147 protein-coding genes, 3 tRNA genes, 1 pseudogene and 1 riboswitch are annotated in these 180869 nt (G+C 30.1%); of the genes and pseudogenes, 59 read left to right on the forward strand and 92 right to left on the reverse strand.

Annotation, left to right across the window (positions count from 1 at the left end):
- The 17 genes and pseudogenes from AABJ49_RS05460 to AABJ49_RS05540 all read right to left on the reverse strand — a co-directional run.
- A pseudogene (locus AABJ49_RS05460) lies at positions 1 to 3061 on the reverse strand (hypothetical protein); the annotation flags it as partial.
- Between the two features lie 51 nt (positions 3062 to 3112).
- Positions 3113 to 4456 (reverse strand): NAD(P)/FAD-dependent oxidoreductase, encoded by a 1344-nt coding sequence (locus AABJ49_RS05465; protein ID WP_338376760.1) that lies wholly within the window; start codon positions 4454 to 4456, stop codon positions 3113 to 3115.
- 9 nt (positions 4457 to 4465) lie between these two features.
- Positions 4466 to 5062: an HNH endonuclease gene (locus AABJ49_RS05470; RefSeq protein ID WP_338376762.1), complete on the reverse strand. Its 597-nt coding sequence runs from the start codon at positions 5060 to 5062 to the stop codon at positions 4466 to 4468.
- 6 nt (positions 5063 to 5068) lie between these two features.
- Positions 5069 to 6151 (reverse strand): agmatinase family protein, encoded by a 1083-nt coding sequence (locus AABJ49_RS05475; protein WP_338376764.1) that lies wholly within the window; start codon positions 6149 to 6151, stop codon positions 5069 to 5071.
- A gap of 50 nt (positions 6152 to 6201) precedes the next feature.
- Complete coding sequence (gene kynU, locus AABJ49_RS05480; RefSeq protein ID WP_338376766.1) at positions 6202 to 7482, reverse strand: kynureninase; 1281 nt, start codon at positions 7480 to 7482, stop codon at positions 6202 to 6204.
- 252 nt (positions 7483 to 7734) lie between these two features.
- The gene (gene queA, locus AABJ49_RS05485; RefSeq protein ID WP_338376768.1) at positions 7735 to 8784 is read right to left on the reverse strand and encodes a tRNA preQ1(34) S-adenosylmethionine ribosyltransferase-isomerase QueA; all 1050 of its coding nucleotides are present in this window, start codon (positions 8782 to 8784) and stop codon (positions 7735 to 7737) included.
- A 149-nt stretch (positions 8785 to 8933) separates the two neighbouring features.
- Positions 8934 to 10181, reverse strand: coding sequence for a 3-phosphoshikimate 1-carboxyvinyltransferase (gene aroA, locus AABJ49_RS05490; RefSeq protein ID WP_338376770.1), 1248 nt, complete (start codon positions 10179 to 10181; stop codon positions 8934 to 8936).
- Positions 10182 to 10508 (reverse strand): multidrug efflux SMR transporter, encoded by a 327-nt coding sequence (locus AABJ49_RS05495; protein ID WP_338376772.1) that lies wholly within the window; start codon positions 10506 to 10508, stop codon positions 10182 to 10184.
- Position 10509: 1 nt separating this feature from the next.
- The gene (locus AABJ49_RS05500) at positions 10510 to 10836 is read right to left on the reverse strand and encodes a nucleotide pyrophosphohydrolase (protein WP_338376774.1); all 327 of its coding nucleotides are present in this window, start codon (positions 10834 to 10836) and stop codon (positions 10510 to 10512) included.
- Positions 10836 to 12863 carry a DUF3857 domain-containing protein gene (locus AABJ49_RS05505; protein ID WP_338376776.1) on the reverse strand — a complete coding sequence of 676 codons (2028 nt, stop codon included), beginning with the start codon at positions 12861 to 12863 and terminating at the stop codon, positions 10836 to 10838. The genes AABJ49_RS05500 and AABJ49_RS05505 overlap by 1 nt, the downstream gene beginning before the upstream one ends.
- 2 nt (positions 12864 to 12865) lie before the next feature.
- Entirely contained in the window at positions 12866 to 14767 is a 1902-nt protein-coding gene (locus AABJ49_RS05510) for a DUF3857 domain-containing protein (protein WP_338376778.1), read from the reverse strand.
- A 61-nt stretch (positions 14768 to 14828) separates the two neighbouring features.
- On the reverse strand, positions 14829 to 15281 hold the full coding sequence (gene dtd / locus AABJ49_RS05515; RefSeq protein WP_338376780.1) for a D-aminoacyl-tRNA deacylase: 453 nt from the start codon (positions 15279 to 15281) through the stop codon (positions 14829 to 14831).
- A gap of 52 nt (positions 15282 to 15333) precedes the next feature.
- Positions 15334 to 16317, reverse strand: coding sequence for a ribosome small subunit-dependent GTPase A (gene rsgA, locus AABJ49_RS05520; protein ID WP_338376782.1), 984 nt, complete (start codon positions 16315 to 16317; stop codon positions 15334 to 15336).
- Between the two features lie 78 nt (positions 16318 to 16395).
- Entirely contained in the window at positions 16396 to 17481 is a 1086-nt protein-coding gene (locus tag AABJ49_RS05525) for a bifunctional 3-deoxy-7-phosphoheptulonate synthase/chorismate mutase type II (protein WP_338376783.1), read from the reverse strand.
- 9 nt (positions 17482 to 17490) lie between these two features.
- Positions 17491 to 18330 carry a prephenate dehydrogenase gene (locus AABJ49_RS05530; protein WP_338376785.1) on the reverse strand — a complete coding sequence of 280 codons (840 nt, stop codon included), beginning with the start codon at positions 18328 to 18330 and terminating at the stop codon, positions 17491 to 17493.
- Positions 18331 to 18369: 39 nt separating this feature from the next.
- Positions 18370 to 19515 (reverse strand): aminotransferase class I/II-fold pyridoxal phosphate-dependent enzyme, encoded by a 1146-nt coding sequence (locus tag AABJ49_RS05535; RefSeq protein ID WP_338376787.1) that lies wholly within the window; start codon positions 19513 to 19515, stop codon positions 18370 to 18372.
- A gap of 63 nt (positions 19516 to 19578) precedes the next feature.
- A complete protein-coding gene (locus tag AABJ49_RS05540; RefSeq protein WP_338376789.1) occupies positions 19579 to 20403 on the reverse strand; it encodes a prephenate dehydratase in 825 nt (274 codons plus the stop codon).
- A gap of 414 nt (positions 20404 to 20817) precedes the next feature.
- Between AABJ49_RS05540 and gldA the strand changes: the two genes are divergently transcribed.
- Positions 20818 to 21717 carry a gliding motility-associated ABC transporter ATP-binding subunit GldA gene (gene gldA, locus AABJ49_RS05545; RefSeq protein WP_338376791.1) on the forward strand — a complete coding sequence of 300 codons (900 nt, stop codon included), beginning with the start codon at positions 20818 to 20820 and terminating at the stop codon, positions 21715 to 21717.
- 77 nt (positions 21718 to 21794) lie between these two features.
- On the opposite strand, the gene AABJ49_RS05550 is transcribed toward gldA, so the two are convergent.
- The 6 genes from AABJ49_RS05550 to AABJ49_RS05575 all read right to left on the reverse strand — a co-directional run bounded on the left by AABJ49_RS05550 (position 21795) and on the right by AABJ49_RS05575 (position 29754).
- Positions 21795 to 22523: a head GIN domain-containing protein gene (locus tag AABJ49_RS05550; protein ID WP_338376793.1), complete on the reverse strand. Its 729-nt coding sequence runs from the start codon at positions 22521 to 22523 to the stop codon at positions 21795 to 21797.
- Entirely contained in the window at positions 22520 to 23590 is a 1071-nt protein-coding gene (locus AABJ49_RS05555) for an acyloxyacyl hydrolase (RefSeq protein ID WP_338376794.1), read from the reverse strand. The genes AABJ49_RS05550 and AABJ49_RS05555 overlap by 4 nt, the downstream gene beginning before the upstream one ends.
- 28 nt (positions 23591 to 23618) lie before the next feature.
- Positions 23619 to 24575 (reverse strand): methylenetetrahydrofolate reductase [NAD(P)H], encoded by a 957-nt coding sequence (gene metF, locus AABJ49_RS05560; RefSeq protein ID WP_338376796.1) that lies wholly within the window; start codon positions 24573 to 24575, stop codon positions 23619 to 23621.
- 3 nt (positions 24576 to 24578) lie between these two features.
- Positions 24579 to 27254 carry a methionine synthase gene (gene metH, locus AABJ49_RS05565; RefSeq protein ID WP_338376798.1) on the reverse strand — a complete coding sequence of 892 codons (2676 nt, stop codon included), beginning with the start codon at positions 27252 to 27254 and terminating at the stop codon, positions 24579 to 24581.
- A gap of 120 nt (positions 27255 to 27374) precedes the next feature.
- On the reverse strand, positions 27375 to 28364 hold the full coding sequence (locus tag AABJ49_RS05570) for a homocysteine S-methyltransferase family protein (RefSeq protein WP_338376802.1): 990 nt from the start codon (positions 28362 to 28364) through the stop codon (positions 27375 to 27377).
- A 94-nt stretch (positions 28365 to 28458) separates the two neighbouring features.
- Positions 28459 to 28580: riboswitch (SAM riboswitch) on the reverse strand.
- A 211-nt stretch (positions 28581 to 28791) separates the two neighbouring features.
- Positions 28792 to 29754 carry a choice-of-anchor J domain-containing protein gene (locus AABJ49_RS05575; RefSeq protein ID WP_338376804.1) on the reverse strand — a complete coding sequence of 321 codons (963 nt, stop codon included), beginning with the start codon at positions 29752 to 29754 and terminating at the stop codon, positions 28792 to 28794.
- Positions 29755 to 30012: 258 nt separating this feature from the next.
- Here AABJ49_RS05575 and metK point away from each other — a divergent pair, with 258 nt between their 5' ends.
- Complete coding sequence (gene metK / locus AABJ49_RS05580) at positions 30013 to 31299, forward strand: methionine adenosyltransferase (RefSeq protein WP_338376806.1); 1287 nt, start codon at positions 30013 to 30015, stop codon at positions 31297 to 31299.
- Between the two features lie 96 nt (positions 31300 to 31395).
- On the opposite strand, the gene AABJ49_RS05585 is transcribed toward metK, so the two are convergent.
- Positions 31396 to 34113 carry a carboxypeptidase regulatory-like domain-containing protein gene (locus AABJ49_RS05585; RefSeq protein WP_338376808.1) on the reverse strand — a complete coding sequence of 906 codons (2718 nt, stop codon included), beginning with the start codon at positions 34111 to 34113 and terminating at the stop codon, positions 31396 to 31398.
- Between the two features lie 33 nt (positions 34114 to 34146).
- Positions 34147 to 35049 carry a GLPGLI family protein gene (locus tag AABJ49_RS05590; RefSeq protein WP_338376810.1) on the reverse strand — a complete coding sequence of 301 codons (903 nt, stop codon included), beginning with the start codon at positions 35047 to 35049 and terminating at the stop codon, positions 34147 to 34149.
- A gap of 189 nt (positions 35050 to 35238) precedes the next feature.
- On the opposite strand from AABJ49_RS05590, the gene AABJ49_RS05595 reads away from it, so the two are divergent.
- From AABJ49_RS05595 to AABJ49_RS05605, 3 genes are read left to right on the forward strand one after another with little or no spacing between them, the layout of a single operon-like run.
- Entirely contained in the window at positions 35239 to 36027 is a 789-nt protein-coding gene (locus tag AABJ49_RS05595; protein WP_338376812.1) for a hypothetical protein, read from the forward strand.
- Positions 36027 to 36641, forward strand: coding sequence for a deoxynucleoside kinase (locus AABJ49_RS05600; RefSeq protein WP_338376814.1), 615 nt, complete (start codon positions 36027 to 36029; stop codon positions 36639 to 36641). The genes AABJ49_RS05595 and AABJ49_RS05600 overlap by 1 nt, the downstream gene beginning before the upstream one ends.
- Before the next feature lie 51 nt (positions 36642 to 36692).
- A complete protein-coding gene (locus AABJ49_RS05605) occupies positions 36693 to 37283 on the forward strand; it encodes a carboxymuconolactone decarboxylase family protein (RefSeq protein WP_338376816.1) in 591 nt (196 codons plus the stop codon).
- A gap of 84 nt (positions 37284 to 37367) precedes the next feature.
- On the opposite strand, the gene AABJ49_RS05610 is transcribed toward AABJ49_RS05605, so the two are convergent.
- The 5 genes from AABJ49_RS05610 to AABJ49_RS05630 form a co-directional block, all read right to left on the reverse strand.
- The gene (locus AABJ49_RS05610; protein ID WP_338376818.1) at positions 37368 to 39842 is read right to left on the reverse strand and encodes a sodium-translocating pyrophosphatase; all 2475 of its coding nucleotides are present in this window, start codon (positions 39840 to 39842) and stop codon (positions 37368 to 37370) included.
- Between the two features lie 110 nt (positions 39843 to 39952).
- Positions 39953 to 40483 carry an inorganic diphosphatase gene (locus AABJ49_RS05615; RefSeq protein ID WP_338376819.1) on the reverse strand — a complete coding sequence of 177 codons (531 nt, stop codon included), beginning with the start codon at positions 40481 to 40483 and terminating at the stop codon, positions 39953 to 39955.
- 143 nt (positions 40484 to 40626) lie between these two features.
- Complete coding sequence (locus tag AABJ49_RS05620; RefSeq protein ID WP_338376821.1) at positions 40627 to 41061, reverse strand: hypothetical protein; 435 nt, start codon at positions 41059 to 41061, stop codon at positions 40627 to 40629.
- Between the two features lie 321 nt (positions 41062 to 41382).
- Entirely contained in the window at positions 41383 to 43860 is a 2478-nt protein-coding gene (locus AABJ49_RS05625; RefSeq protein ID WP_338376823.1) for a DUF5686 family protein, read from the reverse strand.
- Between the two features lie 70 nt (positions 43861 to 43930).
- Complete coding sequence (locus AABJ49_RS05630) at positions 43931 to 44908, reverse strand: pyruvate dehydrogenase complex E1 component subunit beta (protein ID WP_338376825.1); 978 nt, start codon at positions 44906 to 44908, stop codon at positions 43931 to 43933.
- A 202-nt stretch (positions 44909 to 45110) separates the two neighbouring features.
- On the opposite strand from AABJ49_RS05630, the gene AABJ49_RS05635 reads away from it, so the two are divergent.
- The 10 genes from AABJ49_RS05635 to AABJ49_RS05680 all read left to right on the forward strand — a co-directional run bounded on the left by AABJ49_RS05635 (position 45111) and on the right by AABJ49_RS05680 (position 53497).
- A complete protein-coding gene (locus AABJ49_RS05635) occupies positions 45111 to 45857 on the forward strand; it encodes an electron transfer flavoprotein subunit beta/FixA family protein (protein ID WP_338376826.1) in 747 nt (248 codons plus the stop codon).
- A 70-nt stretch (positions 45858 to 45927) separates the two neighbouring features.
- Positions 45928 to 46896: an electron transfer flavoprotein subunit alpha/FixB family protein gene (locus AABJ49_RS05640; protein ID WP_338376828.1), complete on the forward strand. Its 969-nt coding sequence runs from the start codon at positions 45928 to 45930 to the stop codon at positions 46894 to 46896.
- 237 nt (positions 46897 to 47133) lie between these two features.
- Positions 47134 to 47760 (forward strand): bifunctional nuclease family protein, encoded by a 627-nt coding sequence (locus tag AABJ49_RS05645; RefSeq protein WP_338376830.1) that lies wholly within the window; start codon positions 47134 to 47136, stop codon positions 47758 to 47760.
- 19 nt (positions 47761 to 47779) lie between these two features.
- Entirely contained in the window at positions 47780 to 49438 is a 1659-nt protein-coding gene (locus tag AABJ49_RS05650; protein WP_338376832.1) for a nucleoside transporter C-terminal domain-containing protein, read from the forward strand.
- A 43-nt stretch (positions 49439 to 49481) separates the two neighbouring features.
- A complete protein-coding gene (locus tag AABJ49_RS05655; RefSeq protein ID WP_338376834.1) occupies positions 49482 to 49838 on the forward strand; it encodes a four helix bundle protein in 357 nt (118 codons plus the stop codon).
- Between the two features lie 45 nt (positions 49839 to 49883).
- A complete protein-coding gene (locus AABJ49_RS05660) occupies positions 49884 to 50708 on the forward strand; it encodes a thymidylate synthase (protein ID WP_338376836.1) in 825 nt (274 codons plus the stop codon).
- Positions 50709 to 50719: 11 nt separating this feature from the next.
- Positions 50720 to 51511 (forward strand): energy transducer TonB, encoded by a 792-nt coding sequence (locus tag AABJ49_RS05665; RefSeq protein ID WP_338376839.1) that lies wholly within the window; start codon positions 50720 to 50722, stop codon positions 51509 to 51511.
- Between the two features lie 16 nt (positions 51512 to 51527).
- Positions 51528 to 52013, forward strand: coding sequence for a dihydrofolate reductase (locus AABJ49_RS05670; protein ID WP_338376841.1), 486 nt, complete (start codon positions 51528 to 51530; stop codon positions 52011 to 52013).
- A gap of 53 nt (positions 52014 to 52066) precedes the next feature.
- Positions 52067 to 52798 (forward strand): bifunctional demethylmenaquinone methyltransferase/2-methoxy-6-polyprenyl-1,4-benzoquinol methylase UbiE, encoded by a 732-nt coding sequence (ubiE, locus tag AABJ49_RS05675; protein ID WP_338376843.1) that lies wholly within the window; start codon positions 52067 to 52069, stop codon positions 52796 to 52798.
- A 9-nt stretch (positions 52799 to 52807) separates the two neighbouring features.
- Positions 52808 to 53497 (forward strand): porin family protein, encoded by a 690-nt coding sequence (locus tag AABJ49_RS05680; RefSeq protein WP_338376845.1) that lies wholly within the window; start codon positions 52808 to 52810, stop codon positions 53495 to 53497.
- On the opposite strand, the gene AABJ49_RS05685 is transcribed toward AABJ49_RS05680, so the two are convergent.
- A complete protein-coding gene (locus AABJ49_RS05685) occupies positions 53494 to 54225 on the reverse strand; it encodes an RNA methyltransferase (protein WP_338376847.1) in 732 nt (243 codons plus the stop codon). The two genes, AABJ49_RS05680 and AABJ49_RS05685, sit on opposite strands and share 4 nt — an antisense overlap.
- Before the next feature lie 36 nt (positions 54226 to 54261).
- Between AABJ49_RS05685 and AABJ49_RS05690 the strand changes: the two genes are divergently transcribed.
- The 3 genes from AABJ49_RS05690 to accD are packed head-to-tail and all read left to right on the forward strand — an operon-like array spanning position 54262 to position 58822.
- On the forward strand, positions 54262 to 56805 hold the full coding sequence (locus AABJ49_RS05690; RefSeq protein ID WP_338376849.1) for a BamA/TamA family outer membrane protein: 2544 nt from the start codon (positions 54262 to 54264) through the stop codon (positions 56803 to 56805).
- 46 nt (positions 56806 to 56851) lie between these two features.
- Complete coding sequence (fbaA, locus tag AABJ49_RS05695; protein WP_338376851.1) at positions 56852 to 57919, forward strand: class II fructose-bisphosphate aldolase; 1068 nt, start codon at positions 56852 to 56854, stop codon at positions 57917 to 57919.
- A gap of 48 nt (positions 57920 to 57967) precedes the next feature.
- Entirely contained in the window at positions 57968 to 58822 is an 855-nt protein-coding gene (gene accD / locus AABJ49_RS05700) for an acetyl-CoA carboxylase, carboxyltransferase subunit beta (RefSeq protein ID WP_338376853.1), read from the forward strand.
- Between the two features lie 35 nt (positions 58823 to 58857).
- Here the strand turns inward: accD and AABJ49_RS05705 are convergent, their stop codons facing one another.
- A complete protein-coding gene (locus tag AABJ49_RS05705; protein WP_338376855.1) occupies positions 58858 to 59496 on the reverse strand; it encodes a hypothetical protein in 639 nt (212 codons plus the stop codon).
- Between the two features lie 9 nt (positions 59497 to 59505).
- The gene (locus AABJ49_RS05710) at positions 59506 to 60756 is read right to left on the reverse strand and encodes an ABC transporter permease (RefSeq protein WP_338376857.1); all 1251 of its coding nucleotides are present in this window, start codon (positions 60754 to 60756) and stop codon (positions 59506 to 59508) included.
- Positions 60757 to 60923: 167 nt separating this feature from the next.
- Here AABJ49_RS05710 and purH point away from each other — a divergent pair, with 167 nt between their 5' ends.
- The 6 genes from purH to rodA are packed head-to-tail and all read left to right on the forward strand — an operon-like array spanning position 60924 to position 67988.
- On the forward strand, positions 60924 to 62456 hold the full coding sequence (gene purH, locus AABJ49_RS05715; protein WP_338376859.1) for a bifunctional phosphoribosylaminoimidazolecarboxamide formyltransferase/IMP cyclohydrolase: 1533 nt from the start codon (positions 60924 to 60926) through the stop codon (positions 62454 to 62456).
- 57 nt (positions 62457 to 62513) lie between these two features.
- Complete coding sequence (locus AABJ49_RS05720; RefSeq protein WP_338376861.1) at positions 62514 to 63542, forward strand: rod shape-determining protein; 1029 nt, start codon at positions 62514 to 62516, stop codon at positions 63540 to 63542.
- 12 nt (positions 63543 to 63554) lie between these two features.
- On the forward strand, positions 63555 to 64379 hold the full coding sequence (mreC, locus tag AABJ49_RS05725) for a rod shape-determining protein MreC (RefSeq protein ID WP_338376863.1): 825 nt from the start codon (positions 63555 to 63557) through the stop codon (positions 64377 to 64379).
- Positions 64369 to 64875 (forward strand): rod shape-determining protein MreD, encoded by a 507-nt coding sequence (locus tag AABJ49_RS05730; protein WP_338376865.1) that lies wholly within the window; start codon positions 64369 to 64371, stop codon positions 64873 to 64875. The genes mreC and AABJ49_RS05730 overlap by 11 nt, the downstream gene beginning before the upstream one ends.
- On the forward strand, positions 64872 to 66728 hold the full coding sequence (gene mrdA / locus AABJ49_RS05735; RefSeq protein WP_338376867.1) for a penicillin-binding protein 2: 1857 nt from the start codon (positions 64872 to 64874) through the stop codon (positions 66726 to 66728). Before AABJ49_RS05730 ends, mrdA begins: the two co-directional genes overlap by 4 nt.
- Positions 66729 to 66731: 3 nt before the next feature.
- The gene (gene rodA, locus AABJ49_RS05740) at positions 66732 to 67988 is read left to right on the forward strand and encodes a rod shape-determining protein RodA (RefSeq protein WP_338376868.1); all 1257 of its coding nucleotides are present in this window, start codon (positions 66732 to 66734) and stop codon (positions 67986 to 67988) included.
- A gap of 2 nt (positions 67989 to 67990) precedes the next feature.
- Here rodA and AABJ49_RS05745 read toward each other — a convergent pair whose 3' ends face one another.
- On the reverse strand, positions 67991 to 68779 hold the full coding sequence (locus AABJ49_RS05745) for a DNA/RNA non-specific endonuclease (RefSeq protein WP_338376870.1): 789 nt from the start codon (positions 68777 to 68779) through the stop codon (positions 67991 to 67993).
- Positions 68780 to 68848: 69 nt separating this feature from the next.
- On the opposite strand from AABJ49_RS05745, the gene AABJ49_RS05750 reads away from it, so the two are divergent.
- The 4 genes from AABJ49_RS05750 to AABJ49_RS05765 all read left to right on the forward strand — a co-directional run bounded on the left by AABJ49_RS05750 (position 68849) and on the right by AABJ49_RS05765 (position 71465).
- On the forward strand, positions 68849 to 69409 hold the full coding sequence (locus tag AABJ49_RS05750) for a hypothetical protein (protein ID WP_338376872.1): 561 nt from the start codon (positions 68849 to 68851) through the stop codon (positions 69407 to 69409).
- A gap of 143 nt (positions 69410 to 69552) precedes the next feature.
- Positions 69553 to 70392 carry a L,D-transpeptidase gene (locus AABJ49_RS05755; protein ID WP_338376874.1) on the forward strand — a complete coding sequence of 280 codons (840 nt, stop codon included), beginning with the start codon at positions 69553 to 69555 and terminating at the stop codon, positions 70390 to 70392.
- A 93-nt stretch (positions 70393 to 70485) separates the two neighbouring features.
- A complete protein-coding gene (locus AABJ49_RS05760) occupies positions 70486 to 70890 on the forward strand; it encodes a hypothetical protein (protein WP_338376876.1) in 405 nt (134 codons plus the stop codon).
- Positions 70891 to 70910: 20 nt separating this feature from the next.
- Positions 70911 to 71465: a hypothetical protein gene (locus tag AABJ49_RS05765; protein ID WP_338376878.1), complete on the forward strand. Its 555-nt coding sequence runs from the start codon at positions 70911 to 70913 to the stop codon at positions 71463 to 71465.
- An 82-nt stretch (positions 71466 to 71547) separates the two neighbouring features.
- Here the strand turns inward: AABJ49_RS05765 and AABJ49_RS05770 are convergent, their stop codons facing one another.
- A complete protein-coding gene (locus AABJ49_RS05770; protein WP_338376879.1) occupies positions 71548 to 73701 on the reverse strand; it encodes a carboxy terminal-processing peptidase in 2154 nt (717 codons plus the stop codon).
- 217 nt (positions 73702 to 73918) lie between these two features.
- On the opposite strand from AABJ49_RS05770, the gene surE reads away from it, so the two are divergent.
- From surE to AABJ49_RS05805, 7 genes are read left to right on the forward strand one after another with little or no spacing between them, the layout of a single operon-like run.
- The gene (surE, locus tag AABJ49_RS05775; protein WP_338376880.1) at positions 73919 to 74686 is read left to right on the forward strand and encodes a 5'/3'-nucleotidase SurE; all 768 of its coding nucleotides are present in this window, start codon (positions 73919 to 73921) and stop codon (positions 74684 to 74686) included.
- On the forward strand, positions 74686 to 74958 hold the full coding sequence (locus AABJ49_RS05780; RefSeq protein WP_338376882.1) for a hypothetical protein: 273 nt from the start codon (positions 74686 to 74688) through the stop codon (positions 74956 to 74958). Before surE ends, AABJ49_RS05780 begins: the two co-directional genes overlap by 1 nt.
- The gene (locus AABJ49_RS05785; protein WP_338376884.1) at positions 74958 to 75464 is read left to right on the forward strand and encodes a phosphoglycerate mutase family protein; all 507 of its coding nucleotides are present in this window, start codon (positions 74958 to 74960) and stop codon (positions 75462 to 75464) included. The genes AABJ49_RS05780 and AABJ49_RS05785 overlap by 1 nt, the downstream gene beginning before the upstream one ends.
- A 3-nt stretch (positions 75465 to 75467) precedes the next feature.
- The gene (gene lpxB, locus AABJ49_RS05790) at positions 75468 to 76580 is read left to right on the forward strand and encodes a lipid-A-disaccharide synthase (RefSeq protein ID WP_338376886.1); all 1113 of its coding nucleotides are present in this window, start codon (positions 75468 to 75470) and stop codon (positions 76578 to 76580) included.
- Positions 76581 to 76603: 23 nt separating this feature from the next.
- Positions 76604 to 77257, forward strand: coding sequence for a C40 family peptidase (locus AABJ49_RS05795; RefSeq protein ID WP_338376888.1), 654 nt, complete (start codon positions 76604 to 76606; stop codon positions 77255 to 77257).
- Positions 77258 to 77264: 7 nt separating this feature from the next.
- Positions 77265 to 77834: a C40 family peptidase gene (locus tag AABJ49_RS05800; RefSeq protein WP_338376890.1), complete on the forward strand. Its 570-nt coding sequence runs from the start codon at positions 77265 to 77267 to the stop codon at positions 77832 to 77834.
- Between the two features lie 12 nt (positions 77835 to 77846).
- Positions 77847 to 79859, forward strand: a complete 2013-nt coding sequence (locus AABJ49_RS05805; protein WP_338376892.1) for a ComEC/Rec2 family competence protein — start codon at positions 77847 to 77849, stop codon at positions 79857 to 79859.
- Positions 79860 to 79870: 11 nt separating this feature from the next.
- On the opposite strand, the gene AABJ49_RS05810 is transcribed toward AABJ49_RS05805, so the two are convergent.
- The 5 genes from AABJ49_RS05810 to AABJ49_RS05830 form a co-directional block, all read right to left on the reverse strand.
- Positions 79871 to 80323, reverse strand: coding sequence for a thioredoxin fold domain-containing protein (locus tag AABJ49_RS05810; protein ID WP_338376893.1), 453 nt, complete (start codon positions 80321 to 80323; stop codon positions 79871 to 79873).
- A gap of 5 nt (positions 80324 to 80328) precedes the next feature.
- Positions 80329 to 80793, reverse strand: coding sequence for a thioredoxin family protein (locus AABJ49_RS05815; protein ID WP_338376895.1), 465 nt, complete (start codon positions 80791 to 80793; stop codon positions 80329 to 80331).
- A gap of 51 nt (positions 80794 to 80844) precedes the next feature.
- Entirely contained in the window at positions 80845 to 82605 is a 1761-nt protein-coding gene (locus AABJ49_RS05820; RefSeq protein WP_338376897.1) for a peptide MFS transporter, read from the reverse strand.
- Between the two features lie 51 nt (positions 82606 to 82656).
- A complete protein-coding gene (locus AABJ49_RS05825) occupies positions 82657 to 84174 on the reverse strand; it encodes a peptide MFS transporter (RefSeq protein WP_338377044.1) in 1518 nt (505 codons plus the stop codon).
- Positions 84175 to 84253: 79 nt separating this feature from the next.
- The gene (locus tag AABJ49_RS05830) at positions 84254 to 86425 is read right to left on the reverse strand and encodes a S9 family peptidase (RefSeq protein WP_338376899.1); all 2172 of its coding nucleotides are present in this window, start codon (positions 86423 to 86425) and stop codon (positions 84254 to 84256) included.
- Between the two features lie 133 nt (positions 86426 to 86558).
- On the opposite strand from AABJ49_RS05830, the gene AABJ49_RS05835 reads away from it, so the two are divergent.
- Together AABJ49_RS05835 and AABJ49_RS05840 are read left to right on the forward strand one after the other, a co-directional pair.
- Entirely contained in the window at positions 86559 to 87872 is a 1314-nt protein-coding gene (locus AABJ49_RS05835; protein WP_338376900.1) for a hydroxymethylglutaryl-CoA reductase, degradative, read from the forward strand.
- A 3-nt stretch (positions 87873 to 87875) separates the two neighbouring features.
- Positions 87876 to 88790, forward strand: coding sequence for a GYDIA family GHMP kinase (locus AABJ49_RS05840; protein WP_338376901.1), 915 nt, complete (start codon positions 87876 to 87878; stop codon positions 88788 to 88790).
- 72 nt (positions 88791 to 88862) lie between these two features.
- Here AABJ49_RS05840 and AABJ49_RS05845 read toward each other — a convergent pair whose 3' ends face one another.
- The 6 genes from AABJ49_RS05845 to AABJ49_RS05870 all read right to left on the reverse strand — a co-directional run bounded on the left by AABJ49_RS05845 (position 88863) and on the right by AABJ49_RS05870 (position 96488).
- On the reverse strand, positions 88863 to 90962 hold the full coding sequence (locus AABJ49_RS05845; RefSeq protein WP_338376902.1) for a peptidylprolyl isomerase: 2100 nt from the start codon (positions 90960 to 90962) through the stop codon (positions 88863 to 88865).
- 77 nt (positions 90963 to 91039) lie between these two features.
- Positions 91040 to 92311, reverse strand: coding sequence for a hemolysin family protein (locus AABJ49_RS05850; protein WP_338376904.1), 1272 nt, complete (start codon positions 92309 to 92311; stop codon positions 91040 to 91042).
- Positions 92312 to 92559: 248 nt separating this feature from the next.
- A complete protein-coding gene (lptC, locus tag AABJ49_RS05855) occupies positions 92560 to 93117 on the reverse strand; it encodes an LPS export ABC transporter periplasmic protein LptC (protein ID WP_338376906.1) in 558 nt (185 codons plus the stop codon).
- Complete coding sequence (locus tag AABJ49_RS05860; protein WP_338376908.1) at positions 93117 to 94490, reverse strand: tetratricopeptide repeat protein; 1374 nt, start codon at positions 94488 to 94490, stop codon at positions 93117 to 93119. The genes lptC and AABJ49_RS05860 overlap by 1 nt, the downstream gene beginning before the upstream one ends.
- A 16-nt stretch (positions 94491 to 94506) precedes the next feature.
- Positions 94507 to 95763, reverse strand: a complete 1257-nt coding sequence (locus AABJ49_RS05865; RefSeq protein WP_338376911.1) for a hypothetical protein — start codon at positions 95761 to 95763, stop codon at positions 94507 to 94509.
- Positions 95760 to 96488 carry a type III pantothenate kinase gene (locus AABJ49_RS05870; RefSeq protein ID WP_338376913.1) on the reverse strand — a complete coding sequence of 243 codons (729 nt, stop codon included), beginning with the start codon at positions 96486 to 96488 and terminating at the stop codon, positions 95760 to 95762. The genes AABJ49_RS05865 and AABJ49_RS05870 overlap by 4 nt, the downstream gene beginning before the upstream one ends.
- A 98-nt stretch (positions 96489 to 96586) precedes the next feature.
- On the opposite strand from AABJ49_RS05870, the gene AABJ49_RS05875 reads away from it, so the two are divergent.
- Both AABJ49_RS05875 and AABJ49_RS05880 read left to right on the forward strand, forming a co-directional pair.
- A tRNA-Phe gene (locus AABJ49_RS05875) sits at positions 96587 to 96659 on the forward strand.
- 98 nt (positions 96660 to 96757) lie between these two features.
- On the forward strand, positions 96758 to 98320 hold the full coding sequence (locus tag AABJ49_RS05880) for a hypothetical protein (RefSeq protein WP_338376914.1): 1563 nt from the start codon (positions 96758 to 96760) through the stop codon (positions 98318 to 98320).
- Position 98321: 1 nt separating this feature from the next.
- On the opposite strand, the gene AABJ49_RS05885 is transcribed toward AABJ49_RS05880, so the two are convergent.
- Genes AABJ49_RS05885 through AABJ49_RS05905 form a run of 5 tightly spaced genes read right to left on the reverse strand, consistent with a single transcriptional unit; the run spans position 98322 to position 102629 of the window.
- The gene (locus tag AABJ49_RS05885) at positions 98322 to 98684 is read right to left on the reverse strand and encodes a nuclear transport factor 2 family protein (RefSeq protein ID WP_338376916.1); all 363 of its coding nucleotides are present in this window, start codon (positions 98682 to 98684) and stop codon (positions 98322 to 98324) included.
- 39 nt (positions 98685 to 98723) lie between these two features.
- The gene (locus tag AABJ49_RS05890; RefSeq protein ID WP_338376917.1) at positions 98724 to 99629 is read right to left on the reverse strand and encodes a pseudouridine synthase; all 906 of its coding nucleotides are present in this window, start codon (positions 99627 to 99629) and stop codon (positions 98724 to 98726) included.
- Between the two features lie 28 nt (positions 99630 to 99657).
- Positions 99658 to 100578, reverse strand: coding sequence for a geranylgeranylglycerol-phosphate geranylgeranyltransferase (locus AABJ49_RS05895; RefSeq protein ID WP_338376919.1), 921 nt, complete (start codon positions 100576 to 100578; stop codon positions 99658 to 99660).
- Between the two features lies 1 nt (position 100579).
- Complete coding sequence (locus AABJ49_RS05900) at positions 100580 to 101518, reverse strand: mevalonate kinase (RefSeq protein WP_338376921.1); 939 nt, start codon at positions 101516 to 101518, stop codon at positions 100580 to 100582.
- A 34-nt stretch (positions 101519 to 101552) separates the two neighbouring features.
- Positions 101553 to 102629, reverse strand: coding sequence for a diphosphomevalonate decarboxylase (locus tag AABJ49_RS05905; protein ID WP_338376923.1), 1077 nt, complete (start codon positions 102627 to 102629; stop codon positions 101553 to 101555).
- An 81-nt stretch (positions 102630 to 102710) separates the two neighbouring features.
- Between AABJ49_RS05905 and AABJ49_RS05910 the strand changes: the two genes are divergently transcribed.
- Both AABJ49_RS05910 and AABJ49_RS05915 read left to right on the forward strand, forming a co-directional pair.
- Entirely contained in the window at positions 102711 to 103187 is a 477-nt protein-coding gene (locus AABJ49_RS05910) for a TspO/MBR family protein (protein ID WP_338376925.1), read from the forward strand.
- Between the two features lie 123 nt (positions 103188 to 103310).
- Positions 103311 to 103859 carry a hypothetical protein gene (locus AABJ49_RS05915; RefSeq protein WP_338376927.1) on the forward strand — a complete coding sequence of 183 codons (549 nt, stop codon included), beginning with the start codon at positions 103311 to 103313 and terminating at the stop codon, positions 103857 to 103859.
- 29 nt (positions 103860 to 103888) lie between these two features.
- Here the strand turns inward: AABJ49_RS05915 and AABJ49_RS05920 are convergent, their stop codons facing one another.
- The 9 genes from AABJ49_RS05920 to AABJ49_RS05960 all read right to left on the reverse strand — a co-directional run bounded on the left by AABJ49_RS05920 (position 103889) and on the right by AABJ49_RS05960 (position 116999).
- Positions 103889 to 105100: an NAD(P)/FAD-dependent oxidoreductase gene (locus tag AABJ49_RS05920; protein ID WP_338376929.1), complete on the reverse strand. Its 1212-nt coding sequence runs from the start codon at positions 105098 to 105100 to the stop codon at positions 103889 to 103891.
- A gap of 83 nt (positions 105101 to 105183) precedes the next feature.
- Positions 105184 to 105882, reverse strand: coding sequence for a glycerophosphodiester phosphodiesterase family protein (locus AABJ49_RS05925; RefSeq protein ID WP_338376931.1), 699 nt, complete (start codon positions 105880 to 105882; stop codon positions 105184 to 105186).
- Between the two features lie 67 nt (positions 105883 to 105949).
- Positions 105950 to 107395, reverse strand: coding sequence for an alpha-amylase family glycosyl hydrolase (locus AABJ49_RS05930; protein ID WP_338376933.1), 1446 nt, complete (start codon positions 107393 to 107395; stop codon positions 105950 to 105952).
- 7 nt (positions 107396 to 107402) lie between these two features.
- Positions 107403 to 109238 carry a glycoside hydrolase family 13 protein gene (locus AABJ49_RS05935; RefSeq protein WP_338376935.1) on the reverse strand — a complete coding sequence of 612 codons (1836 nt, stop codon included), beginning with the start codon at positions 109236 to 109238 and terminating at the stop codon, positions 107403 to 107405.
- A gap of 46 nt (positions 109239 to 109284) precedes the next feature.
- Positions 109285 to 111396 (reverse strand): glycoside hydrolase family 97 protein, encoded by a 2112-nt coding sequence (locus AABJ49_RS05940; RefSeq protein WP_338376937.1) that lies wholly within the window; start codon positions 111394 to 111396, stop codon positions 109285 to 109287.
- A gap of 4 nt (positions 111397 to 111400) precedes the next feature.
- On the reverse strand, positions 111401 to 113695 hold the full coding sequence (locus AABJ49_RS05945) for a glycoside hydrolase family 65 protein (RefSeq protein ID WP_338376938.1): 2295 nt from the start codon (positions 113693 to 113695) through the stop codon (positions 111401 to 111403).
- 61 nt (positions 113696 to 113756) lie between these two features.
- Entirely contained in the window at positions 113757 to 114422 is a 666-nt protein-coding gene (pgmB, locus tag AABJ49_RS05950) for a beta-phosphoglucomutase (RefSeq protein WP_338376940.1), read from the reverse strand.
- A gap of 1 nt (position 114423) precedes the next feature.
- Positions 114424 to 115776, reverse strand: coding sequence for an MFS transporter (locus tag AABJ49_RS05955; RefSeq protein ID WP_338376941.1), 1353 nt, complete (start codon positions 115774 to 115776; stop codon positions 114424 to 114426).
- Positions 115777 to 115979: 203 nt separating this feature from the next.
- On the reverse strand, positions 115980 to 116999 hold the full coding sequence (locus AABJ49_RS05960) for a LacI family DNA-binding transcriptional regulator (RefSeq protein WP_338376943.1): 1020 nt from the start codon (positions 116997 to 116999) through the stop codon (positions 115980 to 115982).
- Between the two features lie 227 nt (positions 117000 to 117226).
- Here AABJ49_RS05960 and AABJ49_RS05965 point away from each other — a divergent pair, with 227 nt between their 5' ends.
- From AABJ49_RS05965 to AABJ49_RS05980, 4 genes are read left to right on the forward strand one after another with little or no spacing between them, the layout of a single operon-like run.
- A complete protein-coding gene (locus AABJ49_RS05965) occupies positions 117227 to 120295 on the forward strand; it encodes a SusC/RagA family TonB-linked outer membrane protein (protein ID WP_338376946.1) in 3069 nt (1022 codons plus the stop codon).
- 5 nt (positions 120296 to 120300) lie between these two features.
- Positions 120301 to 121872, forward strand: coding sequence for a RagB/SusD family nutrient uptake outer membrane protein (locus AABJ49_RS05970; protein WP_338376948.1), 1572 nt, complete (start codon positions 120301 to 120303; stop codon positions 121870 to 121872).
- Between the two features lie 21 nt (positions 121873 to 121893).
- On the forward strand, positions 121894 to 122955 hold the full coding sequence (locus AABJ49_RS05975) for a SusE domain-containing protein (protein WP_338376950.1): 1062 nt from the start codon (positions 121894 to 121896) through the stop codon (positions 122953 to 122955).
- A gap of 51 nt (positions 122956 to 123006) precedes the next feature.
- Positions 123007 to 125880 carry an alpha-amylase family glycosyl hydrolase gene (locus tag AABJ49_RS05980; protein WP_338376952.1) on the forward strand — a complete coding sequence of 958 codons (2874 nt, stop codon included), beginning with the start codon at positions 123007 to 123009 and terminating at the stop codon, positions 125878 to 125880.
- 115 nt (positions 125881 to 125995) lie between these two features.
- On the opposite strand, the gene AABJ49_RS05985 is transcribed toward AABJ49_RS05980, so the two are convergent.
- Positions 125996 to 126077: transfer RNA gene (locus tag AABJ49_RS05985), tRNA-Leu, on the reverse strand.
- Between the two features lie 124 nt (positions 126078 to 126201).
- Here AABJ49_RS05985 and AABJ49_RS05990 point away from each other — a divergent pair.
- From AABJ49_RS05990 to AABJ49_RS06010, 5 genes are all read left to right on the forward strand, one after another.
- Positions 126202 to 127590, forward strand: a complete 1389-nt coding sequence (locus AABJ49_RS05990; RefSeq protein ID WP_338376954.1) for a dipeptidase — start codon at positions 126202 to 126204, stop codon at positions 127588 to 127590.
- A gap of 497 nt (positions 127591 to 128087) precedes the next feature.
- A complete protein-coding gene (locus AABJ49_RS05995; protein ID WP_338376956.1) occupies positions 128088 to 132731 on the forward strand; it encodes a choice-of-anchor J domain-containing protein in 4644 nt (1547 codons plus the stop codon).
- Between the two features lie 330 nt (positions 132732 to 133061).
- Positions 133062 to 133433, forward strand: a complete 372-nt coding sequence (locus tag AABJ49_RS06000; protein ID WP_338376958.1) for a BlaI/MecI/CopY family transcriptional regulator — start codon at positions 133062 to 133064, stop codon at positions 133431 to 133433.
- Positions 133430 to 135190: a M56 family metallopeptidase gene (locus tag AABJ49_RS06005; protein WP_338376960.1), complete on the forward strand. Its 1761-nt coding sequence runs from the start codon at positions 133430 to 133432 to the stop codon at positions 135188 to 135190. Before AABJ49_RS06000 ends, AABJ49_RS06005 begins: the two co-directional genes overlap by 4 nt.
- 188 nt (positions 135191 to 135378) lie before the next feature.
- Positions 135379 to 136479 carry a DUF4407 domain-containing protein gene (locus AABJ49_RS06010; RefSeq protein WP_338376962.1) on the forward strand — a complete coding sequence of 367 codons (1101 nt, stop codon included), beginning with the start codon at positions 135379 to 135381 and terminating at the stop codon, positions 136477 to 136479.
- Positions 136480 to 136554: 75 nt separating this feature from the next.
- Here the strand turns inward: AABJ49_RS06010 and AABJ49_RS06015 are convergent, their stop codons facing one another.
- Positions 136555 to 137742, reverse strand: coding sequence for a glycosyltransferase (locus tag AABJ49_RS06015; protein ID WP_338376964.1), 1188 nt, complete (start codon positions 137740 to 137742; stop codon positions 136555 to 136557).
- Positions 137743 to 137923: 181 nt separating this feature from the next.
- Here AABJ49_RS06015 and AABJ49_RS06020 point away from each other — a divergent pair, with 181 nt between their 5' ends.
- Genes AABJ49_RS06020 through AABJ49_RS06030 form a run of 3 tightly spaced genes read left to right on the forward strand, consistent with a single transcriptional unit; the run spans position 137924 to position 143785 of the window.
- Positions 137924 to 141013 carry a hypothetical protein gene (locus tag AABJ49_RS06020; RefSeq protein ID WP_338376965.1) on the forward strand — a complete coding sequence of 1030 codons (3090 nt, stop codon included), beginning with the start codon at positions 137924 to 137926 and terminating at the stop codon, positions 141011 to 141013.
- The gene (locus AABJ49_RS06025) at positions 141010 to 142248 is read left to right on the forward strand and encodes a hypothetical protein (RefSeq protein WP_338376967.1); all 1239 of its coding nucleotides are present in this window, start codon (positions 141010 to 141012) and stop codon (positions 142246 to 142248) included. Before AABJ49_RS06020 ends, AABJ49_RS06025 begins: the two co-directional genes overlap by 4 nt.
- Positions 142232 to 143785, forward strand: a complete 1554-nt coding sequence (locus AABJ49_RS06030) for a glycoside hydrolase family 2 TIM barrel-domain containing protein (RefSeq protein WP_338376969.1) — start codon at positions 142232 to 142234, stop codon at positions 143783 to 143785. The genes AABJ49_RS06025 and AABJ49_RS06030 overlap by 17 nt, the downstream gene beginning before the upstream one ends.
- Here AABJ49_RS06030 and AABJ49_RS06035 read toward each other — a convergent pair.
- From AABJ49_RS06035 to AABJ49_RS06045, 3 genes are all read right to left on the reverse strand, one after another.
- Positions 143768 to 144964 carry a glycosyltransferase gene (locus AABJ49_RS06035; RefSeq protein WP_338376971.1) on the reverse strand — a complete coding sequence of 399 codons (1197 nt, stop codon included), beginning with the start codon at positions 144962 to 144964 and terminating at the stop codon, positions 143768 to 143770. The genes AABJ49_RS06030 and AABJ49_RS06035 overlap by 18 nt on opposite strands.
- 84 nt (positions 144965 to 145048) lie before the next feature.
- Positions 145049 to 146305 carry an oligosaccharide flippase family protein gene (locus AABJ49_RS06040; RefSeq protein WP_338376973.1) on the reverse strand — a complete coding sequence of 419 codons (1257 nt, stop codon included), beginning with the start codon at positions 146303 to 146305 and terminating at the stop codon, positions 145049 to 145051.
- A 33-nt stretch (positions 146306 to 146338) separates the two neighbouring features.
- Positions 146339 to 146641, reverse strand: coding sequence for an STAS domain-containing protein (locus tag AABJ49_RS06045; protein ID WP_338376975.1), 303 nt, complete (start codon positions 146639 to 146641; stop codon positions 146339 to 146341).
- 163 nt (positions 146642 to 146804) lie between these two features.
- Between AABJ49_RS06045 and AABJ49_RS06050 the strand changes: the two genes are divergently transcribed.
- The gene (locus tag AABJ49_RS06050) at positions 146805 to 148877 is read left to right on the forward strand and encodes a tetratricopeptide repeat protein (RefSeq protein ID WP_338376977.1); all 2073 of its coding nucleotides are present in this window, start codon (positions 146805 to 146807) and stop codon (positions 148875 to 148877) included.
- Between the two features lie 220 nt (positions 148878 to 149097).
- On the opposite strand, the gene AABJ49_RS06055 is transcribed toward AABJ49_RS06050, so the two are convergent.
- The 15 genes from AABJ49_RS06055 to ruvC all read right to left on the reverse strand — a co-directional run bounded on the left by AABJ49_RS06055 (position 149098) and on the right by ruvC (position 162126).
- Positions 149098 to 149808 carry a LytTR family DNA-binding domain-containing protein gene (locus AABJ49_RS06055; protein ID WP_338376979.1) on the reverse strand — a complete coding sequence of 237 codons (711 nt, stop codon included), beginning with the start codon at positions 149806 to 149808 and terminating at the stop codon, positions 149098 to 149100.
- Positions 149809 to 149822: 14 nt separating this feature from the next.
- Complete coding sequence (locus AABJ49_RS06060; protein ID WP_338376982.1) at positions 149823 to 150140, reverse strand: Hpt domain-containing protein; 318 nt, start codon at positions 150138 to 150140, stop codon at positions 149823 to 149825.
- The gene (locus AABJ49_RS06065; RefSeq protein WP_338376984.1) at positions 150140 to 151426 is read right to left on the reverse strand and encodes an ATP-binding protein; all 1287 of its coding nucleotides are present in this window, start codon (positions 151424 to 151426) and stop codon (positions 150140 to 150142) included. The genes AABJ49_RS06060 and AABJ49_RS06065 overlap by 1 nt, the downstream gene beginning before the upstream one ends.
- 15 nt (positions 151427 to 151441) lie before the next feature.
- The gene (locus AABJ49_RS06070) at positions 151442 to 152467 is read right to left on the reverse strand and encodes an ATP-binding protein (protein ID WP_338376987.1); all 1026 of its coding nucleotides are present in this window, start codon (positions 152465 to 152467) and stop codon (positions 151442 to 151444) included.
- Positions 152467 to 153600 (reverse strand): FIST N-terminal domain-containing protein, encoded by a 1134-nt coding sequence (locus AABJ49_RS06075; protein WP_338376989.1) that lies wholly within the window; start codon positions 153598 to 153600, stop codon positions 152467 to 152469. Before AABJ49_RS06075 ends, AABJ49_RS06070 begins: the two co-directional genes overlap by 1 nt.
- 2 nt (positions 153601 to 153602) lie before the next feature.
- Entirely contained in the window at positions 153603 to 156293 is a 2691-nt protein-coding gene (locus AABJ49_RS06080; RefSeq protein WP_338376991.1) for a PAS domain-containing protein, read from the reverse strand.
- Between the two features lie 3 nt (positions 156294 to 156296).
- Positions 156297 to 156839 carry a heme NO-binding domain-containing protein gene (locus tag AABJ49_RS06085; RefSeq protein WP_338376993.1) on the reverse strand — a complete coding sequence of 181 codons (543 nt, stop codon included), beginning with the start codon at positions 156837 to 156839 and terminating at the stop codon, positions 156297 to 156299.
- Between the two features lies 1 nt (position 156840).
- Positions 156841 to 157254 (reverse strand): response regulator, encoded by a 414-nt coding sequence (locus AABJ49_RS06090; RefSeq protein ID WP_338376997.1) that lies wholly within the window; start codon positions 157252 to 157254, stop codon positions 156841 to 156843.
- A gap of 189 nt (positions 157255 to 157443) precedes the next feature.
- Positions 157444 to 158157 carry a PH domain-containing protein gene (locus AABJ49_RS06095; RefSeq protein WP_338376999.1) on the reverse strand — a complete coding sequence of 238 codons (714 nt, stop codon included), beginning with the start codon at positions 158155 to 158157 and terminating at the stop codon, positions 157444 to 157446.
- A gap of 72 nt (positions 158158 to 158229) precedes the next feature.
- Positions 158230 to 158601 carry an MmcQ/YjbR family DNA-binding protein gene (locus AABJ49_RS06100; protein WP_338377000.1) on the reverse strand — a complete coding sequence of 124 codons (372 nt, stop codon included), beginning with the start codon at positions 158599 to 158601 and terminating at the stop codon, positions 158230 to 158232.
- A gap of 23 nt (positions 158602 to 158624) precedes the next feature.
- Positions 158625 to 159389 (reverse strand): cyclase family protein, encoded by a 765-nt coding sequence (locus AABJ49_RS06105; protein WP_338377001.1) that lies wholly within the window; start codon positions 159387 to 159389, stop codon positions 158625 to 158627.
- A 50-nt stretch (positions 159390 to 159439) separates the two neighbouring features.
- Positions 159440 to 159817, reverse strand: a complete 378-nt coding sequence (locus AABJ49_RS06110; protein ID WP_338377003.1) for a GxxExxY protein — start codon at positions 159815 to 159817, stop codon at positions 159440 to 159442.
- Between the two features lie 62 nt (positions 159818 to 159879).
- Complete coding sequence (gene hemW, locus AABJ49_RS06115) at positions 159880 to 161013, reverse strand: radical SAM family heme chaperone HemW (protein ID WP_338377005.1); 1134 nt, start codon at positions 161011 to 161013, stop codon at positions 159880 to 159882.
- A gap of 42 nt (positions 161014 to 161055) precedes the next feature.
- Complete coding sequence (locus AABJ49_RS06120; protein WP_338377006.1) at positions 161056 to 161568, reverse strand: hypothetical protein; 513 nt, start codon at positions 161566 to 161568, stop codon at positions 161056 to 161058.
- Positions 161569 to 161571: 3 nt separating this feature from the next.
- Entirely contained in the window at positions 161572 to 162126 is a 555-nt protein-coding gene (ruvC, locus tag AABJ49_RS06125; RefSeq protein WP_338377008.1) for a crossover junction endodeoxyribonuclease RuvC, read from the reverse strand.
- 105 nt (positions 162127 to 162231) lie between these two features.
- Here ruvC and AABJ49_RS06130 point away from each other — a divergent pair, with 105 nt between their 5' ends.
- Together AABJ49_RS06130 and AABJ49_RS06135 are read left to right on the forward strand one after the other, a co-directional pair.
- Positions 162232 to 163119 carry a hypothetical protein gene (locus AABJ49_RS06130; protein ID WP_338377010.1) on the forward strand — a complete coding sequence of 296 codons (888 nt, stop codon included), beginning with the start codon at positions 162232 to 162234 and terminating at the stop codon, positions 163117 to 163119.
- Positions 163116 to 164219 carry a glycosyltransferase gene (locus AABJ49_RS06135; RefSeq protein WP_338377012.1) on the forward strand — a complete coding sequence of 368 codons (1104 nt, stop codon included), beginning with the start codon at positions 163116 to 163118 and terminating at the stop codon, positions 164217 to 164219. The genes AABJ49_RS06130 and AABJ49_RS06135 overlap by 4 nt, the downstream gene beginning before the upstream one ends.
- Positions 164220 to 164433: 214 nt before the next feature.
- Here AABJ49_RS06135 and AABJ49_RS06140 read toward each other — a convergent pair whose 3' ends face one another.
- The 5 genes from AABJ49_RS06140 to AABJ49_RS06160 all read right to left on the reverse strand — a co-directional run bounded on the left by AABJ49_RS06140 (position 164434) and on the right by AABJ49_RS06160 (position 167710).
- Entirely contained in the window at positions 164434 to 164907 is a 474-nt protein-coding gene (locus tag AABJ49_RS06140; protein ID WP_338377014.1) for a hypothetical protein, read from the reverse strand.
- Complete coding sequence (locus tag AABJ49_RS06145; protein ID WP_338377017.1) at positions 164904 to 165260, reverse strand: hypothetical protein; 357 nt, start codon at positions 165258 to 165260, stop codon at positions 164904 to 164906. The genes AABJ49_RS06140 and AABJ49_RS06145 overlap by 4 nt, the downstream gene beginning before the upstream one ends.
- Before the next feature lie 94 nt (positions 165261 to 165354).
- On the reverse strand, positions 165355 to 166788 hold the full coding sequence (locus tag AABJ49_RS06150; protein WP_338377019.1) for a M56 family metallopeptidase: 1434 nt from the start codon (positions 166786 to 166788) through the stop codon (positions 165355 to 165357).
- Positions 166781 to 167146 carry a BlaI/MecI/CopY family transcriptional regulator gene (locus tag AABJ49_RS06155; RefSeq protein WP_338377020.1) on the reverse strand — a complete coding sequence of 122 codons (366 nt, stop codon included), beginning with the start codon at positions 167144 to 167146 and terminating at the stop codon, positions 166781 to 166783. The genes AABJ49_RS06150 and AABJ49_RS06155 overlap by 8 nt, the downstream gene beginning before the upstream one ends.
- A gap of 126 nt (positions 167147 to 167272) precedes the next feature.
- On the reverse strand, positions 167273 to 167710 hold the full coding sequence (locus tag AABJ49_RS06160; protein WP_338377022.1) for an energy transducer TonB: 438 nt from the start codon (positions 167708 to 167710) through the stop codon (positions 167273 to 167275).
- A 72-nt stretch (positions 167711 to 167782) separates the two neighbouring features.
- Between AABJ49_RS06160 and AABJ49_RS06165 the strand changes: the two genes are divergently transcribed.
- Positions 167783 to 168280, forward strand: a complete 498-nt coding sequence (locus tag AABJ49_RS06165; RefSeq protein WP_338377024.1) for a DUF456 domain-containing protein — start codon at positions 167783 to 167785, stop codon at positions 168278 to 168280.
- A gap of 61 nt (positions 168281 to 168341) precedes the next feature.
- On the opposite strand, the gene AABJ49_RS06170 is transcribed toward AABJ49_RS06165, so the two are convergent.
- The 7 genes from AABJ49_RS06170 to AABJ49_RS06200 form a co-directional block, all read right to left on the reverse strand.
- A complete protein-coding gene (locus AABJ49_RS06170; RefSeq protein ID WP_338377026.1) occupies positions 168342 to 171644 on the reverse strand; it encodes a T9SS type A sorting domain-containing protein in 3303 nt (1100 codons plus the stop codon).
- Between the two features lie 332 nt (positions 171645 to 171976).
- Positions 171977 to 172050, reverse strand: a tRNA-Asp gene (locus AABJ49_RS06175).
- Between the two features lie 86 nt (positions 172051 to 172136).
- A complete protein-coding gene (locus AABJ49_RS06180) occupies positions 172137 to 173063 on the reverse strand; it encodes a DUF58 domain-containing protein (protein WP_338377027.1) in 927 nt (308 codons plus the stop codon).
- 301 nt (positions 173064 to 173364) lie between these two features.
- Complete coding sequence (gene trxA / locus AABJ49_RS06185) at positions 173365 to 173682, reverse strand: thioredoxin (RefSeq protein WP_026717477.1); 318 nt, start codon at positions 173680 to 173682, stop codon at positions 173365 to 173367.
- A 103-nt stretch (positions 173683 to 173785) separates the two neighbouring features.
- Entirely contained in the window at positions 173786 to 174361 is a 576-nt protein-coding gene (locus tag AABJ49_RS06190; protein ID WP_338377033.1) for a peroxiredoxin-like family protein, read from the reverse strand.
- Between the two features lie 72 nt (positions 174362 to 174433).
- Complete coding sequence (gene dnaE / locus AABJ49_RS06195; protein ID WP_338377035.1) at positions 174434 to 178969, reverse strand: DNA polymerase III subunit alpha; 4536 nt, start codon at positions 178967 to 178969, stop codon at positions 174434 to 174436.
- A gap of 157 nt (positions 178970 to 179126) precedes the next feature.
- Positions 179127 to 179579 (reverse strand): DUF6252 family protein, encoded by a 453-nt coding sequence (locus tag AABJ49_RS06200; RefSeq protein WP_338377038.1) that lies wholly within the window; start codon positions 179577 to 179579, stop codon positions 179127 to 179129.
- 178 nt (positions 179580 to 179757) lie between these two features.
- On the opposite strand from AABJ49_RS06200, the gene AABJ49_RS06205 reads away from it, so the two are divergent.
- Both AABJ49_RS06205 and rimM read left to right on the forward strand, forming a co-directional pair.
- Complete coding sequence (locus AABJ49_RS06205; protein WP_338377040.1) at positions 179758 to 180303, forward strand: 30S ribosomal protein S16; 546 nt, start codon at positions 179758 to 179760, stop codon at positions 180301 to 180303.
- Positions 180304 to 180315: 12 nt separating this feature from the next.
- A complete protein-coding gene (gene rimM / locus AABJ49_RS06210; protein ID WP_338377042.1) occupies positions 180316 to 180840 on the forward strand; it encodes a ribosome maturation factor RimM in 525 nt (174 codons plus the stop codon).
- Positions 180841 to 180869: the final 29 nt, after the last annotated feature.

Genomic DNA, 180869 nt, shown 5'->3' on the forward strand with positions numbered 1-180869 from the left:
CATTTGTTGGATTGTAAGTTAAAACATTTCCAACATCAATCATATTCGCAATATTATTTCCTGCCGTGTTTGTTCCGTATGAAATGAAATAACCCGTTGCATTTGAAATCGCATTCCAAGAAATGTTGCTTGAAATGGAAACATCAGTAACATTATTCAATGGTGAAGTCAAATTAGTACAAACTGGAATTATAACTTCAGTTTCAAAACTTTCTATTGAACAACCAACTGCATTTCCTGCTGAATTATAAGGAATTATTGAAACATTAATAGTAGTTTCATCAGGGAAATCATTTGTTGGATTGTAAGTTAAAACATTTCCAACATCAATCATATTCGCAATATTATTTCCTGCCGTGTTTGTTCCGTATGAAATGAAATAACCCGTTGCATCTGTTGCAATATTCCAAGAAAAATTACTTGAAACAGAAACATTTGTTGAATTATTTAAAGGTGAAGTTAATGTTGTACAAAGTGGTAATGGAATATTTGAATAAGTTGTAAAACTTTCTTCTGTACAACCTGTTGCATTACCTAAACTGTTATATGGAATTATGGTAACATAAATTTGAACTCCTTCTGCAAAATCATTTGTTGGATCATATGTGGTTACATTTCCAACATCAACCAAATTAGCAATATCGGTTCCTCCAGATGTGGTTCCTACAGAAATAATATAACCCGTTGCGTTTAAAGATGGGTTCCAAGAAATATTTGAATCTACTGGAACATCTGTTGCCGATAATGTTGGGAACGATAAAGTTGTACAATCTGGCAAAACAGTTGAAGCACTAGTTGTAAAGCTTTCTGAAGGACAAACCAAAGCTGGACCTGTTTGAAAATAAGGAGTTATTGTTACATAAATAAGTGTGTTGGCTGGAAAATTTGTTCCTAAATTATAGGTAGTAACATCACCAACATTAATATTATTTGCAAGATTAGTTCCTCCAGGTGTTGTTCCGATACTTATGAAATAACCACATGCACCAGGATTTCCATTCCAAGATATACCTCCATTTATTGGAACATTTGTTGCTCCATTGGCAGGTGAATTTAAAGTAACACAAGAAGCAGTGTAGTTTACATTTAATGTAATATCATTTCTGATTAGCAATAAGTTTTTTCCTTGTGTTCCTGGAGCATTTGCGTTTTCAAAAGGTACCAAATCACTTCTAATTTCGCTATGATAGACTCCAATATCACATGAATTAACATTGTTTATTACATAATTTGGTGAATCTGGAGCTCCTGGAATTTGAACTCCATCTTTAAACCAAACGTAATGATTTTGCGCACCACTAACAATTGTCGTTAAAGTAATATTATCTCCTGCATTTGCATTTATAGTATCTATAGTATTAACCTTGGCTTGAGGTGCATACCAATATTTTCGCATGACAACAGAGTTAAACGGTGGTGGACTTATTGTTGTTGTTGCCAAAACATAAGCCGCATGTTGATTTTCAAAATGACCGAATTCAAAATTATTGTTATGAAATAAAAATTCGAAATAACGTGTCCAATCATATTGACCTCCTGCTCCTAAATGAAATAATGATGCGTAATCTGGAATATTTCCTGAAAGAAAATTAAAACTTACATCTAAAGTTCCTCCTCTTATATCATAATCATTTTGACGTACCGTGAAGAACTGATCTAAAATCGATGTGCCTGTAAATAAATTATGATCAATTATTAACGAACTTAAACTTACTGTTTGTAAAATATTTAGTGATTCTATTTGATTGTAAGAGGCTTTTAAATAAGACAACTCTATATTTTGTGTGAGGTCTAGCCCAGTTGTTGTAAACAAATTATTACTAATATCAACAATTATAAGATCAACATTTAAAGTTATGTTTAATGTAGGTAATAAGTTGTTATTTAAATACAAATATCTTAATTCAACATTTTGAGTTAAATCAATAGTAGGTAATAAATTATAACGAGCACTTAATCTTTCTAAAACAACATTTTGAGTAACATTTAATACTGGTAAAAGATTATATGAAACATCAATATCTTCTGCTAATACATTTAGTGTTAAGTCAATATTAGTAAACGCATTATTTGATAAATCAATATCTTCTAATATAACATTTTGGGTTAAGTCTAAACTTGTCATATCATTATATGACAAATCTATATATTTTAGTACTAAATTTTGAGTTACATCTATGCTTAGAGGAGTGTTGTCATTATAATTTATTGTTAATCGTTCTAAATTTGGTAATGATGCAAAACTTTCAAGATTTTGTAAATTATGATGTGATATATCTATTCTTGTAAGAGTTGTTGAATTAGGTAAAACAACATCCTCAACATCTGTATTTGAGAATGTTATTCTTTCTAAATTTATATAATCGGAAACATCAATAGTAGGAATATCAATGCTCTGTATAGAAAGTGTTCTTAGATTAGTATATACATTAGGCAGTGTAATTGTAACAGAAACATAACTACCCGAAACTGTTAAATCTTCAAGAGCACTTGTTAATGAAAAATCTAATGTAGGGTCAGCAATATTATAAATTAGAATTTCAGTTAATGAAGTTGTAACTGGTAATATTAAATTGCTTAAATTATTAAATATTCTAATTCTTAAATATTCCAAATTGATGTTTGTAGATAAATCTAAAGTTGTAATTGAAGGAGTAATTACACTTGAAAAAATATCTGATTGAATATCAATACTTTTTAACTGAATATTTTGAGAAAAATTTAGAGAAGCTAGTAAATCATTTTTCCCAAATTTAAAAGTTTCAAGTGCCGTTAATGTGGTTAAAGGAACAGTTGTAAACTGATTATCACCTAAATCTAAATTTACAACATTTACAAATGCTTCTAATCCTGTAAAATTTGTTACTGTGCTTCCGCTTATTGTCAACGTTGTGACTGCTTGTGCATCTGAGTTTAAAATATTTCCGTTTAAACCATTAGTATCAATTGATAAATCTATTAATTTTTGTTCAAAATTTGCATCTGGGATTGCTGTAGTTTGCGCATTTACAAAAACAGAAAATGTAATAAAAAAGTAAAATAAAAATTCTTTAAAACTCATATTGAATATATTATAATTCAAAAATAAAGAATTCAATTTTAAAATCAATTATTACTCGTTTAAAAGTGCTAAAATCCGTTGTTCTACTGGCTCCGTTTCCCAAATTTGTTCTATACTTTCCATCGCCAAAATTTCTTGCATAATTTCGTTTTGTTTATCACCAACCGCTAGAGCTTCAGCATAAGGTTGATGGCTAAAGGTAACACGACTATACAAAGGAATCCATTTGTCTGGATGTTTTTCTGAAAACCACTTTTCAATTTTCTTTTGTAATAAGAAATTTGGATCTGCCGTTTTTGTACTCATTTCCATAAAATTTCTATAAGACAATTCGGCAATGGCATCAGCATTTGGTTTGCGCGAGTCTTCATATTCAGTAAAAATTGTTTGCCAATCATCACCGTATTTTTCCATTAATTCATTTAGAATAGTAATATCTTCAAATCCTGCATTCATTCCGTGACCATAAAAAGGCACAATTGCGTGACAAGCATCACCAATTAAAGCCACTTTATCATTATGTGTCCAAGGAAAACATTTCATAGTTACCAAATAACTCTTTGGATTCTTAAAGAAATCTTTTACTAAATCAGGAATAACTTCCTTAGTTGAAGGGAAATATTTTGCAAAGAAATCAACTAATGTTTTCTCATCTTCTAATTGTGCAAATGAATTTTCTCCTTCAAAAGGCATAAACAATGTACAAGTGAAACTTCCGTCTAAATTTGGCAAAGCAATCAACATGAAATTTCCTCTTGGCCAAATGTGTAAAGAGTTTTTGTCTAATTTATGTGTTCCATCTTCATTTGCTGGAATATTTAATTCTTTATAACCAATTTCAAGAAATTCTTGTGAATAATTGAACATGCTTTGACGTTGCATTCTATGTCGAACTCTTGAAAAAGCACCATCAGAACCAAAAACCATGTCGTATTTATGTTCCGTCCACTCACCTCTTTCGTCTTCACCAATATGAAGAATAGCTTCCGACAAAGAAACGTCCCAAACTTTATGTTCAAAGAAAAACTCAACACCATTCTCTTCAGCTAAATCAATCATTTTTCGATTTAAAACACCACGCGAAAGAGAGTAAATAGCCTCACCATCTTTACCATATTTTTGATAATTGAGTGATTGATCCATGTTGTGAATTGCTCTTTTGTCCATTGGAATACCGATTTTCTGAATATCTTCAGCAATTCCGATATTTTCTAAAGCTCTCCAACCACGGTTTGACATAGCAAGATTTATACTCCTTCCAGAAAATTGAATGTTTCTAATATCGGGACTTCTATCATATACATGAACAGTATGCCCTGCTCTTTTTAGATATATCGCTAATAATGAACCTACTAAACCTGCTCCAACAACTGCTATTCTTTTTGGTGTTTGCATTGTATAACTTTATTTATTTGGTATTTCTACCTTAATATGCCCCCAATTTTCTCCGGTTTTAATTCTGTATAATTGCATTTCAGAAATTCCGAATTCTTTGGCAATTAATCGCAGTCTGGTTTTTCTATTTGGGTCTAAAATTCGTTTTTTCAATCGTATTACGTCTGTAGAAGATAATTTTGCTCCATCCCTTTTTATATTGTAAGCTTGCAATCTTTTGAAAGCAGCTTTTACTGCTGGACTCTTAGTTGCATGAGCTCTCATCTCTTCATAAGTTGCCCACTTTAAATTACTAATATGATTATTTAATTTATCATAATCCAAATGCAACACATACTCTTGATTTTCTGCATCTTTTGGTATAAATAATTCTGCAATTACTTTATGCAATCCATAATGGTAATTTACAATTTTGTTGTCTTTTTGACGTTTCAATCGTAAGTAAGCAAAACCCTCAACTCTAGAACCTTTTATAATTCTACCTTGATTGATATCTGTTGTAAAACTTTTTAACCTTCCGTGATTTGAAACTGCGTATCTAACTTTTCCTTTTACTTCAATTTCAAATTCTTTCCAATCTTCCTGTACCCTTTTGAAATTTTCCATAATTATTTATTTTTGAAATGTAATTTTTTCTCCTACATTCATTTTTTGTGATTTTGCAAACACACCACACATATGAAATAACATTCTTGCTCCAACATTTCCATCCCAATCATCATCACCTGGTGCTACTTCCACTAAATCAAATCCTATAATTTCTTTGTTTGATTCTGCTAAACGACTTAACAAATAAGTTGCTTGTTCATAAGACATTCCACCTGGAACCGGTGTTCCTGTATTGGGTGCATATAAACGACTCATTCCATCAATATCAAAAGAAATACATACTTTTTGTGGCAACGAATAAATCAAATGATCGCATAAATGTTGCCAAGTGTTCCCTTCAAAAAGTTGTTTTTTTATGTCAGTATCTGTGTGCACTAAAACTCTTCCTTGCTCATTTTTAACTACATCAACTTCTTGTTCGCAAAAATCACGAATTCCGACTTGAACAATTTTTGAAATTTGAGGAATTTGCAAAGCGTTATACATTATAGATGCATGAGAATAAGTAAATCCTTCATAAGCAATTCGCAAATCCATGTGAGCATCTAAATGCAAAATTCCAAAATTTTCATGTTTTGATGCTAATGCTTTATAATATCCTAAAGGAGTTGAATGATCACCACCTAATAAAGCTACTTTTTTCCCTTTATTTAACCAATGTAAAGTTTGCTTTTCCACAGCTTCAACCATATCGGCACAAGCATAATTGATTTTTTCTAAATCTTGATTTAGATTAGGATTTTCTGCAATAGTTTCTCCTTCTTCGAGAGCTTTGATAATGGGTTGTGCTAAATCTTTATACTTTTTTGAATTGAAAGCTAAATCTTTTGGTGCTTCATCTAAATATATTCCCAATTTCCATAATTCAGGAAATTCTTGATGTAATAAATCTATTTGAAATGATGCATCTAAAATAGCTTCTGGACCTTCACTGGCTCCTGCTCCATAACTGACCGTTACTTCCCAAGGCACTGGAATTACAATGATTTCTGATTGTTCTGCTGAAAAAGGCAATCCAAAAACGGTTGCATCTGCTAAACCTGGTTGGCTTGGATCAAATGATTTTATTATTTCTTCTTTAGTCATTATATTAATATATTATTTTACATTGAAGACTCAAAGTCGTTAAATTTATTTTAATGTAAAGATTGAATTCCTGTTTTTAATACTTGTCCAAATTCATACATATCTTCAAAAGAAGTATATAATGGAACTGGAGCTAAACGAATAACATTTGGTTCTCTCCAATCTGTAATTACGCCATTTTTCATTAAGTAATCAAATAAACTTCTACCTTCTCCATGAAGAAAAACAGATAATTGACAAGCTCTTTCTTCTTGGTTTGCAGGTGTAATGATTTCAAAAGTACTATCCACTTCTTTATCAATTTCATGAAGAATATATTCTAAATAAGCAGTTATTAAATTGCGTTTTTTGATTAATTTTTGCATTCCAACTTCGGCAAACATATGAACAGATGCTAAATATGGTGCCAAAGATAAAATAGGTAAATTACTAATTTGCCAACCTTCTGCATTTCTAGCTGGATCAAAGTTAGGTTCCATTAGAAAACGTCTTTCTTTGTTATGTCCCCACCAACCTGCAAATCTTGGTAAATCTAAATCATTGTGATGGGCTTCGTGCACAAAATATCCTGAAGCATTTCCTGGTCCAGAATTCATGTATTTGTAACTACACCAAGCGGCAAAATCAACTTTCCATTCATTCAATTTTAATTCGATATTTCCTGCTGCATGTGCTAAATCCCAACCTACATAAGCTCCATATTTATGACCTGCTTCTGTTATTGTTTTGATGTCAAAAACTTGACCCGTATAATAATTAACTCCTCCTATTAAAACCAAAGCTAACTCATCACCTACTTCATCAATTTTAGCTAAGATATCTTCTAAACGAATGTTGTGTTCTCCTTCTCTTCTTTTGATTTCAACGATAGTATCTTCTGGATTTAAACCATGAAAATGCACTTGACTTTGAAACATATATTGATCAGATGGAAACGCTTTTTCCTCACAAATGATTTTATACTTTTTTGGAGTTGGCTTGTAAAACGAAACCATCAACAAGTGAAGATTAACAGTTAAAGTATTCATTACACTAACTTCTGAAGGTTTTGCTCCCACTATTTCAGATAATGGTTGGCAAAAACGTTCTTGATAATCCCACCAAGGTTTATCTGCATAAAAATGTCCTTCTACAGCAAGATTAGCCCAATCATTCATTACTTCATCTACATAAGCTTTTGTTCTTTTTGGTTGTAAACCTAGAGAGTTTCCTGTAAAATAAATTACTTGTTTTCCGTTTACTTTTGGAAAAATAAATTCGTTTCTATAGTGACTTAATTCGTCTTGTGCATCTAATTGTTGTGCAAATTCTCTTGTATTTTGAAAATCCATTTTAATTGTTTGTTTGGAGTGTAAAAATAGCGAAAAGTTTAGAGGTGTAAAAATATAGCTGTTTAAAAGTTTGATTTTACAAAAGACAATGGCTAACTAGCCCTGATGCAAGAATTGTTTGAGCTCTCCTTTTCAAGGAAGCGAGTTCTTGCAGCAGGAAAATGGCCAACTAAAATGCCCAACACATTTGCTCCTAAAATAAAAAATCTCACCATTGCTGATGAGACTTAATATTTGAACCACTATAATTGATTAGATAATCAACATAGCATCTCCATAAGAGTAGAATTTATATTTCTCTTCAATAGCAATTTTATAAGCTTCTTTCATTAGATCGTGTCCACAGAATGCTGAAACCATCATTAACAAAGTTGATTTTGGTGTGTGAAAATTTGTAATCATGCAATTTGCAATTCCGAAGTCATAAGGTGGGTAAATGAATTTATTTGTCCAACCTGTGTATGGGTTTAAGGTTTGTTGTGAAGAAACTGTACTTTCAATTGCTCGCATTGAAGTTGTACCTATACAACAAATTCTTTTTTTGTTTGCTTTAGCATTATTTACAATATCACAAGCTTCTTGATTTACTATAATTTCTTCAGAATCCATTTTGTGTTTCGACAAATCTTCTACTTCCACTGGGTTGAATGTTCCTAAACCAACATGTAATGTAACTTCTGCAAAATCCACACCTTTGATTTCTAATCTTTTTAATAAATGTTTAGAAAAGTGTAAACCAGCAGTTGGTGCTGCTACAGCTCCTTCATTTTTTGCATAAATTGTTTGGTAACGATCCGCATCTTCTGGAGTAACTTCTCTGTTGATATATTTTGGAATTGGAGTTTCTCCAAGTTCTGTTAATTTACTTCTGAATTCTTCATACGAACCATCATATAAGAATCTTAAAGTTCTTCCACGCGATGTTGTGTTATCAATTACCTCAGCAACTAATGAATCATCATCACCAAAATATAATTTATTTCCAATACGAATTTTACGGGCTGGATCTACTAAAACATCCCAAAGACGTTGCTCTGCATTTAATTCTCTCAATAAGAAAACTTCGATACGAGCTCCTGTTTTTTCTTTGTTACCATATAATCGTGCTGGAAAAACTTTAGTATTATTCAACACCATTACATCACCATCATCAAAATAATCGATTAGGTCTTTGAACATTTTGTGTTCAATTGTTTTTTCTTTTCTATTGATGACCATTAAACGCGATTCGTCTCTATTTTCAGCTGGATATTCAGCCAAAAGTTCTAATGGTAAGTTAAAGTTGAAATGTGATAATTTCATAGGAGAAAGTTATATATTATAGGTTATACGTTTAAAGCGTTTTGCTTTTACTTGTAAACGGATGCAAATATACGATTGTGAAATAGGCGTTGTCAAGTAAAATGATGTTTATTTTTGAAAAATCTATAAAAACTGCATTATGCAAAATTTTAGATATCAGAAATTTTGAACCCTAAGTCTTTTAAATCTTGCCAAAAAGTAGGAAATGATTTTGAAACAACCTCTGCCTCATTTATAATTATTGAAGTTTTTAATGCTAATGGAGCAAATGCCATTGCCATTCTATGGTCTTGATATGTATTTATACTTGATTCGATTATTTGATTTTTCGATTGCTCGATTATTAACGAATCGTTTGTAACTGAAATAATTGCTCCTAATTTTGATAATTCAGTTTTTAGTGCTTCTAATCTATCGGTTTCTTTGATTTTTAAAGTGTGTAAACCTGTTAAATGGCAACCAATTCCTAATCCAAAACAAGTTACTGCAATGGTCTGAGCAATGTCTGGTGAGTTGTTTAATTGACAATTGATAATTGATAATTGACAATTATTTGATTTGCGTAATAAAATTGAATTTTCCTGGAAAATAGTTTCTACTCCAAAATCTTTGTAGATTTCTGCTAAAGCTGAATCACCTTGTAAGCTGTTTTGTTTGTAGCTTGATAATTTAATTTCTGTTCCAATTTCTGATAAAGCAACTATAGAATAAAAATAAGAAGCTGAACTCCAATCACTTTCAATTACGAATTGTGAATTGTGAATTGTGAATTGTGGGTTTACTTTGATGACATTATTTTCAAATGAAGTTTCTACTCCAATTTCGTTTAATAATGCTAATGTCATTTTTATGTAGGGAATGGATGTGATTTCTCCTTCCAAAGTTAATTGTAAACCGTTTTCTAATTTTGGTGCTATTAGTAATAATGCTGAAATGTATTGACTGCTAACATCTGCTTTTAAGAACACTTTGTTTTTTGTGATTTTTTGACCTTTGATTCTTATTGGTGGAAAACCTTCATTTTCTACATATGTGATTTCAGCTCCCAATTCTTTTAAAGCTTCAACTAATATTTTTATTGGACGTTCTTTCATTCTTGAAGAACCTGTAAGAACGATTTCTCTATTTTCTTGAATGGCAAAAAAAGCGGTTAGAAAACGCATAGCTGTTCCTGCGTGATGAACATCAATTAATTGTGAGTTGTGAGTTGTGAGTTGTGAATTTCGCAATGCTTCTTCCATCACGTTTGAATCATCTGATTGAGAAATGTTTTTTAATTCAATATTTGGATATAAAGCTTGCAACAATAATAAACGATTGGTTTCTGACTTTGAACCCGTAACATTAATTGAAGATTGAGTTTTATTTATACTTGATTGTTGAAGTAGTATATTCATTTAATTAGAAACAAATTTTAATCCTACTAAAGATAGAATTAATGTGGTTAAAAAAAATACACGCCAAAAAGTTGCTGGTTCTTTAAAAATAAATATTCCAACTAAAACACTCCCAACTGCTCCAATTCCTGTCCAAACGGCATAAGCTGTTCCGATTGGTAATTCTTTGGTTGCTCTTACTAATAAAACCATACTTATGGTTAAGCAAATTAAAAAACCTCCATACCAATAATAAGAAATATTTCCAGTTGTTTCTTTTGCTTTTCCTAAGCAAGTTGCAAAACCTACTTCAAATAATCCGGCTATTATTAATAAAATCCAGTTCAATTTATTTAAGTTTTTCGTTGTTTTGATGTCTGTTGTGATCGCGATTGGTTTTCAAATCTAACTTTTTGTCAAAAGCAGCTTGAAGGTCAATTCCGGTTTGATTGGCCAAACATAGAACAACAAAAACTACGTCAGCTAATTCTTCACCAAGGTCTTTGTTTTTATCACTTTCTTTTTCGGATTGTTCTCCGTAACGACGTGCAATTATTCTGGCTACTTCACCTACTTCTTCAGTTAGTTGAGCCATATTTGTTAATTCGTTGAAATAACGAACTCCGTGTTCTTTTATCCAGTTATCTACTTCTAATTGAGATTTTTTTAGGTTCATTATATTTTTTTTAATACTATTTTTTCAGCTTGATTATTTACAATCTCTTTGAAAAAATTTTTTATTGACACATAATCTGTTGAAGGAATAATTGAAGTATTAATTTCCATTGAAGAAACAATTTGAACCGTGTCTAATGAATTTGAAATGTTAAACTTATAAGCTATTGTTCCGTTTTCCGTTGACATATTTAACACCTTAGGTAATGTTTCTACTTCATAACCTTCTGGTATTTTTATTACTAAATTATATGAATCTTTCATCGGGTAATTAAAATCAATTGGATATCCTCTAGTTTCAGACTTAAAAGGATTAATCTTTATTTGAAAAAACAACATTGGTGACAAATACATTCTGTCTCCGATAATTTCAACTAAATTTGAAGATTCAAAAGAATAACTCTCTACAATAGGTTTAAATAAATCATTTTCATTTTTAACTGAAAAATCACTTACTTCAATTCCTTTATATTTTTGTTCTAGTTTTTCTACATAAGAATCACTTGACAAACTTGCGTTATTGTCTCTATAAACAAATGCATTATAATCAAAATATTGTTCTCTTAATTTACCTTCTACCTTTCCATCTGAATTAATTGAACACATTAAGTTAATTGCATCATTAGAAACTTGTTGACTTGCTAAGTTTAAGGACAATGATGTTCCGTCTTTCCTAACTAATCTTCCTATCCAATTTAAAGTTTTTAATGGTAAAATATTGATTGAAGAATACTTATTAGTTGCATCTAAAAGAAATATATTTCCATCTATTTGAACTGAAGCAATAACATAATTAAAAGAAGTTCTCGAAGGGTACTGAGGTATTCCATTTTGTCTTGTACTAAGTAAAACTGGATTTGCATCAAAGCCTGCTTCTCTTAACATGGCTGTTAAGATTAAGTTTATTTCAGCGACATTACCCGTTTTTTCTTTATAGGCTCTCCTAACTCCTTTGTCTGTATATAAACTATTAAATCCATCCCATTTGATGTTTTGCTTTACAAACTGCAAGATAGCTACTAATTTTTGATCTGAAGTTGAATTGTTAGCAATAATATTTTTTAAATCTTCATCAAAATAATTTGTCTTATTTAGTTCTCCACCAAAACTTTCGGAATCATAAATGGTTTTAACCACATCTTCCCAAGTTAATGAATAAAATCTCATTTGAGAATCAGGCATTTTTGTAGCAGACAATTCATGCTGAACAGTAGTAATATAATTGTCAATATTATGAACATACGATTCATCTTTTATTGCTGGAACATTTTCCATTGTGAAAGTTGTTTCTTCTTCGCTATACTGAACCGAACCTCTTACAAAACCAGAATTTGCTCCATTACCCTCAAGCTGTCTTCCAGCAGCTGAGACTCTATCTTTGCCAATAAAGGAAATGCTTTTATTAGCTATGTTTTTAGTTTCTTTTATTTCACCATTTCCTTTTCTATATACATTATAAGTGAAGTATTCTGGAATTCTTGCTTTTAATTCCGAATAATCAACCGGAATGAAACTTTCAAATTTCCATTCTGGAAAAGTAGTTATGAAAGGTGATCTAATTATATATCTATATTCTATTATTGAACCTTCTTTAACATTAGGCATAACAATTTTTTTTGTTTCCCAATACTTATTTTCTTGATTTGTAAACTCACCTTCTCTTGATAACTTAGTTTTATCTATTGAACCATTCTCTAAATTATAAGTAACGCATTTAGAGAATTCAACTTTTTCTTTAGTATCACCTGCAATATAATATGTAATCGATTTATTTGCCCAATCTAAACCTTCTTTATTATATATCTTAATCTTTGTTTCAACTTCAGTAACAATTTCAAACCCACCAGCTCCTTGATTGTATTCTACATTTGTTAATGCTTTATTAAACAGAATTGCAGCTTCTGCAGAAGGGTCATTTGGGTGACTTTTTTGGCTTAGTTCTTCTACTGTAACATTACCAAGTTCTCTTTTTTGAGAAAAAATAAATTGTACACTGAAGACAAATAAAATTAAAACCCCTTTTTTCATGATTATTGATTATTGATTATTACTAATTTTGAATTTTCATTTCTTGCGATTTGCTCTCTAAAAGCTCTGTAATCTTCAAACATCTCTGGTTTGAAGAAGCCTTTTTTGATTAAAATAGTTCTTTTATATAAAACCCTATTATCGTTAACTTTTGTTACAGTTGAAAAATATTCCCCAAAATCTGAATTCATTTCAATTTTATCTGGAATAGATTCAATGACATATTCTTTTGGAATGCTTATTTCAATTTCATCTTCGTAATAATATCCTCTAGAAACCTCAAATGGATTTTTTCTGTCTTTGTGTCTTTTAGGCACAAATGAAATTGGATTGATTACATTAATGGGTAAAATAAACCTATCTCCAGAATTCATTACATAATCGGAAGCATTGAAACTTAATTCTTCTTTAAGTTCTATGTTTTTTTTATCATTCCTGATTACGTTTTTCGTTAAACTAATGTTATTAATGTGGTTTAGGTTTTCTTTATAGTATTTAACAATTTCTGTCTGGCTTTTGTTTTCATTCATGAATTTTTCATCATAAATAATTCCGTGGGAAAAAATTTCTGCCTCACATTGAATTGATCTGTCTTTTGAAAACTCTACTTTAGCTTTTGTAATTTGTTTATTTGATTTTTCATTATAATCCTTAGTGCTAACAATCTCTGATTTATCTTTAGAAACAACGAGTACATTTCTATCATCAGTAAAATTTCCTTGAAATCCAAATGGCTGTATTTGACTTGTGCATTCTAACCAAATGATTTCGTTTTCTTTAGGAATTCCTAAAATCACATGATTTCCTTGCATGGAAACAAAATCTTCTTCTATACTTCGTTTATCATTATCTCCGTACACAACAGCATAATATGATGGAATATTGAATGTTTTTAATAAAGATCTTGTGTAATTCGTTAATGCTTTACAATCTCCATATCCTAATCTATCTACATCTTTGGCTAACATTGGACGCCAACCACCTATTCCAAGTTGAATACTAACATAGCGTGTTTTATCTTGAACGTACTTATAAATAATTTTTGCTATTTCAATATGATTCTTTTCTTCTCCAATTAAATCTTTTATTTTTTGTTTAGTTTCAACTGGAATTTCTTCTGTATCACTTAATAAGTTGTCGTACATCCATTTTCCAAAAGTATTCCAATCATTTGCATAACCCTTAACTCCTTCTAAATAAAACTCATCTAATCCAAACATAACGTAAGGCACAAATTTTCTTATGGATGGTGATAACTGTTCTCCTTTTAATGAAACTATATTATTTGCAGAGAATTCTAGGTGATTTTTTTCCTCTTTTTTATTAATTCTTTTGTCAAAATTATACTCTTTGTACTTAAATTTTACTCCTTCGGCAAAATCTATTATTATTTCAGACTTGACAGTGCTTAAAAAATAAGCCTCAATCGGACTCCAAGAAGGAATAAATGCCGTGTTAGAGGTTGTTGTTTCACTTTCAAAAATCAAAGTAAAAGGGTATTGAATAGGTACATATTCTAAATATAAAACTCTATTATCAGTAATTATTGAACCTTGACTTAAAGCACTTTCTTTAAAATCTTTCTTTTTAATTTTTTTTATTTCTACTCCTAATTGATTGTAAATTTTTGCTTCAATATTGTTTATTGTAGTTGATTTATCAAAATGCTCTTGGGCATTCATATGTTTCAAGCCATACTCATTAAATATAGTAATTACTCTTCTAGTTTTAACATTCATTTTGTCAAAAGAAGGAATAGTTATATTAATTAAATTTTCTTTGATTATGGCGTTTGCATTTTCTTTTAAACTATCTGGATAAATAGCAACATAGCTTTCATTCTGAGAATAAGTTTTATTAAAAAAGGAAAGTAAAAAGAAAAGAAGTATTGTATTTATTTTCATCTGAATTTTGTTGTTTTCAAATATAAATAAAAACTTATAAATAAAAACTTTTTGAAAAAACTTATTCTTTATTTTTTGTGTCAATAATTATAGTAACTGGTCCATCATTTACTAAAGCTACTTTCATATCGGCTCCAAATTGACCTGTTTGTACTTTTTTACCTAATTCTGTTTCCATTTGTTTTACAAAAGCTTCGTATAATGGAATTGCAATTTCGGGTTTAGCAGCTTTTATATAAGAAGGACGATTTCCTTTTTTTGTGGCAGCATGAAGTGTAAATTGACTAACCACAATAATTTCTCCGTTTATATCTTTTACGGATAAATTCATAACCTCATTTTCATCGGCAAATATTCGTAGATTAGCAATCTTTGAAGTTAACCAATTGATGTCTTCTTGATTATCAGAATCTTCAATTCCAATTAGAATTAGTAGGCCTTGATTAATTTGAGCTACAACATTTCCTTCTATTGTAACTGAAGCTTCTTTTACTCTTTGAATTACTGATTTCATTTAGATTATTGATTTTAGATTCTGAATCAAGTTCAGAATGACAGAAGTTGAGTTACTCGCTTTTTCTTGTTTTATCACTTTCTGCTCTATCTTCTCCGTAAATGTCATTTCTATAATTGTCCTCGTCTCCTTCTAACAATTGCAAGTAGGATTTGTATCTTGACCAAGCAATTTCATCTTTGTCTAAAGCGTCTTTAACAGCACATTTTGGTTCGTCTTTATGCAAACAATTATTGAATTTACATTGGTCTTTTAAAGCAAAAAATTCGGGATAATAATCTCCAATCTCTTGTTTTTCCATATCTACAATTCCAAATCCACGAATTCCTGGTGTGTCTATTATTTGAGCTCCAAAAGCTAAATCAAACATTTCTGCAAAAGTAGTAGTGTGCTTTCCTTGTGAATAGGATGCCGAAATTTGATTGGTTTTTAAATTTAATGAAGGTTCTAAAGTATTTACCAAAGTTGATTTTCCAACACCTGAATGTCCTGAAAACATTGAAACTCTATCTTTCATTAATGCTTTTAGTTCTTCCACTCCTGTTCCGTCTTGAGCAGAAACACGTAAACATTTATAACCTATATTAGTATAAATGTATTGCATGTATAATTGTTCATCTAAAGTAGGTTCGTCAAACGTATCGATTTTATTAAAAACAATAACAACTTCTATTCCATAAGCCTCTGCAGTTACTAAAAATCGATCTATAAAACTTGTTGTTGTTGGTGGATTATTAATCGTTACCAATAAGATAACGATATCAATATTTGCTGCAATAATATGCATTTGATGCGATAAATTAACTGATTTTCTAACAATGTAATTTTTACGCTCATAAATATTATTAATCGTTCCAATATTTGCTTCATCAACGTTATCCACATCAAAATCTACTACATCTCCAACGGCAATTGGATTGGTGCTTTTAATTCCTTGCATTCGGAATTTTCCTTTGATACGACATTCAAAAAACTTATTTTCTTTAGTTTTTACGGTGTACCAACTTCCTGTAGATTTATAAACGATTCCTGTCAAAATGAATGGTGAATTATTAATGGTGAATTGTGAATGACAAAAGTACTAATTTCTAATTTACAATTCACCATTAACATTTTACAATTGATTAACTATCTTTTCTTGATGATTTATACTTTCTTGGTGAATAGCTTTAAACAAATGCATTACAAAATCATTACTCAATCCTTTTTCTTCTCCTTCTAAAATCATTTTTCCTAGAATTTCATTCCAACGTTTGTTTTGAAGAATGGCTACATTATTCTCTTTTTTCAAGACACCAATTTTATCAGCTACTTTCATTCTGCTTCCTAAAACTTCTAGTATTTTAGCATCAAGTTCGTCAATTTGAGAACGTAAACCATTCATTTTACTCAAATATTCGCTTCCATCAGCTGTTTCTTTTCTGACTTTTAAACCTTCAAAAATCTGCTTTAATGTTGTTGGTGTTACTTGCTGAGCTGCATCACTCCAAGCGTTATCTGGATCAATATGTGTTTCGATAATCAAACCATCAAAATTCATATCTAAAGCTTGTTGTGATACTTCTTGAATCATATCTCTTTTTCCTGTAATGTGCGATGGATCACAAATTAGAGGTAAATCTGGAAAACGATTTTGTAAATCAATTGGAATTTGCCATTCTGGAATATTTCTGTATTTCGTTTTTTCATAGGTAGAAAAACCTCTATGAATTACACCAAGTTTTTTGATATTTGCTTTGTACAAGCGTTCAACTCCACCAATCCACAAAGCTAAATCTGGGTTTACTGGATTTTTGACTAAGACTATTTTTTCTGTTCCTTCTAAAGCATCAGCAATTTCTTGAACTGCGAATGGATTAACTGTTGTTCTTGCTCCAATCCATAAAACATCGATATCATGTTCTAAAGCTAATTTTACGTGAGTTGCATTTGCCACTTCTGTTGCCATTAACATTCCGGTTTCAGCTTTTGCTTTTTGCAACCATTTTAGTCCAATTTCACCAACACCTTCAAATCCACCTGGACGCGTTCTTGGTTTCCAAATTCCAGCTCTAAAAACACTTACATCAGAATCTTTTAATTCATGTGCGATTTTTAAAACTTGTTCTTCTGTTTCTGCACTACATGGTCCGGCAATTACTAATGGATGATCTAATTTAAAATCATCTAACCATGTTCTCATATCTTTCTTATTTTCCATAACTTTTAACTATTTTAATATTTCTTTAATTCTATTTGTATTTTGCATTTCGTTAAAAACCTCATCATACTTATCATTTTGAAGTAATTCTTTGAAATGCGTTAAGTTTACTATATATTCATTTAATGTTTCAATGATATTTTCTTTATTCTGTTTGAAAATTGGTGTCCACATGGCTGGAGAACTTTTTGCTAAACGGACAGTACTTTCAAAACCACTTCCAGCCATATCGAAAATATCTCGTTCGTTTTTTTCTTTTTCGATAACTGTTTTTCCTAGCATAAACGAACTTATATGCGATAAATGTGATACATAAGCAATATGTTTATCATGTGATTTTGGATCCATGTATCGAATTCTCATTCCTAATTTTTGAAACAAAATTAAACTCATTTGCTGTTGTAAATAAGCTGTTTTTTCTACTTCACAAATAATATTTGTTTTTCCTTGAAACAAGTCTTTAATAGCTGCTTTTGGTCCAGAAAATTCAGTTCCTGCAATAGGATGTGTTGCTAAAAAATTGCGTCTTTTTTCATGATTAGCTAAAGCTTCACATATTGGTAATTTTGTTGAACCTACATCAATTACGAGCGTATCTTCATTAATATTATTCAAAATTTCAGGCAAAATTACTAAAGCAACATCAACTGGCACAGCAACTATTACTAAATCTGCGTTAATTAATTCCTTATAAGCAGCTTTTTGGTCAATAATTCCTAATTCTATAGCTTCCTCCAGATTATCTTCATTACTATCTATGCCAAAAAAAGTGGCTTCTTTATAATGTAATTTCAAATCCAAAGCCATGGAACCTCCAATTAAACCTATTCCTATTATATATATATTCATAAAATTCCAATATTAAAAATTCCAAATTCCAACATTTCGTTAAAATCTCTCAATTGCTTCTTTAATTTTTTCTCCGATGACACATAATGAAAAGCGAATATAACCGTTTCCGTTACTACCAAAAATGGTTCCTGGTGTGATGAAAATATGTTTTTCTAGTAATATTTTATCAATAAATTCTTCAGAAGATTTTATTTCACTTGGTAATTTTGCCCAAACGAATAATCCCACTGAATTTTTACTTACTTCACATCCTAATTTTTCTGCCAATTGAATTACCAAATCTTTCCGCTTTTTGTAAACATCATTTTGAGTTTCAAACCACAATTTGTCTAATTTTAAAGCTTCAATTGCACCTTTTTGGATGCCGTAAAACATTCCTGAATCCATGTTGCTTTTTACTTTAAGAATTGCATCTATAAAATTTGAGTTTCCTAAAACCATTCCAACTCTCCAACCCGATAAATTATACGTTTTACTTAATGAATTTAATTCAATTGCAATATCTTTTGCTCCTTCAACTTGTAAAATTGATAATGGATTTTCGTTCAAAACAAAACTATAAGGGTTATCATTTACAATTAGAATTTTATGTTTTTTTCCAAAGGCAATTAGTTTTTCAAATAATTCTAAAGAACCGTTCACTCCAGTTGGCATATGAGGATAACTCACCCACATAATCTTTACATTTGATAAATCTTGCTGTTCTAATTTGTTGAAATCTGGTTGCCAATTGGTTTCATCTGTTAAATCATAATAAAGAGGTTTTGCTTGAACTAATTCTGCCACAGCTGCATACGTTGGATAACCTGGATTTGGAATTAAAACTTCATCTCCTTCATTCAAAAAAGCCATGGAAATATGCATTATTCCTTCTTTCGAACCCATTAATGGTAAAATTTCTGAATTGAAATCTAGTTCAACATTAAAATGATTTTGATAAAAATTTGCCATTTCTTTTCTCAATGCAGGCAATCCTTGATAGCTTTGGTATTCGTGAGCTTTTTCATCGTGCATCGCTTTTTGAATCGCTTCAATAACCTTTGGTGAAGGCAACAAATCTGGACTTCCAATTCCCATATTGATGATTGGTTCTCCGTCTGCAATTAGTTGACGGACTTCTTTCAACTTTTTGGAAAAGTAGTATTCTTGTACTGTATTTAGTCTGTTGGCTGTTGTTATCATATGATTTACCGCAAATTCGCAAATTTTCTTTTTACAAATATTTTAAGTTGATTTTTGCAATTTTTATTGATTCTTGTTTTCGTATTCACCTAAAACTTTAAAATGAGTCGTCATTATTTCTAAAAGCTTTTTTCCTTTTTCATAATCTTTATAATCATCAAATGTAATGTCTACAAAAAAGACATAATGAAAAGGAGTTTCTATTTTCGGTAACGATTGAATCTTTGTTAAATTCAATTTGCAATCACTCATTACGTTCAAAACTGTTGCTAAACTTCCTCTTTTGTGTTCCAATTCAAATTTCAAGGAGGCTTTATTGATTTCATTTGTATTTATATATTGATTTTTTCCTATAATTACAAAACGTGTTTGATTGTTATTTATGGTTTGAATTTCTGCGGCTAAAATTTCTAAATCATACAATTCAGCTGCTGTTTTACTTGCAATTGCTCCTATTCCTTTTAATTGATTATCGTGAATTCTTTTTGCTGTTTCGGCTGTATCTTTATCTTCAACTAGTTTTATATGTGGATAATTTTTAAAGAATTCCTTACACTGCAAAATTGCCATTGGATGTGAATGTACTTCTGTGATATCTTCTATTTTCTGACCTTCTAAACTCATGAAATTATGATGCACCGAAAGATAATATTCTCCAATTATTTTCAAATTGTTCTTATCAAGCAAGGCATAATTTGGAATTATTGAACCTGCAATTGAATTTTCTATTGCCATTACTGCAAAATTTGAATTTTCATTCAAAATACTTTCCACCAAACTATCGAATGACATGCATTCATCTATAGCCTGAATTTCATTAAAATAGTCTAATGCTACTTGATGGTGAAACGATCCTTTTATGCCTTGTATTGCTATTCTTTTTTCCATTTTATTTTTTTAACCATTTAGAGATTAAGAAAAAGTAAGTTATTATATTATTAATGAACCTAAATATCTTAATGATTTTATTTCTTGTCAAAAAAAAATCCCGATTTTCATCGGGATTATATATTGTGAGTTTAATTTATTAAAAATTTAGCATACGATATAACAATCCCTTTCTGTTCTCCAGAAGAAATAAGAAAAATTGTTATAATAAAAAGTATTGCTTGTCATTTGTTATTTTATTCAGATGCTAATGTAGAAAATAATTTCAATAAAAAAACTTAATTTAATAAAAAAATCCACTTAAACGTTTTCGTGAAATCATAAAAAAGAGATTATAACGTTTAAAATACCTATCTATTAAAAATGATAGATTTAATTCTATTAAATTATTACATTTGCTATAAATATCACAACATGTCAATAGAAGTTAAAAATATAACCAAAAATTATGGTGCTCAAAAAGCATTAGATAATGTTTCGTTTTCAGTTAAAAATGGAGAAATCGTTGGTTTTTTAGGTCCAAATGGTGCTGGAAAATCGACTTTAATGAAAATTTTGACTACTTATATTACTTCTGATGAAGGAAGTGCTTCTGTAAATGGAAATGATGTTGTGACTTCACAAAAAGAAGTTCAAAAATCTGTTGGTTATTTGCCAGAACATAATCCGTTGTATTTAGATTTGTATGTTCGTGAATATTTGGGTTTTAATGCTGATGTTTATAAAGTAGATAAATCTCGAATTGAAGAAGTAATTCAATTGACTGGTTTAACTCCAGAAGCGAATAAAAAAATCGGACAATTATCAAAAGGTTATAGACAACGTGTTGGTTTAGCAACTGCTTTATTGCATAATCCTGATGTTTTAATTTTAGATGAACCTACAACTGGTTTAGATCCAAATCAATTGGTGGAAATTCGTGAATTGATTAAAAACATTGGAAAAGACAAAACGGTTTTTCTGTCAACTCACATTATGCAAGAAGTGGAAGCCATTTGCGATAGAGTTATCATTATTAATAATGGTAAAATTGTTACTGATAAAAAATTAAATACTTTAGTAAAAGAACAACAAGAGCAAACCGTTGAAGTGGAATTTGATAAAGTAGTTGACGAAACTATTTTAAATACAATTCCGAATATAAAAACTACAAAGAATTCTCATGATTTTATTTGGGAATTGACTTTTGAAACCGAAAATGACATGAGACCAACTGTTTTTGATTTTGCTCACGATAACGGTTTGAAGATTTTACAATTGAATTTGAAGAATAAAAACTTAGAGCAGATTTTTAGAGAAAAAACGAAGAAGTAGTGTTCAGTGTTCAGTAATTGGTTTGTGAAAGTTTCAAATTGTTTTAGTTGTTTCAGTTAAACAATTCAACAGTTAAACTAATTAAAAATCAACTGACCTTGATATAAAACTTGTACATCAACTATTGGTGGATTATTTTTTAGAATTACATTTCCCGTACTATAAATTGTTCCTGAAATTTTTTGTTGCGGATTTACTATAATATCGTTTGAACTTCTTTGAAAAATAGAAATATTTTGTGCTACCAAATTTGCACCTTCAAAACGTTCGTCTCCATTGTAAAAATTGACAGACAAATCAGTGACATTTCCAGAAATATTGTAAAAACTTGCTCGATTATCTTCTACAAATAAACTATTGCAATTCACTTCTAAATGAAATTCTCCTGAAGCTGTGTCTTCAAATAAACCAGATTGTAAATGGAAATTAGTAAAATTCAATACGTTTTCTGAATACACATTATGTTGAGATGACGAATAAATTGTATCTAAATCGTCAATAGAAATGTAAACTTTTATTGGTACATAACTTTGAAATGTCTTAGTAGCATCTTTTGCATTAATGAAAAGTTGGTTGTCAATTAAAGAAAACGTGACTTTGTCAATTACATTTTCTCCAGCTACTATTTCGACTTTTGTCTTACTATCATCAGTAATATGCAATTCAATTCCTTCAGAAATGTTGATTTTATTGAAAAAAGAAACTGAAATTTCTTCAGAAACAATTGTGCCAGAAGATTCTAGTAATTGATTTTCATCACAACTAAATAACAAGAAAAGACTATATAAAACGACTAATTTCTTCATAACTTCACTCCTATTCCAAATTCTAAGGCTTCTGCGTTTGCAGCATGTGTTTTTAATGAAAAACTACTAAAAACGGTTTTATTAATTTGATATTTCGTTCCAATACGTTGATATAAAGGCCCTAAAAACTTAAAAGGAGAATAAACATAATAACCAAGCTGTGCTTCAACCGAAAATTTATTTATTTGTAACTCATATCCTGTAAACAAACCAACACGTTTAAAATCAGTATTTTCACTTATGCTTTCGTTAGGAAAAGCAACCGATTTATATTTAATATACTCTTTCAAAGACAACATATAAAAAGCATCTAAACCAAACTGCACTTTACTTTTTCTAGCAAACTGTTTATCTGCATAAAAACTTAAATTATAAAACGGTTTTTGACCAATTCCTATAATATCGCTTTCATTAATTCCTGTTCTAAAAAATATATTATATTTAATTGGATAAAACGATTTTAATGTATCATTTGAATATTTGTATTCAATATTTCCCTCTTCAAAAGCGTAATTTAAACCCAATTGAAATGACAATACATTTGTACTCGTATTAGGGGATTTTATACTTCCGTTTGAATGATGAAAAAAAGCTAATCCAGTTTCAAAACCAATATTATCAATAACTATTTCCTTTTTGTAATTCAGCAAAAAATAGATAGAAGGCATTAATTTAGTACTATAAGCAAAGTTTCTAAAATTAGTGTTTTTATCATAAGGATTGGTGTTATAAACAATTCCTTGACCAAGTCTAAAAACAATGTTTCTTTTCAGAAAATAAAAATTATAATGACCATAAACACCATACAAATTGCCTAAAACATCATTATTATTATTTTGATAATGTAATGAAAAACCATAATCTGGAAAATTGAAATTCGATTGCCATTCAAGTTCACCAAAAGTTTTTTTATTGAAACTCAATAAAACACTTTCTGGGTGATTAATAATCAAATGTTTTATGGATTTGCTATGAGGCAAAATTTTTCCATACATATAAGAAGCATCTACCGAAAATTGAGCAGTTGCAGTTGAAAAAATGAATAAGAAAAATAAAATTTGCTTCATATTGAGGGCAAATATAAATGAAAGTTTATCAAAAAACTTCTTTCGCAATAGCTTTTATATTTTCTGCTTTTCCCATCGAATAATAATGCAAACATGGAGTTCCAGCTGCAATTAATTCTTTACTTTGCTGCAAACACCATTCGATTCCGATTTGTTTTATAGCTTCATTGTCTTTTGCTTTTACAACTGCCATGATTAAATCGTCTGGCAAATCTACTTTAAATCTGTGTGGAATTAAATTCAATTGTTTCTTAGTCGCAATAGGTTTCAATCCAGGAATAATTGGAACTGTAATTCCAGATTTTCTACATTTTTCTACAAAATCAAAGAATTTTTTATTGTCAAAAAACATTTGAGTTACAATATAATCTGCACCATTTTTAATTTTTTGCTTTAAGAAATGAATATCGCTATCCATGCTTGGAGCTTCCATGTGTTTTTCTGGATAACCTGCAATTCCTATACAAAAGTTAGTACAACAAGAATTTTGCAAATCTTCATCTAAATAAATTCCGTTATTTAAATTTGAAATTTGCTTTACTAAATCTGATGCATATTCATTTCCTTCTTTTTCAGGTTTAAAATAGGTTTCATTTTTTAAGGCATCACCACGAAGTGCTACAACATTGTCAATTCCAAGAAAATCTAAATCGATTAAAAGGTTTTCTGTATCTTCTTTAGTAAAACCTCCACACAAAACATGAGGAATAGCATCCACATCATATTTATTTTGAATACCAGCACAAATTCCAACAGTCCCAGGTCGTTTTTTTACAATTTTCTTTTGCAATAAACCACTTGGCAATTCTTTGAATTCGTATTCTTCACGATGATAGGTTACATCAATAAATGGTGGATTGAACTCCATCAAAGGATCAATACTGTCAAAAATAGATTGGATATTTTGTCCTTTTAAAGGTGGTAATATTTCGAAGGAGAACAAAGGTTTTCCGTTGGCTTTTTCTATATGTTGCGTTACTTTCATTTTTTAATCTGCTATGTTTGGTGCGAGCCATTTTGTGGCAACTTCTGTTGAAATTCCTTTTCGTTTGGCATAATCGATTACTTGATCTTCTTTAATTTTTCCTAGTCCAAAATACTTACTTTGAGGATTTGCAAAATAATAACCAGAAACCGATGAAGCTGGCCACATGGCCATACTTTCCGTTAAGGTTACTCCAATTTCTTCTTCTACATTTAATACTTTCCAAATGGTTGGTTTTTCTAAATGATCTGGACAAGCTGGATAACCTGGTGCTGGACGAATTCCTTTGTATTCTTCTTTGATTAATTGGAGATTATTTAAATTTTCTTCAGAAGCATAACCCCAAATTTCTTTTCGAACTTTTAGGTGTAAATATTCTGCAAAAGCTTCGGCTAATCTATCGGCTAATGCTTTTACCATGATGGAATTGTAATCATCTAATTGTTCTTCATATTCTTTAGCTTTGTCCTCTACTCCAAAACCTGTTGTGACACAAAAACAGCCTATATAATCTTGAATTCCTGAATCTTTTGGTGCAATAAAGTCTGCTAAAGCAATGTTTGGTGCTCCTTCCGTTTTTTGAGATTGTTGACGAAGCGTTAAAAAGGTTGTAAGTTGTTGGTTGTTGGTTGTTAGTTGTATGTCGTCATCGTTGACTTGATTTGCTGGAAAAATTCCGATAATTCCTTTGGCAGTAAACCATTTTTCTGTAACAATTTTATCCAACATAAATAAAGCATCATTGTATAAATTGGTTGCATCTGTTCCAACTACCTCATCAACTAATATTTTTGGAAACTTTCCAAACAACTGCCATGACTGAAAAAATGGTGTCCAATCGATAAACGGGATTAATTCTGAAAGCTCAACATCAAAAGTTTTTGTTCCAATGAAATTTGGCTTTACAGGTTGAAAATTTTGCCAATCTAATTGTAATTTATTTTTTCGTGCTTGTTCAATGGTTAGATAATTTTTATCGCGACTTCTATTTAAATATCCTTCACGAAGGTTGTCATATTCATCACGAATGGCTTTTACGTAATTTTCTTTAGTTTCCTTTTGTAATAAGTTGCTCGCAACTGTTACAGCTCTTGAAGCATCATTTACATGGACTACAGTTTCTTTATATTCAGGTGCAATTTTCACTGCAGTGTGAGCTCGAGAAGTTGTTGCACCACCAATCATAATTGGAATTTTAATGTTTAATTTGTCCATTTCTTTGGCTATATAAACCATTTCGTCTAACGAAGGAGTAATCAAACCACTTAAACCAATAATATCTACATTATGTTCAACAGCAGCTCGAATTATTTTTCCGGGTGGAACCATCACTCCTAAATCAATGATTTCGAAATTATTACAACCTAAAACAACCGCAACAATATTTTTTCCAATATCGTGAACATCACCTTTTACAGTTGCCATCAATACTTTTCCAGCACTTGAAGACTTCCCTGTTTTTTCTGCTTCTATAAATGGTAATAAGTAAGCTACTGCCTTTTTCATCACACGTGCAGATTTTACAACTTGAGGTAAAAACATTTTTCCGCTTCCGAATAAATCACCAACGACATTCATTCCTGCCATTAGATTTACTTCTATAACTTCTATGGCTTTAGCTGAATTTGAACGTGCTTCTTCCACATCAATTTCTATGAATTCATCGATTCCTTTTACTAAGGAATGTGTTAATCTTTCTTGAATGGAACCATTTCTCCATTCTGCAATCGCTTTTTCATTTACTTTATAATCTCCTTTGTAACTCTCGGCTAAAGCCAAGAGCAATTCAGTTGCATCTTCCTTTCTGTTTAATAACACATCTTCTACATGTTCTAAAAGAATAGGATCAATTTCATCATAAATTTCTAACATTTCAGGATTCACAATTCCCATTGTCATTCCGTTTTGAATGGCATGATATAGAAAAGCAGAATGCATCGCTTCTCGAACTTTGTCATTTCCTCTAAAAGAGAATGAAACATTACTTACACCACCAGAAACATTTGCATAAGGCAAATTTTCACGAATCCATTTTGTGGCTCTGAAAAAATCTAGTGCGTTTAATTTATGTTCGTCCATTCCAGTAGCAACTGGAAAAATATTAGGATCGAAAATAATATCTTCTGCTGGAAAACCTACTTTTTCTACTAAAATATCATAGCTTCTTTTACAGATTTCTATTCTTCTTTCGTAAGTATCCGCTTGACCATCTTCATCAAAAGCCATTACAATTACGGCAGCACCATATTTTTTTATCAATTTAGCATGATGAATAAACGTTTCTTCTCCTTCTTTTAAAGAAATAGAATTCACCACACTTTTCCCTTGAACTACTTTTAACCCAGCTTCAATAATTTCCCATTTAGAGCTATCAATCATTATAGGAACACGAGCAATATCTGGTTCGGCTGCAATAAGATTTAGGAATTTTGTCATGGCATAAACTCCATCCAGCATTCCTTCATCCATATTTACATCGATGATTTGAGCTCCACCTTCCACTTGAGCACGAGCAATTTCAAGGGCTTCATCGTATTTTTCTTCTTTAATTAATCGAAGAAACTTACGTGAACCAGTTACATTAGTTCGTTCTCCAACATTTACAAAATTGGTTTCTGGAGTAATGATTAAAGGTTCTAATCCTGATAATTGAAGGTATTTATTGGTTTTATAGCTCATCGTTTATTCTCTTGTAATGCTTGTTGACTTCTTTATAAAACAATTTAAAATCGGTTTTATAGTTTAGCCATTTATTTTGTAATCTTTTTTTTGTGTTTATTATTTTATTTTTCATTGTAATCAGACTTCTACGGTTATTCCTCTGGGCTTAAATTCATTTGCAACTTCGGCAATTAGTTTGATGTGTTCTGGAGTTGTACCACAACAACCACCAATAATATTTACTAAATTATCTTGTAAATATTCCCGAATTAAAGCCTGCATTTCTTCTGGAGTTTGATCGTATTGTCCGAAAGCATTCGGCAAACCAGCATTTGGATGAGCTGAAATATTCAATTGTGTATTATGAGCTAAACGTTTTAAATAAGGCTTTAATTGGTCAGCACCTAAAGCACAATTAAATCCAATACTTAATAATGGAATATGTGAAATTGAAATCAAGAAAGCTTCCACAGTTTGACCAGACAATGTTCTTCCAGATGTATCTGTAATTGTCCCTGAAACCATAATTGGAATATCGATATTTCTTTCTTCTTTGACTTCTTCAATAGCAAAAAGGGCTGCCTTTGCATTTAAAGTGTCAAAAATGGTTTCTACTAATAAAACATCACAACCACCATCAATTAAAGCTTCAACTTGTTGTTTGTACGCAACTCTTAAATCATCAAAAGTTACTGCTCTAAAACCTGGATCGTTTACATCTGGTGACATGGATGCTGTTCTGTTGGTTGGTCCAATTGAACCAGCTACAAATCTTGGTTTATCTGTAAATTCGTCGGCAACTTCTCGAGCAATTTTAGCTGATTCGTAATTTAATTCATAAACTATGTCTTCTAAATGATAATCAGCCATTCCGATAGTCGTTCCTGAAAACGTGTTGGTTTCCACAATATCAGCACCAGCTTGAAAATACAAACGGTGGACTTGCTTTACAGCTTCAGGTTGTGTTATGGAAAGTAAATCGTTATTTCCTTTTAAAGGATAAGGAAAATCTTTGAAACGTGAACCGCGAAAATCTTCTTCTGAAAAATTATTGCGTTGTAACATAGTTCCCATTGCTCCATCTAGAACAAGGATTCTTTCTTTTATAGCTTCTTGTATTTTTGACATATTTTTTATTTAACCGCAAAGTTCGCAAGGTTTTTGCAAAGTTTGCAATGCTTAATTAGTAATATGTTATCAAGAAATTGGAGAGGATTTCGTTGGGTTATCTTTTTCTAAATACCGAAACAAGTTCAGCATAAAGAATAGAATGTAGCACCTTCTACAAGAATAGGGTTGCTAAGCTTTCATTGAGTCTAATCTCTCCAGCTTTCGTGATAACAATCATTATGTTTATGAACAAGGCAAAGGTAAGAATAAATACTAACAACTGAAATATTTTCTGATATATTTATATTTTCATATTTAAAACAAACTATTTGTCTTTTAAATACAGGTATAATAAATTTATTTTCTATTAATAACTAAGTATTACAAAATAAAAAAAAGGCAGAATAATTTCTGACCTTTTTTTATTTATATTCTAGTAGATAATTTAGTTCTTAACAAATTTAGATGTAGCTACACCTTCTTCTGTTTTTACATTTAGCATATAAACACCAGAAGTTAAATCTGAAACATTGATTTCCATTTCAGAATCAAATGAATTATTGATTGTTTTAACTGTTCTTCCATTAATATCTACCACAGAAATTTCATTAACTGTTAAACCATTTTTAACTGATAAATTTAAAACGTTATTTGCTGGGTTTGGATAAATTGAAAAATTATTAGTAAAGAAAGATTGAGCACTTGCAACCGGTCTGTCTACAGAAAAAGAATCTATACCGATAATATCTGAATTATTTCCCGCTGGACCACCACTTGTAACAAAATACCTAAAAGCGAATTTAACATCCGTTGGACCTGATAAACCTGAAATAGTTACAGTTCTCAAACCAGTAGCCCAAGATGTAGGATAATCAGTTAGATTCAAATTTGGGTTAACATCGTCTAATAATGTTGTAAAATCTCCTAAACCTGCCGAACCTCCAGTTGGATTAGTTGTGGTAGATCCTGTTGTACTCATTCTTAACTGTAATCTGTCAGCAAACGATGCATTAGGGTCAGCTGTAGTTGTATTCTTACCTATACGAGTATAAAAAGTAACAACATCTCCATTTTGAACATTTACTACTGGAGTGATTAACCAGTTACTAATTGTTCCTGAACCAGCTGTTGATGAAGTTCCTGTACTAGTGTAATTAATTAAAGCAAAAGAATTTAATCCTCCCGCTTGACCATTAGGTGTTAGTCCTCCAAATGGTGTTGTAGCAGTTGGTGCTGTATAATCTGCAATTGACCAAGTTGGAGCTGTAGCATATACTGGAGAACTCTGGTTCGTAACTTGCCAACCTGCCGAAATCATTGCTGCAGTTGTGCCATCAAATCCGAAAGCAAATTGGTTTTGAGAAAATCCTATAATAGGAAATAAAAGTAAGAGTAAAATTTTTTTCATAATGATTATTTTATTTGGTTAATAATTGCATTAAAAATAATAAATATATTCATACAAAAGACAATTTAAATCTTTTTTAACATTTAAATCACGTACTTAAATAAAACATTTATATCTTTGCATCATTAAATCAAAAGAGGAAAAATTTGACTGATTGCAACCTCGTTAAAAAAATGCTAAAGCAGAAACCCTTCTTTAGTATTTCCTACGAATATATCTTTCTTACTTTTCCATATTAATATAAAAAATAATTATTATATGGCATATTTATTTACGTCTGAATCCGTTAGCGAAGGACATCCAGACAAAATTGCAGATCAAATTAGTGATGCTTTAATTGACAACTTTTTAGCTTTTGATGCTGAATCAAAAGTAGCTTGTGAAACTTTAGTTACAACTGGACAAGTAATTTTAGCTGGAGAAGTAAAATCAAATACTTATCTTGATGTTCAACAAATAGCAAGAGATGTAATCAAGAAAATTGGTTACACTAAAAGCGAATATATGTTTGAAGCAAATTCTTGTGGAATTTTATCTGCAATTCATGAACAATCAGCTGATATCAATCAAGGAGTTGATAGAGCAAACAAAGAAGAACAAGGTGCTGGTGACCAAGGAATGATGTTTGGCTACGCAACTAATGAAACTAAAAACTTCATGCCTTTGGCCCTAGATTTATCTCATGCTTTGTTGATTGAATTAGCTAATTTGAGAAGAGAAAATTCTGAAATTACTTATTTGAGACCAGATGCAAAATCTCAGGTAACTTTAGAATATTCTGATGACAACAAACCTGTTCGTATTGATGCAATCGTAATTTCTACACAACATGATGATTTTGTTCAACCAAAATCAAACTCAAAAGCAGATAAAGATGCTGCTAATGAAGAAATGCTGGTTAAAATTAAAAATGACTTAGTTTCAATTTTAATTCCAAGAATAAAAGCAAAATATCCACAATATGCTCATTTATTTAATGACGACATAACGTATCATATTAATCCTACTGGAGTTTTTGTAATTGGTGGTCCTCATGGTGATACTGGTTTAACGGGTAGAAAAATTATTGTAGACACTTATGGTGGAAAAGGAGCTCATGGTGGTGGTGCTTTTTCTGGAAAAGATCCAAGCAAAGTTGACCGTTCTGCTGCTTACGCAACAAGGCACATTGCTAAAAATTTAGTTGCTGCTGGTTTGTGTGATGAAGTTTTAGTTCAGGTTTCTTATGCTATCGGTGTTGCAAAACCTACTTCAATTAATGTAAATACTTATGGAACTTCGAATGTGAATTTAACTGATGGAGAAATAAGCAAAAAAGTTGAAGGGATTTTTGACATGAGACCTTACTTTATTGAACAACGTTTAAAATTAAGAAATCCAATCTATAGTGAAACAGCTGCTTATGGTCATATGGGAAGAACTCCTGAAACTGTAACTAAAACTTTTAATTTACCAAATGGTGAAGACAAAACAGTTACTGTTGAATTATTTACTTGGGAAAAATTAGATTATGTAGATCAAGTGAAAACTGCTTTTGGATTATAAAATAGTTAGATTCTGAAATAAATACAGAATGATAAAAAATAAAAAAACCTGATTCTTAATTTTGAATCAGGTTTTTTTTGTGAGATATAATTTCGATTACAAATTATATTTCAAACTCAATATAATATATCTTGGTTGCACTGTGTAACTTGAAAATGAACTTGTTCCAGCAATTTGGTTAAAACTACTACTATTTAAAGCTTTAGTTTCCAATAAGTTTGTTCCTGACAATTTATATTCCCACTTACTATTTTTCTTTTGATAAATTAAACTTGTACTTAAGAAATCATATTCTGTATCGATAGATTTGTCTTTATTTCTTCTATGAAAAAAACTATAATCAGAAACAAAAGAAAATGCGTCTAAGAAATAATATTCTAAACCAATTGTTGGACTATCAGTATAAAAAGTGTCCGAAAAGTTATCATTTATAGTATAACCATAACCTAGTGATAAATTTGGAATAGTTTTATAATTTGTAGAAAACTTCACGTTATAACTTTGTGTAAATGATTCTGTAGTTTGAATCTCAGAAGGATTATTATTTGGATCTGTATCTGCGTCTTGAAAAACTCTAATATTATTAAATTTACTCCAATTCATATTTAAACCTGCTGAAGCTTTATAATATTTTGCGAATGAACGTCCATAATTAAATGCTCCAGAAATAGTTTCATCAGCAAAATTTGAATCAATATTTACAGAGGAAGATGCCTGATTTGCACCTGAAGCTGATAATAAAGCTCTACTTTTAATAGCATCTGTTTGTTTAGTGTAATTTAAGAATCCAAAAATATTTTCAAAATTAAACATGTTATACTTGAAATAACGCAAACTATGTGATTGTGAAAGTGAATTTTCTAAATTTCTATTTCCACTAAATAAACTATTATAATTTGAAAACACATAACCTTCAGCCAACTTGGTAATATCAGTAAAACTATTTTGTAAAGCAAAATTATATGTAAGTGTTTCAGATTTTTTTATTTGATACAAAGCATACACATCAGGCAATAACCTGTTAAAATTCATGGTATTAGATGAGCCTAATTGATTATCTCTTGTGGAATAATTGTGAACACTAAAACCTGGTGTAAACGTAAATTTTCCTTTTATAAATTTGTAGTGCAATCCTAAAAACACATCATTAAAAGCATAATCTACATTGTTAGTGTTTTCTGCTGCTGTTAAATTATTTACTACTCCATTATCTAATATTTGGAAGATGCTTGAATCAAAGTTTTGATATGAATAAGTATTACCTAATGTAACATTAATATTACTTTTTGGAGTTAACATATAATAGTAATCAAATTTAGCATCAGCTTTATTTGTTTTTACAAAGCGATTTTGATTAATGTCATTTCTGGCTTGACTACTATCATAACCCGCAAATAAGAAAGGTTGTAATTCTAAATTTGCATTGTAAAAAGGATCTTCTTCTTGATATAAATGTTGTAATTCAAAAGCAAACACATTTTTATCGTTTAAGGTATAATAGTAATTGAAACTTTGATTTAATGATAACGGATTTTGAACCTTATCGGTATTAATGTCAGACAATAAAGAAGAAAACAATGTTTGATCTTCTCTTTGGTCAGAAAATTTAGCTAACACATCATAGTCAACATGCAACTTATCAGAAGGAACATAACTAGTACTTAATTTTAATAATGTTTGAGTACTTAATTGATTAGAAACGTCTTGCCTAGTTTCATCTTGAAGTGGTTCTGGCCTTTCTGTTTGTGTAGTTGTTAGTGTTTGCGTTTTATTTCCTAAAACAATTGCAAAACCACTGAATGTTAAAGATTTTGAAGGGTTATAACTAAAATTAGCTGCTCCAAATTTAGTGTCAATATTTGCAGCTTCATTATTATTTAAATTTCCAATTCCCAAATCATTAGAAGACACATTGAAACTTGAGCCTCCTTTTCTCGATATATTTCTAAATCCACCTGTAAATCTAAAATAATCTCTTGTAGTTAAAGGTAATTCACCAATATTGTTAAAATTACTAATAACATTGACACTAAATTTTGGATTATAATAGAACAATTTTGGATTAATTAAATACCTATCTTCTGTATCCCAAGCTCCTGCTCCAGCTGTAATATCTCCAAACCAAAAGTTTTTCTTACCTTCTTTTAATTTGATGTTAATAGCTACATTTTCTTCGTTGTTTTCTAATCCTTTTAGATTGGTGACTTCGTTATAATTTCTTAAAACTTGGATTTTATCTAAAGCATTTGCTGGAATGTTTTTAGTAGCGATTTTGGTATCACCATCAAAAAAATCTTTTCCTTCAACCATTACTTTTTGAACTGATTTTCCTTCTACCGTTATGTTTCCTTCAGTATCAACCTCAACACCTGGTAATTTTTTTAATACATCTTCTAATTTACGTTCTGTTCCATTGGTAAATGAGTCTGAATTATAAATAATAGTATCTCCAGAAATTGAAACTGGCATTTCATAAACCAATTCAACTTCTTTAAGCATGTTCCCTTCTTTCAAAACTATATTATAATTCATAGTTTTATCAGAAGTAGTTACTTGCTTTTCCTGTGATTCATACCCTATGTAACTAATCTTTAAAGTATATGGTGTATTAGCATTAAGATTAAGTTGGTATTTTCCAGCATCATTTGTAATGGCATATGCATCCATAGCTTTAGTGTTGTTATTGATTGCCATAATATTAGCCATTTCTAAAGCAACACCAGTTGTATCTTTTACGGTACCTTCAAATCGAATATTTTGAGAAATAGCATTTAAAGAAAATGCCATAATGCAAATGAAAAGTATTTTTTTCATCAAGTTTTTTTTAGTTTGTATTTATTATCAAGATTAAAATCCTCTTCCTCTTCCACCACCTCGTTGACCACCATACATTTCTCTCATTTCTTCCATTTTCTTGGTCACAGTTTCGTCATATTCTTTTTGCGTTACAACTTTTCCAGTTTTTGGAGCTTTAATATCTGCTTTGTCTTTTATGTTTAATGCAATTTTTGAACACAATAAAACTGTAGTTCCATCATTAACTTCTAAAATCAAACCTGGCAACCCCCAATATTTATCTGGACCTTGATTGATAGGTATTTCTGGAGCGTACCAAGCTGTAATCGTTTTTTCTTTTATTTGTTCAACATCTTGCATAAAGTTAGTTTTTTTATTGGCATCTGTAGAATCTTTTGCTTTTGCAGCTTTTTCTTTTTCCTCTTTATCTTTATCACCACCACGCATTCTAAAATTTCTAAAATCAGTTGGATCTGTTGCTACTACAGCTGTTGCTTTATAACAAGTATATTCCCCAATTTTTTTAGTTTCAGCTGTCATTTGCCATTTATAACTTGGTAAACTGTCTTTAATTAAAAATTCTTTTCCAAAAAATTCTTTGTCTACAGTATACATTTTTTCTTTCACGTTTTTATATTGAGTGCCACCACCACCCATCATAGATGTCATCATTCTTCCACCACCACCATTTTGACCTGGAGCTTCTAATTTTTCTTCTTCTTTGTAGATTGAAGCAGATTTATCAAAATTTAAAACAAATGTTTTTTCAAACATTTTTTTCATTCGTTCTTCAATATTTGCTTTCATGTCTGGAGTGATTTCTCTATTGCCTCCAAAGTTTTTCATCATTTCTGCGGTACTAGTTTTTGATTCATAAACAGCCATGCCTTGAAAATCTTGAGCTTTGATCATTGATGTTACTAAAAGTAACGCTACTAAAATTGTATTTTTCATTTTAAAATGGTTTACTAATGATTAGACTTCTAAAGAAAAATATTCTTGCACTTATCAAATGTTAAATAATTTCTTATAGTTTAGACTTATAAATGCATTTTTTGTTACAGTTATAAATCAAAATGTTATGTTAAAAACATTATCTTTAGACTTTCAATTTGAGAAAAGGTTTAATCTAGTTTTAAATAAATGAAAAAATATATTCTTTTTTTTGTATCACTTTTTAGTTCTATTTCTTGGACTCAAGAAAAAATTATTATCAAAAAAGTAGATTCTACATATACAAAATCAGATATCTTTATCGGAAAAGACAATTTAAAAAATGATTATTTCACATTTAAAAATGTTATAAAAAAAAGTAATACAACTCAAGAATATGAATATCAAAACCTTTCTTTTGGAAAAATAGAAAAAATTTGCATTACAAACCCTTTACAAATTGTCGTTTTTTATGAGGATTTTAATGCTCTTATTCTATTAGATAATCAATTAAATGAAACTCAACAAATCAATGGAAATAATTTTGAAACTCCTATTAAGATAGAAGCCTTTGGCTTAGCGAGTCAAAATCAAGTTTGGTTGTATGATGGTTTTTTGCAAAAAATCAGTTTATACAATTTTAAATCAAACATTAATAAAATTATTTCCACTCCATTAACAACAATGATTAAAGACTACAATAGTGATTTTAATTATTTCTATTGGATTAGTGAAGAATTAGATTTTTATTCGATTTCCATATTTGGAAAAATAAACAATATGGGTAAAATTCCAGAATATGATACTATTCAAATTATTGATAACACAAAAATTATTTACTCAAAGCATAAAGAATTATACTACTTCAACACTAACAAGGCATTAGCACAAAAAATTGATTTAAATCAAAAAAGCTTTGATAAATTTTTCTTTAACAACGGAATTTTATCTATTTTTACAAACAATCAGATTATTAATTATAAAATAGATTTACCATAATGCACGTAGCAATAGCAGGAAATATCGGAGCAGGTAAAACGACTTTAACAAAGTTATTAGCCAAACAGTTTAAATGGGAACCACATTTTGAGGATGTTGTTGATAATCCATACTTAGATGATTTTTATCATCAAATGGAGCGTTGGAGTTTTAATCTACAAATTTATTTTTTGAATAGTCGTTTTCGTCAAGTATTACAAATACGTGAAAGCGGTAAGAAAATCATTCAAGATAGAACTATTTATGAAGATGCACATATTTTTGCACCCAATCTTCATGCCATGGGTTTAATGACAAATAGAGATTTCAATAATTACAGTTCTCTTTTTGATTTGATGGAAGGGTTAGTTGGACCACCCGATTTACTAATTTATTTAAGAAGTTCTATTCCGAATTTAGTAAACCAAATTCACAAAAGAGGAAGAGAATACGAAAATACCATTTCTATTGATTATTTAAGTCGATTAAATGAACGTTATGAAGCTTGGATTCATAAATATGACAAAGGAAAATTATTAATTATTGATGTTGACAATATGGATTATGTAAACAATCCAGAAGACTTAGGAGAAATTGTCAACAGAATTAATGCAGAAATAAACGGATTATTTTAGTCCATTAAAAGCCTCTTTATTGAGGTTTTTTTATTCATAAATTATATAAATATGCCATTAGTAACACCACTTTCACCAGATCACGATAAAGAAACACAAGAATTAGCTGAATTTTTTAATGAAACCTTAGGGTTTTGCCCAAATTCAGTTTTAACCATGCAACACAGACCTGCCATTTCAAAAGCTTTTATCAATTTGAACAAAGCTGTAATGGAAAATCAAGGTCGAGTGACTTCTGCTTTGAAACGAATGATTGGTTGGGTTACTAGTAATGCTGCTGGTTGTAGATATTGTCAAGCACACACTATTAGAGCTGCTGAACGTTATGGAGCAAACCAAGAGCAATTGGATAATATTTGGGATTACAAAACACATCCTGCTTTTTCTGATGCGGAAAGAGCTGCTTTAAATTTTGCGTTAGCTTCTTCTGTGATTCCAAATGCTGTTGATGAAACAATAAAAACAGATTTATACAAACATTGGAACGAAGGAGAAATTGTTGAAATGCTTGGAGTTATTTCGCTTTTTGGGTATTTAAATCGTTGGAATGATTCAATGGGAACAACCATTGAAGATGGTGCAGTTGAAAGTGCTGAACAATACCTTGGAAAAACAGGTTGGGAAAAAGGAAAGCACATATAGAAATATTAGGATTTTCAGATTACAAACATAAAAAAACGGCTCTCAAATTTGAAAGCCGTTTTTTATTAGATTAAAATCCTTTATTTATTTGATAGCTCTGATTTCTTTGTCAACCTCTACTTCATTACCTTCAAAAGTAAATTCTTCAACAGATTCTTTTCCGTCTAAAGTTGTAACTACTTTTACTATTGCTTGAACATTTTCGTCATTAATTTTAGTTTTTTCAACCATCACCTTTTTAGTAACTTCTTGATTCATTTCTTGATTCATGAATTTACAAGTTTTACTCATGCATCCTTTTTCGATACATTCTTCTTTCGACATTGAAGAACATTCTTCCATAACTGAACAACACGTCATTGCAGTACCATTATTCATGGTATGAGCATCTCCTCCTAAAATTGGAGCAATTACTAATCCAATTAAACAAGTTAATTTGATTAAAATATTCATTGATGGTCCAGAAGTATCTTTGAATGGATCTCCAACAGTATCTCCAGTTACGGCAGCTTTATGAGCATCAGAACCTTTGTATGTCATTTCTCCATTGATTTCAACACCTGCTTCAAATGATTTTTTAGCATTATCCCATGCTCCACCAGCATTGTTTTGAAACACAGCCCAAAGCACACCAGAAACAGTAACTCCAGCCATATAACCACCTAACATTTCTGCTACTAACTGATTGTTTTCAGCATAAACTAATTTACCTAATAACACAATTGCAATAGGAAAACCAATAGTTAAAATTCCTGGTAACATCATTTCGCGTAAAGCAGCTTTTGTCGAAATTTCAACACATTTTCCGTATTGAGGTTTTCCAGTTCCTTCCATAATTCCTGGAATTTCTTTGAATTGACGACGTACTTCATACACCATGTCCATAGCTGCTTTTCCAACAGAATTCATTGCTAAAGCTGAGAAAACTACAGGAATCATTCCACCTACAAATAACATAGCTAAAACTGGGGCTTTAAAAATATTAATTCCGTCAATTCCGGTAAAAGTTACGTAAGCTGCAAATAAAGCTAGAGATGTTAAAGCTGCCGAAGCAATTGCAAAACCTTTTCCAGTTGCTGCAGTTGTATTTCCTACTGAATCTAAAATATCTGTTCTTGTTCTTACTTCTTTTGGTAATTCGCTCATTTCAGCAATTCCTCCAGCGTTGTCTGAAATTGGTCCGAAAGCATCAATTGCTAATTGCATTGCTGTTGTAGCCATCATTGCTGAAGCTGCTAAGGCAACACCATAAAATCCTGCTAAAGCGTAAGAAGCCCAAATTGCACCAGCAAATAATAAAACTGTTGGGAAAGTTGAAATCATACCTGTTGCTAAACCAGCAATTACATTTGTACCTGCTCCAGTTGAAGATTTTTGTACGATTGCCAAAACTGGTTTTGTGCCTAAACCTGTGTAATATTCTGTTACAGAAGAAATAATTCCTCCAACAGCTAATCCAACAATAGTAGCATAAAATACTCGCATTGAAGAAATATCTTTTAAACCTTCACCGAAGAATTCCATTTTCATGGTTTCTGGCAACATGTATTTTACTAGAAAATAGCATGAAACTAATGTTAATAAGATTGAAACCCAGTTCCCTACATTTAAGGCTTTTTGAACTTGTTGTTCTTTAGCATCATCTGAAGAAATTTTAACCAACATAGTTCCTATGATAGAAAATAAAATTCCAAAACCAGCAATTGCCATTGGTAATAAAATGGGACCAATTCCTCCAAAAGCATCTTGAAGGCTTCCACCCATATCTTTAATAACATAGTTTCCTAAAACCATTGCAGCTAAAACCGTTGCTACATAAGACCCAAATAAATCAGCACCCATTCCAGCAACATCTCCCACATTATCTCCGACATTATCTGCAATTGTAGCAGGATTTCTTGGATCATCTTCAGGAATACCCGCTTCTACTTTACCCACTAAATCAGCACCAACATCAGCAGCTTTTGTATAAATACCACCTCCAACACGTGCAAATAATGCAATTGATTCAGCACCAAGTGAAAAACCAGCTAATGTTTCTAATACTATTGTCATTCCATTAGTATCTGTCCATACTCCACCCATAAAATAGTGAAAGAAAAATATAAAAAAGGCTGTTAAACCAAGAACAGCTAATCCTGCAACACCTAAACCCATTACAGTTCCACCACCAAAAGCTACTTTTAAAGCTTTAGGTAAACTTGTACGAGCCGCTTGAGTTGTACGAACATTTGTTTTTGTAGCGATTTTCATTCCCATATTACCTGCCAAAGCAGAAAATATAGCACCAACGATAAATGCAATAATTATTAAATAACTTGTTGTAGGCACAAAATAAGCAACTCCCGCAAGAACTATACTTGCTCCAATAACAAAGAACGTTAATAATCTATATTCTGCTTTTAAGAATGCCAACGCTCCTTCATATATGTAATCTGAAATTTCTTTCATTTTACCATCACCTGCATCTTGTTTTAAAACCCATGATTGCTTATAAAACATAAAAAGCAATCCAATTACTGCCATAATTATTGGCACATAAATCATTATTGAATCCATAAAATTTTAGTTAAATTTTTAAATATTATTATTTTCAAGGTCAAACAAAAATAAACAAAAAAGGCAATATTACTACTAATATTGCCTTTTTTATAAAATTGTTTTAAAAATTAACCTATGCTAAATAGCCCTTCTGGTTTATTTTCAATTGCATTAAATCTTTCTTTACATTTTACGAAAATCTCTTTTGCTTCGTTAACATCTCCCCATCCTTCAACATCAACAACTTTATTTTCTAAATCTTTATAAACTTGAAAGAAATGTTCAATTTCTTTTATTAAGTGTGGATTTACATCACTTAAATCATTTAATTGATTCCAAATTGGGTCTGAAACTGGCACACAAATTACTTTTTCATCTGGCCCCTTTTCATCAGCCATGTGGAATACTCCAATTGGCTTAACTTCCATAACACAACCTGGAAAAGTTGGTTCTGTTACCAAAACCAAAACATCTAATGGATCACCATCTAAGGCTAACGTTTCTGGAATGAATCCGTAATCTGCAGGATACATCATTGAAGAAAATAACATTCTATCAAAACGCATTCTTTTTAAATCAAAATCGTATTCGTATTTATTTCTGCTTCCTCTTGGGATTTCTATCAATACATCAAATGTAGTTACTTTATCTGCTGTCATTTTATTTTATTTTTTCGAGTGCAAAAGTACAAATTCTAACTTTTTTCAAAGCAGAAAATTAGGTTTATTTTTATGCGAAAGTTTAAAATGAAAGAGATTTAAGGTTTTCATAACATTTAACTATAAATTTTTAATTCAAATGCCTAATAAATCAATGGCTGACGATTTCTTTTCTTTAAATAATAATGCCAAAAAAAGTATGTAGCTAGTGAACGATTTGGTCTCCAATTCTCAGAAAGTAATATCATTTCCTCTTTAGTTGAAACATCAAATAATTCTTTTAAGGTATTTTGAAGTGTTATATCTCCAATCGGAAAAACATCTTCTTTTTGAAGACAAAACATGATATAAACCTCAGCAGTCCAATTTCCAATTCCTTTTATGGCTGTTAATTCTGCTTTGATTTGTTCTTCTGGTTTTAATGAAAAAGTTTCTAATAGTAAATTTCTGTTCAAAATTGCTTTTGAGAGTTCTTTGAGATAAACTATTTTTTGTTTTGAAATGGCATTATTTCTTAAATCTTCATCAGAAGCTTTTAGTATATTTTCTGGTGACACTTTTCCTAAGAAATATTCCATTTTAAATAACATGCTTTGGCAGATGCTAGAGAAACTTGTTGTTCTATAATTAATTTGCAAAGAGATTCAAATCCTTCTGGTCTTGTTGAAATGTGTGGTTCTCCATATAAATCAATGATTTGTTGGAATACTTTGTCTTGTTGAAGTAAATATGGAATGTGTTTTTTTCAATTTTTACTTTTTGTGTTAGCGGTTGGAACGGCATCCTTTTTTTGTTTTGACTAAAAACAAAAAAAGATATAGTGGAAGACGCGACCTGAAAGGGAACACCCAAATTTAATAAATTCCGATATTTGAAATTCCAAATTCCAAAAAAATCAATTAGAAATAGAATCCGAATGATCCTTTCACTGTAAATCGTTTTGCATCTGGAAGGTCGAAATAATTTCCTCTCCAAGCAAAGTCTAAACGGAATACTTTGAAAATATTTCCAATTCCAGCGTGATATTCCCAATAGACTTTTTCGGGTGCTTGATAGACTAATCCTGAAGCATTTATTTGTCGGTTTTCATCTGAAACAGTTCCATAAACTGTTTTTATACCCACAATTTCTCTCCAGTTTAATTTTCTCAAAAAGCCAATTCTAGAAAATAATCTTCCGTTAAAATGATGTTCAAAATGAAGGGAAGCATACTCATCAGCGACAAAATCGTAATAATTTAACAGATTATACGTATTGTCAATTACAAAATAAGATTGATTTCCGGGCACAACTCCCATTAACCCTAATGGAACTTGACCGAATGTTTTTCCTACTTCTAATGTGGTGAATAATCTACCAAAACCTCCAACTAAAACGGGTTGTCTATAATAAAACTGGACTTTTTGATAATCGAAATCACTATTCATTACTCCTTTGAATCCTTGACTGTAACTTAAAAATAATCGAGCATAATTATCATCTACATCTTGACGTTCTACTCCGTAACCAATTGTTTTTCTATTTGGAGTATATTCTCCAACTAAATTAATTTCTGATTGTTTAACTCTTGATTCTGTTGTAGTAAATGTATTATCTGTGAAATAATCTAAACTAAAATCACTTGAAGCAGACTCTAATGTTCGGTAAGAAAAGTTAGTTTGAAAAACCAAATTTTTTATTGGTTCAATAGCGATTCCGAAATTGGTTAAATTAACGTTTGTTAATTTATTATTTATTCCACTAGAGAAAAATGAAGAAGAAGCAAAACTTCTACCCAAAACATCATTTGAAGTTGTTAAACTAACACCAATTTGCTCCACATCTCTTCTATTTCCTGCAGAAAGAATTAATCTGTTTTTCTTATTCACCAACCATTTTCCTGAAATACCATACTTGAATTTATCATCTTTAAATCCGTAAGCTGTGTAGGCTTGAATTCTCCAAGGATCGTTTGTGCCAAAATAGGTTCTTCCACCAAAACGCAAACGTTGACCTTCTACATCATTATATCCAAAAGTTGAAAATATTGGACCAATATCAATATTTCCTACTTCAATGTAACCACTACCTAAAATTGCGACCAAATCATAAACTCTTCTAAACTTTGGAACAGTCATTAAGGTGTCTAGTAAATTATAAATTCCGGCTTCATTTTCGTTTAAGCTTTCAAATCTATTTTGTTCCCAAAATTCATCGGTTTGATTGAATGCTTTTTTATCGTAATAATTGACTTCTTCTTTGTAGAAATCATTTTCTTTTGGAATATTGAACTGATGATTTTTAAACAAAGTTGTTCTTTTTCCATAAACTCCTTTTGATTCTTCTTTTTTAGAAAAACTAAAATCAGACATCATATGATCTCTTTTTAGCAAGAAAACCGAATCATTTAAAACGTCAAACTCTTGTTCTATATAAATTTCTTTTACCCAGTTGATGTTAGCACTTTTATTGGCTTCTAAATTAATTTTTTTAACGGCCCAAGTAGTGTCATTTACCCAAAAATCACCTTTAAAAGTAAGTTCACCTTTTCTTCTTGGATAATATACAATATTGTAGCACCATTTATTGTCTATGAATGTACTATCACTCAAAACATAATTATACACATTAATACCTGTTCTAGAAAGTGGACTCACAAAATCTTTATCAAAGAATTTTAAGTAATTATTATAAATGTCATAATCTGCATATAAATCTTTGATGAAAGCGTTTACTCCATTACTACTACCTAAACCTGAGTTTTTATTAGCTTTAAGAATTTCTTTCTTTTTATTTTTGACATTATCTCCATAAACCTCACTCAGTTCTTCATTGATAAAAATAGGTAGAAAAGCTTTTCCAGTTATTCTTGAAGTATCCATTTGTTCAAATACAAACTCCAATCCTTTAAAAACTTTATTAGCCATGAAAGCACTGTCGATAGAATTCATGTCAAACTCTACTTTTTCATATTTATCATATTGATATTGATCAAACATTTGGAGTCCGTTTTTTCTTCTACGTTCCCAAATTTTTCGCAATATGTCAATAGCTGGGTTGTCTTTTTTAGAGGTTTTACCAGAATAAACTACAACATCTTTTAAAGTAACCCCTTCTCTTAAAACAACTTTTATATTGCTGTTTAATCCTGGCTTTAAAGGAACTTCAACAGGTTCATAACCAATAAAAGAAATAATTAATGTGGAATAATTTTCTTTGGATTCGAAATAAAAACTTCCGTTTTCATCTGTAATGACTCCTTCTTTTGAATTTTTAAAAATCACGTTAGCAAATGCAACTGGTTGATTAAATTCATCAATTACTTTTCCTCCAACTTTAGTTTGACCGAAAATTGCAGAACTTATAAATAACAATAGGAATACTATTTTATATTTCATTTGGAGCGAGTATTAAAACAAAAAACTTCATCAGCATAACCGATGAAGTTTCAAATATATAAAGTTTATTTTATTTATATGTAACTTTCTTAACAGCTTTAATTACATCCTCTGCATTTGGCAACCATTCTTTTAATAAAGTTGGAGAATATGGAGCAGGTGTATCTGCCGTTGTAATTCTTTGAACTGGAGCATCTAAATAATCAAAAGCTCTTTCTTGAACCATATATGTAATTTCAGAAGCAACACTCGCAAATGGCCAAGCTTCTTCTAAAACAACTAATCTATTAGTTTTTTTAACTGAATTAATGATAGCGTTATAATCCATAGGACGAACCGTTCTTAAATCAATTATTTCACAAGAAATCCCTTCTTTAGCTAACTCATCTGCTGCCGTGTAGGCTTCTTTAATAATTTTTCCAAAAGAAACAATAGTTACATCTGATCCTTCTCTTTTGATATCAGCAACACCTAATGGAATAGTGTAATCTCCTTCAGGAACTTCTCCTTTATCACCATACATTTGTTCAGATTCCATGAAAATAACTGGGTCATTGTCACGAATAGCTGCTTTTAATAATCCCTTAGCATCATAAACATTCGAAGGAACTACCACTTTTAAACCTGGAGTGTTGGCAAACCAGTTTTCAAAAGCTTGAGAATGAGTTGCACCTAATTGACCTGCAGAAGCTGTTGGTCCTCTAAAAACCATTGGCATTGGAAATTGTCCAGCAGACATTTGGCGCATTTTTGCAGCATTATTTATAATTTGATCAATACCAACTAAGGAAAAGTTGAATGTCATATATTCTACAATAGGACGACATCCGTTCATAGCAGAACCAACAGCAATACCTGCAAAACCAAGCTCAGCAATCGGAGTATCAATAACACGTTTAGGTCCAAATTCATCTAACATACCTTTAGAAGCTTTGTATGCTCCATTATATTCAGCTACTTCTTCACCCATTAAGTAAACAGATTCGTCTCTACGCATTTCTTCACTCATTGCTTCCGCAATAGCTTCTCTGAATTGTATCGTTCTCATATAGTTTTATTCTTATGATAATATTGAAAGGCAAAAATAGTAAAAAAAAATTCCAATTTTATAATTCAAATTCAAATAAAAAATGATTTATTAACTATAACCTTTTCGTAAATTTAAAATTTAACAAAATTTATTATGCGTGCATAGTATTTTTTAAACATTTTTTTGTAATTTCGTGGCATAAAAATTCAAATTATTCAAGATGAAAATATTAGTTTGCATCAGCAATGTGCCTGATACTACTTCAAAAATTAACTTCACTAATGGTGATACTGAGTTTGATACTAACGGTGTTCAATTCGTGATTAATCCAAATGATGAATTCGGCTTAACTAGAGCTGTTCAAATGAAAGAACAACAAGGTGCTACCGTGACAGTAGTGAATGTTGGTTTAGCAGATTCTGAAGCTACATTAAGAAAAGCATTGGCTATCGGTGCTGATGACGCTATTCGAATTAATGCAACTCCAACGGACGGAATGTTCGTTGCAAAACAATTAGCAGAAGTAGCAAAACAAGGAAGTTATGATTTAATTATCGCTGGAAAAGAATCTTTAGATTATAATGGTGGAATGGTTCCTGGAATGTTATCTGCTTCATTAGGATATAATTTTATAAATTCTTGTATCGATTTAACTATTGATGGCTCAAATGCAAAAGCAATGCGTGAAATTGACGGTGGAAAAGAAACTCTTTCGGCAACTTTACCTTTAGTTGTTGGTGGTCAAAAAGGATTAGTAGAAGAGAAAGATCTACGTATTCCTAACATGAGAGGAATTATGCAAGCTCGTACTAAAGCTATTAATGTTGTTGAACCAACTAACACGGAAACAGCTACAAAAGCAGTGAAATTTGAAAAACCTGCTCCTAAATCTGCCGTAAAATTAGTTAGCTCAGATAACCTAGACGAATTAGTAAACCTATTACATAACGAAGCAAAAGTTATATAATTACGAATTATAAATTACGAATTACGAAATCTTTAAATTATTAAATTTTTCAATCTTTAAATCAAAAATTATGTCATTATTAATATATGCAGAATCTGCTGAAGGAAAATTTAAAAAGGTTGCTTTTGAATTAGCTTCTTATGCCAAAAAAGTGGCAGATTCATTAGGAACAACTGTTACTGCAGTAACAATAAACGCTGGTTCAACAGCAGAATTAGCCAATTACGGAGTTGACAAAGTATTAAAAGTATCAAATGATTCTTTATCGAAATTCAACGCAAAAGCTTATGCTGATGTAGTAAAACAAGCTGCTGAAAAAGAAGGAAGTAAAGTAATTGTTCTTTCTTCAACAACAGATAGTTTATACCTTGCTCCTCTTGTAGCTTCACATTTAAATGCAGGATTTGCTTCAAATGTAGTAGCTCTTCCAGTTAGCACAAGTCCTTTTCAAGTAAAACGTACTGCTTTTTCAAACAAAGCTTTCAATATTACTGAAATTTCTACTGATGTAAAAGTATTAGCTTTAGCTAAAAACTCTTTCGGATTAGTAGAAACTAGTTCTTCTCCTTCTGAAGAGGATTTTACTCCAACATTAAACGATGCTGATTTCTCAGTAAAAGTTGAAAACGTTGAAAAAGTAACAGGAAAAGTTACAATTGCTGATGCTGAAATCGTAGTTTCTGCTGGTCGCGGATTAAAAGGTCCAGAAAATTGGGGAATGATTGAAGAATTAGCATCTGTTCTTGGAGCAGCAACGGCTTGTTCAAAACCAGTTTCAGATATTGGCTGGAGACCTCACAGCGAACACGTTGGACAAACCGGAAAACCTGTAGCAGCTAATTTATATATTGCTGTTGGAATTTCTGGTGCTATTCAACACATTGCCGGTATCAACTCATCAAAAGTAAAAGTTGTAATCAACACTGACCCAGAAGCACCTTTCTTCAAAGTAGCTGATTATGGAGTTGTTGGTGATGCTTTTGAAGTAGTTCCAAAATTAATCGAAAAATTAAAAGCTTTCAAGGCTGCAAACGCTTAAAAAGCTTTGTTCAAAAATAAATTATATTAAAATTAGAGTTATCTTTGTTTAGATAGCTCTTTTTTTTATTTTTGGAGCGAATGGCTAGGGCTGTATTTAGAAGACATTTTCCTGCTTTTCGCTATATCTTTTTTTTCAAAAAAGGATGCCGCTACAATCAGGGCTATCAAAAAATGTATTTTGTATTTATTAATGTAAGGTTTGACCTAAAAAATCAACTCTTAACTTACACAAAGAATGAGTTTAGTAAAATTAACTATAAAAGGAATATCCTACAGTCAAACTCAAAATGGAGCATATGCTTTAATTTTAAATGAGGTTGATGGGGAACGCAAATTACCAATTGTTATTGGAGCTTTTGAAGCACAATCCATTGCTATTGCACTTGAGAAAGAAATAAAACCACCAAGACCTTTAACACACGATTTATTCAAAAGTTTTGCTGATAGATTTGATATCGTAGTAAAACAAGTAATCATTCATAAATTGGTCGACGGTGTTTTCTATTCCAGTATTATTTGCGAAAGAGATAAAATCGAAGAAATTATTGATGCTCGAACTTCGGATGCAATTGCTCTTGCTTTACGTTTTCAAGCACCTATTTTTACCTACAAAAACATATTAGACAAAGCAGGAATTTATCTAAACACAAATCCAATAGAAGACGACATCGAAAACGTAGATAACGATGATGTTTTATCAACTCCTGAAACTTTTGGTCAAGAAGATAAAACTCCAAAAGGAGAATCTTTTAGTCAATTTTCTGTAGAAGAATTATATGCCAAACTAGAAGAAGCTGTTCAAAATGAAGATTATGAAAAGGCAGCGCGAATTCGTGATGAAATATCAAAAAAAGAATCTTAACAAAACTAACCAAACGAAAATGTTTAAAAAAATAGTTTTTTTGTTGGCTGTGCTTTTCAGCTACCAAGCCATAAATGCTCAAGAAATTGAAAAAAAATGGCAATTATCTACTTCTGAAAGTGATTATTTAGAGCTTCAAAAAGGTTCTTATACTTTACAAATTGCTAACGATAGCATCAATCAAAAAGGAGATTATCTTGTTCAAGATAATTTTATTTTTTTATTTGAAAACGGTTCAGATTCTCCTACAAAACGTTTTGTAATTGAAGCTAAAACCGATTCAACTTTAGTGATCAAAAACAAAGGGAAAGCTTATTCTTTTTTTGCATCAAACAAAGAAGTTAAAACTGACACAACTGCTCAACTTATCAAAAGTGAAGGAATCTCTTTTACAAGTATATGGAGAGGAATTCTTGGAATGTTATCACTATTAGGTATTGCTTATCTTTTTAGTGCTAATAAAAAAGCCATTAATTGGAAAACAGTTGGTTTAGGTATTGCAGCTCAATTAATTTTAGCCATTGGGGTTTTAAAAGTTCCATTTGTAAAAGCTGGTTTTGAATTTGTTGGAAATTTATTCGTTTTAGTACTAGATTTCACAAGAGCTGGAAGTGAATTCCTTTTAGGAGGAATGATGAATATCGAGAGTTTTGGATTCATTTTCTTATTTCAAGTATTACCAACAATTATCTTCTTCTCTGCTTTAACTTCTTTATTATTCTATTTAGGAGTAATTCAAATCATAGTTAAAGGCTTAGCCAAAGTTTTGACTAAATTACTATCTATTTCTGGTGCAGAAAGTCTATCAGTTGCCGGAAATATATTTTTAGGTCAAACCGAAGCACCTTTAATGATTAAAGCTTATTTAGAAAAAATGAATAAGTCAGAAATCTTATTAGTAATGGTTGGTGGAATGGCAACTGTTGCTGGTGGAGTTCTAGCAGCTTACATAGGTTTTCTTGGTGGAAATGACCCTGTTTTAAGACTAGAATTTGCAAAACACTTACTAGCTGCATCAGTTATGGCTGCACCAGGAGCAATTGTAATTTCAAAAATGCTTTATCCTCAAACAGAAGAAATTAATACTAACGTAGAAGTTTCAAAAGAAAAAATTGGTTCGAACATATTAGATGCAATTTCAACAGGAACAACTGAAGGTTTAAAATTAGCCGCAAATGTAGCAGCTATGCTATTAGTTTTTATTGCATTTATTGCAATGATAAATTATACACTTGGTTGGATTGGTGGTTGGTCTGGATTAAACAGCGTTATTGCAGACAACACACCTTATAATGCCTTTTCATTAGAAACCATTTTAGGAATAGTATTTTCTCCTTTAATGTGGTTAATTGGTGTAGCAAAAGAAGATATGATGTTGATGGGACAACTTTTAGGTGTAAAGTTAGCAGCTTCAGAATTTGTAGGTTATATTCAATTGGCTGAATTGAAAAATATGGCAAACAGTATTCACTTTACTTATGATAAATCAGTAATTATGGCAACCTATATGTTGTGTGGTTTTGCCAACTTTGCTTCTATCGGAATTCAAATTGGAGGAATTGGCTCATTAGCACCAAACCAACGTAAAACATTATCAGAATTTGGATTGAAAGCTGTAATTGGTGGAAGTTTAGCATCACTACTTTCTGCTACTATTGCTGGAATGATTATAGGGTAATTTTAGGTGATGGGTTATAGGTAATTGGTAAAAGGTATATAAAATGAGGAATTTTAGAGAATTAGAAATTTGGAATTTATCAAGAGGTTTAGTTAAAGAAATATACCTATTAACGAAGACTATGCCAGAAGAAGAAAAATTTGGATTAACTTCTCAAATTAAAAGAAGTACAGTTTCAACTCCTTCAAATATTGCTGAAGGTTGTGCAAAGAAATCAAATAAAGATTTTTCCAGATTTTTAGAAATAAGTTTAGGTTCTTGTTACGAATTAGAAACACAATTAATTTTATGTTCAGACTTAAAGTTAATTTCAGAAAAAATTATTGAAGAAAAAATAGCATTAATTCAAACTATAGAGAAAAAAATAACATCATTCATTAATTATTTATCAACGCAATAATATATAGCCAATCACCCATTACCAATCACCTATAACCCATATAAAATGAAACAATATCACGACTTAGTAAAACACGTTTTAGAACACGGAAATCAAAAAGGAGACAGAACAGGAACAGGAACAAAAAGTGTTTTTGGGTATCAAATGCGTTTTGATTTAAGTGAAGGTTTTCCAATGGTAACTACAAAAAAATTACACTTAAAGTCGATTATATATGAATTGCTTTGGTTTTTAAAAGGTGACACAAATATTGAATATTTAAAAGAAAATGGAGTAAAAATTTGGGACGAATGGGCCGATGAAAACGGAGATTTAGGTCCAGTTTATGGCTATCAATGGAGAAATTGGAACGGTGAAGAAATTGATCAAATCACAGAATTAATCGATACTTTAAAAAACAATCCAAACAGTAGAAGAATGTTAGTTTCCGCTTGGAATCCTAGTGTTTTACCTGATACATCAAAATCTTTTGCTGAAAATGTGGCTAATAACAAAGCTGCTTTGCCTCCATGCCATGCGTTTTTTCAATTTTATGTAGCTGATGGAAAATTGAGTTGTCAATTATACCAAAGAAGTGCAGATATCTTTTTAGGTGTTCCTTTTAATATTGCTTCTTATGCTTTATTTACCATGATGGTTGCACAAGTTTGTGATTTACAAGTAGGTGATTTTGTGCACACTTTTGGAGATGCACACATATATAACAACCACATGGAGCAATTGGAATTACAACTTTCAAGAGAACCAAAGCCGTTACCAAAAATGATTTTAAATCCTGAAATAAAGAACATTTTTGATTTTACTTTTGATGATTTTACTTTAGAAGGTTATGATCCGCATCCACATATTAAAGGAGCTGTTGCTGTATAATTTAAATTATTATGAAGAAATTAATATTATTTGTTTTTTTAGCTTTTTGTTCAATTTCATTTGCACAAGATGAAATTAAATATAAAACAGCTTTTGAAAATGTAGAACAGAATTGTGATTCAATTCATTTTTTAAAATATTGTTATTTAAATAGATTTCAATTAGTTGTTAATAGAAAATTTACAGAAGAGATTATATTAAATAAAAAGTTAGCTAAGAATATAAATGACAACATATATTTAGAAATTGAAGTTGACACTACAGGAAAGTTTGTTATTCATAAAATATCTACTAAATCAAAAGATTTCGAAAAATCATTAAAAAAATTAGTCGAATTATTACCCAAAATAGAACCATTTAAAAACGAGAAAAACAACAAAATCAAATTAGAAGCGATTCTTGAATTTAATTTAAAGGAAGTAGATTTTGATCACTATATATTACCAGATAACAAAAAAGATCTAACTAACATGGAAACTCCACGTTTTCAAATTTGCAAATCTATTATTGATGAAAAAAGCGGCAAAGAGTGTTTCATGTCACAAATGAATAATCACATAAGGCAAAATTTCAACTATCCTATAAAAGCTATAAATAGAAATATTTCAGGCAGAGCAATGGGGAATTTCGTAATCAATAAAGAAGGATTAACAACTAATTTTATTATTTATGGAGCTAACCCAATATTACTTAAAGAAACATTAAGAATATTAAAATTACTACCAACATTTATACCTGGAAAATTAAATGGAAAAGATATTAGTGTTTCTTATGCTCAACCAATTGTTTTTAAATTGAATTAATTTTATTTCTATCAATATGCTAACATTAATCGCAGCAGCTTCAGAAAATAACGCTCTTGGAAAAGACAACGACTTAGTTTGGCATTTGCCAGATGATTTCAAGCGTTTCAAAGCCTTAACTTCTGGACATTATATTGTGATGGGAAGAAAAACATTTGAAAGTTTTCCAAAACCATTACCAAATAGAACTCACATAATCATTACTCGACAAAAAGATTATACTGTTCCTGAAGGCTGTATAGTTGCCAATAGTTTAAAAAACGCGATTGAACTTTGTCCTGAAAACGAAGAAATATTCATAATTGGTGGTGGACAAATCTACAAGCAATCTATTGGAATAGCTGACAAAATAGAACTAACTAGAGTTCACACAACAGTTGAAGCAGATGCTTTTTTTCCAGAAATCAATGAAGACATTTGGGAAGTTGTACAATCTGAATATCATCCAAAAGACGAAAAACATCAATATGATTTTACGTATTTAACGTTTGTTAAAAGGTAATAATTATTTGATTTTGATTATAAATCGTACTTTTGCAGTCCAATAAAAACAAAATGGCAAAAAATATAAAACCATATAAAGATTCTGATTTAAGTAAAAAAGAGCAAGTTGCTCAAATGTTTGACAATATTTCGGGAAATTATGATGGCTTAAACCGAGTTATTTCATTTGGTACTGATGCAAAATGGAAACAAAAAATCTTAAAAATGGTTGCTTCTAAACAACCTGATACCATTTTGGATATTGCAACTGGAACAGGTGATTTAGCTATTTTATTTGCAACAACCTCTGCGAAAGAAATTATTGGTTTAGATATTTCTCAAGGCATGCTTGATATTGGAAAGAAAAAAATTCAAGAAAAAAATTTAGATTCAAAAATAAAAATGGTCTTAGGTGATGGTGAAAACATACCTTATCCTGATAATTATTTTGATGTTATTACAGTTGCTTATGGTGTTCGTAATTTTGAAAACCTTGAAAAAGGCTTGTCAGAAATCTTAAGAACAATTAAATCTGGAGGACAATTAATAATTCTTGAAACTTCTGTTCCTACAAAATTCCCTTTTAAACAAGGATATGCTTTTCATTCAAAATTTATTTTACCTTTGGTCGGAAAATTGTTTTCAAAAGATAAAGCAGCTTACTCATATCTGTCAGATTCTGCTAATGAATTTCCATTTGGAGAAGCTTTGAACAATATTTTACGAAAAATTGGGTTTATAGATGTACAGCATCTTCCACAAACATTTGGAGTTGCCACAATTTATCACGCATCTAAGAAGTAATTGCTAAAAATGAAGAAGTTTTTTATTATTTGTTTTGTCTTATTTACAATTTCAAGTCAAGCTCAATTTGGAAAAGATCCTATAATTAATCTAGAGAATTTTCAAAAAAGTAGAGTGCATTGGGGTTTTTATTTAGGTTTTAATTTCTATGACTTTCAGTTTGATTATAAATCTATAACTAAAGATTTAGAAGTACAAAACACAACTGGTTTTAATGTAGGTTTAATTGGAAACTTAAGACTTCATGAATATATAGATTTGCGTTTTGAACCAGGTTTATACTATACAGAACGAAATTTAATTTATCCAGACATTGTTGATCCTGTGGACCGATTTAGAGAAGTAAAATCTACTTATATTCATTTTCCTCTTTTAGTGAAATTTTCATCAAAACGATTTGGAAATGTAAGACCTTATCTAGTTGGTGGTGTTTCAAGAAGTTTGAACTTAAGTAGTTTTGAAGATTCACCAGATGACAATGAATCTGATGTTTTTAGAATGACTAAATGGACCAATAATTATGAAATTGGATTTGGAGTTGATTTATATTTAGAATATTTTATCTTTTCACCATCAATTAGAGGTGTTTTCAGTATGAATGACGAATTAATTCGAGATAAAGACCCTAATAGTCAATGGACTTCTAACATTGATGCAATGCGAACAAGAGGTGTTTTCTTAAACTTTTCTTTTCATTAAGAATTTCTACAAAATTCACTTAAAACTATAGCGGTAGCTGTTGCTACATTCAAACTTTCGGTTTGTTGTAAGGTTCCAAAACGTGGAATGGTGATTTTGTGTGTAATCAACTGTTGAATTTCTGGGCTAATTCCATTGGATTCATTTCCTAAAACAATAATAGCCGGTTGCAATAACTTTTCTGAATAAATATTCTTTCCTTCTAAAAGTGTTCCATAAACCGGAACTTTGGTAGAAAGTAATTCTTTTTTCAAATCGCAATACACTACATTTACTCTTGCAATTGAACCCATTGTAGATTGAATTACTTTTGGATTATAAACATCAACAGTTGCTTCACTACAAAGTATATTTTGAACACCAAACCAATCAGCTAATCGTATAATCGTACCCATATTTCCTGGATCACGAATATCATCTAAAGCAATTTGTAATGTGTTTGAATAATCAACTTTAACTTTTTCTGGAATAATAAAAACAGCCAAACATTCGTTTGGAGTTACAAGAGCACTAATGCTTTTTAATTCTGCTTCTGAAATGTAATTTAATTTACTTTTTTCAACATTTGGGAATAATTCTTGCGTTGAAAATAATTCAACCAATTCATAATTGGAATTGAGTAATTCTTGAATTACTTTTACACCTTCTGCAATGAATAATTGATACAGTTTTCTGTATTTTTTTTGTTGAAGACTTTTTATTAGTTTAATTTGATTTTTACTAATCATAAAAAGAAGTATTTTTGAACCAATATATACTGAAAATTGAAATATAATTTCTCAAAAATAACACTATTAATTGTAATAACTGCAATTATCTACTCTTGTTCTCCATTAATGCGAGTACCAGATGACGAAATGTTATTAGTAAAAAATGAAATTATAATTGACAATCAAAAAGTTGCAGAAGATAGTATTCAAGAATTACTTTATCAAAAACCCAATTCGAGTTTTTTAAAAATTCCTATTCGACTTTATTTATATCATTTAAGTAAAAAAAACGCTGATTCATCTTATGTTGCTTGGTTAAACAAAAAACCTAATCGAAAAGAAAATTTAATCAAATTGCTTTCTGAAAAACAAGTTAATCGTTTAGGTGAATCTTTCTTAGTAAAAGGATATAGTAATTTTTTTAAAAAAGTTGGTGAAGCTCCAGTAATCATTGATGAAACAAAAATTGAAAAATCTAAAAAACGACTAAATGGTTATTTTAAAAATATTGGATATTTTGATAATGAAGTAAAGGCTGAAATAGATTCTTTAGGAAAAAAACGTGCAAAAGTTACTTATAATTTAGTTAAAAATGAGCCTTATATTATCGATTCAATTGCATCCATAATTGAAACTAAAGTTATTGATAGCATGTATCAATCCATAAAATATAAATCTCACCTAAAGCTCAATAAAAAATATATAGTTTCTGATTTTGAGGATGAACGAAAAAGAATAACTACTCATTTTAGAAACAATGGTGCTTATTATTTTCAAGAAAATGACATTAATTATGATGTCTACCAAGATACAATCGCCAAGAAATTGGCCGTTGATGTAAAAATTAATGACCGAAATTTAACGATTGAAGAAGTTAATTATAAAATTCCGCATAAAATTTACAAAATTGAAAAAGTAAATGTGTATGTGGATAATGATGCCATTAAAAACAAATCAAAAATTACAGATAGTATTTCCTATCACAATTACACAATTTATGGCTCAAAAAAGATAAAGTATAGACCTAAAGCAATTGCAAATGCTATATTTATCAATAAAGGTGATTATTACAATGACACTTCAAGATTTTTAACAACACGTTCTTTGAGCAGTTTAAATGTCTTTAATTATCCTAATATTGATTATAAGGAAAATAAAGACAGTACTGCTTTGATTACAAACATTAACCTTTCTCCTTTAAAGAAATATAACTTAAACCCAAATATTGATTTTATACATTCTAACATTCAAGATTTTGGAATTTCTGGAAATTTATCGGTTACATTTAGAAATGTTTTTAGAGGTGCTGAACTTTTACAAGTTTCAACTAGAGGAAATATTGGATCTTCAAAAGATTTAGCCAATCCTAAAGAAGTTTTTTTCAACCTATCTGAATATGGTGCTGACGCTAAATTAACTTTTCCAAGAATTTTCTTTTTATTTCCAACATCAAGTCTAATTAAAAAAGAAATGTTACCCTCAACTAATATTTCAACTGGTTTATTTAGACAAACAAATATTGGATTAGATAAAGAAAATGTATCTGGAATTATAGATTATAATTGGACACGGAAAGTAAATAATGTTTCAAAATTTGAATTATTAAACTTACAATTCGTTCGAAACTTAAACATCAACAATTATTTTAATGTATATGGCTCTTCGTATGATGATCTTAATGTCATTGCGTTAATTTATAATGACAATATAAACTATGAAAATGAAGATGGAAATCTAACCTCTGAAGGTGCTGTAGCTTTTATAAATGATGTTGTAAAAGGAAATACTTTATTAACTCCAAATAACGATGAATATGAAACTGTCAGAAGTATCGGTGAAAGAAGATTGCGATTAATTGAAAATTACTTAATTGCTGCTTCAAGTTTTACATTTTCAACTACAAATAAAAGTGATATTTATGATTACAATTTCTATAATTTAAAAGTAAAGTTAGAAACCGCTGGAAATGTATTATCACTAATGTCTAATGTAGTAGACCAACCTTATAGTGACAATGGAAATAGAACTCTGTTTGGTGTAGAATACGCACAGTATATAAAGGGAGACTTTGAATATATCAAACATTGGGATTTAGGGCGTAGAAGAGGTTATGCTATGAGAAGTTTTGTTGGTTTAGCTGTTCCTTATGGAAATTCCAATTCAATTCCTTTTTCTAAAAGTTACTTCTCTGGTGGTTCAAATGACAATAGAGGTTGGCAGCCTTATGCTCTTGGACCAGGTTCAAGTGGTGGAATTAATGATTTTAATGAAGCTAACTTTAAAATGGCTTTTAATGCTGAATATCGTTTTCCGTTTTTTGGCCAATTATACGGTGCTTTTTTTGCTGATGCTGGGAACATCTGGAACGTTTTTGACAACGTTGAGGATAAATCTTATACATTCAACGGAATTTCATCCTTAAAAGATATTGCATTAGGAACTGGAATAGGATTTCGCTATGACTTTAGTTTTTTTGTATTCCGTTTAGATTTTGGATATAAAACCTATAATCCGGGAAGACCAGAAAATGACAGATGGTTTAAAGACCTTAATTTGAGCCGAACTGTTCTAAATTTTGGAATAAATTACCCGTTCTAAATTTTAAAATTCTTATTTTTGTCAAACTAAATTAAAATATACAACTATGGCTCATAATATTAAACCTGGTGTTGCAACAGGAGACGAAATACAAAATATATTTAAATACGCTAAAGAAAAAGGGTTCGCTTTACCTGCAGTAAACGTTGTAAGTTCGAGCACGGTCAATAGTGTTATGGAAACTGCAGCAAAATTAAATGCACCCGTTATAATCCAATTTTCTAATGGTGGTGCACAATTCAATGCAGGAAAAGGACTTTCAAATGAAAATGAAAAATCTGCTATTTTAGGTGGTATTAGTGGAGCCAAACATGTTCATGAATTAGCGGAAGCTTATGGTGCAACTGTAATTCTTCATACAGATCATTGTGCAAAAAAATTATTACCTTGGATTGATGGTTTATTAGATGCATCTGAAAAACATTTTGCCGAAACAGGTAAACCTTTGTATAGTTCTCATATGATTGATTTATCAGAAGAACCAATTGAAGAAAATATTGAAATTTGTAAAGCTTATTTAGCTCGTATGAGCAAAATAGGAATGACATTAGAAATAGAATTAGGAATTACAGGTGGTGAAGAAGATGGAGTTGACAATACTGATGTTGACAGTTCAAAATTATACACACAACCAGAAGAAGTAGCTTATGCTTATGAAGAATTAATGAAAATTAGTCCTCGTTTTACCATTGCAGCAGCTTTTGGAAACGTTCATGGTGTTTACAAACCTGGAAACGTAAAATTGACTCCAAAAATCTTAAAAAATTCTCAAGAGTACGTTCAAAAAAACTACAACACTGAAGCAAATCCTATTGATTTCGTTTTTCATGGTGGAAGTGGTTCTACAGTAGAAGAAATTAGAGAAGCAATTGGTTATGGTGTTATCAAAATGAATATTGATACTGATTTACAATTTGCATACACTGAAGGAGCAAGAGATTATATGACATCAAATATTGAGTATTTAAAAACTCAAATCGGAAATCCTGATGGAGATGATGTTCCAAATAAAAAATATTATGACCCAAGAAAATGGGTTCGTGAAAGTGAATTAACTTTTATCAAAAGATTAGAACAAGCTTTCGCAGATTTAAATAACGTTAATACTTTATAGTATTTTCTCAAACGAATAACTGAACACTGACAACTGAATACTAATACTATGGCTTGGTTTAAAAGAAAAGAAAAAGGAATTACAACAGCAACTGAAGACAAAAAAGATGTGCCTAAAGGTTTATGGTACAAATCTCCAACAGGAAAAGTTGTTGACACTGAAGAGTTAGCTAAAAATCTATGGGTTAGTCCAGAAGATGATTTTCATGTAAGAATAGGTAGTAAAGAATATTTTGAAATTCTTTTTGATGAAAACACATTTAAAGAATTAGATGCTAAACTAACATCAAAAGATCCTTTAAAGTTTGAAGATACAAAAAAATACAATGAGCGTCTAAAAGAAGCTATGAAAAAAACTGATTTGAAAGATGCTGTTAGAACTGCTGTTGGAAAATCAAAAGGAAAAGATTTAGTAGTTTGTTGTATGGATTTCGCTTTTATTGGAGGTTCAATGGGAGCTGTTGTTGGAGAAAAAATTGCGCGTGGAATTGATTATTCAATCAAAAATAAAGTGCCATTTGTAATGATTTCAAAATCTGGTGGTGCTCGTATGATGGAAGCTGCTTATTCTTTAATGCAATTGGCAAAAACTTCTGCAAAATTAGCCCAATTAGCAGATGCAAAAATACCATATATTTCATTATGTACTGATCCTACAACAGGAGGAACAACTGCTTCTTATGCAATGTTAGGTGATATCAATATTGGAGAACCTGGTGCTTTAATTGGATTTGCTGGACCAAGAATTGTTAAAGATACCACTGGAAAAGATTTACCAGATGGTTTCCAAACTTCTGAATTTTTATTAGAACATGGTTTCTTGGACTTTATTGCTCACAGAAAAGAGTTGAAAAACAAAATCAACTTATACATTGATTTGATATTGAATCAAGAAATTAGATAAATAAAAAAATCCCATTTTTAACTGAATGGGATTTTTTATAATTCCTGATTTTGAATCCATTTTTTAGACGGTTCAACCCACTCATTATAAGGATTATAAAGAAATCCATGACCTAATTTTTTATCAATTTTTATTTGTTCGAATTTGGTTGTGAAATTTTCTTTGTTTTTCCAATAGTCATAATTCTTACCAGCAATTGAATCTGAATCATCATAAAAACACAAAACTTGTCCGTGAAATTTCCAGTCATTATTTTCTTCTTGAAAAGTATTATTTCCTGCTAAAAAAATATAATTTATAGGATTTAGATTTATACTTGAAATGTTGCTTGCAATAATTGCTCCTTTTGAAGCACCTATAACAGTTATGTCTTCTGGTTTAATTCCTGAATCCACTAAACTATCAATTTCTTTAGAAACTTTAGTAGCATATTGAAAATACTCAACATTTTCAGTTCTGACTTCAGCAATTATAATAGTATTTGAATCTTTTAGAGCTTCTACTATATCATCAAATTCATATTTTCCAAACTCTTCACTAATTGCATTTTTACCTTGAATTTCAATTATTCTACCATGCAAATAATAAACGTATTTTATATCATTTTGAGGTTTTGATTTACATCCAATTAAAACACAAATAAATAATACTATTATTATAGAATTTATTTTCATTTTAAAAATTTACATTCCAGTTCGTATAGCTTCCACAGGATCTAATTTTGAAGCCGTTATTGCAGGAATAATTCCAGAAAGCAATCCAATAAAAGCTGCTAAACCTGTTCCCAACAACATATTTGACACACTCAATACAAACTCAAAATCTAATGCACTAGATAAGACTAAAGCTATTATCCAAACTAAAAACATCCCTATTAAACCTCCAAATAAAGATAAAATTATCGCTTCAAATAGAAATTGAAACAAAATGAATCTATTTTTTGCTCCTAAAGCTTTTTGAATTCCAATTAAATTAGTTCTCTCTTTTACAGAAACAAACATAATATTTGCAATTCCAAAACCTCCAACAAGTAGTGAAAATGCACTTATTACCCAACCTATCATGTTCATTTGACCAACGATATTATCTATAAAATCGGTAAATCCAGACAAAACATTCATAAAGAAATTATCAATTTCCCCTGGTTTTACACCACGCATAGTTCGTAATTTCTGACTAACATCTGCTTTGAATTCTTCAATATCAATTCCTTTTTCTGGTTTAATTAAAATCGCTGGAGTCAATGAAGTATTATTATCACCATACATTCTTCTCAAGAAATTAACCGGAAAAAAAACAGCAACATCATTACTATCACCAAACATTCCTTGTCCTTGTTTCTTCAAAACACCAATTACTGTGAATTTTTGACCATATAATCTAATTTTTTCTCCTAATGGATTAGAATCTCCAAACAAACCTTCTGCCACTTCACTTCCTATTACAATAACTGGTGAACCGGAATTGGATTCTGATTCATTAAACAATCTCCCACTTTCAATTTTAAAAGATTCAATATCAAAAAACTCATTGGTTGATGGTTTAACTCGAATTGAATTAACCGTTTTGTCTTCGTATTTTATATTTTCATTCCTAGTAAACATATTAAACGATATTTTATCAACATTATTCACAGAACGTTGCAGCATTTCAAATTCTTCATACGTAACATTAGGAAATTGTTCTCTCTTCCAACGAGGCACTTCAGATGGACCAAAAGAGAATCGCATCAAATAGATTGTATTGACATCCATATCACTCAAATCTTCCTTGATTTTTTTGTCCATAGAATCAACCGCTGCTAAAACTGCAATAATTGAAAAAATACCAATCGTAACTCCTAATAATGATAAAAGTGTACGAAGTTTATTATTTCGTAAAGCGTTTAAGGCAAACTGCAAACTTTCTCCAAGTAATCGTAAGTATAAAATCATAATTTGGTTTGATTACTTATAAGTAGTATTAATTTTAGATTTGTTACATAAAAAAACAAAAAAAACACTTATAATTATTCTTGAATGTTATGTTAACAATACCTACTTTTGCATCACAAAACAACATCACTGTCTAAAAGAAATTTAGACCAAACAAACAACACACAATGACAACTACAAAAAAAATCAATTCGGCACTTATTTCTGTTTTCGACAAAACTGGGTTAGAGTCAATCGTTAAGGCACTTCACAAAAATAATGTTACCATTTATTCAACTGGTGGGACTGAATCTTTTATTAAAGAATTAGGAATTCCTGTTGTTGCAGTGGAAGATGTAACTTCTTATCCTTCAATTCTTGGTGGAAGAGTTAAAACATTACATCCAAAAGTTTTTGGAGGAATTTTAAACCGTCAAGACAATGAAAGTGATGTAGCTCAAATGAAAGAATTTGATATTCCCCAACTTGATTTGGTTATTGTAGATTTATATCCTTTTGAAAAAACTGTTGCTTGTGGTGCAAGTGAAGCTGATATCATTGAAAAAATTGATATTGGTGGAATTTCTTTAATTAGAGCTGCTGCTAAAAATTTCAAAGACACTGTAATTGTTGCTTCAGTTAATGATTATGTTCCATTTTTAAATTTCTATACAGAAAATCAAGGAAGCACAACTTTAGAAAACAGAAGATTATTAGCTACCAGAGCTTTCAATGTTTCTTCTCACTATGATTCAGCTATTTTTAATTATTTCAATCAAGCACATGAAGAAGCTGTTTTAAAAATTAGTGAAACGAACGGAAATGTACTTCGTTATGGAGAAAATCCACATCAAAAAGGGTTCTTTTTTGGTCAATTTGACGAAATGTTTAGCAAATTACATGGCAAAGAATTATCATACAACAACTTATTAGATGTTGATGCTGCCGTAAACTTAATGAGTGAATTTAAAAATGACGAACCAACATTTGCTATTTTAAAACACAATAATGCCTGCGGAATTGCTTCAAGAAAAACCATGAAAGAAGCTTATCTGGATGCTTTAGCTGGTGACCCAACTTCTGCGTTTGGTGGTGTTTTAATTGCTAATGGAAAAATTGACAAAGCAACTGCTGAAGAAATCAACAAGTTATTCTGTGAAGTAGTTATCGCTCCAGATTATGATAATGATGCCATCGAAATTCTTGAGGAAAAGAAAAACAGAATTATTTTAGTGCAAAAAGAAACTACATTACCAACAACTACAGTGAGAACTTGTTTAAACGGTGTTCTTGTTCAAGATAAAGATAATGTAACAGATACTAAAGAGCACTTAAAAAACGTTACTATAGCTACACCTTCTAATGAAGAGATTGAAGATTTAATTTTTGCCTCTAAAATTTGTAAGCATACAAAATCAAACACAATTGTTTTTGCAAAAAACAAACAACTTTGTGCTTCAGGAACAGGTCAAACTTCTAGAGTAGATGCTTTAAGACAAGCTGTTGACAAAGCCATTTCTTTTGATTTTGATTTAACAGGTGCTGTTATGGCAAGTGATGCTTTCTTCCCATTTCCTGATTGTGTTGAGTTAGCAAACAAGGCTGGAATCACAGCAGTTATTCAACCAGGAGGTTCAATAAAAGATGAGTTAAGCATCAATTATTGCAATGAAAATAATGTTGCAATGGTATTTACTGGAATTCGTCATTTTAAACATTAATTTTATTACTTTTGTAATCATACATATCTAACTAGTAACTAATACCCTTTTTAAAATATGGGATTTTTTGATTTCATGACCGAGGATATAGCCATTGACCTTGGTACCGCAAATACTTTAATCATACATAACGACAAAGTTGTAATTGATAGTCCATCAATCGTAGCTCGTGATAGAATTACGGGAAAAATCATAGCTGTCGGAAAAGAAGCCAGTATGATGCAAGGTAAAACACATGAAAACATCAAAACAATTCGTCCTTTAAAAGATGGTGTTATTGCTGACTTTGATGCTTCGGAAAAAATGATAAATATGTTTATCAAAAGTATTCCTGCTTTGAAGAAAAGATTATTTACTCCTGCACTTAGAATGGTTATTTGTATTCCTTCTGGAATTACTGAAGTGGAAATGCGAGCTGTAAAAGAATCTGCTGAACGTGTAAATGGAAAAGAAGTTTATCTTATTCATGAGCCTATGGCTGCCGCAATTGGTATTGGAGTAGATATTATGCAACCAAAAGGAAACATGATTGTTGATATAGGTGGTGGAACAACAGAAATTGCAGTTATTGCTCTTGGTGGAATCGTATGTGATAAATCTGTAAAAATTGCAGGTGATGTTTTTACAAATGATATCATTTATTATATGAGAACACAACACAATTTATTTGTGGGTGAAACAACTGCTGAAAAAATTAAAATTCAAATTGGTGCAGCTATTGAAGAATTAGAAAATGCACCAGAAGATATGTCGGTTCAAGGTAGAGATTTACTTACAGGTAAACCAAAACAAGTTGATGTTTCTTATAGAGAAATTGCAAAAGCTTTAGACAAATCAATCCAACGAGTAGAAGATGCTGTAATGGAAACTTTATCGCAAACTCCTCCTGAATTAGCAGCTGATATTTACAACACTGGTATTTATTTAGCTGGTGGTGGTTCAATGCTTAGAGGTTTAGACAAACGAATATCTCTTAAAACAGACTTACCTGTTTACATTGCAGAAGATCCATTAAGAGCAGTTGTAAGAGGAACTGGAATGGCTCTAAAGAACATAAACAAATACAAAGGAATACTTATCAAATAATAGAAAATATAAATGCAGCAAATAATAAACTTCTTTATTAAAAACAGCTATAGATTGCTGTTTTTGCTGCTTTTAGGCATATCTATTTATTTCACTATTCAAAACAATTCATACCACAAAAGTAGAACCATCAGTTCAGCAAATTTTGTAAGTGGTTATGTCTATGAAAAAATTGATAATGCCAATAAATATTTTGATTTAAAAGAAGTAAATCAAGAGTTAGTGGAAGAAAATAGTTATTTGAAACAACTACTCTACAACAAAAAAGACACTACTCTTACTACTCCTATCGATCTTCCTGATAATTTGATTCAATACAAAGTTATTCAAGCTAAAGTCATTAAAAACTCTTTTGATGTTTACGACAACTTTTTAACTTTAAATGCAGGAACTAAAGATGGAATAAAAGAAGACATGGGTGTTATCAACAGTAAAGGTGTAGTAGGAATTATAGATAAAACGACAGAAAGCTATGCAACTGTGTTAAGTATATTGAATACAAAATCTCAATTAAATGCTAAAATAAAAAACACTAATCACTTTGGCACATTAACTTGGGATGCTAAAAATACTGGATATGTTCAATTAGTAGATGTACCTAGATTGGCTAGTTTAAAAAAAGGGGACACAATTGTAACTGGAGGACAATCTGTAATTTTTCCTGAAAATATTCCAATTGGTAAAATTGAAAAAGCGTATACCGACAAGAATACAAATTATTACACAATAAGTGTTAGACTATTCAACGACATGACAAACGTAGGTTTTGTTTATATCATTGATAATAAAAAGAAAGCTGAATTAATAGAATTACAAAACTCATATAATGAACAGTAATCTTATACTTAATATATTTAGATTCCTTGTTTTGATAGCTCTTCAAGTTTTGGTATTTAATAATATCAAACTTTTTGGTTATCTTGACCCGTTCCCTTATGTGCTTTTTATAATTCTTTATCCAGTTAATAGTAATAAATCATTATTCCTATTACTGAGTTTTTTATTGGGACTAACTTTAGATATGTTTAGTGATACTGGAGGAATTCATGCAACTGCTTGTTTAATATTAGCATATATTAGACCTTCTATATTCAAATTCTCTTTTGGATTGAGTTATGAATATCAAACCATTAAAATTGCGGAAAAAATTTCTTCTGAACGAATTTCATTCATAGTTATTGCTGTTTTTATTCATCACTTCATAATATATATGTTAGAATTACTGCGTTTTGGATTAATTTTAGATATATTTCTAAGAACACTATTAAACACTATATTCACTACTGTTATTTGCATTTTGACTATATTTTTAATAAAACCAAATAGACGATGAGAAAAATATTATTACCAGCAATAGTAATTTTATCGGCAATCATTATTTTAATCAGACTTTTTTATCTTCAAATTATTGATGATACTTTAAAAATTAAGTCAGATAATAATGCTATTAAAATTGAATATGATTTTCCTGAAAGAGGCTATATTTATGATAGAAATGGCAAATTATTAGTAGCCAATCAACCTTCTTATGACATCATGGTAGTGCCAAGAGAAATCAAGAATTTAGACACTTTACAACTTTGTGAACTGCTGAAAGTTGACATGAATTATTTTCAAAATAAGTTAGATAAAGCTATTGTATATAGTAGAAGATTACCTTCTGTTTTTTTACCTCAATTGACTAAATTAGAGTACGCTGCCTTTCAAGAAAAAATAAGAAAGTTTAAAGGTTTCTACATTCAAAAACGTTTTTTACGTGATTATCAGGTTAAAAATGCACCCAATGTTTTTGGATACATAAAACAAGTTAATGAAGGAATTATCAATAAAAATCCTTATTACAAAAGTGGCGATTTAATTGGAATTCAAGGTGTTGAACAAGAATATGAAGAAGTTTTAAGAGGTGTAAAAGGTGTAAAATATTTTCAAAAAGATCGATTTAATAAAATTATAGGTTCATATAAAGACGGAAAATACGATACAATTCCAATTCAAGGTAAAGATTTAACTTTAACTCTTGATGCTGAATTGCAAAAATATGGTGAAGAATTAATGATCAATAAAAGAGGTGGAATTGTTGCTATTGAACCTAAAACAGGAGAAATTTTAGCCTTAATATCAGCTCCTTCCTATGATCCTGCATTACTTGTTGGAAAAGACAGGTCCAAAAATTATACTAAGCTATATTACGATTCTATTGCAAAACCATTGTACGATAGAAGTTTGTTAGCAGAATATCCACCAGGTTCTCCTTTTAAAATTTTAACTGGGCTAATTGGACTTCAAGAAGAAGTAATCGATGAAGAAACTGGTTTCATTTGTCGTCATGGATTTTCTTATGGTAGAGGTGCCTTTATGAAATGTCATGATTCTGGTTTATCCAAATTACATAATGGAATTTATCGTTCTTGTAACACTTATTTTGCCAATGTATTTAAAAAAACAATTGATAAATATAAGAACCCATCTTATAGTATTGACAATTGGAATAGGCATTTACAAAGTTTTGGATTAGGAAATTATCTAGGCTACGATTTACCAATTGGAAGAAAAGGTAGAATTCCTTCATCAAGTTTATATGAAAAGTTTTATCCTAATGGTGGTTGGAGAAGCAATACGATTATTTCTAATGCAATTGGTCAAGGAGAAATTGACGTTACACCTATGCAACTTGCAAATATGATGGCAGCAATTGCTAATGAAGGATATTATTACACACCTCATATCGTTAAAAAGATTAAAGATTTTAAAATCGATAAAAAGTTTACAACTAAACATCAAACTACTGTTGAAAGACAATATTTTAAACCTGTTATTGAAGGTTTATATGATGTTTATAATGTGGGAACAGCTTCTACTTTAAAAGTAAAAGACTTAGCTATTTGTGGAAAAACAGGAACAGCCGAAAATTTTATAAAAATCAATGGAAAAAGAACTCAATTAACGGATCATTCAATTTTTGTGGCTTTTGCACCTAAAGACAATCCAAAAATTGCCATTGCTGTTTTAGTAGAAAATGGCTATTGGGGAAATCGTTGGGCTGGGCCAATTGCAACTTTAATGATTGAAAAATATCTTAAAGGTGAAGTTTCTAGAGTTGACTTAGAGAAAAAAATGCTAAACGGAAGTTTACAAGCTGAATATGATAAATACGTAAGTGGACAACCATTTACCATTAATCATTAAACTATGAAAAACCAAAGTGTATCAAGCAATATTGACTGGATAACTGTTTTCATCTATATAACTTTAGTTATTATGGGTTGGATGAATATCTATTCTGCTTCCTTACCTTTGGAAGAAACGTACATTTTAGATACTACTCAAATTTACGTAAGACAATTACTTTTCATTATTTTAACCGTACCAATTATTCTTATTATACTGAATATTAACGCAAAGATATTTGAAAAATTTTCCGTCATCTTTTACATTATTGGAATACTTCTTTTACTTGGTCTCTTTGTTTTTGGTAGCACTGTAAAAGGACAAACCAACTGGTATAAAATTGGTGGTTTTGGTTTTCAACCTTCTGAAATTGTTAAAATGTCTTGTTCACTATTACTTGCAAAATTTTTGAGTGATGCACAAACTAATTTAAAAATAAGAAAATTTCAATATATAGCTTTAGCAATAATTATATTACCTGTTGGATTAATTTTATTACAACCTGATGCTGGAAGTGCTATGATATTTTTAGCATTAATTTTTGTATTAAACAGAGATGGTTTACCTTCTTGGTATTTATGGACTGGTGTTATTTCAATTGCTGTTTTCTTATTAGCCTTATTCGTAAAACCTGCATTCTTGATTTGTTGTATATTACTTATTATGATTATTCATTTTGTGTTGAATACTAAAATTTCTAGAAACCCTATCGTTTATGTTTTACTCTTTATTTTAATTTCTGGCTTTACATTTTCTGTTGATTATGTTTATGAAAATGTTTTAGAACCTCATCAAAAAGATCGTATTGATGTTTTGTTTAATGATGATGTTGATATGAAAAACGAAGGCTATAATCTTAATCAATCTATGATTACTATTGGTTCTGGTGGTTTATTAGGCAAAGGATATTTAGAAGGAACACAAACAAAAGGAAATTTCGTGCCAGAACAACATACCGATTACATTTTTACAACCGTTGGTGAAGAATGGGGTTTTGTTGGGTCGTTTGTAATTATTGCATTGTTTGTTGCTTTAATACTTAGAATTATAAAATTGGCAGAAAATCAAAAAAGTAAGTTTAGTAGAGTGTATGGTTATTGTGTAGCAACAATTTTGTTCACACACTTTTTTGTGAATTTAACCATGCTCATAAAATTATTCCCAACTATTGGTGTTCCACTGCCATTCTTTTCTTATGGTGGTTCTAGTTTATGGTCATTTACGGTTTTATTGTTTATTTTTATAAAATTAGATGCTAATAAGGTAAATGAATGGTAAATTTAAAATTTCCAGTTTTTATAACCGTTGTTTGCTTCTAATCTGTTTTCAACATTATCAGGTAAAGCACTAAAGAAATCAATTCCTGTCATTTTCTCGATTTCATCAACAGCAACCACAAAACTATATAATGGCTTATCAGAAACTTTGTGAGGTACTAAAAAGCCAATCATATTAGCTTTGTCTTTAGTTAAAATTACTTTATAAAAATAATTTGGCACTGCTACATCTTCAGTTCCAATTGTTTTTAAACCAACTTCTAAAACTCCACCAGTAACAACATAAACTCCATCATATCTTTCTGCCCAATAACGTACTTTCTGTTCTAGTCTATTCCAAATTCCAGCATTAAAATTATATAATTGTGGAGAAGCATTTGATGTTAAAAAAGTAAGTTTATACATTTCAAAAGAACTTTTTCTATCAGCAGCAGGACAAAGATGCCCCTTGTTATATTTTGTATTTTTAAAATTTCTCCAATCTGCTGATTTTGTTTCAACCATTTTATCTTGATTAAAATAAGGTCGTTCATAATCAGTTTTTGGCATATCACTTTTAGTTAACTCATAAGCTACCCATTCTGATTGTTCGTACTCTTCTTTATAAGAAAAAGAATAAGCATCATTTTTATAAACAACTTCTGAAGTAGAAGTTGGTAAAAAATCAAATGTAGAATTTTCCGAATAAGTCGATGATTGTTGACTTTCTTCAACTATTTCATCCGAATTAATCTGTTTACAGGATAAAAATTGCATTATGGCGATTAAAAAAAGAAAATTAGTGTACTTCATGGGTATAAAATTTATCTTGGCTTATTTTTTGTTAACTTTGTAAATATAATTATATTAAAATAAACAAACATGAAAACAAAACTAATGCTACTTATAACGGTTCTGGCTTTCCAATTTGGATATAGTCAAAATAAAGATGTTACTCCTACTATGACTGCTGATAGTATTAAAATTTCAACGATAGATTTAAAAAAAGCTGAACAAGAAAGATTAAAAGAAGAAAAAGCTAAAATTGAAGCTGAAAAAAAAGAGCTAGAAGAAGCTGAAAAAGAAAAAAACAGAATTGAAAAAGAACATCAAAAAAAATTAGATAAAGCGGCAAAAGAAGCTAAAAAAGCTGAAAAAGAACGTAAAGCGGCCGAAAAAGAATTAAAAAAAATAGAAAAGCAACAAAAAAAGCTTGATTGTGCTACTAAAGATGTTGAAAAAACAGAAAGCAAATTAAGCAAAGCTAATGCTGATTATAAAAAGGAAAAAGCTAAATACGAAAAGAAAAAATTAAGTGGTAAGCTTTCTCCAAATGACGATGTTAAAATGAGAGAAAAGTTACTTAAAAAAGAAAACAAAATCAATGAATTAGAACTCGAATTAGAAAAAGACAAAACAAACTTAAAAAAATTATTAAAGTAATTTACTTTTTTTAAAATTATAAAATCTCATTCCACAAAGAATGAGTTTTTTTTTGAACACATGTAAAAGCAATAAGAATTTCATTAAATCATGTAAGAAAGTTTTTTAAAAATTAACCCATTTTTACAGAAATAAAATTAATCATGAAAAAATCTTTAATTGCTTTAAGCATAGTTACCTTATTTCTTTTTTCTTGTAAAAAAGAATCTGAAGAACCAACTCGAAAATTACCTGAAAGAAAAGAACCTAAAAATCTAGCGTTCACTTTAGAAAATTCAAAAGATTGGTTAGAGAAAAACAATGATAATACAGCGAATTTAGATATTGCCTTTGTCGTTAATAGAGTAGACAAATCCAATTTTGCCAAATTAGATTCTGTGGTTATCCCAACAGATTTAAGTGGTGATAAAGAATTTTATTTGCCGTTTCCGTTTGAAGTTTCATCCTTAGATAAAGTCGATAAAATTATTTTATTCTCCTATGCAACTCAAGCTTTTGCAACTTACGAATATGGAATATTAACCTATACAGGTCCAACAAGTATGGGAAGTAAAATTCACAAAACACCAACAGGCTTATTTTTTACCAATTGGAAAGCAGAAGAAACAACTAGTACATTTAATGATGAATGGGAATTGAAATGGAATTTTAATATAGAAAACAAAGAAGGTGTTGGTTTTCACGAATATGAATTACCTGGAGTTCCTGCTTCTCATTCTTGTTTGCGTTTGTTAGAAAAGGATGCCAAACATTTGTACAACTGGGCTGATCAATGGGTTTTAGCTGATGCAGAAACTGTAAAAATAAAAGGAACACCTGTAATCGTTTTTGGAAGTTATGATTTTGATGCTCCAAAACCTTGGTTGCAATTAACAGATTATCCAAAAGCTTTAGCTATTAGCGAAAGTGAATTGAACAGTATCATAAAACCTCATTTAAATACGATCTTAGAAGAACAAAAAAACAGAAAGTCAGCAAAATAAAAACTTTTCTTATACTATCAAAAATCCTATTCTAATTTTGAATGGGATTTTTTTATATATTTGAAATTCAACTATTCAAAAGAAATGTCTTAGGTGAAAAAACAAAACTTTATATATATTAGCTTAATTCTATTCTTTACCAGCTGTGATCCCCCTCATGATTTAATTTTTATAAATAACAGTCAATCTGTTGCTACAATAAAAATAGATATTGATACAACTAACAAGTTTAATAAATTTAGATATTTTGATGAGTTAAAATCTGGCTCTCTAATTTACAAAATTAAACCAAAAGATACCACTACAATATTCTTTGGAATTGGAACTTGGTCAGATAAAGAAATAAGAGAGCTAGCCAATTCAATCACTAAACTTGAAATTGAAAATATTGATTTTAAAACTATTTACAAATCCAACAATGCATTTAAAAAATTATTAATGGATAATAGAGATGATAAAATTGGTTGGGAAACTGAAATAATAATTGAAATAAAATAAACTATAAAAAAATAAGCTAAATGGGTTTTGGTGTCTATGTTGGAATGATTTTGTTTACAATATTAATAATATTGTCAGCATTTGTATACTTTTTCTTTAAAAAATTAGGAAAGAAAAGAACTGGATTAATTTTAGCTTTATTTTTTGTTATAATTGCTATCATACCTATATTATTTTTGACTTTTGAATCTAAATTTTATTTTAAATCGGACGTAATTAAAGATCTTAAAATTGTAGAGGTTACCTTAAATGATAATTTTGAAATTATTGAAAATAAAATTACTGGACTACCTGAATATTATCAAACCACAAAACTTGAAATTTCACAGAAGGATAAGGAAAGAATTATTAATGAAATAAGAAACAGCCCAGATTTTTTTGTTTTTGATAATTATAATTTTTTAAAAGACTTAAATAAAAATAAGGAAAGCAGTAAAACAATTGCCAACTATTCTTTTTGGGGAAAATACATTAAAGAATCATATGAAAAGAAAAATGGTTTTGCTCCTGTTTCAGTATTGGTTATATTGAATGAAAAATCAAACAATTTAGAAATAAGAAGAATTGAAGATTAAAAATAAAAAAAACTCACTTATTATTAAACAAAAAAAAATCCCATTTTCTCAAATGGGATTTTTCAATTTATAATACTTAAAACTATTTTCTCGATTTATTCACCGAAACATAATTTGATGATTTTACCAATTTAGCAATGTCTTCTAAAACATTTAAAGACTCATCCACATAAGGATCTTTGCTTAATTCTTCATGCCATCTTTCTCTTTTTTCCTTTAATGTAATATCAGTTTTAAATTCTTCAAGCTCATATGGTAATGAAGTAAATGTTAAATTATTTCTGTATGACTTCAAAGCATCATAAGTTTTATTTTTAGCTTCTAGTTCTGCCAATTCTTTTTTATAAATGGTGTAATTTAAACTAACTTCTTTATCGTCTTTTCGTTCAAAATTCCATTTAGCATATGCATCAATTAAATTAAACTCTGGGTTTTTTTCTACCCTTTTTTTACTGTTCGCTAAAACTACATCAAAGTTTGCTCCAGTTGTATTGTAAGTTGCTGCTTCAATTTTGTCCCAAGGCAACGCTTCTGGCTCATCTCTTTCTCCAGTATCAAAATAAGCAAAACGGTCTGGCAAAACAATATCAGACAAAACACCTTCTCTTTGTGTAGACCCACCATTAATTCTATAGAATTTTTGAATAGTAGTTTTCAAAGAACCTAAATCACCTAAAGAGTTTCCTCTAACCATATCATTTAGATCAATTACATTTTGAACTGTTCCTTTTCCATAAGTATGCTTACTTCCAATAACAATTCCTCTTTTATAATCTTGTATTGCTGCAGCAAAAATCTCTGAAGCTGAAGCTGAATAGCCATTTACCATAACAACTAATGGTCCATCCCATTGCACACTTGAGTCTTTATCTTGTAAAATATTTGGAGCAGCATTTGCATATTTTACTTGAACAATTGGTCCCTTATCTATAAATAATCCTACCATATCTACAACAGTTTGCAATGAACCACCACCGTTATCTCTTAAATCCATGATAATTCCTTGCACTTTTTGTTTTTTCAGACGTTCAATTTCTAAAGCTACATCTTTAAAAGCATCTCTTTTATCTTTGTTGTCGAATGAAATATAGAATTTAGGCAAATAAATTACTCCAAATAATTTTCCGTCTTTCATTACCGTACTAGATTTTGCAAAAGTTTCTTCAGTTTCCACTACATCTCTAATAATTGAAATTACTTTAATACTTCCATCTACACGTTTTACAGTTAAACGAACTTCAGTTCCTTTTGGCCCTTTTATTTTTTTAACCACATCGTCAATTCTCATTCCCGTAATGTCAATCGGCTCTTCTTTTCCTTGAGCAACTTTAATAATGATATCACCTTGTTCTAATTCTTTTCCTTTCCAAGCTGGACCACCAGAAATCAATTCAGAAACTTCCACTCCAACATTTTTCTTTTGTAATCGCGCTCCAATTCCTTCAAAAGTTCCACTCATGCTCACATCAAAACGTTCTTTATTTTCTGGTGAAAAATAGAATGTGTGTGGGTCAAATCGCTCAACAATTGAATTTAAATAAACTCCAAACCAATCATCTCTATTAAAATCTTTGAAATTTAAATAATTGTCATCTAAATTCTTTTCAATAGATTCTCTAGCTTCTTTCTCTAATTCATCAAAAGTTTTAATTTCAACTTTATTTTTAGCATCAGCTTTCTCTTGAATTTTTTCTTTGTCGTCAATTGATGATAATACAGAGAACTTTAATTGTTTTTTCCATATTTCATGTAACTCCTTTTTATTTTTAGCAAAAGGTATGTTTTCATAGTCAACACTAATGTTTTCGTCTAAATTAAAATCAAATGGTTTGTCTAAAACTTCTTTATAAATAGCTTCAGATTCATCCATTCTTTTCAACAATCTGTTGTAGGTTAAATCGAAAAACTTTAAGTCTTTGTTCTTTATGAAATCATCTATTGAATCTTCATAAACTTTAAATTCATCAATATCAGACTGTATAAAATAACGTCTAAAAGGATCTAAAGAATTAAGATATTTATCATAAACTTTTTCAGAAAATTTATCATCAATGGTTACTGGACTATAATGTCCTTTTTCAAGCACATAAGCCAAAAGCTCTAACAATAATTTATCTTTCTCTGGATTTGCTTCAATTTTTTTTGGCCTAAAGCTCCAGAACAAAACTGCAGAAATTGCAGTTATTAATAGTATTACTTTATAATTCTTTTTCATAAATATTAGAAATCGGTTCATTCAAAAATTTTCAACTAAATTACATAAAATATTGTGCCAAAATCTTAAAAATAAGATAAAAATTTAATAATATTTGTTTATTAGTAACCATAATTCGCTTAATGTTACCATCTAATTTGTTAATTTAGCATTTCAATTTAAAAGTACTGAAATACTTGAAATATTCCAAAAGCTTTTGTCTGAATTTATTTTATTCATAAATATGTTAACCTGATAAATGAAAAAACCTTTAATATTAGTTACTAATGACGATAGTATTGTGGCTCCAGGCATAAGAGCTTTAATAGAAGTTATGAAAGAAATTGGAGAAGTTGTAGTTGTTGCACCTGATAGTCCTCAAAGCGCCATGGGTCATGCAATAACCATAAATGACACAATTACACTTTCTAAAGTAAGTTTAGATAAAGAAATTGATAAGGAATATAGTTGTTCTGGAACTCCTGTAGATTGTGTTAAAATTGCCGTTCATGAAATTTTGAAAAAGAAACCCGATTTATGTGTTTCTGGAATTAATCACGGTTCAAATTCCTCTATAAATGTAATTTATTCAGGAACAATGAGTGCTGCTGTTGAAGCTGGTATTGAAGGAATTCCTGCTATTGGTTTTTCATTGTTAGATTACAGCTGGGATGCTGATTTTGAACCATTTAAAAAATACGTTAAAAACATTGCTCTTAATGTGTTGAAAAAGGGATTACCAGATGGTGTTATTTTAAATGTCAATTTTCCAAAATTGAAGAAAAAAGATATAAAAGGCATAAAAATATGTCGTCAAGCGAAAGCTACTTGGGTTGAGGAATTTGACAAAAGAACAAACCCTATGGGAAAAGAATATTATTGGTTATCTGGTGAATTTGTAAATCAAGATAAGGGAGAAGACACGGACGAATGGGCTTTGCATAACGGCTACATTTCTGTGGTTCCTGTGCAATTTGACTTAACAGCTCATCACGCAATATCACAATTAAACAACTGGAATTTATAATGGAAAAAAGAGATTTTTTTATTGGAGTATTTATTGGCTTACTAGTTACCTTTATTGGTTGTTTTTTGTTTTTAGAATTATTTACCAATGTAGGATTTTCAACGGCTTTTCAACACATAAAATCAGAGGGCAATTTAGGTAAAGTCATCACATTAGGTGCTTTATTGAATGTAGCTGTTGTTTTCTTTTTATACAAAAAAAACAAAGATATGATGGCAAAAGGAGTAATTTTATCGATATTTATTTTAACTATTTATACCGTTTTTATCTAATGAAAAAACTTCTGATTCTTTTTTTTGCTTTTAGTATTGTAACTGTTTTTGCTCAAGAAACGAGCAACATAACATCTATAACTACAAGGTTAATACTAATTCGTCATGCTGAAAAAAAAGAAAATAGTAAAGACCCTGAACTTTCAGAAGAAGGAAATCTAAGAGCCCAAAAATTAAATGATTTATTTATGGATGTAAAAATAGATAAATTATACTCTACTCCATACAACAGAACGAAACAAACATTAGAAGTCATTGCCACTAAAAATAGTCTTGAAATTGAAAATTACAATCCAAATGACCCTACTTTTTCCTCTACTCTTTTAAATAATAATATTGGAAAAACAGTTTTGGTTGTTGGACATTCTAATACAATTCCAACCTTGGCCAATAAACTAATTGGCGAAAATAAATACAAACAATTAGAAGAAAATGAGTTTGGGAAAATTTGGATTTTGACTTTTTTGGATAAAAATTTATCAGACTGTGTATTATTAAATTATTAAAAAATGAAGTATTATATTATTGCAGGTGAAGCTTCTGGAGACTTACACGGTTCCAACCTAATGAAGGCTCTATATAAACAAGATAAAAATGCCGAGATCAGATTTTGGGGTGGTGATTTGATGCAAAATGTTGGTGGAATTTTAGTAAAACACTACAAAGAACGTTCTTTCATGGGTTTTTTAGAAGTGATCCTGAATTTATCTAAAATCTTTAAAGACATTTCTTTTTGTAAAAGTGATATTACTTCTTTTAATCCCGATACTGTTATATTTATTGATAATTCTGGATTTAATTTGCGAATTGCGAAATGGGCAAAAGAACAAAATTTTCAAACTAGTTATTATGTTTCTCCACAAGTTTGGGCTTCAAGAGCTAATCGAGTTCATGCGATAAAAAGAGATATTGATCATATGTATGTAATTTTGCCTTTTGTAGAAGATTTCTATAAAAAGTATGATTATAAAGTCGATTTTGTAGGTCATCCATTAATTGATGCTATTGAAAACAGAACAAATATTGATGAGATCATTTTTAGAAAAGAACATAATTTATCAGAAAACCCTATAATTGCTCTTTTGCCTGGAAGTAGAAAACAAGAGATTACAAAAATGCTTTCTATTATGTTATCTGTTACTAATGATTTTCCAAAATATGAATTTGTAATTGCAGGTGCTCCAAGTCAGGATTTTGAATTTTACAAACCCTTCTTAAAAAACAAAAACGTCAAGTTTATTTCTAACCAAACTTATGATTTATTAAATGTTTCAACAGCTGCACTCGTAACTTCTGGAACTGCAACTTTAGAAACTGCTTTGTTTAAAGTTCCGCAAGTGGTTTGTTATAAAGCCAATGCTATTTCTTACCAAATTGCCAAGCGAATTATTACATTAAAATTTATTTCTTTGGTCAATTTAATCATGGATAAGGAAGTTGTGAAAGAGTTAATTCAAGGTGAATTAAATACTGCTCAATTGAAAAAAGAACTCAACAATATTTTGACATCACCTAAAAGAGAAGATATGTTAAAAGAGTATGATTTGCTTCAACAAAAATTAGGTGGAAAAGGTGCTAGCGAAAAAACTGCTCAATTAATCTACGAAAGATTGAAAAAATGATATATTTGCAAAAATCAAAAATTTTGAAACCCACTTTTTTTACTATTTTATTCTTGTTTATATTTCATTTTTCAGCTGATGCTCAATCAAGTACAGAAAAAATGACTATTGCTTCAATAACCGAAAGCTCTGGTGCAATAGAGAAATATGATGCCAGTGAAAAAACTTTAGCAAAAAACTTTAAAAAGAAAGAGAAAGAACTAAAAAAGGTCAAGTTACTTTCTGAAAAGCTTCAAAAACGACTGATTTTAGAAAATGCAACAATCATTTCTAATGCCAACTTACCAAATTTTCAGAAAGCTGAAGTAATTGAAACTGCTAAAGAATACATTGGAACTCCATATCATTTTGGTGGAATGTCTAAAAATGGAATAGATTGTTCAGCTTTAACATTGTTTGCTTTTACAAAAAATGACTTAGTACTTCCAAGAACATCCAGAGCACAATCTAAAATTGGTAGAAAAATTAAAAAGTCAAATGCTCAACCTGGTGATTTAATCTTTTTTAAAACGAACAGAAGAAGAAGTATAATCACTCATGTTGGATTGATTACAGAAAATCATGATGGAACAATAAAATTTATTCATGCTTCTTCAAGTCGAGGAGTTATTGAATCTTCTTTAGATGAAAGTTACTACCAAAGAACATTTGCCAAAATCAAACGTATTATAGAATAATTACAATTTGAAAAAATCAACCTTACTTTTATTTTTCATATTTACTTTAACATTTATAAGTTGTAAAACTTCTAAATCAAGTATTATTACTTCTAAAGAAAAAGCCAAAGAAAAAGGGATTTATTCTTATAACGCAAAGCCTGTTAAAATAGAAAAAGTCAAGTCTTCAAAATATAAAAAAGGAACTATTAGTGTTACCAAATTTGCAATTGTTGAAACTGCTAAAGATAATTTAGGTGTAAAATATAAATATGCTGGCACAACAAAAGCTGGAATGGATTGTTCTGGTTTGGTTTATTCTTCTTTTAAGAAATATGACATTGAACTTTCAAGAGTTTCTTCTGATATGGCAAAAGAAGGCAAAGAAGTTCCTAAATCAAAAGCTCAAGAAGGTGATTTAATCTTTTTTAAAACTAATAATAGTGGTTCCATAAATCACGTTGGAATTATAACAGAAAATAGTGGTGATGAATTACTTTTTATTCATTCATCAACAAGTAAAGGTGTAATTATTTCATCTTTAAATGAAGAATATTACGCAAAAGCATTTGAAAAAATAAAGCGAATTTTGGAGTAACACTTATCATAAATGGATGTACTAAAGTATCCAATTATCACCATTGCTTTTTGTTTTGGATTAGGAATTATAATCCAGAATTATCTGTGTTTTTCATTAAATACAGTTTTATATTCAACAGTCATTTCATCTGTTTTATTTATCATCTTATTATTTTACAACAGAAATAAAAACACAAAAAACATCTTTTTTGGATTGATAACTTATTTTTTGATTCTATCAATAAGTGCCTTATCATTATACGTTCATCAAGATATTAATCATAAAAACCATTATACAAATTTTGATATTAAAGAATCAAATAGCATAAAAGGTTTAGTTGTTGAGACTTTAAAATCAAATGAATTCTACACTAAGTTTTTAGTTGAAATATATTCGTTTAATCATCAAAAAAGTTCAGGTAAAATTCTGGTTTATTTTTCGAATAAAAATCCTGATTCTTTACAAATTGGTGATTTAGTAAGTTTTCAGTCTGAAATTAAACCGATTCAAAAAAATTATAATCCAAACACTTTTGATTATTCAAATTACATGGCTAATCAGAATGTTTTTCATCAAATAAAGTGTTTTGAAAATGATTATTATATAGAAAGTAAAGTCAAAAATTTTACGTTTTATGTTAATGAATTGCGTCAAAAATTAGTTCATAGTTTTGACAAACATCATTTTTCTATTCGAACAAAATCTATAATTAACGCTTTATTATTAGGTCAAAAACAACAAATTGATAGCGAGACTTTAAACGATTATAAAAATGCAGGAGTTGTTCATATTTTGGCAATTTCTGGTTTACATATTGGAATTATTTATGCTTTTTTTAATTTCATTTTTGGATTTCTAAATCGCATTAAACATGGAAAAGTAATTAAACTTGTTGTTATAATTCTACTTTTATGGTTATTTGCCTTGATTTCAGGAATGTCTGCCTCTATAACTAGATCAGTTACTATGTTTAGTTTAATTGCCTTTGGCACTTTTTTAAATCGAAAGAATTTTATGTTCAATGCAGTTGCTGCTTCGTTTTTAATCTTGTTGATTTACAACCCTCTTTATATTTTTGATGTTGGTTTTCAATTAAGTTATGCAGCTGTGTTTTCAATATTATTATTTCAGCCTTTTTATCAAAAATTTTATTATTCTAAAAATAAAATTGTAGTCTACATTACTGATTTGTTTTTGGTTTCACTTGCAGCTCAAATAGGTGTTTTGCCTTTTATGATGTTGTATTTTAAGCAAGTTCCAACATTGTTTTTATTGGCAAATTTTATTGTAATTCCAATTGCAACTGCTGTTTTAATATTTGGAATTGTAGTTCTTTTTCTGAATTTTGTTTATTCACCTTTGGCATTACTTTTAGGAAAACTAATTTCCATTTTGGTAGAAGTAATGAATAATTACATTCACTGGTTATCTAGTTTTCAAAATTATGTTATTAAGAATATCACATTTACTCCAATATTGACTTTAGGATTATATCTTTTGATTTTAAGTGTAATTTATTGGATTTATAACCCTAAAAACAAACGTGTTTTATATGTTTTGTGTTTGGTTTTGTCTTTTCAGGCTTTATATTTTTATACAAAAAATGAAACATCACATAAAAATGAATTGATTGTTTTTAATGTTAAAGAAAGTGCAATTTCTATTTTTGATGCTAATAAAATTACGGTTTTTTCTAATGATAGTTTGATAACCGAAAATCAAAGTATTCAAGAATATGTAACGGCTAAATTTAATCCGAAAGTTTTATTTCAACCATTAGAAAATGTACTTTTTTTTAAAAATACAAAAATAATTATAGTAGATGAAAGTGCAATTTATAATATAAATTTAAAACCTGATGTTGTAATTATTAGGCAAAATTCAAGAATAAATATTGAAAGGTTAATTTTGACTGCAAAACCAAAAGTTATAGTTGCTGACAAAAGCAATTCCCACACCTCAATAAAAAGATGGAAAGCAACTTGTATAAAATACAAAATCCCTTTTCATGCTATTGCCGAAAAGGGATTTTATAAAATGTAATTCTTATTAATTTACAATTCAGTTTTAAGCTGTTCCGCTGTTCTATAACCTACAATGTTTGACTTAATATCTCCATCTTTATCAAATATATACATTGTTGGATAGCCTTGTACTGCTAAAAAGGAAGTAAATTCATGCATACTATTTCTTCCTGTTTTTCCGGCTACATATTTAGGGTTTGTATATTTTACACCTTTAAAAGTAATTATTTCATTACCTTCTGCATTAAATTTAACGGCATAATAATTTTTAGAGACTAATTCTACGATACTTGCATCATGAAAAGTATTTTTATCTAACATTTTACACGGCCCACACCAATCTGTGTAAACATCCATAAAAATAGGTTTTGGATCTTTTTTTTGAGCTTCAAGAGCTTCATTCATGGTCATCCATTTTATTTCTTGAGCAAATGAAGCGACACTAAAAAGACTAATACTTAAAACCAATAGTAACTTTTTCATAATTTTTATTTCTTAATTATTGTATTTGCTGATTCTAACCACTTTTCTGAACCACCAGCAACATAACCAGTACTTCCCAAAGCATTTAAATTAATTTTACCTTCATCAGTTTTTTCAGGATTAACCAACCAAACCGTTGGATAACCTCTAACTTGAAAAATTTGTTGTAGTTGGGCATTTTGCATTTTTATTGCATCATCTTGTGGTGTTCTTTTAGGGAAATCTAATTCCACTAAAATCACATTTTCCTTAGCCCATTTTGCAAAGTCTTCTTTTTTAAAGACTTCATTTTGCAAACGAATACACCAACCACACCAATCAGAACCTGTAAAGAATAACATTAATGGTTTCTTTTCTTTCATAGAAAGTTCAGATGCTTTAGACATATCAGTATGCCAAGTTAAATCTTCTTGTGCATTTACAAAAAATGAAGACAAGCTTATAAAAAGTATAAATAGTATTTTTTTCATTTTAATAGATTTTGAACAAAATTAGACAAAAAAGATGCCAAAATTTGTTTGTTATCTAACACCGTGCATTAATTTCTTTAAAACTGGATTTAGTGCCATTACTAATAATCCTGCAACTGTTGGCACAATAGTAAAAATTAAGAAAAAAGTTGATAAACTGTATTCATTCGTAATGTTTTCTATTTGGCCTCCTAAAACAGCTGCTAATTTGTTACCTATTGCTATAGCTAAATACCACATTCCAAACATAAAACCTATCATTCTAGCTGGAACCAGCTTACTTACATACGACAATCCAACTGGAGATAAAAACAACTCTCCTAAAGTATGAAATAAGTAAGCCAATATTAACCATAACATTGACACTTTAATACCTTCTTGAATACCATAAGAACCGTAAGCTAAAAGTCCAAACCCAACAGCCATGATAATTAATCCTAGTCCGTATTTTACTGCTGCAGAAGGATTATACTTACTGTCCCAAAGTTTAGATACTGTTGAAGCAAAGGCAATAATAAAGAATGAATTTAAGATGGAAAACCAACTAGGATCTATTTCTGAAGCTGATTTGCTAAATTCATTAAAGAGCATCCATATAGCAATTCCCCAAATTCCAATAAAAGTAACTGCTAATACCACATTCGACATTAAAGCTTTCTTATAGGTTTGTTTTGCCAAAAGAATCAATACCCAAGAAATAATTAATAAGGGTACAACAGTAAGTAAAGTATTTACAACATTGAATATTGTTAAAGAAGACCCTACTAATGTTCTATCTACACTATCACGCGCAAAAATCACCAATGAAGAAGCTCCTTGTTCAAATGACATCCAGAAAAATATTGTAAAGAATGCAAATATGATTACTGCAATCATTCTATGACGAATAATAGTTGTATATCTCATTAAACGCGAGATTACTAAATATAAGAATAGTAACAATGCAATTAAAATCATAACAATGGAGCCATCTAAATCACCTAACTTAAAATCAAATAAATTAATTCCACCTATTTTTGACAAAGGATCGTTAAAAGCATATAATAAACCTATTATCGTAGTAATAATTATTAAAGCAATATCAATTTTTGTGTAAGGATTTAGTTTATCATCTTCATTAGTAGATGCAGCAGCTCTTGCAGCTTCAATAGCTTTCTTTTCTTTGGTAGGTACTTCTCCAATATCTCCAAATAAAGGTTTAGCTAACCAAAACTGAATAGTTCCTAACAGCATAAAAATACCGGCTAAACCGAAGCCCCAATGCCATCCAAGATTTGCAGCTAAGTAACCACATAACATCATTCCAAAAAAAGCTCCTGCATTTACGCCCATATAGAATATAGTGTAAGCTCCATCTTTTTTCTCTGGAAAGTTTTTATACATTTCTGACAAAATTGATGTCATATTGGGTTTAAAGAAACCTGTACCAATAACTAATAATCCAAGACCTAAATACAGCATTAATTCAGATTCTAAAGCCATTGCTGCATGACCCAATGTCATAATAATTGAACCAATTACAACAGCCCAACGATATCCAATGAATCTATCGGCAATAATACCTCCAAAAATGGGAGTAATATAAAGAAGCATAGCGTAAGTTCCATACAATGCTCCTGCATTTTCTGCACTCCAACCCCAACCTGGATTATCACCCATTAGTGCAGCTGTTAAAAACAAAATTAATAAAACGCGCATTCCGTAGAATGAAAATCGTTCCCACATTTCTGTAAAAAACAATACGAATAGTCCAGCCGGATGGCCTAATACTTTAGATTCAAAAAAATCTGGATTTGATGTAGTTTCTGACATTTATTATTATTTAAAATTGTATTTTATGTGAATATTAAAAAGAAATTATAATTATTTGATACCATGCATCATTTTTACTAATTTTTTATTGAATAATAATAGTAATACTGCTGCAGTCATTGGGATTGCTGCAATAATAATAAAAAAAGTAGATAAAGAATACATAGCTGAAATTTTGTCAATGTAAGCACCTGTATAACCTGCTATGAAATTAGCGATAGCAGAAGCAGTAAACCAAAATCCAAACAATAAACCTACGAATTTTTTAGGTGATAATTTACTTACATAAGATAAGCCTACTGGTGATAAACATAATTCTCCCATAGTATGGAAAAAATAAGCTAATATTAACCAAAGCATACTAACTGAAGCTGTTTTAGCTCCTTGAGGAATACTCAAACTTCCGTAAGAAAGTGCAAAAAAACCAACAGTAACCATTATTAACCCAAGAGCAAATTTAACAGGCCCAGATGGATTCCATACTTTTTCCCATATTTTACTAAATGATGATGCTAAAGTAATTATGAAGAAAGAATTTAATATCTGAAACCATGAAACGGTCACTTCAGTCGTTTCTAAAGAATATTCTCTATATACTTTCCATATTCCTAAAGCCCAAATTATTATAAATGATATTGCTGTAAAAATAATAGTTAGTGGATATTTTACATAAATTTTTCTAGCTAAACCATATAGAACATAGGTTACAATAGCGATTGGAAAAATAGTTAAAATCGCATCTATCCACTTAAAAAAGACAGCAGAATCTCCTGTCAAGGCTCTTTGAGTATAATCTTTAGCAAATAAAGTCATCGATCCTCCTGCTTGTTCAAAAGCAAAAAAGAAAAATATACTTGCAACCATTAATACAGAAACAACAATCAATCTATCTCTTACAATATGAGGAGCCATTATTTCTGTTGCATCTTCTTCTGCAGACAATTCTGCTTTTTTCTCTATATTAACATTTTGTCCGATTACACCAAATATCTTTTGTGCAAAAAAGAATTGTAACATCCCAAAAAACATAAAAACACCTGCTAAACCAAAACCATAGTGCCACCCAATTTTTTCACCAATATATCCACACAATAACATTCCTAAAAATGCTCCTGCATTAATTCCCATGTAAAAAATGGTATAACCTGCATCCTTTTTTGAACTAGAGTCTGGATATAATTGACCAACCATCGACGAAATGTTTGGTTTAAACATACCATTACCTAATATCATAAATAGTAAACCTACATAGAAAAAATTCTGACTAAACCCTTCAAGTGCCATTGATGCATGACCTAAAGTCATAATTAACGCACCAATCAAAATTGCTTTACGATAGCCTGTAAATTTATCAGCAATCATCCCTCCTAGTAAAGGGGTTAAGTACACTAATCCAGTATATAAACCGTATAATTTTAGGGCTTCCTCATTAGTCCAAGCCCATCCACCATTAACAAGTTCACTTACTAAAAACACAGTCAACAAAGCACGCATTCCATAATAAGAAAAACGTTCCCACATTTCAGTAAAAAAAAGCACAAATAACGAAGCTGGATGATTCATAACCATTGAATCGTCTATACCTCTGTTACTTAAGTGCTTTACTAATAAATCATCTTGTTTCTCAATCATCTTGTATTGGTTTTAATTATAATTTCTCTAAAAGAAAGTTCGTCATTTTTGTAAACAATTGTAACCTTGTGGCACCACCATAAATTCCGTGGTTTTTATCTGGATAAATTGCCCAATCGAATTGTTTGTTGGCTTGTACTAAAGCTTCCACCATTTTCATAGTGTTTTGCACGTGTACATTATCATCAGCTGTTCCGTGAATTAAAAGGTAATTTCCTTTTAATTTTTTCACATGATTTATGGGTGAATTATCATCGTAACCACTTGCATTTTCTTGTGGCGTTTGCATGTATCTTTCTGTGTAAATGGAATCATAATATCTCCAACTTGTAACTGGTGCTACAGCAATCGCTGTTTTAAACACATCATTCCCTTTTAGAATACAGTTACTACTCATGAATCCTCCATAACTCCAACCCCAAATTCCAATTCTTGAAGCATCTACATAATCGTATTTTCCAATTACTTTTGCTGCATCAATTTGGTCTTCTACTTCATATTTACCCAATTCTTTATAAGTGACTTTTTTGAAATCTGCTCCTTTGAAACCTGTTCCTCTTCCATCCACACAAACAATTATATAACCCTTTTGAGCTAACATATAGAACCAATAATCATTATACGAATTCCAAGAATTATGAACTTCTTGAGAACCTGGTCCAGAATATTGTGTCATAAAAACTGGATATTTTTTGGAAGCATCAAAATCAGCTGGTTTAATAATGTAAGCATTTAACTCATTTCCTTTTGCTGTTTTTAAAGTAAAAAACTCTTTTGGAGTAATTCCATACTTCCTTAACTTTTCTTCAGCAGCTTCGTTTGATAAAATCTTTTTGATTTCTTTTCCTGAATTTGATTCATTCAAAGTATAAGATGGTGCTTGAGTTGCGCTTGAAAACGAATTAATATAATAATCAAAATTTGGACTAAAAGTTGCACTATTTGTTCCCGTTTTTGATGATAATCTTGTTTTAGATTTTCCATCAATTTTTATAGAATAAACATCTCTATTTATAGAACCATTTTCAACAGATTGATAATAAATTATTCCTGATTTCTCATTGAAACCATAATAATTTGTCACTTCCCATTTTCCTGAAGTAATTTGTTTTTTTAATTTGCCGTTTTTATCATAATGATAAATGTGATTGTATCCATCTTTTTCTGAAGTCCAAATAAAACTGTTGTCTTTTAAGAACGTTAAGTTATCTGTAACATCAATGTAAGCTTTATCTTTTTCATTTAAAACGATTGTAGTTTTTCCTGAATTTGAATCTACAAAATGTAAATCCAAATTATTTTGATGACGGTTCATGACTTGAACACTTAGAATATTTGAATCATTTGTCCATTTAATTCTTGGAATGTAAAAATCTTTATAATCCCCTAAATTAATTTTTTGTGACTTTCCTGTTTTTAAATCATAAGTATGTAACGAAACAACAGCGTTTTTCTCACCAGCTTTTGGATATTTAAAAACTTCTTGTGTTGGATATAATCCTTGGTTGTACATATCCATAGAAAATTCTGGTACTTCTGATTCATCAAAACGAATGTAAGCGATTTTTGTTCCGTTAGCATTCCAATCATATGCTTTTACAAAAGCAAATTCTTCTTCGTAAACCCAGTCTGTAATACCGTTGATGATGCTATTTTTCTTTCCGTCATTTGTAATTTGCAAATGTGAACCCGAAATTGCATCATAAACGTATAAATCGTTTTCAAAAGCGTAAGCTATTTTAGTTCCATCGGATGAAAATGTTGGTTCTTGGATTTTCTTATCTGTAAATTTTGATAGTTTTTTTGATGAAATATCGTACACAAAATAATCCGCTGTGAATGAATGTCTAAAAATTGGAGCCGAATTTGATGCAATTAAGATCTTTTTTTCGTCTTTATCAAACGTATAACTGTCAATTGAAGTTAATTCTGGAAAATCTTTAGTATCTATCAAAGTTGAAACTTTTTCTAAAGTTGCAAAATCATATAAGTCGATTTTTGTACTTCTTGAAGTTCTGTTAAAATCTAATACTGTGTATTGATTTGTGTTCTTCATGGCTTGGAGTTCATCCATTCTTTCTGTTCTGAAAGCTCCTGACCAAATCTCTTCTAAAGTGATTTTTTGCTGAGCAACAATTGATAATGAAGTAAATAGGAATAAAATTCCTAATATAATTTTTCTTGTCATAATGATGTAAGGTAAAAAACTCCCAATTTTACTAAAAATATATGAGAAAACCTTGCTTTTTATGATATATTCACTAAAAAAAGGTTGTTAAAATCTGTTTTATCTTACTTATCTTTGTAAAAAAAAATAATCGATGCTTCAAAATAAAGGTTTCTCTAAACTTACCAAAGAAGAAAAAATACAATGGATTACTTCGACTTACTTTTCAAATCCTGAAGAAGCCGAAAAATTAGTAAAACAATATTGGAATTCGGACAGTCAATTGCAAAAACTACATGACGAATTTATAGAAAACACGTTAACCAATTTTTATTTACCTCTTGGAGTTGCTCCTAATTTTGTAATAAATGATAAACAATACACAGTTCCAATGGCAATTGAAGAAAGTTCGGTTGTGGCTGCTGCAAGTAAATCGGCTAAATTTTGGGCTTCTCGTGGTGGTTTTAAAGCTACGGTTTTAGGAACAGAAAAAATTGGACACGTACACTTTTCATATTCAGGTTCATTTAAAAAATTAGAAGATTTTTTTAACGATATCAAACCAGCTTTTTATAAAGACACAGAATCTATCACCAAAAACATGGAAAAACGTGGTGGTGGAATCTTAGATATTAAATTAGTTAACAAAACTGATAAATTAGTAAAATACTATCAATTACATGCTACTTTTAACACGAAGGATAGTATGGGTGCGAATTTTATCAATTCCTGTTTAGAGCAATTTGCTAAAACATTGGAAAGGGAAGTAAATTCTTATGAAGGGTTTTCTGAAAGTGAGAAACAAGTTCAAATTATCATGTGTATTTTGAGCAATTTTGTTCCGAATTGTGTGGTTAGAGCTGAAGTTTCTTGCAAAGTAGAAGAGTTGAATGAAAATGACGGAATCAATCCTAATGAATTTGCAGAAAAATTTGTAAAAGCAGTTCAGATTGCAGAAATCGAACCTTATAGAGCTGTGACCCACAACAAAGGAATAATGAATGGTGTTGACGCTGTTGTATTAGCTACAGGAAATGATTTTAGAGCTATTGAAGCAGGAGCACATGCTTATGCCAGTAGAAACGGAAGTTATTCGAGTTTATCACATGCTTCTATTGAAAATGGAATTTTTAAATTTTGGTTGGAAATTCCGTTAGCCTTGGGAACTGTTGGTGGTTTGACAAGCTTGCATCCTTTAGTGAAATTTTCATTAGAAATGTTGGGAAAACCTTCTGCTGAAGATTTAATGAAAATTGTTGCAGTTACAGGTTTAGCTCAAAATTTTGCAGCTTTACGTTCGTTAACAACAACCGGAATTCAAAAAGGACATATGAAAATGCACATTCATAACATTTTGAATCAATTTCAAGCAACTAAAGAAGAAAAGGAAAAAGTCATTACTTATTTTAATGACACTACAGTATCTCATAGTTTGGTTGTGGATTATTTGGAGAAGATTAGAAAATAAGACATGAAAAAAGAAACCTATTATAGCAACGGAAAATTATTACTAACAGGTGAATATTTGGTTTTAAATGGTACAAGATCTTTAGCCGTACCCACTAAATTTGGTCAAGATTTAGAAATTACACCAGCTTTAGGAAAGAAAATAATTTGGAAAAGTTATGATGCTGATGGAAGCATTTGGTTTGAAGCTGAAATTCTTTTTGATGCCATAATTGAGAAAACAACTTTCACTGAAGATAAGGTAAAAAACACTTTAGTTGAAATTTTACATCATGCTTATTTATTAAATCCTGAATTTATTGAAAATGCCGAAGGTTATTCGATTGATACTATATTAACTTTTCCTAGATTTTGGGGTTTAGGAACTTCTTCAACATTAATTAACAATTTAGGGCAATGGTTGAATATTAATGCATTTGAGTTACTGAAAAATAGTTTTGGTGGAAGTGGTTATGATATTGCATGTGCTCAAACAAATCAATCAATTATTTATCATTTAGAGGACGAAAAACCAGTTTTTGAAACGGTTGATTTTAATCCAGAATTTAAAGAGCATATTTATTTTGTGTATTTAAATAAGAAACAAAGTAGCAAATCTGCCATCAATAATTATCTGAATAAACAATTTTCTTTAGATAAAGTAAAAAGTAAAATTGATAAAATCACTGAATTTGTATCTGAAACAAATGATATTAATGATTTTATGGCTGCTTTAGACAAACATGAAATATTATTAAGTGATGTTTTAGAACAACTAACCGTTAAAGAATCTTTGTTCCCAGATTTTAAGGGAACTGTAAAAAGTCTTGGTGCTTGGGGTGGAGATTTTGTTATGGTTGTTTCAAAAGAAAACCCGTTATTTTATTTTTCAAGTAAAGGCTATGAGACGATTTTGAAATATGAAGAAATGATTTTGTAAATTATACCTTTCTTAAAAATAAAATCCCGAACATTTGCTCGGGATTTTTAATTTGTAATTATAAAACTTAAACTACTGAATTCTTAAATCTTCAATTTCAGATTTAGCTTTTAAAGCCTCTATAACTTTATTTGATGCAGAACCTTGAGCTTGCGATTTTGCTTGATTTACATAAGAAGTATAGTTTGGTATTGCATTAGCTTTAGTTATTGCCTTTGTTTTTATCATATAAACACCATATGCACCATCAATTAAACTTGAAGTCGTTCCTGCTTTTTGAGCAAATGCTTTTCCAACAACTTTAGGTTCTGGTCCAATATTTGGAACCAAAGCACTTTTGAATACTACACCTGTAGCTGGAAGTATAGATGCACTTGAAGATTTTGAAACTTCTTCTAATGTTTTACCTGTCATTTTCTTTCTTAAGATAACAGCCTTCTTTTCATTCTTTAAAATTGGTTCAACTTGTATTCTTGCATTCTCTACTGTAGTTAAACCTGTATCATTGATAGATTTTAATCTTGCCACTACAAATCCTGTTGGCACATCAAAACGTTTTACATCTCCTATTTCTGTATCATTTTCAAATGCCCAAAGAACAATTCCTCTTTGCGGACCAACTATTGATACGTTTTCATCAGATGTTTTGATATTTGGCACTTGAGTTACTTCTAATCCCATATCTTTTGCTACCTGAGCAAAGTCTTTAGAATTTGCGTCTGCTTCAAATTTAGACGCTTTAGTATAGTTTTGATCCGTAGTTGTTTCCGATGGCTCTATTTTTTGAGCAACTGTAGCTAATAAAACTGAATTATATTTATCAGACACCTTGATTACGTGGAAACCAAAATCAGTTTCAACAACACCAATACTTCCAATTGGACTATTAAACACAAAATCATTAAACGGTTTTACCATTTGGTTTGGTGCAATATCATCATATTCTCCACCTGTTTGTTTTGAACCTGGATCATCAGTATTAGCTGTTGCTAAAGCAGCGAAACCAGACGGATTAGCTTTTGCTTGTGCTAATAATTCGTTAGCTTTTGCTTTTGCTTCTTCTTTAGTTCTAGTTATAGCTGGATCAGCTCTTTCTGCTCCTGCATAAGAAATTAGAATATGGCTCGCTTTTGCAGCCGAACCTGATTTACTTCCAATTTTTCTTGATAATTTTTGATATCCATTATCGGTATATGGTCCGAAAACTTCTCCAACTGGTAAATTAAATAATTGCTCTTGATATTCTAAAGGTAAATCTTTCTTAGCAACATAAGTAGAATCAAATTTGATGTCTGAATTTTTATTAACAAAATCAGCAACATCAGTAGCATTTTTAAAACTTGGCAATGTATCGTTTGAATTCGTTTCTTTATTATATTCCACTTTACCATTCAACAAACCTTGAATAGAGTTTTTCATCGCATCTTCGTCAGCTTTAGAAGGCTTATTTTCAATGAAAACCAATTCTAAATCGGCCATTTTATCTGACTTAAATTTTTTCTCATTCTTTTTAATGTAAGCCATTATTTCATCATCTGATACTTTTGCTTCATCATCATTTACTGTTGAATATCCTAATGTTACAAAATCAAAATCTACTTTGTCATTTTCTTCTTCATACAGAGCTTGACCTTCTGCTTGAGTTGTTTGTAAACCTGATTTTATTAATGTATAATACATTTGTTCAGTAAACATTCTTTCTACATCAGCTTCAAAAGCTTCCCATTGCGCTCTTTGTTCTGGACCTTGCTTTAAAAAATTAGCACTAACGTATTCTTTGAATTTTGCCGCGTCAAATTTACCTGCTTCATTTTGAAATTGTGGATTTGATGCAAAATTAGGATTTTCTTTCATTACGTTGATTAATTGGTCTGGACCAACTCGTAACCCTAATTCTTCAAATTGTTCAGCTAAGATAATTCTCTTAACTTCTTGATCCCAAACTCCATTTGAAGCTTGCACATTGCTCATCCCTTGCTGTTCTGCTTGACCGACTTTTTGCTGGAACTCTTGTCCCATAATGTTTTCGCCATTTACAGTACCTGCATATTTTGAACTACTACCAAAAGATCCACTTTTAATTACATCGGCTAACACAAATGAGAATAAGGCTAATGCGATGATAACTATTAAGAAAAATGAACGTTGTCTAATTTTTGATAAAATTGCCATTTTTTAATTTGTTTATTTTTTACAGAGGGCGAAAATACAATTATCTATGAAATAATAAAAATACTAAAGCGATATTTTTATCTTTTTTCTTCAGATAATGAAAGTTTTACAAGTTCAATTTTTTTATTACTTGCAGAATGTATTGTTATTTCGAAATTTTCTATGTGAATTTTTTCTCCATTTTGAGGAAAATCTTTGGTATAATCAACTATAAAACCACCTAAAGTCGAATAAGAATCACTCTCAGGTATTTCTAAATTATATTTCTGATTGATATATTCTACATCCAATCTTGCCGAGAACAAATAAACTCCTTCTTCTATTTCTTCATCAATTTTTTCCTCACCCAAGTCGTGTTCGTCTTCAATTTCTCCAAAAAGTTCTTCTATAATATCTTCAACCGTAATTAAACCTGAAGTTCCTCCATATTCATCAAGAATAACGGCCATACTTTTTCGCTTTTTGGTCAAAATATCTAGTAAATCTTTGATGAAAATTGTTTCAGGAACATATTCAATAGTCATCATTATAGATTTTATGTTTTTTGGTTTTTTAAACAACTCAAACGAATGCACATACCCTAAAACATCATCTACAGAGTTTTGATATACTACAATTTTAGAATATCCTGTATTGACAAATAATTCTCTTAGTTCTGAAACACTATCTGTAATATCTACACCTGCAATTTCTGTTCTAGGTGTCATAATATCCCGAGCTTTAAGCTCAGAAAATTCAAGTGCATTTTGAAATATCTGAATTTCAGAATCCACTTCTTCATTGTCTGCAACTGAACTCATTTGTTCGTTGATATAATTTCCCAATTCGACTTTACTAAAATAATCCTGTACTTGATCCCCTTCTGTTTTAAAGAATTTTTTTAAAATAAAATCAGAAATCCAAATAATAAAATTGGAAACCCAATAAAACAACAGATAAAAAAAATAAGCAGGAACAGCTAAAAGTTTAATTAACTTGTTAGAGTAAATTTGAAAAAAAACTTTGGGTAAAAATTCTGCTGTAAACAATATTAAAATAGTTGACAACACTGTTTGAGAAAGCAAACTAACAAACTCATCTTTAAAAAAGGGAGCTATTGTTTCCAACCTTCTTGTGATTAATTCTCCTGTTACAAATCCATAAATAACCAACGCAACATTGTTTCCCACAAGCATTGCTGTTATAAATTGAGAAGGTTTTTCGGTAAGTTTATTTAAAATGTTTGCATTGAAATTATTTTGTCTTTTTTCAATAGACAAAAAGACCTTGTTAGATGAAAAATAGGCAATTTCCATCCCTGAGAAAAAAGCAGAAAGCAATAAACAAATAACTATAATTGTTATTTCCATACAATTGGATTAATTTATGTATTTATTTATTGAATTTTTTGTTGAACTTGCTTCTGAAAAAAAACATGAACAACGCAGCACCACCTAACAAAAGGCTTAGCAAAACGCTTTCTCCATTTTGATACTTTACAAGAGCATCATAAAGAAAAAATAATGTAAATATTAAATAAACGTAATGAAAATATTTTAGAAAACTCATGGTTGTATTTTTATCAAAAGTATAAATTTTATAAATAACTACACTATCTTTAGTCTATATTATTTACTTCACCATTACTTTTCTGCATGTTGAAAATTGTAAAGTCTTTACTAAAATCAACTCCTGGACCTTGAAGAAAACCACCTTGACCATCTGAATATTTGAAATGTTTTTCGGTAAAAAACCATTCGTTTTTTTGGTCATAGTATAATTGAGAAGTTTCTAGAATTTTATTATCAAAGGAAGTGATTTTTACATTTCCTTGTAAATCTATAAGGTTTGTTTTTTTATATGACACTGCATAATCAGCATCTACATAACTTTTGTTTTCCTTATCATCATAAATAGTGACTTTTACACCTTTAGGAAATTCTGTATAAGGATTTTCAAGCGTACCATAATCAATCATTTTTGGACTCACTAAGATAGCCTTGACTCTTCCAGAATCTGTGTATACTAAATTAATAGTATCAGCTTGACCTGTTGGAGTAAATTTTTTTTGATTTAATTTTTGAACTTCTTTAAAATTACTTTCACATGAAAAAAACATAGCCACAGCAAAAACTGTGACTATGTAAGTGATTATATTTTTGAAATTCTTAATCATTATCTGCCTAAGTTCGGAACAGTAATAGATTCACCAATCCAACAATTAAATGATATTGTTTGACCAGCTTTACCTTCGTTAAAAATATCTGTTTTTGAAGGAGCACTTGCATTATATGAAGCTGCTTGTCTTGAAGCTGTTGCTTTTAATGCTGGATCAACTGCTGCTGCTTTATTAGCATATTGAGCACATAACCAATAAACAGCTCTTTTTTCAAATGGTGTTTTACCACAATCATTAGCACTTGAAGCATATAATTGAGCTATTAACATATAAGCCTGACCAAAAGATGGCTTAGCAGCTAATGCTTTTTTAGCATAAGTACGAGCTTGTGTTTTGTTTCCTGTTCCGTACATTGTTGCAATTTTGTAATATACTTTTGCTTTTTTAGTAGCATCTGTAAATAATTGTGCAGATTGATTAAAATACTCTAAAGCTTTAGTTGTGTTTTTAGCTCTTTGAGCAGCAACTCCTAATAAATAAGCTGATTCAGCTGTTGGGTTTAATTTGTGTAATTGCTCCGATATTTTAGTAAATAAAGGATCAGAATCACAATCTTTAGACTCTAAACGTTCAGCTGCTCTTTTTAACCAAAGTACATCTGTTTTCTTTTCTTCAAATGTTTTTTGGTAGAAAGGAATAAGTTTTTCACATGTTGAAAGCAATACAATCTTTGCATCCATACTACTTTTAACTGTGCTAAACTGTTCTAAATTATATTCGTTTCTTTCTTTAAGTCTTGTTTCTTTATCTGAAAGTTCTTCTTGAGCTTCAATTTTATTTAATAAAACATCTAATTCATCAGAAAGACCTTTTTCTTCTAATTCTAATTTCTCAGTGATTTCATCATATTTATCGAATACTTGTTGTAATTCAATTCCTTTTTTTTCTGCTTCATAATCATCAACGAATAATTCAAAATAAGTATACAATGCTCTCGCTGAAGTAAAACTTTCTGGCTCAGTTTTAAAAGCTGTATCCAAATAACCATAAACTTCATCTTTAGTTCCCATTTTATGATCTAGAAGCAATAATGCTTTTTTTACTGAATTACCTGCTCCATTACCTGGGTAGTATTTATCATGCTCTCCATATAAAACAACTAAATCTTTAACGAAAGCTTCTTTGTCTGCCACAATTTGTGCGTTGTCAATTTTATCTTTTAAAATAAACTCTCCATAAATGTAAATTGCTTTGTGATAAGAAGGACATGTCTTTCTCATGTTTTGCAAATATGGATATGCATCATTGTAGTCTTTTGATTTACTGAACTGAACTAGGTACTGAATATCTTCAGCGCATTTGTCATTAGACTGAGCATTAGTTAAAAAACTAAATGCAATTAATAATACCAATGTTAATTTCGTCTTCATTTTGTAAAAATTTGTATTAATCATATTTTCTTTTTTCGAACCATAAATCATTTAAAGATAAACCAATGTTTAAACTAAAATAATTTTCTTCTATTAAATTATTGTAAACAGTTCCCTTTTTCCCGTATTCAAATCCTACGTTTATATTAGAGAATCTTCCACCTACTGGTAAACCTAGACCAAAATTTATGCCATAATCATTAATCTCTTTAGAATTAACTATTAATCCTGTGTTTTCATATCTAAATCCAGCTCTGTAGTTTACTCTGCTCCAGTAACTTGAAAACGAATTGTATTTAGGAATAAAATACCCACCAACTATAATTTTTTGTGAATCCTCATAAAAAGAATTTCTAACTTCATTAAACCTATTAACTAAATCACTATTCTTCGTATTTATATATTCAACGCCAACAAACCACTTTTTAGTATTTCCTATACCTGCTCCAACACTAAATTTAGAAGGAATAACTAATTTATTATCATCAATAACAACATCTCTTTCGTCATTAACTACTTGTGTTCCATTTGAATAATTATAAATTGTAGAAATATTTCTTGAATTTTCAGAATTCAATTTAGCTTCTGGTGCATATCCAAAAGTTGTAGTAAATAATAAATCATTATTTATGTTTCGACTATACAACAATGACATGTTTGAAGAAACACCACTTACACGTGATTCATTAATTTCTTTTGTTCCCAATATTGAATTAGAACTGATTATAAATGACTCTGTTTGAATGGTTCCAAAATTATATTGAAAATCCACACCAAAACTTAAATTATCAGAAAAACTATATGCTGCACCCGCAAAAACTCTATTTACACCTCCTTCACCCGTGTAGTCTTTGTTTGTTGTAACACCTGCACTATTAGTAGATTCATTTTGAATTTTATAACCTACTGAAGAAAATGGCATTACTCCAAAAGTTGCTCCAAATTTCCCTAAAGGAAGTCCAACTGCCAAATAGTCTATTGAGGTTCTTTGAGCTGTTTCTCTTTTCTCTTCATTTGAAAGGTTACTAAGAGTAGTTGTTCCACCAACAACAAAATTTGTTATTTTTAATCTTGAATAAGTTGCTGGGTTTAATAAATTCAGATGAATTGAATCGTAAGCTATTCCTAATCCCCCCATGGATCTAGCATCATGAGTTCCTTTGAATTTAATATCTCCTAAGCCATAGAAAGAATAAGGTGAAGATGTGCCCTCTTGAGCCGAAATAGCTATTGTAGCTAGAAAAGTTAATGCAAGAAATAATTTCTTTATCATTGTATGTTATATTGATATAATAAGTTCAAACTTTCCAGTAAGAAATTTGAATTGGCAAATATGGGGTTTTTTAATCTTTTAGCCAAAAAAAGTGCATCACCACCTGTTAAAATTATTGTTAAATATTTCTTTTCTCTTAAATAATCGTTAATAAAACCTTCAATTTCATACAAAACTCCGTTGACCACACCAGAATGAATAGATTGACTAGTTGAATCTCCTATTAAATTACTAGGTTCTTCTAACTCAAGTTTTGGTAATTTTGCGGTATAATGGTTTAATGCTTTATACCTCATTTCTATTCCAGGTGAAATTGAGCCTCCAAAATAGTTTTTATGCTCATCTACAAAATCATAGGTTATGCATGAACCTGCATCAATGATTAAGCAATTTTGATTTGGGAATTTCAATACTGCTCCAGAAACTAAAACTTTTCTATCCATTCCTAAAGTAGAAGGTGTAGCGTATTTATTTTCAAATGGAAAACTGCTTTCATGCGTAAGAATATATAATTCTGTTTCGCTTTTAAGCAACGAAATAACCTTATCTGATACATTTGAAACGCTAGAAAGTATTGTTTTATTACTTTTTGATTTTTTTTTGAAAATTTTTTTTAATCCTTCTAATAAATTTTCATGTGTAAAATCTTTTTTTAAAATCAAGTTATCTTGCTCAAATACAGCTACTTTAATTTTTGTATTTCCAACGTCAATTGCTATAATCATTTTTATAATTTAAAAGTTCAAAGATACAAATTGATTTTTTTTAATAATTGTTTTGTATAAATTAAAAATCATTCTATATTTGCACTCGCTAACCGCAAGGTACCTTAGCTCAGATGGTAGAGCAACGGACTGAAAATCCGTGTGTCCCTGGTTCGATCCCTGGAGGTACCACTTACAACCCTTGATTTCTTTACGAATTCGAGGGTTTTTTGTTTTTTAAGGTTTTAGGTTTAAAATAATTCATACATTTATTGTTGATAATAAATATAATGAATAAATCTAAAAAACTTCTTTTTTTTGTTTTAGGAATAGTTCTATTCTTAGGCTTCTTAAACTTCGCTGTTAATATTTGGGTGGAATCAAAACTTCCTCAACTCATTAACAATGAAAACAATACAGATTACAATATCACATACAAAGACGTTGACTTATCAATTTGGAATTCAAGAATTATTGCTCATGATGTATCGATTATTCCGAAAACAAGCTTGAAAAATTCTGATAAAAAAATTGGCCTTTATGGAAATGTTGAGCTAATTGAAGTAAATGAATTTGATATTTGGAGTGTTTTATTTGGTAAAAAAATCAAGGCTAACAATTTAGTTATTTCAAAACCAAGCATAGTTTTATATAAAAACAACGAAAACGCAATTAATAATTACAACAATATAAACTCTAAAGTTTTTAAACCTTTTGAGAAAATAATTCTAGTTACAGACTTACATCTTAACGAAGGTCAATTTAAAATTTTAGATATTGAAAATAATCAAACTTTAGTTAATGCTCATAATATCAATTTTAAATTAGAAGGAATTGTCTTAAATGAAACTACGTTAAATCAAAAAATCCCAATTAATTATTCTAAATATTCTTTTTCCTGCGATAGCTTATTTTATAAACTTGATGAATTCTATGAATTAAAAAGCAAGAAGTTTTTAGCAACAGAAAAAGGACTAAACATTGATAATTTTAAATTAATTCCTAAATGTTCTCGTGAAGAATTTGTCCGAAAAACACCTAAGGAAAAGGATTTGTACACCATTTTAGCAGAAAAAATTTCTATAAACAAAATGGATTGGGGTTTTAAAAAGAATGTGTTTTTCTTTAAAACAAATTCTGTAATTTTAGATAAAGTTAATGCAAATATTTATAGGGGAAAAATGCCTGTTGATGATTTGTCAAAGAAAGAACTATACACCAATTTACTACGAAATTTAAAAGCTGACATCAAAGTTGATACACTTTTAATTAAGGATTCATTCTTGACTTATGAAGAAGAAAAAACTTTTGAAAAAGGTCCAGGAAAATTATTTTTCAATGATTTTAACATGTTGGTAAACAATATCGAAAGTGGTTACAAAAAAACCGAACTTCCAGATGTAAAAATAAAGATTAATTGCAATTTCATGAAAAAATCACCTTTAAATGTGGATTGGTCTTTCAATGTTTTGGATAGAACAGAAGGTTTTAAAATTGCTGGCTCTATCTATAAATTTGATGCAGAAGAATTAGATGAATTCATAAAACCGTATATGAATGTTAAAGTTAAAGGTATTTTAGATGAAGTTTATTTCAATTTTACTGGAAATGATGTAGTTAATAAAGGTAAGTTTTCTTTAAAATATGATGATCTAAAAGTTGAAATTTATCAAAATGATAAAAGATTAAAAAAGAATAAATTTTTGTCAGCTATTGGGAATTTATTTGTAAAAAACGATTCTAATGAAGAACTAAAAACCACTGAAATCGAAGTAGAACGCAATCAGGAAAAGTCTTTTTATAACTTTCTTTGGATAAGTTTAGCTGATGGTTTAAAACAGGTTTTAATCTAAATTATCCGTGATATACTCTTGATTTTATAATTTTTCCATCTTTAATTTCTAAAACTTCAGCCACTAACATATCTTCTTCTCCTTCCACTTTTCTAACATATTCCATGAAAACTCTGTCTGAATTTGCTGTCAAAGAAGTTAATTCATATTTTAATGTTGGTAATCTATCAAATGCATCTTGCCACCAAACTCGCATTGCTTCAATTCCAATTACGAAACCATTAGTTTCTGGTTGACGAATTTTTAGTTTTGGACTAAAATGCTGTGCATCGTTTTCGTATAACGATAATAATTTTTCTAATTGCTTATTATTAAAGGCTTCAAACCAACGAAAAGCAATTGACTGTAAAGATTCTGGTGTCATATATGGATTAAAAAATCCCGAAATTTTCGGGATTGAGTTTTAGATATTTTTGATATTTATAATTTCTTGTTCTGTCAAGAAACGATAATTTCCTCTTGGTAAATTCTTTTTGGTCAAACCTGCAAAAGTGACTCTGTCTAATTTAATAACATCATATTTTAAGTATTCGAATATTTTTCTAATTACCTTTATATTAGCTGTTTTCATTTTGATACCAATTTCACTTTTTGGCTGATTTTCAATATAACTTACTTCCTCCACATAAACTCTGTGGTTTTCAATTGTTAATCCTGAAGTTATTTTTTCTAAATCTTCAAAACGTAAATTCTTATCTAAAGTAACTTGATATAACTTACTTGTTTTTTGATTAGGTTCTGTAAATTTTCGGATAACATCTGTGTCATTAGTAAATAACAATAAACCTGTAGTTGTTTTATCCATTCTTCCGACAGGTTGAATTTTTGCTTTTGTAGCTCCACGAACTAAATCTAAAACACTTGGTGCGTTTTTATCATCATCACCAGCAGTTGAAAAGTTTTTAGGTTTGTTTAATAAGATATATTCTTTTTTCTCAGGATTTAATCTTGCTCCATCAAAAACAACCTCATCGTTTAATTTTACTTTGTAACCCATTTCAGTTACAACAATGCCATTTACTTTTACATTACCACTTTGGATGTAAATATCAGCATCTCTTCTACTACAAACACCTGAGTTTGAAATATATTTATTCAAACGCATTTCATCAGGATTCTTTGGAGTTTTAGGTGCTTGGTTTGGTTTTTTCTCTGCCTTAATTTCAGGTTTTGAATCTGGTTTTACTTTTGAACTTGCCTTCTTACGAATTGGTGCATTTCCTCTAGAAGTACTCGGCTTTTTTGCTCCACCTTGTCTTGAAGAAGTTCCTTTTTTCTTATCGTTATTATTTCCTTGATGACGCGTCATTTTATTCTAATTTTTTGCAAAGATATAACTAATAAGCGGAAATCAATTTTTTTCCGTGTAACAAAACTGAAGGCTCAATTAAAACAATACAAAAAACTCCAGCTACAATGATGAATTTTAATAAAAAATGAAGTTTTAAATATTCTGGTTTTGTTTTGGCTTTTCCTAGTTGAATCAGAAAAAATAATAAAACCAGTAAGCTTATATAGAAATAAATGTCCATGTAACCAATATTGAATACATCTACCAAATAATAAACTGGTATTACCGTCAATATTGTCAATACAGAAATAATATATTTAGCGGTTTTCTCACCAAATAAAACAGGAATTGTTTTATAATTAGAAGCCAGATCTCCTTCAATATTTTCTAAATCTTTGATTAATTCTCTAATTAATATTAATAAATATAAAAACATAGCATGTGCAAAAATGACATGATAAAAGTTTTTATAATACAATAAAATACCAAAAAAAGGCAAAACTGCTAAAACTGCTGCCGTAAAATTTCCTATGATTGGATATTTTTTTAGTTTATGCGAATAGAACCAAATTAAGAAAATATAAGCAGAAAAAAATAAAGAAGCTCTCCAAGAAACTATTCCAGCAATTAGAACTACTATGAAATTTATGGCAAAATATACTTTAAGTTTTGTTTGTTGACTTACCAATCTATCAATCATTGCCTTTCGTGGTCTATTGATTAGATCTTTTTTAGCATCATAAAAATTATTGATGATATAACCTGAAGCTATTGTCAATGATGAAGCTAGAACTAGAATAAAAAGTTGATAATCTAAAATTACTTCTAACGCTCTTATTTCTGGAGAAAGAATGAAGATTGCAGCCAAATATTGTGCTAGAACAATTACAAAAATATTGTATCCTCTAACAACAGAAAAAAAGCTTAAAATTTTAGTAAGAAATAATTTTGACTTTCTAGATAACATCTTAAAACTGATAAACTACTTCTAATTTATAGTCTTTCAGTGATGCTTTTGCTTTCTCTAAATCTTGGGTAAATCCTAAAATATAGCCACCACCACCAGAACCACAAAGCTTCAAGTAATAATCGTTTGTTTCAATTCCGTTTTGCCAAAGCGTGTGAAATTGTTCGGGAATCATAGGTTTAAAATTATTTAAAACTACTTTAGATAATTTTTTAGTATTGGCAAACAAAGATTTGATATCACCATGTAAAAAGTTTTCTACACAAGCGTCTGTATGTTTGATAAATTGAGATTTCAACATTTTTCGGAAACCTTGATCTTTTAAGTTTTCCATGAAAATATTTACCATTGGAGCAGTTTCTCCAATAATTCCAGAATCTAATAAGAACACAGCTCCTTTCCCATCTAAACTTTGTAATGGAATTCCGGTTGCTTCAATATTGTCTTTTGAATTAATAAGAATTGGCAAACTCAAATAACTATTTAAAGGATCTAAACCTGAACTTTTTCCATGGAAAAATGATTCCATCTGCGCGAAAATAGCTTTTAATTGTAATAACTTATCTCTTGTAAGGTTTTCTAAAACTGTGATTTTATCAGAAACATATTTATCATAAATAGCTGCAACAAGTGCACCACTACTTCCTACTCCATAACCTTGTGGAATACTTGAATCAAAATACATTCCATTTGCTATATCACTTTTTAAAGTTTCTATATCAAACTGAACTAATGTTGGTTGCTCAACTTGTAATTGTGCTAAATAGTCTGAAAAAAGCTCTAAACTTTTGTTAGATTTTATAGCTTCTTCAGAAGGATTTTCATCTTTCTTTAAAGCTCCATTATAAAAATTATAAGGAATTGAAAGCCCTTTTGAGTCTTCAATAATTCCATATTCTCCGAAGAGTAATATTTTTGAGTAAAATAATGGTCCTTTCATAGTTTTTTTGATTGGGTTATGTAAAGTTACGAAATTATTTTGATTCAGCACCTTCTCCAATTTCGTCACAAATATACTGACCATTTTGACAAAAGTCAACTAATTCATCTTGAATAAATTGTAAAACTTTTACGCTAACGTTTTCGGGATATAATACATGTACATTAGCTCCAGCATCTAACGTAAAACAAACTGGAATATTATTTTCGTTTCTAAACTTCCAAATTCTATTGATTATTTCTAATGTATTTGGTTTCATTAAAATAAAATAGGGCATTGAAGTCATCATCATTGCATGAAGTGTTAAAGCTTCACTTTCCACAATTTTAATGAATTCTTCTATATTCCCTTCTGATAAAATTTTAGTGATTTTGGCCAAATTATCATGAGCTTGTTCAAAACGTTTCTCGGCATAAGGATGACCAAACATCAAATCGTGCCCAATAGTACTTGAAACTTGCTTTTCTCCTTTATCTACTAATAAAATTGTGTCTTGGTAATTTTTGAATTTTGAATGAACTTCATTAAATTCTACTCCAAATAAATCTGAACTTTCTTTAATTGTGTCATTATTTCCCCAAACTACAACTTGTCCTTTTATGCTTCTACAAGCACTTCCACTTCCTAAACGAGCTAAAAATGAAGCTTTTTTATGAAATAAATCTTCTGTTAAATTAGGATTGATTTCTTTTTCCAAACACATTACATTCATTGCCAAAGCTGCCATTCCAGATGCAGAAGAAGCTATTCCAGAACTATGTGGAAATGTATTCTCTGTATCAATAACAATATGATATTCTTTCAAATAAGGGCAATATTTTTCAATTCGTTGAAAAAACTTTAAGATTTTTGGCTTAAAATCTTCTTTTGGTTTTCCTTCAAATAATAAATCAAATGAGAAATCATTATTTGACTCTTTTTTTACAAAATTTACTTTAGTAATAGTTTTGCAATTGTTTAATGTAAAACTTATGGATGGATTAGCTGGAATTTGATTTTCCTTTTTTCCCCAATATTTTACTAAAGCAATGTTACTTGGAGCACTACACTCAAAAGTTGCCGTTTCAATACTTGAATAATTTGATGCAATAAAATCCTGTTCGGAAATCATAATGTAAAATTTTAACAAAGATACTTTTTTTGTCTGTTTATTAAATTGATATTTCGTTAATTTGTATAAAACATTTGAAAAATGAATAAGTACTTGAAAATAATAATTTGTGTGGCAATTTGCTTAACTGTTGGATATTTATCATCAATCGTAACTCAATCAAGTATTAAAACTTGGTATCCTACTATTGAGAAGCCTTCTTTCAATCCACCTAATTGGGTTTTTGCACCAGTTTGGACATTACTTTTTATTTTAATGGGTATTGCAGCTGGATTAGTTTGGGATAAAATTACTTCAGACAATGAATTGGTTAAAAAAGGGTTGTTCTTTTTTACAATTCAATTAGCCCTAAATGCTTTATGGTCTTATTTGTTTTTTGGATTAAATAATATTTTGTTGGCAAGTATTGAAATTGTACTATTGTTATTAATAATTTATGAAACATATCTGATTTTCAAGAAAATAAACAAGTACGCTTCCTATATGCTAATTCCATACCTTATGTGGGTTAGTTTTGCTACTGTTTTGACTATTTCAATTTACTTTTTAAATAAATAAAAAGTCATACCTAAATACAAACATTTAATTTACAGATATTTAATATTGTCTTATTAGTATTTTTTCTTATTTTTATAGGATATAAAATTTCTAATTTACTTAATTAAACATCTATTTATGGAAATGACTTCTTTATTAACCTTTGGAATTGTTGCAATTATTTGTGGTGTTATAGGCTATTTCATTGGCAAAGGCAACAACAAAACTTTACAAAATGATGATCATAACTACGAAAGTGATCTTGAAGCTTGTAAACAAAGAAACATTCAATTGCAAAATGATTTAGAAACTTTGCGATCTCAAGAAAAAAAATCGACTGCTAAAAAAACCAATTTTGTTTCAGAACCCAATATTCCAAATGCTATAATTGCATTTAATGCTAATGAAGCAAAGGCTGTTTTTGGAAAAAAAATTAAAGAAGATGATTTGAAAATTGTGGAAGGAATTGGTCCAAAAATTGAAGAATTATTCAAAACTTCTGGAATTCTTACTTGGAAAAGACTGTCAGAAACTTCAGTTGACCGATGTAATAAAATATTAGACAAAGCAGGAGAAAGATATAGAATTCATGATCCAGGAACTTGGCCTAGACAAGCTCAATTAGCATATGAAGGCAAATGGCAAGAATTAAAATCATGGCAAGAGAGACTTGATAAAGGCAAAGAAAAATAATTTTAGAACCTTGTGAATACAAGGTTTTTTTATGCAATAGATTGAGCTACAATAAAACCACCTGTCCATGCATTTTGAAAATTGAATCCACCAGTTATGGCATCAATATTTAAAATTTCTCCAGCAAAATATATATTTGGAATAACTTTACTTTCCATAGTTTTAAAATTGACTTCTTTTAAATCAATTCCACCTGCAGTTACAAATTCTTCTTTGAAGGTGCTTTTTCCATTAACTTGAAATTCTCCAGCAGTCAATTGATTGGCCAAAGCATTTAATTGTGTTTTATTACAATCAGCCCATTTTGTTTCTGCTGAAATTCCTGAGGCTAAAACTAAGCGTTCCCACAAACGGTTTGGCATTTCAAAAGGAGATTTTTTTGAAATTACTTTTTTAGCATTTTCAATTTTAATATCTTTTAATAAATCTATACATTCTTCAAAAGTGGTTTCATTTAACCAGTTTACTAGAATCGCAAAATGATAATTTTTATCGAATAATTCTCTTGCTCCCCAAGCTGAAAGTCTTAATATTCCAGGTCCAGATAATCCCCAATGTGTAATTAATAAAGGTCCTGAAGCTTCTAATTTTGATTTTTTTACTTTGACAGACGCAAATGTTGATAATCCCATTAAATCTTTTAATCGCGCATCTTTTACATTAAATGTAAACAAAGAAGGAACAGCTGAAACAATTGAATGTCCTAAATTTTCAAGCATTTCCCATATTTTAGGGTTGCTTCCAGTTGTCATCACAATTTTTTCTGCTAAAAATGTATCTGAATTAGTCTGTACTTTAAAATGAGTTTCCGTTTGATAAATGGATTGTACGCTTTGGCTTGTGAGTATATCAATACCTAAATCTTTTGTGGCTTTCGTAAAACAATCGATTATAGTTTGCGAAGAATCTGATTCAGGAAACATTCTTCCGTCTTCTTCAATTTTTAAGGTAACTCCATGTTTTTCAAACCATTCGATTGTATCTCCAGAACAAAATTGATGAAATGGGCCACGCAATTCCTTTTCACCTCTTGGATAAAATTTTACTAATTCATTGGGTACAAAACAAGCATGAGTGACATTACATCTTCCACCACCAGAAATTCTAACTTTTTCTAAAACGGTTTTTCCTCTTTCTAGAATCGCAACTTTTAAAGTAGGATTATTTTCTACCACATTTATTGCTGTAAAAAAACCTGCTGCTCCACCACCAATAATAAGTATGTCGTAATTAGAATTCAATGTTTTATTTTTTTGCAAATATCGTGATTTTATTTTGACCGCAAATTCGCTAATTATTAAATGATTTTTCTTAATTGAAATAGCTATAAGCAAGAATGAATTCTATCTGGGAAATTGCAAAACATTCCATCTACACCAAAATAGATAGCTTCTTTTATGTCTGTAATTTCATTAACCGTGTAAGTGTAAACTTCAAAACCATTGTTCTGAATTTCTTCGACTTCATTCTTCGTAAGTGTAAAAAACCATGGATTTATGGCAATTGCGTTTAATTTTTTAGCGATTGGAATTGCGTTTAAATGATTTTGCTCAGACAAAACAGCAATTGGAGTTTTAGGATTCAATTTTCTAAATGTTTTTAATTCTTCCCAATTAAAGCTTGAAATTAGAAAATGATGATTTTGAAAGTTATGTGTCTGTATGAATTCTTGAATGATTTTATGTGTTGGTTTTGCTGTATTTTGTCCTTTTAATTCAATATTTATTGGAACTCTTTTGTTTATAAATTCTATAACTTGAATTAAAGTTGGAATTTGATGATTTCCAATTAGATTGATGTTTTTCACTTCTTCTAAAGTTAAATCTTCAATATTTTCTAACGAAGATGCTAATCTTTTTAAGGTTTTATCATGAAAAACGACAACTTCACCTGTTTTAATAACATAAACATCAATTTCTATCATATCCACAAACAAGTCTAATGCTTTTTGAAACGACAAAAGAGTGTTTTCGGTTTCGTAACCCATTGCTCCTCGATGTCCTATGATTATTGATTTTTTCATTACTATAAAAATACAAAAAAACACCAACCTTTCGATTGATGTTTTTGTAATTTAATGTTAAGAAAACCTATTCAGTCAAAATATAATACTGCCAAGGTTTTAATGGATAAATTTGTTTCTCATTTAAATCGATAGTTTCTCCAGTTAAAACATCTTTATAGCTTCCATTTAAAGAAACACTTACATCCATAGGTTTTGATGATAAATTAGCCATATAAATGATTTTTTTACCATCTTTTTCTCTTTCAAAAACCAATACATTTTTATCATTAGATGTTTTTATTCTTGTGTAAGAAGCTTTGTTCTTTCCTCCATTTAAAGCAATATTTGTGTTTTTTAAAGTTCCTAGTTTAGCTCTAAAATCCCATTCTTTTCCTTTTGTTTTTGGAATTGAATCTTTTTCAAAAAATTTTAAACTGTGATTTAAACCGTATTCATTTCCACTATAAATTAATGGCATTCCTGGTGCTACATAAGACAATGCTGTCAATGCTTCTTCTGCTTTTCCTAATCTACTTTGAACCGTTCCATTCCAAGAATTTTCATCATGATTGTCCACAAAACTCATCAAAATATCATTTGCTTCATACTTGTTGTTATCCTCTTCAATGAATTTATCCCAATCGATAGCATTTTTTTTACCTTTAGCAATATCGTTTATTAAGTGATGACTTGTCCAGTTATAACCCATATCAAATAAATTGTCTTTCATTAATTCGGGTTGCCAAGCTTCAGCTAACATGAAAATATTTTTTTCTTTTCTCAATACTGGAATAGTTTCCTTCCAAAAATCTGTTGGCACATTACTAGCCACATCGCAACGGAAACCATCAACATTTTCATTCTTAATCCAATGCAACATATCGTTTGCCATTGCTGCACGAAGGTCTTGGTTATCGTAATTCAAATCCGCAACATCTGTCCAACCCCAAGATTTTCCGGTTTCTGGATTTATTGGATCAATGATTTCGCCTTTTTCGTTTTTAGTATAGTATTCTGGATGTTCTTTTATCCAAACGTGATCCCAACCGGTATGATTTGGCACCCAATCCAAAATAACATAAATGCCATTTTCGTGAGCTGTTTGCACCATTTTTCTAAAATCTTCAATGGTTCCAAATTCTGGATTTACTTTTTTGAAATCGGAAACTGCGTAATAACTTCCCAAATATTTTGATTGTTCTTCTTTTGGCATTTCTGAGGCAAATTTGCTTTCATCTCCACCTGTAGCTTTTCTTTTGGTTTCTGAAATTGGAAAAATAGGCATTACCCATATAATTTTCACACCTAATTCTTTTAGTTTTGGAATGTCTTTTGTGAATTCATTAAAAGTTCCTTCTGGAGAATATTGACGAATGTTTACTTCATAAATCACCGCGTTTTCTTCAACTTCTGGAGAAAATTGTGCGATTTCTGATTTTATTTCTTCTGTTGAAGTTTCTGTTTCTTTTGCTTCTTTTTTACAACTAATTAAAACTGTAAAAAGCAATGCGGCTAAAAATATTTTTTTCATAATAAACTTATTTCAATTCTAAAATTAAACTTGATTTTCCTTCAATTAATAATTCGTTTTTCAAATCGATTGTTTTTCCTGAAAGAATATCATTACCAGAAGAAAATGATTTAATGTTTTCTTCAAAACGCGAAAGATTTAATTTCTGATTATCTTTAGAATTATTAACAACAACCATCACGCTTTCAACATCATTATGACGGAAATAAACGTAAACATTATTTTCTGGAATGTAGTGCGTCAATTTTCCTGTGTGAATTACTTCTTTATTTTTTCTCCAATTCAATATCTTTTTAGAAAAATCAAAATATTGTTTTTGAGAAGCTGTTCTTCCAGAATTAGTAAAAGCATTGTTTGTATCACCTTTCCATCCACCAGGAAAATCTTGACGAATGTCTGCATCACCTTTCCCTTTATCTCCAGCCATTCCAATTTCTGAACCATAATAAATTTGTGGAATTCCTCGCATTGTTGCTAAAATGGTCATTCCTAATTGATACTTCGTAAAATCATTTTTATAGATTTCATTAAAACGTCCTGTATCATGATTTTCTAGAAAAATCAACAAATTATTTGGGTTTTCGTATAAAAAGTCATTTACAAAATTCTCATAAAACTTGATTGTTCCATCACTCCAAGAAGCATTATCTTCATTGAAAACATTTCCAAAAACATCGTGTAAAGTAAAGTCCATTACACTTGGTAAGTAAGAATTATAACTTTGAATATCAGCAATTGGACTGTCCTTTTGCCAATACGAAATTTGAGCTTGATCGTGCATCCAAACTTCTCCAACTATATTGAAATAAGGATATTCATCCATTACTGCTTTGGTCCATTTTGCAATTCCGTCTTTATCACAATACGAATACGTATCTACTCTAAAACCATCTAAATCTGCAAATTCTACCCACCAAATGGCATTTTGAATTAAGTAATTCAATACTAAAGGATTCGATTGATTTAAATCGGGCATACTTGGCACAAACCAACCATCCATACAATATTTAGCATCTCGTTTTGAACCATTAATATCATACTGTGTGGTCATTCTATAATTGCTTTGCGCGTAACCTGGAAATTGATGAAACCAATCGTAAGTTGGCATATCTTTAAACATCCAATGTTCTGCACCCCAATGATTCGTTACATAATCTTTGATTAATTTCATGCCACGTTTATGCATTTCAACTGATAATCTTTTATAATCTTCATTACTTCCATAACGTGCATCTATTTGGTATACATCCGATTGTCCGTAAGTATGATACGAGTAGCCTTTGTCGTTATCTTCACACATTGGTGTTGACCAAATAGCGGTTGCTCCTAATTCATTGATGTAATCTAAATGATCAATAATTCCTTGTACATCACCACCATGTCTTCCACCCGGCAAACTTCTATTGGCTTTTTCTTGAAGATTTTGAGAAGAATCGTTGGATTCATTTCCGTTGGCAAAACGATCGGGCATTAATAAATAAACTACATCTGAAGCATCAAACCCTTTTCTTAAAGCTGAATTTTCTCTTCTCTTTTTAATTTCAAAATTTTTAAAAAATGTCTTTTTCCCGTTTTTAAAAGTAAATTTCAACGTTTGAGCAGCAACATTTTTTGTGTCAATTGTAACGAAAAGATAATTTGGGTTTTCTGTTTTTGTAACGTTTGTAATTACAACATCATTTGAAATTGAAACTGTATTTTCGGCTATATTTTTTCCGTAGAATAAAACTTGAATTTCACTTTTATGCATGCCTTCGTACCAAAATGGTGGTTCCATCTTGTCGATTTGAGCGAAAGTGAAAGTTGCTATTAAAAGGAAGAAAACTGTTATTTGTTTTTTCATGTTTAATTATTTAGATGCTGAATCAAGTTCAGCATGACAAAAGAATTTATTTTACTTCAACAATACTTATTGCGTAACCACCAGCTGCAGCTGAAGTCATTTTTAATTTTGACTTATTAGTTACTTTTTGTTTGGTGATTTTATAGGCTTGTGGATTGGTTTTATAATCGGCATCTTTAGCATCAGCGTATATAGTTGCTTCATATTTTTTACCTTTTTCAAGGAAATCTAAACTAATTGTTGATGTTCTTGGATTAACTCCATTGTTATTTCCAATAAACCAATTGTTAGAATTTTTATCTTTTCTAGCGATAGTGATGTAATATCCTGGTTCTGCTTCTAAATATTTAGATTCAGTCCATTCTACTGGAACATCTTTAATGAATTGAAAAGCATCTAAAAAGCGATTGTAGTTTTCTGGCAAATCGGCTGCCATTTGCAATGGTGAATACATTGTAACATATAAACCTAATTGATTAGCTAAAGTTGTATTTACATGTGAATTGTTGTTTGGATTTAATTTAGAAATATCCATTTCAAAAATTCCTGGAGTGTAATCCATTGGTCCACCCATTAATCTTGTAAAGGGTAAAATTGTTGTGTGATTTGGTTTTGAACCACCAAAAGCTTGAAACTCAGTTCCACGAGCTGATTCATTTCCAATTAAATTTGGATAAGTTCTAGCTATTCCTGTTGGACGAACCGCTTCATGTGCATTGACCATGATTTTATAATCTGCTGCTTTTTCAAGAGCATATTGGTAATGATTCACAATCCATTGGCTGTAATGATGTTCTCCTCTTGGTAGCATATTTCCAACGTAACCACTTTTTACAGCATCATATCCGTTGTCTTTCATAAATTGATACGCTTTATCCATGTGACGTTCATAATTTCTTGCTGAACCAGAAGTTTCATGGTGCATAATCATTTTAATTCCTTTTGATTTTGCGTAAGCGTGAATTCCTTTTACATCAAAGTCTGGATAAGGTGTCACGAAATCAAAAACATAATCTTTGGATTGACCGAACCAATCTTCCCAACCTTCATTCCAACCTTCGACTAAAACACCATCAAATCCGTGAAGTGCTGCAAAATCAATTAATTCTTTAACGTGCTTTGTGTTTGCAGCGTGAGTTCCATTTGGTTTTGCTTTAGAATAATCCGTAACTCCTAATTGAATAGACGGAAAATCATTGGTATATGACCAAGAACTTTTTCCTGTTATCATTTCCCACCAAACGCCCACATATTTTACTGGTTTTATCCAAGAAATATCTTCAATTTTACAAGGTTCGTTTAAGTTTAAAGTCATTCTTGATGCTAAAATATCACGAGCATCATAACTAATTACCAAAGTTCTCCAAGGTGAAACGCAAGGTGTTTGCATGTAACCTTTATCACCTTTTGCATCTGGAGTTAAATGCGATTGAAAAACAAACGTTTTATCATTCAAATCTAAACTCATGCACGAATAATTAATCAAAGCTGCTTCGTGAAGATTGATGTAAATTCCCTCAGAAGTTTTCATCATTAAAGAAGTTTGAACTCCAGTATCAGAAAATTGTTGTTGTGAAGCGTTATCTGTTACAGCTTTTTTGAATAATCCTCTAATTTCAGATAATTTACTTTCCGTATAATCATATTCTTGTGTATCATAATCTCCTGGAATCCAAAAAGCTTTATGATCACCAGTCATGGCAAATTCTGTACGCTCTTCTTTTATGACAAAATATACTAGATTTTTTTGTTGTGGAAATTCATATCTAAATCCTAAACCATCATTAAATAAACGAAAACGAATAATCATTTCTCTTTCAGTTTCATTTTGTTTTAGAGTTATGGCTAATTCATTATAATGATTTTGAATTTGAGTTTCTTCACCCCAAACGGTTTTCCATGTTTCATTGAATGTTGATGGAGTTGTACTTACAACTTTGAAATCATTTAAAAGTGATTTTGCATCGTTTTTAAGTTCTAATCCTAGTTTACTCGACTTTATAACTTCCTTATTTAAGTATGAAAGTTGATATGTTGGAGTTCCATCACTTAATAAAGAGAATTTCATAGTGAAATTTCCGTTTGGTGATTTGAATTCTTGAGCGTTTCCAAAAATTGAAACTAGAATTGTGAAAATTAAAACTAAAAACTGCTTCATTGTATTATAATTTAACTAATTGTGATTTTCCATTTACTAAAACTTCAATTTCTTGATTACCCTCAACGTTTACTTTTGTTTCCTCGTGATTGACTTCAACTTTAACAATTGCATTTCTGAAATTCACTTTAAACGAATAAGCGTTCCACTCTTTTGGGATTTTTGGTTCAAAATGCAATTGATTATTTTTAACTCGCATGCCTCCAAAACCTTCCACGATACTCATCCAAGTTCCAGCCATTGAAGTAATGTGTAAGCCTTCATGAACTTCTTTGTTATAATCGTCTAAATCCAAACGTGAAGTTCGTAAATAGAATGTATAAGCCTGTTCCATTCGACCTAAAACAGCCGCTTGAATTGAGTGAACACATGGAGAAAGCGAACTTTCATGCACTGTAAATGGTTCGTAAAAATCGAAATGTTTTTCTAATTGTTCTTTGGTAAAATGATCTTCAAAAAAGTAGAAACCTTGTAATGTATCTGCTTGTTTGATGTAAGGTGAACGTAAAATTCTGTCCCAACTCCATTTTTGGTTAATTGGTCGTTGTGATTTATCTAAATTGGCAACTGTAACTAATTCTTTATCTAAGAAGCCATCTTGTTGTAAATAAACTCCATGTTCTTCTGAATATGGAAAATACATATTATCCGCTACTTTTTTCATTTCTGAAATTTCAGCTGTAGCTAGATTAACCTTATTTAAAATTCTAGTATAATCTGATGGATATTCTTTTTCTATTTTGCTGATTTGTTCAATCGTATAATCGATACACCATTTAGCAATATAATTTGTGTACCAATTGTTATTTACGTTGTTTTCGTATTCATTTGGACCAGTCACACCCAAAATTACATATTGATTTTTAGCTGTTGAGAAGTTAGCTCTTTGATGCCAAAAACGTGCAATTCCAATTAAAACTTCCAAACCTTTTTCTGGAATGTATGAATAATCTCCTGTGTAACGATAATAATTGAAAATCGCGAAAGCAATAGCTCCGTTTCTATGAATTTCTTCGTGCGTGATTTCCCATTCGTTGTGACATTCTTCACCATTCATGGTAACCATTGGATATAAAGCTGCACCGTTTTTGAAACACAAATTATTTTGAGCGTTTTCGATGGCTTTATCTAATTGATTGAAACGGTAAGTCAATAAATTCCTTGCAACATTTTGATCTTTGGTTGCCATGTAAAAAGGAATACAATACGCTTCAGTGTCCCAATAAGTTGATCCACCATATTTTTCTCCTGTAAAACCTTTTGGACCAATATTTAATCTAGAATCTTTCCCTAAATAGGTTTGATTTAAATGGAAAATATTAAAACGAATACCTTGTTGGGCTTTTACATCGCCATCAATTGTAATATCACTCATTTCCCAAATTTTTGCCCAAGAATCGATTTGATTTTGAAGTAATTTTTCATAACCCAATTCAAGTCCATTATCAATTACTTTTTGAGCAACATTTATTAATTGCTGCTCATCATGATTAGTTGAAACGGTGTAACCTCCTAATTTTTGAATAGCAATAGTTTGTCCTTCTGAAACAGCAAATTCATAAGAAAACTGGGTTTTAGTTTCTGATGTTTCAATGTTTGTAGGATTAACATCTGAAACTTTTCCATTTACCAGAAAGGTATTATGCATAAAAGTACAAGCAGTGAAATTCGTCTTTAATGTTTTTGAAACTATAAATCCAGAATTTTGTTTGTTTTTTATTTCTAAAATATCCCAAAATTTGTCATCCCAATTGGTATCTTCATTGGTGATTCCTGCATCAACATAAGGTTTGAAAACTATTTTCGCATCTTGATTTAAAGCTTTAACTTCGTAATTGATTACACCTAATTCGTCTAAATCTAAAGATAAAAATCGCTTTACATTTACACCAACTTGCGTACCATTTTGCAAAGTAGCTTCAAAAGAACGTGTATAAACACCTTCTTTCATATTTAATTCTCTTCTAAAGTTTTTCACTTCAGAACAAGTTGCTAAATCTAATTGTTCACCGTTGATTTCGATATCAATTCCAATCCAATTAGGAGCATTTAATACTTTGGCAAAATATTGAGGATAACCATTTTTCCACCAACCTACACGCGTTTTGTCTGGATAATAAACTCCCGCAATATAACTTCCTTGGAATGTTTTACCTGCATACGATTCTTCAAAATTAGCACGTTGCCCCATAGCTCCGTTACCAATACTGAAAAGACTTTCAGATGATTTCACTCTACTTGCATCAAATCCTTCTTCTATGATGGACCAATTATCTGGTTTTATATAATCTTGGTTCATTCTTTATTTTGTTTAGTTGTTTAATCGTTTAACTATTCCATTGATAGAAACACTTAATTTATTAAACACATTTTTCATTTATTAAATTTTTTATAAAGCTTAAATCTATAAAAGTGAAGTCTTTAAAGATATAATCTGCTTCATGTAGCACTTCAGTTTCACCTATCCCAATACTTATCATATTGGCTAAATTTGCCGCTTGAATTCCTGCAACAGAATCTTCAAAGACGATACAGTTTTCAGCTATATCATGTGCTTTTTTGGCTCCTTGAAGAAAAACTTCAGGATCAGGTTTTGCATTCGAAACATCATTTCCATCAACAATAGCATCGAAATAATGTAGTATTTTTGCTTTTTCTAGAATTGGTTTTGCATTTTTACTAGCTGAACCTAATACTATATTTTGTTTGTGTTGTTTTAAATAATCAAGCACTATCATAACACCTGGAAGAATTTCACTTTCATTCATTTCTTCAATATAAGAAAGGTATTCGGTGTTTTTTTGAACCAACCATTCGTTTTTTTCTTCTCGAGAAGCTTCTACATTTCCAAGAGCTAAAATTATTTCTAAGGAACGTACACGACTTACTCCTTTTAATTGCTCATTGTGTTCTGGTGTAAATTCTATCCCTATTTGAGCCGCTAATCGTTGCCAAGCTAAAAAATGATATTTTGCTGTGTCAACAATTACTCCGTCAAGGTCGAATATGAATGTTTTTTTACTCATTTTAAATTAAATCTTTTTTGTCTTTTACTTTTAACACTAAAAAAGCTGCAATCATAAAGCTTATACCGCTTGAGACCAAAGCATAAATTGCATGGTCACCGTATACATACTTAACTAAAGGACCTCCAATTAAAGCATTAATAATTTGTGGAATTACAATGAAAAAATTGAAAATTCCCATATAAACTCCCATCTTTTTTGGTTTAATAGAACCTGCTAAAATTGCATAAGGCATGGCTAATATGCTTGCCCAAGCTATTCCTACTAAAATCATTGAAAAAATTAGAGCTTCTTTATTTGGCATGAAATACATTGATATCAAACCTAAACCTCCTAAAAATAATGATAAAGCATGTGTTTTCTTTCTTCCAATCTGCTTTGCAATATAAGGTAATCCAAAAGCAACAATTGCTGAAACCAAATTATAAACTCCAAAAATAATTCCTACCCAATCACCTGCTGATTGATATTCTAGACTTTTAACATCCGTAATTGCTAAACCATAAATATGTTGTGCAATTGCTGGTGTAGAAAAAACCCACATTCCAAACAAACCAAACCATGAAAAAAACTGAACCCAGCTTAATTGCCTCATAGTTACAGGCATTTTTGCAAAATCAGTAAAAATATCAGTTAATTTTGATTCTTTCACTTCTTCAATTTCTGAATTTTGAGGCTCAAATTTGTTTTGAATAAGTGTCATTTCTTCTGGAGAATATTCTTTTGTCGTAAAAACAGTTATTAAAATTGTAACAATTAAAATTATTGCACCAATAATAAATGAGTAAATTAAATGTAAGGGAATTGCTGAATTTTCTGTTGAGACATTGCTTACTCCAAACCAATTATGAACAATGTAAGGTAACCATGAACCAATTACAGCTCCAATTCCAATGAGTACGGTTTGAACACTAAAACCTAATGTGTGTTGGTCAACATTTAAATTATCGCCAACTAAAGCTCTAAAAGGTTCCATTGCAATATTAAAGGAAGCGTCCATAATCATTAACATTCCTGAACCAAACCATAACGCTGGCATAAATGCAATAAAAATTTCGGCTTGAGGCATTAATATTAAACCAATAGAAGCCAATAATGCTCCAACTAAAAAATAGGGTTTTCTTCTTCCAAGTCTTGTCCAAGTATTATCGCTAAAGTGACCAACTATTGGTTGAACAATTAACCCCATTAAAGGTGCAATTATCCAAAACCACGATAATTCGTGTACATCGGCTCCAAAAATTTGTAGAATTCGACTGGCATTTGCATTTTGTAAAGCAAAACCCATTTGTATTCCTAGAAATCCGAAACTCATGTTCCAAATTTGCCAGAAATTTAGCTTACGCTTTTCCATTATCGTATTTTATTAATTAATAAAACGATAAGCGTTTGTATGCTTATCAAAACTTAAAACATTTTCGAAGTGAATTACAAGCTTTGATGTTACAAATATATATATTATTTCAATTGAAAAAATATTTTCATTAGATTTTACTCTCTAAATTATTCTAAAAATAAAACACAAACATTTAAAAATCAGCTTATTAAAAACAACTATCACGTTGTAGTAGATTCTCTTAAAACCAGATTAGTTTCAATTATTTCTGTAGTGTAAAATTCGTCTTCTCCATCTTTTTCAAGTCTATCAATTAGCATTTTTGCTGCTTTTCTCCCCATTTTTATACCGTTTTGACTAACGGTTGTAATTCTAGGTGTTGAAAATTGGGAGATGATACCATCAGTGAAACCAATTACCGAAAAATCATCTGGAACTTTTTTACCTAATCTGTTAGCCAATTTGATCGCTGTAACAGCAAACAATTCATTAACTGCAAAAAGCGCATCAAACTCTTGATTTTTGATTAAAGAATCTATTTTATTTGAACAATTTTCAATGTCCTCAATTTTTACAATTAATTCTTCATTAACTATAATTCCGTTATCTCTTAAAGCTTTTAAATAACCATCTGTTCTTAATTTACCAACACTCACATAATCAACAGTTGTTAGAAGTGCTACTTTTTTTAAATCTTTGGATATAAAGTATTGAATTGCATCATAAGCAGCTTGTTGATCATCAATAATTACTTTATCACAGAACACATCATTTGTTACTCTGTCAAACATAACAACTGGCATTCCTTGACTTATAATTTCTTGAATATGATGAAAATCTTTCTTTTGCATGGTTTCTTTAGAAAGTGACATGATAAATCCATCAGTACTTCCATTTGCCAAAAGCTCCATATTTATAACTTCTTTATCAAAAGATTCATCGGATAAGCAAACAATTACATTATATCCATTTTCATTTGCCACTTGCTCAATTCCGCTAATTACAGTTGCGAAAAAATGATGCACAATTTCTGGGATTATTATACCTATTGTTTTTGTTTTCTTGTTCTTTAAACTTAATGCAATGTTATTTGGTTTATAATTATAAAGCTTAGCAAATGCTTGCACTTTTTGCCTTGTATCTTCACTAATTTCATGACTATCTTTTAATGATTTTGAAACAGTTGAGATAGAAACATCTAGTTCTCTTGCAATTTGTTTTAAAGTAACTTTTTTTCTCATTGCTATTTTTATGCATGATTAATATGACAATAAAAGTAGTTTATATTTTTCAGAATCAAAATTTTAGGACGAAATATTGCGTAAATTAATAAAGTTTTCAACACTATAACGTTTTCGCAACTTTGTAATTGAATTGTCATTTTTTTTTATCAAATATTTACATAAATTTAACATTCGAAGTAGAGTTACATAGCAAATTTTAACAAAAATTAACCTAAACAAATTGTATGAAGACAATACAAAAAAAGTTATTATTCATTCTTTTCATTTTGCCTTTAAGCTTATTAGCTCAAAGCTCTTTAAAAGGAACTGTTTTAGACAATCTAGGTCAAACTTTACCTGGAGTAAATGTATTAGTTAAAGGTACTCAAAATGGTGTAGCTACTGATTTTGATGGAAATTTTACTATAAATAATCTAAAAAATGGAGACGTCTTAGTATTTACTTATGTTGGATTTACAACTAAAGAGTTGGTTTACAAAAATCAAACTGAAATAAGTGTTACTCTTACTGAAGACGCACAACAATTAAGCGATATTATTTTAATTGGATATGGTTCAACAACGAAAAAAGATGCAACTGGTTCATTAATATCTGTAACTTCTAAAGATTTTAACAAAGGTTCAATTGTGTCAGCTGATCAATTGTTAACAGGTAAAGCTTCTGGTGTTAGAATAACTAATAATGGAGGCCAACCTGACTCAGCACCAAACATAAGAATTAGAGGAGGTTCATCTTTATCTGCTAATAACAACCCTTTAATTGTAATTGATGGTATAGCTATAGACAATACCAATCCTGCGGGAGTAAGCAATCCCTTATCGTTGATAAACCCTAACGATATAGAAAGTTTTACTATATTAAAAGATGCTTCGGCCACAGCTATTTATGGATCAAGAGCTTCTAATGGTGTAATTATCATTACTACAAAAAAAGGTACTTCTGGCTCACCAGAATTTAATTTCTCTTCAAGTATTGGAGTTGGAAAAGTAGGAAAAACAATAAATGTTATGGATGGCAATGAGTTTTCACAATTCATTAGACAATATCACCCAACACTTACCAACAAATTAGGAGTAGATTCAGGAGTAGCTGATAACCCTAATACAGAAGTAGATGAGTCACGAAAAATATACAATACAGATTGGCAAGATGCTATTTATAGAACTTCTATAGTTTCTGATAATAACTTTAGTGCTAGAGCTAATTTATTTAAAAAAATTCCATTTAGAGCCTCTGTTGGATATACAAAAAATGAAGGACTACTAAAAACAAATGATTATGAGAGATATAATGCTTCTATTAAATTAACCCCTAAATTTTTCAATGAACATTTAAAGGTAGATGTAAATGCAAAAGGTATTTCATCCAAAAAAAATGCTGTCGATGAAGGAGGAGCAATTGGAGGAGCAATAAATATGGATCCAACAAAACCAATATATGACAATGCACTAGATAATAGATTTGGTGGTTACTATCAAAACACAGCATTTGTAGACAATAGGTATATCATCGATGGTCAAAGCAATCCTTTAGCACTTTTAGAGCAAAGAAATAGACCAGAAGAAGCACAACGTTTTTTAGGCAATGTTGAATTTGACTATAAAATGCATTTTCTTCCAGAATTAAGAGCTGTTCTAAATTTAGGGGTGGATGCGACAAAATCAAAAATAAGAGAAGATTATACGAATAATGCTGTGCAAACTTACAGATTTATTGACGGAAACAATGACCCAAACACCAACTTTGTTTTTAATCCAGGTACAAATTATGCTGAATTACAAACGAGAACCAATACTACTCTAGAAGGTTATTTACAGTATACAAAAACTTTAAGTGGTATAATTTCAAAATTTGATGTACAAGGTGGTTATTCTTATCAAAATTTTAAAAATGATGGTGTAAAAGATTTGTATCAATATAATCAAACAAGTGGTATTAGAGAATTAATTGAAGACGATCCAAGTAGCAAATACTACAATGTGTTAAATCTTCAATCCTTTTTTGGTAGAGCAAATATTGATTTTGCAAATAAATATTTAGTAACACTATCTTTAAGAGCAGATGGTTCTTCGTTGTATAGAAAAGAAAACAGATGGGGATACTTCCCTGCCGCAGCTCTAGCTTGGAAAATTAAAGAAGAAAGTTTTGTTAAAAATGTAAATATCATTAATGATTTAAAACTAAGATTGAGTTATGGTGAAACAGGACAACAAGATATTACCGGGTTAGCTGGTTTTTATCCTTCAACACCATTATTTGAAGCTGGAAATAATAATAGTCAATATTTACCTGGTGTGAATTTATATTCTCCAAAAGCATTTAACCCAGATTTAACATGGGAAAAAACAAGTACAGCCAATCTAGGAATTGATTTTGATTTCTTTAAAAACAGTGTTATTTCTGGAAGTTTTGACATCTTTCAAAGAAAGACAAATGATTTGTTAGCAAGAGTACCTCTTCCCCCGGGTCAAGGATTATCAGATTCGTTTGTTAAAAATGTTGGATCAACAGAAAGCAAAGGATTTGAATTAATCTTGAACAGCAATATAATTGATAATGATAACTTTAAACTTTCAATTAATTCTAATATTGCATATGCTTATGCAGAAATTTCTGATCTACAGGGTATTTCCCAAATTCCAACATCAGATTCAGGTTTACCAATTCAAACAAACTTTCAATTAGCTAGACATGCAGTTGGTCTACAACCAAGGTCTGCATGGGTTTTTGAACAACTATATGACTCAAATGGCCAACCAATTGTAGGTGCTTATTTAGATAGAAATGGAGATAACAAAATAACTAATGACGATAGATATTATAAAGCTTTAACACCGAACTGGACTTATGGTTTTGGATTAAATTTTAATTACAAAAACTGGGATTTAAGTTCAAGTTTTAGAGGTCAATTAGGTGGTCAAGTATACAATACCGCTAAACTTGTTCTTGGATGGGTTGATAGAGCTAAACCTGTAAACACAAGTAATTTAAATAATGTTCTAAATTTTTATGAGGGTGCTGCTGATCCAAATTTTACAAATATCCAAGGAAATATTCCTTTATCTGATTATTATTTAGAAGATGCTACTTTCTTACGTTGTGAAAATATTGTCTTAGGATATGTGTTTAATAATTTCTCAAAAAATGCTTCATTAAGAGTATATGGAGCACTAAATAATGCCTTTATTTTGACAAAGTATTCTGGTCAAGATCCTGAAAATTTTAACGGTATCGACAGTAATTTTTATCCAAGACCGAAAATGTATACATTGGGAATAAACTTAAATTTTTAAAAACTATGAAAAATATAAAACTAACTGGTCTTATTATTTTAGCAGTTATCACATTTAGCTGTGTTAATGATTTAGATACTGAACCAAAAGTAGAGCTTTCATTACAAGAGCTTTTACAAAAAGACCCTGAAGCAATAAATGGAATAATGTCAAAACTATATGGATCTTTTGCTTTATCAGGACCTAATGGAGCTGGAAGTTCAGACATTTCAGATGACCCAGGAGAATCTCCATTCTTAAGAGGAATTTTAAACCTTCAAGATTTTACAGCTGATGCAATGAAAAATCGTTGGGGTGATGATGGTTTAGACCAACTTACTACAACTTCTCAATGGGACTCAAACAATAAATTTTTTAGATATTTATATAATCGTGTTTATTACACAGTACCACAATGTAATAATTTGTTGTCTATTTTAAATAATGTTGATATACCAAATAAAGAACAAACTATAAGTGAAGTACGTTTCTTAAGGTCTTTAGCTTACTACTACATGATTGATTGTTTTGGAAAAGGTGTCATATTAACAGAAGATGATTTAGGTACAACAACACCATTACCCCAAGCCTCAAGATTAGAGTTATTTAATTTTGTAGAAAGTGAATTATTAGATATTGAAAATAATATTTCTTTAACCAATTCGTATGGAAAAGCAAATAAATCAGCTGTTAGAATGTTATTAGGAAAATTATATTTAAATGCGGAGGTTTATACTGGGGCACCTAGATGGAATGATGCTTTTATATATTCTGGAAAAGTTATTAATGAAGGAGGCTATTCACTTGAGAGTAATTTTAGAAAAAACTTTTCAAGTGACAACAATACTTCTTCAGAAATTATTTATCCTCTAATAGCAGATGCTTTAAATAGTCAAAGTTTTGGTAATACGACTTACATAGTAAATGGAAGTTTAAACTCTGCTAACATGTCTTTAAACGATTATGGAGCTCTTCAAGGTTGGGCAGGACATAGGTCTTCAAAAGCTTGGTATGGGTTGTTTGGTGATTTAAACTCAACAACTGATGTAAGAGGTCAATTATTTTGGCAAACTGGTCAAACTTATGAAATGACTGATTACAAGGAATGGACTAATGGATTCCCTAGTATAAAATTTACAAATCTTAATTCAGATGGAACAGGAATTTCAACAGACTTTTCATCCACTGATTTTCCTTTATTCAGGTTAGCTGATGCTTACTTAATGAATGTAGAAGCTCAAATCCGAAAAGATGGAAGTGCTAATTCTCAATCTCTAGGTTATGTAAATTTAATTAGAAATAGAGCAAATGCAACTCCAATAACTTCATTACCACCAAGTGGTTATACTTCTCATGTATTAGGAACAAGCGATGCACTATGCTTTATACTTGACGAAAGAGCAAGAGAATTAAATTTTGAGGGACATAGAAGATCTGATTTAATTAGATTTAATGCTTTTACCGGAAGTAACTACATATGGCCATGGAAAGGTGGTGTAGCAAATGGCACATCAATTCCTAGCACTTATAAACTATTTCCAATACCTGCAACAGCACTAGACGCTAATCCTAACTTAACACAAAATCCTGGTTATTAATACTTAAAAAATTACATAAAAATGAAAAATATTTTAAAAACAAGTGCTTTAGCATTTTTATTTCTAGCAAGTTTATCTTGTGAAAATGACGACCAAACTATTGTAACTGCAAAAGGTGGCCCAGAACTACTAACTCCTTTAGATGGTAGCTCATATATTTTAACTCCAGATAACGCTCAAAATGAAGCAACAACTCTTGTATGGAATCATGCAGATTATGATGTTCAAACTGAAGTTAATTATGAAGTTCAAACAGCATTGTCAGGAACCGATTTTGCGACTATTGTTTCTGCAGGAACAACAACTAGTAGATTTATGGTATTAACTGTTGAACAACTTAATACAGTTGCTTTGAATTTAGGTATAAATCCGTTTCAAGCTTCAGATGTAGATGTGAGAATTAAATCCTCTTTAGGGTCAAATACATCTCTAGAGGCTTATTCAAATACTATAAAAATCACGTTAACTCCTTATACAACAGATTTACCTAAATTAGCGGTTCCAGGTAATCATCAAGGATGGGATCCACCAACAGCACCTTTATTAGCGTCTTCTGGTTTTGGTGAAACTGATTTTGAAGGTTATATATGGTTAGACGGAGAATTTAAATTTGTTGAAAGAAACGCTGCAGGTGCTTTTGAGTGGGGTAACACTGATTATGGTGACGATGGTTCTTTCTCTGGAGTTTTAGCAGAACAAAACGAATCAAATGCAATTGCTACAGCTGGCTACTATCATGTTAAAGCAAACACTTCAGCTTTAACTTATTCTACTACTTTAACAAATTGGGCAGTTACTGGTTCAGGTACCCCTAATGGGTGGCCAGACAATGGCGTTGTAGATCACAACATGATTTATAACCAAGCTACAAAAAAATGGGAAATTATTCTTGCTTTAAGTGGAGGCAATGAAATTAAATTTAGAGCCAATGATGATTGGGCATTAAATTATGGAGACAATGGTGCAGATGGTTTATTAAATGAAGGTGGAGATAATATTGCTGTTCCTGCATCTGGCAACTATCTTATTGAATTAGACTTAAGTAATCCAAGAGCCTACACTTATACTTTAACACCTCAATAAAATTAATTAAAGGGTTGTTTCATAACGGCCCTTTATTTTTAAAACATTGTTATGAAAAAAAACTTACTTATATTATTTACTTTTATAATCTCATTTATATCAAATGCACAAGTTACAATATCTCCTTCAACATTTAATGTAACTGACCCTATAACCATTACAGTAAACTTGGCTCAAAGTAGCTGTAATTCAATTCCCACTACTACAAATAAAGTTTATATGCATGCAGGTATTGGTGATGACACTAATGCTTTTGGTTTCGCAGTTGTTGGAAATTGGGGACAAGATGATGGTGTTGGTTTAATGACGAACCAAGGTGGAGGAATTTGGAGTATTACAATTACACCAAGCACCTATTTCAATTTAAACACAACACAACAAGCAAACGCTACAAAAATTGGATTAGTATTAAGAAATGCTGCTGGCAATCAAGAAATGAAAAAAACACCTAGTTGTACAGATTTCATTTTTAACGTAGGAACTTATCAAGTTAATTTAACTTCACCTGTAAACAACAGTACAACTATAATTAATTCAGGAGACAATTTAAATATAACAGCTACAAATACTGGTGGAAATGCTTCTTATAATTTAATGGCTAATGGCATTTCAATAAATACTAATACTTCTACTACAAGTTACTCTTTTAATCATACAAATATAACTGCGAATACTAATTATGAATTAGTTGTTACACAAAACTCCTCAGTAATAACCAGAAAATTCAATGTACTTGTAAATCCAAATACGGTTACTCAAGCCATTCCTTCTGGTTTACAAGATGGTATTAATTATAATTCTGCAGATCCAACAAAAGCTACTTTAGTTTTAGATGCTCCAAATAAAGATTTTGTCTACGTAGCAGGAAGCTTTAATAATTGGCAACCAAATACAGCTTATGCAATGAAAAAAGATCCTAGCTCTACTAAATTTTGGTTAGAATTAACTGGATTAACATCAGGTCAAACAGAAACTTACCAATACTGGGTTGTAGATCAAACTCCAATTGCTAACTCACCTTCTTTAGTAAAAACTGCTGATCCATATTCTACATTAGTTTTATCACCTTTTGATGACCAATACATTCCTGCTGCATCATATCCTAATATTCCATCATATCCAGCTGGCCAAGAAAGAGAAGTTACAGTTTTAAAAACTGGACAAACAGCTTATAATTGGCAAGTAACAAATTTCGTAAAACCTAATAAAGACAATTTAGTTGTTTATGAAGTTTTAATTAGAGATTTTGATACAAATAGAAACTTTCAAGATTTGATTAATAAAATAGATTATTTCAAAAATCTCAAAGTGAATGCCATAGAATTAATGCCTGTAATGGAATATGAAGGAAATGAAAGTTGGGGATACAACACTTCTTTTCATTTAGCTTTAGATAAATATTATGGAACAAGTGATAAGTTTAAGGAATTTATAGATTTATGCCACCAAAATGGTATTGCGGTAATTTTGGATGTTGCTCTAAATCATGCTTTTGGAAGAAATCCAATGGTAAGAATGTGGATGAATGATCCTGATGGTGATGGCTGGGGAGAACCAAGTTCAGAAAGTCCTTACTTCAATCAAATTGCTACACATAGTTACAGTGTTGGAAATGACTTTAATCACCAACAACCTAGAACAAAAAACTACGTTAAAAGAGTCGTTAAACAATGGATTGAGGAATATAAAATAGATGGATTTAGATGGGATTTAACCAAAGGATTTACTCAAAATGCAACTGGAAGTGATTCGCAAACAAATGCTTACCAGCAAGACAGGGTTGATGTTTTAAAAGAATATGTTGATTATTCTTGGTCTCTTGATCCAACACATATTGCCATTTTTGAACATTTAGGACAAGATAATGAAGAGCAACAATGGGCAAACTATAGATTAAATGAAGGAAAAGGAATTTTAATGTGGGGAGAATTGTTTGAACCATACAAACAGCTTGAAATGGGATTTGCAACTAACGCAGACATTACAAGAATGGGACATGTTAGTAGAGGTTTTACAGGTAAAAGATTAATTGGATATCCTGAAAGTCATGACAAAGACAGATTGGTATACGAAGCAATAACTTACGGTAATGGTGGTGGAACAAGCCCTACAAACGGAAACCTTACCAATTCAATCATGAGAATGTCAGCTATAGGTGCAACAAGTATTTTAATTCCTGGTCCAAAAATGATTTGGCATTTTGGTGAATTAGGAATGAATAATTCAATCTATACGTGTGAAAACGGAACTGTTAACAATGAAACAGACCCAATTGCTGGTGATTGTAAACTAGCAACAAAACCACAACCTCAATGGACAAATAACTGGTTAACTGACGCTACAAGAAGTGTTGTCTATAATAATTGGTCAAAATTTATTGATTTTAAGAAAAACCTTCCTGTTTTTAATGGAAATTACACTATAAGTCCTGATGGAAACAATATCAGACAAAGAATTTATGTATATGACAACTCATTACCTTCTACACAATTAAAAAATGTTGTCATCTTAGCTAATTTTTCTGTCGCAGCTCAAAATGTAACTCCAGACTTCCCTTATACAGGAACTTGGTATAATTTAATGGATAATTCATCTATTACAGTTACAAGTACTTCTGCACAAATAAACATTCCTTCAGGTGGATTTAGAATTTATGGAAATCAACCAGCAGTACTAAAAGACGATAATTTCAATTTTGAAACAAGTTTTATTATATATCCAAACCCAGTTAATGACGCTTTTACCGTTTCAATTAATACCAAGAAAATTGAAATTTATAGTGTAACTGGACAACTGGTTAAATCGTTTATTAATAAATTTAGTGATGAATCGCTTTCTATTTCAGATTTACAAAAAGGAGTTTACTTAGTTAAAATAATTGACAATAATGATAATCAAGCCACAAAAAAACTCATAAAACAATAAAGTAAATTTCGAGTTAGTTTATTTTAAGATTCAAAACCTTCTAAGCAATTAGAGGGTTTTGTTTTTTAGAAAATATTAAAAAATAAAAAAGCTCAAACTTTAGTTTGAGCTTCAGTGCGGGTAAAAGGACTCGAACCTTCACACCTTGCGGCACCAGATCCTAAGTCTGGCGTGTCTACCAATTTCACCATACCCGCGAATTTGGTTTCTCGTATTATGAGGGTGCAAATATAAAAATAATTCTTATATTTAAATTAAGATTTGTAAATTTTTTTACCATCTATTTTTTTGTATTTTTGACATTATCATTAAAATCTCAAAATGAACAACATAAAACAATACGTTCAAGAAAATAAAGAACGCTTTTTAAACGAATTAATTGAGCTACTAAAAATCCCTTCTGTAAGTGCTGATAGTGCTTATTCCCATGATGTTATTGCAACTGCTGACGCTGTAAAAGAAAGTCTAGAAAAAGCAGGCTGTGATTTTGTAGAACTATGTGAAACTCCAGGTTATCCTATTGTTTACGCAGAAAAAATTATAGATAAATCATTACCAACTGTTTTGGTTTACGGACATTATGATGTGCAACCACCAGATCCAATTGAATTATGGACTTCGCCTCCATTTGAACCTGTGATAAAAACTACAGAAATTCATCCAGAAGGAGCTATTTTTGCTCGTGGTGCTTGTGATGATAAAGGTCAAATGTACATGCATGTAAAAGCTTTTGAATATATGATTGCTAACGATTGTTTACCTTGTAACGTGAAATTCATGATTGAAGGTGAAGAAGAAGTTGGTTCTAAAAGTTTGAGTTGGTTTGTAGAACGTAATCAAGAAAAATTAGCCAATGATGTAATTCTAATTTCTGATACTGGAATGATTTCAAACGATCAACCTTCAATAACAACAGGTTTACGTGGTTTAAGTTACGTTGAAATAGAAGTTACGGGTCCAAACAGGGATTTACATTCAGGTTTATATGGTGGTGCTGTTGCCAATCCAATAAATATATTAACAAAAATGATTGCATCTCTTCATGACAAAAACAATCACATTACAATTCCAGGATTCTATGATAAAGTTGAAGAATTATCATTAGAAGAAAGAGCTGAAATGGCAAAAGCTCCATTTTCATTAGAGAGCTATAAAAAAGCATTAGACATTGATGATATTTATGGTGAAACTGGTTACACAACAAACGAAAGAAATTCAATTCGTCCAACATTAGATGTCAACGGAATTTGGGGTGGATATACTGGTGAAGGTGCAAAAACAGTTATTGCTAGTAAAGCATTTGCAAAAATTTCTATGCGATTAGTTCCTAATCAAGATTGGGAAGAAATAACAGAATTATTCAAAAATCATTTTGAAAATATTGCTCCAAAAAGTGTTAAAGTAAAAGTTACACCTCATCATGGTGGACAAGGTTATGTTACACCAATTGACAGCATTGGATATAAAGCCGCCAACAAAGCTTATACAGAAACTTTTGGAAAACCAGCAATTCCTGTTCGTTCTGGTGGAAGTATTCCTATTGTAGCTTTGTTTGAAAAAGAATTAAAATCAAAAACTATATTAATGGGCTTTGGTTTAGATTCAGATGCAATTCACTCACCTAACGAACATTTTGGTATTTTCAATTACTTAAAAGGTATTGAAACAATACCATTGTTTTATAAATATTTCGTTGAATTGTCGAAATAATCTAAAATCTGTCATGCTGAACTTGATTTAAAATCTTCAGAATTTCAAAAATTTAACTTCCGTTTATTCAACATTGAGTAAACGGATTTTTTTGCATTACCCTGTTGCTAACTTTTACATTTAAATTGGTAATAATAAGGCTATAGGAACAGACTATAAGCGCTGACTTTTATTGCCTTTACACACAATAAAGAGTTCAAACAATTACTCCATGTGTAGTGCACTGAACTGTTATCAAAAATAAAATTCTGTGAAGTAAATCTCAACCCTTAAACTTTAAAATATGCAACAAATTCTTGTGTACTTAATAAAAAGAGCAGAATAAAGTTGCTATTTTCCTACAAATAGAAAATCAAACACTTTTAAAAATAAATACCTTTTTTATAAAGAAGTTAGTATTTATTGATACTGAAGATTGACTAAAATATATTTTTTACTTTATCAATTTAATAGATAATTAACATTACATTTGCTATATACACAATTTATTACCGAATATGAAAAAAAATTACGAAAAAACACGTAGATTGTATTGTGGATTAGAAAAGACCTTTTTAATAATGCTTATTCTATTTAGCACTACACAAATGATTACTGCACAAGTATCTAGTTATACTTTTTCGCAAAGTAATGGTTCGTTTAACAGTATTACTCCAACTGGGACATTAGTTTCAGGAAGCGAGGCAAGTACAATAAACACTTATGATTCAAGTGGATGGATAATACCTCTTCCTTTTACATTTAATTTTAATGGTGTAAACTACACTGAACTGTATGCCAATTCAAATGGAGGTGTGACTTTTGGGGCAACCACTAGTACAAGTTCTGCTATTATATCTGCAACAACCACTTACGCTGGTGCAATAGGAGTAATGAATAGAGATCTTTGGGGACTCTTTTACACAACAGGGGTTACTACTTCTGGGTCAGATGTAATTACCAATGTTGCTTCATTTAACGGAATGGAAGTTGGCAAGCAATTGAATAATGTGAATGGAATTCCATCTGGAGCTACAATTGTTGCATTTGATGCCGGTGCTCAAACAATTACAATGTCAGCTCCTGCAACTTCAAGTTCTGCAGCCGCAGTTATTCGTTATGGAACGGGTAAAATTTTTACTGAAGTTACAGGTGTGGCACCAAACAGAGTTTTTACTATAGAATGGATTGGTTATAATGACTACTCTACTAGTGCTGCAACAAATACTTATTTAAACTTTCAATTAGTTTTAGAAGAAAGTACCAATAAAGTAAATATAGTATATGGACCACAATCAAATTTTAGTACAACAAGTAGAATTAACCAAATTGGTTTGAGAGGTGCTACTAATGCTGATTTCAATAATAGATTAGGTGCAGTTGCAAATCCATGGTCATCTACTGCGGTAGGTACTGCAAATTCTTCAACTGTTTCAAGAGACAATACAAACTTCCCAGCACCAGGATTAACATTTACGTGGACACCTCCTACATGTATTGCACCAAGTGGATTTGTATATAACAATCTTGGAATAAACTCTGTGGATTTAGCTTGGACAGCTTCTCCTTCATCTCCAACCAATGGATATGAAGTTTATTATAGTACTGTAAATACAGCTCCTACTACTGCTACACCTGCGAATATTACAGGAGTTTCAACTACGACTACTTCTATTTCTAGCTTAAATGCTGAGACTACATATTTTGTTTGGGTTAGATCTGCTTGTAACGTATCAGACATAAGTGGTTGGAATTCTGCTGGATCATTTACAACTAATTGTAATGATGTAGATCTTTTATCCGAAAATTTTGATTCGTATACTACTGGAAGCATCTTACCTTCTTGTTGGGCAAGAATAGTTCCTGCTTTAGCACCAGGTAGCCAAACAATTACGTCTACTACCCCAGCTTCTGGAACTAGAAATATTTTTATGAGTACTGCTACAACAGCGAATTCTATTGTTGTTGCTTTACCAGTTTTTAGTAATGTAAATGCTGGAACTCATAGATTAAAATTAAAAGCTAGAGTTACTTCCGTACCTGGCATTTTAAATATTGGATATGTAACAAGTGTAACAGACGCTTCTACTTTTGTTTCTATTGAGGATTTGACTTTAAATAACACCGTTTATACCTCAGGTGCAGATTATACGGTAATAGTACCAAACACGATTCCAACTGGTGCAAGATTAGCAATAAAAACACCATCTGATGGAAAGTCATATTATTTCGACGATGTTATTTGGGAAGCAATCCCTTCATGTTTAGCACCCGTTAATCCAAGTATTACAACATTTACAACTAGTTCTCTAACAACATCATGGACAGCTCCTTCTACAGCACCTGCAATTGGTTATAAAGTTTATTTTAGTACAACAAATACAGCTCCTACAGGTGCAACTGTTTTAGATGCAACAAACTCTGTTACTTCTACTACTACTTCTGCTACAATATCTGGCTTACCATCTGATACAGTGCAATTTATATGGATAAGATCTAATTGTACAGTTTCAGAACAAAGTGTATGGGTAAGTGCAGGGAGTGCAAATACAGGATATTGCGTCCCTTCTACAGCTACTCAAGATTCGTGGATCTCTTCTTTCACTTCAACAACTGCTGCAACAAATATGGCATACAGTTCTGCATCTGGCACAGCAGGTGGTTATAAAAATGCTTCAGCAACTGATAAAATAACAAATTTTGCGGGTACAACTACTCCAATTTCTATTATAGCTGGTGGGCCAACGACAGGTATTTCTGTATGGGTAGACTGGAACAATAATTTAATATTTGAAACAACAGAAAGAGTTTATACTTCTGCCGGCTATGTTACTACGACTTCTGGCGCTAGTATTACTGTTCCGGCTGGCACAGCAAATGGAAACTATAGAATGAGAGTAATTGTAGATTATAACAGTACTGCACCTAGTAATCCCTGCAGTGTATCCGTAGCTAGAGGAGAATATGTTGATTATACTTTTGAGGTAGTTTCACAACCAACAGATGCGGTTGATTTTGCAAACTTACAAGCTATAGTATTAAACAATTCTGGTGTAGTGTCGTCAATTGAAACTTGTCAATCTGTAGATGTATATACTCAAGGTTATGAAAATGGTGTAACAAATGCAAGTAACACTGCTGCAGGTACAGGTATTGAAGTATGGATAGGTCGTTCAAGCAATGATACAGACCCCGCTACATGGACCGAAACCTCTTGGACTCCAGCAATTTATAATGTAGATGTTGGTAATAATGACGAGTTTAAAGTTAATTATAGTGGTCTAGCATCAGGTAATCATTATTTTGCAAGTAGATGGAGACTAAATAATGGCCCTTATGTATACGGCGCAACTAACAATGGATTCTGGAACGGAACAACAAATACAAATGCAGTATTAACTGTTACAGAACCAATTGCAATTTCTACAACAGCTAACAATCCTGCTATATGCGTAGGAGGGTCTACTACTTTAACTGCTTCTAGTACAAACACCAATTATACCTATTTATGGAATGATGCTTTAGCAACTATTGGAAATACTTTAACAGTAATGCCAACAACAACTACTACTTATATAGTTACAGGAACTGATACATCAACAGGATGTACTAAAACATCTTCTATTACTATTGTGGTTAATGCTTTACCTACTGCTGCTACTATTACTGCTTCAAACAGTTCTGTTTGTGCAAATGAAATTGTAACATTAAATGCATCTAGTAGCGACATAGTCACTTTATTAAGTGAAGGATTTGAAAATGTTGTTCCGCCTACAAACTGGACATCGTATATTGGTACTAACGGATTAGGAACAGCATATAACTGGACATCTAGTACATTATCAAATACTGGTACTGGTGCAGCTTTTGTTAGATATGAATCCGTAACTGGTGGAAATGCTGAAGATTGGTTAGTAACTCCTTTGATAAATCTTACAAATGTAACATCTCCAAGTTTAACATTTAATGCTAGACAAGGTTTCGCTTCTGATTTTGGATCAACATATTTTGTTAAAGTTTCTACAACTTCGGCAACTGATATTGCATCTTTTACTAACGCTGCATCTTGGACAGAAACGACTCTAAATACCTCTCCTTTAGCATATGAACTAAAAACTGTAGATTTAAGTGCATATGTAGGTCAACAAATTTATGTTGCTTTCGTAATGGTAAATAATGACGGTGATAATTTTATTATTGATGATGTTAAAGTTACAGCAAGCAAACTTAATATTGTAACTTGGTCACCTGCAACAAACCTATATTCAGATGCTTTAGCAACCGTTCCTTATGTTGCAAATACTGCTGCTTCAATGGTTTATTATAAATCAAATATTGCTGCAACAGAAACTATTACAACTACAGCTACCAATAGTAATTCATGTGTAAATACTGCAACAACTGATATTACAGTAAATGCTTTAACATCAAACAGTACAACAATTACAGCTTGTGATTCTTATACTTGGGCTGAAAATGGTATGACTTATACTGCAAGTGGAACATATACTTCAGTCAATGGTTGTAATACAGAAACTTTAAATTTAACAATCACAACAAGTTCTTCTTTACCAAACGAAGTTGTAACAGCATGTGATACGTATACTTGGGCTGCTAACGGAACTACTTATACAACAGGTGGAACTTATACTTCTACTACAAATTGTGTAACTAGAACTTTAAATTTAACAATCAATGCCTCACCAAGTAATGCTACTACGCAATCAGGTGATACATTATCTGCAACTGAAACTGGAGCAACATACCAATGGTTACTTTGTGATGGATCGTTTACTCCAATTAGTGGAGCAACTTCTCAATCTTACTTAGTTACAGCTATTGGAAGTTATGCAGTTGATATAACTAAAAATGGTTGTACTGTTAGAAGTGCATGTGTTAACGTTACTGCTTTAGGTAATGCTACTTTTGATTTAACAAAATTAAGTTACTATCCTAACCCAGTTTTAGATATGTTTACTGTTCGTTATTCTGAAAACATTACTTCCATTGATGTATATGATTTAAGCGGAAGAAGAGTAAAAAACAGTACTTCAAATAATACTGAAGTTACACTTAACATGTCAGGTTTAGCTGCTTCAGTTTATGTGGTAAAAGTCAATACAGAAGGCAAATCGTCTGAATTCAAAATTGTTAAAAAATAAGAATTGAAAAATGACTTTGTGAAAATATAGTCAAATCAATATTTAATTTAAAATCCATTTATTCTTCATTGAGTAAACGGATTTTTTTTATTTGGGCGTTACCTTGTTGTTCAAAATTAAAGTAAAATTCAAAATAATTCTACAACAAGGTCAGGCTATACGCACTCGCTTTTATTGTTTTGACAAACAATAAAGAGCTCAAACAATTGCTACTATCCTTAACGCAAAATCATTTTCAAGTGAAATTAAATGTTAAATTTCAACTCTACACTTGTAGTATTGAAATATTATTCTACATTTGTAGAGTTAATTCTAAAAACATAGAGCAAAATGCAATTATCAAACACAGAAGAACAACTAATGGAACACCTTTGGAAACTTGAAAAAGCTTTCATGAAAGATTTATTAGAAGCATATCCTGAACCAAAACCAGCTACAACAACAATTGCAACCTTATTAAAAAGAATGACTGATAAAAAATTTATAGCTTATAATTTGTACGGAAATTCAAGAGAATATTATCCTTTGGTAAGAAAATCTGATTATTTCTCTAAACATGTAAACGGATTAATCAAAAACTTCTTCAATGATTCTGCTTCTCAGTTTGCTTCCTTTTTTACCAAAGCAACTAATTTATCGGAAAAAGAATTAGAAGAATTAAAAAAAATAATTGATGTAGAACTTCAAAAAAAGAAAAAATGATAAATTTCCTTTTAGAATCAACCGTTAGTTTAATTGCATTTTTAGCTTTCTATCATTTGTTTTTAGAACGCGAAAAAATGCATCAATTTAATCGATTTTACTTATTATTTTCAATCGTAATTTCTCTTATTATTCCTTTTATTTCAATCGAAATTATTCAAGAAATTGAGAATTTTCCATTAACAACAAACTTGCCAATATTAATTGATTCTGGAAATAATATTCCAATAAAAGAAACTACAAACTACACTCCTAATCTATTATGGAGTTTATATATCATAATCTCTTTCGTTCTACTAGTAAGATTTCTAAAAAACATTCTTTACTTCAAGAAAACAATTCAATCCAATGAAACAGTAAGCTATAAAAATGCCACTTTAGTTTTATTGAATCAAAAAACAATCCCGCATACATTTCTAAATTATATTTTTATAAACAAAGAATCATATAAAAATAGAACTATCGAAAATGAATTATATGATCACGAATTAACACACGTAAATCAAAACCATAGTTATGATATTTTATGCATTGAACTATTAAAAATTATCTTTTGGTTTAATCCAGTGCTTTATTTCTACAAAAAAGCTATCCAACTCAATCACGAATTTATTGCAGATGAGAAAGTTGTAAAAACACATAAAAACGTTTCATTTTATCAATCTTTATTGTTGAACACAAATGGAAACGCAACCTATTACTTGGCCAGTAATTTGAATTATTTAATCACTAAAAAACGTCTTATTATGATGACAAAAACCACTTCAAAATTTTCTGGTTTTATTAAAAAAGCTGGAATCATTCCATTATTGACTTTAATGATTTATTTTCTTTGTACAGATTTAGTTGCACAAGAGAAAAAACAAGCTGAATCTAATTTTCCTCACAAAGAATTAAATGAGTATTATGGTGATACAAGAGTTATCATCAAAGATAAAGATGGGAAAGTTATCACAGATAAAAAATATACTGAACTATCTGAAGAAGAAAAAATGCAAGTTCCACCACCACCACCAAAACCTGAAAAGTTAGTAGTTTCTGAAACTCAATTTAAAGATTTTAAAAACCAAACAAAATATGCCATTTGGATTGATGGAAAACATGTAAATAACTCTGAATTAAATAAATATAATTCTTCAGACTTTGTGTATTTTAATAACAGTCATGTTTATAAAAATGCTAGAAGTAAAAATTTTCCACAAGAAAATCAAGCCAGATTGTATACTGAAAAAGGATTTTCAGAATCATTTGAAATGCCAAATGACAAAATGGGTGGAACAATTGAAATAAGAGCATCAAATTTAGAGAACCCAACTAAGTCATCAGAAACAAAAAAAGAAAGTGGTTATATTTATTTTGAAGATAATGTCTATTTTGTAATTAAAGAAAACGATAAAAAAGAATATTATACTAGAACTGGAATTTTAATACTTGATAAAGAATTAATAACAAAACTAGATAAAACTGAAATAACAAAAGATCCAAAGAAGTTACCAAATAAAAATTTTGAATATGAATCAGAAAACATAAAAATTAAACCAGCATCTTTAGATGAAATAGAAAAAGCTAACATTTTAAAAGTAGACAAGCTTAGTGATTTTGACACTAAAGACAAAAAAGAAGGTTATATTTATATGAATAATAGTACTTACTTTTTTTCCAAAAACGACAAGGGTGAAATAGAATACTTTAACCGTTGGGGAAATCGAGTAAATGAAAAAGGTGAAAAATTAGCTGAAACAAATAATAAAAAATAGTTGTTTTTAACAAACCTAACAGGTTTTAAAAACCTGTTAGGTTTAGCGACTAAAATTCCGTATATTCTTCATTGAGTAAACGGATTTTCTATTTCCAAAAAACTAATTATCAATAATTTACAACATCTCGTAACTTTTGGCGTTAAATTTGTACTAATCATTATCAATCAAAACAAAAATCAATCCTTATGTTAAAACGTTTTTTTATTCTTTGCTCTGGTGTCGATAAAGACATTGTTAAAAATTGTTCTGATGGAGAACAAAACAAATATGCCGGAATTGGAGCAACTGTTTTCTTTACAGCAGTTATGGCTTTCTTAGCGGGTTCTTATGCGCTTTATACTGTTTTTGACGACTATTATGTTGCGGTTTTCTTTGGTTTAATTTGGGGTTCACTTATCTTTAATTTAGACAGGTTCATCGTTTCAACAATCAAGAAACGTGATAGTTTTATGGATGAATTTATTCAGGCAACTCCACGAATTATATTAGCAGTTATTATTGCTATTGTAATTTCAAAACCTTTGGAAATCAAAATATTTGAAAAAGAAATCAATACAGTTTTATTAAAAGAAAAAAATGCAATGATGTTGGCCAACAAAAAAGAAGTTGCCAATTATTTTCAAAGTGATTTAGATAAAAACAAAGCTCAAATTGATAGTTTAAAATCAGACATTACTAAAAAAGAAAAAGAAGTTAACGATTTATATGCAGTTTACATCACAGAAGCTGAAGGAACTGCAGGAACAAAAAAATTAGGAAAAGGTCCTGTTTATAAAGAAAAAAGAGATAAACATGATGCTGGTTTACAAGATTTAGCGGTTTTAAAAACAACTAATCTAGCAAAAATTACTGATTTAGAAGCAAAAGCAAAATTACTTCAAGTAGATTTGGATAAAAAGATAACAGAAACACAACCAATCATTGATGGTTTTGATGGTTTAATGGCAAGAATAAATGCTTTAGACAAATTACCATGGTTACCTTCGTTCTTTATTATGTTGTTATTTTTAGCCATTGAAACATCTCCTATTATTGCAAAATTATTATCTCCAAGAGGTGAATATGATTATAAGCAAGAAGACAAAGAAATGGGAATCATAAATGTCTTAGCTCAAAACAAATACCAAAGCGAATTGCAAAAGAAAACCGATGCTGAAATTTATGATAAGGTTTACGCTGATATTAAAGACGACAAAGAACTTTATAATTACAAGAAAAAGGGTGCACTGGAATTGCTAAAACTTCAAGCTGATGGTTTTGTGGAGAAGCAGAAGAAAAGTATGTGATTTTAAAAAATAAAAACCCGACGACTTATCATCAAGTCATCGGGCTTAAATCAAAACAAAAAACCAAACTATTTTTTACCTGTAATGAAGGGCTATCTGTCCTATTTGTCCAACAATCTTAACAGAATCTTTCATAGATAGTTTAGAACCATCTGCATGAATCCATCTTTTTAATGGTTGTTCGCATATTAATTCTTGAGCTTTCTTAGAACCATACACTTTTTTCATTCTCATAAAAATTTCTACATCAAATAACCACTTTGTCATAAACTTACTTTGAAAAGTGTTCTCGACAATTTCTTTAGTCATAATTTTTGCACCACATTGTGTGTCATTAATTTCCATTCCTAATGTTTTTCTAATAATAAAATTAATGGTCTTACTTATAATGGCACGAGCTGACTCTTTAGTAATATCTGCTCCCATTCTACTCATTCTTGAACCACTTACAATTTGAAATTTTGAAGTAGAAATCGTAGTCACTAAGTCCTGAAAATCATCAAAATTTGTTGATAAGTCCGCATCTAAAAACCCAATATAATCGTACTGATTTTGTGCCGCTAAATGCAACATTCCTAAACGAACTGCTTCCGCTTTACCACCATTTTTTTCACAATCATAAATACTTATGTAATCTTCTTTTCCTTTTCTTAATTCTTCTAAAACAGCTAACGTATTGTCTTTACTACCATCATTTACAAAACACAAATGGTATCCTAAATTCTTGTGAACAAACGCTTTAAATTCATCTCCTAACAACCTCTCTTCTTCGTTATAACAAGGAATAACAACTCCAACACATCCTCTTTGAATATATCTATTTGTGTTTTCTATATTAATATTTGAAGTTTCGACAGAACCAATTAATCGCTTTACACGAACACCAATTTCTGTTAAACTAACTGGTTTTTTCATATAATCCTCAACTCCTAATTCAAATCCTTTTGAAATAATTGTCTCTTCTGTATTTCCAGACAATATCATTACAGGAGTATCTTGTTTTTTAATTTTCTTGATGTATTTTACTACCTCTAAACCTGATGCTTTATCATTTACATTTACAACTTCTAATAAATTCTCATAATTGGGTAAAACAGGCATATTTATATCTACTATAACTAAATTTGGTTGATAAGTATCATAAGCTGCAATTGCATCATAAACATTGTTGGTACTCTTTACATCGTATCCCAAATCTGTTAAACATTTTTCTAAAGAAAGTAAGACTAATTTTTGGTCGTCAACTATTAATATTTTTTTCATGATATGGATTTTTGTTCTTATTTACAGTGCAAATATATTGGTAGACAACTAGCCTAATTGAAGATATTAGATAGAGAGACTTTAATGTGTCGACGAATGGTAAATTTGTTTAGACTTATATTTTTCATCTATAGCAACTATATTACTATATTTACATCACAGTTTATGAATAACTTGTTTAGTGAAAGAAACCTCAAATAAATATTTAATTGTTGCCTTACTTTTTGGAGTAATATTCCACGGAAGTGCTATCTTTTTTACTCTTGAAAACACTTATGATGCACTAATTCACATGTTTTTTGGAAATCACTACGCTAGTAGTTGGTTTGAGCCTTGGAATTATAGTTGGTACACTGGCTTCACCGTTATGGGTTATCCTCCTTTAGTGCATCAAACGATTGGCTTACTATCCTATGTAGGTGGTTTAAAGTTTGGAATGTTTACGGTAGCAATTACTGGAATCATCCTCTTTATTACAGGAGTTTTTCGATATACCGTTTTAATTACAGGAAACAGAACTGTTGCTGGATATGCTGCCATAGTTGCAATTCTTTCTTCCTCATTTGTAGAAACCTTACATATTTTTGGACAACTACCTAGTATTATAGGTGTTTCTGTTTTAATGCATGCTATGCCTGAAATTTACTTATATATTAAAACAGGTCGTTGGAAATATTTTTTCACTGCTACTTCATTAATTGCTGTTACGGTTTGTTCGCACCACGTAACTCCTTTGTTTGGAATGGTTTTCTTCATTTCACCATTAATTGGCATGGTGATTATGGATGCTTCAAGAGAAAAAGTCAATTCTTATAAAGAAATAAAGTTCAAACTTTTTTTTAATACATTTCTTTCTTTGTTTAAACGAATAGTACTATTTTGTGGTTCTGCCGTATTTTTAATTGTATTTTGTATTTTACCTTATTGGATAAACTCAAAAGCCAACCCAATTACACAAGTTCCTATTCCGCATGGAAGTCGCGATAATTTTTTAGAAGTCACTTCGTCTGGATTAATGTTTTTCTTAATTCCGTGGGGAATTTTACTGTTCATTTTACCCTATATTTTCTATCGTTATTATTCCAAACGCTACATTTTCTTTGGACTTTCTATTACTTTATTGACGATTTTAGGAACTGGTGGAACAACACCAATACCATTAAAAATGTTAGGTGAAACCGCTTTTAATATTTTAACCCTAGATAGATTTACTCTTTGGGCTTCCATCATGAGCTTACCTATTTTTGGTGAATTTGTTTATCGACTGGTTGAAGGCGATTTAAAAACAGCTTTGCAAAACAAATTTGGAACCGTTTACCATCGCGTTTTAGGAGGTTTGTTTGCTGGTAGCTTTTTATTGTTTACAGTTTTTACCATAACACTAGGTTATTTTAGACCTTTGCAACCAGATAAAATTAACTTTTTACCCATTGTCAATTTCTTAAATCAAGACCAACATGACCAATGGCGATTTTTACCTTTGGGATTTGGAGATCAAATGGCTTTACTTTCAACACAAACAAAAGCCATGACTGTCGATGGAAATTATCATTCTGCTAGAAGATTACCCGAATTAACTACAAGAGCTGTTGAACGTTTAGAAAATTCAAAATTTAGAGGTGTTGAAGGAATTGGTTCTTTACAACAATTTCTTACTGTTCCAGAAAAATACAATTTGAAATATGTCTTTTCAAATGATAAATTCTATGATCCTATACTGTATTTCTGTGGTTGGCATCGCTTGACGCAATTGGAAAATGGCATTATGGTTTGGGAAAAACTCAATGTGCAACCTTTATCAAAAATTTTACCTAAAGAAGATGTTTCTGTTGTTTTGAAGTTAATGTGGGGAATTATACCGTTATTGACTGTTTTAATTGCTTTCATCTTAAACATTCAAATGATTTGGTTACAAGCATTAAAAATAAAAGTGCTCGACAAACCTGCTTTTTTGAATCATGGTGTGGCATATACTAGTTTCAAAAGTTGGATGATTAAACTCTTACATATTTGGACTGGAATTGTTCTCATCTTTTTTGGAATAGGCATTTACTTCACATATATCAAAAATGCTACACAAATTAGTCCAGAAAATGTAGTGAAATCCTATTATGATGCTTTGGATTTTAAGTTTTATGAAAAAGCACATTCTTATATAGTTCCTGATAAAGAATATAGTTTAGCTCAATTTATGTTGGAAATTTCGGTTTCAGATGGCATTCTCAATTCCTATGGAAAATTAGATGCTATTGAAACAACTATAAAAAATAATTCGACAAAAAAAGCAAAAGTAATTGCAAAAACCAAATGGATTACTCCGTTAGAAATAATCGAAAAAACATATACACACGAAGTTGAAAAAATAAAAGGAAAATGGTACATCATTCCTGATAAAAAAGATACCGATTTGCCACCTGATGAATTTATTGCCACAAATGTAAATTCTTATTACAAACAAGGACGAAGAAAAATTTCGACCCAACAAACCTATCATGATGATATTTTGCGTCAACCTGATTTGGAAATCATTAAAGCTAATTTAGTTTACTTTGACAATAAATATATGATTATTGGTGAAGTTCAAAACATTGATAATGTTCCCGCTGATGTTGTTTTGAAAGCTTCTTTATATGATGACAAAGATAAAATGTTAGGCACTTTTAATGCAAAATATGTCATCAAACACAAATTAATGCCTAAAGAAACCACAAGTTTTAGAGTCAATTTTGAAGATATTGCTTGGCTTAATGCCACTGATGTGAAACCAACAAGCTTTAATCCTGATGAATTTACAGATAAAAATTTCAACAACAAACCCGTAACTTTCGACATTCAAAGTGCTGGAAATGTTGCCATTTCAGATTTATATACTTCGGTTGCTATCTCAGATTTAGTAGTTTCTGATAAAGAAATAAAAGGAACTTTATTCAATTATGGCATTCAAGAAGTTACGGTTCCAGAAATTTTAATCTCTTATTATAACGATAAAAAAGAATTGATTTACGTTGACCATAAATTTTTAAAAGAAGGTGTTCGAATACAGAGAAAACAATATTTTACGTATTCTTTTTTAAATCTTTCTACTTTGAAAAGTTTAAAATATTCGACAGCAAATTGCTTTGTAAATGGAATTTCAAACGAAGCCATTGCTAGAGACGTGATTAAAAAACGAAGAACCAGCGAAGAAGAAGAACAATTGCAAAAAGTCAACGGAAAAGGTTTTTCCTATATAAAAATTGAGTTGAATAATTATATTGGTAATCCTAAATGATAAAAAGAAAACTATATATCATTATTCTTGTTAGCATAGCTTTGGTTTTGCTTTCTGTCACTTTATTGGATGAAAAGTCGACTTCTAAAAACACGTTTTCTTGTCTCACCAATCAGGAAAGTTTTGCTGCTGGAAAACCTATTACTATTGAATTTAAAGGAAATTATGAAAACAAACCACAGCTTTTCATCATTCATTCTTTGGGAAGAACATTACTGGATGGTGTTTTAAAAAATGATACAATTCAATTTAATTTACCTAAAAACTATACAAATAAAACAGGTTTGGTTTCTTGGTTTTTGATAGAAAACAACGAAGAAAAAGCAAAAGGAAATTTTCAAATTGTTCCAAATGACAAAACCAAAACCAATCTAGAATCTTATCTTGGACCACCAAGTACTTTAGCTGGAGACAATCATTTTGTGATGTTTGTAACCATTCCAACAGACGATTTCGACAATCCAAAACTTGAAAATACTAATGTTGCAATAAAGCATCAATTTTTGAATGCAATTGCAACTGACAATAAAAAAACAAAAGATTTTATTGCTTGGAAAAATATTTATGCTCCAACAAAATCTGGAATTGTATTAATTTCTGCTTCTTGTAATGAGGCTTTGACGAAAGAATTTGATGCTGTTATTTATCCTTCAATTGCAACAGACTTTACCATTTCATACAAAAGAAATCATGAATTTGCTGATGGAAATCAAATTACAAAATTGACCACTTCAACTCTCAAAGATAAATTTGGAAATACGGTTAGTGATGGAACAATGGTAACGTTCATTATCAAAAATAAAGAAAATGCCATTCTAAAAACTTTTGGAACAACTATAGAAGGTATTGCAACTGGTCAAATTTTGCATCCTGAAAAGGAAGAAAATTACACTATAAAAGCTTTCGTTAACGGAATTAGCAAAAGTAATTCGATTGAAATTGCATACAAATCGATAAATCCAACAGTTGAATTTTCATTTTCAAAAGATAATCGAACTATTATAGTTGGACCTATAAAAAGTTTCATGAATCAGATTGTTCCTGATGGAATTAAAGTGAATTTAAACATCTATCACAAGGACAAATTAGTGGAAACTATAACAGAAAACAGCAACAAAGGAAAAGCTGAATTTTATCTTTCTCCCGAATTTTACAAAGAAAAAAGCTATCGTTTTGAAATTGAAACGTTAGGAAAAACCATTAAAACAAAAGAAATTAATGTCGTTAATCAATAATAGAAATAGTTATCGCGCTTTCTTACTAATATCATTCATTGCCCTAAACATTTTAGTCTTGTTTGGAATTAGTAGTATTTTGGCTTATTTAAATGAAGGAGCTGACAGAAGTACGATGTTGCATTTAGATAAAGTTTCCGCAAATACTTATTTGCCAAAAGTCACATGGAAAAGCCTTGAAAATCCTGGTAGAGAAATGGAAAAACAAACTTTAGCAACCTTGGAAAAACATTATTTATTTTCGTGGTACATTAAGAACAATGCTTTAAAAAATAACACAGACAAAGGAATTGACGATTACTTTACAGAAAACCCAAGAAAAACTTTAGATACAATAATAAAAAATAATAAAGCAAAAAAAATATCCATAGAAAGCACAACTTTAACCCATAATCCCAAATTAGAATTTTATAGCGAAGATGGACAATTAGTAGTTTTCACCGATGAAAATGTTGTTGAATTTCAAAACATTTATCAAGACAAAAAACTAATCACTTCCGTAAAAGATACAGCTACATATAAAGTTTTAATGTTGTTAGAAGATGGTTTTTGGAGAATTCGTCATTGCGAAAGAATGGCTAAAGTTGCTGATTCTTTAAAAGTAAATTCAATTGAAAAAGTATTTACTGTTAAAGGCAATCAAATTTTAAAAAACAATAAACCTTTCGTCATAAAAGGCATTAATTATTATCCGAAAAATTCGGCTTGGGATATGTATGGCGATTTATTTAATTTAGATACTATTGCTGCAGATTTTGACATAATTACCAACGCAAAACTGAATACCATAAGGATTTTTGTTCCTTATGAAGATTTTGGAAAAGCTGAAGTTATAATAGAAAAATTAGAAAAACTGAAGCAGGTTTTAACATTAGCTGAAACCAAAAAATTAGCAGTAATTGTAACTCTTTTTGATTTCTATGGGGATTATTCCGTTGCAAATTGGACGTTGACACAAAGACATGCTGAAACTGTAGTTTCTAGTTGTAAAGATTTTGACAATATTATTGCTTGGGATATTAAAAACGAACCCGATTTAGATTTCGAATCTCGTGGTATTCAAAATGTGAAACCTTGGTTATCGGAAATGATTGAAGTTGTCAAAAAAGCAGCTCCAAACCATTTAACAACCATTGGTTATTCCAACATAAAAGCTGGTGAAATTTTAAAAGATGAAGTAGATTTAGTTTCTTATCATTATTACGAACATATTTCTCTGTTTGAAGATAAATTAGCTGTTTTAGAAAAAGCAACAAACAAACCTTTAGTGATGCAAGAATTTGGAATGTCTTCTAACAAAGGTTTTTGGAGTTGGTTTGGAAATTCAAAAGAAGATCAAGCTACCTATCATAAAAAAATGCAAGAGCTTTTCAAAGAAAAACAACTTGCATTTGTGTCATGGACTTTATATGATTTCCCTAAAGTTCCAAATGGTGTTGCCGGGAAATGGCCTTGGATAAAAAACAAACAAAAACAGTTTGGTTTTATCGATGTTGAAGGAAGACAAAAACCTTCATTTTTATACATAACTTACTAAACTTTCTTCTTTAGAATTTATCGCATTAAATTCATGTAAATACATATCTACAATTTTATCCATGGATAAAGCACTTGCTGCTTCAAAGTTTGTTTTTGCAATTCTTCTTCTGTAGTTGTCGTCATCTAAAATGGTTGATATTGCTTTAGCTAAAGATGAACTACTTGTTGGATTAAAGAATTCTCCTTTATAACCTTCTTCTTCCACTAATAACGCCAAATCTCCTAAATCGGGCATCACAACAGCTTTTCCATAACTTCCTGCTTGATGTAAAACTCCTGAACTACCTGTGGTTGATGTATAAGGAAAGGCTACAATTGTACTTTCTGAAAAAATTCGTTCTACATCATTTTCTTCTACATAACCTGTAAAAATAATACCTTCTACATGAGCATATTTTTCTTTTACTGATTGTAAATATCCTGGTGTATTTGGACTATCAGTTCCTGCAATAACAACTTCAATGGGTTCTTGATTGGTTTTTCTAATTTCTATAACAGCATCAATCAAAATTTCTACTTTTTTATAGGTTCCAAACTTTCCAAAAGCCATAATTTTTTTGGGTCCAGCTGGTAAATCAAAATTGGGTTGTTTTATGGATTCAAATGTTCCGTGAGGAATTAAAACTACATTTTTTGTATTGTACTTTGCGTTTAAAACATCTACATATTTATTAATGGTAACCGAAACCCTATTCGCTTTTAAAATGCATCTTGTTAAGGTTGTTCCAATAAAATTATATACTTTTTGAGCAAATTTATTCGAAGTAAAACCTGCATTTTCTAAATCCACTTGCTCTAAAATATTGTGCATCAAAACCATCGTTTTAAAACCTAATAATCTTAAAACCATTGGCAATAACAATCCTAAAGCTGCTGGAATTTTTTTATCACCAAATTTCACAAACTGTAAATTGAATAAAACAGTTTCAGGCTTTTCTTTAATTACTTGTCTTATGATGGAAAAGAAATTAGTGTAACTGTTGAACGACCAACATTCATTTACAATAACTTTTTCGTTGTTTTCAAAATCTAATTGTTTTGGAGCTTCTGTTTTATCGCTCATTAAAACTAATTCAGAAACTTCTTCTTTTTGAACAAAGTTTTTTACTAAATGGTAACCATATTCGTTTAAGGTTACTTTACTTGGTGGAAATGCTGTTACAATTGCTAATTTCATAATTTTTGTCTTTTTATGTTAGTATTATAGTGCAAATATCGAATGAATTCGAGTCAATATTTGGTTTTTTCGATGAAGCGTAACTTACTGTAGACGATTACTTTTATTATTCTGATAAAAGAAATAAACTAATTGAAAAACCAACAAAATACACATAGCAACAATTTGCATATGAACAACTTGTTCCAATGAATCATGAAAGAATACAATTAAAATGATTTGGGTAAAACCTAGTAAAGCTGAAATGACAACTGGAACATAATTACTTATCGACAGAAAATAATAAGAAAACACATTAGCTACTGCAAAAATAGCTGTGGCTAAAGCATATTTCCATAATAAAGGAGCAATTGATAAATAATCATCTCCAAACATTAAATACACAACTGTTTCAGGCATAATGTATGTAACTAAAACAATAACTGCTGAAAACAACGCAATAATTGAAACATACTTCATTAAAATGGGCTGTGTGTCTTTTCCTTCTTTTTTTAATTGGATAACTTTTGGCAATAAAAGCATGACAAAAATCCAAGTTACGAAGTAAACTACTCTTCCTATTAAAGCTAAAGAAGCATAGAAACCTGCTTGTTGATTGTCAAAAAAATGTTTAACCAGAATTACATCGCTGTTATTAATTACAATTTGAGTTAGCTCATAAAAAGCTGTTAGGGCAAAAAAGGTGACGATTGGTTTTGAATCTAATTGTAATGCATTTTCAGTAGTAGGTTTTCTGAAAATGCTTTTTTGAAAAGGAAACAAACCAAAGATAAACGACAATGCAATTCCGGTTGAAACTAAAATGGTAGTAGGTAATTGTGAGGCAAAAAGGAACAATAATATTGTAATGAAAAGTCGGGCAAACATTTCAGTTACGTAGGTCACAGACAATTGAATCAAATTATTTTCTCCTTGATAAATTCCTCTGTTTACACTCATTAAAAAGTATAAAGGAATTCCAATACCAAATAAATGAAACATGGTTTGTGTTTCTGTATGTAGTAGTGTTTGTAAATTTTTACTAAAAATGATAAAAAGTAATCCTATTAATACTCCAATGGCAATAGCCGTTTTTGAAATGGTTTTGATGAATTTATTTTTTAAATGACCTTCTAATAACACACTGTATTTTGTAGTGACAATTTGAAAAGTCATTCCCACAAAAGACAATACTAACAAAAAAGTGATTAAAATTGCAGCATCAGCAAAAGCTTTTGGTCCAAGAAACCTTCCTAATATTAAATTATAGGCATAATTTCCTGCATTTACAACAAACATTGTAATCATGAATATCTGCTCGGTACTAATTTGTCTATTTTTAAGAGTTATTGCTTGTATCATTTTTTGTTTTTTTGTCTTTTTTTTGAAATTATATTAGGCTGCGTTACTTTTTAGCAAATAATTTAATTTTTCTTTTTCGAATAAATCCACTACTTTTTGATTTTCTTTTCCGATGATATAGAATACTTTATTTTTAGAAAGTGCTTTTTTATATAATGAAATAATAGCTTGAAAAGCCGTTTTGTCCATATCAATTGTATTGTTTAATGAAAGCATGATAAAACTTGATTGATTGATTAATGCTTCAAAGTAATTTTGTAATGAAACTGTATTTTGTGAATTTAAACTTCCGTTAATTTCCAAAATTCCTGAGTTGTTTGTAATTTGTAATGCCATGATATTTGTCTTTTTTAATTATTATATTCGATTAATTCTGATGCAAATATCTATCATAACTATACGAATCACCTGTGTTTTTCGATGAGTGGTAAGTTGCTGTAGATGAATTATTATCAGTTTATACTTAACTTGCAAACTCATTTAAACCTCAAATCGACGAATGAAAAATTTATATAAATTAAGTCTTGTTTTAATGTTCTTTTTTACAATAAATGGTTTTGCACAAGACATGCAAGAAGGATTTACTTATCTTGAAAAAGGGAACTTTGCTAAAGCTGAAAATTTCTTTGAAACTATACTAAAAGATTATCCAACCAATAAAACAGCTAGACTTTGTTACGCTAGAGCTGTCGGTTTAAATGATAATCCTGAAAAAGCATTAGAGTTATTCATGGAAATGAAAAAAGAATTTGCTGATGATTTAGAAATCAAACTAAATTATGCCGAATCTTTATTATGGAATAAAAAATTCTCTGAAGCAAAAGTTTATTATACAACTCTTGTAGCTGAAAATCCAGCTAATTTTGTAGCTCATTTAGGTTTTGCAAACACTTTATCTAATTTAAAAGAGTTTGAAAATGCTTTACTAAACGTGAACAAAGCCCTAGATCTTTCTCCAGGAAATGATGGAGCTTTGGTTTCTAGAAAATACATTAAACTTGGTTTTGCAAATGAAAAAGTAAACGCTAAACAATATGATGAAGCTGAAAAATTTTATGATGAAATTTTAATAGATTTTCCAAATGATAAAGAAACCTTGTTAAATAAAGCCAATTTATACTTGATTTCTAAACAAATAGAAAAAGGAAATGAAGTTTACAAATTATTAGCTACTGAAAATCCAAATGTAGCTTTGAATGGACTTTCGCTTTTAGCCCATTTAAATGAAAATGATACTGAAGCTTTGGATTTGGCAACTCAATCTTTAGACAAAAGTAAATTAATTACAGATGAAAAAATTATCAAACAAACTAATGAACGTTATGTTCAAGCTTTAATTTGGAACAGAAAATATGGTTTAGCTGAAGAAAATATTCGTTCATTATTAGAAAAATATCCAAATGAAAATTGGGTTTTAGCTTTATCAGCCACTTTAGCCATTTATAAAAGTGATTTTAAACAAAGTATTGAAGACTATTCTACTATTTTAAAAAACGATTCTAAGTCTTTTGATGGAAATTTAGGAATTGCAAATGCTTATTATGCTTCAGGTGAAATTGAAAACGCTTATGATGCTGTTTTTAAAACCTTAGATATTTTTAAAAATCAAAATGATGCTTCAAATTTCTTGAAAAAATTAGACGGAGAACACACTCCTACTTTAGAAGAAAAATTGAGTTATTCGTTTGATAATGGTGACAATACTGCTATTGCTTCGTTGACGCAGATTACATTTCCAACCTCAACAAAATGGTCGTTTAATACATCTTATCAATTTAGAAAAACGGATAACAAAGTTACATCAGCCAATGCAACTACTAATGATTTTACTTTAGGAACGACTTATAAATTTCACCCAAAAATTAGTTTTACAATGAATGCTGGAGTTTCTAATGCAACAGGTTTTACTAACAGTTACAACCAATTATTGGTTCATACTTTTTTCAAAATGAAACCTTTAAAACTGCAAGATTTAGAAATCGGTTACAAAAGAGAAATGCAAAACTTTAATTCTGATTTAATTGATAAGCAAATTGTGAGTAATAATTTTTATGCCAATTATAATATTAGTACCAATGTGAAATTGGGTTGGTTTACACAGTATTTCTACACTACACAATCTGATTCTAACACCAGAAACTTATTGTTTACTTCATTGTATTATAACTTTTTGTTGAAACCTGTTTTAAAAGGTGGAATTAATTATCAATTTATTGCTTTTAAAAATCAAGTACCAACTGATTATTTTAGTCCAGAAAAGTTTAATGCTGTTGAAATTTTTGCAGATTTCTTAAAAGATGAAAATATAGCCGAAATAAAAAGCATTTTTTATAATGTAAATGCTGCAACAGGTTTTCAGTTTATTGAAGATAACGACAAACAATGGACTTATAGAGTTCAAGCAAAATTAGGTTATAAATTTTCTGATAGATTATTAGCTAATGTTTATGGATTACGAAGTAATATTGCTTCTTCAACTGCTGCTGGTTTTACTTATAATGAATTTGGATTTCGTTTAAAATGGTTGATTTTTAGCAAGCCAATATTTAAAACAAAAAAAACCGAAGAATAGTCTCTTCGGTTTTTTTATAATATTTACGTGTCTAGTGTAAAATATTGTATATTGAATTTATATGTGTCTATTGCATTATCAATTACTTGTTAAATGCATTGTAAATGTATGTTTAAAAAAAAGTATTTCTTAGCCATTTAAGACTAACAGACAATCTCTTTCGTTTATTGGTAAAAATGTGTCGATGAATGGTTTTTGACAATGTTATTGATGAATAAAATCACAATAAATTTAACCGTTTCATTAACTCTGGTCTATTGGCTCTACTTACTGGAATTACATCTTTTGCAATTAACACACTATTGTCTTCAATGTCGATAATTTTTTTTGTGTTAATAATAAACGATCTATGTACTTTTAAAAATAAATCGGTTGGAAGTTTTTCTTCAATTTTTTTTAAAGTGGAGTGAACCGTATAATTTTTATTTTCTGTTTTGATTAATATATAATCTCCTTTAGCTTCTACTACATTTACAGTATCAAATTCAATTTTTATTAATCTTCTATCAATATTTACATAGAATTCATTAATTGTATCTGATGGAGTTTTTTCGTTTTTATTCTCTTTAGGTGCAACAATTTTAGTTGTTTTTAATTTCTGAACCGCTTTTTCAAAACGTTCTTGTGAAATTGGTTTTACAAGATAATCAACAATACATTCATATTCAAAAGCTTCTATTGCAAAGTTTTTATCAGAAGTAACTAAAATAACTTTTGGAGGGTTTTTTATGGTTTGAATAAAATCGAAACCTGTAAAATCGGGCATATGGATGTCTAGAAAGATAACATCTACTTTGTTTTGATTTAAATATTTGATGGCCTGCATTGCATTTGAGAATTCTTCTAAAATTATCATTTCTGGAAAGTTAGAAATTCTTTGAGCAATTATTGCTCTTGCCATAGCTTCGTCATCAATTATTATACACTTCATGTTTTTGTTATTTTTTATAAATGGTCTACAAAGTTTTGCATGGTTTGAAGTATATTATCAAATTCTTCTTTTAATTCTGCTGAACTTTGTTTTAAATTTTCTTCAAATTTTTCAGCAATATAGTAACTTTTTTCAAGACCTAGAACAGAAATTTTATGTTTTAGTTTATGAACCATTTCTGCAGTAGCATTAAAATTTTGTAATTTAAAAAGTGAATTATAACTTTCAATTTCTTGAGGTAACTCCGATTTTACAATTGAAATCATTTTTTGTTTGAAATCTTCATCGTTTCCCGAAAGTTCGTTTATGTAATTGATGTTTGGTTGTTCCATTAGATTATTGGTATTGTAAAATAAAATGTTGCTCCTTGGTTTTCTTTGCTTTGAATCCAAATTTTGCCACCGAGTGATTCAACTGTCTTTTTTACTATCGACAGTCCAAGTCCAGATGAATCTGTATTATTTTGAAGTTTGATAAACGAATCAAAAATTTTATTTTGATAGGCTTCTTTCACTCCAACTCCGTTGTCTTTAACATAAAACTCAATATTACTTTGATTTTCTGTGAAACCTATTTCAATAAATGGATTTGAATTATCATTAAATAAAACGGCATTTTCAATTAGGTTTTGAAATATTTGTTTGATTTTATGTGCATTTCCATATATTTTAGGAAAACGATTTGGAATTATTATTTTGAAATTATTTGGAATTAAAGTACTAGTTATACATTCATCAATTAGTCCGTCTACATCTAATTGTGAATTAATTGTTTCTATCTTATCAATGGTAGAATATTCTAGAATACCTTTAATTAGCTTGTCCATTTTTTCTAAATTATATAATACTAACTCAAAAGATTCTTTTGTTGCATCATCAAAATTTTCTTCATTATCCTCTTTAATCCAATTAATTAAAGCGTTGATATTTCTTAAAGGTGCTTTTAAATCGTGCGAAACGGCATGAGCATAATCACTTAATTCTTTGTTTTGAATTTCTAAACTTTTAAGTAATTTTTCTTTTTTCTCTTTTTGATCTTTAATATGCTCTTCACTTTCTTTACGTTGCCTAACATTAACTAACATATTTGCAAAAACAAAGAGAATGTTTTTTTCATTTTCAGAGTAATTAAATATTTTTTTTACTGAATCAAAACCAACAAAACCAATCAATTGACCTTCTTTTTTCATAGGAATTGCAATTAAGCTTTTGATTCCTTGAGGCTCTAAAATTGCTTTTAAACCATTTTCACCATCATCAGGAAGTAAATCTACATTTTGAACATAAAATGCTTCCCCTTTTTTATGTGCTTCTACCCAATATGGAATATATTCGGTAGGTATTTCTTGTAAATTTTGTATCTCTGGCTCAATGCCTTCCGCACACCATTCATAGGTATTAGAAGTAGTATTATTCTCAAAATCATACGAAAAAATATAACTTCTGTCAGCTTCAACAAATTCTCCCATTTGTTTTAAAGATAGATCAATTAAACTGTCAATATCTGTTAAATCTGCATTGATATATTCTGTAGAAATTTTGATTAATAATTGCTGTAACCTATATTGTTGATCAATAATTTGATCTTTATCCAAACTGTTTAGACTACTTTTATTCATTTGAAAGTATTAAAATTATTTTGGAATTGAAAAATAAAATGTTGTGCCAATATTTTCTTGACTTTCTAACCATACCTGGCCTTTGTAATATTGCACTATTTTTTTTACAATAGAGAGTCCAATTCCTGATGAAGAATTATTGCTTTCTAATTTAGTAAAAACTTTAAATATTCGTGAAAAATAACTAGAGTTTATTCCGATTCCATTATCTTTTACAAAAAATTCATATTCATGTGCTTTTTCATCAAATCCTACTTCAATTTTACCAATTTCTTTATCATTATATTTGATTGCATTTTGAATTAAGTTTTGAAAAACTTGTTTAAATCTCCAAGCATTTCCATAAATACTAGGCATATTTGGTTGGATTATTATTTTTATATTTTTTGGAATATCAATAGTTCTTAATATTTCATCAATCATAAAATTAAAATCAACTTGTCTATCTTCTGCTTCAAGCTTATCTATTGTTGAATAATCTAAAATTCCTTTGATTAGTAAGTCCATTTTTTCAACATTAGAAAGAACTAAATTTAATGAATTGACACAATCTTCTCCCATTCCATCCTTGTTGTCTTCTATAACCCAATTTACTAATGTGTCAATATTTCTTAATGGAGCTTTTAAATCATGAGAAACTACATGAGCATATTCACTTAACTCTTCATTTTGAAGTGCTAAATCTTTTAATAATTCTTCTCTCTGCTTATTGATTATAACAATTTCAGATGCTTGTTGTTTTAAATAATCTGATTGGTTGAAGTTTTTTTCATCAGCAAGCTTTGTGGCATCTAAATTCATAGAAGTCAATATTGCCGATAAATTTTCATTGATTTCTTTTAAACTGTTAGCTTCTTCTCTTAATTTTTGATTTGCTTCAAAAAGTTCATCAGAACTAATTTTCATAGCTCTTTGCGACATGCCTAATTGATCTTCATAGTTATCGTATGAATCGTTAACTGCTTTTAAAAACTGTCTTAGATCTTTAAGCTGTTCTGGCTGAATCAACTTGGCAATTTGTCTTTTTAAAAGTGAATTCATTATTCGCTTATTAGTGTTAAAGTCATTGTTTGATTGTGTAAATCGCAAAATGTATTTCCAGAAAAAGGTGCCATTTCTCCGTAGGAATAAAATCCTGTAATTGCTGTTTGATCTCCAACAACTTCTTGAACTCTTTCTATTTCTTCTTCTACACGTTGATTCATTACAAGTTTACGTCCTACACAGCTAACTAATAGGGCTAATTGGGGTTTTTTTCTTCTATTTTTCATAGCTAATTTAGCTGCTTCATTAGCACCTTCTGCAATAGCATCAACAGAAGCCATCATTAGTTGAACTTTTGAATTTATAGGAACATCACCAGCTAAAGTCATTGATTGAGATTCATTATCTATACCTAAAATTGTTCGTACAACAGGAGCTTTTTTCCCTTGTGGTGTTACATTTAATGGATAAAGCAATGAAGCTTGAGGCAATTGATTTGCTTTATCTCCTAAATATTTTTTATACAAGTCTAAAGCTGGTTGATCATCAATTTCATATAAAATATTAGCTTCAGATTTTGTTATAATTCGTTCTGGTCCAAAAGTTGACCAACCACCAAAACTAGCAAATGTAATTTCTAACGTTTCTCCATAAAAACCAATCAAAACAACTTCACCTTCTTTTGGATTTATTTTATAGGAAGCTAATGTTTTTTCAAATTTTGCATCATCACCACACATTCCACCTGAAATGGGAACTGTATTGGTAATGTTTTCTTCTAATCCTTCAATCAAAGAACTTCCATTAACAAAACTTCCTTCAGAAAGTACAAATAAATGTTTGAGGTTTTCTCTTGGCATTGAATTATACAAAGTTTGACCTAATTTTTTAGCATCTTTATAATGCTCTAATATATTTTCTGTTCTAATTTCAAAAGTTGTTTTTTCAAACTCAATAGCTGTTATTACTATAGAATTATCAAATACATTATTATCTAAAATTTCTCCAGAAGTTGAACCAAAAACTATATGTTCGTATGGGAATTCATTTCTTATTTGACTTATAACTTCGTGATTCTCTAATAACATTCTGTTTGCAAATACCAATACTAAAGGATTTTTTAATTCTTTTTTAGCTTGAAGATATTTCCAATTTTGACCTTCTAATTTATATGCTTGTACAATTTTCATGCTTACGTTTTTGGTAATTTAATAAAGAATGCGGTTCCTTTGGTAAGTTCACTCTCGATAGAAATTGAACCTCTGTAATTATCTACTATTCTTTTTACTATTGACAATCCAATTCCTGTTGAACTTTCATGCTGAGTGAAGGATTGAAATATTTTAAAAATTTTTTCTTGATTTTCTTTGGCAATTCCGGGACCATTATCTTTTATGTAAAACAAATAATTTTCTTCATCTTCTGAATAACCGACTGACACTAATCCTTCAGGTTTATCAATGTAATTAACTGCATTGCTGATTAGATTTTGAAATAATTGTTGCATTCTAAACTTATCTGCTCTAATAATTGGTAATTTGTTATCTATTGTAACATTTGTGTTTTCTGGAATATGAATAATTTTAATACAATTAGATATTACGTCATTTAAATCAATTGGTTCAACTGAGGTCTCTGCAGTATCTACCTTAGAATAAGTTAAAATACCATGTATTAAATGATCCATTTTCTCGACTTTACTTTCAATTATGTTTAAGTACTGATAAGTTTCCTCGCTAAATTCTTTGCTATTGTCTTCTTTTATCCATGTAATTAATGAATGAATACTTCTTAGTGGTGATTTTAAATCATGCGAAACAATTTGTGCATATTCATTTAGTTGTTCATTTTGTTTTTCTAATTTCTTAAGTAATTGTTCTTTTTGTAGTTCTAGATTTTTTTGTTTGGTAATATCTAAATGAATTCCAATAGAACCAATCAGCTCCCCTTTTAAATTATAATTTGGAGCTCCACTGATTAACCAATGTTTTGTATCTCCTTCTTTGCTCTTAGTTGTTATTTCATATGAATCTGAAACACCTTGAGTTCTTTCTGAGTTTTTATTTTTTATTATCTGCTTTTCCTTTTCATCCATTAATATTTCAGAAGCTTTATTACCTAATAAATCCAACAATGAATAGCCACTCATATCACAAAATGATTGATTTGCAAAAAGCACAGTATCATTAACATCTACTTCTAAAAGTCCCATGTTCATGTTGGCTATAATATTACTATACTTTTGTCTTTCTGCTTCAATACTTTCTTTGTATCTTTTTTTAATTGTGACATCATCATAACTCCATAAATGGCCTGCATAATTTCCGTCTTTATAAATAGGAAGAAAACTTCTTTCTAAAACACTTCCATCTATAAGTTCTATTTCTTCGGCAATTACCTTTTCTTTGTTTTTTATAATTTCATCAATTCGTTCTATGAACTTATCAGAATTTTTAAAAAAATGCTTGGAGCTTTGTGCAGCTTGGGCACAATCAACACCTATCATTTGTTCAGGTTCTGATGGGATTTTAAACATACTACAGAATTTATTATTAACAACTACAATTTTTCTGTTTTCATCTTCTAACAAAACACCCGACTGTAGGTTTTCAATCAATGAGTTTAGTCTATTCTCAGATTCTATAATTTTTTGATTAAATTCTTTTTGTTGTGTAATATCCTCTTCAATTGCAAAGTATTTTATAATCTCAGCGTTAGCATTTTTCAATGCTTGCCCTTGAATTCTTACCCAATATTTTTCCTTGTTTTTTGTGTAATTGATGATTTCACAGTTAAATGGCAGGCCTTGTTTTATTTGTTTTGATAAATACTGTATGGTTTCTTTATCAGTTTCTGGTCCTTGAAGCAATTGTCCTGGTTTATTTCCAATTAATTCCTCTTTTGAATACCCTGATAATTTTACAAAACTATCATTTACCCATTCTATATTACCTTGTTTATCACAAATAATAACTGAATTAATGTTTTTTTCTGCAATAGAAGATAAAATAGAAAGTCTTTCTTCGTTTTCTTTTTCTATAGTGTTATCTTCAATAGTAGCAAAGTATTGTTCTACTTTTCCATCATTATCAAACACAGGCTGCCCTTTAGATTTTGACCAAAATGGTTTTTTTGTTTTATGAGCGTGATAAATATCAACATCAAAAATTTCTCCTTTATAAAAAGCCTCGAGCATTTTATTTATCTCTTCTTTATTTGAAAACTCACATAAACCTACCTCTACAGGAGTTTTGCCGATTACTTCTTCATATGAAAAACCAGTGAGTTTTAAATATGCATCATTACACCAAAAAATTCTTCCATTTGGATGCGTAAAGACTATACCATTTTTATTAGCACTAGCTACAATTGAAAGTTTGTTTAACTCTTCTTTATCTTTTTTAAGTTTTTTTCTTTGAGAATTTACTGTTGTTAATAATTCTTTTAATTCTGAATTATTAATTTCTTGATTCTTGAGCACATGTAACAAATCTAACAAAGGATCAAAAATGGCAAAATCGTGAAGGGTTAATTTTTTTTCAATAACATTTTCCATCGATTGAAACCATGGAGTTCCAATAAAAAGAAAATATTGATTGTGAATATTGATTTGACCTCTGAGAGAAATTGTTTTGTCTAAAAGTGAATTAAAAACAACTAGTTGTCCAATGGCTTGTTGAAAATTTATGGAAGAAAGGTTTTCAATCTTAGGCCTTTGAATTGAAAAAACATCGTTAAAAAATTGATTTTCATTAATTTGTGGAAGAATTTTTTGTAGGCTTTTTCCAAAGCTTTTAATTTTTAAATCTTTTTCAAGGAGAATATAAAAAGGAAAAATAGTATTAAAATTATCTACATCAAAACTGAATTGAAAATCTTGCATTGTTTACCAACTTACTTTAAAAATTTCGTGATCATCACCTACATCTCTAGTTTCTAAAAGTTCAATTTGTGTAGGTGTATTAAACATTTTACCTAAACCTTGTATTAAACCTCTAACAAACTCTTGTAGTCCTTCTCTTTTGGAAAAGTAATGTAAGTTAAGACTATTTTCTGAAACATCACTAATTTTAAATTCTGGTGGTGTTAATTTTGGATAAATCAACATAACTCTATTGTGAAACAAAGGCAAATTTTCTAAAAATTCTTTTAAAGATGAACCTCCAGCCTCCATTAAACCTGCATATTTTTCTTTTGTTGTTTTAACAACCCACCATTCACCAAATGCAATTAAAACATCTTTTACACTCATGTTCATTTCTTGAGAAACAGCTTGAGCTAATTTAAAAGTGATGTCATCATCATAAGGTTCACTACTGATAAAAAAGTCTTCTTCTATACCACTTTTCTCAAGGATAATTTCCCATTTTTCTTCTCCAAAATTTGAAACAACAAGATCTTGAATAGCTTTGTTTACAATTCCATACATTTTATTGTGAGATTAATTCATTTGTACTCCAATAATCTAAAATTTTTGTAATTCGGTCCACATAATCTTCATATTTTAGTGGTTTTAATACATAACCTGCAATTCCAATTTTATAACACTCTAACATATCTTTGTGATTGCTAGAAGTTGATAAAATAATAGACGGAATATATTTGAGTTGTTCATCGTTTTTAAGAATTGAAAGAAATTCAATTCCGTTTAGCTTTGGCATATTTAAGTCAAGAATAATTATGTCTGGAATAATTTCTTTAACTTTTAATATGTTTAATGCTTCTTCTCCATTGTTAGCTTCAATAATTTTGTGATTTAATTCGAGTTTTTTAATAACCCGATTAAATTTCATCACTTCAATTGTATCATCCTCAATTAAAAGTATGTTTAACGATTTTGTCATGTGTGTGTCTTTTATCCAATATCAAAAGTATAATTAAATAAAAGACACCTATATATTCTTCGATGACTATAAATTAAGTATCGATGAATGGCAGAAAAGTGTGGACAAATTAAAAGTTAATTTTCTAGAAAAAAGCAACAAAAAATACAACTATTTGATTTTCAGTTTAAAAAAACATTATTAAAGATTTTACATATAATTTAGTATCTCTTTCTTTAGAGAGTCATATTCTCCTTGCATGATTAAACCGTTATCTAAAAGCTTTTTATAATTCTGAAGTTTTTCAAAAAGTTCGTCTTGAGATAATTCTGCTAATTTTTTTTCTGTATTTTCTGAAGAACTATCGGGAAATTGTTTTTCATCTCTATACCCTGAAACAGGTACAATCTCAGCAAAATCTGTGACTTCTTCGGTTGGAATTACCTCAATGAAAGTTTCTTCAAAATTAGTTTCTAAAGCAGCAATTGGTTCTTCCTCTTCCTCTACAGAATTTTTAGTTGACATAGGATTTTTTAGGGCATCCAACTGTTCTTTTGAAAAAGTATATAATTTTCGAGCTTGATTCTTCGGCAAGTAATCAATGTTCAACGTTAAATCTGATTTTGTATTAAAAGTAAAATCTGAACCTAAGATTCCTTCTTTCACAAAAGTTCCAGCAACATCGTCCCAATCATAATCTATAAACTCCATTGACAAACCTAAGTTTTTTGGCTTACAAATAATAATTCTTTTATTGGTAACCACAACACTGTCTGGAAAAACCGTGATAGCTGGCTTTTTTTGAACTGCAATATAACCTACTTCTTCATTAGACATTAAAAGATTTTCCAATTTAGCAGTGATTTTCTCAATCGCTTTTGGATCTTGGTCTTCGTTCAATATTTTTTTTAAATTTTCTAGCATTTATTCTGAACTTGTTTCAGAATCTTTCGATTCTATATTATAATTACTTAATTTATCTAGCAAATGTAATCTCTAATTTTCTAAATTTTCGATTTCTGATTGTAATTTTTTTGTCAAACTTTTAAAAATCAAATCATAAGAATGATTTATTAATTCGCAAATCATTTTATCACTAACATCACTATTGAAATCTATTTTATTCCAATGGACTTTACTCATATGATAACCTGGATTTACAGCTTTATATTTTGCTCGAAGTTCTAATGCTTTTTCTGGATCACATTTTAAATTTATCGCTGGAATTTCTTTTTCCCAATTAGATAACGAAGTTAAAGCAAACATTTTTCCACCAACTTTAAAAACCAATGTATCTTCATCAAAAGGAAAATGTTCTGTCACTCCTTTTTTGGATAAGCAAAATTCGTAAAGTTGTTGAATGTTCATTTGTAGTAATTAGTAAATAGTGGTTAGTCATTAGCTTCCAAAGAATACAAAACCGGTTTACTTGGACTTGCATCATTTTCAAAAGAAGCGATTTCTAAATTTAATAAATACTTTCCATCATCTACTTTTTCGTCAACATAAATTAATTCTGTAATGGTACAATTCATTCGTGCATCTTCATTCAAATTATTGATGTCTTTTACATTCCAAAAAGCTTTGTGAGCCAATAACTTCCCTTCATCATGTTCTTTATCAACACTTGGTAAATCAATTAATAAATGTTGAATTCCTTTTTCTCTGATAAAAATGGCAGCTTCTTCAGCCAAATAAGGTGGATTTGTGTTGGAATATTTTAAATGTTTTTTAGTTTCAGCATTTGGAAGTGTCCTAATGACAATGGCTTCTGGTGAATTTCCTTTTAAAGCTTTTTCAATTTGATTTTTTGTAATAATTAAATCTTCTCCTATTTTTTCAGGTTGAACTGAAATTACTTCAGCCAAAAAGAAAAACTGTTTCAAACATTGATTGACGCTGTAAAAATCTCTTGTAATATGTCCTAAACATTCCGTGTGCGTTCCATGTGCATGAGGATTAAAGAAAATATTATTGAAATTGGTTGATGATTTTCCTTCAGAAACTTTTCCTATCCAATCGTCCATTTTTACGGGTTCAATTTCTGGTTTTCCTTGATACCAAGCTATCGGATTTTCATTGTCATTGGTTAATGGAATTGATATATCAATGGGTTTTGATAGGTCGAATTGTAAGTTATTTATTGTTGCTTTCATTTTATTAACCGCAAAGAGCGCAAAGTTTTACGCAAAGTTCGCTAAGGATTTTAAAGATTATTTGCAATACGTTTTATTCCGTTTTTAATTAGTGTAACATTAAAATTTATCAACAAACCTAATTTACAGTTTGTCAGTTTTAAATAAGTTAGAAGTTGAGCAAAATGGACATCGTTTAAAGCTTCAACTGATTTTATTTCAACAATTAATTTATTTTCAATTATAATATCCAATCTATAACCAACATCCAGTTTTACTTCTTCATATAATAAAGGTAGAGCTTTTTGTTTTTGTACATCTAAACCTGTTTTGTTTAATTCATAATATAAACACTCTTCATAGGCACTTTCTAAAAGTCCTGGTCCAAGTTTTTGGTGTACTTTTAAAGCACAATCAAAAACAATTTTAGATAATTCGTTTTCAGTCATTTACTTTTAAAAAATCTTTGTGCACTTTGCGTAAAACTTTGCGAACCTTGCGGTTAAATTGATTATTCCAAATTTACTAAAAACAAATCACTTGCAATTCCATCGCATAAAAATTTTCCTTTTTTGGTGGTTTTTAGAATATTGTTTTCGATTTCCAACAATCCATCATTGATAAATCGCTGGCTTTGTTTATTCAAATAATTCAAAAAATCTGTTCCAAATTCTGATTCAATTCGCTCTAAAGAAACTCCCCAAATGGTTCGTAAACCTGTCATAATATATTCGTTATAACTATCTTCTTTGGTTAATTTTTCTGAAGTTAAGGGCAATTTGTTCTCTTGAATGGATTTGATGTAAAGTGCATTATTGGCAATATTCCAACTTCTTGAAATTCCATTGTAACTATGTGCTGAAGGACCAATTCCAATGTAATTTTTACCTAACCAATAACTCGAATTGTTTTTTGAAAAATAGTTTTCCTTTCCAAAATTGGATAATTCGTAATGAATGAATCCTTTTTCTTGAAGCGTTTCGACTAAAATGTAAAAATGTTCTTGAGCTACTTCATCATTGGGTTCTTTGATGATTCCTTTTTTGATGAATGTCTCCAAAGCTGTTTTAGATTCAACCGTTAAAGCATAACTCGAAATGTGTGGAATGTTAAACGAAAGTGCTTTTTCAATATTTTGTTTCCATTTTTCGTTACTCATGCCTGGAATTCCGTAAATTAAATCTAAAGAAATATTATCGAAATATTTTGTCGCAATTTCCAAACAATTTGAAGATTCCTCTGAATTATGAGCACGATTCATCATTTGCAAATCGTCTTCAAAAAAAGATTGAATTCCAATAGAAAGTCGATTAATTCCAATTTTTGATAGTTCAATTAAATAATTTTCAGATAAATCATCAGGATTAGCTTCAAGCGTAATTTCTGGATTTTCTGTTACTTCATAATTTCGATACACTTCTTCAATCAAAAATCTCAAATCGTTAATCGTTAATCTGCTTGGAGTTCCACCACCAAAATAAATGGTTTCAATTACTTTATTTTTTGCTTCATTTTTACGCAAAGTAATTTCCTTAGCTAATGAAAAAATCATTTCATCTTTCTTCTTTAATGAAGTAGAAAAATGAAAATCGCAATAGTGACATGCTTGTTTGCAGAAGGGTATGTGGATGTATATGCCGCTCATTTTAGAGTGTTCAGTGGTCAGGTTTTAGTGGTCAATTATTTATTAGTCTACAATTTCTTTAAAAAAATTATATTCTTTTTCATTTTTAAACTTTAAATAACCCCATTTCATTTTTTTTGTCATCGGAACTGAATATGTCTGGTTGTAATCTTCATCAATTTCGGAAATACCAATTATTTTATTATTAGCATTATAAAATATAATGGTTTTATAATTTATAAATGTTCCAATTTCTCCCCATCTAAATGACGAGCTATCATTAAATTTTTTTAGTAAAAATAGAATCTCATTTTCATTTAACTTTTTTGGAAAGAAAAAACTACTTCCATAAACTTTAGCTGAACTAACATTATCTTGAGGAAATTTAAAATCATTCTTTTCTTCAAAAAAAACATCTTCTTTATATGTTAGTTTATCTAAGTCTTCTCCTTTTGAATAATCTTTATAATCCTTTTTTAAATTATTTTTAATTTCTTCAAAATTTGGATAGCTTAAATAATTATAAGTCATAACTACAAAAAACAAAAGTAATATTACTGTCAAATATTTCTTCATGAACTATTTCTTAACTCGTAATTCATTCTGTTTAACAAAAGCATCCCAACCTGTATAACTTTTTTCTCCAACCGTTTTTCCAGAATTGAAGAAATGACAAACGGCTGCTGCTAATCCATCAGTTGAATCTAGATTTTTGGGTAAGGTTTTTAAGCCTAATAATTGCTGAAGCATTTTGGCTACTTGTTCTTTGCTGGCATTTCCATTTCCGGTGATGGCCATTTTTATTTTTTTGGGTTCGTATTCTGTAATGGGAATATCTCTTGAAAGTCCGGCTGCCATAGCTACTCCTTGTGCTCTTCCCAACTTTAACATGGATTGCACATTTTTACCAAAAAAGGGTGCTTCAATGGCAATTTCATCTGGATGATAGGTTTCTATTAGTTCAATAGTTCTTTCAAAAATGATTTTTAGTTTTTGATAATGGTTGTCGTATTTGGACAATTGCAATTCATTTAGTTGCAAGAATTCCATTTTTTTGTTGACTATTTTTATCAATCCAAATCCCATGATGGTTGTTCCTGGGTCAATTCCTAATATGATTCTTTCGTTTGGCACTTTTATCTATTTCACAGAGTTACACAAAGAAAGCACAAAGTTTCACAGAGTTTTCTTTTCTTTGCAGCAATGATTGCTATTTTTCACAAAGCTAAACAATTCTTTTTGGTTACTATCAAACTTTTGATTGTAAGTGGAGCAATTTATTATATCTATTGGCATTTTAAGGGTGACAAGAAAATCGATTTTGATCAGATAAAAGGTTATTTTGATTTAAAAACTCTTTTAATTTTAACTGCTTTTTCAAGTGTGAATTGGATTTTGGAAATTTTTAAATGGAGACATTTGGTTTCGTCATTCAAAGAAATTTCGTTTTTGGAAGCCATGGAACAAAGTTTGGGTTCTTTGACAGCATCGATTTTTACACCTAATCGAATTGGTGAATATGGTGCCAAAGCGTTGTACTTTCCAAAAGAAAATACCAAACAAATTGTGCTTCTGAATTTTATTGGTAATAGTAGTCAAATGTTGATTACGACTATTTTTGGTGTTGTTGGATTTAGTTTAATTAGTTTCAGTTTGTTTCAGTTTGTTTCAGTTTGGATGTTAGTTGGAATTATAACTGTTGGAATTTTAGCAATATATTTATTTAGAAATATTGAAGTTTATGGGTTTTCGATAAAGAAATTGGTTTTAAAAATAGTTGATTTTAATTACGAATTTCATAGAAATAACCTTTGGTTCTCGATGGTGCGTTACTTGGTTTTTTGTTCTCAATTCTTAATTCTATTATTGATTTTTGACATTGACATTGCTATTGATATTTTGATTGGAACCATTTTTACCATGTATTTTTTAGCATCTATAATTCCGACGATTCATTTTTTGGATGTTGCTGTTAAAGGAAGTGTGGCTTTGTTTTTATTTAGTCAATTAGGTGTTGATGATTGGAAAATTGCTTCTATAATTTCAATTATGTGGATTTTTAATTTGGTTTTGCCTTTGCTTGTTGGAAGTGTTTTTGTATTGAACTTTAAACCTTCTAGAAAATGATTTTAGTTGGATTTTTTGCTGTTTTATTCATTTACGTACTTTTTATAAGTGCATTTATTTATGGCTTTTTAAAAAATGAAAAAGTAAAAATTAAGCATTTTGATGCCAAAACTAGTTTTACAATTGTCGTTCCTTTTAGAAATGAAGCTGAAAATTTGCCAAAACTTTTACATTCTATTTCGTTGTTGGATTATCCGAAGGAACTGTTTGAAGTGATTTTGGTTGATGATGAATCTAAGGAGGAATTTAGAATTCAGAATTTAGAATTTAGAATTCAGATTATAAAGAATATTCGAAAAACAAATTCTCCCAAAAAAGATGCTATAAATACTGCGATTGCTGTTACTAAAAATAATTGGATAATTACAACTGATGCCGATTGTTTGGTGCAAAAAGATTGGTTGAAATCGATTGATAATTATATTCAAACTGAAAATAAAAAAATGGTTGCTGCTGGAGTTTCTTATTTACCAAAGAAAGGATTTCTACATCAATTTCAGCATTTAGATTTTTTGAGTTTACAAGGTGTCACGATTGGAAGTTTTGGAATTGGCAAACCGTTTATGTGCAATGGTGCTAATTTTGCCTATGAAAAAACGTTTTTTGAAGAATTAAATGGGTTTGAAGGAAACTCAGATATTGCAAGTGGTGATGATGTTTTTTTATTGCAAAAAGCTTTACAGTTTAATTCGAAAAGTGTTGGATTTTGTACTGATAAAGAAAGTATAGTTGTTACAAAAAGCGTTTCGAGTTGGAAAGAATTGTTTTTTCAGCGTGTGCGTTGGGCAAGTAAATCTAGTGCTTATGTGGATTGGTTTTCTAAGTGTTTGGCAATTGTGGTTTTCCTAACGAATTTTTTCTTAGTTATTGGATGCTGGTTGTTGGTTGTTGGATTGTTGAGTTATGAAAATATCCTATTCTATTTTGGAATTAAGTTTTTGGTGGATTTTATTATGATTATGAAATCAGCTGATTTTTTTAAGCAAGATGTGAAATATGTTTTGATTAGCAGTTTGGTTTATCCTTTTTTTACTAGTGCTGTGGCTATTTATTCTTTGTTTGGAAATTATTCTTGGAAAGGGAGAAGTTTTAGGAAATAGTGTTCAGTGTTCAGTAATTAGTTGGCAGTTTAAAAGCATTGTTTGTTATGAAAACGGTTTTCATAGCCCTGATAGGAATGGAAAGCCTTTTGTGAAAGAATGCTATTTTTTGTTGTTGTAAAAAAGCGACCTAAGAAGCTCTTTTTATGACTTACAAAAAAAGCATTGTTTGCAAAAGCTTGTAATGGATAGCAGGAAATAGCTACTAAAAAAACTACTTTTTCTTAATAATTACAGGTAAAATAAATTGTGTTTTAACTTTCACACCTCTTTTACTGGCTGGTTCGATGGGTGGAAAATTGGCTAATTTAGTTTGAATGATGCTGTCGATTTCTTTGATATCATACCCTAAGCTATCTTTTGAATGTTGGGTTTCAAAAATACTTGTTTTGTCAGGAAAAACAGTTACTTTTACTTGAATGGTGTCAATATTTGGATATAACATTTGGATAGAATCAACACTGATTTTTTGTTGGATTTCTTTGGAAAGGTAGTTGAAAAAACATTGTTTTTGTGCCTCCTTATTTTGCATAGTATCGCAAGCGTAAACCGAAGGATATTCGTCAACTTCGCTCCAATTTATTTTTTGAAGTTCTTGTTGCAATAATTCGGTTTCATTTGGCACTTCTTTATCAAAAAACTGACATGAAACTATAAGTAAAATGAAAAGGGCACTTAGTTTTTTCAATTTTTTTCTTTCTTTTTTAAATACTCTTCGTAGGTTTTATTTAGCCATTCATTTTTATTTTTCATGGCTTGTTCTTTTTCTTTTGGGTACAATTTAGCAAATCGTTCTGAAAAAATAGCAATTTTAACGGTATAAGTGTAAAATTCTTCTTTTGTGATTAGGTCTTGGTTATTTGAGCCTGTTTTTTGATGATATTCCATAAACAATGCATCAAACTGTTTTAAGGAATAATTGAGAACTTCTGTTTTATATTTTGTATAAATTGAATCTTTTAATATTTGAGCTTCACTATCTTCTTGAGCTACAAGCACACAGGAGAAAAATAGCAATAAATAAACTAAATATTTTTTCATAAATGCATTTAAACTTCAAAAATAAGGTTTTTTATTCTATTGGTATTTAATGGCATAAAAAAACCGCTAATTGCTTAACGGTTTTTGAAATTTTTTATTCTTTTACTTCTATGGGTTTTGTTTGTTCTTGCTTTTGCAATTTAAACATAAGTGGTTGAGCATAAGAAACTGCAACAGGTTTTCCATCTATCATTCCTGGTTTAAATTTTGGAAGAAGTTTCATTATTCTTGTAGCCTCTTGTTCAATTAAATAACTGTTTTCTTTTCCTGTTCCTCTAACATTTAGATTGTCAATTAAACCTTCTTTAGTAATTTGAAACATAATTGTTACTCTACCTTCTACATTTTTTTCTTGAGCTTCTTTTGGATAGGTAAAATTAGTTTTAATGTGCTCGTTCATTGCTTTCATAAAACATTCTTTTGCATCATTACCCGTTTTCTCTTCACAACCTTCAAACGCTGGTGGGTTTTCAAGAAGTGCAAAAGGAATTGGATCTTTTTCATCTGAAATAATTTTAACTTCTGTATTTATCTTAGGTTCACGTAAATGTTCTTCTAAATAACTTTCATCTAAAACTTTTATTTTTTCTTCTTTTGTAGCGTTTTGATTGTACTTTTTAATTTCTTTTATGATTTTTTCTTTCTCTTCTTTTAATGTAGTTTTAACTTTTTCTTGAGCCATTGCTTTTGTAGAAAAAATTACCATAGAGAAGACAACCATTGGAATTACTACTAAGTACTTCATCATTCCGGTTTTTTTTGATTTTGATTTTTGTAACATAACTAAACGTTTTTTGATTAATGATTGATTGTAAAAATTATTGGTTAATGAAATGGAATTCACTTCAAAAATTTGACAAATTAGCGTTTCATAATAACTGCTTTTATTTTCGGAAATACTTTTTGAATCGGCTTCAAATTCATGTATTTCAACTATTCTTTTTTGATAGATGTAAATTATTGGGTTGAACCAAAATACAATTTTTAATATTTCTAAAAACAATAAATCTAAAGAATGAAGTTGCTTTTTATGAACTTTTTCATGTTTTAATATAGTTTCAATGTTTACATTATTTTCTCCAATAAAAATATAGTTGAAAAACGAAAATGCTTGGTTAGAATTTTTTATTCTAAAAACCTCAACATTATTTATGATTTCCATTAATGTGTTTCGTTTTACTTGAAAAATGTTGAATAATTTAATTACAAAAAGTGTTAGAAAAACTAAAATACCTATTCCATATAAAATAGCAATTAATGAAAAAGATGAAGTTATCTCTAATTCTTTTTCTATAAAATTTGCGTTTGAAACTACAATCTCTTTCATTTGAAAAATAGTTTGCTTTTGCACATTTTCCTTAACGGGAATTTTTAGCAAGGGAATTAATAACGACAACACAATACTTCCTAAAAGATAAAATCTATTGGCTTTAAAAAAAGTTTCTTTCTTGAAAAAGATTTCAAAAATTAGTAGAAAACCCAATTGCAACACAATTGTTTGCAAACTGTAAATTAAAAAATTATTCATTTTCTTTAGTTTTAATTTCTTGAATCATTTGTTCGAAATCTTTTAAATCAACATCATTTTTCTTAACAAAAAACGAAACCATGTCTTTAAATGAACCTTGAAAATAATTCTCCACCAATTTATTTAAAGACGAATTACTATATTCTGTTTTCTTAAGAATTGGAAAATAAATATGACTTTTCCCTTCTTGCTTATGATCTACAAACCCTTTAGTTTCTAATATTCTAATTATAGTTGAAACTGTATTGTAAGCAGGTTTTGGTTCTGGCAATTTATCTATTACATCTTTTACATTAGATTCGTTTAGATCCCATAAAACGTGCATTATTTCTTCTTCGGCCTTAGTAAGTTGTTTCATTTTTTGAACTAAATTTTTAGTTTGATATTTCAAATATAAACTAAAAGTTTAGTTTAAACTAATTTTTTAGTTAAAAAGTTTATAAAAAAACATCAATGAATAATACATTGATGTTTTTAAATCTAATTAAAGTTTAAACATTATTGGTTGTGCATAACTAACATTTACTGGCTCGCCTCTTTGCTCTCCAGGTTTGAATTTTGGTAATAAATTAATTATTCTAGCCGCTTCTTCTTCTAGTAACTCGCAACCCTCTGGTGCATTTGTTTCTACATTAATAACGTTTCCTTCTTTATTAATTATAAATTTTACAACAACTCTCCCTTGTATCTTTTTCTTTTTAGCAACTGATGGGTATCTGAAATTTAGTTTAATATGATTGCTCATTTCTTGAATAAAGCACATTTTAGAATCTTGAATATTGTCATTAGAATCGTTAATACAATTAGGAAACTTTGGAATATCTTCTAAAATTGTAACAGGTACATCAATTTCTTTCTCTTGAGCAAAGCTTATTGATGAAGATATTATTAAGATTAAAAATACTATTTTTGATATTTTCATGTGTTTTTCAAAATTGTTTAGCTAATAAAACAAATATATACTTTTTTTGTATTACAATAAATTAATTTATAAATGGAATATGTATTGTTAATTTTCGGTTTAATATTAATACTCTTAGGAATTTTAGGAAGCATTTTACCTGCTTTGCCCGGACCTCCAATTAGTTGGGTTGGATTGTTACTTATTTATTTAATTCCAGAAATTAAAATTAGTTATTGGGTTTTAGGAATCACATTGATTCTCACAATTATTATTGCAGTTTTGGATTATATTTTACCATCAAAAGGAACCAAACATTTTGGAGGAACAAAATATGGAATTTGGGGAACTAATATTGGATTAATTATCGGTTTATTTTTTCCACCTTTAGGTTTTATAATTGGTCCGTTCATAGGTGCTTTTGTGGGTGAATTAATTTACAATTCGAAAAATCCAAAAGGAGCTTTTAATGCAGCAGTTGGTTCTTTTCTCGGTTTATTAGCTTCTACATTTATGAAAGTACTTTTCTGTTTGGTTTTACTTGGAATTTACCTAGTAGTTTTCTTTAGCAATTTAGAAGTTTGGTTTTAACAAAAAACCACCTGAAACTTTCATTTCAGATGGCTTTTCAAACTTAACTTAATCTAATTTTCTAATTTATTATTAGTTTTCGTTTGACAACTAATTTATTTTGTGTTTCAATTTCTATGAAATAAATTCCTGAATTTAAGGCTGACAAATCAATTGATTTTGTTATTTCATTAACTTTATTTAAACGAATTACTTGTTTTCCTAACATATCAATTACATTCACATTGGCAATAACTTCATTTGTATTATCCAATGAAATAGTTACTTGATTTTTAGTTGGATTTGGAAACATAGTAATATTATTTTCATTAAATGTTTCAACTGCTAAAGCTGCAACAAATTCAGTTGTAAATGTATTCGTTACAATTGCTGGATTAAAATCAAAATAAATATTTGCAGTATTTGGAATAATATCTCCAATTGCATATCCAGGTTTTGGTTTTACTTTAAAAGTAATATATCCTTTTCCTGTAGAAGTATTAGCTACAGAAACTGGTAACTGAATATTATCAAAATACCAAGTTAAATGTGTTCCCATTCTTTCTAAAGTGTATTCATGACTTGCATCTAACATTCTAATTGAATTTTCATCTAATTTTGCATCAAATACATCTTCTATTCTTACATTGACTGCACTTGCTGTTCCAGTATTTTCAAATCGGATAGTATAAATCAAATAATCTTCAGAAGTAAATGAACTGTGTAAAATTTGAGTTCCTCTTGACTCCATTTTATCATTTGGATCATAAGAACCAATAATTACTTGTGAACTTGAATTAGCATTATTCGATGGAACAATATCACCTGTTAAAGGAGTTATAGTTACAGAATTAGTCAATAATTGTCCTAATTGAACTGTTGGAATTGTAGGAACTTGCATAGTAACATCCATGAATCTAACCTCAAATGGCAACAAGTTTGAATAATCATAAGTAAAGCCAGCAGCATTTGCAACTGTTCCTGTTTGTGTATTATTTATAACTACAACATTTGGGTCTTTGGCAAAAGTAATTGTTCCACTTGGAATAGTTTGGCTACCTAAGTTAGCATAAACTATTTTTTCTTTATAAGTAAATCCTGGTCTTGGTTGTTGTAATGGAACTATGTAAGTAGCAACGTCTAAATAAGGCTGACTAATTGTTACAGGAAAATTATAAGTTTGTAAACCACCTCCAGCAACTATCATCAGATCTTGATAACTTGAAGTTGTAACATTATAATAAGAAGCATATTCAGGCAAAACACTATATGACACATCATAACTGTTTGCTGGATTGTTTTCAAATATAGTATATTCTCCGTATGGTGAAGTCACATTGATATTATTTCCACTATTGTTTAATTGATAAGTGAATGTTCCAAGAGGAAAATTAATTTCTCCTGTATCTTGTGTTCCATTTCCATTCACATCTAAAAATGCATTAAGGTTTAAACCAGAACAATCAATATTTGCAGTGTTTCCTTGTGTTTGAGTAATTTTAATAAAACCTGGTTGGTTGCTAAAATTAGTAACCATAATCAAATAATATTGACCTGGCTGAGCATTCGTTATGCTTAATGTTTCTGTTGCACTTGATGAGTAACTACATCCCACTACATTATTCATTGGCATATTACAAGCATTGCTTAATGAAGCAAATGGTCCGTAACAAATATAATCAACATCTAAATTACTAGTTCCAAAGTTGATGTCTGTACTTTGTTGGATCAAAAACTGTAAATTTCCGGCAGAACTTACTGGTAAATAAAACCAAGTTGGATTAGGTTGCGTGTTTAAACAAGCATAATTATTACCAGTCTCAGCAGTTACACCTTGAAAAGTATTAACAAAAGGTTGTCCTAATGCATTACATAACGAATTTGCTTCTGAACACACATAAGCATTATTACAAACAGCAAAAGCTTTTAAATTTATTTTAAAAATAGTTTCACAAGTTGAATTAGTATAAGTTGCTCTTGCAAAAATAAATGTACTAACTGGTTGCAATCCTACGCTATAAGCAATTGGATTTGCAATAGGATTTAAATTATTCACAGCATTAGCTTGAGAAGTGTAATAAGTAACTGCTGAAGGGCTGTTCATATTTAGAGCTGCTTCTGTTAAATCAAAAACAACTTGACCATCTAAATCATCATCGCAGTTATTTAATGTCGCAATAGATAAATTTGTATTTAGTATTGTTGTTTGCGCATTAATTACAAAATAAGCAGTTTCATAATTAGAAGGATTCGTATTTTCTTGAACTCTTACATAGATTGCTTGACTACTTGTAGTTATACAATAGTTAGAAGGATTAGTTATAACATCTGCATTTGAAGCTGCTCCTGAAACAGTTGTATGATACGAAACTGTATATTCTGAAGGGTTTAAATTCCCAAGAGCTGGAACTGAATTTTGTGTTAAATCAAAACAAGCAGAACCGTTATCTAAACAAGCATTTAATGAGGAAACTTGACCTATTTGTAAACATGAATAATATGCATAATTAGTAAAACTCCAGTTACTTATTTCATTGGCACTGCAAATCGATCTAACTTTTATAGGTATATCTAAATTACAAGGTAATCCTGCTAAACTTAAAGTATATGGGTTTGATGTTGTTGTTATATAATTTGAACTTCCATTTACACTAATTTCCCATTGTGTAGCGTTACCATTTTCAATCCAACTTAAATTAACAGAATTACTAATATTAGATGTTATCAATAAGTTTGTTGGAGTTGGACAAAGTGGATTATTACAGTTTACAGAAACCAATGTTACTGTAGAAGTTGAGAAACATCCAGTTTGAATATTTTCTACTCTGTAAAATAGTGTAAATGGTGTTGATGGTAATGTTTGAAATTGACCAATTTGATTTATGCCCGAAATTGCATCAGCTTGAGTAGAATAATAAGTGATATCTTGAGTGTTTGGGCTAGATTGATTTTGATTCCAAACTATAAATGAAGCTTCATTTAAATCAAAAGAATTATTAGGATTTCCATTAATATCACATTGGGTCAAAGTTAATGGTGTAGCGACTGGAGCTGGATTAACAGTTAAATCATAAATTACAACTTGATAAACACTAGTTACTGTATTTAAATGTCTAGCATAAATTGTTTGTGGATTTGAAATGTTAGTGTAAGCATTGGGAAGTGGATTTGTTCCGTTAGCAGCATCAATTTGAGTTAAGTGATGAGTAACTACAATATTTTGTGAATTTCCCATAATTTCAGATGAAATCTCTTGCATAAAAAAAGAAGCAAAGCCATCATTATTATCATCACAAACATTATTAAATTGTGTGGGTTGGAATGGTCCTTGTGCAAAAATCCCGGTAAAACTTAAAAGGAATAATAAAAGTAAAGTTTTTTTCATAAGATTAGTTTTTAATAACAATAAATCTATTAAATTAATTTGTATTTGATTAATACGAATTAGAATTTGCTTGATTTGATTTAGAATTTGCTTTTAATTTTTTTTAAAAATCGTATGCAATATACTAATTTTTAAACATTTACTTATATAACAAAAGAGAAAGGAATATAAAAACAAAAAAGCCATCTCAACTAAATGAGAAAGCTTTTCATCGGTTTAACTACTAAACCTCGGTCAACGTTACAAAGGCTGACCAAACAACACAACTAATCTTTGATGCTTATTTTGGGCAAAAAAGCGATTCATTTCTGAATCGCTTCTCCCAATTTTAGCGGTCTGGACGGGACTCGAACCCGCGACCCCATGCGTGACAGGCATGTATTCTAACCAACTGAACTACCAAACCATTGCTTTATTGCGGTTGCAAATATAAGACGCTTTTTCAATTATACAAACGTTTTAGCTAAAAATTTTTAAATATTTTTTACGTTTTTATCCAAACTTTTGTTTTTCAACAAGATATGTGGTTAAAATTTTTTCAAAATTTTCATCTATTGATACAGGAATATATTGAATTTGGTATTGCATGCAAGTATTCGCTATTGTTTTGTTGTATTCAACAACCTTTTTTTCATATTCTTCTTTGATGTTTTCAGCAAAAAGATTGATTTCTTCACCCGATTCTACATCTATAAATTTTCTTGGTTTGTTATCGTAATCAAAGTCTACTTCCGTTTTCTTATCATAAATATGAAATAAAACCACTTTATGCTTGTTGTGTTTTAAATGTTGCAAGGCTTTGAATATCTTTTCTTCATCTTCTTTTTGAAACATATCTGAAAACAGAATAATCATGGAACGACGATGAATGTTTTCAGCAATCTGATGCAAAAAAGTAACTGTGTCTGTTTGTTTTTGTTCTGGTTTACTTTCTAAAACTTCTTCGAGTTTACTCAATATCATTCTGTGGTGACGATCACTTCCTTTTTCGGAAGCATAGTATTCATAATTATCAGAATAAATACTTATTCCAACAGCATCGCGTTGCTTTTTAAGTAAATTCATCAATACGGCTGAAGCCAAAACAGAAAAACCTATCTTATTTTGATAAAAAAGCTGGTTTTCTGCCAACTTTGGGTAATGCATAGAAGAAGAGTTGTCTAAAATTAAATGGCAGCGTAAATTAGTTTCTTCTTCGTAACGCTTTGTGTATAGTCTGTCTGTTTTAGCAAAAAGTTTCCAATCGATGTGTCTTGTGCTTTCACCAGGATTGTATATTTTGTGTTCGGCAAATTCGGCTGAAAAACCATGAAAAGGTGATTTGTGCATTCCAGAAATAAAGCCTTCTACAATTTGATTGGCTAAAAGTTCTAAATGTTCGAAACTTGATATTTTTTGGATTTGAGAATCTATCTTCATATCTCAAAGATAAATAAAGTTTTTTGGATTATGGATTTTAAGATTACGGATTTTCGGACAGTTTATAAAAAGACAAATAATTGCTCTTTTAGCCCTGATGGGAATGGCATCCTTTTTTGAAAAAAAGATAGAATGGACAGCAGGAATTACATAACCAAGCACAAAACAACCATTCGCTTTTGAAATATAAAATAAAAACTTATAAGATTCTTAAAGAGGTTCAGAATGACAAAAATAAAAAAAGGTTCAATCTCGTTAGTATAACTTGACTGAACCTTTAATCAATAAATCTTTAATTTATTTATAGTAATGCATCAATTGCATCAGTATACGTTTTCTTAGGGGCTACTCCAACTTGACGACCTACTACTTCTCCGTTTTGGAAAATTAATACCGTTGGAATGTTGCGAACTCCATATTTTGCAGCAAATTCTTGGTTTGCGTCAACATCTACTTTACCAACTACTGCTTTTCCTTCATACTCTGAAGAAACTTCGTCGATAACTGGTCCAACCATTCTACATGGTCCACACCAAGCTGCCCAAAAATCTACTACTACTGGTTTATCTGATTTTAAAACTACTTCGTCAAAAGTAGCATCTGTTATTGCTAATGCCATATTTTATTTTTTTAATTATTTGTGTTTTCTAATTTGATTTACAAAGTTAGAAATAAATATACCAATATTTATTATTTAATATAAATTTTACTTATAGTTTTATTTATAAATTCTTTAAAACTGCCAACAAAAGCTCTCCTTTTAATCGAGTTGCGTAATTTGGATTGATATACATGAATTCAATTTCTTGTTTATCATTTAAGACATAAACTGTTGGAACTGGTAAAAAACCTGGATTTTTTCCTTCTGAATATTTATCTAATTTTGGCTTGTCTTTTTTGAAGGCTATTCCGATTGCTTGAGCAAGTTTCCCTTCACTATCTGAATATAAACTGTAATTTAATTTGTCTTTAGATTCTGTTTCTTTTAAAAAATTTGGAGCATCTGGACTTACTGCAATAATTTGATATCCCAAACCTAGTATATCTTTTTCAATGTCTTGCATATCTGCCAATTGGCGATTACAATAAGGACACCAACCTCCACGATAAACTATTAAAACTGTTTTTTTATCGAATATTTTGTTGGTTTCTATTTTCTTTCCCTCAATGTTTACTAATTCTATATTTGGTATTTTTTCTCCAATTAGTAACGGACTAACTTCTTCGGCAGTATCTGCTATTTGTGCATTTGAATGGAAAGCTAAACTGAATAGCGCTATTGCAATTAATTTTTTCATGATTTTTTTTGTTTAAATTTAATAGTACAAAGATAATGCCTGAATCTTTCTAGGCTTGTTTTACAGCTAACACTAATTCAATTTAAAGTTGATTTGCATTTTTTCCAATTCAGCCAATAACTCATTTGAAATTTGAATTTTCATTTTTCTACTTGGCATACTCAATTTAGTTACAACAATAATTTCTTCTTCAATTGTTGTTTCCACAACTGTAGCTGTTTCTTCTTCGTCTGTTGACTCTGTTAGCATTAGTTCTTCCTCATTTTCGTCATCGGAAGACTCAAAAGCTTGAATTTCTGAAACTACTTCCTTTTTGATTTTTTCCAATTCCATTACTTCAATAGTGACTTGGTGATCTCCCTTTGATTTTGTAAACAAATCGAATAAAGATTGAATCATTTTTTCCTGAAGATCAGTTATACTAAATTGAAGAATTAACTTTTTAGCATACGTCGTCAATACATCTTGTAGCATTTTAACTTCCAAAAACTGTAATCTTGGATCACCTTTTTTACCTTCTTGGTTGGTCCAGCCTTCTTTAACATTAAACCGAATAAAAGTAAAATTATTTTGAATTAAAAAATGTCTAAACTTTAAATATTCCTCTCCAAAAATTCTAAAATCATAACTCTCATCATAACCTTCTAATGAAAACATTGCCCAACCTTTACCATTTTTAGCTGTTCGGTGTTCTACTTTTGTAATAATTCCACCAACGCTTATGTTTTTTCCAACTTGGGAATTTAAATCATTTAATTCTTGCAATCTGGTATTACAAAAATATTTCATCTCGTATTTATAATCATCCAATGGATGACCAGAAATATAGATTCCGACCACTTCTTTTTCTTTAGCCAATTTTTCCATTGTGCTCCACTCTTCGCATGGTGGTACAACTGGTTCTGCAATTTGTACTTCAGAAGCATCACCAAATAAACTTACTTGCGATGAATTTTCGTTTTCTTGGAATTTGGCACCATATTTAATGGCTTTCTCTAAAAATGTGATTCCATCTCCTTCATCTAAGAAATATTGAGCTCTGTGCGTTTCTGTAAAACAATCAAAACCTCCTGCTAAAGCTAAACTTTCGAAGGCTTTTTTATTGGCTGCCCGTAAATCAATTTTCTTAGCCACATCAAAAATAGACTTGTAAGGTGCATCTTTTCTATTTTGAACAATTGTGTCAACAGCATTGGCTCCAACACCTTTGACAGCCCCCATTCCAAAACGAACGGCATAATTTTCATTTACTGTGAATTTATAATAGGACTCATTCACATCTGGCCCAAGAACATCTAATCCCATTCGTTTACATTCTTCCATGAAAAAGGAAACTTGTTTGATATCGTTCATGTTATTGGAAAGTACAGCAGCCATATATTCTGCAGGATAATGTGCTTTTAAATAGGCTGTTTGATAAGCAATCCAAGCATAGCAAGTAGAGTGCGATTTGTTGAAAGCATAACTCGCAAAAGCTTCCCAATCTTTCCAAATTTTCTCTAAAATTATTGGATCATGTCCTTTTGCAGAAGCTTGTTCCACAAATTTAGGCTTCATTTTATCTAAGACATCTTTTTGTTTTTTACCCATGGCTTTACGCAAAACGTCGGCTTCACCTTTCGTAAAATCAGCTAAAGATTGCGATAAAAGCATTACTTGCTCTTGATATACTGTGATTCCGTAAGTTTCCCCTAAATATTCTTCACAAGCATCTAAATCGTATTTGATTTCTTCTTCCCCATTTTTTCTTCGAACGAAAGAAGGAATATATTCCAATGGTCCAGGACGATAAAGTGCATTCATAGCAATTAAATCTCCAAAAACGGTTGGTTTTAATTCCTTCATGTATTTTTGCATTCCGGGAGATTCATATTGAAAAATACCAACCGTTTCACCTCTTTGGAATAACTCGTATGTTTTTTCATCGTCGATAGGAAATTCATCCGGATTTAGTTGAATTCCTGTACGATATTTTACTAGTTTGACTGTATCTTTAATTAAGGTTAATGTTTTTAAACCTAAGAAGTCCATTTTTAATAATCCAGCACTTTCTGCTACTGAGTTATCGAATTGAGTTACATATAAATCCGAATCTTTTGCGGTTGTGACTGGAACATAATTGGTAATATCAGAAGGTGTAATAATCACTCCACAAGCGTGAATTCCTGTGTTTCGCATGGAACCTTCAAGAATTTTTGCTTGTTGAATGGTTTCTCCAGCTAAATCATCTTCATTGGCAATAGTGATTAGTTCTTTTACCTTGTCAAATTCATCAGAACGTAATGCTTTTTTGACATCTTCTTCTTTTTCGGAAATAAATCTTGCTAAATTCCATTTAGAAGGCATCATTCCTGGAATTAATTTGGCAATTCTATCGGCTTCAAATAAGGGTAAATCTAACACACGAGCTGTATCACGAATAGCCGATTTAGTTGCCATTTTACCATAAGTAATGATTTGAGCCACTTGATTAGAACCATACTTTTTGATTACATAATCCATTACTCTTCCTCTACCTTCATCATCGAAGTCAATATCAATATCAGGCATTGAAACCCTGTCTGGATTAAGAAAACGCTCAAAAAGCAAATCGTATTTTATAGGATCAATATTGGTAATTCCCAAACAATAAGCCACTGCTGAACCTGCTGCCGAACCACGACCTGGTCCAACGGAAACATCCATTTTTCGAGCTTCTGCAATGAAGTCTTGTACGATTAAGAAATAACCTGGATAACCCGAATTGGAAATGGTTAACAATTCAAAATCCAATCGTTCTTGGATTTCAGGTGTGATTTCTCCATATCTCTTTTTGGCACCTTCCATGGTAAGATGACGCAAATAAGCATTTTCTCCTCTAACTCCACCATCAATAGCGTCTTCTGGATTTACAAATTCTTCTGGAATATCATATTTTGGAAGCAATACATCTCTGTAAAGAGAATATGTTTCAACTTTATCTACAATTTCTTGAATATTGATAATCGCTTCAGGTAAATCAGAAAAAAGTTTTTTCATTTCGTCTTGTGATTTGAAATAATATTCTTGATTTGGTAAACCGTAACGATATCCACGACCACGACCAATTGGTGTAGCTTGTTTTTCTCCATCTTTTACACACAATAAAATATCGTGTGCATTGGCATCTTCTTTATTTAAATAATAGGTGTTGTTTGTTGCTACTAATTTGACATTGTGTTTTTGGGCAAATTCAATCAAGGTTTTGTTGACACGATTTTCATCTTCTTGATTGTGTCGCATGATTTCCAAATAAAAATCATCTTGAAATTGTTCTTTCCACCAAATTAAGGCTTCTTCGGCTTGGTTTTCACCTATATTTAAGATTTTACTTGGAATTTCACCATATAAATTCCCAGACAACACCATGATATCTTCTTTGTACCTTTCTACAATATTCTTATCAATTCTTGGCACATAGTAAAAACCATCCGTATAAGCTAGAGAAGACATTTTGGCTAAATTGTGATAGCCTTTTTTGTTTTTCGCTAATAAAACTACCTGATAACCATTGTCTTTTTTTGTTTTATCTGCATGATTTTCACAGATATTAAATTCGCATCCAACAATTGGTTTTACTTCTGAATCCTCTGGTTCTTCTCCTGTTTCAATAGCTGCTTCAATTTTGGTTTTAACTGCTTTATTGTGATTCATAACAGTACTCACAAAATGGAAAGCACCCATCATGTTTCCAGTGTCTGTCATGGCAACAGCTGGCATTTTATTTTTTGCAGCTGCAGCTACTAATCCAGCAACACCAATGGTAGATTGTAAAACTGAAAACTGTGTATGATTATGCAAATGAGCAAACTTAGCTTCTCTTAAATCGCTTTTATCAGCTTCAGAAATTATGGTTTGCGTATGTTCTTGTTCAATTTTTTGAAGACGCTTTCTAATATCATCAGAAGCCCTTTTTAAATTGATGTGTTTTAATCCAATTAATTGAATTTCTCCTAAATTATGTTCTTTGAATCTGTGAAAATAATCTGAAGTTACATCTAATTCCTCTTTGGTAAAAACTTCACGTTTTATTAATTCTAAAAAACAACGAGTTGTAGCTTCCACATCGGCAGTTGCATTATGCGCTTCTGCAAAAGGTTCGTTGAATAAATATTCGTGTAATTCGGTTAACGTTGGTAATTTATATCTTCCTCCACGACCACCAGGTAATTTTAATAATTCTGCTGTAGTTTCTGTACAAGTATCTAGAACTGGCATTTTAGTCATATCTGAACCTACGTTCATACGATGAAATTCGCAACCCATAATATTGACATCAAAACCTACATTTTGGCCTACAATATATTTGGTTTTTGAAAGTACAATGTTGAATTTTTCTAAAACTTCAATCAAAGGAACACCTTGCTCTTCGGCTAATTCTGTAGAAATACCGTGAATACGCTCAGCATCGTATGGAATATTAAATCCATCAGGCTTAACTAAATAATCCTGATGTTCGATAAGGTTTCCCATTTCATCATGTAGTTGCCATGCGATTTGAATACATCTTGGCCAGTTATCTGTGTCCGTAATTGGAGCAGCCCAACTTCTTGGTAATCCGGTGGTTTCTGTATCGAAGATTAAATACATTTGATTGAAGTTTTTTTGAATTGAAGTTGTAGATTTTTGCGATAAGTCTACTTTTCAAAAATACTATTTCAGAATTTAGAAATCAATTTTAGTTATCAACAAAAACAAAAAAACCACGCAAGTTGCATGGTTGATTTTATAAATATTTTTAATAAAACTATTTTACAGGAATACTATAAATTACTCCGTTAGTAATACCAGCTTCAATTCCATTTGCATTAACAGCTCTAAATTTAAAAGTTCCAGAAAGCTTTCCTGAAACAGCTGGACTTTCTGTGATTTCTAATTCTCCACTACCTATACCAACTCCTGTTTCATATGTATCAGTAACTCCATCTATAGTAACTTCATAAGTAGCTACATTTGACGTGTTTACTCCAAAAGTACGAATACCTACATTAGAAGAAGACACTTCAAAAGTTACAATTTCAAACTGTGAATATGCTTCAACTATCATCGAACCATCAGGGTTCAAGATTACTCGAGCATCATTTGCTCTCCAAGTCTCTCCATCTTTCATTCCTTGAAAAGAAGGGTCATTAAAAGTAACATCGTCAGTACAAGAAACAAATGAAACTAGTATCGTTAAAACTAAAATTAATTTTTTCATTTTTGGTATTTTTTTAGTAGGTATTGAAACATATAAACGCACAAATGTAAAATATTGTATCAAAAAAACGAACAAAAAGTAATATTTTTTGAAATATAAATTTAGTTAGCTAAAAGTTTTATATATTTGCACACTTAATTAACAGAGGTCGTGTACCTCACAATTTAATCACAAGATTATGTCTGTAAAAATTAGATTACAAAGACACGGTAAAAAAGGAAAACCTTTTTACTGGATCGTAGCAGCTGATGCTAGATCAAAAAGAGATGGTAAATTCTTAGAGAAAATCGGAACTTACAATCCAACTGCAAATCCTGCAATCATTGATTTGAATGTAGATGCAGCTGTTCAATGGTTACACAATGGTGCACAACCAACGGACACTGCTAGAGCAATTTTATCTTACAAAGGTGCTTTATTAAAACATCATTTAGATGGTGGAGTTCGTAAAGGGGCTTTAACTCAAGAACAAGCTGATGCTAAATTTACTGCTTGGTTAGATGAGAAAGCTGGAGCTGTAAATGCTAAAAAAGATGGTTTATCAAAAGCTAAAGAAGAAGCTAAAGCTAAAGCATTAAAAGCTGAAAAAGAAGCTAATGAAAAACGTGCTAAAGCTGCTGCTGAAGCTGCTCAACCTGCAGTAGAAGAAGCAACTGAAGAAGTAGAAACTGCAACAGAAGAAACTCCTGCTGTAGAAGAGAACAACGAAGAAACACAAGCTTAATTTGATGCGATAATGCAAAAAGAAGAATGTTTCTATCTTGGCAAAATCGCTAAAAAATTCAGTTTCAAAGGTGAAGTTTTAATCTATTTAGATACTGACGAACCTTATTTGTATGAAAATTTGGAATCAATTTTTGTGGAATTACATAAAAATTTGGTTCCATTTTTTATTTTAAAATCTGGGATTCACAAAAATAATTTCTTACGCGTAAAATTTGAAGATGTAAATTCTGAAGAAGATGCAGATGAAATTATGAATTCTGATGTTTATCTTCCTTTGTCTTTTTTACCAAAATTGGAAGGTGATAAATTCTATTATCACGAAATTATTGATTTTTTAGTTGAAGATATTCGTTTAGGAAAAATTGGAAATATTAAAAGAGTAAACGATAGTAATCACCAACCTTTGTTAGAAATAATGAATGGTGAAGTAGAAATTTTAGTTCCGTTAATTGATGATTTTATCATAGAAGTTGACAGGGAAAACAAAATTTTTAAAATGGATATTCCTGAAGGATTGGTGGAACTTTATTTATAGTGTTCAGTGTTCAGTGTTCAGTGTTCAGT

This window comes from uncultured Flavobacterium sp., assembly GCF_963922255.1.
GTDB lineage: Bacteria > Bacteroidota > Bacteroidia > Flavobacteriales > Flavobacteriaceae > Flavobacterium.

What these genes read in the sequence shown, in the direction of transcription:
- AABJ49_RS05465 (WP_338376760.1), bottom strand. Translation starts at nt 4,456, where the DNA reads ATGCAAACACCAAAAAGAATAGCAGTTGTTGGAGCAGGTTTAGTAGGT.
- AABJ49_RS05470 (WP_338376762.1), bottom strand. Translation starts at nt 5,062, where the DNA reads ATGGAAAATTTCAAAAGGGTACAGGAAGATTGGAAAGAATTTGAAATT.
- AABJ49_RS05475 (WP_338376764.1), bottom strand. Translation starts at nt 6,151, where the DNA reads ATGACTAAAGAAGAAATAATAAAATCATTTGATCCAAGCCAACCAGGT.
- kynU (WP_338376766.1), bottom strand. Translation starts at nt 7,482, where the DNA reads ATGGATTTTCAAAATACAAGAGAATTTGCACAACAATTAGATGCACAA.
- queA (WP_338376768.1), bottom strand. Translation starts at nt 8,784, where the DNA reads ATGAAATTATCACATTTCAACTTTAACTTACCATTAGAACTTTTGGCT.
- aroA (WP_338376770.1), bottom strand. Translation starts at nt 10,181, where the DNA reads ATGAATATACTACTTCAACAATCAAGTATAAATAAAACTCAATCTTCA.
- AABJ49_RS05500 (WP_338376774.1), bottom strand. Translation starts at nt 10,836, where the DNA reads ATGAACCTAAAAAAATCTCAATTAGAAGTAGATAACTGGATAAAAGAA.
- AABJ49_RS05505 (WP_338376776.1), bottom strand. Translation starts at nt 12,863, where the DNA reads ATGAAAAAAGGGGTTTTAATTTTATTTGTCTTCAGTGTACAATTTATT.
- AABJ49_RS05510 (WP_338376778.1), bottom strand. Translation starts at nt 14,767, where the DNA reads ATGAAAATAAATACAATACTTCTTTTCTTTTTACTTTCCTTTTTTAAT.
- dtd (WP_338376780.1), bottom strand. Translation starts at nt 15,281, where the DNA reads ATGAAATCAGTAATTCAAAGAGTAAAAGAAGCTTCAGTTACAATAGAA.
- AABJ49_RS05525 (WP_338376783.1), bottom strand. Translation starts at nt 17,481, where the DNA reads ATGGAAAATAAGAAAGATATGAGAACATGGTTAGATGATTTTAAATTA.
- AABJ49_RS05530 (WP_338376785.1), bottom strand. Translation starts at nt 18,330, where the DNA reads ATGAATATATATATAATAGGAATAGGTTTAATTGGAGGTTCCATGGCT.
- AABJ49_RS05535 (WP_338376787.1), bottom strand. Translation starts at nt 19,515, where the DNA reads ATGATAACAACAGCCAACAGACTAAATACAGTACAAGAATACTACTTT.
- AABJ49_RS05540 (WP_338376789.1), bottom strand. Translation starts at nt 20,403, where the DNA reads ATGGAAAAAAGAATAGCAATACAAGGCATAAAAGGATCGTTTCACCAT.
- gldA (WP_338376791.1), top strand. Translation starts at nt 20,818, where the DNA reads ATGTCAATAGAAGTTAAAAATATAACCAAAAATTATGGTGCTCAAAAA.
- AABJ49_RS05550 (WP_338376793.1), bottom strand. Translation starts at nt 22,523, where the DNA reads ATGAAGAAATTAGTCGTTTTATATAGTCTTTTCTTGTTATTTAGTTGT.
- AABJ49_RS05555 (WP_338376794.1), bottom strand. Translation starts at nt 23,590, where the DNA reads ATGAAGCAAATTTTATTTTTCTTATTCATTTTTTCAACTGCAACTGCT.
- metF (WP_338376796.1), bottom strand. Translation starts at nt 24,575, where the DNA reads ATGAAAGTAACGCAACATATAGAAAAAGCCAACGGAAAACCTTTGTTC.
- metH (WP_338376798.1), bottom strand. Translation starts at nt 27,254, where the DNA reads ATGAGCTATAAAACCAATAAATACCTTCAATTATCAGGATTAGAACCT.
- AABJ49_RS05570 (WP_338376802.1), bottom strand. Translation starts at nt 28,364, where the DNA reads ATGTCAAAAATACAAGAAGCTATAAAAGAAAGAATCCTTGTTCTAGAT.
- AABJ49_RS05575 (WP_338376804.1), bottom strand. Translation starts at nt 29,754, where the DNA reads ATGAAAAAAATTTTACTCTTACTTTTATTTCCTATTATAGGATTTTCT.
- metK (WP_338376806.1), top strand. Translation starts at nt 30,013, where the DNA reads ATGGCATATTTATTTACGTCTGAATCCGTTAGCGAAGGACATCCAGAC.
- AABJ49_RS05585 (WP_338376808.1), bottom strand. Translation starts at nt 34,113, where the DNA reads ATGAAAAAAATACTTTTCATTTGCATTATGGCATTTTCTTTAAATGCT.
- AABJ49_RS05590 (WP_338376810.1), bottom strand. Translation starts at nt 35,049, where the DNA reads ATGAAAAATACAATTTTAGTAGCGTTACTTTTAGTAACATCAATGATC.
- AABJ49_RS05595 (WP_338376812.1), top strand. Translation starts at nt 35,239, where the DNA reads ATGAAAAAATATATTCTTTTTTTTGTATCACTTTTTAGTTCTATTTCT.
- AABJ49_RS05600 (WP_338376814.1), top strand. Translation starts at nt 36,027, where the DNA reads ATGCACGTAGCAATAGCAGGAAATATCGGAGCAGGTAAAACGACTTTA.
- AABJ49_RS05605 (WP_338376816.1), top strand. Translation starts at nt 36,693, where the DNA reads ATGCCATTAGTAACACCACTTTCACCAGATCACGATAAAGAAACACAA.
- AABJ49_RS05610 (WP_338376818.1), bottom strand. Translation starts at nt 39,842, where the DNA reads ATGGATTCAATAATGATTTATGTGCCAATAATTATGGCAGTAATTGGA.
- AABJ49_RS05615 (WP_338376819.1), bottom strand. Translation starts at nt 40,483, where the DNA reads ATGACAGCAGATAAAGTAACTACATTTGATGTATTGATAGAAATCCCA.
- AABJ49_RS05620 (WP_338376821.1), bottom strand. Translation starts at nt 41,061, where the DNA reads ATGGAATATTTCTTAGGAAAAGTGTCACCAGAAAATATACTAAAAGCT.
- AABJ49_RS05625 (WP_338376823.1), bottom strand. Translation starts at nt 43,860, where the DNA reads ATGAAATATAAAATAGTATTCCTATTGTTATTTATAAGTTCTGCAATT.
- AABJ49_RS05630 (WP_338376825.1), bottom strand. Translation starts at nt 44,908, where the DNA reads ATGAGAACGATACAATTCAGAGAAGCTATTGCGGAAGCAATGAGTGAA.
- AABJ49_RS05635 (WP_338376826.1), top strand. Translation starts at nt 45,111, where the DNA reads ATGAAAATATTAGTTTGCATCAGCAATGTGCCTGATACTACTTCAAAA.
- AABJ49_RS05640 (WP_338376828.1), top strand. Translation starts at nt 45,928, where the DNA reads ATGTCATTATTAATATATGCAGAATCTGCTGAAGGAAAATTTAAAAAG.
- AABJ49_RS05645 (WP_338376830.1), top strand. Translation starts at nt 47,134, where the DNA reads ATGAGTTTAGTAAAATTAACTATAAAAGGAATATCCTACAGTCAAACT.
- AABJ49_RS05650 (WP_338376832.1), top strand. Translation starts at nt 47,780, where the DNA reads ATGTTTAAAAAAATAGTTTTTTTGTTGGCTGTGCTTTTCAGCTACCAA.
- AABJ49_RS05655 (WP_338376834.1), top strand. Translation starts at nt 49,482, where the DNA reads ATGAGGAATTTTAGAGAATTAGAAATTTGGAATTTATCAAGAGGTTTA.
- AABJ49_RS05660 (WP_338376836.1), top strand. Translation starts at nt 49,884, where the DNA reads ATGAAACAATATCACGACTTAGTAAAACACGTTTTAGAACACGGAAAT.
- AABJ49_RS05665 (WP_338376839.1), top strand. Translation starts at nt 50,720, where the DNA reads ATGAAGAAATTAATATTATTTGTTTTTTTAGCTTTTTGTTCAATTTCA.
- AABJ49_RS05670 (WP_338376841.1), top strand. Translation starts at nt 51,528, where the DNA reads ATGCTAACATTAATCGCAGCAGCTTCAGAAAATAACGCTCTTGGAAAA.
- ubiE (WP_338376843.1), top strand. Translation starts at nt 52,067, where the DNA reads ATGGCAAAAAATATAAAACCATATAAAGATTCTGATTTAAGTAAAAAA.
- AABJ49_RS05680 (WP_338376845.1), top strand. Translation starts at nt 52,808, where the DNA reads ATGAAGAAGTTTTTTATTATTTGTTTTGTCTTATTTACAATTTCAAGT.
- AABJ49_RS05685 (WP_338376847.1), bottom strand. Translation starts at nt 54,225, where the DNA reads ATGATTAGTAAAAATCAAATTAAACTAATAAAAAGTCTTCAACAAAAA.
- fbaA (WP_338376851.1), top strand. Translation starts at nt 56,852, where the DNA reads ATGGCTCATAATATTAAACCTGGTGTTGCAACAGGAGACGAAATACAA.
- accD (WP_338376853.1), top strand. Translation starts at nt 57,968, where the DNA reads ATGGCTTGGTTTAAAAGAAAAGAAAAAGGAATTACAACAGCAACTGAA.
- AABJ49_RS05705 (WP_338376855.1), bottom strand. Translation starts at nt 59,496, where the DNA reads ATGAAAATAAATTCTATAATAATAGTATTATTTATTTGTGTTTTAATT.
- AABJ49_RS05710 (WP_338376857.1), bottom strand. Translation starts at nt 60,756, where the DNA reads ATGATTTTATACTTACGATTACTTGGAGAAAGTTTGCAGTTTGCCTTA.
- purH (WP_338376859.1), top strand. Translation starts at nt 60,924, where the DNA reads ATGACAACTACAAAAAAAATCAATTCGGCACTTATTTCTGTTTTCGAC.
- AABJ49_RS05720 (WP_338376861.1), top strand. Translation starts at nt 62,514, where the DNA reads ATGGGATTTTTTGATTTCATGACCGAGGATATAGCCATTGACCTTGGT.
- mreC (WP_338376863.1), top strand. Translation starts at nt 63,555, where the DNA reads ATGCAGCAAATAATAAACTTCTTTATTAAAAACAGCTATAGATTGCTG.
- AABJ49_RS05730 (WP_338376865.1), top strand. Translation starts at nt 64,369, where the DNA reads ATGAACAGTAATCTTATACTTAATATATTTAGATTCCTTGTTTTGATA.
- mrdA (WP_338376867.1), top strand. Translation starts at nt 64,872, where the DNA reads ATGAGAAAAATATTATTACCAGCAATAGTAATTTTATCGGCAATCATT.
- rodA (WP_338376868.1), top strand. Translation starts at nt 66,732, where the DNA reads ATGAAAAACCAAAGTGTATCAAGCAATATTGACTGGATAACTGTTTTC.
- AABJ49_RS05745 (WP_338376870.1), bottom strand. Translation starts at nt 68,779, where the DNA reads ATGAAGTACACTAATTTTCTTTTTTTAATCGCCATAATGCAATTTTTA.
- AABJ49_RS05750 (WP_338376872.1), top strand. Translation starts at nt 68,849, where the DNA reads ATGAAAACAAAACTAATGCTACTTATAACGGTTCTGGCTTTCCAATTT.
- AABJ49_RS05755 (WP_338376874.1), top strand. Translation starts at nt 69,553, where the DNA reads ATGAAAAAATCTTTAATTGCTTTAAGCATAGTTACCTTATTTCTTTTT.
- AABJ49_RS05765 (WP_338376878.1), top strand. Translation starts at nt 70,911, where the DNA reads ATGGGTTTTGGTGTCTATGTTGGAATGATTTTGTTTACAATATTAATA.
- AABJ49_RS05770 (WP_338376879.1), bottom strand. Translation starts at nt 73,701, where the DNA reads ATGAACCGATTTCTAATATTTATGAAAAAGAATTATAAAGTAATACTA.
- surE (WP_338376880.1), top strand. Translation starts at nt 73,919, where the DNA reads ATGAAAAAACCTTTAATATTAGTTACTAATGACGATAGTATTGTGGCT.
- AABJ49_RS05780 (WP_338376882.1), top strand. Translation starts at nt 74,686, where the DNA reads ATGGAAAAAAGAGATTTTTTTATTGGAGTATTTATTGGCTTACTAGTT.
- AABJ49_RS05785 (WP_338376884.1), top strand. Translation starts at nt 74,958, where the DNA reads ATGAAAAAACTTCTGATTCTTTTTTTTGCTTTTAGTATTGTAACTGTT.
- lpxB (WP_338376886.1), top strand. Translation starts at nt 75,468, where the DNA reads ATGAAGTATTATATTATTGCAGGTGAAGCTTCTGGAGACTTACACGGT.
- AABJ49_RS05805 (WP_338376892.1), top strand. Translation starts at nt 77,847, where the DNA reads ATGGATGTACTAAAGTATCCAATTATCACCATTGCTTTTTGTTTTGGA.
- AABJ49_RS05810 (WP_338376893.1), bottom strand. Translation starts at nt 80,323, where the DNA reads ATGAAAAAGTTACTATTGGTTTTAAGTATTAGTCTTTTTAGTGTCGCT.
- AABJ49_RS05815 (WP_338376895.1), bottom strand. Translation starts at nt 80,793, where the DNA reads ATGAAAAAAATACTATTTATACTTTTTATAAGCTTGTCTTCATTTTTT.
- AABJ49_RS05820 (WP_338376897.1), bottom strand. Translation starts at nt 82,605, where the DNA reads ATGTCAGAAACTACATCAAATCCAGATTTTTTTGAATCTAAAGTATTA.
- AABJ49_RS05825 (WP_338377044.1), bottom strand. Translation starts at nt 84,174, where the DNA reads ATGGTTATGAATCATCCAGCTTCGTTATTTGTGCTTTTTTTTACTGAA.
- AABJ49_RS05830 (WP_338376899.1), bottom strand. Translation starts at nt 86,425, where the DNA reads ATGACAAGAAAAATTATATTAGGAATTTTATTCCTATTTACTTCATTA.
- AABJ49_RS05835 (WP_338376900.1), top strand. Translation starts at nt 86,559, where the DNA reads ATGCTTCAAAATAAAGGTTTCTCTAAACTTACCAAAGAAGAAAAAATA.
- AABJ49_RS05840 (WP_338376901.1), top strand. Translation starts at nt 87,876, where the DNA reads ATGAAAAAAGAAACCTATTATAGCAACGGAAAATTATTACTAACAGGT.
- AABJ49_RS05845 (WP_338376902.1), bottom strand. Translation starts at nt 90,962, where the DNA reads ATGGCAATTTTATCAAAAATTAGACAACGTTCATTTTTCTTAATAGTT.
- AABJ49_RS05850 (WP_338376904.1), bottom strand. Translation starts at nt 92,311, where the DNA reads ATGGAAATAACAATTATAGTTATTTGTTTATTGCTTTCTGCTTTTTTC.
- lptC (WP_338376906.1), bottom strand. Translation starts at nt 93,117, where the DNA reads ATGATTAAGAATTTCAAAAATATAATCACTTACATAGTCACAGTTTTT.
- AABJ49_RS05860 (WP_338376908.1), bottom strand. Translation starts at nt 94,490, where the DNA reads ATGAAGACGAAATTAACATTGGTATTATTAATTGCATTTAGTTTTTTA.
- AABJ49_RS05865 (WP_338376911.1), bottom strand. Translation starts at nt 95,763, where the DNA reads ATGATAAAGAAATTATTTCTTGCATTAACTTTTCTAGCTACAATAGCT.
- AABJ49_RS05870 (WP_338376913.1), bottom strand. Translation starts at nt 96,488, where the DNA reads ATGATTATAGCAATTGACGTTGGAAATACAAAAATTAAAGTAGCTGTA.
- AABJ49_RS05880 (WP_338376914.1), top strand. Translation starts at nt 96,758, where the DNA reads ATGAATAAATCTAAAAAACTTCTTTTTTTTGTTTTAGGAATAGTTCTA.
- AABJ49_RS05885 (WP_338376916.1), bottom strand. Translation starts at nt 98,684, where the DNA reads ATGACACCAGAATCTTTACAGTCAATTGCTTTTCGTTGGTTTGAAGCC.
- AABJ49_RS05890 (WP_338376917.1), bottom strand. Translation starts at nt 99,629, where the DNA reads ATGACGCGTCATCAAGGAAATAATAACGATAAGAAAAAAGGAACTTCT.
- AABJ49_RS05895 (WP_338376919.1), bottom strand. Translation starts at nt 100,578, where the DNA reads ATGTTATCTAGAAAGTCAAAATTATTTCTTACTAAAATTTTAAGCTTT.
- AABJ49_RS05900 (WP_338376921.1), bottom strand. Translation starts at nt 101,518, where the DNA reads ATGAAAGGACCATTATTTTACTCAAAAATATTACTCTTCGGAGAATAT.
- AABJ49_RS05905 (WP_338376923.1), bottom strand. Translation starts at nt 102,629, where the DNA reads ATGATTTCCGAACAGGATTTTATTGCATCAAATTATTCAAGTATTGAA.
- AABJ49_RS05910 (WP_338376925.1), top strand. Translation starts at nt 102,711, where the DNA reads ATGAATAAGTACTTGAAAATAATAATTTGTGTGGCAATTTGCTTAACT.
- AABJ49_RS05915 (WP_338376927.1), top strand. Translation starts at nt 103,311, where the DNA reads ATGACTTCTTTATTAACCTTTGGAATTGTTGCAATTATTTGTGGTGTT.
- AABJ49_RS05925 (WP_338376931.1), bottom strand. Translation starts at nt 105,882, where the DNA reads ATGAAAAAATCAATAATCATAGGACATCGAGGAGCAATGGGTTACGAA.
- AABJ49_RS05930 (WP_338376933.1), bottom strand. Translation starts at nt 107,395, where the DNA reads ATGAAAAAAATATTTTTAGCCGCATTGCTTTTTACAGTTTTAATTAGT.
- AABJ49_RS05935 (WP_338376935.1), bottom strand. Translation starts at nt 109,238, where the DNA reads ATGAAAAAACAAATAACAGTTTTCTTCCTTTTAATAGCAACTTTCACT.
- AABJ49_RS05940 (WP_338376937.1), bottom strand. Translation starts at nt 111,396, where the DNA reads ATGAAGCAGTTTTTAGTTTTAATTTTCACAATTCTAGTTTCAATTTTT.
- AABJ49_RS05945 (WP_338376938.1), bottom strand. Translation starts at nt 113,695, where the DNA reads ATGAACCAAGATTATATAAAACCAGATAATTGGTCCATCATAGAAGAA.
- pgmB (WP_338376940.1), bottom strand. Translation starts at nt 114,422, where the DNA reads ATGAGTAAAAAAACATTCATATTCGACCTTGACGGAGTAATTGTTGAC.
- AABJ49_RS05955 (WP_338376941.1), bottom strand. Translation starts at nt 115,776, where the DNA reads ATGGAAAAGCGTAAGCTAAATTTCTGGCAAATTTGGAACATGAGTTTC.
- AABJ49_RS05960 (WP_338376943.1), bottom strand. Translation starts at nt 116,999, where the DNA reads ATGAGAAAAAAAGTTACTTTAAAACAAATTGCAAGAGAACTAGATGTT.
- AABJ49_RS05965 (WP_338376946.1), top strand. Translation starts at nt 117,227, where the DNA reads ATGAAGACAATACAAAAAAAGTTATTATTCATTCTTTTCATTTTGCCT.
- AABJ49_RS05970 (WP_338376948.1), top strand. Translation starts at nt 120,301, where the DNA reads ATGAAAAATATAAAACTAACTGGTCTTATTATTTTAGCAGTTATCACA.
- AABJ49_RS05975 (WP_338376950.1), top strand. Translation starts at nt 121,894, where the DNA reads ATGAAAAATATTTTAAAAACAAGTGCTTTAGCATTTTTATTTCTAGCA.
- AABJ49_RS05980 (WP_338376952.1), top strand. Translation starts at nt 123,007, where the DNA reads ATGAAAAAAAACTTACTTATATTATTTACTTTTATAATCTCATTTATA.
- AABJ49_RS05990 (WP_338376954.1), top strand. Translation starts at nt 126,202, where the DNA reads ATGAACAACATAAAACAATACGTTCAAGAAAATAAAGAACGCTTTTTA.
- AABJ49_RS05995 (WP_338376956.1), top strand. Translation starts at nt 128,088, where the DNA reads ATGAAAAAAAATTACGAAAAAACACGTAGATTGTATTGTGGATTAGAA.
- AABJ49_RS06000 (WP_338376958.1), top strand. Translation starts at nt 133,062, where the DNA reads ATGCAATTATCAAACACAGAAGAACAACTAATGGAACACCTTTGGAAA.
- AABJ49_RS06005 (WP_338376960.1), top strand. Translation starts at nt 133,430, where the DNA reads ATGATAAATTTCCTTTTAGAATCAACCGTTAGTTTAATTGCATTTTTA.
- AABJ49_RS06010 (WP_338376962.1), top strand. Translation starts at nt 135,379, where the DNA reads ATGTTAAAACGTTTTTTTATTCTTTGCTCTGGTGTCGATAAAGACATT.
- AABJ49_RS06015 (WP_338376964.1), bottom strand. Translation starts at nt 137,742, where the DNA reads ATGAAAAAAATATTAATAGTTGACGACCAAAAATTAGTCTTACTTTCT.
- AABJ49_RS06025 (WP_338376967.1), top strand. Translation starts at nt 141,010, where the DNA reads ATGATAAAAAGAAAACTATATATCATTATTCTTGTTAGCATAGCTTTG.
- AABJ49_RS06030 (WP_338376969.1), top strand. Translation starts at nt 142,232, where the DNA reads ATGTCGTTAATCAATAATAGAAATAGTTATCGCGCTTTCTTACTAATA.
- AABJ49_RS06035 (WP_338376971.1), bottom strand. Translation starts at nt 144,964, where the DNA reads ATGAAATTAGCAATTGTAACAGCATTTCCACCAAGTAAAGTAACCTTA.
- AABJ49_RS06040 (WP_338376973.1), bottom strand. Translation starts at nt 146,305, where the DNA reads ATGATACAAGCAATAACTCTTAAAAATAGACAAATTAGTACCGAGCAG.
- AABJ49_RS06045 (WP_338376975.1), bottom strand. Translation starts at nt 146,641, where the DNA reads ATGGCATTACAAATTACAAACAACTCAGGAATTTTGGAAATTAACGGA.
- AABJ49_RS06050 (WP_338376977.1), top strand. Translation starts at nt 146,805, where the DNA reads ATGAAAAATTTATATAAATTAAGTCTTGTTTTAATGTTCTTTTTTACA.
- AABJ49_RS06055 (WP_338376979.1), bottom strand. Translation starts at nt 149,808, where the DNA reads ATGAAGTGTATAATAATTGATGACGAAGCTATGGCAAGAGCAATAATT.
- AABJ49_RS06060 (WP_338376982.1), bottom strand. Translation starts at nt 150,140, where the DNA reads ATGGAACAACCAAACATCAATTACATAAACGAACTTTCGGGAAACGAT.
- AABJ49_RS06065 (WP_338376984.1), bottom strand. Translation starts at nt 151,426, where the DNA reads ATGAATAAAAGTAGTCTAAACAGTTTGGATAAAGATCAAATTATTGAT.
- AABJ49_RS06070 (WP_338376987.1), bottom strand. Translation starts at nt 152,467, where the DNA reads ATGAATTCACTTTTAAAAAGACAAATTGCCAAGTTGATTCAGCCAGAA.
- AABJ49_RS06075 (WP_338376989.1), bottom strand. Translation starts at nt 153,600, where the DNA reads ATGAAAATTGTACAAGCATATAAATTAGAAGGTCAAAATTGGAAATAT.
- AABJ49_RS06080 (WP_338376991.1), bottom strand. Translation starts at nt 156,293, where the DNA reads ATGCAAGATTTTCAATTCAGTTTTGATGTAGATAATTTTAATACTATT.
- AABJ49_RS06085 (WP_338376993.1), bottom strand. Translation starts at nt 156,839, where the DNA reads ATGTATGGAATTGTAAACAAAGCTATTCAAGATCTTGTTGTTTCAAAT.
- AABJ49_RS06090 (WP_338376997.1), bottom strand. Translation starts at nt 157,254, where the DNA reads ATGACAAAATCGTTAAACATACTTTTAATTGAGGATGATACAATTGAA.
- AABJ49_RS06095 (WP_338376999.1), bottom strand. Translation starts at nt 158,157, where the DNA reads ATGCTAGAAAATTTAAAAAAAATATTGAACGAAGACCAAGATCCAAAA.
- AABJ49_RS06100 (WP_338377000.1), bottom strand. Translation starts at nt 158,601, where the DNA reads ATGAACATTCAACAACTTTACGAATTTTGCTTATCCAAAAAAGGAGTG.
- AABJ49_RS06105 (WP_338377001.1), bottom strand. Translation starts at nt 159,389, where the DNA reads ATGAAAGCAACAATAAATAACTTACAATTCGACCTATCAAAACCCATT.
- AABJ49_RS06110 (WP_338377003.1), bottom strand. Translation starts at nt 159,817, where the DNA reads ATGACTGAAAACGAATTATCTAAAATTGTTTTTGATTGTGCTTTAAAA.
- hemW (WP_338377005.1), bottom strand. Translation starts at nt 161,013, where the DNA reads ATGAGCGGCATATACATCCACATACCCTTCTGCAAACAAGCATGTCAC.
- AABJ49_RS06120 (WP_338377006.1), bottom strand. Translation starts at nt 161,568, where the DNA reads ATGAAGAAATATTTGACAGTAATATTACTTTTGTTTTTTGTAGTTATG.
- AABJ49_RS06135 (WP_338377012.1), top strand. Translation starts at nt 163,116, where the DNA reads ATGATTTTAGTTGGATTTTTTGCTGTTTTATTCATTTACGTACTTTTT.
- AABJ49_RS06145 (WP_338377017.1), bottom strand. Translation starts at nt 165,260, where the DNA reads ATGAAAAAATATTTAGTTTATTTATTGCTATTTTTCTCCTGTGTGCTT.
- AABJ49_RS06150 (WP_338377019.1), bottom strand. Translation starts at nt 166,788, where the DNA reads ATGAATAATTTTTTAATTTACAGTTTGCAAACAATTGTGTTGCAATTG.
- AABJ49_RS06155 (WP_338377020.1), bottom strand. Translation starts at nt 167,146, where the DNA reads ATGAAACAACTTACTAAGGCCGAAGAAGAAATAATGCACGTTTTATGG.
- AABJ49_RS06160 (WP_338377022.1), bottom strand. Translation starts at nt 167,710, where the DNA reads ATGAAAATATCAAAAATAGTATTTTTAATCTTAATAATATCTTCATCA.
- AABJ49_RS06165 (WP_338377024.1), top strand. Translation starts at nt 167,783, where the DNA reads ATGGAATATGTATTGTTAATTTTCGGTTTAATATTAATACTCTTAGGA.
- AABJ49_RS06170 (WP_338377026.1), bottom strand. Translation starts at nt 171,644, where the DNA reads ATGAAAAAAACTTTACTTTTATTATTCCTTTTAAGTTTTACCGGGATT.
- AABJ49_RS06180 (WP_338377027.1), bottom strand. Translation starts at nt 173,063, where the DNA reads ATGAAGATAGATTCTCAAATCCAAAAAATATCAAGTTTCGAACATTTA.
- trxA (WP_026717477.1), bottom strand. Translation starts at nt 173,682, where the DNA reads ATGGCATTAGCAATAACAGATGCTACTTTTGACGAAGTAGTTTTAAAA.
- AABJ49_RS06190 (WP_338377033.1), bottom strand. Translation starts at nt 174,361, where the DNA reads ATGAAAAAATTAATTGCAATAGCGCTATTCAGTTTAGCTTTCCATTCA.
- dnaE (WP_338377035.1), bottom strand. Translation starts at nt 178,969, where the DNA reads ATGTATTTAATCTTCGATACAGAAACCACCGGATTACCAAGAAGTTGG.
- AABJ49_RS06200 (WP_338377038.1), bottom strand. Translation starts at nt 179,579, where the DNA reads ATGAAAAAATTAATTTTAGTTTTAACGATACTAGTTTCATTTGTTTCT.
- AABJ49_RS06205 (WP_338377040.1), top strand. Translation starts at nt 179,758, where the DNA reads ATGTCTGTAAAAATTAGATTACAAAGACACGGTAAAAAAGGAAAACCT.
- rimM (WP_338377042.1), top strand. Translation starts at nt 180,316, where the DNA reads ATGCAAAAAGAAGAATGTTTCTATCTTGGCAAAATCGCTAAAAAATTC.